The organism is Franconibacter sp. IITDAS19 (assembly GCF_023079515.1).
GTDB classification, from domain to species: Bacteria; Pseudomonadota; Gammaproteobacteria; order Enterobacterales; family Enterobacteriaceae; genus Franconibacter; species Franconibacter pulveris.
On sequence record NZ_JALJCP010000001.1, the window covers coordinates 616,988 to 847,673 of the forward strand.

Genomic DNA, 230,686 nt, shown 5'->3' on the forward strand with positions numbered 1-230,686 from the left:
TTATGTCGAGCTGATTTCCGATCTTATCCGGGAAGTGGGCGAGGCCCGTCAGGTCGATATGGCGGCGCGGCTCGGCGTCTCGCAGCCTACCGTCGCGAAAATGCTCAAAAGGCTGGCCACCGTGGGGCTTATCGAGCAGATCCCCTGGCGGGGCGTTTTCTTAACGGCCGAGGGCGAAAAGCTGGCCCAGCAGAGCCGCGAGCGCCACCAGATAGTAGAAAACTTCTTGCTGGCGCTGGGCGTAAACCCTGACACGGCCCGTCGCGACGCGGAAGGGATGGAACATCACGTCAGCGAAGAGACGCTTGAGATCTTTCGCCGCTTCAGCGAACAACATGGATTCGGTCACGAATGATTAAAACGCTGGCGCGTCCTTTCCTGCACGATCGTTTCTTACAACTGCTGCTTATCGTTGGCGCCGCGCTGCTTGTCGCCACGCCCTTCGCGCCGCAGCAGTGGGCCTCCGCTATCGACTGGCATACTATCCTGACGCTGGCGGGTTTAATGATGCTCACCAAAGGGGTGGAACTGAGCGGCTATTTTGACGTGCTCGGCCGTCGCATGGTGCGCCGCTTCGCCAGTGAACGACAGCTCGCGCTCTTTCTGGTCTGCGCCGCCGCGCTGCTTTCTACCTTTTTAACTAACGACGTGGCGCTCTTCATCATTGTGCCGCTGACGCTCACCTTAAAGAAGCTGTGCAATATTCCGGTTAACCGGCTGATTATCTTTGAAGCGCTGGCGGTTAACGCCGGGTCGCTGCTGACGCCGATAGGCAATCCGCAAAACATATTACTCTGGGGACGTTCCGGACAATCGTTCGCCGCGTTTGTCTGGCAGATGGCGCCGCTGGCGCTGGCGCTCGTAACCAGCCTGTTGCTTCTTTGCTGGTTCTGTTTCCCGGCCAAAAAGCTCGACTATCAGGCGCGGGAGAAAAGCCCCGCCTGGCAGCCGCGTCTGGTCTGGGGCTGCCTGGCCTTTTATGTTGTTTTCCTGGTTGCGCTTGAGCTTAAACTCGAATTGTGGGGCGTTCTGCTGGTGGCCGCCGGTTTTGCATTGCTGGCGCGTCGGGTGCTGGTCAGCATCGACTGGAGCCTGCTGCTGGTTTTCATGGTGATGTTTATCGACGTGCATATGCTCACCCAGCTTCCTCTGCTGCAGGGAATGCAGAATGTGTCGACGCTTTCCCACGGCGGGCTGTATCTGCTCGGCATTGGCCTGTCGCAGGTAATCAGCAATGTGCCGGGCACCATTTTATTGCTTAACTATGTACCGCCCTCAGCGCTGCTCGCCTGGGCGGTTAACATCGGCGGGTTTGGCCTGCTGCCGGGGTCGCTCGCCAATATTATTGCGCTGCGCATGGCGAATAACCGTCGCATCTGGTGGCGCTTCCATCTCTTCTCTATTCCGTTGCTCGTCTGGTCGGCACTGGTGGGATACGGGTTGATAAACCTGCTTTTTCTCAGATAGTGCTAATTTGTCAGTTTTTCCTGGAAAATGTATAGCTACGTCCTACGTTTAGTTAACGACGCTTTTGTGACGTAGTTAACTGACAGGACTGTTGCTGGCATATGGCTGAGAACAACAAGAAGCCTGACGACGCATCTCGTCAGGACGAAGAGAAAAAAGAGAACAAACAGGGCGAAGAGGGAAAAAACGGCGACAACGGGCGCAAACGGCCCGGTAAAAAGCCGTTAATCATTCTTGGCATCGTGGTTATCGTGATGGTTATCGTGGCGCTGGTCTGGTGGTTTATGACCCGCAACGAAGAGACCACCGATGACGCTTTCACGGAAGGCGACGCCGTGACCGTAGCGCCAAAAGTGGCGGGCTATGTGACGGATCTGCGTGTAAAAGACAACCAGCTGGTGAAGAAGGGCGATTTACTGGTGGTTATCGACCCGCGCGACGCGCTGGCCCAGCGCGATCAGGCCCGGGCGCAGGTTGGCCTTGCCGAATCCCAACTCCATCAGGCTCAGGCGCAGCTGGCGCTGGCTAAAGTGCAATATCCCGCCCAGCGGGATCAGGCGCAGGCGCAAGTACTGAAGGCCGAGGCCGATCTCGCTAACGCCCGCGCCGAATATAAACGCCAGCGCGGCGTCGACCCCCGCGCCACGTCGCAGCAAAATATCGATACCGCCAGCGCGCAATTGCGCAGCGCCGAAGCGGGCCTGGCCAACGCCAAAGCGCAGCTGGAAGTCGCCGAGCAGGTTAAACTGCAAATCCGTCAGCAGGAGACCAATGTCGAGGCTCGTCAGCGACAGGTCGAGCAGGCGCGCGCCCAGTTGCAGACGGCGGAGCTTAACCTCTCTTATACCGAAGTGCGCGCCCCGTTTGACGGCTACGTCACAAAGCGTAACGTGCAACTCGGCACGCTGGTGCAGGCGGGCAGTTCACTCTTCTCGGTGGTTTCCCCCAATATCTGGGTAGTGGCGAACTTTAAAGAGTCGCAGCTTGAGCGCATGCGCCCTGGCAATAAAGTGACGCTGTCGGTGGATGCCTTCCCGGATATGGAACTGGAAGGGCATGTCGACAGTATCCAGCAGGGCAGCGGCTCCCGCTTCTCTGCGTTCCCGGCGGAAAACGCCACCGGCAACTTTGTAAAAATCGTCCAGCGCGTGCCGGTAAAAATCGTTATCGATAAAGGGCTCAGCGCCGACAGGCCGCTGCCGCTCGGGCTTTCCGTGGAACCTAAGGTGACGGTGGAATGAGCGAGCACGGCCACGAGAACTGGAAACCCGCCAGCAACCCGTGGGCGGTGGCGATAGTTGTCACCCTCGCGGTGTTTATGGAGATTCTCGACACCACCATCGTGAACGTGGCGTTGCCGCACGTGGCGGGTTCACTCTCTTCAAGCTATGACGAATCGACGTGGGTGCTCACCAGCTATCTGGTGGCGAACGGCATCGTGTTGCCGATTTCGGCGTTTTTAAGCCGCCTGTTCGGCCGCAAGCAGTTTTTCCTTATCTGCATTGTGATGTTCACTGTCTGTTCATTTCTCTGCGGTATCGCTACTGAGCTATGGGAAATTATCCTGTTTCGTATATTGCAGGGTTTTTTCGGCGGCGGGCTGCAGCCTACCCAGCAGTCAGTGCTGCTCGACTACTTTAAGCCTGAAGATCGCGGCAAGGCGTTCGGCCTCTCGTCCATCGCCATTATCGTCGCCCCGGTGCTGGGGCCGACCCTTGGCGGCTGGATAACTGACAACTACTCCTGGCGCTGGGTCTTCTTTATTAATATCCCGGTCGGCATTATTACCGTGCTGGCTATCTATCAGCTGCTGGAAGATCCGCCCTGGGAGCGTAAATCCGAAGAGAAACTGACTATTGACTGGACCGGGATCGGCTTGATAGCCCTGGGCCTCGGCTGCCTGCAGGTGATGCTTGACCGCGGCGAAGATGAAGACTGGTTTCTCTCGAATTTCATTCGCACTTTCGCGGTGCTGACGCTTATTGGCATCATCGGGGCGATTTTCTGGCTTATCTATGCCAAAAAGCCGGTGGTTGACCTGCACTGCATGAAGGATAAAAACTTCGCCGTCTCCAGCCTGCTGATGGCGGGCATGGCGATGATCCTCTACGGCAGCTCGGTCGTTATTCCGCAGTTGGCGCAGCAGGATCTGGGCTATACCGCCACCTGGTCCGGGATGGTGCTTTCGCCTGGGGCGGTGCTCATTGTGTTAACGATTCCCCTTGTGCTGAAGCTCATGCCGATAGTGCAGACGCGGTATATCATCGCCTTCGGTTTCGCCTGCCTTGCCGCATCGTTTTTCTGGTCGCGCACGCTCACGCCGGATATCGATTTTGAAACGCTGGTGCTTTTTCGCAGCGCCCAGTCAATCGGGCTTGGCTTTCTGTTCGTGCCGCTGACGACCATTGCGTTTATCACCATTCCCCGGCAGCTGAACGCCGATTCCGCCGCGCTGTTTACGATGTTTCGTAACGTGGCAGGCTCCGTCGGCATATCGCTTTCCACTGCGGCGATTACGGAGCGTTCACAGGCGCACAGCGCCTATCTGAGCTACCACACGTCGTCCTTTAACGAGCAGTTTCAGCAGGCGATACGCCATTCGGCAGAGGCGATACGTAATTTTACCAGCCTGGCGGGCGATCCGGCGGGCATTGCCACCGGTCAGATGTATAAAACGATGATTGCCCAGTCGCGCATTCTCGCCTACATCGACGTCTTTACGATTTTAAGCGTCGTGGCGCTGCTGTTGATTCCTTTTTGTTTACTGCTTTCGCCCATCAAGAGCGAAGGCGCCGCAGGAGCACATTAACATGTCCAGGAGAGTGATTTTTCAACCCGCCATCGCGCTTGCCTTGCTGGCGGCGGGCTGCGCCGTAGGGCCGGATTATCAGGGCGCAAAGCCCGTCACCCCCGGCGCGTTTGGTGAAACCACCCGCCAGAATCAAGCGGGCGTCGCCTCCCGAGCGCAGTCCACAGCCCCCGATCCCCGCTGGTGGCGCGCGTTTAACTCGCCGCAGTTGGACAGCCTGATTGAGCGCGCGATTGCCGGCAACCTGTCGCTGCAGCAAACGGTGCTGCGCATCGCCGGCGCGCGTGAACAAATTACCCAGGCGGGCGGTGCATTTTTCCCTGCGGTCAATGGCAACCTTCGCGCCACACGCCAGCAACTGGGGCTGAAGGGAGAGCTGAAATCGCATGATGTTTACGGCCAACTCGATGATGTCGACCCGCAAATCGCCGGCGCGCTGGGGCCGCTGACCCAGCCCATCAACCTTTATCAGGGTAGCTTCGACGCCCAGTGGGAGATTGACCTCTGGGGCCGGGTGCGGCGTCAGGTGGAGGCGGCGCAGGCGCAACAGCAGGCGGCGATTGAACAGCGCAACGACGCGCTGGTCTCGCTTGAAGCGGAAGTGGCCCGCGCCTGGCTACAGCTGCGCGGCGCGCAAAGCATCATCAACACATTGAACGCGCAAATCGCCTCGGCGCAGCAGACGCTGGAGCTGACCGAAAGCCGCCAGCGCGGCGGGCTTTCCCCGCAGCTGGACGTGGAGAATGCCCGCGCCCAGCTCGGCAATCTGCAGGCGCAGCTGCCGCAGTATCAGGCGCAGGCGCGCCAGGCGATGAACGGCCTGGCGGTGCTGCTCGGCAAGCCGCCGGGCGCGCTCGACAGCGAGCTGCAAAATGTGCAGCCGCTGCCAAAACTGCCAGAGATTGTGCCGGTCGGCGTGCCCTCCACGCTTGCGCGCCGTCGCCCCGACGTGCGTGAAGCGGAGGCGAACCTGCACGCCGCCACCGCGCAGATCGGCGTGTCGGTAGCGCAGCTTTTCCCGAGCCTTTCCCTTACCGGGCAGTTTGGCCTGCGCAACAGCGAAGCGGATTATCTGACTGACTGGAGCAGCCATTTCTACAGTTTCGGCCCGCAGCTTTCCATTCCCATTTTCCAGGGCGGACGGCTGGTCTCCAGCGTGAAGGTCGCCCGCGCCGAGCAGGGCGCCGCCGTGCTGCAGTATCGCCAGACGGTGCTGACCGCGCTTTCCGATGTGGAAAACGCGCTGGTGAGTTATCGCACCGACCAGCAGCGTGAAGCGGGGCTGAATAACACCATCGAAGCGTTGCAAACCGCTTTTGATTTGGCCAACGACAGCTATCGCAAGGGCATTGCGACCTTCCTTGACGTGCTCGACGCCCAGCGTCAGCTGGCGCAGGCTGAAGAGCAGCGCGCCCAGGCGCGGGTGCAGAGCAGCCTTGATTTAGTGGCGCTCTATAAAGCGCTTGGCGGCGGCTGGGAGCCTTACCAGAATGTGCGGTTGCCTGACTATGCTGTCTTTGGCGAAGCGCCGCGCGGTTAAGTTCAGAGGATTAGGCAAGAGATGAGCAGAAATTCATCCTCTCTGTTTTCACCAGGGCGTGTATAACGATAAGGGTTCCTGACATCGATTAACCGACGAGGGCTGTTCTATGCGTTATAACAAACTGGGTAATACCGGGCTGTTTGTCTCTGAACTCTGTCTTGGCACCATGACGTTCGGCGGCGAAGGTGAAAGTATGTGGGCCAAAATCGGCCAGCTGGGGCAGAGCGAGGCGGATAAGCTGGTCGGCAGCGCGCTGGATGCGGGCATTAACTTCATCGACACCGCGAATGTCTACTCGGAAGGACGCTCGGAAATCATTACCGGCCAGGCGCTGAAAAATCTTCAGGTGCCGCGGGAAAACGTGGTGGTCGCCACCAAAGTCTTTGGTGAAACCGGCACCGCAGGAGTTAATTCACGCGGTTCGTCGCGCTATCACATTATGAACAGCGTGAAAGAGAGCCTTCAGCGCCTGCAGCTTGATCATATCGATCTCTATCAACTGCACGGCTTCGACCCGGCCACGCCCATCGAGGAGACGCTTTACGCGCTGGATAACCTGGTGCGGCACGGCCACGTTCGCTATATCGGCGTTTCCAACTGGGCAGCCTGGCAAATCATGAAGGCGCTGGGCATTTCGCAGCGTCTCGGGCTTGAGCGCTTCGCCTCGCTTCAGGCTTACTACACCATAGCCGGGCGCGACCTTGAGCGCGAACTGGCGCCGATGCTGCAAAGCGAAGGGCTGGGATTAATGGTCTGGAGCCCGCTGGCGGGCGGTTTGCTGAGCGGCAAATACAGCCGTGAAGGCGAGGGCGAAGCCGGGTCGCGCCGCCTGAATTTCGACTTCCCGCCGGTCAATAAAGACCGCGCTTTCGACTGCGTGGACGTGATGCGCGCTATCGCCGACGCGCGAGGCGTATCGGTGGCGCAAATCGCGCTGGCCTGGCTGCTGCACCAGCCGGTGGTCAGCAGCGTGATCATTGGCGCCAAACGGCAGGAACAGCTCAGCGACAATATCGCCGCCACGGAGATTCATCTGAACGAAGACGAGCTTAACCAGCTCAACGCCGTCAGCGCGCTGCCGCCTGAATACCCCGGCTGGATGCTGGAGCGGCAGGGGGAATACCGCCGCAATCAGCTAACACCTTCCTGATTTTTCACCACACCCGCTCAGGCGGCGAGGGCAACCTCGCCGCCTTTTTTATGCTGCGCTTTTTCGACTCTGTTCACAAAATAGCCACGTGCTTTTTGTTTGACTTATCGTCATCGTCTATATGACTAGTCATATACTTTTAATGACTTTACATGACTATCGAGGAGAGCGAGCATGACGCAGAAACTGCCAGAAGGCTTTTTGTGGGGAAATTCCGTTTCCAGTATGCAGACCGAAGGTGCATGGGATGAAGAAGGAAAGGGGATGTCGGTGTACGACATCCGTGAAGCCAGCGAATTCGCGTCTGACTGGAAAGTCGCCACCGATTCCTATCATCGCTACGAAGAGGACTTCGACCTGATGCAGGATCTGGGCATGAACTGCTACCGCTTTCAGATAGCCTGGAGCCGGGTCTGCCCGGAGGGCGACGGCGAGTTCAACCCGCAGGGCATCGCTTTTTATGAACGTTTTATTGACGGCCTGCTGGCGCGCGGCATCGAACCGATGATCTGCCTCTATCACTTTGATATGCCGCTGGCGCTGGCGCGCAAATACAACGGCTTTACCGACCGCAAGGTTATGGAGGCCTTTGTGCGCTACGGGCGCAAGATGATCGACTGCTTCGGCGACCGGGTGACCTACTGGCTTACCTTCAACGAACAGAATATCTATCACATGCCCGAGGCGTTTAAGGTGGCGGGCTATTTAAGCGGCGAAAAGACGCTGCGCGAGCTTTATCAAATTCAGCATCACGTGATGATGGCGCATTGCCATCTCACCCATTATCTGCACGAGAACTATCCAGGCAAGCTCATGGGCGGCATGCTGGCGCACCAGCTTGTCTACCCGGCGACCTGCAAACCGCGGGATGTTTTCTGCGCCCAGCAGTATGACGAATTTCTCAATCAGAACCTGCTGCGCGCCTTTGCAGGCCAGGGCTACAGCCCGGCGGTCATGGCGGTAGCGGCGCGGGAAGGGTTTCAGGATATCTTCCGCGAAGAGGATCTGGCGCGGCTGGAGCAGATGAAAAACGACTTTATGGCCTTCAGCTACTATGCCAGCAAAACCCTCGACAGCGACGCCATCCCGCACGACGCGCCGGTTAACGACTACCTGCTGTACGGCGATAAGCCGAATCCCTACCTGAAGGCGACGGAATGGAACTGGCAGATAGACCCGCTCGGCTTTCGCACCATCATCACCCGCTATTACAACGACTGGCGGCTGCCGGTCTTCCCTATCGAAAATGGCATTGGCGTCATTGAATCATGGGATGGCGTCAACCCTGTCGAAGACAGCTACCGCATCGCCTACCACCGCGACCACATTCAGGCGATGAAAGAGGCCATTTTCAGCGATGGCGCGCAGGTGCTGGGCTATCTCGGATGGGGGCTTATCGACATCCTTAGTTCGCAGGGCGATATGCGCAAGCGCTACGGCGTGGTCTATGTGAACCGGGAAAACCACGACCTCAAAGATCTTAAACGGGTGCCAAAAAAGAGCTACGCGTGGCTGAAACAGGCGATTCGCAGCAACGGCGAGGCGTTGTAACGGGCGAGCGGGCGGTAAGCGGCTGATTAACAGGGGGAGCTTGATAATGTCTGAAGCAAACATAACACCGAAGATGCAGTCCTTTGTCGACAGGTTCGTCGACTATTCCGCCCGCCTCGCCGGACAGGTGCATTTGCGTTCGCTGCGGGACGCCTTCGCCATGGTGATGCCGGTCTTTATCCTGGCCGGCCTGGCGGTGCTTATCAATAACGTGGTCTTTCCCTGGGTGCTGGAGGGCGAAACGCTGGCGCGCTTTAAAATCTGGGGCGAAGCGATTATCAATGGCACGCTGAATATCGCCGCGCTGCTGATAGCGCCAATGATCGCCTGGGCGCTGGCGCGCAACCGCAATTTCGATAACCCGGTTTCGGCAGTGGTGATCGCACTGTGCAGCTTTATTATCATGATGCCCATGCGGCTTGAGCTGGTGCCGGAGGGCGGCGAGCGCGCGGTGCGCGTGACTCAGGCGCTCTCCTACGCCAATATAGGCTCGACCGGTATTTTCGCCGGCGTGCTGATTGGCCTGGTGGCTACCGAGCTGTTTATCCGCATCTCAGGCATCAAAGCGCTGGATATTTCGCTGGGAGAGAACGTGCCGCCCGCGGTGAGCAAATCGTTTTCGGCGCTGCTGCCGACTATCCTCACGCTGTCGAGCTTCGCCGTTATCGCAGCGCTGCTGGCCGCCGTGCTGCATACCGATCTCATTCATCTCATCACCACGCTTATCCAGCAGCCGCTGCGGCTGGTGAACACCAGCCTGCCCGGCACGCTCTTTATTTACAGCTTCGGCAATTTCCTGTTTACGCTTGGCATTCACCAGTCGGTGGTCAACAGCGTGGTGCTGGAGCCGTTTCTGCTCATCAATACCAACGAGAATATGCTGGCCTTCGCCAACGGGCAGCCCATTCCGCATATCATCAACAACATCTTTGTGCCGACATTCGGCATGATTGGCGGCACCGGCAGCACGCTGTCGCTGCTTATCGCCATCTTTATCTTCGCCCGGCAGAAATCGTCGAAGCAGGTGGCGCGGCTCGCCATTTCGCCCGGACTGTTCAATATCAACGAACCGGTCATTTTCGGCCTGCCGATTGTCTTCAACCTGCCGCTGATGATCCCGTTCGTGCTGCTGCCCGCCATCGGTATTTTCTTCGCCTGGGCTTGCACCAGCCTCGGTCTGATGTCGCGTTGCGTGGTGATGATCCCCTGGACCACGCCGCCGGTGCTCAGCGCCTGGCTCGCGACCGCCGGGGACTGGCGGGCGGTGGTGGTTCAGTTGATCATCATCGTCTTTGGTGTATTCTTCTACCTGCCTTTCCTCAAAGTTGCCGAGCGAGTGGCTTTAAAAAACAGTGGGATAGCGGAATAATCAGCACAACAAAAGGAACGGCGGATGGCGGCGAAATACATCACTATCGCGCGGGAAATCAAAAAGCGCATCATGAGCCAGCAGTACCCAGCCCACCTGCCGCTGCCTGACCAGTTCGCGCTGGCGCAGGAGTTCAACACCAGCCGGATGACCATTCAACAGGCGATGCGCCAGTTAATCGTCGAAGGCCTGGTCTATACGCGCCAGGGGCTCGGCACCTTTATCCGCAAGAATTTTCTGCAACTCTCGCAATGGGATCTGCCGGGCAGCGACTATTTCGGCGCCACCAAAACCTGGGAGAATGTCGGCACCGTCACAAGCCAGGTGATTAAGTTCGAGCTGCGCTTTCCGGACGAAAAAGAGCAGGCGTCGCTGCTGATTGACGCCGACGCGCCGGTCTATGACTTTATCCGCCTGCGCCTGCTGGATGGCGAGCCGGTGTCGCTGGAGTTCACGCTGATGCCGGTGCAGCTGGTGCCAGGACTTAACAAAAGCCATCTCGAAAGCTCGGTGTTCCGCTATGTACAGGAGACGCTGGCTCTAAAGCTGATGGGCTCCTGGCGAGTGGTGCGGGCGTTAAAACCCAATGAACAGGATCAGCGCTACCTCAATTGCGAACCCGGCGACCCGGTGCTGGAGGTTGAGCAGGTGGTCTATCTGGATGACGGCACGCCGCTGGAATATGCGCACTGCCATTACCGCTACGACCACGGCGGCATTATTGTGGTGAACCACGGATAAAAAAACGGCGGGTTATGCACCCGCCGTTTTCATTAATGCGTATCGGTAAGCTTAGTTCAGACGCACCGGCATACCGGAGCGGTTCTGGATAGCCTGCTCAACGACGTTCTGATCGACGTCAGACTGGCTGGCGACGTTTTGCACCGCGCTGGTCAGCGTAACAGGCACAACTTCGTTGTTGTTGATCTGATCTTCGCTGGTGGAGAGCGGGTTGTGCACCTCAATGTAACGGCTGCCGTCCGGCTCAGTGGTTGCTTTTACCGGCTCGTTGATAAACTGCACGCGGGTGCCGACCGGCACGTTTTCAAACAGGAACTTGATGTCGTCGTTACGCAGACGCACGCAGCCGTGGCTCACGCGCAGGCCGATACCAAAGTTGGCGTTAGTGCCGTGAATCGCGTACAGGCGGCCGATGTAAAGCGCGTACAGGCCCATCGGGTTATCCGGACCCGCCGGTACGACGGCTGGCAGCGGTTCGCCCGCAGCGGCGTATTCCGCATGCATTTTGGCCGTCGGCGTCCAGGTCGGGCCCGCTTTCTTGCGCTCCACCTTGGTCACCCAGTTCATCGGGGTATCTTTACCCAGCTGGCCGATACCGATTGGCAGGACGATGACCGTATTCGTATCTTTCGGATAGTAGTAGAGGCGCATCTCGGCGCTGTTAATCACAATGCCTTCGTGCGGGGTATCCGGCAGGATCAGCTGCTGCGGAATATTAAGGATAGTACCGGCTTTCGGCAGGTACGGGTCCACGCCCGGGTTGGCTTCCAGCATGTTGGAGAGGCCCAACTGATACTGCGCGGCGAAATCTTCGAGCGGCAGCGTATTGCCTTCAGGAATGGTAATAATCTGGTTTTGACCAACCAGGCGGCTGCCGTCCGTTGGTAAAGGATAAGTCACGGCAGCGGCGGTTTTGCAAAAACCGACAACAGCAAAAGCTGCCACTAAAAGCGTACGTAATTTCATATTCATCTTATGCGAAGTTGTGTGCCAGACTGGCCGTGTATTAAAGGGACAAACCGATACGGGAGCGCATTATATGTGCATTCTCCCCCCCTGGGAATTCAGATGTGTATGAAATCACATTTTTTTCCCTCGTTTACATTTTAGCCGCCTCATTCACCGGGCGAATTAAATTAGGAGTTGTGGCATACTGCGGGGTTTATCACACTTTTTCGCAGGACAATCCCGTGTTAGTTACCAGCAACGTCACCATGCAGTTCGGCAGTAAGCCGCTGTTTGAAAACATTTCCGTCAAATTTGGCGGCGGCAACCGTTACGGCCTGATTGGCGCTAACGGGAGCGGCAAGTCCACCTTTATGAAAATTCTCGGCGGCGATCTCCAGCCTTCCGCCGGTAATGTTTCCCTCGACCCAAACGAGCGCATCGGTAAGCTGCGCCAGGATCAGTTCGCCTTTGAGCAGTACACCGTGCTGGATACCGTGATAATGGGCCACGCCGAGCTGTGGGAAGTGAAGCAGGAGCGCGACCGCATTTACGGCCTTGCGGAAATGAGCGAGGAAGATGGCTACAAAGTGGCCGACCTTGAAGTGCAGTATGGCGAGATGGACGGTTACTCCGCAGAAGCCCGCGCGGGCGAACTGCTGCTTGGCGTGGGCATTCCGCTGGAGCAGCATTACGGGCCGATGAGCGAAGTGGCGCCAGGCTGGAAGCTGCGCGTGCTGCTGGCGCAGGCGCTCTTCTCCAACCCCGATATCCTGCTGCTTGACGAACCGACCAACAACCTGGACATCGACACCATCCGTTGGCTGGAGCAGACGCTGAACGAGCGTGAAAGCACCATGATAATCATTTCGCACGACCGTCACTTCCTGAACATGGTCTGCACCCATATGGCGGATCTCGATTACGGCGAGCTGCGTGTTTACCCGGGCAACTACGACGAATACATGACGGCGGCGACCCAGGCGCGCGAACGTCTGCTGGCGGATAACGCCAAGAAGAAAGCGCAGATTGCCGACCTGCAATCCTTCGTTAGCCGCTTTAGCGCCAACGCCTCCAAGTCCCGTCAGGCGACCTCCCGCGCCCGTCAGATTGATAAAATCAAGCTGGAAGAGGTAAAAGCCTCCAGCCGTCAGAACCCGTTTATCCGCTTCGAGCAGGACAAGAAGCTGTTCCGTAACGCGCTGGAAGTGGAAGCGCTGACCAAAGGCTTCGACAACGGCCCGCTGTTTAAACATGTCGGCCTGCTGCTGGAAGTGGGCGAGAAAATGGCCATTCTGGGCGCTAACGGCGTGGGTAAATCGACCCTGTTAAAAACGCTGGTAGGCGAACTGCAGCCGGACAACGGCGCCGTAAAATGGTCTGAAAACGCGCAGATTGGCTACTACGCCCAGGATCATGAATATGAGTTCGAAAATGACCTCACCGTATTCGACTGGATGAGCCAGTGGAAGCAGGAAGGGGACGACGAGCAAGCGGTGCGCAGCATTCTGGGACGTTTGCTCTTCAGCCAGGACGACATTAAAAAGCCGGCGAAAGTGCTCTCCGGCGGCGAGAAAGGCCGTATGCTGTTCGGCAAGCTCATGATGCAAAAACCGAACATCCTGATCATGGACGAACCGACCAACCACCTCGATATGGAATCTATCGAGTCGCTCAACGCCGCGCTGGAAATGTATCAGGGCACGCTGATCTTCGTCTCTCACGACCGCGAGTTTGTCAGCTCGCTGGCCACCCGCGTACTGGAAATTACGCCAGAGCGCGTAGTGGATTTCTCCGGTGGGTACGAAGATTACCTGCGCAGCAAAGGCATCGAATAACTTTCCCGTCGTCTTTCGCGCCGCAGCGGCGTTGGCAGCGCCTGCGCACCCCGGTCACTTACCAGAGTAAGCTCCCGGGGATTTGCAGGCTTGCCGCCTTGCCGCAACGCGAAATCCATAGGGAAAGCGGTGGAGAGCGGCATCGAATAACTTTCCCGTCGTCTTTCGCGCCGCAGCGGCGTTGGCAGCGGCTGCGCACCCCGGTCACTTACCTGAGTAAGCTCCCGGGGATTTGCAGGCTTGCCGCAGCGGCGTTGGCGCTTCAGATGAGGGGCGCGCGCTGGTTTTCTCCCTCTCCTCTGTGGGGTGAGGGGCCGGGACGAAAAAACGCGTCAGATTACAGCGCCCAGGCATCCGTCTCTTCGCCGTTAATCACCAGGTGGCGCGTTTCGCCGGGCGGCAGCGTGACGTGAAGTTCGCGCCACGCCGGGCGGTAGTCGCCGGTGGCGGAGAGCGTCAGATGAATTTCATCGGCGCTGCATTTCATCCGCCAGTTCACCCACAGCGCATTGCCTTCTTTATATCCCCAGGATTCGCCGTCGTCTTCAAACAGCTGGCCGCTTGCTTCGCCTGCGCCTTTCAGCGGGAAAAGGGTTAACGCACGCTGGTCGTCGCGCTGCGCATCGACATGATGCAGGCGGGAAGAGAGTGGCAGGCCCGCGCCCGCACGCACCAGCAGCGGCAGGGTTTCCAGCGGCGCGTTAAGCGTCACCCACTGACCGCCGGAATACCAGGCGCCGGTGTAAAAGTCATACCAGCCCGCGGCGTTATCCGGCAACCAGAGCTTACGCTCGCGCTGACCGGGTTCCACCACGCTTGCCACCAGCAGATCGCGCCCCAGCATAAACTCGTCGCATTCAGCGAAGGTTTGCGGGTCATGCTCGTGATCGAGGAACGTCGGGCGCAGCATCGGCTCGTCGTCGGCGTGCGCCTGCCACAGCAGCGTATAAAGGTAAGGCAGCAGCCGGTAGCGCAGTTCAATCGCCGCGCGGATGGCAGGCGTCGCCGCCGGGTACATCCACGGCTCGTTAACCGTCTGGTCGTCGTTCCAGGAGTGAATGGTGAAACGCGGATGCATAACACCGTTTTGCACCCAGCGCACGAACAGCTCCGCGTCCGGCTTATCGCCTGAAAAACCGCCCACGTCGTGACCTACGTTGTAAAGCCCGGAAAGGCTCATCCCTACGCCCATGCGGATGTTATAGCGCAGCGTGTCCCAGTTGGTGCGGTTGTCGCCGCTCCAGGTCTGCACATAGCGCTGCATGCCCGCACAGCCGGAGCGGGAAATCAGATAGGGGCGTTTTTCCGGCGCGAAACGCTGCTGCGCTTCCATCGAGGCGCGCATCATCAACAGCGGCATTACCGGACGAATATGCTTAATGGCGATGGGAGAGCCAAAGCCATGGCAGCGCGCTTCGCCGTCCCACACTTCATATTCGTTGTTATCGTTCCAGGTTGAATCAATGCCCATCTCAAGCAGTTGGGTCGTTACCCCTTCCTGCCACCAGGCGATCGCCGCCGGGTTGGTGAAATCGAGGTGCGAACCTTCATCGTCCCAGAAGCTTGAGCGCTCCGGCGCGTCGCTTTCGGAATCGCGAATAAACAGCCCCTTGTTCGCCACCTCGTGATAGCGCGGATGGTCCTGCAACAGGCATGGCTTGATATTGGCGGCAAGCTTTAGCCCCGCTTCGTGAAACGCGCCGCTCATCGCTTTCGGCTGCGGCACTTTGTCATAGTTCCAGTTAAAGACGTAACGCTTGTTGTTGATGGAGGTATAGCCTGAGGAGAGCTGGAATGAATCGCACGGAATCGCATGCTCCTCGCACAGGCGAATAAAGTTCATCAGCTGGTTCTGCGCATCCGGCGCGTCGGTGTAGTGCATCGTTGAGCCGCTGTAGCCAAGGCTCCATTTTGGCCCGAAGAAGGTTTTGCCGGTGAGGCGGACGAACGCTTTCGTCACATCCAGCACGCGCGGGCCGACGAACAGGTAATAGTCGATATCGCCCGCTTCCGCCTGCCAGCGGCGATAGGGCTGGTGGTAGTTATCAATTTCATTGCCGAGGTCAAGCCAGCAGCTGCTCAGGTTGTCATAAAAGAGGCCGAAGCTGACGTCATCACGGCGCGTAATGGTGAAGGGAATGTGCTTATAGAGCGGGTCGGTGCTCGCCGCGTTGTAGCCCATCGCATCCAGATTACGCATTTCGTAACGCTTGCCGGTGCGCTCAAGCGGCCCGGCCTTTTCGCCAAGCCCGTAAAAGCGGTCCGTTTTTTGACGATGCTGGTAGTGCGCCACACCGTCGCCATGCGCGTTCAGCAGGTAGGCGCTGGTGCGCCGGTCGGCGGTCAGGAATTGCCAGTCACCCGCCTCGTCGCGGTAGTGCCACTCAAGCCACAGCGGCTGATGCACCGTCACGCGAAGCTTATCGGTAGCGATAACCAATCGCTCCGGCGTCTCTTCCAGCGTAAAGCCAGGCAGGCTGAAGCCCGCAACGCTTTCCCGTTCGCGTCCTTCCCAGGGCACATCATTTTGCGGGGCGATGCTCCAGGTGCGGTTAAGGGCGAGTTCGCCGCGGCGTTTGACCAGCACGCGGAACATTCCGTGCTCCAGCACATAGAGGCAAAGCCGATGTTCTCCATCCACCGTTAACTCGACGTGGTGCTTGTCTGACTGCGTTAATGTCCAGTGTTTGAGCGTTTTCATCTTAACTATCCATTTCAGGCGCGTTTTGCGCGGCGTTCAGCAATAAAAGCGATAAGGAAGAAGGCGCCAATCAGGTCGAAGAAGCCCATGGCGATAAAGAGCGGGTTAAAGCCGATTTTGTCGGCGGTAACGCCGATAATCAGCGAGAAAATAAAGCTGGCTATCCACGCGCAGGAGCCGCGCATGCCGTTCACCGTCGCCATCTGGCCCTTATCGAACGACTCCACCACCAGCGCGCTCAGCATGCAGGAGATAATCTGGTGGCCGAAACCGCCGATGGAGATAAGCACAATGGTGATATACGGGTCGCGGGTGAGGGTGACAATCGCCAGCGAGATCATCAGGAACGCGCCCGTCACGGAGCTTGCCACTACCGAGTTAACCCGGGTGCAGCCAAACCAGCGTACGTAAAGCTTTGTCAGATAGCCGCTGGCGACAGAGCCCAGGTCGGCGGCGAGGAAGGGCAGCCAGGCGAACATGGCGATTTGCTTGAGATCCATGCCGTGCTCTTTGGCAAGATAAAGCGGCACCCAGAAGCTCATCACCGCCCAGGCGGGTTCCGCCATAAACGCCGGGATAGCGATGCCGTAGAAGCGCTTGTTTTTCGACACGGTTTTCAGCGCGGTGAAGAACGGCAGTTTCACCGCCGGCGGCTCGTTGTCCTGCTTAATAAAGGCCAGCTCTTCTTTGCCAAGACGAGGGTGCTGCTCGGGGTTGTGGTAAAAGAGCCACCACAAAATCACCCAGCCCAGCGCCAGAATGCCGGTGAAAAGGAACGCGCCCTGCCAGCCGAAGGTGGCGTGCGCGAAGTAGATAATCGGCGGCGCGAGCATCGCGCCGATGGAAAAGCCGACGCCAGCCCAGCCGGCCGCCACCGGACGCTCTTTTTTCGGGAACCATTCGCCCAGCGTTTTGGCGTTAGCCGGGGTGGCTGCGGCTTCCGCGCCGCCCATCAAAAAGCGCAGAATGGCCAGATGCAGCCAGCTTCCCGCGCCGGCGTGAAGAATGCACATCAGCGCCCAGAGCGAGGCGCAAATCAGAAAGCCGAGCTTGAGGCCGATAACGTCGATAAGCCAGCCGCACAGCGGTTGGAAAACGGTATAGGCGAGCTGGAACGCGCCGACTATCCAGGAATATTGTTCGGTAGTAATGCCGAGGCTGGTTTTCAGCTCCGGCGCCAGAATGCCCAGCGAGTTGCGGGTAATGTAGTTAACGGTAACGCCCATTAAAAACAGCACCAACACCCACCAGCGCAGGTTGCGGATGACGCGTTTGCTTTTCACCGCCGTCATCTCCTGATTAATACCTTGACTCATCTCTCTCTCCACGTTCGGTTGGCGTTGGCGTACCTGTTCGGACTGTGCGCCTTCGCCCTGGCGGCAAAGGCGGCAGAGATTTAGTTATCTCTTTGAATCAACGCGGTTTTATGTAGGGTTAAACGAAAAGTGGCGCGACAAAAAGCGGGTCACGATTTGAGAGTAGGGGAAGGGCTGGAATGGTAGTAGTGTAATTTATGCAAAAATTCTCATAAACTCTTTCTGTCGCTGAAATGAGTGACTTCATGGCCCACTATCACAGGCTTTTTCGCTCATGAAAATTTATTCATTTCACAACTGGAGATGGATCACAAAATGAGTAAAAAGTTAAAAATCGCCGAAATCGCGGCGCAAACCGGGCTTTCTGTCAGCACCGTTTCGCGCGTGCTGGCAGGCAAAGCCAACACCAGTGAAAAAGCGCGGCTCAAGGTGCGCGCCTGCGCCGCGCAGCTTGGGGTGATGGACGACATGGCCGCAGGCAGAATGTTGCTCAACAGCCTGGTGGTGTTCGCGCCGCAGCGCGCTTTTGATGAACGCTCCGACATCTTTTACCACCGCGTTATCCAGCGCATCAGCAGCGCGCTGGACGCGTATGAAGTCCGGCTGCGCTACTGCGCTCTGGAGGAGAATGACAGCGACGCCAACCTGTTTCTGGCCCGCATGAACGAAGCGGAAACCGAGGCGGCTATCCTGCTGGGCATTGACGATCCGCATATTCACGATCTGGCCGCCGACCTTGGTAAGCCCTGCGTGTTAATTAACAGCCGCGACAGCCGGATGCGCCTGCCCGCGGTGGCGCCGGATCACCGTCTGATTGGCGAATTCGCCGCGCGTTATCTGTTTGAAATGGGCCACCGGGAGGTGGTGAATCTGCTTTGCCTGCGCCGTTACACCATGGAGCTTCGCCTGGCGGGCATCCGGGATGCCTGGGAGGCGCACAATCTGCGCTTCGATGAAGAGCGGAACCTCATTGCCGCGCAAAGCTTCAGCGCCAAAGAGAGCGAAGCGCTGGTGGCGGAGTATCTCTCGACCCTTGCCGGGCCGTTGCCCAGCGCGCTGCTGGTGGGGGGCGATTTTATGGCGCAGGGAGCGGTGAACGCCCTGCAAAAAGCGGGGCTGCGGGTGCCGCAGGACATCTCAGTGATGAGCATTGACGGTTTTAACCTCGCGGCGATTCAGGATGTGCCGCTGACGGCGGTGCATGTGCCGCGCGACGAACTGGGAGAAGAAGCGGTGCGAATGTTGCAGCATCGGCTGGTTCGCCCGCAAGCGGCCTGCGGCACGCTGTTGCTGAACGGCACGCTGGTGGTGCGCGACTCGGTTCGCCGCATCCGCCCCGGCAAGGGCCACACCGCAGTGCAACGCGACGGTCTCTATGATTAAGCCCATAAAAAAACCGCCACGGGGGCGGTTTTCGCGCCTGGCCGGATAAGCGCTTCGGCCAGGCGCGCGATAAGCATGCCTGATACTCTTTTACTGCCCGCCGCACACCTCGCAGGCGGGGTTGCGGGGCAGCTTCATCTCCCGGAACTGGCAGCGCAGGGCATCGTACATCACCATTTTTCCCCGGCACGGCTCGCCGTACTGCGCCAGTACTTTAATGGCTTCCATCGCCTGCAACGAGCCGATAATCCCCACCAGCGGCGCCATGACGCCCGCTTCCACGCAGGTCAGGGCGTTTTCGCCAAACAGGCGGCTCAGGCAGCGATAGCAGGGCTCATCAGGTTGATAAGTGAAAACGCTTATCTGCCCCTCCATGCGGATAGCTGCGCCCGAAACCAGCGGCACCTTATGGGTAAAGCAACCCTGGTTTAGCTGATTGCGCACCGCCACGTTGTCGGTGCAGTCGAGCACCAAATCGTGGCGGGCGATAAGCTCGCCGAGCGCCGCGTCATCCAGCATGGCGTTAACCGTTTCAATGGCGACGTGCGGATTGATAGCTTCCAGCATGGCGCGGGCAGAATCCACTTTCGGCGTACCGACAGCGGCGTCGCGGTGCAAAATCTGGCGCTGCAAATTGGAGAGAGCCACGGTGTCGAAATCCAGCAGCGTGAGATGGCCCACGCCCGCCGCGGCAAGGTAAGGCGCGGCGGCGCAGCCGAGCCCGCCCAGCCCCACCACCAGCACCCGCGCCGCTTTCAGCCGCTCCTGGCCGTCAAAGTCGAAGCCGCGCAGGATAATCTGCCGGTTATAGCGCAGCATTTCAGCGTCGGTCAGCGCTTCCACGGTTAGCCTCCGAACAGGTGGTTGAAGAACTCGACATCCACCCACTCGCCGGGCTCGACATTGCCGCGCTCGCGCTCCAGCACCACAAAACAGTTGCCCTGGCTGAAAGAGCTAAAAATGTGCGAGCCCTGATGGCCGGTGGTCACCACTTCCGGCTGGCCGTCCTTGCCGGTGCGCAGCACGCCGCGCTGAAAGTCGAGGCGGCCTGGCGATTTTTTAAAGCGACCGCCTGCGCGCACCTTCAGACGACGCGGCGCAACCGGCTCAGCGCCGGACAGCGTCAGCAGCAGCGGCTGCACCAGCTGATAAAAGGTGAGGGCGGCGGAAACCGGATTGCCCGGCAGGCCGCAGAACCAGCTGTGCGGCAGACGGCCAAAGGCGAAGGGCTTGCCCGGTTTGATGGCAAGCTTCCAGAAGCCGATTTCGCCCAGTTCCTCCAGCAGGGTTTTGGTGTAATCCGCTTCGCCCACCGAAACGCCGCCGGAACTTATCACCACATCCGCCTGACGGTCCGCCTCGATAAACGCTTCGCGAAGCGCCGCCGGGTCGTCGCGGATAATGCCAAGGTTAATCACCTCGCAGCCGAGCTGTTCGAGCATCAGATGCACCGCCAGGCGGTTGGTATCGTAAATCTCTCCTTCACCCAGCGGTTCACCCGGCAGGCGCAGCTCGTCGCCGGTGGAGAAGACCGCCACGCGAATTTTTCGCACGACCTCTACGGCGGCGATACCCAGCGAGGCGAGAATGGGCACCTGCGCTACGCTCATTTTCTGGCCCGCTTTTAACACCACCGCATTTTTCGCGATGTCTTCCCCGCGCAGACGGATATTCTGTCCGGCGCGAACCGCTGCGCTGAAGCGCACGCCCGCCTCTGTAACCTCGGCGTCTTCCTGCATCACTATCGCCTCGCAGCCCGCAGGCACAGGCGCGCCGGTCATGATGCGGATAACGCTGCCCGCGGGCCATTCGCCGCGAAACGGCTGGCCGGCGAACGCCTTGCCCGCCACGGGCAGCGGTTTTTCCAGCGCAAGATCGGCTAAGCGCACGGCGTAGCCGTCCATGGCGGAGTTATCAAACCCCGGCACGTCGAGGGGCGAAGTAATATCGCGCGCCAGCACGCGGCCGAAGCAGTGCAGCAGCGGCAACGTTTCGGATTCGGTAAGAGGGGAAAGACGCGACAGCATCTTTTCAAGGGCGACGTCGAGCGCCATCAGTCCGGCGGTAGGTTCCATCTTATTACTCCTGCGCGGGAAAAAGGAAAGCGCCCATTATGGCAGAAAGGGTAAGAGATAGGCAGGTGTCGCGTTGTGAGCCGCGCGCGGGCTTTACATCACATTGGCCTCTTTCTATATTCAAATTTCATATTAAGTCGCGGCAACGATAATGATATTTATAAAAAAAGTACGGCCGTGTCACAAAATCAGAGCGATGGATCAATGGCTAAAGCGGTAATCGCCATACATGGCGGGGCAGGGGCCCTTGCCCGGGCGCAAATGAGCCCAGGGCAAGAGCAACGGTATATTGAGGCGCTCTCAGGCGTCATCGAGGCGGGGCAGGCGATACTGGCGCAAGGCGGCAGTGCGCTGGATGCGGTGACCGAAGCGGTGCGGCTGCTCGAAGAGTGCCCGCTGTTTAACGCGGGTATCGGTGCGGTCTTTACCCGCGCAGGGACGCATGAGCTGGACGCCTGCGTCATGGACGGTCATACCCTGAAAGCGGGCGCGGTGGCGGGCGTAAGCCGCCTGCGCAATCCGGTGCTGGCCGCTCGCCTGGTGATGGAGCAAAGCCCTCACGTTTTGCTGATTGGCGAGGGCGCGGAGCAGTTTGCCTTTGACCATGGCGTTACGCCCGTCTCGCCTTCGATTTTCTCCACCCCTGAACGCCGGGAGCAGCTTGAGCGCGCCAAAGCGCAGGACCAGACGCTGCTCGATCACGATGGCGGTCCGCTGGATGAAGAGCAGAAGTTCGGCACCGTCGGCGCCGTGGCGCTCGATGAGCATGGCAATCTGGCGGCGGCCACCTCCACTGGCGGCATGACGAATAAACTGCCAGGCCGGGTAGGCGACTCTCCGCTGCCTGGCGCGGGCTGTTACGCCAATAACGCCAGCGTCGCGGTTTCCGCCACCGGTACGGGTGAAACCTTCATCCGAACGCTTGCGGCTTACGATATTGCCGCGCTAATGGAGTACGCCGGGCTGAGCCTGCAACAGGCGAGCGAGCGGGTGGTGATGGAGAAGCTGCCCGCCCTTGGCGGCAGCGGCGGCATTATTGCTATCGACCGGGAAGGCAACGTGGCGATGCCCTTCAATAGCGAAGGGATGTATCGCGGTTTTGGTTACGTGGGCGATGCGCCCTGCGTTGGGATCTATCGCGAATAAGGAGTTCCGGTGCCATACAGTCACGCATTGCCTGAAGATCAGGTGCTCTCGGTTACCGGTTTAACGGTACGTTTTCGCCAGCAGGAGCAGGTTACCGACGCGGTGCGCCAGCTCTCTTTCGACCTGCGGCGCGGCGAAACGCTCGCCATCGTTGGCGAATCCGGCTCCGGCAAATCGGTTACCGCGCTTTCGCTGATGCGCCTTATCGAACAGGCAGGCGGAGAGACGCAGAGCGAGCGCTTACTGCTGCGCCGTCGTAATAAACAGGTTATCGATCTGCGCGAAATGAGCCAGTCGCAAATGCGCTCGGTGCGCGGCGCTGACATGGCGATGATTTTTCAGGAGCCGATGACCTCGTTAAACCCGGTTTTTCCGGTGGGCGAGCAGATAGCCGAGTCTATCCGCCTGCATCAGGGATTCAGCCGCGAGAAAGCGCTGCGGGAGGCGAAACGCATGCTGGAGCTGGTGCGCATTCCCGAAGCGGAAAGCATTCTTGAGCGCTACCCGCATCAGCTGTCAGGCGGCATGCGCCAGCGGGTCATGATAGCCATGGCGCTCTCCTGCCGCCCGGCGGTGCTGATAGCCGATGAGCCGACCACGGCGCTGGATGTCACTATCCAGGCGCAAATCCTCCAGCTTATTCGGGTTTTGCAGGAAGAGATGGCGATGGGGGTGATTTTTATCACCCACGATATGGGCGTGGTGGCGAATATGGCCGACCGCGTGCTGGTTATGTATCAGGGCGAAGCGGTGGAAACCGGCAGCGTGCGGGACATTTTCAGCGCCCCCCAGCACCCCTATACCAAAAAGCTGCTGGCGGCGGTGCCGCGCCTTGGCGCCATGAATGGCACCGACCTGCCGCAAAAATTCCCACAGGATTTTCGCGAGCGCGCAGGCATTGCACTGCCTGAAAGCGCGCAGGATACGGTATTGCCCGACAGCGGCCCCATTCTGCAGGTGCGGGAGCTGGTGGCCCGCTTCCCGGTGCGCAGCGGCATTCTCAACCGCGTGAAAAGCGAAGTGCATGCGGTGGAAAAAGTCAGCTTTGATCTCTGGCCGGGCGAAACGCTCTCGCTGGTGGGGGAGTCGGGCTGCGGTAAATCCACTACCGGGCGCGCGCTGCTGCGGCTGGTGGAAACCCAGGGCGGCAGCGTCACCTTTGCCGGCAAGCGTATCGATACGCTGCCCCAGAGCGCCCTGCAGCCGGTGCGTCGCGATATCCAGATTATCTTTCAGGATCCTTACGCTTCGCTCGACCCGCGCCTGACTGTGGGCTATTCCATTATGGAGCCGCTGCTGGTGCACAAGATGATGGGCAACGAGGCGGCGCAGCAGCGCGTGGCCTGGCTGCTGGAGCGCGTTGGCCTGAAGCCCGAGCACGCCTGGCGCTATCCCCACGAGTTTTCCGGCGGTCAGCGGCAGCGTATTTGTATCGCCCGGGCGCTGGCGCTGAACCCGAAAGTGGTGATCGCCGACGAGTCCGTTTCCGCGCTCGATGTCTCTATCCGCGCGCAGATTATCAATCTGCTGCTCGACTTACAGCGGGAATTCGGCATCGCCTTTTTATTCATTTCGCACGATATGGCTGTTGTTGAGCGCATCAGCCATCGGGTGGCGGTGATGTACCTTGGGCAAATTGTGGAGATAGGGCCGCGTCGGGCGGTGTTCGAAAACCCACAGCACCCCTACACCCGCAAGTTGATGGCGGCGGTGCCCGTCGCCGACCCGGATCATCCGCGCCGCCAGCCGGTGCTGCTGTCCGATGAGATCCCAAGCGCCACCCGCAAGCGCGGCGACGAGCCGTTTGTCGCGCCGCTGGTGGCGGTAGGGCCGGGCCATTTTGTGGCGCGTCACGCGATTGGCGGCGCTTCGCACCACTATTAATTCATCAAGGCAGGGACAATAAGGAGAATAACAATATGACTCAACACACAACGCGTAAATGGCTCGCCGCCGTGGGCGTCGCTTCTGCGCTGGCCGCCGCGCCCGCCTTCGCCGCTAAAGATGTGGTGGTGGCGGTCGCTTCGAACTTCACAACGCTCGACCCGTACGACGCGAACGATACGCTGTCGCAGGCGGTGGCGAAGTCGTTCTACCAGGGGTTATTTGGTCTTGATAAAGACATGAAGCTGCAGAACGTGCTGGCGGAAAGTTATACCGTCTCTGACGACGGCCTCGTTTATACCATCAAGCTGCGTTCCGGCGTGAAGTTCCAGGACGGCAGCGCGTTTGATGCCGCAGCGGTGAAGGCGAATCTTGACCGCGCCAGCAACCCGGATAACCACCTTAAGCGCTACAACCTTTATAAAAACATCGCCAGCACCGAGGCGCTGGACCCGAGTACCGTAAAAATCACCTTAAAACAGCCGTTCTCCGCCTTTATCAACATTCTGGCGCATCCGGCCACGGCGATGATCTCGCCCGCCGCACTGCAAAAATATGGCAAGGAGATTGGTTTTCACCCGGTAGGAACCGGCCCGTATGAGCTGGTGACCTGGAACCAGACGGATTTCGTGAAGGTGAAGAAATTCGCCGGCTACTGGCAGCAGGGGCTGCCGAAACTAGACTCCATCACCTGGCGCCCGGTGGTGGACAACAACACCCGCGCGGCGATGCTGCAAACCGGCGAGGCGCAGTTCGCCTTCCCAATCCCTTATGAGCAGGCGAAGGTGCTGGAGAAAAACGACAAGCTCGAACTGGTCGCTTCGCCTTCCATCATGCAGCGCTATATCAGCATGAATGTGACGCAAAAGCCGTTCGACAACCCGAAAGTGCGCGAAGCGATTAACTACGCCATTAACCGCCAGGCGCTGGTGAAAGTGGCGTTCGCCGGTTACGCCACCCCCGCCACGGGCGTGGTGCCACCTTCCATCGCTTACGCCGCGGAATTTCAACCCTGGCCGTACGACCCGGCTAAAGCGCGTCAGTTGTTGAAGGAAGCGGGTTTCCCGAACGGCTTTAGCACCACGCTCTGGTCGTCTCACAACCACAGCACCGCGCAGAAAGTGCTGCAGTTTACACAGCAGCAGTTGGCGCAGGTGGGCATCAAGGCGAAAGTCACGGCGATGGACGCCGGGCAGCGCGCGGCGGAAGTGGAAGGCAAGGGCCAGAAAGAGAGCGGGGTGCGGATGTTCTACACCGGCTGGACCGCGTCAACGGGCGAAGCGGACTGGGCGCTTTCTCCGCTTTTCGCAAGCCAGAACTGGCCGCCGACGCTGTTTAACACCGCCTTCTACAGCAACAAGCAGGTGGACAGCGACCTCGCTGACGCGCTGAAAACCACCGATAACGCTCAGAAAGCGAAGCTCTACAAAGATGCCCAGCAGATTATCTGGCAAGAGTCGCCCTGGGTGCCGTTGGTGGTAGAGAAACTGGTTTCCGCCCACAGTAAATCTCTGACCGACTTCTACGTCATGCCGGATACCGGGTTTAGCTTCGAGAATGCGGATCTGAAATAAGAGAGCGCGTACCCCTTTCCCCAACAGGGAGAGGGGACCAGTCGGCGAGCGGGTATGCGACGCTTTTTTCCCCTCTCTCCCTGGCAGGGAGGGGCAACGGGGCATCACAGGGGCAATACCGCTTATCCGCACCGCCTTATAAGCCCGGTAAGCGAAGCGTCACCCGCTGCGGCGGACCGTTATAAATACGTATTTATCTATGTTACGGGTAAACTTAGTTTCAGGAGATACTATGAAGGATAGAGACAGGGCTGCGCATGTTTAACTACATCGTAAAACGCCTGCTGGGGCTTATCCCGACGCTGCTTATCGTGGCGGTGCTGGTGTTTTTATTTGTCCATATGCTGCCAGGCGACCCGGCGCGCTTAATCGCCGGGCCGGAAGCCGATGCTGAGGTTATCGCGCTGGTGCGCGCGCAACTGGGGCTGGATCAGCCGCTGTGGCAGCAGTTCTGGCACTACATTAGCCACGTTGCGCAGGGAGATTTTGGCAACTCGCTGGTGTCACGCCGTCCGGTATCGGAGGAGATAGCCAGCCGCTTTATGCCGACGCTCTGGCTCACCGTCGCCAGTATGGTCTGGGCGGTGCTGTTCGGACTGTTCGCCGGCATTATCGCCGCCGTCTGGCGTAACCGCTGGCCGGACAGAATCAGCATGACGCTCGCCGTCTCCGGCATCTCTTTCCCTGCCTTCGCGCTCGGCATGTTGCTGATGCAGGTATTTTCCGTGGAGCTGGGCTGGCTGCCGACTGTCGGCGCCGACAGCTGGCGCCACTACATTCTGCCCTCCATTACCCTTGGCGCGGCGGTCGCGGCGGTCATGGCGCGCTTCACCCGCGCCTCGTTCGTGGATGTGCTGGGCGAGGATTATATGCGCACCGCGCGCGCCAAAGGGGTGAGCGAGAAATGGGTAATTCTGAAACACGGCCTGCGCAACGCCATGATCCCAGTTATCACCATGATGGGGCTGCAGTTTGGTTTTCTGCTGGGCGGCTCGATTGTGGTGGAGAAGGTGTTCAACTGGCCGGGGCTTGGTCGTCTGCTGGTGGACTCCGTCGAGATGCGCGATTACCCCGTGATTCAGGCGGAAGTTTTGCTCTTCTCGCTGGAATTCATTCTTATCAACTTAGTGGTGGACGTGCTCTACGCCGCCATTAACCCGGCTATCAGGTACAAGTAAGGATGCGACTTTTCAACTGGCGCCGACAGGCCATTCTCAACGCCATGCCGACAATACGCCCGCAGCAGGTGCGCACGCCCTGGCATGAATTCTGGCGACGATTTAAACGCCAGCCGGTGGCGCTTATCGCCGGCGCGTTTGTGTTGCTGCTGATTGTCCTTGCGATAGTCGCGCCCTGGATAGCGCCGTTCGATGCGGAAAACTATTTTGACTACGACAGGCTCAACGAAGGGCCGTCGATGCTGCACTGGTTCGGCGTCGATTCGCTCGGGCGCGATATCTTCAGCCGCGTGCTGGTCGGCGCGCAGATTTCGCTGGCGGCTGGGGTGTTCGCAGTGCTTATCGGCGCGCTTATCGGTACGGTGCTCGGGCTGCTGGCGGGCTATTACGAAGGCTGGTGGGACCGCATTATTATGCGCATCTGCGATGTGCTGTTCGCGTTTCCGGGCATTTTGCTCGCCATTGCGGTGGTGGCTGTGATGGGCAGCGGTATGGCGAACGTCATTATCGCGGTGGCGATTTTCAGCATCCCGGCTTTTGCGCGCCTGGTGCGCGGCAACACGCTGGTGCTGAAGCACCAGACGTTTATCGAGTCGGCGCGCAGCATCGGCGCTTCCGACGCGACTATTCTGTTTCGCCACATTCTGCCGGGCACGGTGTCGTCCATTGTGGTCTATTTCACCATGCGCATCGGCACCTCGATTATCTCGGCGGCAAGTCTCTCGTTCCTCGGCCTTGGGGCACAGCCGCCAACGCCGGAGTGGGGCGCGATGCTGAACGAGGCGCGCGCGGATATGGTGATAGCGCCGCATGTGGCTATTTTCCCAAGCCTCGCTATTTTCCTGACGGTGCTGGCGTTTAATCTGCTGGGCGACGGCCTTCGCGACGCGCTCGATCCCAGACTCAAGGGCTAATAAAAAAGGCTGCCGGATGGCAGCCTTTTTTCAGCGGCAAGCCTTAAACGCGGCTGCCCCACAGGTCATATTCGTCGGCGTTTTCCACCTTCACGCGAACCACGTCGCCCGGCTTCACGTTGGTTTCGCCGTTAAGGTAGACCGCGCCGTCGATTTCCGGCGCGTCCGCCATGCTGCGGCCAATGGCGCCTTCGTCGTCCACTTCATCGACGATAACCAGGATCTCGCGGCCCACTTTCTCCTGCAGACGCTCGGCGGAGATCTGCTGCTGAAGCTGCATGAAGCGGTTCCAGCGCTCTTCTTTCACCTCTTCCGGCACCTGATCCGGCAGATCGTTGGCGGTGGCGCCCTCGACCGGGCTGTATTTAAAGCAGCCGACGCGGTCGAGACGCGCTTCTTTCAGGAAATCGAGCAGCATCTGGAAATCTTCTTCGGTTTCACCCGGGAAGCCCACGATAAAGGTGGAACGCAGCGTCAGCTCAGGGCAGATTTCACGCCACTGTTTAATGCGCGCAAGCTGGCGGTCTACCGAACCCGGCCGCTTCATCAGTTTCAGAATACGCGGGCTGGCGTGCTGCAGCGGAATATCGAGATAGGGGAGGATTTTGCCTTCCGCCATCAGCGGGATCACCTCATCCACATGCGGGTAAGGGTAAACATAATGCAGGCGCACCCAGACGCCGAGCTTCGCCAGTTGCTCGCACAGGCTGACCATGCTGGTTTTCACCGGCTCGCCGTTCCAGAAGCCGGTGCGGTGTTTTACATCCACGCCGTAAGCGGAGGTATCCTGCGAGATTACCAGCAGCTCTTTCACGCCTGCTTCCACAAGGCGCTTCGCTTCCGCCAGCACATCGCCAATCGGGCGGCTGTCGAGGTCGCCGCGCATGGACGGGATGATGCAGAAGGTGCAGCGGTGGTTGCAGCCTTCAGAAATTTTCAGATAAGCATAGTGGCGCGGCGTCAGCTTCACGCCCTGTTCCGGCACCAGGCTTAAGAAAGGATTGTGCTTAGGCTTCGGCACATAGTGGTGAACGTGCTTGAGCACCTGCTCATAGCTGTGCGGTCCGGTGATTTCCAGCACTTTCGGATGCACTTCACGGATCTGATCTTCCTTCGCGCCGAGGCAGCCAGTCACAATCACCTTGCCGTTTTCGTTTAACGCTTCGCCGATCACTTCCAGCGACTCCTGAACGGCGCTGTCGATAAAACCGCAGGTGTTAACGATAACCATGTCGGCATCGTCATAGCTCGGCACGACATCGTAGCCTTCGGTACGCAGTTCGGTCAGGATGCGCTCAGAATCCACCAGGTTTTTCGGGCAGCCTAACGAGATGAAACCAATCTTGGACATTTTTTATACAATACATTGCTCGGGAAAACGCGGAGTATACATCATGCGCAAACGCTACAGCTATATGTGACGGAATTCTTGCTAACGCAGGCCGCCGCCGTGGTTCAGCATCAGAGGGGAAAACGAGGAGAAGATCTGGCCTTTTGTTTATTACCGTTGCTTTTCGCAACACTGTCGTATTAAAAAAACGTAAACCAATCCGCTAATTATTTCTGTATTATTCCTGCCGGGATGATTAGCCTATGTTGGTACAGGTAATTAAAGGATCTCTTTACGTTAACCATTATTAATCTCTTTGAGAAAAACCTGTCTCATTAATTTACTGCTGTTCGCTTTGCAAGCCAACTGTAATAAAAAAGCATAGATTCGCTTACTTTTATGATCTTCAACATTAAAATAGCGGTCTCTATAAAATGCTTTTTTAACCAGCTTGTAAGGAGGGGTAATATTACCGGAATTTTTTGTTACCAAAGGAGTTGGTAATGAGCTTTAGCCTTCCTGGCTGCAATCTCTTCTACTTATTAAGAGATAATCTTGAACCAGAATATTATGAATTGATAGCTCAGCCATATGCCACCTGGCATTATATTCAGCAAGAATATGAATTTGACGATCGATACCATGGACATTATTACATTGAAGGGTTACGGCCCCATCCGCAGTGTTCACGTAATTATGCCCATCAGAGTAATTATACTTACGGCCTGAATACACACAGAAGAATGAGGGAGCTTGTTTTTAACGGGGATATTGTAATGTTAGATCGCATTGGTCCACCCGGGCAGCTGTTTTATATAGATGAACAAGGCGAGCTTATCTGTACGAATCCCTGGGCTTTTGAAAGGAATGGGGCGGAAAACATCATCAGGGCATTCACACATTCGGTAAAATGTCGATGCGGCAGCAGGCCCCGCACCACCCGGTTTGCTCGTTCAGTTTTTGAAGGCGTTTCAGGCTCTGGTCAGAAACCGGCATACCAGACGATTAACAGTAAGGCGGCAGGCCGCCTGCTTGCCGCTGGCGGTGTTTACAACAACAATGTTGACGCGTTCAGGGAGACAGCAGAGCGTTTAGGCGGCGATGCTTTAAAAGGTTATGAGCAGGTATTGAATGAGCAGACGGCAGGCGCGGTTATGGCCGCAGCCTCCATGCTGTTGGTGAAACGGCCTGCTAATTTTGAGGAAATATACGGTTATTTAGGAAAAATTAGAGGAGAATCAAAATTCTTACATAACCTTGAAGTAAAGGAAATCAATTATGTGAAGCGTGAGTCAGCAGAAGCCGCACTAATGAGGAAAGAGTTTAACAACGTGGTCAGAAAAAGTTTTCTACATCAGATGGCAAGCTCTTCTGAGGCGGCTGCGGTTTTTAACTCATCTGATATTTTGAAAATGCGTCAAGGCGCTGTTCCTGATGGCTGGAATGTGCATCATAAACTACCATTAGACGATAGTGGCGATAATAGTTTTGATAATCTTGCGTTGATAGAAAATGAGCCTTTTCACAAGGTTTTGACTGGCATGCAACGCCAGGCAACCAAAGGAATGGTGCCGGGAGAAAGTAGAATTATTCCCTGGGTTATGCCAGCAACTTCAATTTATCGGCTAAAATAGATTTACAGGTATAACAATGAAATTAGATCTTAACAAGATGATAATAGAATTAAAAACGCTTATGATTAATTCAGCGTATCAAATAGAACCTCCTGTAAAAAAAGAGTTCTTCGATAGCATATTAAATAAGTCTGTTCATTCCACACCCTCATTAATTCTCAATCAAATAGCAAGGGAGTTCTATTTTCTGTTAATAAAGCAACCCGACTACGGTGATTTTTTAAAGCATATGGATGGTTTCGAGTATAACGGCCTGCGGCTGTTTAGTATTTCTAATCCTGAACCTGCTATTAAAAACATATTCCTTATCAATGAATACTATAGAAACAATGACATTTACAGGGACCCTGTCTTGCAAGAGCGTTTAGTTATAGGGGAAGACGGCATGTCATTATTTACATACGATGCTAAAAAAGATCTTTTTGAAATCAGAGACAGTGCGGCTAGCGAATCTGTCTATGGAGAATTCGACAATTTCACTCAGCTTTTAGCTGAAATGATCGCGTCAATAAAATAAGTTTAAGAATGAATTTTGATTCATATCAATAATGTGGGGTTATCACACCCGGCTTCGCTGATAAGCGCTTTCGCAAATATCAAAAGCTACGCTCACGAAGCTTACAGACATATTCATATACGCCTCTTTATCATATTCTGTTTTCATCATCGGCTTAAACCGGGAATAAAAGCCTTCGCGCATGGCGTCGATAAACCTGTTTTTGTTTTTTGATGGGGCAAGGTCGGGAGCGTATCGCGAACATAATTCCTCCAGATTAATAAAGGGCGACACCCGTCCTTCATCCATGGATTTGGTATTGTATAAACGCAGGAAGGCCTCGCCGCTGACGTCAATCATTTGCTGCTCATTAAACGTGGCAATCGTGTGGGTATTACCAGACTGAGGATGATGCTGGCATCCCAGTATAGCCAGACCAGAACATAATAAAATTTTTTGATACATAGCATATCTCCTTTCCGGCTCGATAATTTCACAGTAGTACAGGGCCTTCAGTAAAGATGTGTATTTATGTAATTCTGCATTTCATGATGTTCTCCAGTGATAAAATCATGAAAAAGTCGTAGTCTTAAACGCTGCGGTCTGATTGGCTAAATAACTTATTATCGCGAGGTCAACGTGCCGGAAAGTAAGTGAGTAAAATTAATAAGGCAGGGGGATATTCTTTCAACAGAAATGCCCACGCTATTGCTGACCTGCTTTTATATCTTCGGCGCCTTTATTTTTGGTAAAGTTTGAAAGTAGCCAAAATAAATGACCTTTTTCCTGGGGGGCATTTTTTTCATCATTAGCGTGCCGTTTTGACTTTACGCTCATGCCGCGTTTTTAAGCGCATCGCCACCTCCTGAAACCCGTTTTGAAAACCTCAAACGGAGCGCAAAATTAACGGTTCGCTTGCCCTTTTTATTCCGCCTGGCTTATGTCTCGCTTAGCAAAAAATGACGCCGCTCCACGTTTCTGCCGTCAGGTTATCGAAATGTAAAGAAAGTTAATAGGTGTCGAAATATTGACCCAGCGCATAATTCCGCACAAAAAGTGACCATATGCTTGCCTTGATCCACCGATGTGCCACAGGGAGGAATATGTATGATCTCTGACAGAGTCCGGCATGATCTCTTGAAAAAGACGATCATCGCAAAAGTTGACCTCATGGCTTATCTACAACTGAGGAAAGCAAAGGGGTATATGTCGGTCGCTGAAAGTCACTACTTAAGGGATAACCTTTTTGATCTCTGTAAGGAATACCGTCGTCATTACGCGCTCCTGAAGCAGACGCAAAAAAGCACGGAGCTGGCCGCGTTTACCCAGTGCCTGGATGCGCTTTCCGGCGCTGCAGTATGTTTGATGACAGGGCAGCATGATTGTCCGCTTTACATCACCGTCGACGCCGAGAAGCTTGAACGCGCCATTATCACGCTACAGCGTTGCACACACCTTTTGAGCGACCTCAGAAAACCGGCTGAAGCCTGAAATCCGGGGGAGGCGACTCCCCCGTCCTGCTTAAGTTTTTGTAAAAGTAAACCCGTCGTTGTCGCTGCTGGCTACCCTTATCGGGACAACCGATAAAGGAGATTGCTATGCCGCTGCTCTCGCCCCGAACCTGCCTCGCCGCTGCGGCGCTGCTTGGTGCTTCGCAGCTCCATGCCGCTGAAGTTAACGTGGAGGTGCTGCAAAACCGGCTCGAACATCCCTGGGCGCTGGCTTTCCTGCCGCAGGAACAGGGCATGTTGATAACCCTGAAAGGCGGCGAGCTGAAGCGCTGGCAACCAGGTAAAGGCCTTTCCGCTCCTGTTACCGGCGTGCCGAAAGTCTGGGCGCAGGGGCAGGGCGGCCTGCTTGACGTGGTACTGGCACCCGATTTCGCGCAAAGCCGCAAAGTGTGGCTGAGCTATGCCGAAGCTGGCGAGGATGGCAAAGCGGGCACCGCGGTCGGTTATGGGCGCCTGAGCGATGATATGCAGCGGCTTGAACATTTCACCGTGGTCTTTCGTCAGCAGCCGAAGCTCTCTGTCGGCAACCACTTCGGCGGGCGCATGGTGTTTGACGGCAAAGGTTATCTTTTTATCGCGCTCGGGGAGAACAACCAGCGGCCTACCGCGCAGGAGCTCGACAAATTGCAGGGCAAACTGGTGCGCCTGACCGAAGAGGGCAAAGTGCCCCAGGATAACCCGTTCGTTGGCAAAGCGGGCGCCCGCCCGGAGATTTGGTCTTACGGCATTCGCAACCCGCAGGGGATGGCGTTCAACCCCTGGAGCCATGCGCTCTGGCTGAACGAGCACGGCCCGCGCGGCGGCGATGAAATTAACATTCCGCAAGCGGGTAAAAATTACGGCTGGCCCATCGCCACCTGGGGCATTAACTACAGCGGCCTGCCGATACCTGAAGCAAAAGGCGGCACCGCGCCTGGCACGGAGCAACCTATTTTCTACTGGAAAGATTCGCCTGCCGTCAGCGGCATGGCGTTTTACAACGCCAGCACTTTCCCGCAGTGGCAAAACAAGCTGTTCATCGGCGCGCTGAAAGATAAAAACCTGATTCAGATGAGCGTGAACGGCAATAACGTCAAGGAGGATGGTCGCCTGCTGGGCGAGCGCAACGCGCGCATTCGCGATGTGCGCGTTGGGCCGGATGGCTATGTGTATGTGCTGACGGACGAAACGGACGGGCAGCTGCTGAAAATCAGCCCCGCTTCGTGATCTCAGCTTACCGGGATCATCACAATTTTGCGAAACGCCGGGCGTTCGCTCAATTGCTGATACCAGCGGTCCAGGTGCGGGCGCGGCGTAAACTCAACGCCGACGTTTTTCAGATTGTAGATATAGGGCGCGGGTGAAATATCGCCGAGCCCGAACGCTGCGCCCGAAAGCCAGGGCGTTTTCGCCAGCTCCGCGTCGAGAATGCCAAGCAGTTCGTCACACTTATGGGTGCTCTCTTCAATCAGCTTCGGGTCGCGCTTTTCCGGCGGCGTGCGCACAAGGCTAAACACCAGGCCCCGGTGCGGCGGCGGCAGCATCGTGGCCGCCCAGTCCATCCATTTATCGCCTTGCGCGCGTTCCACCGGGTTGTCCAGCCACAGACGGCGCTGGCCGTACTGCGCGGCGAGATAACGCACGATGGCGTTCGATTCCCAGAGCACCAGCCCCGTTTCATCATCGCGCAGGCAGGGCACCAGGCCGTTAGGGTTCATTTCCAGATAATCGGGATCGTGGTTAATCCCATACTGCATGCCGGCGGGGATACGGTTGTAGGGCAGCTCCAGCTCTTCCAGACACCAGAGGACTTTTTTGACGTTAGTGGAGTTTTCTCTGCCCCAGACGGTAATCATGGTTCGCTCCTTATGAAGAGGGTAGGTCACAGAGTGGGAAATACCTATGGTGAGATAAAGCCCACTTTTTCGCAACCTTCGCAAAAACCGGTCAGTAACAACCCGATCTCACTTACACTTGAAAAAACTTTACCCGCTTACTGTTTCATTACGAGCTAATGTGCGTTATTACTCACAACTTCACTCGATGCGTTTATTTTGACGTGATTTCTGGAATGGATACTCGGATGGCACTTACCAACCCTTTCTCTCTCCCCCCTTTAGCGCGCGCTGTGATGGCGGGCTCCGTTCTGTTACTCGCTCTGGTTCCTGCCGTAAAGGCCGAGCAAACGCAGGCGCCTGCCGCGCCGGCGATGGAAGCCAGGGCCTGGATCCTGATGGATTACGCCAGCGGCAAGGTGCTGGCGGAAGGCAACGCCGATGAAAAGCTCGACCCTGCAAGCCTGACCAAGCTGATGACCAGCTATGTGGTAGGCCAGGCGCTGAAGGCAGGCAAAATTCATCTTGATGATAAAGTCACCATCGGCAAAGACGCCTGGGCGACCGGCAATCCGGCGCTGCGCGGCTCGTCGCTGATGTTTTTAAAGCCTGGCGACCAGGTGCCGGTTTCCGAGCTGAATAAAGGGGTGATCATCCAGTCCGGGAATGACGCCAGCATTGCCATCGCCGACTATGTCGCGGGCAGCCAGGATGCGTTCGTCGGCCTGATGAACGGTTATGCGCAGCGGCTGGGACTGACGAACACCACCTTCAAAACCGTACACGGGTTAGATGCGCCAGGGCAATTCAGCACCGCGCGCGATATGGCTTTGCTGGGCAAGGCGCTAATTCACGACGTGCCGGATGAATATGCCATTCATAAAGAAAAAGAGTTTACGTTCAATAATATCCGCCAGCCTAACCGCAACCGGCTGCTCTGGAGCACCAACCTGAACGTGGATGGGATGAAAACCGGCACCACGGCGGGAGCTGGTTATAATCTGGTGGCTTCGGCCACGCAGGGCGATATGCGCCTGATTTCGGTCGTGCTGGGCACCAAAACCGACGGCATTCGCTTTCGCGAGTCGGAAAAGCTGCTGACCTGGGGTTTTCGTTTCTATGAAACCGTAACGCCCATCAAACCTGATGCGACGTTCGTCAGCCAGCGGGTCTGGTTTGGCGACAAGAGTGAAGCCAAACTGGGCGCAGGCGAAGCGGGGTCGATAACCATTCCGAAAGGCCAGCTTAAAAACCTGAAAGCGACCTGGAAACTCACGCAGCCGCAGCTCACCGCACCGCTGAAAAAAGGCCAGGTGGTGGGCACAATTGACTTCCAGCTTAATGGCCAGAACATTGAACAGCGTCCGCTGGTGGTGATGGAGGCGGTGGAAGAGGGCGGCTTCTTAAGCCGCCTGTGGGATCGCGTGCTGATGCAATTCCACAAGTGGTTCGGCAGCTGGTTCTCTTAAGCATGTCGCCTCCCGTCTGGCGGGAGGCGCTTACCAGAGCAGCGTCACGCCAGATTCTCTCGCCCAGTCGATAAATTTCGCTTCCGGTTTCGCGTCTGTCACCAGCGTGTCGAAGGCCTCCAGTGGCCCCATGCAGGCGGGTCTTACTTTGCCAAATTTACTGCTGTCCGCCACCAGCACGTGCCGCTGCGCCATCTCCAGCGCCCACTGTTTTACCGGCAGTTCGTCCAGATTAAAGCAGGTGGCGCCGTGGTGCAGGTGCAGACCGGCGGCGGAGAAAAAGGCGATGTCGGGGCAAATGTTGCGCAGCGTTTCGCGAAAATTAAGCGGTTTGAAGATAGCGTTGCTGGCGTGGAACTCGCCGCCGCAGAGAATAACGCGGCAGGCGGGTTTTTCCTGCAGCGCCAGAAACGTGTTAAGCGAATAGCAGACGCCGGTGAAGGGCAGGTCGTTGTCCAGCGCGTCGATTATCCAGGGCGTGGTGGTGCCGCAGTCAAAAAAGAGCGTTTGATGCGGGCTGACCAGCTCCGCCGCCCGGCGGCCGGCGCGACGCTTTTCGTCCACCAGACGGGTTTTCTGATCGCTTAGCAGATAATGGCTGACTGCTGCGCTGCGCGGTTCCAGCACGATATAACCGCCAAGCAGCACGACAGGCGCGTCGTTGCGCTGCAGGTCGCGGCGAATGGTCATCTCTGAAACGCCAAGCAGCGTGGCCGCCTCTTTCAGGTGAAGCTTATCGCTGCGTTTTAACGCCTGCAGCAGTTGCCCTATCCGCTCGTCGCGCCGTGTTTCCATTTCGTCCTCTGCTTAACCAAAACTGGCGAGGCGTGAACCACGCTTCGCCAGTGAATCGGGCGATTTTACCCGTCGCAGAGGCGTTAGTCACGCACCCAGCCTTTGCGGATGGGCAGGGCGAAGCAGCGGCGGTAAAGCTGGCGCAGCAGGCGATAGAGCGCCTCACCGCAGCCGTTCCAGACCATTTGCGCCGCCAGGCAGGCGAGCATGCCGAGCAGCAAACCGCCTACCATATCCAGCGGCCAGTGCACGCCCAGATAGATGCGCGACCAGGCGATAGCGCAAGCAACCGCCAGCAGCACCAGCCCTGACCACACCCGGTGCCAGCAGAGAAACGCCAGTGCAAAGGTAAAGCTCACGGTGCCGTGGTTGCTTGGGTAAGAGTCATCCGGCGAATGGTGCAGGAACTGGTGGCCGACCCCTTCGGCAAACGGACGCGGGTGCGGGAATAGATGGCCCATCAGCCAGGAGAGAAAGACGCTGATGGCGAGCGCCAGCGCAATCTTTACCACCAGCTGGCGCTGTGCGCTAAGCTTTTGTCCAGGCCCCCAGAGCCAGAGCGCCGCTGAAAGCAGCGGCACGCCGTAAATCAGCTCCCGGGCGATAAACGTCGCCAGGGCAAGCAGCCAGGCGGGGGAGGCGGGAGTGGCGTTAATCGCCAGAAAGAGCTGGTGGTTGAGGTCTTCCATCATCGCGGTTTTGGTTCCTTATCAACCCAAAAAAGAGGCCCAAAGCAGGGCGGCAAACGCGGCGCAAAAACAGGCCGCCGGTAAAGCGAATAACCTTAGAAACCGACCGGCGAAGGGTAAAGCGGTATTGTCTTATTTCTGTCATACAGCCGTTACCCGCGCCTGGCATAAGAATACGCGGCGCACCTTAAAATAAACTTAAATGACGGTAACGCTGTGCGTTATCGACTAACGTCGCACACAATTCACTATGACTGCTGCGGTCGTTTCATTACACTCAGCGCGATTTCTCTGGATGGATCGCTAATGCAAAGTAAAACGATGACGAAAAAGCGCCTTGGACGTCAGGCGCTGCTGTTCCCGCTGTGCCTGGTGTTGTATGAATTTTCAACGTATATCGGCAACGACATGATCCAGCCGGGTATGCTCGCCGTGGTGGAGCAATACCAGGCTGGCATGGAGTGGGTGCCGACATCCATGACCGCCTATCTGGCGGGCGGGATGTTCTTACAATGGCTGCTGGGGCCGCTGTCGGACCGCATCGGCCGCCGCCCGGTGATGCTCACCGGCGTGGTCTGGTTTATCGTGACCTGTCTTGCCACGCTGCTTGCGCAAAATATTGAGCAGTTCACCGCGCTGCGCTTTTTACAGGGCATCAGCCTCTGCTTTATCGGCGCGGTCGGCTACGCCGCGATTCAGGAGTCGTTTGAAGAGGCGGTGTGCATCAAAATCACCGCGCTGATGGCGAACGTGGCGCTGATAGCCCCGCTGCTCGGCCCACTGGTGGGCGCCGCCTGGGTGCACATGGCGCCGTGGGAGATGATGTTCGTGCTTTTCGCAGTGCTTGCCGCCATCGCCTATTACGGCCTGTGGCGCGCTATGCCGGAAACCGCCACCCGCCTTGGCGAAAAGCTCTCGCTCAAGGAGCTCGGGCGAGATTATAAAGCCGTGATGAAAAACGCCCGCTTTGTGGCGGGCGCGCTGGCGACAGGCTTTGTGAGCCTGCCGCTGCTGGCGTGGATTGCCCAGTCGCCGGTTATCATCATCAGCGGCGAGCAGCTCAGCAGCTATGAATACGGCCTGTTGCAGGTGCCGATTTTCGGCGCGCTGATCGCAGGCAATCTGGTGCTGGCGAAACTCACTTCACGACGCACCGTGCGTTCGCTGATTATTCTTGGCGGCTGGCCCATCACTCTTGGTCTGGTGATAGCAGCGCTGGCGACCCTGCTCTCCTCCCACGCTTATCTGTGGATGACGGCGGGACTTAGCGTTTACGCCTTCGGCATCGGCCTCGCCAACGCAGGCCTGGTGCGCCTGACGCTTTTTGCCAGCGACATCAGTAAGGGCACGGTTTCCGCGGCGATGGGCATGTTGCAGATGCTGATTTTCACCGTCGGCATCGAGGTCAGCAAGCATGCCTATCTGGCGGGCGGCAATGGCCTGTTCAGCCTTTTCAATCTGCTGAATGGCCTGCTGTGGCTGGGGATGATGGTCATTTTCCTGAAGGACAAAACGGTCGGGAATTCGCTCCAGCCGCAATAAATCGCCATAAAAAAGGCCCTCCAGCGAGGGCCTTTGCTTTACTGGAAAGGCGCTTCGTTATTCAGCACCTTGTCGATAATTTCCAGCACGCCCTGTTCGTTATTATGTGGCGCGCGGTAGGGCGCTATCGCTTTGATTTTCTCCGGCGCGTTTTCCATGGCGAAGCCAAAACCCGCGTGGCGCAGCATCTCGATATCATTGCCGCCGTCGCCAAAAGCAACCACGTCGCTGTCTTTTATTCCCCAGCGTTTTTGCAGCATTTGCAGGCCGTTGGCTTTATGCAGGCCGGGGATAATCAGGTCGATAGAGCCGTGACCGCTGGAAACCGGCGTTACGATGCCTTCAAACGCTACCGTCAGCGCGTCCATGGTTTTTAATAAATCGTCATCCGGCAGGTTAAGCGCGAACTTAAAGAAGGTGTCGTCCAGACCATAAAAACTGTCGACGAATTCCAGCCGGTGATAATAGGTGGCGGCCATGCGCTTAAACGCGTCGTCATAATGTTTTAGGGTATAGCCGCTGCGCTTGCCGCAGGCGATAGTTTCTACCTTCGGCAGCGTCAGCAGATGGTCGATAACCTGGTCATACTGCCCTTTGGTGAGCTTGCCGTTAAACAGATCTTCGCCTTCGCACACCACCCAGGCGCCGTTTTCCGCTACAAAAGCAATCTCTTCGGCTATCTCCGGGAAAAACGACGCGAGCTGGTAATACTGGTTGCCGCTCGCGACGACAAAGCGGATCCCCTGTTCCTTCATGCGGGCGTATTGCGCAAGAAAGCGCTCGCGGTGATAGGTTTTGGCGTCGCTGAGAAAGGTGCCATCCATGTCGACGGCGATCATTTTTACACCCATAAAGACTCCTTAACGGTTTGGCGGATTGGGCAGGCTTCCCTGTCCTTCGGATCGCTATTTCATAAGCGCTGGTTAACTAACAAGTTTTCACTTAATGCAAATTTTTCGTTAAAGCGTCGCCCCTGGCGGGCCGATAGTAGCCATGACGGCAACTATAGTGTGTTTTCTAAAAGAGCATGACGACCCTTTATTCCCTGATGTCCCCTTTTACGGCGACACAACAGCGCAGCAGCGAGTCGGCGCTGAGTGAGGCTATCACCCGGCTCGCTTCCGGTATGCGCATTAATAGCGCCAGGGATGACGCCGCAGGTCTCGCTATCGCTAACCGCATGAGCGCCAATATTAACGCCAGCGGCGCAGTGGCGCGCAATATCGACGAGGGTGTTAGCCTGATGCAAACGGCGGAGGGCGGACTGGATGAGATTAATAATTTGCTCATCCGCGCCAGAACGCTGGCGGTGCAGGCGGCAAACGGCACGCTCTCGCCGCAAGACAGCGCCAGTATTCAGAATGAATTTCAGAAGATAAGCGAAACCATCGACCAAATTGCTTACGGTACGACGGTGTTCGGTAAATATCCGCTGGCGGCGGCAAGCCATCCAGCGCCGCCACCGGTACAGTTGGGTGAAGTTCCGACTGTTAACCAACGCCTGCCTGTAGCAGGACAAGGCTATGTTTTTACTTCGGGACGTGTGCCTTTCGCTTATATCCCCGCCGGGGCGAAAGATATCGTGCTCGAAATCGATTCCGGCTGGATGGATGACGATTTGCAGCTTTTTAGCCGTGATGGTAGCCATTTGATAGGCACGCCCATTAATGGGAATGGCGCCACTCGCGATTTTACCTGGCGAAGCAATGGCGTAAATAATTCCGCCGATGCCAGTATGAAAATCATTACCGAAGAGAACGGCTTTACTGCCGGCGCGATTTACAGCGATGCGCACCTGACCCAGGGCGGCGCGGTTTATAACCTTAACGGCAGCGTGACCGCATCGCTGAACGGGATGAATATTACTTACAGCGGCGACGGAGACCGGTATGAAACCCCAGCGACCGGCTGGCCTAACAATGGCACCGTCTCGCCGGGTCATTACAAAGAGCGAATCGCTATTGATAGCGTGACCGAAGACCTGATTGTGATGGTGGTGGGCACCGGTTCTTTTACTGGCAGCATGACATGGAGCCAACTTCCGACACCTACGCAGGCGCCGGACAGCAGACCCACCAGCAGCGAGACGCAAATTGTGGTCAGCGCCGATTTTGGTCAACCGCTTGAAACCAAGACTATTCCCGGCACACCTTCTGATACTGTCACGCTCGGCATCAGCGACCTGAGGTTTGATAATCAGCAAAACGCCAGCCAGGCGATGGGCAAACTCGACGCGGCGCTGGAGAAGGTAAACGGCTACCGGGGCACTTACGGCAGCCTTACTAATGCCTTTGCCAGCGCGAAGAGCACGGTGCTGGAAGGGAAGGTGGCGACCGAAGCGGCGCGCAGCCGCATTGAAGATGCGGATTACGCCCAGGAGATGAGCAACATGACCCGGGCGCAAATCCTGCAACAGGCGGGCAGCGCGCTGATGGCGCAGGCCAGGCAAGCGCCAGAAACCATTCTGGCGCTGCTGAAAGGATAGCGCTGCCGCTAGCGGCACGCGGCGTTTTCCTCTTCCTGCCATTCGGCGCGCTCGGGTTTCGCCACCGCCCGGGAAACCAGGAAGGCGATGGCAATCAGGCTCAGCACCACCAGCATCGCGCTGCGCAGGCCATAGTGTTCGCCGAGGAAGCCGAGCAGCGGTGGCCCCACCAGGAAAGCGATATAGCCGGTGGTGGCAACCACGCTTACGCGCGTTGGCGCATCCGGACCGGTGTCGCTTGCCGCCGAAATGGTCAGCGGGAAGCCGAGCGAGGCGCCAAGCCCCCACAAGATCACCGATGCGCCCGCAACCCAGGCGCTGTCGACAAAAATAATCAGCGCAATGCCAAGCCCGCCCATCAGGGCGCTGGCGCGAACCACCGCCACCCGGCTGTAGCGGTCGATAAACCAGCCGCCGAAAAAGCGGCCCAGCGTCATGCCAAGCGTAAAGCCTGCGTAGATAAGCGAGCCGGAAGTGGGGCTAAAGCCGTGGCCGTCCACCATCAATAGCGGCAGCCAGTCATTGGCCGACCCTTCAGCAAACGCCATCGCCAGCACCACCACGCCAATCAGCAGCAGTTGGATGTCTTTATAAAAGGGGCGGCGATTAATCGCGTTTTGTTTTTTCTCTTCGGCGCTCTCTTTGCCGACCCCTTCAGGAATGGCGCGCAGCGCCATGAAAACCGGCACGATGGTGACAAGCCCCGCCAGCAGAATATGGAAGTCGGCGCGAAAATTTAACGCCGTCAGCGTCATGCCAATGCCTGCGCCCACCAGCGTACCGAGGCTGAAAAAGCCATGCATCATCGGCAGCACGGTTTTACCCAGCTCGCGCTCAACAATCGCCCCTTCGACGTTCAGCGCCACCTCTGCCGAGCCCAGTCCCCCGCCGAGCACCGCCAGCCCTAAGGAGAAGAGCAGCGCGACGCCGAACCAGAGCGCGCTGCTCATGATAATAATGCCGGCCACCCCCATCAGCATGGCGGTGCGAATGACCTTACGCGTGCCAAACCGCTTTACCAGCCAGGCCGAGCAGAGAATGCCGCTCATGGAGCCCACGGAGAGGCCAAACAGCACCACGCCCATCTCCGCTGTGGAAACGGCCAGCACATCGCGGATGGCGGGAGTACGCGTGGCCCATGACGCCATGATAAGACCAGGCAGAAAGAAGAAGATAAACAGCGCCCAGGTGCGGCGACGCAGTGCCTGGCGAGTTGAGAGTGGCGACATAAGCATCCCTGACGACAGAAAAGGTAAGACAACAGTAGCAACGAAGTGTACATTTGTACATGACGACTTAGCGAGTGAAAGTGATGAATTTATCCGCCATTGGGGAACCGCCGCGCCGCGAGCGCATTTTACGCGCCACGCTTGAAGCCATTGCGGAATATGGCATCAGCGGCGTTACGCATCGCAAAATCGCCCAGCGGGCGGAAGTGCCGCTCGGCTCAATGACCTACTACTTCACCGGTATCGACGCCCTGCTGGAAGAAGCGCTGAGCGGCTTCGCCCGCGACATGTCGCAAACCTACCAGGCTTACCTGGCGAAGGCCGCCAGCCCGCAGGAAGCGTGCGAGGCGTTGACGCAGGTGATTTGCGGCGCGCAAATCACCACGCCGGAAAATATGGAGCTGATGTACCAGCTTTACGCCTATGCCAACCGCCGCCCGGCGCTAAAGGCCATCATGCAGGCGTGGATGCAGCGCAGCCAGCAGATCCTCGAAGTCTGGTTCGACCCCATTACCGCGCGTGCGCTGGACGCGTTCATCGAGGGAATGACACTGCATTATGTGGTCGACAGAAAACCGCTGAGCGAGGCGGAGATTCGGGAGATGGTGTTAAGGCTCGCCCGGGTGGAATAGGCTGTTTTTATATCAGTAGGGGAAAGATAACGGAGCAAGCGCTTCTCTGAAAAAGGAGGCCGGCGCTTACCTTACATAGCTCAACGCTTTTTCCTGTTCGTCTAAAATATATTTTCTTAGTTTTGCACTGTAATAAAGGTGCAACGCGCAGCCTGCTGCCATCCATAATAATACAAGCTCAGTGAAAGGCAGCATGACATAAACAAACCGTTTGCCCTTCGGATACGTTTTTATCGAGCGGGTTAAATACTCCCGGCCTTCCTGCGTTATAAACAGGTCGCAAATCCCCTTTGCGACCTCCGGCGACGGCGAGGCGTGTTGGCTTAACGCGGGGGCATCGCTCGCCGGGCAATCCGATTTTTTAATCTGCCATGCAGGGGGTGAGAAAAGCGTGGATTCCTGCGCTTTGGCGTCAGAGATATAAAAAAGTTCTCCGGTGGCTTTCCAGATTAGCAATGTGTGGTTTTCTGGCGTTTTAACCGTGCGAACAAGAATAGGGCCGGTAAATAAAAACGATCCGAGGAAGAGCGAAAATGCAATGTAACCCATTGCTTTGTCGAGTTTTTTAACTTCAGGCGTTTTCCTGGTGGAAAGAGAAATAAGGAAAAAGCGCAACCAAAAGGGAGGGATTCCGGCAAGCGTTAATGTTCGGGTATTTTCTTCTTCGGTTTTTAAGAGCGTATTTTTTATTTTGATGATGAGCTTAAATGCTGCGCCGACAAAAGTGAGCAGGGCGATAAACGTCGCCACAGGGGCGTTAGAAAATTCCGTATTAATCATTTCTGTAATTGAACTCATCCTTTGCCCCTGATTTCGCTTTGTTCACCGGCTCCCGCTGTCTGGATTTTTTATCATGCATAAGCGGTTTAGCAAGAGCTAAAAAATAAAACAGCCGTTATTATTCAATGCGGTAACAATAAATCAGCGAAACTGTGCAATATCTTTCCGACGTAGCGAAAGCATTCGGTCAGGTTTACTTTGATAGCGAAGCGCTGCAGGAACATGTGGGTAAATGATAATGCGCAAAATGAACTCTGCCGACTCCTCGCTCGCTAAGCTGCTTAAACGCATTGGCATCGCGTCAGCTAACCTGGTTGAAGCGTTATCAACCGGCATCTGCTCCGTTGCCGCGTTTACCAGCCTTTTTGTGCTGGAGGGGTGGGGAGGGAAGCTCACCGGATTTATCGGTTTTTTTGTACTGGCGTATCTTATCGCCTGGGCTGTAGACAAAGTTAAAGGGTAAGCCCAGAACGTTATCAAGGCTGGCTGTGCTGCGTTTTTGGGGAGTTCAGGCAAGAAAAAACCCATCAACCTTGAACCAAGATGGCGGGGTTGATGGGCTCCACAATATGGGGACATCAAAGAAAAGCAGTGGCACTAATTGAGACTGACGCTAAAGCGAAAAGTTCTGCCGTTCATAAAAATTTTCTTATTTTTCTTTCTCAGAGGCCAAGACCCGGCCAGATTATCACAATCAACGTCCCCGCAAGCGTCAGCAGCACGTTGGCTATGGCATAGGTGCCGGCATAACCGAGCGCCGGAATATTGCTGCGTGCAGTGTCGCTAATGATTTCCATCGCCGGCGCGCAGGTGCGCGCGCCCATCATCGCGCCAAACAGCAGCGCGCGGTTCATGCGCAGCACGTAAGCGCCAAACAGGAAGCAGATAGCCACCGGCAGCAGGCTCACCAGCAGGCCCGCCACCAGCATCTGTCCGCCCACATCGCCAAGCCCGCGGCCGATTCCGCTGCCCGCGCTTAAGCCCACGCCCGCCATAAAGACCATCAGGCCGAACTCCTTCACCATCACCAGCGCGCCCTGCGGGATATAACCGAAGGTTGGATGGTTGGCGCGCAGAAAGCCGAGCATGATGCCGGCAAACAGCAGGCCGGCGGCGTTGCCGATGCCAAAGCTGAACGAGCTGAACTGGAAAGTGATCATTCCTATCATCAGGCCGACAATAAAGAAGGCGCAGAAAGCCAGCAGGTCGGTCACCTGGCTGTGAATGGAGATAAAGCCGATGCGGTCGGCGATGGTTTTTACCCGTCGCGCGTCGCCGCTCACCTGCAACACGTCGCCTTTGTTCAGTACGATGTTGTCGTCGATAGGCATCTCTATCTGGCTGCGGATCACGCGGTTTAAGAAGCAGCCGTGATCGGTAAGCTTAATCTGCCCCAGACGGCGGCCGACGACGTTGTGGTTTTTCACCACAATCTCTTCGGTGACGATGCGCATGTCGAGCAGATCGCGATCGAACACCTCTTTGCCGTTGCGAAAGCTTGGGTCAAGGCGGGCGTGCGCATCCGGGTAACCCACCAGCGCTATTTCATCGCCCATCTGCAGCACCGCGTCGCCATCCGGGTTCGCCAGAATGCCGTTGCGGCGGATGCGTTCGATGTAACAGCCGGTCTGGCGATAAATGCCGAGTTCGCGCAGGTTTTTGCCGTCCGCCCAGGCGACAAGCTCCGGCCCGACGCGGTAGGCGCGAATGACGGGCAGGTAAACCTTGCGGTTAGCGTCGGTATCCAGCCCGCGCTCGCGCGCTATCTGCTGGGCGCTGGTCTGTAAATCCTGATGCTGAAGCTTCGGCATATAGCGCGCGCCGAAAATCAGGCTGACCAGACCGATAAGATAGGTCAGGGCGTAGCCGAGGCTTAAGTGATCGAGCGCCGCCGCCAGCTGGTCGTTGCTCATGCCCGAATGCCTTAGCGTATCGCCCGCGCCTACCAGCACTGGCGTTGAGGTCATTGAACCCGCCAGCATCCCGGCGGTCAGGCCGATATCCCAGCCAAAAAGTTTGCCAAGGCCCAGCGCAATCAGCAGGGCGCTGCCGACCATGACCAGCGCCAGCATCAGATAATTCTTACCGTCGCGAAAAAAAATGGAAAAAAAGTTGGGTCCGGCTTCAACCCCTACGCAAAAAATAAACAGCATAAAGCCGAGATTAAGCGCGTTTGTGTTAATCGCGAAGTGCTGTTGGCCTAATAATAAAGAGACCACTAAAACGCCAATGGAATTACCCAGTTGCACCGAGCCAAGGCGTATTTTCCCAAGGCACAAGCCGAGTGTGAGCACCACAAATAATAACAGGATGTAATTCCCATTTAACAAATCTGCGACGTTTATATTCACTGAGGATAACTTCTTGTTTACTAGTAAGTTGTTGAAAGGGGTGGGGTTTTGCGCTAAGGTTTCCACCAATAACGACAGGGTTTTTTCTTATTTTCACATGCCCTGAAATCACCTGCGGAACATTACGCAGCGGCTAGTTTAATCGCAATGAAGATCAACGGCTAGTAAGAATAGTGTACTTATAGAGTACGTTTTTTTGGCAAGGATAGCTACCACGCTTTATCAGACTGGGCGCCCTGAAAGGCGGCTTTCAGTAAATCCGATACAGGCATTATCAAGGGGATATCTGTTGATGCGAAGACAAAGCTGGGCGGGGACCATTTGTTGTTTCGTCCTGTTTATTGTGGTGTTCATTTTCCATAAATGGCTTTTAACCCGTGGTTCCCCTATAGAGGGAAGAATGGATTTGGGCATGCTTTTCTTTATTTTGCCAGGCATCGTGGCGAGCGTGTTTTGCCGCAACGCCCGGGTTGTGAAACCGATGCTCGGCGCCATCCTCGCTTCGCCGCTCTGTCTTTTGCTGTTTTTGATGTGGCGCGAAAGCGAACGCTCGTTCTGGCAGGAACTGGCGTGGACCTTCGGCGCGGTCTTCTGGTGCACGCTGGGCGCGTTGTGCTATCTCTTATTACTGACGCTGATTAAGCATTACGATGCGGCGAAAAACCGGCTCTGAAGCCGGTTTTTTATCGCAGCGCTTTACGAAACGCGCTGATAACGCTTCTTCAGGCTAAAAGCAACGGCAGAATATCAGGTTATACTTTCGAGCTTTGACGACCGGAGTTCCCCATGCGTTCACCTGTCATTCCCAAATCCTTGCTGCTGCTGGAAGCGGTGGGGATGGCGCTGCTGCTGCTGGCTTTACTCTCATTTAACCAGTACGTGACGCTGCCCGCGCCGTTTAACGGCGGTGCAGCGAGAGTGGGAATGCTTTTCGCGGGCGTGGCTTTGATATTGCCTGCGGCAGTGGCGCTGATGATTGCGCTGGCGCGCCAGCTGGCGCCGCGGCTGATGAACGCGGGCTCCGGTCCTTCCGCTCACCAGGATAAGGAAAAACGCGATGACGCCGACCATTGATCTTTTACGCGCCCACCGTTCCATTCGCCACTACACCGACGAACCGATCACCGAAGCCCAGCGTGAAGCGATTATCGCCAGCGCCCAGGCTGCATCAAGCTCGAGCTTCCTGCAGTGCAGCTCAATTATTCGCGTTACCGATACGGCGCTGCGTGAAAAGCTGGTGACGCTGACCGGCGGCCAGCAGCATGTGGCTCAGGCGGCGGAGTTCTGGGTCTTTTGCGCTGACTTCAATCGCCATCTGCAAATTTGCCCGGACGCGCAGCTCGGGCTTGCCGAACAGCTGCTGCTGGGCGTGGTGGATACCGCGATGATGGGACAAAACGCCCTGACGGCGGCCGAGTCTTTAGGGTTAGGCGGCGTTTATATCGGCGGCATTCGCAACAGCATCGAGGCGGTAACCGAGCTGCTTAAGCTGCCAAAGCATGTGCTGCCGCTGTTCGGCCTGTGCCTCGGCTGGCCGACGGATGACCCGCAGGTGAAGCCGCGTCTGCCCGCCTCGCTGGTGGTGCATGAAAACCACTATCAGCCGGTAGACGAGGCGACGCTTGCCCGCTATGACGAGGAACTGGCGCACTACTACCTTAGCCGCGGCAGCAATACCCGTCGCGATACCTGGAGCGATCATATTCGTCGCACCATTATCAAAGAGAGCCGTCCTTTTATTCTCGATTACCTGCATAAGCAGGGCTGGGCAACACGTTAACCCTTTTGACGCCTCCCCCTTCGTTGCGAAACGCGGGGGGTGTATGATACGCGGGCATTTACGTTTGTTCAGAGAGGTGCAGGGTGAAAATCGCCATTTTGTCCCGGGATGGTACGCTCTATTCGTGTAAACGCCTGCGTGAAGCGGCCATGCGCCGCGGCCATCAGGTTGAGATCCTCGACCCGCTGTCATGCTATATGACTATTAACCCGGCGGCCTCGGCCATGCACTACAAAGGGCGCCAGTTGCCCCATTATGATGCAGTCATTCCCCGCATCGGTTCCGCCATCACCTTCTACGGCACCGCCGTGCTTCGCCAGTTTGAAATGCTCGGCAGCTACCCGCTGAACGAATCGGTGGCTATCACTCGCGCGCGCGATAAGCTGCGCTCATTGCAACTGCTGGCGCGTCAGGGCATCGACCTGCCTTTGACCGGCATTGCGCATTCGCCGGATGACACCAGCGACCTGATAGACATGGTGGGCGGCGCGCCGCTGGTGGTCAAGCTGGTGGAAGGCACACAGGGCATCGGCGTGGTGCTGGCGGAAACGCGCCAGGCGGCGGAAAGTGTGATTGACGCCTTCCGCGGGCTGAACGCCCATATTCTGGTGCAGGAATATATAAAGGAAGCGAAAGGGCGGGATATACGCTGTCTGGTGGTGGGCGACAGCGTGGTAGCGGCCATTGAGCGGCAGGCGAAAGAGGGCGATTTTCGCTCCAACCTGCACCGCGGCGGGGTGGCGCGCATTGCCGATATCTCGCCTGAAGAGCGTGAAATCGCCCTGCGGGCGGCGCGCACGCTGGGGCTGGATGTGGCGGGCGTCGATATTCTTCGCGCCGAGCGCGGGCCGCTGGTGATGGAGGTCAACGCCTCGCCGGGGCTCGAGGGCATTGAAAACACCACCGGCATTGATGTCGCATCCAGGATGATTGAGTGGGTAGAGCGGCATGCGAATTCCGACTTTTGCCTGAAAATGGGCGGATAAGCGGCTAATCATGGTATGGAAGGAGGAATTTGCGTAAGCTATCCTCTTTTGATTTTATCGTTACTGAAAGAGGTATCCGGTTTTATGCATTCACTCGTCGTCCCGACTCTGGACACCCTGCGCCGCTGGCTCGATCGTCTCGGCGTGAGCTTCTTCGAGTGCGATACCTGTCAGGCGCTGCACCTTCCTCACATGCAGGATTTCGACGGTGTTTTCGACGCGAAGATCGATCTGCTCGATAACGTGGTGCTCTTTTCCGCCATGGCGGAAGTCAAGCCTTCGGCGCTGCTGGCGGTGGCTGCGGATCTCTCCGCCATTAACGCCGGTTCGCTGACGCTAAAAGCGTTTCTCGATATTCAGGATGATAACCTGCCCAAACTCGTCGTCTGCCAGGCGTTGCATGCCCAGGTGGGCGTCAGCGAAGAGCAGTTCGCCGCTTTCTTCCGCCAGAGCGAACAGCAGATCTCCATGGTGATTCTGGAAGCCCGCGCGCAGCAGTTGCTTTACACACCGGAAGAAGAGGAAAAAAGCGACCGCGTAGTGAATAACCATTTTCTTCACTGATCCCGCCTCTTATTAGCGCAGTCGCCACCAGGGCGGCTGCTAAATTTGACTTTTTATTCTGTCCTCAGCCTCTTCTTAAAGCATTTTTCACCGCTTCAACCGCCAGTTTGGCTTATCACATAGAGCGATTCAGCCTAAAAAATTGATAAAAGGCGTTTTTTATACCGGGCTATAGCCTCGGGACCGGGCTACAGTTATCCTTGCGCTGGCTTGAAAAGCGTGCAACGTCTGCCGAAGGTCCTCCGGTCCTTTTTCTGTGCAGGTGAACAGATATGCATGATTTTTGCATATGTCTAAATGCGTAAATTTAGCTCGCTCAACGGGCTTTTACCCTTTATTCAGAAGGAAACAGATATGTCCACCCAAGGTAAAAAATGGTTGTCGGGTGTGGTTGCCGGTGTGCTGATGGCATGTTCCGCCACCGCCATGGCGGCCGAACAAAAGACGCTGCATGTATATAACTGGTCTGATTATATTGCACCGGATACGGTCGAAAACTTCACCAAAGAGACCGGTATTAAAGTGGTTTACGACGTGTTCGATTCCAACGAGGTGCTTGAAGGAAAACTGATGGCGGGCAGCACCGGCTTTGACCTCGTCGTCCCTTCCGCAAGCTTCCTGGAGCGCCAGCTTACGGCAGGCGTCTTCCAGCCGCTCGATAAGAGCAAGCTGCCGAACTGGAAAAATCTCGATCCGGAGATTCTCAAGCTGGTCGCGAAACACGACCCGGATAACAAATACGCCATGCCTTACCTCTGGGCGACCACCGGCATTGGTTATAACGTCGATAAAGTCAAAGCGGCGCTTGGCGCCGACGTGCCGTTGAACAGCTGGGATCTGGTGCTGAAGCCGGAAAATCTCGCTAAGCTGAAAAGCTGCGGCGTCTCTTTCCTGGATGCCCCGGAAGAAATTTTCGCCACCGTGCTGAACTACCTGGGCAAAGACCCGAACAGCACCAAAGCGGATGACTATACCGGTCCTGCTACCGATCTGCTGCTGAAGCTGCGCCCGAACATTCGCTACTTCCATTCCTCTCAATACATTAACGATCTGGCGAATGGCGACATTTGCGTCGCTATCGGCTGGGCAGGGGACGTATGGCAAGCGGCTAACCGCGCCAAAGAAGCGAAGAATGGCGTGAATATCTCCTACACCATCCCGAAAGAGGGGGCGCTCGCCTTCTTTGACGTTTTCGCCATGCCGAAAGACGCCAAAAACACCGATGAAGCCTATCAGTTCCTCAACTACCTGATGCGCCCGGATGTAATGGCTCACATCAGCGACCACGTTTATTACGCCAGCGGCAACAAGGCCGCCACGCCGCTTGTGAGCAAAGAGGTGCGCGACAACCCGGGCATCTACCCGCCTGCCGATGTATTTGCCAAGCTCTTCACACTTAAGGTGCAGGAGCCGAAGATTGATCGCGTAAGAACCCGCGCGTGGACTAAAGTGAAAAGTGGTAAATAAATAAACCAGCTTTTGCGTAACGGTACCGCTCCGGGCGTTAACGCCCCTTCTGGACAGAGGTCGCAAGCCTCTGTCCAGACGTTTGTGCGGCATTGCCCGCACCGTTTTATTGTTTTGCCGGAGAGCAAATCGTGACTGATGCTACCCCTCGCCCCCAGGCGAAAACCCGCAAGGCGCTTACCCCGCTGCTGGAAATCCGCAACCTGACCAAATCCTTCGACGGCCAGCACGCCGTAGACGATGTCAGCCTCACCATTTATAAAGGCGAAATTTTCGCTCTGCTTGGCGCCTCCGGCTGCGGCAAATCCACGCTGCTGCGCATGCTGGCGGGTTTTGAGCAACCGACCACCGGGCAGATCATGCTGGATGGCGTCGACCTCTCCCATGTGCCGCCCTATCAGCGGCCCATTAACATGATGTTCCAGTCCTACGCGCTCTTCCCGCATATGACCGTGGAGCAAAACATCGCCTTCGGCCTTAAGCAGGACAAACTGCCGAAAGCGGAAATCGCCAGCCGCGTGCAGGAGATGTTAAGTCTCGTGCATATGCAGGAGTTCGCCAAACGCAAGCCGCACCAGCTCTCTGGCGGCCAGCGCCAGCGCGTGGCGCTCGCCCGCAGCCTGGCGAAACGCCCGAAACTGCTGCTGCTTGATGAACCTATGGGCGCGCTGGATAAGAAGCTGCGCGACCGCATGCAGCTCGAAGTAGTGGATATTCTCGAGCGCGTGGGCGTGACCTGCGTAATGGTGACCCACGATCAGGAAGAGGCGATGACCATGGCGGGCCGCATCGCCATCATGAACCGCGGCAAGTTTGTGCAAATCGGCGAGCCGGAAGAGATCTATGAACATCCCACCACCCGCTACAGCGCGGAATTTATCGGCTCGGTCAACGTCTTCGAGGGGCTGCTGAAAGCGCGCCAGGAAGATGGTCTGGTGATCGATTCGCCCGGCCTGCTTCATCCGCTGAAAGTGGACCCGGACGCGTCGGTCGTGGACGGCGTGCCGGTTTATGTCGCGCTGCGTCCGGAAAAAGTGATGCTCTGCGACGAACCGCCTGCGGATGGCTACAACTTTGCGGTGGGCGAAGTAGTGCACATCGCCTACCTCGGCGACCTCTCTATTTATCATGTACGGCTCAAAAGCGGGCAGATGATTAGCGCCCAGCTTCAGAACGATCACCGCTATCGCAAAGGCGCGCCGACCTGGGGCGATGAAGTTCGCCTCTGCTGGGATGCGGACAGCTGCGTGGTTCTGACGGTTTAAGGAGGCGAAATGAGTAGTACGTTTGAACGCCACGGCGAACCTGTCGCCGACGTGAAGCCCGGCGGCGCTAAGCTCTGGCTCGCTCGCCTGCAGATGGCCCATGGCCGTAAGCTGGTTATCGCGCTGCCTTACCTGTGGTTAATTTTGCTCTTTCTGCTGCCGTTTCTGATTGTATTTAAAATCAGCCTGGCGGAGATGGCGCGTGCTATTCCGCCCTATACGGATCTGGTGAGTTGGGAAGAGGGGCAGGCTTCGATTCTGCTCAACTTCGCCAACTTCCTGCAGTTAACGGACGATCCGCTTTATTATGAGGCGTACCTGCAGTCGCTGCAGGTGGCGGCGGTTTCGACAATTTGCTGTTTGCTGCTCGGCTATCCGCTCGCCTGGGCCGTGGCCCACAGCAAGCCTTCCACGCGCAACATCCTGCTGCTGCTGGTTATCCTGCCGTCGTGGACGTCGTTTCTTATTCGCGTCTACGCCTGGATGGGCATTCTCAAAGAGAACGGCATTCTGAATAACGTGCTGCTGTGGCTCGGCGTTATCGATCAGCCGTTAACCATCCTGCACACCAACCTGGCGGTTTATATCGGCATCGTTTACGCCTATCTGCCGTTTATGGTGCTGCCGATTTATACCGCGCTGACGCGTATCGACTACTCGCTGGTGGAAGCTTCGCTGGATCTCGGCGCCCGTCCGCTGAAAACATTCTTCAGCGTGATTGTGCCGCTGACCAAAGGCGGGATTATCGCCGGCTCTATGCTGGTGTTTATTCCGGCGGTAGGCGAATTTGTTATCCCGGAACTGCTGGGCGGTCCGGACAGCATTATGATTGGCCGGGTCCTCTGGCAGGAGTTCTTTAATAACCGCGACTGGCCGGTGGCGTCAGCGGTAGCGATCACCATGCTGGTGGTGCTGATCGTGCCTATCATGTGGTTCCATAAGTATCAGAACAAAACCATGGGGGACCACGCATGAATAATCTGCCTGTTGTGCGTTCTCCCTGGCGCATCCTGATCCTTATCATCGGCTTTACATTCCTGTATGCGCCGATGCTGATGCTGGTGGTTTACTCCTTTAACAGCTCGAAGCTGGTCACGGTCTGGGCGGGGTGGTCGACGCGCTGGTACAGCGAGCTGTTCCAGGACTCGGCGATGATAAGCGCCGTGACGCTGAGCCTGACCATCGCCGCCTGCGCAGCGACGATGGCGGTGGTGCTGGGGACTATCGCGGCGGTGGTGATGGTGCGGTTTGGCCGCTTTCGCGGCTCAAACGGTTTCGCTTTTATGCTGACGGCGCCGCTGGTGATGCCCGATGTCATTACCGGTCTGTCGCTGCTGCTGCTGTTTGTGGCGATGGGCCACGCCATCGGCTGGCCTTCGGATCGCGGCATGCTCACCATCTGGCTGGCGCATGTCACGTTCTGTACCGCCTATGTTTCGGTGGTGATTAGCTCCCGCCTGCGCGAACTGGATCGTTCCATTGAGGAAGCGGCGATGGATCTTGGCGCTACGCCGCTGAAGGTTTTTTTCGTCATCACGCTGCCGATGATCATGCCGGCGATTGTTTCCGGCTGGCTGCTGGCCTTTACGCTTTCGCTGGACGATCTGGTTATCGCAAGCTTTGTCTCCGGCCCCGGCGCCACCACGCTGCCGATGCTGGTTTTCTCCAGCGTCCGCATGGGGGTGAATCCGGAGATCAACGCCCTGGCGTCGATTATCCTCGGCGTGGTCGGAATAATCGGACTTATCGCCTGGTTCTTTATGGCCCGGGCAGAAAAGCAGCGACTGCGCGATATCCAGCGTGCAAGGCATAGCTGAGCGACCTAAAATCTGCAATCATGTGCCTTCAGCGCCGCGCGAGCCGCGGCGCTGTATCACAGGGAAGGCGAGATTTGGACATTTTCAGCAAACCGCGAAATTCACATGCCAGAATGAACGCCCCGACGCTGGTGCAGGTGGCGGCAATAGCGATTATCACCACCCGGTGTGTCGATCTCCTTTTGCTTTTTAACCTGCTCGGCCTGCGCGGCACGATGGATTTTATCCACCGCAGCGTGCAGACCTGGAGCCTGACCCTGATTTTCCTTGGCAGTCTGCTGATGCTCTGCGTGGAATTCCGCTGCGCGTTCGTCATTCTCAAAGGACGAAGTTGGGGACGCTGGGTTTATTTGTTAACCCAGATTGTCGCCGTCAGCTATCTCTGGGCTGCCTCTCTGGGCTGGGGCTATCCGGAGCTTTTCAGCATCGCCGGCGAGTCGAAACGGGAAATTTTCCGCTCCCTGGTGATGCAAAAATTGCCGGACCTGCTGGTGCTCTTTCTGCTCTTTGTTCCCTCTCCCAGCCGACGATTTTTCCAGCTACAGTAATTCGCCAGGCGTGATAGAATCGCCGGTCCGCGTTTTCCTTAAGGTTTTTTGCTATGCACTGCGCACTCTTTGATGCCGGGCGCTGCCGATCCTGCGCCTGGATTGAACAGCCGATGGCGACTCAGCTTACCGCCAAAATGAATGATTTACGCCAGCTGCTGGCGGAGCATCACGTGGGCGAATGGGCAGAGCCGGTCAGCGGGCCGCAAGAGGCGTTTCGCAATAAAGCCAAAATGGTGGTGAGCGGCAGCGTGGAAAAACCGCTGCTCGGCATGCTGCACCGCGACGGCACGCCGGAGGATCTTACCTCTTGTGCGCTTTATCCCGCGTCGTTTTATGCCGTTTTCGCCGTGCTGAAGCCCTTTATCGCCCGCGCCGGGTTAACTCCTTATAACGTGGCGCGTAAACGTGGCGAATTAAAGTATCTGCTGCTCACGCAAAGCACGCTGGACGGCGGCATGATGCTGCGCTTTGTGCTGCGTTCGGAAGTCCGGCTTGAGCAACTGCGCGCCGCGCTGCCCTGGCTACAGGCGCAACTGCCGCAGCTTAAGGTTATCTCCGTGAATATTCAGCCGGTGCATATGGCGATAATGGAAGGGGAGAAAGAGATTTGGCTGACGGAGCAGCAGGCGCTGGCGGAAAACTTCAATGGCGTGCCGCTCTGGATCCGCCCGCAGAGCTTTTTCCAGACCAACCCGGACGTCGCCGGTAAGCTCTATGCTACCGCCCGCGACTGGGTGCGGGCGTTGCCGGTACGGCATATGTGGGATCTCTTTTGCGGCGTGGGCGGTTTTGGCCTGCACTGCGCGACGCCCGCGATGACGCTTACGGGGATTGAGATAGCCCCTGAGGCTATCGCCTGCGCCACACGCTCCGCCGATATGCTCGGGCTGAAGGATGTGCGCTTCCAGGCGCTGGATTCCACCCGGTTTGCGACAGAGCAGGGCAGCGTTCCCGATCTGGTGGTGGTGAACCCGCCGCGGCGCGGTATCGGCCAGGAACTTTGCGACTACTTAAGCCGCATGGCGCCGCCGTTTATTCTGTACTCGAGCTGTAACGCGCAGACGATGGCGAAAGATATCAGCCTGCTTACAGGCTATCGCATCCTGCGCGTGCAGTTGTTCGATATGTTTCCGCATACCGCGCATTACGAAGTGTTAACGCTGCTGGTGCGACAATAAGTCTCAGCCGTCGCTGGTTGCCGTTGCGGCCTATACTCTCTGCAGGTCAACCTGGCAGAGAGACGCGATGTTTAACGACTTCACTCATGACAAAATCACGGTTACCCACGCCACGCTGAACGTACGCTACGGCGGCAACGGCCCGCCGGTATTGCTGCTGCACGGGCATCCGCGCACCCATATGACCTGGTCGAAGGTGGCACCGCTGCTGGCGAAGCAGTTCACTGTTGTTTGCCCCGATCTGCGCGGCTTCGGGCAGTCTTCTGTGCCTGTTGATACGCCCGATCACGCCGGTTCCGCGAAACGAGCGAAAGCGCAGGACTGCGTTGAACTGATGCAAGCGCTGGGCTTCCCGCGTTTCGCCATTGTCGGCCATGACCGGGGCAGCTACACCGCTTACCGCGCGGCGCTCGATTTCCCCCACCTCATCACGCGCCTTGCGGTGCTGGACAGCGTGCCGATTCTGGAGGCGCTGGAGCGCTGCAACGAAAAGTTCGCCCGACAGTGGTATCACTGGTTTTTCTTCGCGCAAAAGGAGAAACCGGAGCGGGCGATTCTGGCCGACCCGGACGCCTGGTACGGCGGGCGGACAGCGCAAATGAATGACGACGAGTACGCCGATTTTCACCGCGCCATTCATGACCCGGCAACGGTGCACGGCATGCTTGAGGATTACCGCGCCGGTTTAACGGTTGACCGCGAGCATGAAGCGGCGGACCGCGCAGCGGGGCGTAAAATCCGCTGTCCGACGCTCTGCCTGTGGTCGGAAAAAGACGATCTGGTCGATCTCTATGGCGATGTGCTGGCTATCTGGCGAAACTGGGCTGACAACGTGCGGGGCGGGGCTATCCCGAGCGGGCACCATATGGCGGAGGAAGCCCCCGAAGCGTTGGCGCAAGCGCTGATGTTATTTCTGCAGGAAAAATAAAGGCCCGCGTAGCGCGGGCCTTACCATGCGTGGTTATTGTTACTGCGGGAACCACTGGTCGCTGATTTTCTGATACGTGCCGTCCGCTTTAATGGCGGCCAGCGCGTCGTTCAGTTTCTTCAGCAGCGCCACGTTATCCGGGCGTACTGCAATGCCAAGGCCGGTGCCGAAATATTGCGGGTCGGTCACTTTCTCGGTCGCGGTGCCGAGCTGCGGGTTGCTCTTCAGCCATTCGTTTACCACAGCGGTATCGCCAAACACCCCGTCCAGACGACCGTTTTTCAGGTCGATAATCGCATTCTGGTAGCTGTCATACGCCACGGTTTTCACTTCCGGGTGCTTATCCTGCAGGTATTTCTGGTGCGTGGTGCCGTTTTCCATGCCAATGCGTTTGCCTTTCAGGTCGGCAAAAGACTTATAGGCGCCTTTTTTGGCGATAACCACGGCGGAGTTAGCGTAATAAGGGGCGGTAAACGCGACCTGCTTCTGGCGCTCCGGCGTGATATCCATACCCGAAATCACAGCGTCATATTTTTTAAATTTCAGCGACGGGATCAGGCTGTCGAAAGCGTGGTTGGTAAAAGTGCATTCTGCCTGCATTTGTTTGCATAATGCTTTCGCCAGATCGATATCAAATCCGACAATCTGGTTGTTCGCATCCAGCGACTCAAAAGGAGGATATGTCGCGGAAGAACCGAAGCTGATTTTTTCTGCCGCAGCGGCGTGGAAAGCGGCGCCAGCGAGTATGGCGGCCAGAATGAGTTTTTTCATCGTGAAGCTCCCGTCTGTCAATCTTGTTTTATTTCACCGTTTGCCCGGCGTGAAAACACCATGCCATTTAATGAATTTATATGCAATAAAAATGTATAATTATTTGCATGTAAACCTCTTCCCGGACGGGGGGAGGGCTGGGGCTTCGGTAAGGCGGGTCTGCAGAGAAACGTGCTTTGAGTGGGGCGGGTAAGCGAATCGCTACCCGCCAGAACGTCAGGCAAGAACACTGGGCAACCAACGGCGCAGCGCCCCTTCTCCTGGAAGGGGGTTAACTGCGGCGCTCAAACGCCAGCGCGCGGCGTTCAACCAGGCGCATCAGCAGCGTCAGCAGGCCGTTGACGATGAGGTAGATAACACCCGCCGCGCCGAATACCATCACGTCGTAGGTGCGTCCGTACAGCAGTTGCCCGTGGCCCATCACTTCCATCAACGTGATGGTGTAAGCGAGCGAGGTGCTCTTAAACACCAGCACCACTTCGTTGGAATAAGACGAGAGCGCGCGTTTGAACGCATAGGGCAGCAAAATAGCGAGCGTGTCTTTCTTGCTCATGCCCAGCGCCCCGCAGGATTGCCACTGGCCTTCGGGAATGGCGCGGATCGCTCCGTAAAACAGCTGCGTGGTATAGGCCGCCGAGTTGAGCGAAAGCGCAATCAGCGCGCACAGCCAGGGTTCGGAGAGCAAATGCCACAGCGCCGGGTAATTCTGCAATGAAGGAAATTGCCCCGGTCCGTAGTAAATCAGGAAGATCTGCACCAGCAGCGGCGTGCCGGTAAAGAGCGTAATGTAGCCGCGCACAATCCACACCAGTACCGGCGTTTTCAACGTCAGGATGATGGTGAAGATAAGCGAAAGCAGCAGCGCGACGACAATAGAGGCCGCGGTCAGCGTCAGGCTGGTATGCAGCCCTTTAAGGAGCTCAGGTAAATAATCCAGCATTAGCCTGGTCTCCGTTCAAAACGCGTAGCGCGACGATCGATATGGTTGAGCACATACTGGCTGATAAGCGTGATAACCAGGTAAATCGCCGCCGCGATAATGTACCAGGTAAAAGGCTCCTGGGTGCGGGTGGCGATGCTTTTGGTTTGCAGCATCAGGTCGTTAACGCTAATCAGCGACACCAGTGCGGTATCTTTCAGCAGCACCAGCCACTGGTTGCCGAGGCCAGGCAGCGCGTGGCGCCACATCTGTGGCATCACCAGGCGAAAGAAAATCGCGGTTTTGGACAATCCCAGCGCCTGCCCCGATTCCCACTGGCCGACCGGCACCGCTTTAAGCGCGCCGCGCAGGGTCTGCGAAGCATAAGCCGAATAGAGCAGGGAGAGGGCGATAACGCCGCACAGGAACGGGCTGACGTCGAAATTCTCAATCTGCATCTGCACCGGAATTTGCGCAAATCCGAGGTTAATGTTGAAACCATCGGAGAGCAGGAGCAGCAGTTGGGAGGAGCCGAAATAGATAAACAGCACCACCAGAATTTCCGGCAGGCCGCGCAAAATAGTCACCAGCGCGGTGGCTATCCACGCCACGGGCCGCCATTTCGCCGACTCCCAGACGGCGAAAATCATCGCCAGCACGAGGCCGATGATAAGCGCGCAAACGGCAAGGCCGACGGTCATCCCGGCGGCGCTTGCTAAAGGAAACATATCGTTCATTCAGGCGATTACTTCTGGAACCATTTTTTGTAGATGGCGTCGTAGGTGCCGTCTTTCTTCACCTTTTCCAGCGCAGTATTGAATTTCTGCTGCAGGTCGGTGTTGCCCTGACGAACCGCGATGCCAAGACCGGTGCCGAAATAAGCTTTATCCGTCACTTTGTCGCCCACGGCGGCCAGTTTCGGGTTCGCTTTCAGCCATTCGGTAACGACGGCCGTGTCGCCAAACACCGCGTCGATACGACCGTTTTGCAAATCCAGCTTCGCGTTCTGGTAGCTGTCATACGGCACGGTAGTAATTTCCGGGTGTTTGTCGTTGATGTATTTCTGGTGAGTCGTGCCGTTCTGCACGCCCACGCGCTTGCCTTTCAGCTGTTCGAGGCTGGTAAATTTACCCTGCTGACCGATGAACAGCGCAGAGTTGTCATAATACGGGGTGGTGAACAGCACCTGCTTCTGGCGCTCCGGCGTAATATCCATCCCCGCCATCACCGCGTCGAAGCGTTTAAACTTCAGGCTTGGGATCAGGCTGTCGAATGCCTGGTTGGTGAAAGTGCAGGTGGCGTCAATCTCTTTGCAGAGCGCGTTCGCCAGATCCACGTCGAAACCGACGATTTTATTGCTGGCGTCCATCGACTCAAACGGAGGATAGGAAGCTTCGGTCGCGAAACGAATGGTCTGTGCTGCGGTGGCGGAAAGGCTGACGCTGGCAAGCAGCGCGGCAAGTAATACTTTTTTCATTGTCATTTTCCCGATCTGCATCAGTGAGATAAGTAATGTTTAAACGCATCGGTCTGCGGGTGGGTGAAGCAACTCGCATCCCCCTGTTCAATGATATGGCCATTTTCCATATAGACCACGCGGCTGGCGGTTTTGCGCGCCACTTCCACTTCGTGCGTCACAATCACCTGAGTAATGCCGGTTTGCGACAGCTCGCGAATAATACTGACGATTTGCGCGGTGATCTCCGGGTCCAGCGCCGCGGTAGGTTCGTCAAACAGTAAAACCTGCGGCTCCATCATCAGCGCGCGGGCAATGGCCACGCGTTGCTGCTGACCGCCGGAGAGGTGCAGAGGATAGCGATCAACGTATGGCGTCAGGCGCAACCGCTCAAGCAGCTTGTCGGCACGCTTGCGCGCCTCGTCTTTGCTTAAGCCCAATACGCGGCAGGGCGCTTCGATGAGGTTCTGCAACACGGTGAGATGTGGCCAGAGGTTATATTGCTGGAAAACCATGCCCACATTCTGGCGCAGCTCGCGAATCGCTTTATCGCCAGGCGCTTTTGAGAAGTCGAACCGGTTGCCCGCAATGCTGAGTTGGCCGGAACGCGGCATCTCAAGCAGGTTGAGTACGCGCAGCAGCGAGCTTTTGCCCGCGCCGCTTGGACCAAGCAGCACCAGCGTTTCGCCCTGTGGACAATCGAGGGTGATATCAAACAGCGCCTGATGAGCGCCGTAATAACAATTAATGCCGTTTAGTTGAATACTCATGCGTAGCAGTTGAATAGCAATTGAGACCGCGAATAGTATCGCCAGCAGAATAGTTATGCAATATTTGTGCGTTAAAACTTAAAATCATCCAGATAACCGCTTTAAAATTAGCACAAAATAGCGGGGCGGGTAGCAGGCAAGGATAAATGTCGGCGTAACGGCGCTAAGCCAGACTATTTACTTGAACCTCTGTCCGCCTCCCGCAGGCCGTTTAACGATGCTCCAGCGACTGGCGCAGCGTGCCGGAAGGGGCATGCACGGCGCCGCCCAGGTAGCGAACATCATCTACCGCCCAGCACTGGCCTTCGCGGATCATCAGCACTTCATCCCGCCATTGCTGGCTCCCCTGGTTGAAAACCACGCGCAGCGGAATATTGCGCGCATCGGTATTCGGGATGCGGGAAGCGCTGTCGACCTTCGCGGTTTGCGCGGCGTCGGTGCGGCTGGTGAAAGGGTCGCTGCGCAGGAAAGCATTTTGCGGTTGGTTCTCACGGCTTGCGCTTTGCAACTGTTCATAAAGCGAATCGCTTAAGTAAGGGCGCAGGGCGCTAAGATCGTTTAACCCCTGGCTGCGATGCGCGATGCGATAGTCGTAAAATTGCTGCGCGACGGCGTCAGGGCCGCCTTCCACACAGGGTCCGCTGCGCGAGCCAATATCCTTGAACGCCGGAGTGACGGGAGTGGTGCAGGCGCTGAGCATCAGAGCGCAAGGCAGCGCTAAAAACAGAGCGGAATGGCGCATTTTCATTTCCTTATTCTCGTAAGCAGGACTACGTTTCTTGTCACAGGACATTTTTAGCATAGCGTATCGTCGCCAGTTTGCGTCTGGTATTGTCTGCTAACGCATTGATAGCCAAAAGGAGAAACCCATGCAATTTTCCACCACCCCTACGCTTGAAGGACAGGTCATCGTTGAGTATTGCGGCGTGGTCACCGGGGAGGCGATCCTCGGCGCCAACATCTTTCGCGACTTTTTCGCCGGCATTCGCGATATCGTCGGCGGCCGCTCCGGCGCCTATGAAAAAGAGCTGCGCAAGGCGCGGGAAATCGCCTTTCGCGAACTGGGCGAGCAGGCGGCGGCCCTTGGCGCAGACGCAGTGGTCGGTATTGATATCGACTACGAAACCGTGGGCAAAGAGAGCAGCATGCTGATGGTGAGCGTCACCGGCACGGCGGTGAAAACCCGTCGATGAAGCGTTTTTGTTGGCCGCTTATTGTGGCGGCGCTGCTCGCAGGGTGTGCGGGCGAAAAGGGAATACTCGATCGTGGCGATTATCAAGTAGATGTCCGGCGGCAGGCGCAGGCGGCGTATCCGCGCGTAAAAGTGCTGGTTATTCACTATACGGCGGATGATTTCGACAGCTCGCTCGCCACGCTTACCGACCGCAACGTAAGCTCGCATTACCTTATTCCCGCCATTCCACCGGAAAAAGGCGGTAAGCCGGTTATCTGGCAACTGGTGCCGGAGCGGGATCTCGCCTGGCATGCGGGCATTAGCTACTGGCGAGGGGCGACGCGGATTAACGATACCTCTGTCGGCATCGAGCTTGAAAACCGCGGCTGGCGGAACGTGGCGGGGCAGAAGCACTTCGCTCCTTTCAGCGCGCCGCAGATAGCGGTGCTGGCGAAACTCGCCCGCGATATTATCCAGCGCTACCAGATTAACCCCGCCAACGTGGTGGCGCACTCTGATGTCGCGCCGCAGCGTAAAGACGACCCGGGCCCGCTTTTCCCCTGGCGCCAGCTCGCCGCTCAGGGCATCGGCGCATGGCCGAATTCAGACCGCGTCGCTTTTTACCTGGCGGGCCGCGCGCCTTATGAGCCGGTGGACGAAGCCGAACTGCTGACGCTGCTCGACCGCTATGGCTACGAGGTGAAGCCGGAGCTGACCGACGCGCAGCGCAAGCGGGTGATTACCGCGTTCCAGATGCATTTTCGCCCGGCGCGGTACGATGGCCTGGCGGATGCCGAAACCGAAGCGATAGCGCAGGCGCTGCTGGAAAAATATGGGCAGGGGTGAGCGTTCTTGAAGGCGACGTTCGCCGCTGCGCTTATCCGCCTTACCTGTTAGCGGCAGATATTCGGGTGAGGGGAAGGGTTATGTACACCAGAGTACGGGGTTACTTATGTCCGCTTTCTTCACGCAAAGGTGTTAAGGGGGCCCGCCGCCCCCTTAACCAGCTCGGTTCATGCCGCTTAACCGGCCTATCCATGGGCCTCGCCCCTTTACGGTTAATGGCGCCCGGCATTTTTGAACACCCGGTGCGTGCTGGCCATCCTGAAAAAGCGGAGGCGATTTAGAGGCCGGATGAACAACATTGCTGACTGGTTGAATAAGAAAGTTAGGGTGATGGTGCGGCAAAGACAGAAATAAGCTTTGTATTTTGTCGGGTGGGTAAGCGCAGCACCCGCCTGGCGCTGCGCTGTATTGCTTATCCCCGGTGCAGCTTCCCGTGATCCCGCAGCCAGAAGGCGGTGCGTTCAATCCCTTCATCCAGCGACACCACCGGCTGATAGCCAAGCTCCGTTTCGGCGCGGCGGATATCCAGCGTAAAGTCAAAATTCAGCTTCGATACGCCGTAGTGGGTCAGCACCGGCTCTTTGGCCGCTTTGTTGCCCATGCGCTCCAGGCTTCGCGCAACCAAATCGAGCATCGGGTAGGGCACTGAGCGAATGCGGCAGCTTATCCCCAGCGCGTCGATAAGCTTTTGTACGATAACCCGCAGCGGGCGTGGTTCGCCGTTGGCGATGTTATAGGCCCGGCCGGAGGCGAGCGTATCGCATTCGCTGCTGCTGGCGAGCCACATCGCATGGACCGCGTTTTCATAGTAGGTCATGTCCACCAGCGCTTCGCCGCCGCGCGGCAGCAGTACGCTGCCATAATGGCGCATCATCTGCACCAGACGGGGAAAGAAAACAGTATCGTGCGGTCCGAACAGGCTTTGCGGACGCAAAATGGTGAAGCGCGTTTGCGGGTTGGCCTGCGCCAGCAGTTGAACCACCTCCTCGCTTGCCGCCTTGCTGCGAGCGAACTCGTTGGCATAGCGCGCCGGACGAAAATCTTCCTGAATGTCCAGGTGGTGGTGATAGTCAAAATAGAGCGCCGGAGAAGAAAGATGCACAAAGTTGCGCACGCCCCAGGCGACCGCCCACTCGCCCAGACGGCGGGTGGCGCGCACATTCGCGAGATCGAAAACCTCCTGGGTGCCCCAGGGCGCGGTAAAGCTGGAACAGTGCCACAGCGTGTCGATATCGGCCAGCATCACTTTGGCCTGCGAAGAGACCAGATCCGTCAGGTCAGCATGGACAAACTCCGCGCCCATTTTGGTCAGCAGCTTGCCCATCGCTTCGTTGTTGCCGGTAGCCCGAACGGTAAGGCCTTTACGACGTAAAAACTCGACCGCGTTTCGGCCTAAACCGCTGGTGGCGCCCGTGACCAGTACCTTCATGTCGACTCACTGTGCAGAAAAGATTGTGCCGCGCATTCTTCCGTTAAATCCGCCGCTATGCAATGGGATAAGCGTAAGAATCCACGTGCAGGCCTATGTTTCAGAAGTTATTCGTTCCGCTCTCCGCGCAATCTGCTGCGCCATACCGCGAAAGATAAACAGGTGCGCCGGAAACATCGCCAGCCAGTAAAGCAGCCCGGCCATGCCGTGTGGATGCCACCAGGCGCGTACGTCGAGCGTGCGGTAGCTTCCCTTATCACGCAGCGTAAAAACCAGCCGCCCCAGCCCTGGCGCTTTCATCCCAAAAAGCAGCGTCAGCTGGGCCTGCGGCTCGGCCACCAGCACGCGCCAGCTGTCCACGGCGTCGCCGGTTTGCAGATAAGGGCGAGCAGGGCGGCCGCGAGGAAGCCGGTGGCCCGCAAGCAGGTCAAGCGCGCCCCGGATTCGCCAGAGAACATTAGCAAAGAAATAACCCTCCCGCCCGCCGATGCGGTTAACCACGTCCCATAACGCGCCGAGGCTTGCGCGGGTATGCACCGTATGACCCGCCTGTTTTGGATAATAACCGTAGTCAGCGCGCCAGCGGGCGCAAGCCAGCGGATCGTCGCCCCAGTCGTCCCGATTAGCCAACTGCGTCTCTTTTTCGAGCGTGGCGCGCACGGCCTCGTCAAAGCTTATCAACCGCTGGGGGATGAGCTCACGCAGCGCCCGATCATCCGCCAGCAGGTCATGCTTTAACCCCTGGATTAGCGCCCGGGCGATGTAGGGCGGTACGGACGTGATAGCGTTCAAAAACCAGACGGAGATCCAGCTTGTCGGCAGCGGCAAAGGAATAAGCGGGCGGCGCTGTCCGCTTATCGCCATAAAGCGTTCAAACTGTTGCTGATAACTCAGTACCTCCGGCCCGGCGGCTTCGAAAACCCGATGGACGGCGGCGGGACGATGTAATAGTTCAAGCAGGTAATGGAGCAAATTCTCCAGCGCAATCGGCGTGGTGCGTGAACGCACCCAGCGCGGCGGCGTTAATACCGGCAGGTTGTGCACCATATCGCGCATCACTTCAAAAGCGGCTGAACCGGCGCCGACGATAATTCCGGCGCGCAGTTCTGTCACCGGGACGCCCGCGTCGCGCAGAATATCCGCCGTCATCTGACGGGCGCGCAGGTGATCGGAGGGCGTTTCGCCCGGCGGCGTTTGCAGCGAGCTGAGGTAGATTATCTGGCGCACCGGCGTTTCGCGTAGCGCGTCGCGCACGTTGAGCGCCGCCTGGCGTTCATGGGCGATAAACGCCTCGCCTTCGCCCATGCTGTGCACCAGGTAATAGAGGGTATCTACGCCAGCGAGCAGGGCGGGGAGCCCTTCCGGCCATTGTAGATCCAGCGTGTGGCAGACAACGCCCGGGAGAGCGAGTCTCTCCAGCGGTTCGATATGCCGGGCCGCAGCGCGCACCGGATAACCCGCCGCGCTCAGACGACGGGTGAGGTGCTGGCCGACATAGCCGCTGGCGCCCAGCACCAGCACAGGCTGCGGCTCGTGCATAGCGTTTCCTTAGCGGCTGAAAAAAGCCTGCCAGAGGCGGACCACTTCGCCGAGCTGGTCCCGGTTAACGTCCAGATGGGTTACGAGGCGGGTGACGGGCGCCGCGCTGATAAGCACATCATGCGCCTTCATATACTCGCCCAGCTCCGCCACGCGCTCCTGCGGGACGCGCACGAAAAGCATGTTCGTATCCTGACGACGGACATCGGCGCCCGCTTCGCGCAGCGCGCCGGCAAGCCAGGCGGCGTTGTCATGGTCTTCTTTCAGGCGCGTCACGTTATGCTCCAGCGCATAGAGGCCTGCCGCCGCCAGAATGCCCGCCTGGCGCATGCCGCCGCCGGTCATTTTGCGCCAGCGGGTCGCGCGCTTGATGTAGTCGCGGTTGCCGAGCAATAGCGAGCCCACCGGCGCGCCGAGCCCTTTTGACAAACAGATAGTAAAAGTGTCGCAGTAGCGGGTCACTTCTTCCAGCGTGCAGCCATAATCCACCACCGCGTTGAAAATACGCGCGCCATCGACGTGCAGCGCCAGGTTGCGCTCGCGGGTAAATTCCCATGCCTTCTGCAGGTAGTCGCGCGGCAGCACTTTGCCGTTGTGAGTATTTTCAAGGCTTAAAAGCCTCGTGCGGGCGAAGTGAATATCGTCCGGCTTGATTTTCATCGCCACTTTATCAAGCGGCAGCGTGCCGTCCGGATCGGCCTCAATAGGCTGCGGCTGGATGCTGCCGAGCACCGCCGCGCCGCCGGCTTCATACAGGTAATTATGGGCAAGCTGGCCGACGATATACTCTTCGCCGCGCTCGCAGTGGCTCAGCAACGCCACCAGATTGGCCTGGGTGCCAGTAGGCAGAAACAGCGCCGCCTCTTTTCCGCTTAAGCGTGCGGCATAATTCTGAAGTTCATTAACGGTAGGATCGTCGCCATAAACGTCGTCCCCGACCGGGGCGGCCAGCATGCGCTCCAGCATGGCGCGGCCCGGGCGGGTGACGGTATCGCTGCGTAAATCAATCACGGCATTTCCTTTTTCAGGGAAGGGAGATGCCTCTTTTTTACCGGAACCAGTTGGTTTTCGCCAGTTCGATAACTTCGTCGCCGCGACCGTTAATAATGGCGCGCAGCATATAAAGGCTGAAGCCTTTGGCCTGCTCCAGTTTGATCTGCGGCGGCATCGCCAGCTCCTCTTTCGCGACCACCACATCGACCAGAACGGGGCCGTCGATGGAAAAAGCGCGCTGCAAGGCTTCGTCCACTTCCGCCGCTTTCTCTACGCGAATGCCTGTTATGCCGCATGCCTCGGCGATGCGCGCAAAGTGGGTGCTGTGCAGTTCGGTGCCGTCCGTCAGGTAGCCGCCCGCCTTCATCTCCATCGCGACAAAGCCGAGCACGCTGTTATTAAAGACTACGATCTTCACCGGCAGATTGAGCTGCGCAAGGGTGAGAAAATCGCCCATCAGCATGCTGAAGCCGCCGTCGCCGCACATGGCGACCACCTGGCGGCCCGGCGCGGCGGCCTGGGCGCCGATAGACTGCGGCATGGCGTTGGCCATGGAGCCGTGGTTAAACGAGCCGAGCAGGCGGCGTTTGCCGTTCATTTTCAGGTAGCGTGCGGCCCAGACGGTGGGCGTGCCGACATCGCAGGTAAAAATGGCGTCGTCCGCCGCGTAATGGCTTATCTGCTGCGCCAGATATTGCGGATGAATCGCTTTGTCGCCCGGCTTCGCCAGATCGTCAAGCCCTTCACGCGCCTTGCGGTAATCCTCCAGCGCTTTGTCGAGAAAACTGCGATCGGTTTTCTCTTCAAGCAACGGCAGCAGCGCCTGCAGCGTGGCTTTCACATCCCCCACCAGCGCCATGTCCACCTTACTGTGGGCGCCGATGCTGCCGGGGTTGATGTCTATCTGGATGATTTTCGCATCCGTGGGGTAGAAGGCGCGATAGGGGAACTGCGTGCCGAGCAGCACCAGCGTGTCGGCGTTCATCATGGTGTGAAAGCCGGATGAGAAGCCGATAAGCCCGGTCATGCCGACATCGTAAGGGTTGTCATACTCGACATGCTCTTTACCGCGCAGGGCGTGCACAATGGGCGCTTTGAGCGTTGCGGCGAACTGCACCAACTCTTCATGGGCGCCAGCGCAGCCGCTGCCGCACATCAGCGCGATATTGCTGGAATAGCGCAGCAGCTGCGCGAGCTTCTTAAGTTCAGCCTCTTGCGGCGTGATAACCGGCTGCGGCGCGCTGTACCAGTGGGTGCTCGCGCCTTCCGGCGCGGGGCGCAGCGCGATATCCCCGGGTAATACCACAACGGACACGCCCCGGTTGATAATCGCTTTGCGCATGGCGATAGCGAGCACCTGGGGGATCTGTTCCGGCGTGCTCACCAGTTCACAGTAATGGCTGCATTCACGGAATAGCTCCTGCGGGTGCGTCTCCTGGAAATAGCCGCTGCCGATTTCGCTGGAAGGAATATGGGCGGCGATAGCCAGCACCGGCACATGGTTGCGCTGGCAGTCGAACAGGCCGTTGATTAAATGCAGGTTGCCAGGGCCGCAGGAGCCAGCGCAAACCGCCAGCTCGCCCGTCAACTGCGCTTCGGCGCCAGCGGCGAAAGCCGCCACCTCTTCATGGCGTGTAGACATCCATTCGATAGTTTTCATGCGGTTAAGGCTGTCGCTTAAGCCGTTCAGCGAGTCGCCGGTCACCCCCCAGATGCGTTTTACACCTGCCTGTTCAAGCGTTTTTGCAATGTATGCAGCCACTGTCTGTTTCATCGTTACTCCCTGAAGTGAATGTGATACCGCCTGAAAGCTTAGTTCATTTCGCTGGCAACCCCGGATGAAAAGCCTTAATTTCGGTAAGGTTTAACCGTAGCGGTTAATAAAATAATGATGAATGAAATCAGGGGGAAACATGACTTCAGCACTCACGGCCTTTAACCGGGCCCTGGATAAGAACGATGCCGGAAAACTGCTGCTGCGCCTGGCGGTAGGCGGGTTAATGTTGTTTCACGGGCTGCATAAGTTGTTTGACGGAGTAGACGGCATACAGAGTTTGCTGGCGGCGCACGGGCTGCCGGAATTTATCGCTTATGGCACGCTGGCAGGCGAGGTGGCGGCCCCGCTGCTGATTGTGCTGGGAATTCTGACCCGCCCGGCAGCGTTGCTGGTGGCGTTCACCATGATTGTCGCCTGGCTGCTGGTGGGGTTTGATAAAACCTGGATGCTGGATAAAACCGGCGCCTGGGCGATAGAGAACATTGTCTATTTCTTTATCGGCGCGCTGGCGGTGGCCTGCCTGGGGGCAGGGCGGTATTCGCTGGCGGGGAATTCTGGCTGGCGGTAACGAAAAGGCTCCGTAAGGAGCCTTTATTTTCTCATCGTTGCGGAGGCCGAGCGCCACTCGCCATAAGCGCTAAACCTCAGGCCAGCACCAGATCGCTCTCAGGGTGGCAGGAGCAGGCCAGCACATACCCTTCAGCCATTTCCGCCTCGGTCAGCGTCATCGTGCTCGTCACGCTGTACTCGCCGGAAAGCACCCGGGTTTTGCAGCAGCCGCAAACGCCGGCGCGGCAGGCGGCATTCACCGGCACCTTATTGCTTTCCATCGCTTCAAGCAGCGTCGTGCCGACCGGGCCGTAAAACTCGCGGGCAGGCGTAATTGTCGTGAACTTAAGCCCGCTGGTGGCGGCCTCGGCAACCGGCGTAAAGAACTTCTCTTTATAAAAGCGCGTGACGCCGAGCGCTTTCACTTCCTGCTCGATGAACGCCATATAGGGCGCCGGGCCGCAGGTCATCACCGTACGGGCAGCAAGATCCGGCACCTGCTGCAGTATTTCGCGGGTCAGCCGTCCTTCGGTAAAACCGGGCACGCCTGCGCTTTCCGCAATCAGCGTGACCGGGTAATCCCGCCATTCTTCAGCGAAAATCACATCCTGCGGCGTACGCACGTTGTAAATCACCCGGACGTCAGCTTGCGGACGATATTTCGCCAGCCAGCGGCGCATCGACATAATCGGCGTTACGCCGCAGCCGCCCGCCAGCAGCAGAAAACACTCGGTCGCTTTATCGGCGCAGATAAACTCCCCCTGCGCGTCAGAAAGCCACAGGTAATCGCCGCGCTTCACTTCCCGCGTCAGCCAGTTGGAGCCTTCGCCTTCATGAATGCGGCGCACCGTCAGCGTAATAAACGGGCTTACCCCAGGCGTGGACGATATCGTATAAGCGCGCAGCACGTCCGCACGGTTGCGAATGCTCACCAGCGCATACTGACCGGCCTGGTAAGGGTAAAAATCGTGGCACAGCAGCGACAGCGTCCAGACGTCGGGCGTCTCCTGGCGAATATGGTGCACCTGCATGCGCCAGGGGCATTGAGGAGTCGGCATCGTCATCGTGTTTTCTCCTTACGCGCCCAGCAGCTCGCGCATATCCTGCTCTACGGTCGTGACCGAGCGCAGGCCAAATTTCTCATTCAGCACCGCCAGCAGGTCCGGCGTCAGGAAGCCTGGCGCGGTAGGTCCGGTGACGATATTCGTTACGCCAAGCGACAGCAGCGTCAGCAGAATAACGATGGCCTTTTGTTCAAACCAGGAGAGCACCAGCGAAAGCGGCAGGTCGTTCACGCCGCAGCCCAGTTTTTCCGCAAGCGTCACGGCGAGAATAATGGCTGAATAAGCATCGTTACACTGGCCTGCGTCCACCAGACGCGGCAGCCCTTCAATATCGCCGAAATCGAGCTTGTTAAAGCGGTACTTACCGCAGGCAAGCGTCAGGATAAGGCAATCCTGCGGCACGCTGGCGGCGAAATCGGTAAAGTAGCTGCGCTCGCCGCGCGCGCCGTCGCAGCCGCCAACGAGGAAGATGTGGCGCAGCTTTTCACGACTTACCAGGTCAATCAGCGTGTCGGCGGCGCCGAGCAGCGTCTGACGGCCAAAACCAACGGTAATCAGGTGTTCAATCTCAGAATACGGGAAGCCCGCCATCTGCTGCGCCTGGGCAATCACCGGCGCGAAGTTGTCGCCTTCTAAATGGCTCACGCCCGGCCAGCCGACGATGCTGCGGGTCCAGATACGATCATCGTAGCTGCCGACGGTCGGGTCGATAATGCAGTTGGAAGTCATCACAATCGGGCCCGGGAAGCGGGCGAATTCTACCTGCTGGTTCTGCCAGCCGCTGCCGTAGTTGCCGACCAGGTGCTTAAACTTGCGCAGTTCCGGATAGCCATGCGCAGGCAGCATTTCGCCGTGCGTGTAAACATTAACGCCGGTGCCTTCGGTCTGCTCCAGCAGATTATAAAGATCTTTCAGATCGTGCCCGGAGATCAGAATACATTTGCCCGCGACCGCTTTCACGTTCACCTGCGTCGGGGTCGGGTGACCATATTTGCCGGTTTCGCCCGCGTCCAGGATGCTCATCACCTTGAAGTTCATCTGGCCGATTTCCATCGCGCATTCCAGCAGCGCGTTCATCTCCGCAGGCCAGGTGCCAAGCCACGCCATGATTTTGTGGTACTGGCCGTAGATGTCGTTGTCGTACTGGCCGAGCACATGCGCGTGTTCCATATAGGCCGCCGCGCCTTTCAGACCGTACAGGCAGAGCAGGCGCAGGCCGAGAATGTTTTCGCCAATGACCGCTTTATCGATGTTTGGCGCGAACGCTGCCGCCTGGCGCTGAAGCTCGCCCAGATCGTCGCTGATAAGCTGGACTTCCGCCATCGGGTTCGCCACCCGGGCGCTGGCGTCCAGTTCCAGACACTGTTGTTTCAGCGCTTCGCGCAGGGCGATCGCTTCGCGGGCATAGCCGACGATACGCGGCGAATCGAAGTTAACGTTGGTCAGGGTAGAGAAGAAAGCACGCGGCGCGAAGCTGTCCACGTGATGATCGATGAGGCCAAGCTCCCGCGCTTTTACCGCCCACGCCGACAGCCCCTGCAGGGCGGCGATAAGCAGATCCTGTAAGTCGGAAGTCTGGGCGGTTTTCCCACAGACGCCCTGCGCATAAGCGCAGCCGTTGCCTGCCGGAGTACGTATGGTTTGTTCACATTGCACGCAAAACATGGTTCACACCTTAAAGTTATATTTAATATGCATGTTTAAGGTTAGGCGTGTCGTAACAGGGAGAAAAGCGCTTTCTGAGGCAACTTGCAGGGAGATTGATTTAGCGCAATTTTGGCGGTAGAAGGCTACCGCCAAAGAGGTAGCAGGAAAAAAACGTAACAGGCCCGAAGGCTTTCAGGCCTAAAAAGATTAACTGCGTTTTTCCAGCAGCGTGCGATAGATAAAACCGCCAAGTACGCCGCCGATAATCGGCATCAACCAGAATAACCAAAGCTGCTGCAATGCCCAGTCGCCCTGGAAAATCGCCACAGCGGTGCTGCGAGCCGGGTTCACGGAAGTATTGGTCACCGGAATGCTGATGAGATGAATTAATGTCAGCGCCAGGCCAATCGCGATGGGGGCAAAACCCGCCGCGGCGTTTTTATCCGTTGCGCCGTGAATAATTAACAGGAAGAAGCAGGTGAGGATAATTTCGATTAATGCGGCGGAGAGCAGGGAATAGCCGTCCGGCGAATGTTCGCCGTACCCGTTAGAGGCGAAGCCGCTGGCCGCCGCATCAAATCCCATATTGCCGCTGGCGATAGCATAAAGCGCCGCCGCGGCGACGATACCGCCGATAACCTGCGCCACGATATAACTTACGATATCTTTTGCGGGAAAACGTCCGCCAGCCCACAGGCCCAGCGTAACGGCCGGGTTAAAATGACCGCCGGAAATATGGCCCACGGCATAAGCCATAGTAAGAACGGTTAAACCGAACGCCAGCGAGACGCCGACGAAACCAATTCCCAGTTCAGGGAAGCCTGCCGCCAGCACCGCGCTGCCGCAACCCCCAAAGACCAGCCAGAAGGTACCGAAAAATTCGGCCGCTAATTTTTTATGCATAATTCCCTCTATGTAAATGGATAGCTAACTTTATATATGGCGAAAAGATTCCTGTTCGTGCGAGCAGGACTTTAAAAAGCGCGTCATTCTAGAAATATTTATCACGAGAAACCAGATGCGCTTTTTTTAATAAATTACTTTAAGAAAAAGACATTATTTACTTTGCTTAATTTAAAGCCGGGTCTGTGTAAATATCACCATTATTTAATTTTAAAGTCGGAAAACATTGCTGGTTCTCGCTACACGATTTTTCATTAGAATTCTTTTTTTGCGGTGCGTTTCGCAAGCGTGGAAACCGCCGGTGTGTTCGCCCTCGGGATAGCCGCTATACTGCCGGTAGCGTGACGGAAGAAAAAAGAACCTGGAGGGGCTATGTTTCTTGAGCGGGTAGAAATCGTCGGTTTTCGTGGTATTAACCGGCTTTCATTGATGCTTGAACACAATAATGTGCTGATCGGTGAAAATGCCTGGGGGAAATCGAGCCTGCTTGACGCATTGACCCTTATTCTCTCGCCCGAACCCTCTCTTTATTCTTTTACCCGCCATGACTTCTGGTTTCCGCCCGGCGACATCAACGGACGCGAACGCCATCTGCATATTATCCTGACCTTCCGCGAAAGCGCGCCAGGGCATTACCAGGGGCGACGCTACAGGCCGCTGAATGCCGTCTGGGTGAAAAGCGACGACGGTTATCAGCGTATTTTCTACCGCCTGGAAGGCGGGCTTACCGAAGAAGGCTCCGTCATTACGCTGCGCAGTTTCCTGAATGAGCAGGGACAGGAGCTGGGGCTTGAGAATATTGATGAGCTGGCGCATCGGCTGACGCTGTTAAACCCAGTGCTGCGGCTGCGCGACGCCCGCTTTATGCGCCGTATTCATGACAATGGCATCCCTTCGCAGCCTGAAGTGGAAGCCACCGCAAGGCAGCTTGATTTTATGGCCCGGGAGCTTGTCGCCCATCCGCAAAACCTGACCGATTCGCAACTGCGGCAGGGACTTTCGGCTATGGTGCAACTGTTGGAGCACTATTTTTCCGAGCAGAGCAGCGTGCAGGCGCGTCAGCGGCTGATGCGCCGCCGTTCTCATGATGAACAGCGCAGCTGGCGTTATCTGGATCTTATCAACCGCATGATTGACCGTCCCGGGACGCGCTCTTACAGAATCATCCTGCTCGGGCTGTTTTCAACGCTGTTGCAGGCCAAGGGCAGCGCGGCGCTCGACCGTGACGCCCGCCCGCTGCTGCTGGTGGAAGACCCCGAGACGCGGCTGCACCCGATTATGCTCTCCGTCGCCTGGAATTTGCTGAATTTGCTGCCGCTGCAGAAGGTGACCACGACTAATTCCGGTGAACTGCTTTCGCTTACTCCTGTCGAGCAAGTTTGCCGTCTGGTGCGCGACGGCGGTAAGGTTGTCGCCTGGCGGTTAGGGCCGTCTGGTATGAATGCGGAAGATAGCCGCCGCATCGCGTTTCATATTCGTTTCAATCGGCCCTCCTCGCTGTTCGCCCGCTGTTGGCTACTGGTGGAAGGGGAAACGGAAGTCTGGGTGATGAACGAACTGGCGCGCCAGTGTGGTCACCATTTCGATGCCGAAGGGATAAAAGTGATTGAATTCGCGCAGTCGGGCTTAAAACCGCTGGTCAAATTCGCAAGGCGCATGGGCATTGAATGGCACGTGCTGGTGGATGGCGACGAAGCGGGTAAGAAATACGCCGCCACGGTCCGAAGCTTAGTGAATAACGATGCCGCTGAGGAGCGGGAACATTTAACCGCATTGCCTGCGCTGGATATGGAACATTTCATGTACCGCGAAGGGTTTGCCGATGTTTATCACCGCATCGCGCAAATACCCGAAAATATCCACATCAAACCCCGGCGGGTAATTGTGAAAGCCATCCATCGCGCCTCTAAGCCCGATCTGGCGATAGAGGTCGCGATGGAGGCGGGAAAACGCGGGGTGGAAGCCATTCCGCCCTTGCTGCGCAAGATGTTCTCGCGCGTCATCTGGCTGGCCCGCGGCCGGGCGGATTAAGCCTGGAGCTGCATTTCCAGGCTGTCGAGCAGCTCATAGCGGCGGCGATACTCGGCGCGTTTCTTACTCGCTATCTCTTCCATGGGTTTGCGAGGGATCTGGCCGCGCAGTTTAAAAAAGCCTCCGCTCTCTTGCTGCGCGCCCAGTGAAAGCCAGAAGCTGTCGTAATCGGCGTGCAGCTTCTCTTTTTTCTTTTTCTCATAGCGCCAGCTGCGGTAAATATGCGTGCTGTTGCCTACCGCGAGTATTTGCTCAACATGCCATTTTTGCGCCAGCTGACAAACGCTCTCCAGCAGCAGACGTTTAGGAAAGAGTCCATGACAGGCCTTGGTCGCCTGCTGGATAGCGTCGTGCTCTACCCAGGCTTTAGCGCCCTGCAATCCGCCGATAAACAGCGTGGTTTTATTGTTCAGCGAGCAAAGGGTGAAGGTGAGTTCAGCAAGCGTCACGCCTTGCTCATCACGAAACAGCAGTGTGGCTTCACCTTCTTTATCAAGATCCGCGACTGCGCTCAGGTGAATGCGGTAACGCGCCTCATTCTTAGCGGTCAGGGTTGCCAGCAAGGCGCCTGAGCGCGAGAGGTACGCCGCGAAGCAGGCAGGCGTTAGCAGCGTGGCAATGGTTTCATAATGGAAGGTAATCGCCTGCAACGCGGCGCGGCGGGAAAACGCGGGCGTTATATATGGCCGGTGCAGGCGGCAGGGCAACCCCGGCTGCGCGCATAGCAGCGTTTCGAGCATCGGCTGGCGCGCCAGCCTGTTCAGCAGTTGCCAGGTTCGAAATGGCGTAGCAAGCGAACGTGCCGTAAACTTCCGGCGATAATGCGGGTTTTCCCAGGCGCGGCCTGGCGCCCAGCGGCCGCGAGCAAGCTGCAGGAAAAGTTGCCAGGCGCTGCGCGGCCGGGCTTGTGCGGTAAATTCAGCGAGAGTGGACATAATAAAGGCCCCTGAGTGACATAGCCCTTATTTCACCGCCCCCTCCTTCAACGTAATGTCAATGCGCCAGCGACCTGATTAAGCAGGTAGGGTTTCGTTGAGATTCTGTTTAAAATTAAGCGGCAAAGTGAGATAGCCCGTTCAGATAATCAGGACCATTATGAAAATTAAGGGAAAAATTAAAAAACGCTATCTGTTGCTGGCGCTGGCGGTGCTGATTGCAGGCATCTGGCTCTGGCGAGCGCTTAATGCGCCGCTGCCGCAGTACCAGACCATGATTGTGCGCAAAGGCGACCTGGCGCAAAGCGTGCTCGCCACCGGTAAGCTCGACGCTCTGCGAAAAGTGGATGTGGGCGCGCAGGTCAGCGGGCAGCTAAAAACGCTGTCGGTCAGCATTGGCGATAAAGTAAAGAAAGATCAGCTGCTGGGCGTTATCGATCCTGAGCAGGCGGAAAACCAGATCAAAGAGGTGGAAGCCACGCTGATGGAGCTGCGCGCGCAGCGTCGCCAGGCGGCGGCGGAGCTGAAGCTTGCTGAAGTCACGCTCGCCCGCCAGCGCCAACTGGCGCAGACACAGGCGATTTCACGCCAGGATTTAGATACTGCGGCAACCGAGCTGGCGGTAAAAGAGGCGCAGGTCGGCACTATCGATGCGCAGATTAAGCGTAACCAGGCCTCGCTGGATACCGCGAAAACCAATCTCGACTATACCCGCATTACGGCTCCCATCACGGGCGAAGTGACGCAGATAACCACCCTGCAGGGACAAACTGTCATCGCGGCGCAACAGGCGCCGAATATTCTCACTCTTGCCGATCTCAGCACCATGTTGGTCAAGGCGCAGGTTTCAGAAGCGGATGTTATTCATCTCAAACCCGGTCAGAAAGCCTGGTTTACGGTACTGGGCGACCCGCTGACGCGATATGAGGGTACGCTGAAAGACATTCTGCCGACCCCGGAGAAAATTAACGACGCTATTTTCTATTACGCTCGCTTTGAAGTGCCGAACCCGCAGGGCGTGCTGCGCCTGGAGATGACCGCGCAGGTGCATATTCAACTGAGCGGCGTGAAAAATGTTCTGACCATTCCGCTGGCCGCGCTGGGCGACCCGGTGGGCGATAACCGCTATAAAGTGACGCTGTTGCGTAACGGCGAAACCCGCGAGCGTGAAGTCACCCTCGGCGCGCGCAACGATACGCAGGTCGAAGTGGTGAAGGGGCTTGAGGAGGGCGATGAGGTTGTTATCGGACGCGCCGCCGAAGGGAGCGCGCCATGAGCGCGTTGCTTGAGCTAAAAGCGATCCGCCGCAGCTATCCCTCCGGGGAAGAACAGGTCGAAGTGCTAAAGGGGATCTCGCTTTCCATTGAAGCCGGCGAGATGGTGGCGATTGTCGGCGCTTCCGGCTCTGGCAAGTCGACACTAATGAATATTCTCGGCTGCCTTGATAACCCGACCAGCGGCAGCTACCGGGTTGCAGGCGTTGATGTCTCGACGTTAAGCAGCGATGAACTGGCGCGGCTGCGGCGCGAGCACTTTGGTTTTATCTTTCAACGCTACCATTTGCTTTCGCATCTGACGGCGACGCAAAACGTAGAGGTGCCCGCCATTTACGCCGGGCTTGGTCGTAAGCTGCGTCAGCAGCGCGCTCGCGAACTGCTTGCCCGGCTGGGGCTGGCTGAGCGCGTCGACTATCAGCCTTCGCAGCTTTCCGGCGGTCAGCAGCAGCGCGTCAGTATCGCCCGCGCGCTGATGAACGGCGGTCAGGTTATTCTGGCGGATGAACCCACTGGCGCGCTCGACAGCCACTCCGGCGAAGAGGTGATGGCAACGCTCAAGCAACTGCGCGATCGCGGTCATACGGTGATTATCGTTACCCACGATCCGACCGTGGCGGCGCAGGCGGAACGCGTCATTGAAATTCGCGACGGGGAGATTATCAGTAATCCTTCGCCTCGCAAGCCTGAGGCGCGAGCGAAGGCGCTGAATGAAGCGTCGCGGTCATCCGGCGCATGGCAGCAGTTTGTCAGCAGCTTTCGCGAGGCCCTGACCATGGCCTGGCTTGCGATGGCGGCTAATAAGATGCGCACGCTGCTTACCATGCTCGGCATTATCATCGGCATCGCTTCGGTGGTTTCCATTGTGGTGGTGGGCGATGCGGCGAAACAGCTGGTGCTGCAGGATATCCGTTCGATAGGAACGAACACGATTGATATCTACCCTGGAAAAGATTTTGGCGACGACGATCCGCAGTATCAGCAGGCGCTGAAATATGACGATTTGACGGCCATAGCGAAGCAGCCCTGGGTGCGCTCCGCGACGCCTGCGCTTTCGCAAAACGTGCGTCTGCGCTATGGCAATGTGGATGTGGCCGCCAGCGCCAACGGCGTGAGCGGGCAGTATTTCAACGTCTATGGAATGACCTTCAGTGAAGGCAATACCTTTAATGAGGAACAATTAAAAGGGCGCGCCCAGGTCGTGGTGCTGGACCAGAACGCCCGCCGCCAGCTGTTCCCCAATAAAGCGAGCGTGACAGGAGAAATCGTCCTGGTCGGCAATATGCCTGCGACGGTCATTGGCGTCGCCGAAGAGAAGCAATCGATGTTCGGCAGCAGCAAAATCCTGCGCGCCTGGCTGCCTTATGACACCATGGCCGGGCGGATGATGGGGCAATCGTGGCTTAACTCCATTACGGTGCGCGTCAATGAAGGTTATGACAGCGCGCAAGCGGAGCAGCAATTAACCCGCTTGTTAACGTTGCGCCACGGCAAGAAAGATTTTTTCATTATGAATATGGATGGCCTGTTGAAAACGGCGGAAAAGACCACACGTACTCTTCAGCTCTTCCTGACTCTGGTGGCGGTCATCTCTTTGCTGGTAGGCGGTATTGGGGTGATGAATATCATGCTGGTATCAGTGACCGAGCGTACGCGGGAAATCGGTATTCGTATGGCGGTAGGCGCCAGAGCGGGCGATGTATTGCAGCAATTCTTGATAGAAGCGGTGCTGGTCTGCCTCGTTGGCGGCGCGCTCGGCATTACGCTCTCGCTGCTGATAGCCTTCCTGCTTCAGATCTTCCTGCCAGGTTGGGAAATCGGTTTTTCGCCGTTGGCGCTGGCGACTGCGTTTCTTTGCTCTACGGCGACAGGCGTGATATTCGGTTGGCTGCCGGCGCGCAACGCCGCCCGGCTTAACCCTGTCGACGCGCTGGCGCGTGAGTGAAGAAAAATGCCAGTCATCTGGACTGGCATTTTAAGTGCGGGATGTACACAATGAAACAGAAGAGTTACGCAACCGATTCTGCTTCGTAGGGCACGATGACACTGGCATGGTTGCCTTTGGGGCCCTGATGTACATCAAACCTGACCGTTTGTCCGGCTTTTAGCGTTCTGTAACCATCCATTTGAATGGTGGAGTAGTGCGCGAAGATATCTTCGCCGCCGCCTTCAGGACAGATGAAACCAAAGCCTTTGGCGTTATTGAACCATTTAACAGTACCCGTCTCCATGCTTCGACATCCTTCATAAGTCTTATTGAGTAAGATGGAATGAACCGGTGGGTAAGGGCGGGCTGTTCAAAACCTCGCCAACTCACGCTTGTACAATTTAGATAAATCAAGCTTTGCGTCAAGCGTACACAGGGGTGAGTCGGGCAAAAATGAATCAAAAATTTGAAGCAGTTAACGCTATTTTCGTTAATGTGACAGAGCTCGCGAATGGCAGTGATAGGGGATTGTTATCGGGCTGCTAAGGTAGATTCAGGGTGCGTATTCACTCAACCAGAACCGTCAGGCGATGCCTGGCAAAACCGTTAACCACATCATGACGACTGGCAATGGGTAAAGCGAAGGGTTGGTTAGATTTTGACCAGTTGGCGGAAGATGAATTGCGCGAAGCGCTAAAACCGCCATCTATGTATAAAGTTATATTAATGAACGATGATTACACGCCGATGGAATTTGTTATTGACGTGCTACAAAAGTTCTTTTCTTATGATGTAGAACGTGCAACGCAACTGATGCTGACAGTTCACTATCAGGGAAAAGCCATCTGCGGCGTTTTCACCGCAGAGGTCGCGGAGACGAAAGTGGCCATGGTGAACGAATACGCGAGGGAAAACGAGCATCCGTTGTTGTGTACGCTGGAAAAAGCCTGAATAAGGCAGACAATTGAGGGGGGTGCCTATGCTCAACCAAGAACTGGAACTCAGTTTAAATATGGCTTTCGCCAGAGCGCGCGAGCACCGACATGAGTTTATGACCGTCGAGCATCTGTTACTGGCTTTGCTCAGTAACCCATCGGCTCGCGAGGCGCTGGAAGCGTGCTCGGTGGATCTGGTGGCGCTTCGTCAGGAACTTGAGGCCTTCATCGAACAAACCACACCCGTACTGCCCGTCAGTGAAGAAGAGCGCGATACGCAACCGACGCTTAGCTTCCAGCGCGTGCTGCAGCGCGCGGTGTTCCATGTCCAGTCTTCCGGTCGCAGCGAAGTGACGGGAGCAAACGTCTTAGTGGCGATTTTCAGCGAGCAGGAGTCCCAGGCGGCTTACCTGTTGCGTAAGCACGAAGTGAGCCGGCTGGACGTGGTGAATTTTATCTCCCACGGCACCCGTAAGGACGAACCTAACCCGTCGTCCGATCACACTAATCCAGTTAGCGAAGAGCAAGCAGGCGGGGAGGAGCGTATGGAAAACTTCACCACCAATCTTAACCAGCTTGCTCGCGTCGGCGGCATTGACCCGCTGATTGGGCGTGATAAAGAGCTGGAGCGGACCATTCAGGTGCTCTGCCGTCGCCGTAAAAATAACCCGCTGCTTGTGGGCGAGTCGGGCGTAGGCAAAACCGCTATTGCTGAAGGGCTTGCCTGGCGCATCGTACAAGGCGACGTGCCGGAAGTGATGGCTGATTGCACCATCTACGCGCTGGATATCGGCTCGCTGCTGGCGGGAACGAAATATCGCGGCGATTTTGAAAAACGCTTTAAGGCGCTGCTTAAACAGCTGGAACAGGATAGCAACAGCATTCTGTTTATTGACGAGATCCACACCATCATCGGCGCGGGCGCCGCGTCCGGCGGGCAAGTGGATGCCGCCAACCTGATTAAGCCGTTGCTCTCAAGCGGTAAAATTCGCGTGATGGGTTCCACTACCTATCAGGAGTTCAGCAACATTTTCGAAAAAGACCGCGCCCTGGCGCGTCGCTTCCAGAAAATTGACATTACTGAACCAAGCGTGGATGAAACGGTACAGATAATTAATGGCCTGAAGCCGAAGTATGAAGCGCACCATGACGTACGTTACACCGCTAAAGCGGTACGTGCAGCGGTGGAGCTGGCGGTGAAATACATCAACGATCGCCATCTGCCTGACAAGGCGATTGACGTTATTGATGAAGCGGGCGCGCGCGCGCGTCTGATGCCAGTCAGCAAACGTAAGAAAACCATCAACGTGGCGGACATCGAATCAGTCGTCGCACGTATTGCCCGAATCCCTGAAAAAAGCGTTTCGGCAAGCGACCGCGATACGCTCAAGAGCCTGGGCGATCGCCTGAAAATGCTGGTGTTTGGTCAGGATAAAGCCATCGAGGCGTTAACCGAAGCCATTAAGATGAGCCGCGCAGGGCTGGGACACGATCGTAAACCCGTTGGTTCATTCCTCTTCGCCGGTCCGACCGGGGTTGGGAAAACCGAGGTGACGGTGCAGCTTTCAAAAGCCCTGGGCATTGAACTGCTGCGCTTTGATATGTCCGAGTATATGGAGCGTCATACGGTGAGCCGTCTGATCGGCGCGCCTCCGGGTTACGTTGGTTTTGATCAGGGTGGGCTATTGACCGATGCGGTAATCAAACATCCGCACGCGGTACTGCTGCTTGATGAGATTGAAAAAGCGCACCCGGATGTCTTTAACCTGCTGCTGCAGGTCATGGACAATGGCACGCTGACCGACAATAACGGCCGCAAAGCGGACTTCCGCAACGTTATTCTGGTGATGACAACTAACGCCGGCGTGCGTGAAACCGAGCGTAAATCGATTGGTCTTATCCATCAGGATAACAGCACCGATGCGATGGAAGAGATCAAGAAAGTGTTTACGCCGGAGTTCCGCAACCGTCTGGACAACATCATCTGGTTCAACCATCTCTCAACCGAGGTGATTCATCAGGTGGTCGACAAATTTATTGTCGAACTCCAGGCGCAGCTGGACCAGAAAGGCGTGTCGCTTGAGGTGAGTCAGGAAGCGCGCGACTGGCTGGCGGATAAAGGCTATGACCGTGCGATGGGCGCGCGCCCAATGTCTCGCGTCATCCAGGACAACCTGAAGAAGCCGCTGGCGAACGAGTTGTTGTTCGGTACGCTGGTGGATGGCGGCCAGGTGATTGTGGCGCTGGATAAAGAGAAAGACCAGTTAACCTACAATTTCCATGGCGCGCAGAAACACAAGCCGGAAACGGCGCACTGATAGCGCAAGCTGATAAAAAAGGCCGGGATTATCCCGGCCTTTTTGTTTTCTGGCGTCACCGCCGCAGCGGCGCGCGGAAATGCTTAGCGACTACGGAAGACAATGCGGCCTTTGCTCAGGTCGTACGGGGTCAGTTCAACAGTCACTTTGTCGCCCGTCAGAATGCGGATGTAGTTTTTGCGCATTTTACCGGAGATATGGGCCGTTACCACATGACCGTTTTCCAGCTCAACGCGGAACATGGTGTTCGGTAACGTTTCCAGAACGGTACCCTGCATTTCAATATTGTCTTCTTTGGCCATCTAATCCTCTGGGGTATCACTACCGTAGTTTTGAACCGGCAAGATAATGCCGAAGTTCACCTGTTAAGTAAAGATTTTGCGGGCAAATTCACCGCAAGGTTAATTCTGTATGCGTTGCGCGAAGCTCCCTCGCACGGACGGCGCTGGCATAAACGGGAGCGATGAGATAAACGGTGAGGGCGTTACCTGATGCCTGCCAGTCCCAAGCGGCGGAGGGAAAATGCGCTGATTAATTCTGCGTGCTGTAGTATAACACCCTGACAAAAAATGTGCCGAAAACATTGCTTAGCCTTCAGCGCATGCCGGTAAAGAGGGTTTTAGGCACCCAGCATGCGCCTGGCAAGGACTGCAAACGCAATTCATCAAGCCAGTTCAGGTAACTGCGCCGGGAAATCTCCGTCGCGCCAAGCGAGGCGGTGTGAGCGTTAAGCACCTGACAATCAATAAGCTGGCCGCCTTGTTGCATAAAGTACTCGCAAAAGACCAGCAACGCCGTTTTAGAACCGTTTTCCCGACGGCTGAACATCGATTCGCCGCAAAACAGCGCGCCCTGAGCGACGCCATACATACCGCCCACCAGTTCGTTTCCCTGCCAGACCTCAATAGAGTGCGCATGCCCCAGTTCATGTAGCCTTTGCCAGGCGATAACCACTTCCGGGGTAATCCAGGTGCCGTCGCTGCGATCTTCCGCACAGCCCTCAATCACCCGCTCAAACGCATAATTCAGCGTTACGCGGTAAGGGGACTGACGGTGAAAACGCCTCATGCTTCGGCTTAAGTGGAACCGGTCAGGGAAAAGCACCGCTCTCGGGTCGGGCGACCACCAGAGAATAGGATCGCCCGGCGAAAACCAGGGAAAGATGCCGTGCTGGTAGGCCATAAGCAGACGCGCCGGACTTAAATCGCCGCCCAGCGCCAGCAGCCCGTTGGGCTCGCGCAGCGCGCCTTCAGGCGAAGGGAAGGCGATAGAATGACGAGAAAGCTGCACCAGACGCATGACTTCGTGTCTCCATACTACGCGGCAAGTAATCGTTCAATCATAGTCTACAGGCGTTGGCGAAACTGGTAATAACGCCCCTTTGACGCCATTAATTCAGCGTGATTACCTTGCTCAATAATTTCACCGTTGTCCATCACAATTATTCGGTTAAAACGAGCTAAACCTCGCAAACGATGCGTCACCATCAGCACGGTTTTTGCTTTTAATACGTCAGCAAGCAAATCAAGGATCTGGCTTTCCGTTTCGGCATCCAGACCTTCAGTCGGCTCATCCAGCAACAGCAGAGGCGCATCATGCAATAGCGCGCGCGCAATAGCCAGACGGCGCAGCTCGCCGCCGGAAAGCTGGCGGCCGCCCTCGCCAAGCCAGGCATTTAAACCGTTCCCTTCCAGCAGCTTTTCCAGACCTACCCGTTTAAGTACGGCGCGCAGCGCTTCGTCGCTCGCAGCGGGTGAGGCGAGCAGCAAGTTTTCGCGAAGCGTTGCGCTGAAGAGATGGACGCGTTGCGGCACTACGCTGATGGCGGCGCGAAGGGTGGCTTCGCTGAGCGTTTCAATCCGCTCGCCATTAAGCTTAATGGCCCCGGACGAGACATCCCATGCGCGGGTGAGCAGTTGCAGCAACGTTGACTTTCCACAGCCTGTACGGCCCAGCAGGGCGAGATGTTCGCCCGCTTCAATATCGAGCGTAACGCCGCGAAGCGCAGGCTGCGTTTGGTTTGGGTAGCTGAAAGAGACGCCATCCAGCGTCAGCGCTACCTGCTCAGGAACAGACTGAGCGCCGTCTGGAAAAATAACATCCGGCTTCTGCTCAATCACCTGCGTAACGCGTCGCGCTGAGGCGATAACCTGGCCTAAATGCTGGAAAGCGCCGGTAACGGGCGCAAGGGCTTCGAATGCCGCCAGCGCGCAGAAAACAAAAAGGGCGATCAGGGCGCCTGGCGAATCGTTACCCCCTACGCCGCCTGCAGCCATCCAGAGCATCAGCACGACCGCTACGCCGCTGATAAGCAGCATCACTGCTTGAGATAACGCCGTCAGGCCCGCCTGGCGACGTTGCGCCTCATGCCAGACAAGTTCGTTATGTTCCATCTCATCACGATAGCGGTTGCTGGCGCCGAAAATAGTTAACTCCGCCTGGCCCTGGAGCCAGGCGGTAAGCATCTGGCGATAGCTGGCGCGGTAATGGGTCAGCGCTTCGCCTGTCGGTTTACCCGCGCGATAGAAAAGGGGAGGCAAGAGCAGCAGCGTAGCCAGCATAATGCCGCCCAGCGTCAGCGCGAGAGTGGTATCCAGCAGGCTCAAACCCAGCGTGACTACCCCCGTTACCACCATGGCGCCCACTAAGGGCGAGATAACCCGCAAGTAGAGATGATCGAGCGTATCGACGTCCGCCACCAGCCGGTTCAGCAATTCGCCCTGACGAAAGCGCGCCAGCCCGGCGGGGGAAAGGGGCAGCAGCTTGCTGAAAGTAAATACTCGCAAATGTTCCAGCACACGGAAGGTGGCATCGTGGCTTACCAGCCGCTCGAAGTAGCGGCCGGCGGTACGGATTATCGCGGCGCCGCGCACACCTGCGGCAGGCAACATATAGTTGAAGCTGTATACGCCCGCCACGCCGGCCACCGCTGAGGCGGAAAGAAACCAGCCGGAGAGCGTCAGCAAACCAATACTCGCCAGCAGCGTGACGATAGCCAATATAATGCCCAGCATCAGCAGCCATTTATGGCGTTTATAGAGCGCAAGGTACGGTAACAAAGCGCGCATTTAAATCTCCTCCTGACGATGAGCCAGCAGCGCGGCGAAAGGACCCTGCGCCGCGGCAAGCGTTGCAAAATCGCCTTGCTCGATAATCTGGCCGTCGCGCATTACCCAGATGGTGTCCCAGGCCGTGAGGTAATCAAGCTGATGCGTTACCATGAGCGTGGTTTGTTGCGTTGATGCGGCGTCCAGCGCCTGCAGTACACGCCGCTCGCTATGGGCATCCAGACTTGCGGCCGGCTCGTCAAGCAGCAGCAGGCCGCAGGGCGAGAGCAGGGCGCGCGCAACGGCAACCCGCTGCGCCTGACCTACCGAGAGACGCGAGGCCTGATCGCCGAGCGGCGTATCCACTCCTTCAGGCAGCAGCGGCAGGAATTCTTTCACCCAGGCTTTTTCCAGCGCCGCATCCAGCGCGGCATTGCTGGCCTGCGGATTAGAGAGCAGCACGTTTTCCCTGATCGTGGCGGCGGGCAATTGCGGGTTCTGGCCCACCCAGCTCAGCTGGCGACGCCAGCTTTCAGGCGTCAGTTCGCGCAGTTCCGTGCCGTTAACGAGAACAGAACCTTCATAAGGCAAAAAACCGGACAGCAGATTGAGCAACGAACTTTTTCCCGCGCCGCTCTGGCCTACCAGGACGGCTCGCTGCCCCGCAGACAAAGAAAAAGTCAGCGGACCTGCCAGACGCTTCCCTTCCGCTGACAAAATCATGACGTTTTTTGCCTCAAGCGCGACGGCGCCTGTGGCAGGCAACTCAACCGTACCGCGTTCCGGATGCTGTAGAGGCGTGTCCAGAAACGTCTTCAGGCTGTCGGCCGCGCCTGTGGCCTGGGCTTTGGCGTGGTAAAACGTGCCAAGATCGCGTAACGGCTGGAAAAACTCCGGCGCTAAAATCAAAGCCAGAAAGCCGGAGGCCAGCGTAACGCCTGCGCCATAGTGGCCGAAATTCAGCTCGCCGAGATAAGAGAAACCAAAGTAAACCGCGACCAGCGCGATAGAAAGCGAGGTAAAAAATTCCAGTACGCCGGATGAAAGAAAGGCGAGACGCAACACTTCCATTGTCCGCTGACGAAAGTCCTGAGAAGCGCGACGGATTTGCTCGGTTTCCGCCGCCCCCCGGTTGAAAAGGCGCAGCGTTTCCATACCCCGAAGCCGGTCCAGGAAGTTGCCGCTAAGACGGGCCAGCGCCTGAAAATTACGACGGTTGGCGTCCGCCGCGCCCATTCCCACCATCGCCATAAAGAGCGGAATAAGCGGCGCGGTGGCAAGCAGAATTAACGCCGCCGCCCAGTTAGACGGAAAAATCGCCAGCACAATCAACAACGGTACGCTGGCCGCCAGCGCCATTTGCGGCAAATAGCGCGCATAAAAGTCATGCATATCCTCTACTTGTTCAAGGATAAGCGTGGCCCAACTGCCTGCGGGTTTCCCCTGAATCCAGGCAGGTCCCGCCTGCTGCAGACGGTCCAGCACAAGGCGTCGGATATGCGCGCGAATGTGCTGACCCGCGCGAAAGCCGATTTTCTCTCGCACCCAGACTACCCAGGCGCGCAGAATAAAAACGATAACCAGCAGCGCAAATGGCAATAGCAGCGCCTCACGTGGGATGGCCTGCATGATCATGCTGTTGAGCAGATAAGCAAGCAGCCAGGCTTGAGCGACAATCAGCACGCCGCTAATAACGCCTGTCAGGCGAGACAGATTAAGCCAGCGGCGGGAAATCACACTTTGCTGTTTTAACCAGCGTGTCAGTTCTTGTTGACGGGTTTTATTCATGGCGTGCAATAAGCAGGTGAAAGTCCATTAAGTCCGCCGGGCGGCGGAGGTGCACGCAATGTTACAACGGGGGCAAAAGAAAGGCGACTGATTAGTCGCCTTGTTCAACACGCAGAATTAGCTGTTGTTTTCGGCCAGGCCGTCAAGATAGCGTTCTGCATCCAGCGCGGCCATACAGCCTGTGCCGGCGGAGGTAATCGCCTGACGATAGATATGATCCATCACGTCGCCTGCCGCGAAAACGCCAGGCACGCTGGTCTGAGTCGCATTGCCATGAATACCGGACTGCACTTTGATATAGCCGTTTTCCAGTTCCAGTTGGCCTTCAAAGATAGCGGTGTTCGGGCTATGGCCGATAGCCACAAAAAGGCCCGCCACTTCCAGCGACTCGACGGTATCGGTATTTTGGGTATCGCGAATGCGCAGACCGCTCACGCCCATCTGATCGCCGGTTACTTCCTCAAGCGTACGGTTGGTGTGCAGCACGATGTTGCCGCTTTCCACTTTATCCATCAGACGCTTGATAAGGATTTTTTCCGCGCGGAAGGTGTCGCGGCGGTGGATCAGATGCACCTCGGAAGCAATATTCGCCAGGTAAAGCGCTTCTTCCACTGCTGTGTTGCCGCCGCCGATAACCGCGACTTTCTGGTTGCGGTAGAAGAAGCCGTCACAGGTAGCGCAGGCGGAAACGCCGCGGCCTTTGAATGCTTCTTCTGAAGGCAGACCCAGATAGCGGGCCGAGGCGCCAGTGGCAATAATCAGCGCGTCGCAGGTGTATTCGCCGCTGTCGCCCGTCAGGCGGAACGGACGGTTTTGCAGATCCACTTTATTGATATGGTCGAAGAGAATTTCCGTCTCGAACTTTGCCGCATGCTCATGCATACGCTCCATCAGCAACGGCCCGGTGAGATCGTGCGGGTCGCCCGGCCAGTTTTCCACTTCTGTGGTAGTAGTGAGCTGGCCGCCTTTTTCCATACCGGTAATCAGAACCGGGTTCAGGTTGGCGCGCGCAGCATAGACCGCAGCGGTATAACCCGCGGGGCCAGAGCCAAGAATAAGCAGCTTACTGTGTTTAGCCGTGCCCATGAGATCCTCATTGTTGTTGGCAGACAATGGGCTGGATTGTAGGGAATTTGGCGGGGTAAAAAAAGGGCGCAACAATTTTGTTAACGATATGTGTAATAGAACGGACCGATGAATGCGTAAATATCACCCGTTTTGATTATTAAATTTACTTCTAATAATCGCCACGCTATCAGGTGATAAAATGAGGAATAATCGCTGGTCGTTATCAGTATCTGGCACGTTCTACTAAAAAAAGATGTTTTGCTTTGACAATCCCCTGCGCTTTTGCGAAAACATTCGAGGAAGAAAATAGCATTTGCTCTGGTTTAAGCGCATTAGCGCATCGAGAGGCGTGCAATTTATCCGGGTCATTGAAATCTACGCATGGTGTGGACAGACGCCATGCGTGATGTCAGCGGCTGCCTGTGGGCAACGGTCTTCTTACATTAGACCCTGAACAGTGAAGTGAACAGGGTAGTGGCAGGTGTAGGGAAGGAATACAGAGAGACAATAATAATGGTAGATAGCAAGAAGCGCCCTGGCAAAGATCTCGACCGTATCGATCGTAACATTCTTAATGAGCTGCAAAAGGATGGGCGTATTTCTAACGTCGAGCTTTCAAAAAGAGTGGGACTTTCACCGACGCCGTGCCTTGAGCGCGTTCGTCGTCTGGAAAGACAGGGTTTTATTCAGGGCTACACGGCGCTGTTGAACCCGCATTATCTGGATGCATCACTGCTGGTTTTTGTTGAGATTACTCTGAATCGCGGCGCGCCGGATGTGTTTGAGCAATTTAACGCCGCAGTGCAAAAACTTGAAGAAATTCAGGAGTGTCATCTGGTATCTGGCGATTTCGACTACCTGTTGAAAACGCGTGTGCCGGATATGTCCGCGTACCGTAAATTACTCGGTGAAACCTTGCTGCGTCTGCCTGGCGTGAACGACACGCGCACATACGTAGTAATGGAAGAGGTTAAACAGAGCAATCGTCTGGTTATCAAGACTCGTTAATGCGCAAGTGGTGCAAACCGGGCGCAGTTTGAGTACACTCCTGTTAATCCATACAGCGACAGTGTCGGGGTAACCCGGCACTGTTGTCCGTTTTAGTAATAAGGACCTGGAGAGCCTTTCTTGAGCCAGGAATACACCGAAGACAAAGAAGTCACACTGACAAAGTTAAGCAGCGGTCGCCGTTTGCTCGAGGCGATGCTAATTCTCGTTGTGCTGTTTGCCGTCTGGCTGATGGCCGCGCTCCTGAGCTTCAATCCTTCCGACCCAAGCTGGTCGCAAACCGCCTGGCATGAACCCATCCATAATCTGGGCGGCGCGCCTGGGGCCTGGCTTGCCGATACGCTGTTTTTCGTCTTTGGCGTAATGGCATACACCATCCCGGTGATTATCGTCGGCGGCTGCTGGTTCGCCTGGCGTCATCGCAGCAATGATGATTACATTGACTATTTCGCCGTTTCGCTGCGTTTAATCGGCGTGATTGCGCTTATCCTCACCTCCTGCGGCCTGGCGGCGATTAACGTCGACGATATCTGGTATTTCGCTTCTGGCGGCGTAATCGGCAGTCTCCTCAGCACCGCCATGATGCCGCTGCTTAACAGCAGCGGCGGCACTATCGCGCTTTTATGCGTCTGGGGCGCAGGTCTGACGCTGTTTACCGGCTGGTCGTGGGTTAGCATCGCGGAAAAAATCGGCAGCGTCGTGTTAAGCGTACTGACTTTTGCCAGTAACCGTACCCGTCGCGATGACACCTGGCAGGATGATGATTACGAATACGAAGATGAAGACGAAGAGCATGATGAAGAGGACGAGCGTGCGCCTGTTAAAGCGAAAGGCGAATCCCGCCGCGCCCGTATTCTTCGTGGCGCATTAGCCCGTCGTCAACGCCTCGCTGAGAAATTCGCCAACCCTGTCGGGCGTAAAACCGATGCGGCGCTTTTTTCCGGCAAACGCATGGATGATGAAGACGAAGTGCATTATAGCGCGCGCGGCGTTGCCGCCGATCCGGACGACGTGCTCTTTTCCGGTCATCGCGTGACGCAGGATTATGTCGATGAAAGCGATCCGCTGCTTAATGGCTACCCGGTAACCGAGCCTGTCGCCGCCGCCGCGGCTGCAACTACCGCTGCGCAGGCCTGGGCCGCGCCCGAAGAGGCGGTAACGCCCGCTGCGCCTGTTGCTACCGCTGCGCCGCAAAGCACTATGGAGGCATCTCCTGTGGCGTGGCAGCATGCGCCGACGGTACAGGGGCCGGAGCCGGTTATCGCGCCCGCGCCGGAAAACTATCTCACCCAGCCGGGCGCCATGCAGCCGCAAACGCCGCCGCAGCATCAGCCCTGGAACGAACCAGTGCAGGATTACGCTTCCACGCAACAGTGGCAGCCGTCTGTCGCGCCTGCACAACCTGAATCGGCGCCTTCTTCTCACTCCTGGGATGAGCCTGTTCACGCTCAGGTGAGTCAACATGCCTGGGAAGCACCTGCGCAGGAGCCGGTTCACCACGCCTGGGAAGAACCTGTTGCGCCAGTACACGAGCCTGTCGCCGAGCCGCAGGAAACCAAACCTGTCCGGCCGCCGCTCTACCATTTTGAAGAGGTAGAAGCGCAACGCGCTCGCGAGCGTGAGCAACTGGCAGCCTGGTATCAGCCTGTGCCGGATCCGGTTCAGCCGGAAGCCGCGCCAGCGCCTGCCGCCAAACCTGCTTTTACTGCGCCGTCCGTTTCTTCGTCCGTGCCATTCGGTATGGATGAGGCCCAATCGATCGATTTGCCTGTTTCCTCTGCCGCACCGGTTGTAAAAGAAGTGGCGAAAGCTGCAGCCGTTGCTACGGCCGCCGCGCCTCTCTTTAGCATCGCCAGCGATGCGCCTCGCCCACAAGTAAAAGAGGGCATTGGCCCGCAGTTGCCTCGCCCGAATCGCGTACGCGTTCCTACTCGCCGCGAGCTTGCTTCTTATGGCATTAAGCTGCCTTCACAGCGCATGGCGGAAGAGCAGGCGCGTGAAGCTGAGCGACGTCAGACCGAACAGGCGCACATGACTGATGAAGAAGCGGAAGCGCTGCAGCAGGATGAACTGGCGCGCCAGTTCGCTTCTTCTCAAGAGCAGCGTTACGGTGAGACTTTTGCTGCTGAGCAGATGCAGGATGATGACGATGCTGCTGAACAGGCGGAGCTGGCGCGCCAGTTCGCCTCATCGCAGCAGCAACGTTATGCTGCGCAGCAGCCGCCGGGCGCAGCGTCTTTTTCGTTGGATGATTTTGATTTCTCACCGACGAAAGCACTGGTAGACGATGGCCCGAGCGAACCCTTATTTACGCCGGGTTTTGTTGAACCGCCTGCACCGCCTGTTCAGCAAAACCCATCACAGCCGGTACAACAGCCTGCTTATCAGGCTCAGCCGCAGCAGCCGGTTCAGCAGCCTGCTTACCAGACTCAGCCGCAGCCGGTTCAGCAGCCTGCTTATCAGGCTCAGCCGCAGCCGGTTCAGCAGCCTGCTTACCAGGCTCAGCCGCAGCCGATTCAGCAGCCTGCTTACCAGGCTCAGCCGCAGCAGCCGGTATCTCATTCGCAACAGTCTGCGCCTTCCTCATCCGGCGGGCTTATCCATCCGTTGCTGATGCGTAACGGCGAAGCGCGACCAACGCATAAACCTACCACCCCGCTTCCTTCGCTGGATCTGCTCTCCTCTCCGCCTGCTGAGGTGGAGCCTGTGGATACGTTCGCGCTGGAACAGATGGCACGTTTAGTGGAAGCGCGTCTGGCGGATTTCCGTATTAAAGCCGACGTGGTGAACTACTCGCCAGGCCCGGTTATCACGCGCTTTGAGTTGAATCTGGCGCCAGGCGTTAAAGCCGCTCGTATTTCTAACCTTTCGCGCGATTTGGCTCGTTCCCTCTCGACGGTTGCTGTCCGTGTAGTCGAGGTCATTCCCGGCAAACCGTATGTCGGGCTTGAGTTACCTAACAAAAAACGCCAGACGGTTTATCTGCGTGAAGTCCTGGATTGCGATAAGTTCCGCGATAACCCTTCACCGCTCTCGGTTGTACTGGGTAAAGATATTGCGGGCGAGCCAGTCGTGGCTGACCTGGCGAAAATGCCACACCTGCTGGTGGCGGGCACCACCGGCTCAGGTAAATCGGTCGGTGTTAACGCCATGATCCTCAGCATGCTCTATAAAGCGACCCCGGAAGAGGTGCGCTTTATCATGATCGATCCGAAGATGCTGGAGCTTTCCGTTTATGAAGGTATTCCGCACCTTCTGACGGAAGTAGTCACCGACATGAAAGACGCCGCCAATGCTCTGCGCTGGAGCGTTAATGAGATGGAACGCCGCTACAAGCTGATGTCGGCACTTGGCGTGCGTAACCTTGCCGGTTACAACGAGAAGATCATGGAAGCCGAACGCATGGGCCGTCCAATCCCGGATCCTTACTGGAAGCCGGGCGACAGTATGGACGCCACGCATCCGGTACTCGAAAAACTGCCTTATATCGTGGTGATGGTGGATGAGTTCGCCGATCTGATGATGACGGTCGGCAAGAAAGTGGAAGAGCTGATCGCACGTCTCGCGCAGAAAGCGCGTGCGGCGGGGATCCACCTGGTGCTGGCGACCCAGCGTCCTTCTGTGGATGTGATTACCGGCCTTATCAAGGCTAACATTCCGACGCGTATCGCCTTTACCGTATCCAGCAAAATTGACTCACGTACTATTCTCGATCAGGGCGGTGCAGAATCGCTGCTTGGCATGGGCGACATGCTTTATTCCGGCCCGAACTCTTCTATCCCGGTACGTGTGCATGGCGCATTTGTACGAGACCAGGAAGTTCACGCAGTCGTACAGGACTGGAAGGCGCGCGGTCGTCCACAGTATGTCGAAGGCATTACCTCCGACGGCGACAGCGAAGGCGGTGGCGGCGGTTTTGATGGCGGCGAAGAACTCGACCCGCTGTTCGACCAGGCTGTCGCCTTTGTGGTGGAAAAACGCAAGGCCTCCATCTCCGGCGTTCAGCGTCAATTCCGTATCGGTTACAACCGTGCGGCGAGGATTATTGAGCAGATGGAAATGCAGGGCATCGTCAGCGAACAGGGCCATAATGGCAACCGTGAAGTGCTTGCGCCTCCACCTTTTGAATAACGCCGGTGCGCCTCGTCATCCTTTACCAATGCGAGGCGCTTCCTGTTTAACTCTTGATAAGGTTTTTTGCAAAGTTAGGTAAGCAAGCAAAAAATCAGCATTTTCTTCTGTCGGCCGTCGCGCTTATCTGGCTACAGTTACCGACAGAAAGTTTTCCCGTATCGGGAACTCGTGAATCTGAGGAATAACAATGAAAAAAATCGCTATTACCTGTGCTTTACTTTCTGCCTTTACCGTAAGTAGCGTCTGGGCGGATGCCGCCAGCGATTTGAAATCCCGCCTCGATAAGGTGAGCAGCTTCCACGCCACCTTCACTCAGAAAGTGACCGACGGCAGCGGCGCGGCAGTACAGGAAGGCCAGGGCGATTTATGGGTAAAACGTCCTAATTTGTTTAACTGGCATATGACCCAGCCCGACGAAAGCGTGCTGGTTTCAGACGGAAAAACGCTTTGGTTCTATAATCCGTTTGTAGAGCAGGCCAGCGCGACCTGGCTTAAGGACGCAACCAGCAATACGCCGTTTATGTTGATTGCCCGTAACCAGACCGCCGACTGGCAGCAGTATAATATTAAACAGAACGGTGATGACTTTGTGCTCACGCCAAAGAATGCCAGCGGCAATCTGAAGCAATTCACCATCAATGTTGGGCGTGATGGCACCATCCATCAATTCAGCGCGGTCGAACAGGATGACCAGCGCAGCAGTTATCAGCTGAAAACTCAGCAGAACGGCGCGGTGGAAATGAGTAAGTTTACTTTCACGCCGCCGCAGGGCGTAACCGTCGACGATCAGCGTAAGTAAACAGAGGTGCGGGTGAGCAATCTGTCGCTCGATTTTTCCGATAACGCTTTTCAGCCTCTGGCCGCTCGCATGCGGCCAGAAAACTTAGCGCAATATATCGGTCAGCAGCATTTGCTGGCGGCGGGCAAACCGTTGCCCAGAGCTATCGAGGCCGGGCACCTGCATTCCATGATACTTTGGGGGCCGCCAGGCACCGGCAAAACAACGCTTGCGGAAGTGATCGCCCGCTATGCTAATGCGGATGTGGAGCGCATCTCTGCAGTCACTTCCGGGGTAAAAGAGATCCGCGAAGCTATTGAGCGCGCGCGTCAGAACCGTAACGCGGGTCGGCGTACAATTCTGTTTGTGGATGAGGTCCATCGCTTTAATAAAAGTCAGCAGGATGCTTTTCTGCCGCATATTGAAGACGGCACCATTACGTTTATTGGCGCTACCACAGAAAACCCTTCGTTTGAGCTTAACTCGGCGCTGCTCTCCCGGGCCCGTGTCTATTTGCTGAAATCGCTGACAGCTGACGATATCGAGCAGGTGCTCGAGCAGGCCATGAACGATAGCCATCGCGGTTATGGCGGGCAAGATATCGTTCTGCCTGAAGAGACCCGCCGGGCAATAGCCGAACTGGTTAACGGCGACGCCCGACGCGCCCTTAATACGCTGGAAATGATGGCTGACATGGCGGAAGCGGACGATGCGGGCAAGCGTGTGCTGAAGCCTGAGCTATTGACTGAAATCGCTGGCGAACGCAGCGCGCGCTTTGATAATAAAGGCGATCGCTTTTACGATCTGATTTCAGCCCTGCACAAGTCGGTGCGCGGCTCCGCCCCTGATGCCGCGCTTTACTGGTACGCAAGAATAATTAGCGCAGGCGGCGATCCGCTTTATGTGGCGCGCCGCTGTCTGGCTATCGCGTCGGAAGATGTCGGCAATGCCGACCCGCGCGCCATGCAGGTGGCGATTTCCGCCTGGGATTGTTTTACTCGCGTTGGCCCTGCGGAAGGGGAGCGTGCAATCGCGCAGGCGATTGTTTATCTCGCCTGCGCGCCGAAGAGTAATGCCGTCTATACCGCCTTTAAGGCGGCGTTACGCGATGCCCGCGAGCGCCCCGATTACGATGTGCCTGTGCATTTACGCAATGCGCCTACCAAATTGATGAAAGAGATGGGATATGGGCAGGAATACCGTTACGCCCATGACGAACCCAACGCTTATGCCGCTGGTGAAGAGTATTTCCCAAGCGAAATGGCACAAACTCGCTATTATCACCCGACAAACAGAGGCCTTGAGGGCAAGATTGGCGAAAAGCTCGCCTGGCTTGCTGAACAGGATCAGAAAAGCCCCACAAAACGCTACCGCTAGCGCGGGCGTTGCGGTAAGGTTATCTCTGTATTTTTTCGCGTCCGCAGGCTGCGGTCGCCTTCCATTTCAATTCGATAAGCACAGGATAAGCATGCTCGATCCCAATCTGCTGCGTACCGAGCCAGACGCAGTCGCTGAAAAACTGGCACGCCGGGGCTTTAAGCTGGACGTAGATAAGCTGCGCGCTCTTGAAGAGCGTCGTAAGGTTTTACAGGTTACAACTGAAAACCTGCAGGCTGAGCGTAACTCGCGATCGAAATCCATCGGCCAGGCGAAAGCGCGCGGAGAAGATATTGAGCCATTGCGTCTTGAAGTCAACAAGCTGGGCGAAGAGCTGGATACAGCCAAAACCGAGCTTGACGCGCTGCAGGCGGAAATCCGCGACATCGCGCTGACTATCCCGAACTTGCCGGACGATAGCGTGCCGGTTGGCAAAGATGAAAACGACAACGTAGAAGTCAGCCGCTGGGGCACGCCTCGCGAGTTCGATTTCGACGTACGCGATCACGTTACGCTGGGCGAAATGCACGGCGGGCTGGACTTCGCCAGCGCGGTTAAGCTGACAGGCTCCCGTTTTGTGGTGATGAAAGGGCAGATTGCGCGTCTTCACCGCGCGCTGGCGCAATTCATGCTGGATCTGCACACCGAACAGCATGGTTACAGCGAAAACTACGTACCTTATCTGGTTAACCACGACACGCTATATGGTACGGGGCAACTGCCGAAATTTGCGGGCGATCTCTTCCATACTCGTCCGCTGGAAGAAGAGGCCGACAGCAGCAATTATGCGTTGATCCCGACTGCGGAAGTGCCGCTGACTAATCTGGTGCGCGATGAGATCCTGGAAGAAGAGTCGCTGCCTGTAAAAATGACCGCGCACACGCCGTGCTTCCGCTCAGAAGCGGGCTCTTATGGTCGTGATACCCGAGGCCTTATTCGCATGCATCAGTTCGATAAAGTCGAAATGGTGCAGATTGTTCGTCCGGAAGATTCCATGGACGCGCTGGAAGAGATGACCGGGCATGCGGAAAAGGTGTTGCAACTGCTTGGCCTGCCGTACCGTAAGGTGCTGCTCTGTACGGGCGATATGGGTTTTGGCGCCTGCAAAACCTATGACCTCGAAGTCTGGGTGCCGGCGCAGAACACCTACCGTGAAATTTCTTCTTGCTCCAACGTCTGGGATTTCCAGGCTCGTCGTATGCAGGCGCGCTGTCGCAGCAAGTCTGACAAGAAAACACGTCTGGTGCATACCCTTAACGGCTCTGGCCTGGCGGTAGGCCGTACGCTGGTTGCGCTGCTGGAAAATTACCAGCAGGCGGATGGCCGCATCGAAATCCCGGAAGTGCTGCGTCCGTATATGAAGGGTCTCGAATTTATCGGTTAATTTTACCGGTTAATAAAAAGCGCCTGCGGGCGCTTTTTTTATGATTTTTGCTTGTGAAAAACAGCGCTGCGTTCGATGAATTTTTTCTTCTGATTTTTCACTGTTCTTTTCTGATAAAGATTTCTATAACAACGAGTTAAATAGTCAGTGCTTCGCTAAAGCCCGGCGCAGAATCAATACTCTTCATCGTTAGTAAACAAATCGTGTTAATGGGGCGCAGCGGCACATTGACTTTAGTTGCGCCAGTGGCATGATGCGCACGAATTTTCTTTAATCCTCACGGTTTAGCTCCAATGTCTATCTATACCCGGCCAGTGCTGCTTCTGCTCTGTGGCCTGCTTTTGTTGACCCTGGCGATAGCGGTTTTAAATACGCTGGTGCCGCTTTGGCTCGCCCATGAAAATCTGCCTACCTGGCAGGTGGGTATGGTCAGCTCCTCTTATTTCACCGGCAATTTACTCGGCACGCTGATTACGGGCGCGCTGATTAAAAAGCTGGGTTTTAACCGCAGCTACTATATCGCCTCGATTATTTTTGCTGCCGGGTGTGCTGGTCTTGGATTAATGGTGGGTTTCTGGAGCTGGTTCGCCTGGCGCTTCATCGCCGGGGTAGGATGCGCCATGATTTGGGTCGTGGTGGAAAGCGCGCTGATGTGCAGCGGAACGTCGCGCAACCGGGGGCGACTGCTCGCCGCGTATATGATGGTTTATTACGTCGGCACTGTTGCTGGACAGTTATTGGTCAGCAAGGTTTCAACTGAGCTGATGAATGTGCTGCCATGGGTTACCGGAATAGTTATTACGGGTATTCTGCCGCTTATCTTTACCCGCATCGTAAATCACCATGGCGAGCAGCAGGAAACGACCCATGTCTGGCCTATGCTGCGCCTGCGTCATGCGCGTCTGGGCGTTAATGGCTGTATTATTTCCGGAATTGTGCTGGGTTCGCTCTATGGCCTGATGCCTCTCTACCTTAACCATCAAGGCGTAAGCGATTCCGGTATCGGTTTCTGGATGGCGGTAATGGTCTGCGCCGGCATTGTTGGTCAATGGCCGATAGGTAAGCTGGCGGACCGTTTTGGCCGTCTGCTGGTTCTGCGCGTACAAGTGTTTGTGGTCATCATGGGCTGCATGGCAATGCTGAGCAATGCCGCCATGGGGCCGACCCTGTTTGTGCTTGGCGCCGCCGGTTTTACGCTTTACCCGGTTGCAATGGCCTGGGCTTGTGAAAAAGTGGCGCCGCATCAGCTGGTGGCTATGAACCAGGCGCTGTTGCTGAGTTATACCATCGGTAGCTTGCTGGGGCCGACGCTAACGGCCTCGCTGATGCAGAGCTACTCTGACAGTCTGCTGTTTGTGATGATTGCCAGCGTGTCGTTCATCTATTTGATGATGCTCCTGCGCAAAGCGGGCGAACATCCGACGCCGGTGGCGCATGCCTGATAACAAAAACGCCCGCAATCGCGGGCGTTTTACTGTTAACAAGCTTAGTACATGACCTTATGACCGTACTGCTCAAGGATGCCTTTGACACGCTCCATGGTCTCTTTTTTGGGCGGCTTAACGCCATCCAGCTTGTATTCTTCCCCCATAGCGACCCACTTGTGTTTACCTAATTCGTGATAGGGCAATAGCTCGATTTTTTCAATATTGCCCATATCACGGGTAAACTCGCCAAGGCGATGCGCTGAATCATCATCATCTGACCAGCCCGGCACCACGACGTAGCGAATCCAGGTTTTAATCCCTTTGTTGGCAATATAGCGGGCAAATTCCAGGGTACGGTGATTGGAAACGCCTACGAGGTTCTGGTGGATCTCATCGTTCATTTGTTTGAGATCGAGCATCACCAGATCGGTAACTTCAAGCAGCTCGTCTATTACCGGATCGTAACGACGAACAAACCCGTTAGTATCAAGGCAAGTATGAATGCCTTCCTGCTTGCAGGCACGGAACCAGTCGCGTACAAACTCCGCCTGTAAAATCGCTTCACCGCCGGATGCAGTAACGCCGCCGCCAGATGCGTTCATAAAATGACGATAAGTCACAACCTCTTTCATCAGTTCTTCAACTGTCACTTCTTTACCACCATGGGTGTCCCAGGTATCCCGGTTGTGACAGTAAAGGCAACGCATCAGACAGCCCTGAAAGAAGGTAATAAAGCGGATGCCCGGGCCGTCGACGGTGCCACAGGATTCAAAGGAGTGAATGCGACCATTTACTGACATTGCGGTGTTTCTCCAGTTCTGGCCCCGATTACGGGCCTTGTGATCGCGGTCTCGTTGCCGCGTCGAGTCTCTTTTGCCAGATAACTAAATTATAGAATAGCGATCTGCAAAAACGGCTCGCAGGGAGCGGGGGAGGTATAAGAAAGGCCCCACAAAGGTGGAGCCTTCATTGTACGCTTTTTCAGTCAAACCTTAAATTACATAGTCTGAGTGAAAGTACGGGTAATAACGTCCTGCTGCTGCTCTTTAGTCAGAGAGTTAAAGCGCACAGCATAACCGGATACGCGGATAGTGAGCTGCGGATATTTTTCCGGGTGCTCCATCGCATCCAGCAGCATATCGCGGTTCATAACGTTAACGTTGAGGTGCTGACCACCTTCGATAGAGGACTCGTGGTGGAAGTAACCATCCATCAGGCCCGCCAGGTTAGTCTTACGCACTTCATCATCTTTACCCAGCGCATTCGGCACGATTGAGAAGGTGTAAGAAATACCATCTTTCGCGTAAGCGAACGGCAGTTTAGCAACGGACGTCAGAGAGGCGACAGCACCCTTCTGGTCACGGCCGTGCATCGGGTTCGCACCCGGTCCGAACGGCGCCCCGGCGCGGCGGCCATCTGGGGTGTTACCGGTTTTCTTACCATATACCACGTTAGAGGTGATGGTCAGAACAGACTGAGTCGGGATAGCGTTGCGGTAAGTATTAAGTTTCTGAATTTTCTTCATGAAACGTTCTACCAGGTCAACCGCCAGGTCATCCACGCGAGCGTCGTTGTTACCGAACTGCGGGTATTCGCCTTCGATCTCAAAGTCCACAGCCAGGCCATCGGCGTCGCGAACCGGTTTCACTTTCGCATATTTGATAGCGGACAGGGAGTCAGCCGCAACCGACAGACCTGCGATGCCACAAGCCATGGTGCGGATAACATCACGGTCATGCAGAGCCATCAGCGATGCTTCGTAGCTGTACTTATCATGCATGTAGTGAATGATGTTCAGCGCAGTAACGTACTGTTTAGCCAGCCAGTCCATGAAGTGATCCATACGCTCCATCACTTCGTCGAAGTTCAGTACATCGCCTTTGATCGGTTCTGATTTCGGGCCAACCTGCATTTTCAGTTTTTCATCCACGCCGCCGTTAATTGCATAGAGCATGGTTTTAGCGAGGTTTGCACGCGCGCCGAAGAACTGCATTTGCTTACCAACCACCATCGGGCTTACGCAGCAAGCGATAGCGTAGTCATCGTTGTTGAAGTCCGGACGCATCAGATCATCGTTCTCATACTGCAGAGAAGAGGTGTCGATGGAGACTTTCGCAGCGAATTTTTTGAAATTCAGCGGCAGTTTTTCAGACCACAGGATAGTGATGTTCGGTTCCGGAGACGGCCCCATGGTGTAAAGGGTGTTCAGGAAGCGGAAGCTGTTTTTTGTTACCAGAGTACGGCCATCAACGCCCATACCGCCGATAGATTCCGTAGCCCAGATCGGGTCGCCTGAGAACAGCTCGTCATATTCCGGAGTACGCAGGAAGCGAACCATACGCAGTTTCATGACCAGGTGGTCAATCATTTCCTGAGCGTCTTGCTCGGTGATTTTGCCTGCTTTCAGGTCGCGCTCAATGTAAACGTCCAGGAAGGTGGAGACACGACCAAAGGACATTGCCGCACCGTTCTGAGATTTTACCGCCGCCAGATAGCCGAAGTAAGTCCACTGTACTGCTTCTTGCGCGTTAGTTGCCGGACCGGAGATATCGCAACCATATTTCGCCGCCATCTCTTTGATCTGGCCCAGAGCGCGATGCTGTTCAGCAATTTCTTCACGCAGACGAATGGTGGCTTCAAGGTTTACACCGTTTTCCAGATCCTGCTGCAGAGAAGCAAATTGTGCGAATTTGTCTTTCATCAGGTAGTCGATACCGTACAGCGCGACGCGACGGTAGTCGCCAATGATGCGGCCGCGGCCATAAGCATCCGGCAGACCGGTCAGCACGCCAGATTTACGGCAGCGCAGGATATCCGGTGTGTAAACGTCGAATACGCCCTGGTTATGGGTTTTACGGTATTCGGTGAAAATTTTCTTCAGTGCCGGATCCAGCTCGCGGTTGTACGCTTTGCAGGAACCTTCCACCATTTTGATACCGCCGAACGGAATGATGGCGCGTTTAAGCGGCGCTTCGGTCTGCAAACCGACAATTTTCTCGAGGGCTTTGTTGATATAGCCCGCGTCATGAGAAGTGATGGTGGAGGCGACAGAGGTATCGAAGTCAACTGGCGCGTGAGTGCGGTTTTCCAGTTTGACGCCTTCCATTACGCTGTCCCACAGCTTGGTAGTTGCATCAGTTGCACCTGCCAGGAAGGATTCATCACCCTCGTACGGAGTGTAGTTTTTCTGGATGAAGTCACGTACGTTAACTTCATTCTGCCAGTCGCCTTTAGCAAAACCTTCCCAGGCTGTGGCTAACTTTTCATTAAGCTCGGACATGTTACACCTACCTTCTTAAGTGGATTTTTTATTTACTGCCTGGAATGACTATTAATGATGGTCGTCGCCACGCAGATAAATGACCCAGTACGTCAATCCGACTAATAAACCACCACCGATAATATTACCGATTGTCACCGGAATCAGGTTATCAACGATGAAATTTACAATAGTCAGATGAGAAAATTGGTCCGGAGACGAACCGACGGCGGTCCAGAATTCCGGGCTGGCGAAATCACGAATAATGATGCCCATCGGGATCATAAACATATTCGCGATACTGTGTTCGAAGCCGCTGGCAACAAACATGGCAACCGGCAAAATCATAATGAAAGCTTTATCCACGAGGCTGCGACCGGAATAGCTCATCCAGACCGCCAGGCAGACCATCAGGTTCGCCAGGATACCGAGGCTCACAGCCTCAATAAAAGTGTGATGCAATTTGTGGTCTGCCGTCTGCAGGACATTAAGTCCCCACGCGCCGTTAGCGGTCATGTATTCGCCCGACAGCCACATAAGAAGAACAAAGAGAAGCGCTCCGATCAGGTTGCCGATATAGACGTTTAACCAGTTGCGCGCCAGTTGACCCCAGGTAATGCGGCCGCTGGCTTTCGCTACCACGATTAAAACGGTCGAGGTAAAGAGATCGGCGCCGCAAATAACACAAAGAATTAAGCCAAGTGAGAAACAAATGCCGCCGATAAGTTTCGCCATGCCAAAGGGCATCGTGGCGGCGCCTGTCGTAGCGGTGATATAGAAAACAAAAGCGATAGAGATGAAGACACCTGCCGTTATCGCCAGATAAAAGGTTTTCAGCGGATGTTTCGTTGCTTTATAGACACCAGCCTCCTCGGCAACTTTCGCCATCGCAGCTGGAAGTAATAGATCAAAAGGGTTGTCAGCTTTCACACTAACTCTCTCTTTATTCAGTCGGCGAGGAGATACTAACAAAGCATTATAGAGTAAAATTTGATGTGGATCATAACTCGCCAGGTTTATAGGCCTGAAAACAGCATGGGAATAGGCTATTTTCAGCTTAACTAATTGATTATCCTGATAAAAATATATTTTAAAAATTATTATAAGTGTTGAATTATATACTGCAGCCTCCTTTGGAATCGTTAATCAATATGTAGTATTGACGAAAAAAGGTAACAAGGAGCACTTGAGTTAAATTAATTTTTTACCTTAATTTAACTTAACAATTACATTGGAATTAATTTCAATAAGAATAAAAAACGGGGCAATAAAATTGCCCCGTCTTATTAATTAAACATACGCTTATGAAAGCATTATAGATATGCGTTATATCAATTAACGTTCCAGTAAGAGGCTTTAGCGCGCTGTAATTTTTCATAAGCGGCGAGCAGCGCCTGATGCGCAGGGAAAGCCTGCAAATCGGCGTCAACAGGCTGCAGGCCATAAAAAGGCGCTTCGCCGCTTATCGCCGCGCTGGCCGCTTCGACAGCCTCTTTACCGTACATACGTTCAAAGGCATGCAGATACTGAAGCGGCTCACGCTCTTCTTCCTGCGTCAACAGCAACAGAGTTTGCAGGCAACGATAGTAGTTAGCGCGCTCGGCGGTAAAGACAGAGGCGTTGAACTCCATAGTCCACTCAGTCCAGATCAGCGCCTGATCCATATCGCCGCCCGCCAGCGCCAGCATCGCTTTCAGTTCCCCGATACGCAACGTGTACCACCCGTTGTCTTTGCCGGTCGCCAGGCCCAGCAGCTCACGCACGCGAGTAAAATCGTCATGGCCTTCTTCATCAAGCTGCGCAATCAGGTTCAGATAGTCTTCTTTATCCCACTCGCTGCCTGGCAGGGCGAGCAATGTTTCGCGCAAGTGAGCGCCCATGCTGTTATTAGCGAGCAGCAAATCTTCCGCAGGGTAGATGTCAGACATGCCCGGTACGAGGATACGACAAGCGTAAACGTCAAGGTGCTCGTAATCGGCAATATAAACTTCTTTGTCTTCCGCCTGGAAAATGGCCATCAGGGTGGCGAATTCTTCTTCGGTGGTGCCGGCGAAGCTCCAGTCAACGAACGGATAATCGGCATCCTGCTTGAACATATCCCAGGAAATCAGGCCGCTGGAGTCGATGAAGTGCGTCTCGAGGTTAGCGTGTTCAGCGACTTCTTCATCATCAAATGTCGGCGGTGTAAAGACATCCAGATCCTTGAGGCTGCGGCCTTGCAGCAGCTCGGTTACGGTACGCTCAAGCGCCACGCCGAAATCAGGATGCGCGCCGAAAGAGGCGAAACAAGTACCGTTAGCCGGGTTAAACAGCACGACGCAGATAACCGGATACTGGCCGCCCAGCGAGCCGTCGTAGGCGAAAATCGGGAAGCCTTCAGCTTCTAATTTTTCTATCGCTGCAACCACGCCCGGATAGCGCGCCAGCACCTCGGCAGGAATTTCCGGCAGGCTGATGCTCTCGGCGATAATGCGGTTTTTGATATGGCGTTCGAAGACTTCTGAAAGTCCCTGTACGCGCGCTTCGTTACGCGTGTTGCCTGCCGACATACCGTTAGACACATAAAGATTGCCCACGATATTCATCGGAATATAGACGGTCTCTTCATCGGACTGGCGCGTAAAAGGCAGGGCGCAAATCCCGCGCTCTTCATTACCCGACTGCAAATCCACCAACATGCTGGCGGTCAGTTCGTTCTCCGGATCGTAAAAATCACGCAGGCGCGCGTCCAGTATTCCATCTGGCAGACTGTCGTCCTGCGGAATGGCGAACCATTTTTCGTTCGGGTAATGCACGAACGGGCCGTTGGCGATAGTGTCGCCCAGCCAAAAGTCCGCAAAAAAGTAGTTAGTGGAGAGACGTTCGAAGTACTCGCCAAGCGCGGAAGCGAGCGCCGCTTTTTTTGTCGCACCTTTACCGTTGGTGAAGCACAGCGCGCAATCTTTATCGCGAATATGCACAGACCAGACGTTCGGCACCGGATTGAGCCACGAAGCTTCTTCGATATTAAAACCGAGATCGGTGAGTTTTTGCTGGAAGCGAGCGATGGAGTCTTCCAGAGCGGCGTCTTTGCCGGGAATGAAGGTTTGAGTCATGGGATCCACTTTTATCGTACGCAAAGCGCGCAATGATACGGGTTTTACCTTACTTGCGCTATCGCAGGCCGCAGGCAGGCAAAAATAAATCTTCGCGCTATGCTTGGTTAAAGTAACTTACTGTTATGGCAATAAAATATGAAAGCTTTTGACTTGCATCGAATGGCGCTGGACAAAGCCCCGCTGGAATTTTTAGGCGAGGTAGCGCTGCGCAGCCTCTATACCTTTATATTGGTTTTTATCTTTCTCAAGCTTACCGGACGGCGCGGCGTGCGCCAGATGTCGCTGTTCGAAGTGTTAATCATCCTGACGCTTGGCTCGGCGGCAGGCGACGTGGCGTTTTATGATGATGTGCCGATGGTGCCGGTTTTTGTGGTCTTCGTCACGTTGGCCCTGCTTTATCGCCTGGCGATGTGGCTGATGGCGCACAGCGAAAAAATGGAAGATTTGCTTGAGGGAAAACCGCGCAACATCATCGAAGAGGGGGAGCTGGCCTGGGAAAAGCTCAAACATGAAAACATGACGGAATTTGAGTTTTTTATGGAGTTGCGCCTGCGGGGCGTTGAACATTTAGGTCAGGTCCGGCTCGCTATTCTTGAAACCAACGGCCAGATAAGCGTTTATTTCTACCCCGATGAAGAGGTGCGCCCTGGACTCTCTATTCTTCCGAGTTATTGTCGCGAGCGGTTTGTCGTTATCCCGGAGGCGGGCTATTACGCCTGCATGAATTGCAGTGAGGTCATGGAATTCAGTGCTGGTGACCGCAAGCCTTGCCCGCGTTGTAAACATCACGCGTGGGTTAAAGCGAGCACCGCTACACGCGTGACCTGACAGCGGATTTATCCGTTATCCTTCACTGCGCCGGAGGAATCTGTTGTGTGATTTAGCGCACATTCATCGACCGCCCAGGATTACCCATTGCAGCGCCAGCGCCTGAATGATAAAACCGATATCCACAGGAAAAACGTATTGCTTTATATGTGGTGAGGGAAAATGAGTCAGGTCTACAATTTTAGTTCTGGTCCGGCAATGTTACCGGCTGAAGTGCTTAAACAGGCTCAACAGGAGCTGGTCGACTGGCAGGGTTTAGGTACGTCGGTGATGGAAATCAGCCACCGTGGTAAAGAGTTTATCGGAGTGGCGGAAGAGGCGGAGCAAGATTTTCGCGATCTGCTGCAAATTCCCTCTAACTATAAAGTTTTATTCTGCCATGGCGGCGGTCGCGGTCAGTTTGCCGGCGTGCCGTTAAACTTGCTTGGCGACAAAACCTCGGCGGATTACGTTGACGGCGGTTACTGGGCGGCGAGCGCGGTCAAAGAAGCGAAAAAATATTGCACGCCGAACGTGATTGACGCCAAAGTCACCGTTGACGGTTTGCGCGCTATTAAGCCGATGCGTGAATGGCAGCTTTCTGACAATGCGGCCTACCTGCATTACTGTCCGAACGAAACCATTGACGGCATCGCCATTGAAGAAACGCCCGATTTTGGCGATGCGATCGTGGCGGCGGATTTCTCCTCTACTATCCTTTCTCGTCCGCTGGATGTCAGCCGTTATGGCGTTATTTACGCGGGCGCGCAGAAAAATATTGGCCCGGCGGGCCTTACGCTGGTGGTGGTGCGTGAGGACTTGCTGGGTAAAGCGCATAATGCCTGCCCGTCAATCCTTGATTACACCGTGCTGAACGACAACGACTCCATGTTCAATACGCCGCCGACTTTCGCCTGGTATCTGGCGGGCCTGGTATTTAAATGGCTGAAGAACCAAGGCGGCGTAGCGGCTATCGACCAGATTAATCAGCAGAAAGCAGATCTGCTCTATGGCGTGATTGATAAGAGCGATTTCTATCGCAACGATGTGTCGCCTGCAAACCGCTCTCGCATGAACGTGCCGTTCCAGCTTGCCGACAGTGCGCTGGATAAAGTCTTCCTCGAAGAGTCTTTCGCAGCCGGTCTGCACGCGCTTAAAGGTCATCGCGTGGTGGGGGGGATGCGCGCCTCTATCTATAACGCCATGCCGCTGGCAGGCGTTCAGGCTCTGACGGATTTCATGGTTGATTTCGAACGCCGTCACGGTTAATCCTTGCCTTTTACTTCTTCCCCGCGGCTAACCGCGGGGTTTTTATTCTGATTTTAGTGAGAGTTTGCAACGCATGCAGGAATCCCTGACCTTACAACCCATCGCGCTGGTGGATGGCGCTATCAATCTTCCCGGCTCGAAGAGCGTCTCTAACCGCGCTTTGCTGCTGGCGGCGCTGGCGCAGGGCACTACAGTGTTAACCAACCTGCTGGACAGCGATGACGTCCGTCATATGCTCAATGCGCTCAACGCGCTGGGTGTGGCTTATACCCTCTCTGAGGATCGTACTCGCTGTGAAGTGACGGGGCAGGGCGGCGTACTGAAGGCTGAAGGGGAGCTTGAGCTGTTTCTTGGGAACGCCGGGACCGCCATGCGTCCTCTTGCCGCTGCGCTTTGCCTTGGCGCCAATAACGTCGTGTTGACTGGCGAGCCTCGCATGAAAGAGCGTCCGATTGGCCATTTAGTTGACGCGCTGCGTCAGGGCGGCGCGCAAATTGAGTATCTGGAGCAAGAAAATTATCCTCCGCTGCGACTGCGCGGCGGATTCGATGGCGGGCAGGTGGAGGTGGACGGCTCTGTTTCCAGCCAGTTCCTGACTGCGCTTTTAATGACGGCTCCGCTGGCGACGAATGACACCACTATCACTATTAAAGGCGATCTGGTTTCGAAACCTTACATCGACATTACGCTGCACCTGATGAAAACTTTCGGCGTCGAGGTTGAAAACCAGGGCTATCAGCGATTTGTTGTGCGCGGCAGCCAGCACTATCAGTCGCCGGGCGATTATCTGGTAGAGGGCGATGCGTCTTCGGCTTCTTATTTCCTTGCGGCAGCGGCGATTAAAGGCGGCACGGTGAAGGTGACCGGCATTGGGCGCAACAGCGTGCAGGGTGATATTCGTTTTGCCGACGTGCTGGAAAAGATGGGCGCTAAAATTACCTGGGGCGACGATTACATCGCCTGCAGCCGCGGCGAACTGAATGCTATCGATATGGATATGAACCACATTCCGGATGCGGCGATGACCATTGCCACGGCCGCGCTGTTCGCTAAAGGCACCACAACGCTGCGCAACATTTATAACTGGCGCGTCAAAGAGACGGACCGCCTGGCGGCCATGGCGACTGAGTTGCGTAAAGTGGGCGCAGTGGTGGAGGAGGGGCATGATTACATCAGCGTCACTCCGCCGGCAACGCTTCAGGCTGCAGAAATCGGCACTTATAACGATCATCGTATGGCGATGTGTTTTTCGCTGGTGGCGCTCTCAGACACGCCTGTGACTATTCTCGATCCGAAATGCACGGCGAAAACGTTCCCCGATTATTTCGATCAGCTTGCTCGCATCAGCACGCCAGCCTGAACAGGCTAACAGTATAAAAACCGCATCCTGCGATGCGGTTTTTTCATAACATATCCTTACATCGCCATTGTCCAATTCTTCTACACTCAGCCTCACTAACGACGATATTTTGTCGCAAAGATAACAGTCTGTTGCGCAGCGGCGTATAATGCGCGCCGTTCACGTTGCAGGCCTGCCATTTATTGAAGGAGAAAAAGATGACGGCATCCGCCCCGGTAATCACCATTGATGGCCCAAGTGGCGCTGGTAAGGGCACGCTGTGTAAAGCTATGGCTGAAGCCTTGCAGTGGCATCTGCTGGATTCAGGCGCGATTTATCGCGTTCTGGCGCTGGCGGCATTGCACCATCATGTCGACGTTACTTCCGAAGAGGCTCTGGTTCCGCTGGCTGCCCATCTGGATGTGCGTTTTATCGCGCAAGACGGCGAGCTGGAAGTTATCCTCGAGGGAGAAGACGTTAGTGGCGAAATTCGCACTCAGGAAGTGGCGAACGCCGCTTCGCAAGTCGCCGCTTTCCCACGCGTACGCGAAGCGCTGTTGCGGCGCCAGCGCGCTTTTCGTGAAAACCCTGGCCTTATCGCCGACGGACGCGACATGGGAACGGTGGTATTCCCTGATGCGCCAGTAAAAATTTTCCTCGACGCCTCTTCGGAAGAGCGCGCGCACCGCCGTATGCTGCAGTTGCAGGAAAAGGGGTTTAGTGTTAACTTTGAACGCCTTTTGGCCGAGATAAAAGAGCGCGATGAACGCGATCGTAACCGGCCGGTGGCGCCGTTGGTGCCTGCTGAAGATGCGTTAGTGCTGGATTCTACCCGCCTGAGCATTGAGCAAGTCATTGAAAAGGCGCTTGATTACGCCCGCGAAAAGCTGGCGCTCGCGAAGTAAAGCGACAGAATTTGCAGTACCCCCGTTGCAATGGACTGACAGCGGGTATGTGAAACAACCCCATCCAGCATGAAGCCAGGTGGACGTTAATTTAAACTCTGAAGATTAAACATGACTGAATCTTTTGCTCAACTTTTTGAAGAATCCCTGAAAGAAATCGAAACCCGCCCGGGTTCTATCGTTCGCGGCGTTGTTGTTGCTATCGACAAAGATGTAGTACTGGTTGACGCTGGTCTGAAATCTGAGTCCGCCATTCCGGCAGAGCAGTTCAAAAACGCTCAGGGCGAAATTGAAATCCAGGTTGGTGACGAAGTTGACGTTGCTCTGGATGCAGTAGAAGACGGTTTCGGCGAAACCCTGCTGTCTCGTGAAAAAGCAAAACGTCACGAAGCATGGCTGATGCTGGAAAAAGCTTACGAAGAAGCTGCAACCGTTACTGGTGTTATCAATGGCAAAGTCAAGGGCGGCTTCACTGTTGAGCTGAACGGTATTCGTGCGTTCCTGCCGGGTTCCCTGGTAGACGTGCGTCCGGTTCGTGACACCCTGCACCTCGAAGGCAAAGAGCTTGAGTTCAAAGTTATCAAGCTGGACCAGAAGCGCAACAACGTTGTGGTTTCCCGTCGTGCCGTTATCGAATCTGAAAACAGCGCAGAGCGCGATCAGCTGCTGGAAAACCTGCAGGAAGGCATGGAAGTTAAAGGTATCGTTAAGAACCTCACTGACTACGGTGCATTCGTTGATCTGGGCGGCGTTGACGGCCTGCTGCACATCACTGATATGGCCTGGAAACGCGTTAAGCATCCGAGCGAAATCGTCAACGTGGGCGACGAAATCACTGTTAAAGTGCTGAAGTTCGACCGCGAGCGTACCCGTGTTTCCCTGGGTCTGAAGCAGCTGGGCGAAGATCCGTGGGTTGCTATCGCTAAGCGTTACCCGGAAGGCACCAAGCTGACTGGCCGCGTGACCAACCTGACCGACTACGGCTGCTTCGTTGAGATCGAAGAAGGCGTTGAAGGCCTGGTACACGTTTCCGAAATGGACTGGACCAACAAAAACATCCATCCGTCCAAAGTTGTTAACGTGGGCGATGTAGTGGAAGTTATGGTTCTGGATATCGACGAAGAACGTCGTCGTATCTCCCTGGGCCTGAAGCAGTGCAAAGCTAACCCGTGGCAGCAGTTTGCTGAGACCCACAACAAAGGCGACCGCGTTGAAGGTAAAATCAAGTCTATCACTGACTTCGGTATCTTCATCGGCCTGGACGGCGGTATCGACGGCCTGGTTCACCTGTCTGACATCTCCTGGAACGTTGCAGGCGAAGAAGCAGTTCGTGAATACAAAAAAGGCGACGAAATCGCAGCCGTTGTTCTGCAGGTTGACGCAGAGCGTGAGCGTATCTCCCTGGGCGTTAAACAGCTCGCTGAAGATCCGTTCAACAACTACGTTGCGCTGAACAAGAAAGGCGCTATCGTTACTGGTAAAGTAACGGCAGTTGACGCGAAAGGTGCTACAGTTGAATTAGCAGACGGCGTTGAAGGTTACCTGCGCGCTTCTGAAGCTTCCCGCGATCGCGTAGAAGACGCTACTCTGGTTCTGAACGTAGGCGACGAAGTGGAAGCTAAATTCACTGGCGTTGACCGTAAGAACCGCGTAGTAAGCCTGTCTGTTCGTGCGAAAGACGAAGCTGAAGAGAAAGATGCAATCGCTTCTGTTAACAAGCAGGAAGACGGCAACTTCTCCAACGCTATGGCTGAAGCGTTCAAAGCAGCTAAAGGCGAGTAATCGTCCGGGCGCTAAATCAGGGCGGCTTCGGCCGCCCTTGTTCGATGATAGCTGTAATAATTTTCCGTAATGGAAGAAAACCGGAGGAAACATGACCAAGTCAGAACTCATAGAAAGACTTGCAAGCCAGCACTCCCATATCCCGGCGAAAGCGGTGGAAGATGCAGTAAAAGAGATGCTGGAACATATGGCCTCTACTCTCGCACAGGGCGAGCGTATTGAAATCCGGGGTTTCGGCAGCTTCTCCTTACACTATCGCGCTCCTCGCACCGGGCGTAACCCAAAAACTGGCGATAAAGTGGAACTGGAAGGTAAATACGTTCCGCACTTTAAACCAGGCAAAGAGTTGCGTGACCGCGCCAATATTTATGGTTAAGCCTAAGGCTTAAACAATAAGAATCGGCACCTCAGGGTGCCGATTTTTTTTGCGCTGCGCTTATACAGGAGCGAAGCCGCAGCTTTTAACGCAACCATTGCAACAGCGCCATAACCTCTCGCGATATCACGCAGACTTGCTTTTTGCTCGCTGACATTTTCTCACCACTCAATCAGACTGCCTGCAGATAAGGAGGTCGTCATGATTGCTCTTCCTGCACTGTGCGTGTGCGTGATACTTGGAACGCTACCGTTACTGTTTCTTCCTGCGCTACCTGCCGAAGGGATAGCTATTACCGGGGCGTTACTGGCATGCATCGGCTGTCGCTGGTTGCCCGGCAGAATGAAATTCACCGCCTTTATCACGCTGTTTTTCTGTTGGGCGGTTCTGTCTGCCAGAGAACTCGTCTGGCCTTTCAGTTCGCTTTTGGCTGGCAACCAGCGTGTAGAGGCTGTTGTTATCCGTACCGATGGCGCAACAGAGCATCAGGTAGCTATTAACAAACTGAATAACCGATGGATTTTTCCATCTGTAGGCGTAATGCTGCGCGGAAGTTATCTGCCTGAACAAGCCTGCGCCGGGCAGCGGATGCGGATGACGTTGCGGTTGCGCCCGGTGCACGGTCAGTTAAACGAAGGCGGCTTTGATAATCAACGCTACGCGCTGGCGCAACGTTTACCACTTACTGGCCGCATCATTGATGCGCAAATTATCAGTGGGGACTGTAGCTTACGAGCGAGATATATCGCTTCCGTAAGCGCTTCGCTTACTTCGTATGTATGGCGGGACGTTATCCTCGCGCTGGGGTTTGGCGAGCGCCTCACGCTCGGCCCGGAAGTTAAAATACTGCTGCGTAATACCGGAACCGCACATTTGATGGCGATATCGGGGTTGCATATCGGTCTTGCCGGGTCGCTCGGTTGGTTACTGGCGCGTTTGCTGCAACTTTTTTTGCCGGCGCATCGGATAGGCTATCGGTTTCCGCTACTCATGCTGCTGGTCAGCGCTTCGGTTTATACATGGCTGGCAGGCAGTAATCCACCAGCCGTACGGACGCTGGTCGCCATTTTCATCTGGAGCCTGCTGCGCCTCAGCGGCCGTAACTGGAACGCATGGCAAGTTTGGTTATGTTGTGTGGCGGGCATTTTATTTATTGAACCAACCGCCATACTTTCAGAAAGCCTGTGGTTATCGGCTTTTGCGGTCGCTGCGCTTATCTTTTGGTATCAGTGGATGCCTTTCACGCGAAAACCAATCAGATCCTGGTTGCGTTTCCTGCTGGAACTGGCGCATTTACAAGGGGGCATTACGTTACTGCTAATGCCCATTCAGCTTGTACTTTTTCACGGTATCAGCCTGACGTCGCTGGCTGCAAACCTGGTCGCTGTCCCTGTTATTACCTTTATCGCCGTACCGCTTATCCTGACGGGAATGGCGATAAATCTTACCAGCTGGCAATGGGCTGAGCAGGGGATATGGCGGCTTACCGATACGCTATTACAAGCACTGTTCAACTTTTTGCGCTGGCTGCCCGAAGGATGGCTTGATGTGGATGAGCGCTACCGTTGGCTGGCGTTGACGCCCTGGCTTTGCATTGTACTCTGGCGCTTGCGCTTTCATTTTTTCTCGCCGCTGCTCGCTGTCGCCGCGATCGCTCTACTCGCAGCGCCGCTCTGGTGCGTGCAAAAAAAGCCGGACTGGTCGTTGCACATGCTTGACGTAGGCCATGGCCTGGCAGTTGTCATTGAGCGCAACGGTAGAGCAATGCTCTATGACACGGGAAACGGCTGGCCAGGCGGGGACAGCGGCCAGCAGATCATCATTCCCTGGCTGCGCTGGCATAATCTCCAACCCGACGGCGTTATTCTTAGTCATGAACACCTTGATCACCGCGGCGGGCTGGAAAGCGTATTACGCGTCTGGCCTAAGCTCATGGTTCGCAGCGCGCTGGGTTGGGCCCGCCATCAGCCCTGCTGGCGCGGCGAAACGTGGCGCTGGGAAGGATTGCATTTTACGGCGCACTGGCCACAGGCTGGGGCTGTTCAGGCGGGTAATAACGGCTCTTGTGTCGTGAAGATAGACGACGGGCGCAACAGCGTATTGCTGACAGGAGACATCGAAGCTCCGGCGGAGTTGGCTATGCTAAAAAACTACCGTCAGGCGCTGCGTTCGGAAGTGTTGGTAGTGCCTCATCACGGCAGCAGGACCTCTTCCAGCGACACGCTGTTGTCTATGGTTGACGGGAAAGCGGCGCTGGCCTCTGTATCACGTTATAACGCCTGGCGTCTGCCGTCAGTGAAAGTAACCCGTCGTTATGCCCGGCATGGCTACCGATGGCACGATACGGCGCAATCGGGCCAGATAACGGTGATTTTTTCACCAGAAGGCTGGCAAATAAAAGGGTTACGTGAGCAAATTTTGCCCCGCTGGTATCATCAGTGGTTTGGCGCACCTGCGGATAACAGGTAGAATATGCGGCTATTTCAACAAATGCTGGTTTTATGAATGCATAACGATAAAGATCTTTCCACGTGGCAGACCTTCCGCCGTCTCTGGCCCATTATCGCGCCTTTTAAAGCGGGGTTGATAGTGGCGGCGGTGGCGTTGATCCTCAACGCCGCCAGCGATACTTATATGCTGTCGCTTCTCAAGCCGTTGCTGGATGAAGGTTTTGGCAAAACAGACCGCTCTGTGCTGCTATGGATGCCGCTGGTTGTGATAGGATTAATGCTCCTGAGGGGTATAACCAGTTATATTTCAAGCTATTGCATTTCATGGGTGTCGGGAAAAGTGGTAATGACCATGCGCCGCCGCCTGTTCAATCACATGATGGGTATGCCTGTCGCTTTCTTCGATAAACAGTCTACCGGTACGCTTCTCTCCCGCATTACTTACGATTCCGAACAGGTTGCCTCTTCGTCATCCAGCGCGCTGATTACCGTTGTGCGTGAAGGCGCATCGATTATCGGCCTGTTTATCATGATGTTTTATTACAGCTGGCAGCTTTCTCTCATCCTTATTGTGCTGGCGCCTATCGTTTCTTTTGCTATTCGCGTTGTTTCAAAGCGTTTTCGCAGCATCAGTAAAAACATGCAAAACACGATGGGACAAGTCACCACCAGCGCTGAACAGATGCTGAAAGGGCATAAAGAGGTGCTGATTTTTGGCGGTCAGGAGGTAGAGGCCGACCGTTTCGCTAAAGTCAGCAACAAAATGCGCCTGCAGGGGATGAAAATGGTTTCCGCCTCTTCCATTTCCGACCCCCTGATCCAGCTTATCGCTTCGCTGGCGCTAGCCTTTGTGCTTTACGCCGCCAGTTTCCCGAGCGTGATGGAGACGTTGACCGCAGGGACCATCACCGTTGTCTTCTCATCCATGATCGCGCTCATGCGTCCGCTGAAATCGCTAACGAACGTTAACGCGCAGTTCCAGCGCGGCATGGCTGCCTGCCAGACGCTGTTTGCCATTCTGGATAGCGAGCAAGAAAAAGATGAAGGTACGCGCGTCATTGAGCGTGCAAAAGGCGATCTGGAGTTTCGCCATGTCACTTTCACTTATCCTGGACGTGATACCCCCGCGCTTCGCGATATCAACCTGACTATCCCGGCGGGGAAAACCGTGGCGCTCGTTGGCCGTTCCGGCTCTGGCAAATCCACCATTGCCAGTCTCATCACCCGTTTTTACGATATTGATGACGGCGAAATACTGATGGACGGGCATGACCTGCGTGAATATACGCTCTCCTCATTACGTAATCAGGTGGCGCTGGTCTCGCAAAACGTGCATCTGTTCAACGATACCATTGCAAATAATATCGCTTACGCCCGTACGGAAGCGTATAGCCGTGAAGATATCGAAAAAGCAGCGCGTATGGCCTATGCGATGGATTTCATCAATAAGATGGATAATGGCCTGGATACAATTATCGGTGAGAATGGCGTACTGCTGTCTGGCGGGCAGCGCCAGCGTATCGCGATTGCCCGGGCGCTTTTGCGCGATAGCCCAATCCTTATCCTGGATGAGGCGACTTCCGCGCTGGATACTGAGTCTGAGCGCGCCATCCAGGCGGCGCTGGATGAACTGCAAAAGAACCGTACTTCGCTGGTTATCGCGCACCGCCTCTCTACCATTGAACAAGCTGATGAAATTGTGGTGGTGGAAGATGGACGTATTGTTGAACGCGGCAACCATGCGGCGTTGCTGTCTCACGGCGGCGTTTACGCTCAACTTCACAAAATGCAGTTCGGCGAATGATTGAACGTATCTGGTCCGGTCAGTCGCCGCTCTGGCTGCTGTTATTGCCGCTCTCCTTGCTCTATGGCCTGGTGAGCGGCCTCATCCGGTTAAGTTACCGGCTGGGTCTACGCACCGTCTGGCGTGCGCCGGTACCGGTAGTGGTAGTGGGGAATCTGACAGCGGGCGGCAATGGCAAAACCCCGGTCGTCGTCTGGCTGGTGGAACAGTTACAGCAGCGCGGCGTGCGCGTTGGCGTGGTGTCGCGCGGCTATGGCGGTAAAGCCGCACAGTATCCCCTGCTGTTAACCACGCATACCTCTACCGCCGAAGCGGGCGACGAACCGGTGCTTATCTTTCAGCGCACGGGGGCGCCTGTCGCAGTTTCTCCGGTACGGGCCGATGCAGTAAAAGCGCTCCTGGCCGAGCATCCGCTGCAACTCATTATTACGGATGATGGGCTCCAGCACTACGCTTTAGCCCGCGACAAAGAGATTGTCGTAATTGATGGCGTGCGTCGCTTTGGCAATGGCTGGTGGTTGCCGGCAGGCCCGATGCGCGAGCGAGCAGGAAGGCTTCGCAGCGTGGATGCGGTTATTACAAATGGCGGTGAGGCGCATCAAAGCGAAATTGCGATGACGCTTAAGCCAGGCCTTGCCATTAATCTGCTGACGGGTGAAAAGCGTTCTGTCGATAGTCTGCCGCAAGTCGTTGCGATGGCGGGTATCGGTCATCCGCCGCGTTTTTTCGCAACGCTTGAGCAGGCGGGCGTGCAACCCGTAAAAACCATCAGCCTTGCCGATCATCAGGCACTGAACGAAGCGCAGGTCGCTTCGTTTATTAACGAAGGGCAGACGCTGGTGATGACGGAAAAAGATGCGGTAAAGTGCCGTGCGTTCGCGCATCCAGACTGGTGGTATTTACCGGTTGACGCCGCGCTCGCCCGTCCGCAGGCTGATAAACTCGTGGATTCTCTGCTCTCTCTGGTGCGCTAGCCTGAATATCGGCTTCGCACCTTTTCTGACAGGAAGCCGATGCTATGACCCGAATAAATCTTTCGCTGCGCGCGGCGCGGCATCTACACCTGGCAGCGCAAGGGCTATTAAAAAAGCCCCGTCGTCGCGCCCGGCCTGATGACATTCTCGCCACCGTTTCCCGCATGTCGCTGTTGCAAATAGACACGATTAATATCGTCGCGCGCAGTCCTTATCTGGTGCTTTTCAGTCGCCTTGGCAGCTTCCCGAATGTGTGGCTTGACGAGGCGCTGGCGCGCGGTGAACTGATGGAGTACTGGGCGCATGAAGCCTGCTTCTTGCCGCGCAGCGATTTTGCGCTGGTGCGTCACCGCATGCTGAACCCGGAAAAGATGGGCTGGAAATATCGTCCGGAATGGATGGAGGCGCATGCGCAGGAGATTGCGCAGTTGATGGAACATATCGAGCAGAACGGTCCCGTTCGCTCAGCGGATTTTGAGCATCCGCGCAAAGGCGCAAGCGGTTGGTGGGCCTGGAAACCCCATAAAAAACATCTGGAAGGCTTATTCACTGCCGGTAAAGTCATGGTCGTGGAGCGGCGCAACTTTCAGCGGGTTTACGATCTGACTTCCCGGGTCCTGCCGCACTGGGATGATGCGCTGCATCTGATTGAACAAGCGCAGGCCGAGGTAAAAATGTTGGAAAACAGCGCCCGTAGCCTCGGTATTTTTCGCGCCGACTGGTTAGCGGACTATTATCGCCTGCGCAACGTTAATATCCGACCGCTTCTGCAAGCGTGGCAGCGGGAAGGGCGCATTGTTGAGGTAGAAGTCGAGCGGCTTGGCGCAATGTGGCTGCATCAGTCGCTCATGCCGCTATTGCCGCAGGCGCAGGAGAATAAACTCAACGCTACGCACAGCGCGGTGTTGTCCCCTTTTGATCCAGTCGTCTGGGACCGCAAACGCGCCGAGCAGTTTTTTGATTTCTCTTACCGCCTGGAGTGTTATATCCCGGCGGAGAAACGCCAGTATGGCTATTTTGTCCTGCCGTTGCTGCATCAGGGAGCGCTGGTAGGGCGAATGGATGCCAAAATGCATCGCCAGCGACAGCAGCTCGAGGTCATTAGCCTTTATCTGGAAGAGGGCGTTAAACTTTCAGCCGGGCTACTGGCTGGGTTAGAAAATGCGATCGGCGATTTTGCCCGCTGGCAGGGGGCGAAGCAGGTTATCTGCGGTTCGCTGCCTGCGGCGCTGGCGTCACGCTGGAATAAGGAATGGGAAATTGACGCGGCGGATAAAACGCTTGTGATATCCTCTGGGCATTAATATTCCGCGTTATCAGGAGGAACTATGGATCATCGTTTACTGGAAATCATCGCTTGCCCGGTTTGTAACGGCAAACTCTATTTTAATCAGGAAAAACAGGAGCTCATCTGTAAAGTGGACAGCCTGGCTTTTCCGCTGCGCGACGGCATTCCTGTTTTGCTGGAAAATGAAGCCCGCTCGCTGACTGCTGAAGAGACAAACCCATGAGTTTCGTCGTTATCATACCTGCCCGCTACGCCTCCACGCGTTTGCCGGGCAAGCCGCTGGTGGATATTAACGGCAAGCCGATGATTGTGCATGTGCTGGAACGCGCTCGCGAATCTGGCGCTGAACGCATTATCGTGGCCACCGATCATGAAGAGGTGGCTCGCGCAGTGCAAGCCGCTGGCGGCGAGGTGTGCATGACGCGCGTCGATCACCAGTCTGGCACCGAACGGCTGGCTGAAGTGGTGGAGAAATGCGGCTTTGCGGATGATACCGTCATTGTTAACGTACAAGGCGACGAGCCGGCGATTCCGCCAGCTATTATCCGCCAGTTGGCTGATAACCTGACCAAAAGCGCGGCCGGCATGGCGACGCTTGCCGTTCCCATCGACTCCGCAGAAGAAGCATTCAACCCGAACGCGGTGAAAGTTGTGCGCGATGCTGAAGGCTATGCGCTCTACTTCTCACGCGCCACTATTCCCTGGGATCGCGACCGCTTCGCGCAATCGCGGGAGAGTATTGGCGATACGCTGCTGCGCCACATTGGTATCTATGGTTACCGCGCCGGGTTCATTCGCCGCTATGTTACCTGGCAGCCAAGCCAGCTTGAGCGCATTGAGATGCTTGAGCAACTGCGCGTGCTCTGGTACGGCGAAAAAATTCATGTGGACGTCGCGCAGGAAGTGCCGGGCACGGGCGTCGATACACCAGAAGACCTCGAACGCGTTCGTAAAGAGATGCGATAAATAAACCGGCCACAGGGCCGGTTTTTTATCGTCGGGGCGAGGCGACCGGCAACGTTGTAAAAGGCTTAATCTCTTTTAATACGAACATGCTTTGCATCGCTTTAATACCCGGCAGACGGCGCAGCACCGACATGGCGAAATCGGAATAGGCGTCCAGGTTTTGCGCTACCACCTGCAGCAGAAAATCGGCGTCGCCGCCGATGCTGTAACAGGCCACCACATTTTCCAGCTCCAGAACCTCCTGTTCGAATTTGCGTGCCTGCGCTTCGCTGTGGCTGTCGATGCTGACGCGAACAAAGACCATTACCCCAAGGCCGATTTTGCGTCTGTCCAGCGCGGCGTGATAACCCTGAATCACTTTCTCTTCTTCAAGCTTGCGTACCTTACGCCAGCAAGGCGAAGCGGAAAGATTTACCGCCTCGGCCAGCGTCTGGTTGGTCATACGGGCGTCTTTTTGTAGTAGCGTCAGCAGCGCGATGTCAGTCGGCGTTAAATCGGGTTCGGACATATATTTCTCTTTATCGGCTTTTGCGGGATGTTTTTACCTAAATAAAGCAAAAGATAACAATTTAAGGTCAGTTTTACCCATCTTTCTGCGGCACACTGTCTCTTTACTGAACGCGATAAAACGACCTTAAGGATAACGAAATGAAATTCGATGCAAGCCTGCACAAATGCGCCATCATCGTAGAAAAAACGTTAAGCCCTGGACTTGCTATCAATGCGGCAAGCGTTATAGGCGTGAGCCTTGGCAGACGGGTGGAAAATCTTGTCGGGCCGGAAATGCAGAGCAAAGATGGCGTGGTTTATCCGGGCGTGATTTATGCCCCATTGCCCATTTTGCTGACGCAGGAGGAGCCGCTCACCACTACGCTTTCCCGCGCCTTAGCTGACCCCGATATTCTGGTTATGCCTTTCAGCACGTTAGCGCAGTCTTGCAAAACATACGAAGAGTATGGCGAGCGAATTGCCCAGGCGCGGAGCGAATCCATTGACCTTGCGGCGGTGGGCTTGCTTGGCCCCAAAAAGAAGATCAATAAGCTCACTGGCCACCTGCCGCTGTATCGTTTAAGCGCTAATCTGCCAGGTTCTTGATCTCATCAGATGACATCCGCCTAAAGGACGCCCATTATAAAAAGTACCAGTCTTTATAAGGGTAACGGAAAATGGAGCAACTGCGCGCGGAACTGAGCCATCTGCTGGGCGAGAAGCTAAGCCGCCTGGAGTGCATAACCGAGAAACCGGATACGGCGCTCTGGTCGCTGTATGACAGTCACGGCCATCCAATGCCGCTGTTGGCAAGAAGCTTCACTACGCCCGGGCTTGCAAGGCAACTGGCCTGGAAAATCTCTATGCTGGCGCGCTCCGGCACGGTGCGCATGCCGGTAGTTTATGGCGTCATGACGCATGAAGAACACCCCGGGCCGGATGTGCTGCTAATGGAAAGGCTGCGCGGCGTGCCGGTAGAAGCGCCTTCGCGCACGCCGGAACGCTGGGAGCAACTCAAAGATCAGATTGTCGAGGCGCTGCTTGCCTGGCACCGGGTCGACAGCCACGGCTGCGTGGGCAACGTCGACAGCACGCAGGAGAACATCTGGCCTTCATGGTATCGTCAGCGCGTCGAAGTGCTCTGGAGCACCCTGAATCAATATAAAAACACGGGACTGACGATGCAGGATCGCCGTATGCTTTTTCGCACCCGCGAATGTCTGGACGAGATGTTCGCCGGTTTTAGCGATAACTGCGTGCTAATACATGGTCATTTCAGCCTGCGCAGCATGCTCAAAGATGCGAGAAGCGATCAACTGCTGGCGATGGTCAGCCCGGGCGTTGTCTTGTGGGCGCCGCGCGAATATGAGTTATTTCGCCTGTTCGATACGCCGCTGGCGGAAAGTCTTTTCTGGCATTATCTGCAACGGGCGCCGGTGGCGGAATCTTTTCTCTGGCGGCGCTGGCTTTATGTGCTGTGGGACGAAGTGGCGCAGCTGCTGCAAACGGGCCGCATGAACCGCGCCGCCTTCGATACCGCCTCGAAATCACTGCTCCCCTGGGTCGCCTGACGCCCCTTTAAGCCATTGCCAGATCCTGCCAAGCGTCTCGTAACCTACCCGGTCGCTATGCATCAGCCATAGCGGCGAGGGAAGCGCCTTCTCCCAGGGATTGAGCGGCGATTCCACCGCCATCTGGTTTGCTGGCGCGGGGATCGGCTTCAGCCCCTGGTGCTGGAAAAAGCGCATCGCTCGCGGCAGATGCGAGGCGGAGGTCACCAGCAAGAAAGGCTGCTGGCCGATAGCTTTCGCCACGGCGGCCGCTTCATCTTCCGTATCCCTTGGCGTATCAAGCGTAATGATATCGCTGCGGGGAACACCGAGGCTTTCGGCAACGCGAGCGCCTGCTTCGGCAGTGCTGACCGGGTTAGTCACCGCCGGCGCGCCGGTAAACACAAGCTTCGCGCCAGGGTTGGCATGCCACAGCCGCACCCCTTCGGTTACGCGCGGCAGGCTGTTATTAATCAGGTTTGAGCTGGGCGCCCACTGCGGGTTCCAGGTATAACCGCCGCCCAGTACGACCACATAATCCACTTTTTCTTCGCCACGCCAGGTAGGGTAGGCGCTTTCAATCGGCTTAAGCAGGCCGTCCGCGACCGGTTGCAGGCTAAGCAGAAACAGCGCAAGCCAGCTTACGGTCAGCAAACCCTTAGCGGTTCTCTGCCAGCGGCTCCACCACAACAGCGCTAACGCCAGCGCCATGACCAGCAATAAGAAGGGAAGGGGCAGCATCAGGCCGCCAAGATATTTTTTCAGCATAAACAGCATGGGTGCGGTTCCTTTTTTAACCATACGGCAGGCAAACGCCCGCGATCTTACACCGAATGGGTTCATTCTCCTCACGGCTATGACAAAATAGCGCCTTTGTCGAAAACCTTTTTTGGGTGGAGTTGTACCTATGCGGGATCGCAATTTTGATGACATTGCCGAAAAATTTTCGCGCAACATATACGGTACAACAAAAGGGCAACTGCGCCAGGCAATCCTCTGGCAGGATCTTGACGCGCTGTTTGACCGCCTGCCGCAACGCCCGCTGCGCGTCCTTGATGCCGGCGGCGGAGAAGGGCAGACTGCCTGCCGCGTGGCGGCGCGGGGCCACCAGGTTGTGCTTTGCGATCTCTCCGCTGAAATGCTTGCCCGCGCGCGCCTGCATGCGCAGCAGCAAGGTGTGAGCGAGAACATGCATTTTGTACAATGCGCCGCTCAGGATGTGGCTGAACATTTAGAATGCCCGGCTGATCTGATATTGTTTCACGCTGTGCTCGAATGGGTGGCGGAGCCGAAAGTGGCGCTGGAGCGCCTGTGGCATTGTCTCGCCCCCGGCGGCGCGCTCTCTTTGATGTTCTATAACGCGCATGGCTTGCTGATGCATAACATGGTGGCGGGCAATTTCGCCTATGTGCAACAAGGGATGCCCAAAAAGAAAAAACGCTCCCTTTCACCGGATTATCCGCGTGAGCCGCAGCAGGTCTATCGCTGGCTTGAAGAGATTGGCTGGCAGATTACCGGCAAAACCGGCGTACGGGTTTTCCATGACTACCTGCGTGAAAAACATCAGCAGCGCGACGAGTACGACACGCTGCTTGAGCTTGAAACGCGTTACTGCCGACAGGAGCCCTGGGTTAGCCTGGGCCGCTATATCCACGTCACTGCGTTTAAGCCGGAGATCCAAGGATAAACTATGAGTACTTTTTCCCAGACAGTCCCCGAACTGGTTGCCTGGGCCAGGAAAAATGATTTTTCCATCCAGCTTCCGGTTGACCGACTGGCTTTTCTGCTGGCGGTGGCCACGCTTAACGGCGAACGTCTGGATGGCGAAATGAGCGAAGGGGAGCTGGTGGACGCGTTTCGTCACGTCAGCGACGCGTTTGAACAGACCACGGAAACGGTGGCCCAGCGCGCGAACAACGCCATCAACGATATGGTGCGCCAGCGCTTGCTCAACCGTTTCACCAGCGAACAGGCGGAAGGAAACGCGATTTACCGACTGACGCCGCTCGGTATCGGTATTACCGACTACTACATCCGCCAGCGCGAGTTTTCCACGCTGCGTCTTTCCATGCAGCTTTCCATTGTAGCCGGCGAGCTGAAACGCGCCGCGGATGCCGCGCAGGAAAACGGCGATGAGTTTCACTGGCATCGCAACGTTTATGCGCCGCTCAAATATTCCGTCGCGGAAATTTTCGACAGCATCGATTTAACCCAGCGCATCATGGATGAGCAGCAACAGCTGGTGAAAGACGATATCGCGCAGTTGCTTAATAAAGACTGGCGCGCGGCTATCTCCAGCTGTGAACTGCTGCTGTCCGAAACCTCCGGCACCTTGCGTGAACTGCAGGATACGCTGGAAGCGGCTGGCGATAAGCTGCAGGCTAACCTGCTGATGATTCAGGAAGCGACATTAGGCCGCGACGATTTGCATTTTATCGACCGGCTGGTTTTCGATCTGCAAAGCAAACTCGACCGCATTATTAGCTGGGGTCAGCAGGCCATCGACCTCTGGATTGGCTATGACCGCCACGTGCATAAGTTTATCCGCACCGCCATCGATATGGACAAAAACCGCGTCTTCGCCCAGCGTTTGCGTCAGTCGGTGCAGAGCTATTTCGACGCGCCGTGGGCGCTGACCCACGCCAACGCCGAGCGTCTGCTTGATATGCGCGATGAAGAGATGGCGCTGCGCGATGACGAAGTCACCGGCGAGTTGCCGCCGGATCTGGAGTTTGAAGAGTTTAACGAGATCCGCGAACAGCTGGCGGCGATGATAGAAGCGCAGCTTGAGGTCTTTAAATCCAGACAGCAACCGCTGGATCTCGGCGTAGTGATGCGCGACTATCTGGCGCAATTCCCACGCGCGCGCCATTTTGATGTGGCGCGTATCGTCGTCGACCAGGCCGTGCGGCTTGGGGTGGCGGAAGCTGACTTTACCGGGCTGCCGGCGAAATGGCAGCTCATTAATGATTACGGAGCCAAGGTACAGGCGCATGTCATTGACAAATATTGAACAAGTGATGCCGGTTAAGCTGGCGCAGGCGCTGGCGAACCCGCTGTTTCCGGCGCTCGACAGCCAGCTTCGCGCCGGGCGTCACGTTGGCCTGGAAGAGCTGGATAATCACGCTTTCTTGATGGACTTCCAGCACGAGCTGGAAGAGTTTTATGGCCGCTACAATGTAGAGCTGGTGCGCGCGCCGGAAGGTTTTTTCTATTTGCGCCCTCGCTCCACGACACTGATTCCCCGTTCGGTGCTTTCCGAACTCGACATGATGGTCGGCAAAATTCTTTGCTACCTCTATCTGAGCCCGGAGCGCCTCGCCAACGAAGGCATCTTCACCCAGCAGGAGCTCTATGACGAGCTGCTGGCGCTGGCGGATGAAAGTAAGCTGCTGAAGTTAGTAAATAACCGCTCTACCGGCTCCGATCTCGACAGGCAGAAGCTGCAGGAAAAGGTTCGCTCTTCGCTCAACCGCTTGCGCCGTCTGGGGATGGTCTGGTTTATGGGCCACGACAGCAGTAAATTCCGCATTACCGAATCGGTCTTCCGCTTTGGCGCCGATGTGCGCAGCGGCGACGATCCGCGTGAAGCGCAGCTGCGCATGATCCGCGACGGCGAAGCGATGCCGGTCGAGAGCAGTCTGCAACTCAACGACGAGAATGACGACAACCAGACGGAACGCGGAGAGGAAGAGAATGATTGAACGCGGTAAATTTCGCTCACTGACGCTTATCAACTGGAACGGCTTTTTCGCCCGTACGTTTGATCTCGATGAACTGGTGACCACGCTTTCTGGCGGCAACGGCGCAGGGAAATCCACCACGATGGCGGCATTTGTCACCGCGCTGATCCCGGACCTGACGCTGCTTCACTTCCGTAATACCACCGAAGCGGGCGCGACATCCGGCTCTCGTGATAAGGGCCTGCACGGCAAGCTTAAAGCGGGCGTCTGCTATTCGGTGCTGGACGTTATCAATTCGCGTCACCAGCGCGTGCTGGTGGGCGTTCGCCTGCAACAGGTGGCCGGGCGCGACCGGAAAGTGGATATTAAACCGTTTGCTATTCAGGGATTGCCGAGCAGCCTGCTGCCGACGCAGTTGCTGACCGAAACGCTGAATGAACGTCAGGCGCGCGTGCTCTCGCTAAACGAGCTGAAAGAGAAAATCGACGCGATGGAGGGAGTGCAGTTTAAGCAGTTCAACTCCATTACCGATTATCACTCTTTGATGTTCGACTTAGGCATCGTGGCGCGTCGCCTGCGTTCTGCTTCAGACCGCAGCAAATATTACCGCCTGATTGAAGCCTCGCTCTATGGCGGCATCTCCAGCGCCATTACCCGCTCGCTGCGCGACTACCTGCTGCCGGAAAACAGCGGCGTGCGTAAAGCCTTCCAGGATATGGAGGCGGCGCTGCGTGAGAACCGCCTGACGCTGGAAGCCATTCGCGTCACCCAGTCTGACCGCGACCTCTTCAAGCACCTGATTTCTGAAGCCACCAACTACGTGGCGGCGGACTATATGCGTCACGCCAACGAGCGCCGCATTCATCTCGACAAGGCGATTGAGTACCGCCGCGAACTTTTCACCAGTCGTAAGCAACTGGTGGCCGAGCAGTATAAGCATGTCGATATGGCGCGCGAGCTGGCGGAACACGCCGGTGCGGAAGGGGACCTTGAGACCGATTACCAGGCGGCGAGCGACCATCTGAATCTGGTGCAGACCGCGCTGCGCCAGCAGGAGAAAATCGAGCGTTACGAAGCGGATCTCGACGAACTGCAGATGCGTCTGGAAGAGCAGAACGAAGTGGTGGCGGAAGCCGCCGAGCAGCAGGAAGAGAACGAAGCCCGCGCCGAAGCCGCCGAGCTTGAGGTGGATGAACTCAAGAGCCAGCTTGCCGACTATCAGCAGGCGCTCGATGTTCAGCAGACTCGCGCTATACAGTATCAACAGGCGCTGACGGCGCTTAACCGCGCGCGCGAACTGTGCCATCTGCCTGACCTTAATGCCGACAGCGCCGCCGAATGGCTGGAGACTTTCCAGGCGAAAGAGCAGGAGGCAACGGAAAAACTGCTGACGCTTGAGCAGAAAATGAGCGTCGTGCAGGCGGCGCATAACCAGTTTGAGCAGGCGTATCAGCTGGTGACGGCTATTAACGGGCCGGTCAGCCGCGCCGATGCCTGGAGCGTGGCCCGCGAGCTGCTGCGCGACGCCAGCCAGCAGCGCCACCTTACCGAACAGGTGCAGCCGCTGCGCATGCGCCTTTCGGAACTGGAACAGCGCCTGCGCGAACAGCAGGAGGCTGAGCGTTTGCTGGCGGAGTTTTGCAAGCGTCAGGGCAGACATTATGAGTCGGACGAGCTTGAAGCGCTGCATCAGGAGCTGGAAGCGCAGATCGCCGCGCTGTCAGACAGCGTTTCGCAGGCCAGTGAACAGCGTTTGACGTTGCGTCAGGAGCTGGAGCAACTGCAGGCGCGCATCAAGAGCCTGAACAGCCGCGCGCCAGTCTGGCTGGCGGCGCAAAACAGCCTTAATCAGATTAGCGAGCAGAGCGGCGAAATTTTCGAATCGGGCCAGCAGGTCACCGAATATCTTCAGCAACTGCTGGAGCGTGAGCGTGAAGCCATCGTTGAGCGTGATGAAGTCGGCGCCCGCAAGCGTGCGGTCGATGAGGAAATTGAACGCCTGAGCCAGCCCGGCGGCGCCGATGACGCGCGTCTGAATACGCTGGCGGAACGCTTCGGCGGCGTGCTGCTTTCAGAAATTTATGACGATGTGTCGCTCGATGATGCGCCGTACTTCTCTGCGCTCTATGGTCCTTCACGCCACGCTATCGTGGTGCCGGACCTTTCTCTGGTGCGAGAGCAGCTCGACGGACTGGCGGACTGCCCGGAAGATCTCTACCTGATCGAAGGGGATCCGCAGTCTTTTGACGATAGCGTATTCAGCGTTGAAGAGCTGGAAAAAGCCGTCGTCGTGAAAGTGGCGGATCGCCAGTGGCGTTACTCTCGTTTCCCGCAGCTGCCGCTCTTTGGCCGCGCCGCGCGTGAGAGCCGTATTGAAAGCCTGCATGCCGAACGCGAGTCGCTGGCCGAACGCTACGCCACGCTCTCTTTTGACGTGCAGAAAACCCAGCGCCTGCATCAGGCCTTCAGCCGCTTTGTCGGGCAGCATCTGGCGGTCGCCTTCGAGGCGGACCCGGAAGCGGAAGTCCGCGCGCTTAACACGCGACGTAATGAAATCGAACGCGCCATCAGCCAGCATGAAAATGACAATCAGCAACAGCGCGCGCAGTTCGAGCAAGCGAAAGAGGGCGTGGCCCAGCTTAACCGCCTGCTGCCGCGTCTGAACCTGCTGGGCGACGAGACGCTGGCGGACCGCGTGGACGAAATTCATGAGCGTCTGGACGAAGCGCAGGAAGCGGCCCGCTTTATTCAGCAGCATGGCAATCAGCTGGCGAAGCTTGAGCCGCTGCTTTCCGTGCTGCAAAGCGACCCGGAGCAGTTTGAACAGCTTAAAGAGGATTATGAATACGCGCGCCAGGTGCAGCGTGACGCCCGCCAGCAGGCGTTTGCCCTGAGCGAAGTGGTGCAGCGACGCGCGCATTTCAGCTACAGCGATTCGGCGGAGATGCTAAGCGGCAACAGCGATCTTAACGAGAAGCTGCGCCAGCGGCTGGAACAGGCGGAGGCGGAGCGCGCCCGTGCGCGCGACGCGCTGCGTACCCACGCCGCCCAGCTCAGCCAGTATCATCAGGTATTGGCATCGCTCAAAAGCTCCTTCGACACCAAAAAAGAGCTGCTGGGCGACTTGCACAAAGAGCTGCAGGATATCGGCGTACGCGCCGATCCCGGCGCGGAAGAGCGAGCGCGCCTGCGTCGCGACGAACTGCATATGCAGCTCAGCAATAACCGTTCGCGCCGCAATCAGCTGGAAAAACAGCTGACGCTATGTGAAGCGGAAATGGATAACCTGACCCGCAAACTCAAACGTCTGGAGCGCGACTACCTTGAAATGCGCGAACAGGTGGTAAGCGCTAAAGCGGGCTGGTGCGCAGTGATGCGTCTGGTGAAAGATAACGGCGTTGAACGCCGTCTGCATCGCCGGGAGCTGGCTTATCTTTCCGGCGATGAGCTGCGTTCCATGTCGGATAAAGCGCTTGGCGCGCTGCGTCTGGCGGTGGCGGATAACGAGCATTTGCGCGACGTGTTGCGCATGTCCGAAGACCCGAAACGTCCGGAGCGTAAAATCCAGTTCTTCGTGGCCGTTTACCAGCATCTGCGCGAGCGTATCCGCCAGGATATTATTCGCACCGACGACCCGGTGGAAGCTATCGAACAGATGGAGATTGAGCTGAGCCGCCTGACCGAAGAGCTGACTTCGCGCGAGCAGAAACTGGCGATCAGCTCCCGCAGCGCGGCGAACATTATTCGTAAAACCATTCAGCGTGAACAGAACCGTATCCGCATGCTGAACCAGGGGCTGCAGAGCGTCTCCTTCGGACAGGTAAACAGCGTAAGGCTGAACGTGAACGTGCGTGAGACGCATGCTACGCTGCTGGATGTGCTTTCCGAGCAGCACGAGCAGCATCAGGACCTGTTCAACAGCAGCCGCCTGACCTTCTCCGAAGCGCTGGCGAAGCTTTATCAACGCCTGAATCCGCAAATCGATATGGGGCAGCGCACGGCGCAAACCATCGGCGAGGAACTGCTCGATTACCGTAACTATCTTGAGATGGAAGTCGAAGTTAACCGTGGTTCCGACGGTTGGCTGCGTGCGGAGAGCGGGGCGCTTTCCACCGGCGAGGCTATCGGTACCGGTATGTCGATTCTGGTGATGGTGGTGCAGAGCTGGGAAGATGAAGCGCGCCGCCTGCGCGGCAAAGATATCTCGCCTTGCCGGTTGCTTTTCCTGGATGAAGCGGCGCGTCTCGATGCCCGTTCTATCGCCACGCTGTTTGAACTGTGCGAGCGTCTGGAAATGCAGCTTATTATCGCGGCGCCAGAGAACATCAGCCCGGAAAAAGGGACCACCTATAAACTGGTGCGTAAAGTGTTCCAGAATCACGAACATGTTCATGTGGTGGGTCTGCGTGGTTTTGCCTTACAGCAAAACGAACCTGGCGAAGCGCTGGCTGGAACAGCCGATGTTTCCTGATAAGTCATAATCGGAAAAGCGGGCTACGGCCCGCTTTTTTTGTAGCGTAAAATCTTTAATTATCTTTACATTTGGTCAGGCAAATGGTTTTTTCTCTTTATATACTGAAAATAAGTTTGCGGGCTGGCTCGCAAACCCAATGATGTGATTAAACAGGGGGCAAGGGATGGTGCTTAACAATATGCAACGGTTACGATGGTCGACGCTTAGCTTGTGCGTGGCCCTCGGTTTCGCTCCGCTGTTTAGTGTTCAGGCCGACGAGCCTGAAGTCGTGCCGAGTGACAGTACGGCGACCACGGGCGTACAGCCGACAGCGCTTGCGCAACCGCTCGCCCAGGCTGCCTCAACGGCAATGATGGCTGGCATTCAACCTCTCAATGAGGGCATGTCCGCTGCGCAAAGCCGTTCACAAATCGAATCGCAATTGCCGGCGGGGTATAAGCCGGTTTATTTGAACGCGCTCTCCGCGCTCTATGCCGCGCGTGAAATGAAACCCATGTGGGAAAATCGCGATGCGGTACAGGCTTTTCAGCAACAGCTGGCGGAAGTGGCCATCGCGGGATTCCAGCCGCAATTCACTGCCTGGATTGAGCAACTTACCGATCCCTCCGTCACGGGTATGGCGCGCGATATTGTGCTGTCAGACGCCATGATGGGGTATTTACAGTTCGTCGCAGGCATTCCTACCCAGGGTAACCGCTGGCTGTACAGCAGCAAACCTTATAAGGCGGAAACGCCGCCGCTTTCCGTTATTAACCAGTGGCAAACGGCGCTGGATAATGGCTCGTTGCAAGCTTTTGTCGCCTCGCTTGCTCCGCAGCATCCGCAATATGCCGCTATGCATGAATCCCTGCTGCGTCTGGTAGCGGACAACCGCCCATGGCCGCAACTGGTAAGCAAAGCTAAACTAAGCCCGGGCCAGTGGAGCAATGATATCGGCGCGCTGCGTGAAATTCTCCAGCGTAACGGCATGCTTGATGGCGGGCCGGAAATCGTGCTGCCAGGGGACGCCAGCGCCGATAACGCGGTAGTTAGCCCTTCCGCCGTTAGCGAAACGCCGCGCGGTGCGAAGTCGAAAGCGGCGCAAACCCGCGGCATTTACGATAGTGAACTTGTGGCGGCGGTAAAACGGTTCCAGAAGTGGCAGGGACTGGGCGCTGACGGCGTGATTGGTCAGTCTACCCGCGACTGGCTCAACGTCAGCCCCGCGCAGCGCGCCGGGTTGCTGGCGCTTAACATCCAACGCCTGCGTTTGCTGCCTGGCAAACTCAACACCGGCATCATGGTCAATATTCCAGAATTCTCGCTGGTTTATTACCAGAACGGCACTGAGGTGCTGGCTTCAAAAGTGATCGTCGGCAGGCCGGACCGGAAAACGCCATTAATGAGCAGCGCGCTTAACAACGTGGTGGTCAACCCGCCATGGAACGTGCCGCCAACGCTTGCCCGCAAGGATATCCTGCCGAAGGTGTGGAATGACCCGGGCTATCTGGCGCGTCATAATTACACGGTGCTGCGAGGCTGGAGCAGTAATGCTGAGGTGATAGACCCCTATATGGTCGACTGGGGCACCATTACGCCGGGCAACCTGCCTTTCCGCTTCCAGCAGGCGCCGGGCGATCACAACTCGCTGGGGCGCTATAAGTTCAATATGCCCAGTTCCGATGCGATTTACCTGCACGATACGCCGAACCATAATCTCTTCCAGAAGGATGTGCGGGCGCTGAGCTCCGGCTGCGTGCGCGTTAATAAGGCATCTGAGTTAGCTAACATGCTCTTGCAGGATGCGGGCTGGAACGACACGCGGATTTCCACGGCGCTGAAGGAGGGCAATACGCGCTACGTCAATATCCGGCAATCTATCCCGGTCAACCTCTATTATCTGACCGCCTTTGTTGGTGAAGATGGCCGTACCCAGTATCGTACAGATATTTACAATTATGATCAGACCGCGCGATCGGGCGCACAAATCTTGTCAAAAGCTGAAAAATTGATCCGCTAACTTCAGCGACGTCAAAAAGTTAAGCGTCAGAATAACGAGAAAAAAACGGGCCTGCATCGCTGCAAGGCCCGTTTTTACTGGGTTTCGCCTGTCTTGACGAGTTCTTCTACGACAGTTATGGTGCGCTCTCTTGCGCCAGAAGTGCATTAAACGATCACCCAGACTTGTAGACCTTTATCATGGATAATATTGACGCTAATCGCCGCAAATTGCTGGCGTTAGGTGGCGCTGCGCTGGGCGCGGCCGCTATCCTGCCGACGCCCGCTTTTGCAACCCTCTCGACGCCACGTCCGCGTATTTTAACGCTGAATAATCTCCACACCGGGGAGTCGATCAAGGCCGAGTTTTTCGATGGCCGGGGCTATATTCAGGATGAATTAGCAAAGCTTAATCATTTCTTCCGTGATTTCCGCGCGAATAAAGTAAAAGCCATTGACCCCGCTCTGTTTGACCAGCTTTATCGCCTGCAGGGATTGCTTGGCACTCGTCGACCGGTACAGCTAATTTCCGGTTATCGCTCACGTGATACCAACAATGAATTGCGCGCCCACAGCCGCGGTGTGGCAAAAAACAGTTACCACACGAAAGGCCAGGCGATGGACTTCCATATTGAAGGCATTTCGCTCAGCAATATTCGCAAAGCCGCGTTATCTCTGCGCTCAGGTGGTGTAGGATATTACCCCAGCAGTAACTTTGTGCATATTGATACCGGGCCGGTAAGGCACTGGTAAATAAAACGGTTCCGGCGCGAGCCGGGTAAAGGAGCGGTATGAACCATCATATTATTCCGGTAACGGCGTTCGCGCAGAACTGCTCGTTAATCTGGTGTGAGGAAACAGGCGAGGCGGCGCTGGTAGACCCAGGCGGCGACGCGGCGCGCATTAAGGTGGAGGTGGCTTCCTGTAACGTCACCGTCAAGCAAATCCTGTTAACTCACGGCCATCTCGACCATGTCGGCGCGGCGGCGGAGCTCGCTTCGCATTACGGCGTACCGATTATCGGCCCGGAAAAAGAAGATGAGTTCTGGCTGCAAGGCTTGCCGCAGCAAAGCCGCATGTTCGGTCTGGATGAGTGCCAGCCGTTGACGCCGGACCGCTGGCTTAGCGAAAAGGATACGGTTAATGTTGGCAACATCACGTTACAGGTGCTGCATTGCCCGGGCCACACGCCTGGCCATATTGTCTTTTTCGACGAGAAATCGCGTCTGCTGGTTTCCGGTGATGTGATTTTCAAAGGCGGAGTAGGCCGCAGCGATTTTCCGCGCGGCGACCACGGTCAGTTGATTGACGCTATCAAGCGTAAACTGTTGCCGCTGGGCGATGATGTCACCTTTATTCCCGGACATGGCCCAGTGTCCACACTCGGCTACGAGCGTCTGCACAATCCGTTTTTGCAGGATGAACAGCCCGTCTGGTAATACAAAAAAGGCCGCGTAATGCGGCCTTTTTTATGCGTGCTCTCTTACAGCACAGCGACAATCGCTTCGCATAGCGGCGCCATGTTATCCGGCGTCATCCCTGCTACGTTTACACGACCCGACGCCACAGCGTAAACGCCAAACTCTTCGCGCAGACGCAGCACCTGCTCTTTGGTCAGGCCGCTGAACGAGAACATGCCGTTCTGTTTGGTGATGAAGCTGAAATCGCGGTCGGCGCCTTTCTCGGCCAGCGTGTTAACGAACAGCTGACGCATACGGTGAATGCGCTGACGCATGTCGGTCAGTTCCTGCTCCCAGATAGCGCGCAGCGCGTCGTTGCTGAGGATAGTTGCGACTACCGCCGCGCCGTGTGCTGGCGGGTTGGAATAGTTAGCGCGAATACAAGATTTCATCTGGCTGAATGCGCGGTCGGCGGTTTCCGCATCTGCCGTAACCAGCGTGCAGGCGCCTACGCGCTCGTTGTACAGGCCAAAGTTTTTCGAGAAGGAGCTCGCCACGATAAGTTCTTTGTGCAGCGCTGCAAACGCGCGCAGGCCTTCCGCATCTTCTTCCAGACCGCGGGCAAAGCCCTGATAAGCGAAGTCGAACAGCGGCAGCCAGCCTTTCTCAACAGAAAGCTTCGCCAGCTGTTCCCACTGATCCAGCGTCGGGTCGATACCTGTCGGGTTATGACAGCAGCCGTGGAACAGCACAACATCGCCCGCCTGTGCTTCCTGCAGGCTGTTGATCAGCCCTTCGAAGTCCAGCGCGTGGTTCTGCGCATCGTAGTAAGCGTATTCACGCACTTCCAGGCCGGCGGAATTAAATACGCCTTTATGGTTCGGCCAGCTCGGGTTGCTTACCCATACGCGTTTTACGCTGGTGTTTTTAGCAAGAAAATCCGCTGCTACGCGAAGCGCGCCGGTGCCGCCTGGCGTTTGCGCCGTACGAGCGCGTTTATCATTGATAATGGCGCTGCCTTTGCCGAACAGCAACTCCTGGGTGCAGCGGCCGAATTCAGGAATACCGTCGATGCCGAGATAGTTTTTCGTGGTTTCGTTTTCCAGCAGATACTGCTCTGCTTTCTTAACGCTGGTCAGCACCGGCGTCTTGCCGGTTTCATCTTTATAAACGCCGATCCCTAAGTTGATTTTGCTGGGACGATCGTCGGCACGAAACAGGTCGGCCAGGCCCAGAATAGGGTCGGCAGGGGCGGCGGTAATATTCTCAAACATGACGGATTCCATTGTGATGTCAGAAGGGAAATTCGCTATCAGGTTAACGGGAGATTTACAAAATGCCAACCGTTTGCCCTGAAAAGTTAGCGGGATCGCAAAAGATAAACGTTTTTGCTTTCGCCCATAAAAAAACAGGGCCGAAGCCCTGTTTTTTCACTCTCAGACAACAAGGTTGTGCTGATTAGAACTGGTAAACTGCTGCCAGGCCCAGTTGGTCGTCAGAACCAACCCAGCCGCCGCCGGTGCGAGCAGCCTCATCTTCATCAAGCAGGTTGATACGGTAGTCAGCAGAAACGTTGAAGTTTTTGTTGAAGTAGTAAGTCGCACCCACTTCTACGTATTTAGCCAGGTCAGCATCGCCGCCAGCAACGCCAGTCAGGTCTTTGCCTTTAGACTGAACATAGGACAGAGACGGACGCAGACCGAAGTCAAACTGATACTGTGCCATAACTTCGAAGTTCTGAGTTTTGTTCGCTACATCGTAAATGGTATCGCTGCTGTCAGACAGGATGCTCATGTTACGCGTTTCAGCGTATACAGCCGCCAGGTACAGGTTGTTAGCGTCGTATTTAGTACCAACTGCCCAGGATTCAGCGTTGTCGCCTTTGCCATCACCTTTCTGATCAATGGTACGGTTAGATTTGCTGTAAGCACCGATTACGCTGAAGCCTTCGCCGAAGTCGTAGCCCAGAGAGTAACCAACGCCGTCACCGTTGGCGCGACGCAGATCGGAGCGCTCGTTTTTGCCCTGGTACTGTACGCCGAAGGACAGGCCGTCAACCAGACCGAAGAAGTTGCTGTTGCGGTAGGTCAGCAGGCCAGTAGAACGACTGGTCATGAAGTTATCAACGTAACCGCCGCCCCAGGTTTCGCCAGACCAGGTCGGCGCCATATCAGTATAGGATTCTACATCGTAAACGATGCCGTAGTTACGGCCGTAATCGATGGAACCTGCATCCGCAATTTTCAGACCAGCAAAGGCCAGACGAGTACGGTTAGCGTTATTCTGACCCTGCTCAGCTTCTGCAGCGCTGGCATAGGTACGGTATTCCCACTGGCCGAAACCGGTCAGCTGATCGTTAATCTGAGTTTCGCCTTTAAAACCCAACTGGGCATAGGTGGCGTCAGCGTTATTGGTATTGTCGCCAGAAGTAACGAAATCGTGTTCAGCGTTTACTTTGCCGTACAGATCCAGTTTGTTGCCATTTTTGTTGTAGATTTCTGCAGCGTTAGCTGCACCGGCTACCAGCAGGGCAGGGATTACCACTGCCAGAATATTGCGCTTCATCATTATTTATTACCCTCATTGGTTTTATGAACACCTGCCACTGCCGTCAATAATTCTGTACGGAACTATTGATGAGAGTTTGGTGTCTTTCTGTGTCTGAAGGCATCTTTCCATTCATATTCACGTTTCGCTAGCCTGAAAGTGCTACAAATATCTAAAATCAGTAACAAAAAGAAATATTGTGTAAGAATTTATGTATTTTTGGGAACTTTGTGAACCACCTCAAATTTCATTCTTTAGGTGAATGGTTTTTGCGCATTCATTATCTATATATATGAATTGCTTATAGTTAATAAAGCAAAAGCCTTTGCTTATGCAAGAATGATACTCATCTCACCTTTTCTTATCTCCGGTCTTTAGATGGCTGGATGGCTGTGTAAAAGATGAGCAAATATGCTATAGCGTGCGGTTTTTTAAAGTCGCAACATCTGTGTGGATTTAATTGTGTTGAAAAGTATTTCTGTGTGAAGCGAGTGGATGCAGGAATGAAAAGGGCCAGCGAGCTGGCCCTTAGAAAAAATCAGAAGTTAGCGTTACGCGGGGTGCGCGGGAAGGGGATAACGTCACGCACGTTCTGTACGCCGGTGACGTAAGCGATTAAGCGCTCAAAGCCAAGGCCGAAACCGGAGTGGGGTACGGTGCCGTAACGGCGCAGATCGCGATACCACCAGTAATCTTCTTTATTAAGGCCCATCTCTTCCATGCGGGCGTCGAGCACATCCAGACGCTCTTCACGCTGGGAGCCGCCGATGATTTCACCGATGCCTGGCGCAAGCACGTCCATCGCCGCCACGGTTTTGCCATCTTCATTAAGCCGCATGTAGAAAGCCTTAATATCTTTCGGGTAGTTTTTCACTACCACTGGCGCTTTGAAGTGTTTCTCGGCCAGATAACGTTCATGCTCGGAAGCCAGATCCACGCCCCAGTAAACCGGGTTTTCGAACTTCTCGCCGCATTTCTCAAGAATGGCCACCGCGTCGGTGTAATCTACCTGGGCGAAATCGGCGGAAATGAAGCGCTGCAGGCGTTCAACGGCATCTTTATCCACGCGCTCGGCGAAGAATTTCATGTCGTCCATGCGCTCGTCCAGCACAGCTTTGAACACATACTTCAGCATCGCTTCGGCGAGGCTTGCCACATCGTTCAGATCGGCAAACGCCACTTCCGGCTCCAGCATCCAGAACTCCGCAAGGTGACGGCTGGTGTTCGAGTTTTCCGCACGGAAAGTCGGCCCGAAGGTATAGATTTTGGACAGCGCGCAGGCGTAAGTTTCGCCATTGAGCTGGCCGGAAACGGTGAGGAACGCTTCTTTACCGAAGAAATCTTTATCGAAATCGACTTTGCCTTCGCCAGTACGCGGCAGGTTCTCCAGATCCAGCGTTGAAACGCGGAACATCTCACCGGCGCCTTCTGTATCGGAGGCGGTAATCAGCGGCGTTGAAACCCAGAAGAAACCCTGCTCGTGGAAGAAACGGTGCAGCGCCTGCGCCAGCGTGTGACGCACGCGGGCAACCGCGCCAATCATATTGGTGCGCGGGCGCAGATGCGCCACTTCACGCAGATATTCGATGCTGTGGCGTTTTGCCGCCATCGGATAGGTATCCGGGTCATCGACCCAGCCGGTGACTTCAACGCGCGTCGCCTGCAGCTCAAAGCTCTGGCCCTGGCCTGGAGATTCCACCACCACGCCGGTCACAATCACGGAGCAGCCGGTGGTCAGGCGCAGCACTTCATCATTGTAATTGGGCAGAGAATGATTAATGACAGCCTGTACGGGATCAAAGCAGGAACCGTCATAGACGGCGAGGAAGGAGAGGCCAGCTTTTGAATCTCTACGGGTACGCACCCACCCGCGCACGGTGACTTCTTGGTCAACGGCTACGCGGCCCTGGAGTACGTCGGCTACAGGCACAACGCTCATAATTTTCTCTCTGGTTAATGGTCAAACATAAAATCCTTTAGCCCCAACGAGGGGGGTTATCTATGTTACCTGGCGCGCGCCATCAGACAAGCAGAATTCGCGGCGTGAAACAAAGAAATCGGAAAGGAGAGGGGGGGATTCGGGAGCGAAGCCGCTCCCGGAAGGGGTTAGCTGGCGATTTTCACCTGCGGCAGGTCGAAAGCCTTGCGCAACGCGCGTACAAACGCTTTATCGTGGCAGATGGTTTTGCCAGGACTGTCGGAGAGCTTCGCCACCGGTTTGCCGTTGCATTCCACAAGCTTAATCACGATGTTGAGCGGTTTAACGCCGGGAATATCGCAGGTCAGCCGGGTGCCGATGCCAAAACCGAGCTGAACGCGTGAAGCGAAGTGGCGATAGAGCAAGAGCGCTTTCGGCAAATCGAGGTTATCGGAGAACACCAGCGTTTTGCTGAGCGGGTCGATACCAAGGCGCTCGTAGTGCGCGATAGCCTTTTCGCCCCATTGCACCGGGTCTCCCGAGTCATGACGCAAGCCCTGATAACGGGTAGCGAAATCAGGACCGAAATCGCGCAGGAATGCATCCATAGTAATGCAGTCCGTCAGCGCGATGCCAAGCTGGTTCGGATACTCATCAAGCCATGCCCGCAGCGCCGCAATCTGGCTGTTCGCGAGAACCGGGCTAATCTGCTGGTGCGCCTGGAACCATTCGTGCGCCTGGGTGCCCATTGGCGTGAGCGAAAGACGGCGGGCGAGATCGTAGTTGCTGGTGCCGATAAACCAGGGTTCCTGCTGCAAACGTTCGACAATGGCCTGCTGAACGTCGCGGGAGAAGCGGCGACGGGTGCCGAAGTCCATCAGACGGAATGCGCTGAGGTCGAGGTCTGCGGTTAGAGTACGAAAATCAGCGAGTTTGCTTTCAAGGTGCGCAAGCGCCAGTTGAACGTTCGCTTCAGGAGAGCGGAAGCGGTGCACCAGTTCGCTGATAACCGCCAGCAGCGGCACTTCCCACAGAATGACTTCACGCCATGGCCCGCTTAAGCGGATATTCAGCTTACCGTTGTCGTTGCTGATATCGACCTGCGAAGGGTCAAAGCGGAATGTTTTAAGCCACGCGAGGTAGTCAGCTTTAAAGAAAGGCAGGCCGGAGAGCCACTGGAACTCCTCTTCGCTAAGCGCGAGATGCTGCATAGCGTTCACCTGTTCGCGAATAGCCTCAGCATAAATGCCCAGCAGGTCGTCACCACGACAGCGAAATTCCGCTGCGACATGCACATCATAATAGTGGTGGAAAACCGCCTGCTGCATATGCAGTTTATAGGCATCGGTGTCCAGCAGCGTTTGCAGTATGGGGGAAGCGAATTGTGTCATGGTGCGAAATGGCATCCTCTCACAGGAGCGTTTCCATCAAGGGCTAAGCAGATAAAGACGCAGGAGTATACCCTGATTATCGGTTTATTGAAGCAGGATCACAACACAACCCCTGTCGCAGGTCGAGGGCATTTTGTGCCTATGTTATCTAAATGTAGCAAAGCTGCATGAGTGCACGGAAAAGATAAAGATTCTGCGTGGCAACATTATCGCAACAGGAATAGACTGAGGCGTAACCATACGGACCATGCATAAGGTTTTATATGACTCAACAGCCACAAGCCAAATACCGCCACGACTACCGTGCGCCGGACTATTTCATCAGCGATATTGACTTGACCTTTGAACTGGATGCCGCCCAAACCGTGGTCACTGCGGTAAGCCAGATTAGCCGTAACGCCGCCGACGCGGCGCCGCTGCGTCTCGACGGCGAAGACCTTACCCTGGTTTCTTTACATATTAATGATGCTCCCTGGCAGGATTATCGACTGGAAGAGGGCGCGTTAGTCCTTGAGAATCTGCCGGAGCGCTTCACCCTTAAAATCGTCAATACCATCAGTCCGGCGACCAATACCGCGCTGGAAGGGCTTTATCAGTCGGGCGAAGCGCTCTGCACACAGTGCGAAGCGGAAGGCTTTCGTCATATTACCTGGTACCTGGACCGCCCGGACGTGCTGGCCCGTTTCACAACGAAAATCATCGCCGATAAAACCAAATACCCCTTCCTGCTTTCCAACGGCAACCGTGTAGGCCAGGGCGAGCTGGAAGGCGGTCGTCACTGGACGCAGTGGCAGGACCCGTTCCCTAAACCGTGCTATTTGTTTGCGCTGGTAGCGGGAGATTTCGACGTGCTGCGCGACACCTTTACCACCCGTTCCGGTCGGGAAGTCGCGCTGGAGCTCTTCGTCGATCGCGGCAATCTCGATCGCGCCAGCTGGGCGATGACCTCGCTGAAAAACTCCATGAAGTGGGACGAGCAGCGCTTTGGCCTGGAGTACGATCTCGACATTTATATGATAGTCGCGGTGGACTTCTTTAATATGGGCGCGATGGAGAACAAAGGCCTTAACGTCTTTAACTCCAAATTCGTGCTGGCTCGCGCCGAAACGGCAACCGATAAAGATTACCTGAACATTGAGCGCGTAATCGGCCACGAATATTTCCACAACTGGACCGGCAACCGCGTCACCTGCCGCGACTGGTTCCAGCTCAGCCTGAAAGAGGGGCTGACGGTTTTCCGCGACCAGGAGTTCAGTTCGGATCTCGGCTCCCGCGCCGTTAACCGCATCAGCAACGTGCGCACCATGCGCGGTTTACAATTTGCTGAAGACGCAAGCCCGATGGCGCACCCGATCCGCCCGGATATGGTCATCGAAATGAACAACTTCTACACCCTGACTGTTTATGAAAAAGGGTCGGAAGTGATTCGCATGATGCATACCCTGCTCGGCGAAGAGAATTTCCAGAGAGGGATGCAGCTCTATTTTGAGCGCCATGACGGCAGCGCCGCCACCTGCGACGATTTTGTGCAGGCGATGGAGGACGCGTCAAATGTTGACCTTTCACACTTCCGCCGCTGGTACAGCCAGTCCGGCACGCCGGTTGTCACGGCGCAGGACGATTACGATCCGCAAGCCGAGCAATATACCCTGAAGCTGACGCAACACACGCCGCCGACGCCGGATCAGCAGGAGAAACTGCCGCTGCATATCCCGTTCGACATCGAACTCTACGATCACGAAGGCAAGGTTATCGCTCTGCAGCGTGAAGGCCACCCGGTATCGAACGTGCTGAACCTGACCCAGGCGGAGCAGACTTTTGTCTTTGACAATGTGCCGTGCCAGCCCGTGCCTTCGCTGCTGCGCGAATTCTCCGCGCCCGTGAAGCTTGAATATAAGTGGAGCGATCAGCAGCTCACGTTCCTGATGCGCCACGCGCGTAACGATTTCTCCCGCTGGGATGCGGCGCAAAGCCTGCTTGCGACATATATCAAGCTGAACGTGGCTCGCTTCCAGCAACAGCAGCCGCTTTCGCTGCCGTTGCATGTGGCGGACGCTTTCCGCGCTATTTTGCTGGATGACACCATCGACCCGGCGCTGGCGGCGGAAATCCTCACGCTGCCGTCGCAAAATGAGATGGCCGAGCTGTTCCAGACTATCGACCCGCTGGCTATCGCGGCGGTGCATCAGGCGCTGACCCGCACGCTGGCGACCGAACTGGCGGATGAATTCCTTGCGGTGTACAACGCCACGAAGCTTGAAGGCTACCGCGTCGATCATGCTGACATCGGCAAGCGCGCGCTGCGTAACATCTGCCTGCACTATCTGGCGTTTGGCGATGTCCAGCTGGCTGACAAGCTGGTCAGCCAGCAGTATCACTCCGCCGACAATATGACCGATGCGCTGGCCGCGCTGGCCGCTGCGGTCGGGGCGCAGTTGCCTTGCCGTGACACGCTGCTGGCGGAGTACGACGAGAAATGGCATCAGGATGGCCTGGTGATGGATAAATGGTTCATCCTGCAGGCGACCAGCCCGGCGCAAAATGCACTGCAAAAAGTGCGCGAGTTGCTCAATCACCGTTCGTTCAGCCTCGGCAACCCGAACCGCGTGCGCTCGCTGATTGGCGCATTCGCAGGCAGCAACCCGGCGGCGTTCCATGCCGAGGACGGCAGCGGCTATCAGTTTATGGTGGAGATGCTCACCGAGCTCAACAGCCGCAACCCGCAAGTGGCCTCCCGCCTGATAGAGCCGCTTATCCGCCTGAAGCGCTATGATGCCAACCGTCAGGCGCTGATGCGCGCCGCACTGGAAACGCTCAGGGCGTTGCCGAACCTTTCTGGCGATCTCTACGAGAAAATCAGTAAGGCGCTGGCGTAATACAAAAAGCCCTGCATATCGCAGGGCTTTTCTTACCCGTGGCTGACGCGCCGCGCCACAAATTTCTGTTCGCTTTTGCGCATTACCCGCTCCAGCACCTCTGCTTCCAGCTCCGCCAGCCGCGGCGAGCCGGTGCGCCGGGGACGCGCGAGTTCGACCGGGAGATCGAGACCAATTTTCCCGTCTTCAATCAGCAGCACCCGGTCCGCCATCGCCACCGCTTCACTCACATCATGCGTTACCAGCAGAACGGTGAAACCATGCTGCTGCCAGAGTTCGGTAATGAGCGCCTGCATTTCGAGTCGGGTAAGCGCATCAAGCGCGCCAAGGGGTTCATCCAGCAACAGAAGGCCAGGGCGATGAATCAACGCCCGGGCAAGCGCCACGCGCTGTTTTTGTCCGCCTGAGAGCGCAGCCGGCCATTCACTGGCGCGGCTTTCAAGCCCGACGGCCGCCAGCGCCTCACGCGCCCTGGGCCGCCAGTCGCCCTTTAGCCCCAGCCCAACGTTATCAATTACCTTTTTCCAGGGCAGCAGGCGCGCATCCTGGAACATCAGGCGCGTCTCCTCCTGCGCTTCGCTGAGCAACGCATTGCCTGCCCGCAAAACGCCGCCGTCCGGCTCTTCAAGCCCTGCGAGCAGGCGCAGCAGCGTGCTCTTCCCGCCGCCGCTGCGCCCGACCACCGCCACAAATTGCCCGGCGGGAATATGCAGGTTCAGTCCATCAAGAATAGTTTTGTCGCCGTAGCGTTTGGTTACGCCATCCAGCAGCAGCGGCGTACCCTGATTCAGCCTTGCCGTATTCATGCGGTTTTCTCCTGTTGCCTGTAGGCCGGATGCCAGCGCAGCCAGAGGCGCTCAAGCTGCTGGGCGCTTACGTCGGCTAGCTTGCCGAGCAGGGCGTAAAGAACGATGGCGACTACCACCACGTCGGTTTGCAGAAATTCGCGCGCATTCATCGCCAGATAGCCGATGCCGGCATTCGCCGAAATGGTTTCCGCCACGATAAGCGTCAGCCACATCAACCCCAGCGCGAAGCGTACGCCGACCATAATGGAGGGAAGGGCGCCCGGCAGGATCACCTGCGCAAACAGGCTGAAGCCCGAAAGACCATAGCTGCGGGCCATTTCCAGCAACCCCTGGTCGATGTTACGGATCCCGTGCCAGGTATTGATATAAATCGGAAAAAGCGTTCCGAGCGCCACCAGGAAAATTTTGGCGCTCTCATCAATGCCGAACCAGAGGATAACCAGCGGGATAAGCGCCAGATGCGGCACGTTGCGTAGCATCTGGATGGAGGTATCAAGCAGTCGTTCTCCCCAGCGTGAAAGGCCGCTGATAAGACCGAGCATCAGGCCGATCGCGCCGCCAATCGAGAAACCAATCAGCGCCCGCCAGGCGCTAATGGCGAGGTGATGCCAGAGCTCGCCGCTCGCCGACAGGTTCCAGAACGCCTCCACCACCCCTTCCGGGGAGGGTAAAATGCGTGTGGAGAGCCAGCCCGTTTGCGAAGCGAATTGCCAGATAACAATGATGCCCACCGGCAGCAGCCAGGGCGTGGCCCGGTAGAGCCACCTGCGTGAAGTCGTCGTCATGCCGTCCTCCTTAGCTTTGCGCTACCCGTCGCGGCAGAAATTCGTTGGCAACGGCTTCGCCTTGTTGCTGCAACCTCTGCGGCTGCGGCACTTGCGGGATAGCGATATTCAGATGCGGGAAGAGCAGTTCGCCCACGCGGTAAGCCTCTTCCAGATGCGGATAACCGGAAAGAATAAAGCTGTCGATACCCAGCGCGGCATACTCATTGATGCGCGCCGCCACCGTGGGGCCGTCGCCCACCAGCGCCGTGCCTGCGCCGCCGCGCACCAGCCCGACGCCCGCCCAGAGGTTAGGGCTGATTTCAAGGTTGTCGCGTTTGCCGTTGTGCAGCGCCGCCATACGGTGCTGGCCGACGGAATCAGTGCGGGCTAACGCCGCCTGCGCCTTGCTGATGGTTTCGTCATCCACTTTTTCAATCAGCCGATCGGCCGCCCGCCAGGCCTCTTCGTTAGTTTCACGCACAATCACGTGTAAACGAATGCCAAAACGCACGCTGCGCCCGTGCAACGCCGCCTTAGCGCGCACCTGCGCGATTTTCTCTTTTACCTGCTCCGGCGGCTCGCCCCAGGTCAAATAGAGGTCGACCTGTTCAGCGGCCAGGTCCTGCGCCACGTCGGACGAGCCACCGAAGTAGAGCGGCGGTCGCGGCTGCTGGACGGGCGGGAAAAGCAGCTTTGCGCCGCGTACGCGAATATGCTTGCCTTCATAATCCACCGTTTCCCCCTCCAGCAGCCTGCGCCAGACGCGAGTAAACTCGGCCGACGCTTCATAGCGCGCAGTATGATCGAGGAAGACGCCATCGGCGGCGAGCTCCTGCGGGTCGCTGCCTGTCACCAGGTTAAAGAGCGCTCGTCCGTTGGAAAGCCGGTCGAGCGTGGCCGCCTGACGCGCTGCGACTGTCGGTGATATCACGCCTGGGCGCAGCGCCACCAGAAACTTCAGCCGCTGAGTCACCGGGATCATCGATGCCGCCACCAGCCACGCATCCTCGCAGGAGCGGCCAGTCGGGATCAGCACGCCGGTAAAGCCCAGTCGGTCCGCCGCCTGCGCTATTTGTTGCAGGTAGCCGTAGTCCACCGGGCGCGCGCCTTCATCGCTGCCGAGGTAGTGACCGTCGCCATGGGTGGGTAGAAACCAGAACAGGTTCAGACTCATGATTTAGCTCCTTTCGTCTCTGCGGGTTGCCAGATGCGGGTGCGGATATCCACTTTTTTTGGCACCAGGTGGTTGTCATAAAACAGGTCGGCGGTGTGTTGCTGACGCACGGCAGTCTCTTCATTTACCGGCGTAATGGCCGTAGGCGGGCGATGATCAAGATAACTGGCGATAACCGGCTCCGGCAGCCCCATGCTTTGCGCCAGCAGCTTTACGCTTTCATCGCGCTGGCTGCGCGTCAGCGCGTCCGCCTCGCTGAAGGTTTGCAATACGCTTTGCAGGAAAGCGCCGTTTTTCTCAGCATACGGGCGAGCAGCGAGGTAAAACGAACCGGTCAGATTCAGGTCGCTGCCATCAGTCAGCACGCGCACGCCGCCCTGCAGCAGCGCGGCGGAATAGTACGGGTCCCAGATAGCCCAGGCGTCTACGTTGCCCTGCTGAAAAGCGGCGCGGGCATCGGCAGGAGTAAGGAAGGCTGGCTGGATATCGTTAAATGAGAGTCCCGCTTTTTGCAGCGCCCTCAATAGCAGATTGTGTGAGCTGGAGCCTTTCTGAAACGCCACCTTATGGCCTTTCAGATCCGCCACGCTTTTCAACGGGCTGTTTTCCGGCACCAGGATCACCTCGGCTTTCGGTTTCGGCGGTTCGGAACCGATGTAGACCAGATCTGCACCCGCCGCCTGGGCAAAGATAGGCGGAATATCCCCCGTGCTGCCTAAATCGATGCTGCCGACGTTCAGCGCTTCAAGCAGCTGCGGCCCGGCCGGGAATTCGACCCAACTGATTCGGGTATGTGGATGGCGCGTTTCTAAAAACTGGTGGCTTTTCGCCAGCACCATGCTGACCGAGCCTTTCTGATAACCAATCCTCAGCGCCTGCGGCGCCGTTTCAGCGGCGTTAAGCATTAAAGGCAGCGCCAGCAGCCCAACCAGCGTCAGCAGCGGCGCGCGGCGAAGAAAATTAAGCATGAATCGCTCCTTGTTCAGCAAAAGGGAAAGCAACGTTGACTTCGCGGCGGTGCAGCGCTTGCCAGAACGTTTCCAGCGCGGCATCCAGACGCTGGTGCAGGTTGGGCGAAAAAGCGGGCTTATGCTGGTAATCCTTTATCTGACTGTCGTCGGCGAACACGCCATGCAGGATCTCCTGCGCTTTTAACGCGCTCAAAACAGGCTTTAACGCATAGTCCACCGCGAGCAGATGAGCGACGGTGCCGCCGGTGGCGAGCGGCAATACCACCTTTTTCTCCAGCGCCCGTTCGGGCAGCAGATCCAGCAACGTTTTCAATGCGCCGGAGAAAGAGGCTTTATAGACGGGTGTGGCGATGATCAACCCATCTGCGCCTTCCAGCTGTTCAATCAACGTGCGCAGCGCAGGGCTGTCGAAGCGAGCGTAGAGCAAATCCTCCGGAGCGAAGTTTTGCAGATGCCAGTGGCACACTTCCACGCCCGATGTGTTCAGCTTATCCCGGGCATACTCCAGTAAAGCGCTGGAGCGAGAGGGGAAGCGTGGGCTTCCGGCCAGAGTAATGACTCGCATAACGGCTCCTTATAACCAATTGTTTGCTTTTGGGTAACATTGATAACAATTGATGAGATAGTGTCAGAAGCCGCAGGCGTCACTAACTAAAATTTCCAGCGACGCTATGCCAAAAAACGCATAAAGCAGCCGAAAAAAGGAAAACGTTTGCCTGGCGGGGCGCTTTTTTGCCGCAGGTCAATTCACTTTATAAAAGCGATCGCGGATAATAGCGCCCCGGTTTGCACACCGGGAATCCAGGAGAGTTCATGTACTACCCCTTCGTTCGAAAAGCCCTTTTTCAGCTCGACCCCGAGCGCGCTCATGAATTTACCTTTCAACAGTTACGTCGCGTAACGGGTACGCCGCTGGAAAAGCTGGTGCATCAGTCTGTGCCAGCAAAGCCGGTTACCTGCATGGGATTAACGTTTAAAAATCCGCTGGGTCTTGCCGCCGGGCTTGATAAAAATGGCGAGTGCATTGATGCATTCGGCGCGATGGGGTTTGGTTCCATCGAAATTGGCACCGTCACGCCGCGCCCGCAGCCGGGCAACGACAAGCCGCGTATCTTCCGTCTGGTGGAAGCGGAAGGGCTGATTAACCGCATGGGTTTTAATAATCTCGGCGTGGATAATCTGGTCGAGAATGTCAAAAAGGCGCATTTCGACGGCGTGCTGGGGATTAATATCGGCAAGAATAAAGATACGCCGGTTGAGCAGGGCAAAGATGACTACCTGATTTGCATGGAGAAAGTTTATCCCTATGCCGGTTATATCGCGATCAATATCTCTTCACCTAATACGCCCGGGTTACGCACGCTGCAATATGGCGAAGCGCTGGATGATTTACTCTCGGCGATTAAAGAAAAGCAGCGCGACCTGCAAAACCGTCATCATAAATATGTGCCGCTGGCGGTGAAAATTGCCCCGGATTTGACCGAAGAAGAATTAATTCAGGTGGCTGATAGTCTGGTTCGCCATAATATCGATGGGGTTATTGCCACAAATACGACGCTCGACCGAAGCCTCGTTCAGGGAATGAAACATTGTGATGAAACCGGCGGGTTGAGCGGTCGTCCGCTGCAGTTAAAAAGTACGGAAATTATTCGTCGCCTGAGTCTGGAATTAAAAGGCGCGCTGCCGATTATCGGCGTCGGCGGGATTGATTCGGTTGTTGCCGCACGCGAGAAAATGGCCGCAGGCGCTACGCTTGTGCAAATTTATTCCGGTTTTATTTTTAAAGGCCCGCCGCTGATTAAAGAGATTGTCACCCACCTCTGAACATCCCTTTTTCAGACCGACCAGGGCTTTATTTTCAGCCCTGGTTGTTTTATAGTCCGCCAGATGTTGCTTATTTATACTTTTGTACTATTTTGTTTTTTCAGAGAATAAACGCAGCGGCAAAAAGAGAGATATTCGTTGGCATTTAAGCGGTTGGGGGCAAATTATGCGGATTAAGCCGGACGATAACTGGCGTTGGTATTTTGATGAAGAGCACGATCGGATGATGCTCGATCTGGCCAATGGTATGATCTTTCGCTCACGCTTCGCTCGTAAAATGCTCACGCCGGATGCCTTTTCACCCGCTGGCTTTTGCGTTGATGACGCCGCCCTCTATTTCTCCTTTGAAGAAAAATGCCGCGACCTGCTGCTTAGCGCCGAGCAGCGTGCGGAGCTGGTGCTGAACGCGCTGGTCGCTATCCGCTTTCTTAAGCCGCAAATGCCGAAAAGCTGGCACTTTATTTCTCATGGCGATAGCGATACGCCGCGCTGTGGCGACGCCGCTTGTGTCTGGCTGAGCGATACCTCAGAGCCGGTAAACCTGCTGGTGGTGGAGCCGGGCGAGAACGCGACGCTTTGCCTGCTGGCACAGCCTGCGCTGAATCTTGCCGGGCGCGCTATGCAGCTTGGCGATGCGATCAAAATCATGAACGACAGGCTGAAGCTTCAGGCGGCGCCGGAAAGCCTCAGCCTCGATCAAGCCGTTTAACCCGCAAGCTTTACCGGGCCCCGCGGCACGCAGCTACAGCATAAAATGGTGCCGTCGTCGCGAACGGCGTTCTGCTTAAGCGGCTGCACTTCACCTTCGACAAGCGTAATGCGGCAACTGCCGCAAATGCCCGCCCGACAGGAGTAGGGGACGCGGATGCCCTGCTGCTCCAGCTGTTCCAGCAGTATCTGCTGGTTATTGCCGCGAAAGGTTTGTCCCTGCCATTCAATCTCTACCACGCCTTCGGGTACGCTTTGCGTCGCGATGCTTTCCGCCACTTCACCGGCGCCATACCCTTTTGCCGGTTTGCGCTCAAGGATTTCTACTTCATCGCCTACGCGCACGATGCCGCTGTTGCGGGCAATCAGGTTTTGGCCAAAATCGACATCGCCATTATCCTGGGCGGTACGGAAAGTTTGCAGCGTCGCCAGCGGTTCGCCAGCGGGATGTTTACGTCCTTTTTCAGGGCTGACGGTCGTAAAAATGCAGCGGCTGCAGGGCTTGGCGACATCAAAGACTACCTCGCCGATGCGCACGACTTTCCAGCTATCTTCTTCCCAGGCGCTGGCACCGCTGACCACCAGGTTTGGGCGAAACTGGTTCATGGCGACGCTTGCCTTACAGCGGTTTTGCAGGTCGCGCAGCGAAGCTTCGTTGGTGAGCAGATAGGGGTAACCGTCGGCGAAGGAGAGCGGCACTTCCTGGTGACGCTTCACCCGACGGGTAAGCGCCGGGCCGACCCAGCGCAGCTGCACGTCACGCCCGAAAAATCCGCTCAGCCAGCGATTAATGGCAGCAGGCGCGATCAGCGCAGTGAAGTGGTTGCCCCACACTTCGGTAGGCGATGGTTCAGGCGCAAAGTCGGCAAAGCGAATCGTCGCGGAACTGCCGTCCGGCGCGGCGAGGTAGAGGCCGTCATGCAGCATGGCGGGCGTGAACAATACCATTTGCGGATGCTGGCGTGCGGTAATAAAGGTGCCATCCGTCTCGGTCACCATAAAAATGCGGTCGAAAGCGAGGCCGCTGACATCCGCCAGCGCGTGCGACAGCTGAATACCGCGCATCGATTTTACCGGGTGAATATAAAGCCGTGACAGTGCGATCATTACGCCCTCCATGCCTGAACAAATAAAAGGGCAACTTTATGACATGCGTGGTGGATTAGCTATAATGCGCAACAATTTTCTTTTTACCGAAGTGACGATATGAATTCTTTGTTTGCCAGTACGGCGCGTGGTCTGGAAGAGCTGTTAAAAACTGAACTGGAGAGCCTCGGCGCCGAGCGTTGTCAGGTGGTTCAGGGTGGCGTGCATTTCGAAGGCGACACTACGCTGCTTTACCAGAGCCTGATGTGGAGCCGTCTCGCTTCACGTATTTTGCTGCCGCTCGGCGAATGCAAAGTTTACAGCGACCTGGACCTTTATCTCGGCGTTCAGGCTATCGACTGGACCTCGCTTCTGGCGCCGGATGCTACCTTCGCCGTTCACTTCAGCGGTCTGAATGACACCATCCGCAACAGCCAGTACGGGGCGATGAAGGTAAAAGACGCCATCGTCGATGCCTTTACCCGTAAAAATCTGCCGCGCCCGACGGTCGATCGCGAAGCGCCGGACCTGCGCATCAACGTCTGGTTGAATAAAGAAACCGCCAGCATCGCCATCGACCTTAGCGGCGAAGGGCTGCATCAGCGCGGCTACCGCGATCGCACAGGCCAGGCGCCGATTAAAGAAAACCTGGCGGCGGCCATCGTCATGCGTTCCGGCTGGCAGCCGGGCACGCCGCTGCTGGACCCAATGTGCGGTTCCGGCACGTTGCTGATTGAGGCGGCCATGATCGCCACCGATCGCGCGCCGGGCCTGCATCGCACCCGCTGGGGCTTTACCGGCTGGTCGCAGCACGACGAAAACACGTGGAAAGCGGTAAAAACCGAAGCGCAAGTCCGCGCCCGCCGCGGGCTTAGCGAATACGCGTCGCGCTTTTATGGATCGGATAACGACCCGCGCGTCATTGAGCGCGCCCGCACTAACGCCCGTCGCGCCGGTCTTGCGGATCTTATTGCTTTCTCCGTGCAGGATGTCGCGCAGTTGAAAAACCCGCAGCCGGAGGGGCCGCACGGCGCCGTTATCAGCAACCCGCCTTACGGCGAACGCCTGGAAAGCGAACCCGCGCTGATCGCACTGCACAGCCTGCTTGGCCGAACCATGAAAAGCCAGTTCGGCGGCTGGAAGCTTTCCCTCTTCAGCGCCTCGCCGGAGTTATTAAGTTGCCTGCAACTGCGCGCCGACCGCCAGTTTAAAGCGAAAAACGGCCCGCTCGACTGCGTACAGAAAAACTATCAGCTGGCGGAAACGGCGGCAGGCGCGGAGCCTGCGCAACTGGCCGAGGATTATGCCAATCGCCTACGCAAAAATCTTAAAAAGCTGGATAAATGGGCAAAGCAGGAGGGAATCGAGTGCTATCGCATTTATGATGCCGACCTGCCGGACTACAACGTGGCGGTAGACCGCTATGCCGACTGGGTGGTGATTCAGGAGTATGCGCCGCCAAAGACCATCGACCCGGCGAAAGCGCGCCAGCGCCTGTTCGACGTGATCGCCGCGACAATTTCCGTGCTGGGCCTGGCGCCGAATAAACTGGTGCTGAAAACCCGCGAGCGTCAGAAAGGCAAGAACCAGTATCAGAAGATGGCGGAGAAGGGCGAATTTATGGAGGTGCGGGAATATAACGCGCGCCTGTGGGTAAACCTGACGGATTATCTCGATACGGGCCTGTTTCTCGACCATCGCATTGCCCGTCGTATGCTGGGTGAGATGAGTAAAGGCAAAGATTTCCTGAATCTTTTTTCTTATACCGGCAGCGCCAGCGTTCATGCGGGCCTGGGCGGCGCCCGGTCTACGACTACAGTCGATATGTCGCGCACTTATCTGGAGTGGGCAGAGCGAAACTTGCGCCTTAATGGGTTAAGCGGGCGGGCTCACCGGCTTATTCAGGCAGATTGCCTGAGCTGGCTGCGCGAAGCGAATGAACAGTTCGATCTGATTTTTATCGACCCGCCGACGTTTTCTAACTCAAAACGTATGGATGAGGCATTTGACGTGCAGCGCGACCATCTGCAACTGATGAAGGATCTCAAGCGGATGTTAAGAAAAGGCGGCACCATTATGTTCTCCAACAACAAGCGCGGCTTTCGCATGGACCACGAGGGTATAGCGGCGCTGGGACTTCAGGCGCAGGAAATTACGCAGAAAACCCAGTCGCAGGATTTTGCCCGTAACCGTCACATTCACAATTGCTGGCTGGTCACCCACGCCGGTAAGGAATAACGAAGTATGTCTTTAATCAGTATGCATGGCGCCTGGCTCTCCTTCAGCGATGCGCCGCTTCTCGATAACGCTGAACTGCATATCGAGGAAAATGAACGTGTCTGTCTGGTCGGGCGCAACGGGGCCGGCAAATCGACCCTGATGAAAATTTTGAACCGTGAAGTGCCGCTGGACGATGGCCGAATTATCTACGAACAGGATCTGATTGTGGCTCGTCTGCAACAAGATCCTCCGCGCGATGTCGTCGGCAGCGTATACGACTTTGTTGCCGAAGGGGTGGAAGCGCAGGCGGAATACCTCAAGCGCTACCACGAGCTCTCCCATAAAGTGATGAGCGATCCAAGCGAGAAAAACCTGGCTGAACTGGCGCAGGTGCAGGAAATGCTCGATCATCACGGCCTGTGGCAGCTAGACAGCCGCATCACCGAAGTGCTGGCGCAGCTTGGTCTGGACGCCGATGCGCCGCTCGCCTCGCTTTCCGGCGGCTGGCTGCGCAAAGCCGCGCTTGGTCGCGCGCTGGTCAGCGGGCCGCGCGTGCTGCTGCTCGACGAACCGACTAACCATCTGGATATTGAAACTATCGACTGGCTGGAGGGATTCCTGAAAACCTTCTCCGGCAGCATTGTTTTCATCTCTCACGACCGCTCCTTTATTCGCAACATGGCGACGCGCATCGTTGACCTGGATCGCGGCAAGCTGGTCTCTTATCCTGGCGATTACGATAAATATCTGCTCGCTAAAGAAGAAGCGCTGCGGGTGGAAGAGCTGCAAAACGCAGAATTCGATCGCAAGCTGGCACAGGAAGAGGTGTGGATCCGCCAGGGCATTAAAGCTCGCCGCACCCGTAACGAAGGGCGCGTCCGTGCGCTAAAAGCGATGCGCCGTGAACGCAGCGAACGCCGTGACGTGATGGGCAGCGCGAAGATGCAGGTGGAAGAGGCGACCCGTTCAGGCAAAATTGTTTTCGAACTGGAAGAGGTCAGCTACCGCCTGGCCGACCGGGTGCTGGTGAAAGATTTCAGCGCCCAGGTGCAGCGCAGCGACAAAATCGCGCTGATTGGCCCTAACGGCTGCGGCAAAACCACGCTGCTTAAGCTGATGCTCGGCCAGCTTAACGCGGACAGCGGCCGCGTGCACGTGGGCACCAAACTTGAAGTTGCCTATTTCGACCAGCATCGCGCAGAGCTGGACCCGGAAAGAACCGTGATGGACAACCTGGCTGAAGGCAAACAGGAAGTCATGGTCAACGGCAAGCCGCGTCATGTACTGGGCTACCTGCAGGACTTTCTGTTCCACCCGAAACGCGCCATGACGCCGGTCCGGGCGCTCTCTGGCGGCGAGCGTAACCGCCTGCTGCTGGCGCGCCTGTTCCTCAAGCCCAGCAACCTGCTCATCCTCGACGAACCCACCAACGATCTCGACGTGGAAACGCTGGAGCTGCTTGAAGAGCTCATCGACAGTTATCAGGGCACCGTGCTGCTGGTTAGCCATGACCGCCAGTTTGTCGACAATACGGTGACTGAATGCTGGATTTTCGAGGGGGAAGGCCGCATCGGCCAGTATGTCGGCGGCTATCATGATGCGCGTGGTCAGCAGGCCGCAAGCGCTGCACTGCGTGAGCCGACGCAGAAAAAAACAACGCCAGCGCCCGCCGCAAAGCCGGAAACTGTCAAACGCGCCGCTAACAAACTAAGCTATAACTTGCAGCGTGAACTGGAACAATTGCCTGAGCGGCTGGAAAAGCTGGAGGCGGAGATGGAAGCTCTGCAGGCGCAGGTAAGCGACGCGGCGTTCTTTAATCAGCCGCACGATGTCACGCAGCGCGTGCTGGAGGAGCTGGCGGCGGCGGAAAAAGCGCTCGAGGAAGCGTTTGAACGCTGGGAATACCTGGAGTCTCTGAAAAACGGTGAGTAAATAAGGAAGCCCCGGCATGCATGAGCACCATCACGCTTCAGCGCATATACTCTGCCCACAGTGCGATCTTCTGGTGAAGATACCGACGCTGGAGAATGGACGCAAGGCGGCGTGTCCGCGCTGCGGCACAACGCTCACCACGCAATGGGATGAGCCGCGCCAGCGCCCTTCAGCCTATGCGTTGGTCGCGCTCTTTATGCTGCTGCTCTCCAACCTTTTTCCGTTCGTTAATATGAAAGTGGCGGGGGTGACCAGTGAAGTGGACTTGCTGGAAATCCCCGGCGTCATGTTCTCTGAAGATTACGCAAGCCTCGGCACGTTTTTTCTGGTGTTTGTGCAATGCGTGCCGACATTTTGCCTGATAGCTGTTCTGCTGCTGGTGAACCGGGTGCCGCTTCCTGCCGCGCTGAAGCGCGGCATGGCGCGAGTCTTATTCGACTTAAAAAGCTGGGGCATGGCGGAAATTTTTCTGGCAGGCGTGCTGGTGAGTTTCGTTAAACTCATGGCTTATGGCGATATCGGTGTCGGCACAAGTTTCCCTGCCTGGTGCTTCTTTTGCCTGCTGCAATTACGCGCTTTTCAGTGCGTTGACCGGCGATGGCTGTGGGACGACATCGCGCCGGCGCCGCGTATTGAACGCGCGTTTCAGACTGGCGTGCCCGGTATTCGTCAGGGGCTGCGCTCTTGCCCTTGCTGTACCGCCATTCTGCCTGCTGAGCAAAAGCGCTGCCCGCGTTGCCATACGGTAGGCTATGTGCGTCGTAAAAACAGTCTGCAATGGACAATGGCGCTGCTTATCACCGCCATTTTGCTCTATCTGCCTGCCAATATCCTGCCGATTATGATAACCAGCCTGCTGGGCGATGAAATGCCATCCACCATTATGGCCGGGGTAATATTGCTCTGGAGCGATGGTTCTTATCCCGTCGCGCTGGTGATTTTCATCGCCAGCATCATGGTGCCTACTTTAAAGATGATCGCCATCGCCTGGCTATGCTGGGATGCCAAAGGGCACGGCAAGCGGCGCGATAGCGAGAGAATGCATTTGATTTATGAAATTGTCGAATTCGTTGGTCGCTGGTCAATGATAGACGTGTTTGTTATCGCCGTGCTTTCTGCGCTGGTGCGCATGGGTGCGCTAATGAATATCTATCCTGCCTGGGGCGCAGTGTTGTTCGCTATGGTGGTTATCATCACGATGTTTGCCGCCATGACCTTCGATCCGCGTTTGTCCTGGGATCGCGAACCAGATGTAAACCATGAGGAGTCTTCGGAACATGGAAAAAACTAGCGGGGAAGCCAAAGTGCAGAAGGTGAAAAACTGGTCGCCGGTCTGGATATTCCCCATCGTAACGGCGTTGATTGGCGCCTGGATTCTGTTCTATCACTACAGCCATCAGGGGCCGGAAGTCACACTTATTACCACCAACGCGGAAGGGATCGAAGGCGGAAAAACGGCGATTAAGAGCCGCAGCGTGGATGTTGGGATAGTGGAAAGCGCCGTGCTGACCGATGACCTTCACCATGTGGAAATCAAAGCGCGCCTCAACCCTGATATGGAAAAGCTGCTGCATAAAGACTCTGTCTTTTGGGTAGTAAAACCGCAAGTAGGCCGTGAGGGCATCAGTGGGCTTGGGACGCTGCTTTCAGGCGCCTATATCGAACTGCAGCCTGGCACTAAGGGCGCGCAGCCGGATAATTATCAGCTGCTGGACTCGCCGCCGTTGGCGCCGCCAGATGCAAAAGGGATCCGTGTCATTCTCGACAGCAACAAAGCGGGACAATTAACGCCCGGGGACCCGGTGCTGTTCCGCGGTTATCGTGTAGGTTCAGTAGAAACCAGCACCTTTGATCCGCAAAAGCGCAGCATTAGCTATCAGTTGTTCATCAATGCGCCAAACGATCGGCTGGTGACCAGCAACGTGCGCTTCTGGAAAGACAGCGGCATTGCGGTTGATCTCAGCGCTTCAGGTATGCGTGTTGAGATGGGTTCCCTGACAACACTCTTTGGCGGTGGCGTCAGCTTCGACGTGCCGGAGGGATGGGAGCCTGGTCAGGTGGTGGCTGAGAAGTCAGAGTTCAAATTATTCGACGATCAGCGAAGCATCCAGGAGTCGCTCTATACCGATCATATCGACTACCTGTTGTTCTTTGACGACAGCATACGTGGTCTGCAGGCCGGGGCGCCGGTCGAGTTCCGCGGCATTCGTCTGGGGACGGTCGCCCAGGTGCCCTACTTTGTTCCCGGTATGAAACAAGCTGTCAGGAAAGATTATCGTATTCCTGTCTTAATCCGCATTGAGCCGGAGCGGCTGGCTAATCAATTTGGTGAAGATCCAGAAATTGGCAAGCATCTGCCGGACGTGGTTAAAAACGGTCTGCGCGCCTCGCTGAAAACCGGCAACCTCGTAACGGGACAGCTTTATATCGATCTGGATTTCTATCCGAAAGCGCCGCCAGTAACCCAGATGCCGTCGTTTAACAATTATCTGGTTATTCCAACCGTCAGCGGTGGGCTGGCGCAAATCCAGCAGCGCCTGATGGATACGCTGGACAAGATTAACAATCTGCCGCTCAATCCAATGATCCAACAGGCTACCAATACGCTAAGTGAAAGCCAGCGTACCATGCGTCGCCTCCAGACTACGCTTGATAACCTCAACAAGCTGACCGCCAGCGAATCGACGCAGAATCTGCCTGCGGATATGCAACGTACTCTGCGCGAGCTTAACCGCAGCATGCAGGGCTTCCAGCCGGGTTCTGCCGCCTATAACAAGATGGTGGCCGATATGCAGCGCCTCGATCAGGTATTGCGCGAGCTGCAGCCGGTTCTGCGAACCCTTAATGAGAAGAGCAACGCGCTGGTATTTGAAGCGAAGAATAAAAAAGATCCGCAGCCGAAGAGGGCAAAAGAATGAAAAAGTGGCTCCCGGTCATCATGGCTGTTGCGCTGAGTGCGTGCAGCAGCACGGATGAAACTATCTGGTATCAACTGCCTGCCGCCTCGCAGACGGTCACGCAGCGCGCCGCAACCGACAGTAATCGTCTGCTGTGGGTAGAACAGGTCGCCGTTCCAGATTACCTGGCTGGCAACGGCGTAGCGTACCAGACGACCGAGGTTCAATATAATATTGCCAACAGCAACCTTTGGGCCAGCCCGCTCGACCAGCAACTGCGCAACACGCTGGTGACTAACCTGACCGGGCAACTGCCTGGCTGGATAGTCTCCGCTCAACCGCTCGGCAGCGAACAGGATACGCTTAACGTCAATGTAACGGGCTTCCATGGACGTTACGACGGACGCGTTATCGTTAGCGGCGAATGGTTGCTCAACCATCAGGGGCAACTGCTTAAGCGGCCTTTCCATATTGAGCTCAAGCAGCAACAGGACGGGTATGACGCTATGGTTAAAGCATTGGGGGTCGGCTGGCAACAGGCAGCACAAAGTATTGCCAGCGAAGTATCCCGCCTGCCATAAGAATATTTAATCTGGCCTCAAGCCGCTGCGGGAACGACTTATCTGGCAGCGGCTTTTCTTTTGCCCTTAACAGGATACCTGAACATCCCGTCGCGCTTTGTACAAAGCATTTTTCTGATAGCTCACAAATATGACATTGGCGTGAATTTTGCGCGTTGACGACTCATGCTTTTGCAGGTATTGGTAAGGGGTGGTTGCACATTTTGTAATCACTGTTTTCTTTCCACCAGACTGAAAATGAGGGAAACGAGGCATGAAGAGACAAAAACGAGATCGCCTGGAACGGGCTCATCAACGCGGTTATCAAGCCGGTATGACCGGACGATCAAAAGAAATGTGTCCTTATCAGGCTTTGAATCAAAAGTCTCATTGGCTGGGAGGCTGGCGAGAAGCCATGGAGGACAGGGCCGTAATTGCCTGATCCTGTCTCTTTAGAAGGAAGAAACCTCCGCATTGCGGAGGTTTCGCTGTTCTGGGGGATTATCAGAACGAAGAAGTATCCTGGAACAGACCGACTTTCAGATCGGTTGCGTTGTAGATCAGATGACCATCAACCAGCACTTCGCCATCAGCAATACCCATTACCAGACGGCGGTTTACAACGCGTTTGAAGTGGATGCGGTAGGTAACTTTTTTCGCACTAGGCAGTACCTGACCGGTAAATTTCACTTCACCCACGCCCAGCGCGCGACCTTTACCTTCGCCGCCGAGCCAGCCCAGATAGAAACCGACTAACTGCCACATCGCGTCGAGACCGAGGCAGCCTGGCATCACCGGATCGCCGATGAAATGGCAACCGAAGAACCACATATCCGGATTGATATCGAGTTCGGCTTCAACATATCCTTTATCATAGTTGCCACCGGTTTCGGTCATTTTGACCACGCGGTCCATCATCAGCATATTCGGAGCCGGCAACTGCGGGCCTTTTGCGCCAAACAGTTCACCGCGACCAGAGGCAAGAAGATCTTCTTTCGTATAGGAATCGCGTTTGTCTACCATGTCTTAAATCAGCCTTATTTTAGTGAGGGACGCAGGTTAGCTAACATGTGTACGCTGAACAAGTCCGATCAGTTACGGCTGAACCAGCCTAACCAGCGCAGCGGCCACGGAAAACGGTGGCGTGCTTCCATTTGTGTAGCCTGAGCAATCCGCTCCTGAATCGTCTGTATTAATGTCGTCTTACCTTCACCGTCCCACGGCAGGGTGGTAAGCAGCGGCAGCGCATCGGTAACATCATCAATAGCCCATAGCGAAAATTGCTCGTTCTTGACCGCTTCCAGCACTTCACTGTTGAGGCAAAGGTGACGTACGTTGGCAAGCGGAATAATAGCGCCCTGCTTGCCGGTAAGCCCACGCTGCTGGCACAGATTAAAGAAACCTTCAATCTTTTCATTTAACCCGCCAACAGGCTGCGCGCGACCAAACTGATCTACCGAGCCGGTAATCGCGATATGCTGATGTAACGGCACGTCCGCCAGCGCGCTTATCAGCGCACAGAGTTCAGCCATAGAGGCACTGTCGCCATCTACTTCATTGTAGGACTGTTCGAAGGTCAAAGAGGCGGAGAAGGGCATTTGCTGTTCAAGCTGCAGCTCCGCCATTAAAAACGCCTGCATGATCATCATGCCCTTGGCGTGGATATTGCCGCCAAGCTCCGCCTTGCGCTCCACATCAATAAATTCCCCGTCGCCAATATGCACCACGCAGCTAATACGCGAAGGTTCACCAAAAGCGCGAGGATGGCCCGGAAACTCAATGACCGAGAGCGCGTTAATCTGACCAACCCGCTCACCTTCCGTTTCAACCAGAATTTGCTCAAGCAGGAGCTCATCCTGCATACGCTCCGGCAGGAAGCCTTCACGCCAGGCGCGTTGCTCAAGCATTTGCACCATCTCATCACCGGAGAATTGGTCGCCTTCGCAATAGGGCGCAACTTCTTTCAATTGACGGGTAAGCCATAGAGGACAGAGCGGCAACGTCTCCTGATCGCCTGTATAGCGAACCGCTTCACGGATAAGCGCTTCCCAGGCATCAGGCGCTGGCGAAGGAAGAGAGGCGTCGTGCGCTACGCTGCGCACCCATTGACACCAGTTCGCCATGCACTCTTCATCAGCAAGTTGCAGGTTCTCTTCGAACTCGCTATAAACGGCCAGAGAGGCGAGTTCGGGCTCCATCTCCTGAAAATCAGCAAGGGAGTCACGCTCGCCTACCAGAATGACTTTTAACTGCAGCGGCAGCGAAGGCACTGAAACAGGCAACGGGCGAGTCTCATCCGGCGAGAGCCAGTCAAAGCGCGAGTGGGTGACTATCTGCTTAAGACGAAGCCAGAGAAGGGGCTGTAACAGCAGAGTCTTAAGCGAAATAACCAGAATGCCGCCGTTCGCCTTATGGACAAGCCCCGGTTCCAGCGTAATCTCGCCATTAAACAGGCGGACGCAACCAAACAGCTGTTCGGTTTCGACCCAATCGGCAGTTATCACTTCGCCGGTGGTACAAAAGTCACCTGTCTGGTTATTGGCTGGCAGAAAGGCAATCTTATTGCTTTCAATCTGATAATGACCGCCAAAGTGCTGTTCCGGCAAGGTAAACTGACTACGTGCCGCAGCGGCGATAATTTTAAGGTAATCATGCTCTTCCGGCGCTTTAACCAGCATAAAAGAAGAAGCAGAACGAGGATGACAGAGTTGCGACAGGCCATAACAGAGACGAGACTGTAGGGTGTCGAATTCCAGTGTATTTTCCGTGTCGGATAAGGGCTGTGCAAATAGTGTCTGATATTGTTCAGTATCAGGAACCAGCGCACGCCATGAAAGTCGATTTATGGTCAAAGTTTACTTTTTTGGGTTGATGGTCAAAAGCGCGATTATACCGCAATGGCTCCGCCTGCACACGGTTAATCCCCCACTGCCTCACCATAAACGGTGACAGGTTCACGGTAGTTCAATTCATTTCAGCGAAACGAAGAAAAACTGTTATCCTGAAACAAGTTACACGGTCACCCTGAGATCGCAATGAAATATCAACAACTGGAAAATCTTGAAAGCGGCTGGAAGTGGAAATACCTGGTAAAGAAACACCGGGAAGGGGAACTTATCACTCGTTACCAGGAAGCCAGCGCGGCTCAAGAAGCGGTAAACCTTTTACTGGCGATGGAAAACGACCCTGTGCGCGTCCTTGGCTGGATAGATGAACATATTAATCCGGCGCTGCTTAACCGAATGAAGCAGACTATACGCGCACGCCGTAAGCGTCATTTTAATGCCGAACATCAGCACACCCGTAAGAAATCAATCGATCTGGAGTTTATGGTCTGGCAACGTCTGGCAGGCCTTGCGCAGCGTCGCGGCATTACGCTTTCTGAAACCATCGTACAGCTAATTGAAGATGCAGAACGCAAAGAAAAATATGAAAGTCAGATGTCGAATCTGAAGCAAGACTTACAGGCGTTGTTAGGTAAGAAATCGGAAGATTAAAAAAAGCCGAGTGCTGATAATAAAAAACCCCGCCGGAGCGGGGTTTTTTTAACGTATAACTTAAGCCTGCGGCTGAGTTACAACGTCTTTGATACCTTTAACTTCGATTTCAACGCGACGATCTGGCGCCAGGCAGTCGATCAGAGCTGCACGCGCTTTCACGTTGTCACAGGTGTTGCCGGTAACCGGGTTGGATTCGCCCATACCACGTGCGGAGATCTTGTTGGACGGGATACCTTTAGAGATCAGGTAGTCAACAACAGACTGAGCACGTTTCTCGGACAGACCCTGGTTGTAAGCGTCAGAACCGATACGGTCGGTGAAGCCCAGAACCACTACAGAACCGTCTTTCGGATCCAGGTTGCTCAGCTGGCTGTACAGCTGATCCAGCGCCTGCTGACCTTCCGGTTTCAGAGTAGATTTGTTGAAGTTGAACAGAACGTCAGACTTCAGGGTAAAGTGTTTGGTCTGTACTTCCGGAGCCGGAGCCGGAGCCGGAGCAACTACCGGAGCAGCTTCTTCCTGCTGGCCGAAACGGTAGGAAACACCTACGCTCAGCATGCCGTTGTCCGGACGAACGCCAACGGTGTTGCCGTCGCCGATGTTGTTAACCCACTGGTATTCCAGACGGGTAGCGATATCGCGGGTCATCGCCCATTCTACGCCGCCAGCGAAGACCGGAGAAACGCCGGTGTCGTGGTCGTCGCCAGCAATGCTGTTGCTGGAGTCAGCGCGCCATACCATGCCGCCCAGACGAGTGTATACGTCCAGGTTATCAGCTACCGGGTAACCCAGTTTCGCGGTCAGCTGTACGCCCTGAGCTTTGAATGCGCCGTTGATGGTGTCGCCTTTGTACGGCATACGGCCCAGCCAGTCGTAACCCATTTCGAAACCAACGTACGGGTTAACCTGGTAACCACCGAACGCACCTGCACCGAGCTGGCTCTCATGAGTCGGGCCGTCGTTGTTCAGGGAGCTGTTATACCAACCGGTATCGTGGAACTGGGACCAACCCAGCTTACCACCCGCATACCAGGTGTTATCTTTCGGTGCGGCCTGCGCTACGGTAGCGAAGCCAGCCAGTGCCACTGCAATCGCGATAGCTGTCTTTTTCATTTTTTGCGCCTCGTTATCATCCAAAAAGGCCATGAACAGATCGAAAAGTTCACGGTTAAATCCTTCACCGGGGTTATTGCTCAATATGTAACTCTACCGATATTTTCGGTTTATGAGAGCAACCCTGGCGAGGTAAAGTCTACAACGTAGTTGAAAACTTACAAGTGTGAACTCCGTCAGACACATGAAAAAAAGCGCTTGCGAACACATTTTTTAACATTTTAGGAACTTATTTAGCCGTTGAAAACACGGCTAAAACCCGTCCAGCCCGCTAATTGCGCTTCATGCTAATGACCTGGCAAGGCCTCTGTAAGGGGTAAAAAATGATGCTAAGATTAGTCTTAAATTAACTTAATGATACAAACTTGAGTGAATTTTTAACCCTGAGCGAGGTCGATGACCCTCGTGAGTAGCCAGGGTAGGGCGCATCAGAAAGCCCATTGCGTTTCCCTTTTCCGCCGCTTCTGTCAGGCGGCGATATTCATCATCGCTAAGATCGCGTGATAGCCAGCCTATCACCACGCTATAGTTTCCCGTTTCGAGCGCGCGAATCATCGAACTAATCGTCAAATGGGGATCCATCTGGCTGACCTGCATTACTTTTGTTAAAGGCAAACCCGATGCCTGAACCCACTGACGGCTCAGGCGCTGTTGCGGCGTCAGCCACAACTGCCAGCGAGACTGCTGGCCTAACTGCTGAAGCAGCGGCAATAAAACCAGTTGTGTCATCCACGGCTGGTCTTCTCGATACATCACTTCACTTATCAACCCTTTCATTTCTACGTCTGCCGTTGTGTTTGCCGTGTTAGCAGCCATCTGGCGACCATTTACTGCGCGATGTTGATGTTGAGAAAAGTACATAAGAGATCCAGCTCCGCAGGTTACTGTATGCATATACAGTACTGCCGGAAGGGACAAAGATCAACCTAAATTTCTGAAAGCGCCTCGCAATTTTGATTTGCAATCGAATGCAATGGTGACTTTAGGATTGCCGAAGAGAGATAAGTTGCATATGTTCCAGTTAGCGGAAGAACTAAGAGGGAATTTTTTCATTAGTGTTTGATATGAAAGGGATAATCATGAATAAAATTTCTAAAGATACTATCTGTAACGTACAGCGTGCGCTTTCATCTCTGGGCCAGATCCGCAGCCGTGCCTTGTTTGGCGGCTATGGCTTATCGATCGAAAACACCATGTTTGGCATGGTAGCCGATGGGGGCTTTTACCTAAGAATGAGTGTCCTTTGCGCAGAACAAAGCTGGATGCGCAATGCTGAACAGCTGACATTCACGCGTCGCGGCCGTTCAATAGCATTAAATTATTATCTTGTCGGGGACACGTTATGGAATAACCCCATCCAACTGCGAGAACAAGCCTGGATTTCTCTTGTAGGAGCACAGCATGAACGGGCGCAGCGAGAGACAGAGAGGCGATTGAAGGATTTACCTAATCTCACGCTGCAAATGGAAACGCTGCTGTGGGAGGCTGGCATCAAAAACGTTGAAATGCTGCGCGCCTGCGGAGCTAAAGAGAGCTGGTTAAGGCTACGGAAAATTAATAAGAACCTGGGACTGAAAATACTGTATGCGCTTGAAGGTGCCCTATCCGAAACGCATGAAGCGGCGCTCCCGGCGGATATTCGCCGGGAACTTAACGAGTGGTTTCAACGTTACTCGAAACCGCTTCACTCCTGAGGTATCTGCTGCTGAAGTCGGCTTATTTCCGGCAGCAGGGAAATAAGCAGACCTATTTGCTGCAATACCAGCGGTTCTTTGCTGTCTGGACGGGGTTCAATCTGATTGATGCGCTGCGCCAGGTCATTAAGCGCGTGCTGGACTTTTACTTCATCGGCAGGCTGATGGTGCAGCGCATCATCCACATAGCAAACGGCATCATCAATCAGGGTCAGGACTTCCGTCCGTTCAAGCTTCTCACGATGCGCCCCGAGGGCTGAAATATAACTGGTAAAGGTATGGTTCAGACAGAGTAAACGAAACGCGGCATCCCGGAGTTCAGGAGTCGCTTTCGGTTCGCTCGACATGTTTGATACCACCGAAGCCAGTTCAGCATCGCGGTTGTGCGCATCACGGCGTGCGATACGGTATTCCAGGCGGTTGTCACGCCCCTGGTGATATTGTTCAAGAATGGCGTCCAGGTAACGGCAGTTAGCATTCAGGGCGCGCTCCAGCACCAGCGGGAGACGGCGGAAGCGCCAGTCAGGCCAAATAAACGTCACTGCCGCCCAGGCGATAGCGCAGCCGATCAATGTATCTACAATACGCGGAAGCGCGACCTCGAATCCCTCACCGAGCAGGTTAAAACAGAGCAGCACCAGCAGCGTAATAAACATGGTGGCATGAGCGTATTGCACGGTGCGGAAAACAAAAAACAGCACCCCTGTTACCACAATCAGCACTAATTGTCCTTCAAGCGAAGGCACAAAATAGAGGATGGGCAGGCCCAGGGCGACGCCAATCAACGTACCGATGACGCGTAATGCCAGACGGTGCCGGGTGGCGTTGTAGTTGGGCTGGCAAACAAACAGACTGGTTAGGAGGATCCAGTAGCCATGGTGCAGACCGGTCAGTTGAATAAAGGCGTAACCCACGCAGAGCACAACAGACATACGCACTGCGTGTCGAAACAGCGCCGATTCCGGCGTAAGGTTGCGGCTCAGGCGTTCGCGAATATCGCTGAACCCGTGCAGACTGTCATCTGCCAGACGGTTTTCATTCTCGCTACCAGGTGTTTCCAGCCACTGCTCCGATTCAATAGAGGCAAGTTGTGCATCGATAGCCCTGAGGTTAGTGAGAAGAAAACCCAGCGCCTTCATTTCAGCGGCAGAAGTTCCGGACGCCTGGACGCGGTCAAGCGCTGCCTCCAGATGAGTAAAAGCCCGCTCAAAGCGAACGTCGTGCTGATAATGGGTACGCAACAGAATGGATTGCGCCAGTTGCTGGCAGGCGCGGGACTGCATTGAAAGCAAACGCTGGAAGCGAAACATGATATCGCTGTAACGAAACTTATCACGCAGCGCCTGATACTGAATATGAGATGAGCTGGCCCGTTCGTGGATATCCTGCGCCGCAAAATAGTAATGAAGCGTGCGGCGCGTTCCACGTTGTCCGCGATCGCCTCGCAGGCGGGTAAGCAGCGAGGCTTTGGTCTGGTTCAGCGTACCCACAAGCTGGCTATTCGCCATGGCGAGGTCAAGCATCGGCACCTGGCTTTCATTTTCAATATCCGGATCAAAGAAGCGGGATTTGATATCCAGATAGTGCGCCAGCTGTTCATAGCAACGCGCAAGGTTATCCTGCAGGGGACGGATAGGGAAAATCAGATGGCCTGCCAGCGTTAACAGGTTATACCAGACTGCTCCGGCCAACAGCAGCAGCGGCTGTTGGTACCAGTGCTCATAAAGCGAAACGCCGAGCATGGTATAAACGGCGGTAAGCAGTGCCCCAAAAGCGATAGTGGCGTAGCGTTGTCCAAGGCCCCCCAGCAAAATAAAACCACTGGTCGAGAGCGTTAGCCCCAACGCGAACAGCCATGGCCAGGGAAAAAGCAGTTCCACTGAAGCGGAGGCGATAAAAAAGCTAATCAGCGTAATAATCAAATTGCGCAAGCGACCGGTCAGCCGATCGTCGAGATCGGTGAGCGCAGCGGCCACCACGCCAAGCGTTAGCGGAATCGTCAGCTTAACCTCGCCCAGCCACCACGGCAGGGCCGCCGTACCGCTAAGCGCAATAAAGATGCGCATGTTATAAAGCCAGACGCTATTCCAGGTATAGCGGCGAAGCAGGGGGCTCAACATAATGGCAACCGATCCTTACTTCGACTGAAAATGGCGATAAGCGTTAGTTTCACGGGCCGCCTGAGCCGTTTCTACGGAAACCACGCGACGCCCGACCGGCCAGAGCGCAATAGCGGCAATTTTGAAATTCGCAATGCCCACCGGAATGCCAATCACCGTAAGGCACTGGGCGATGCCGGTTGTGATATGCAGCAGGCAGAGCCACCAGCCAAACAGCACCAGCCAGACAACGTTCAGCAGCGTACCACCTGCATTCAGCACAGCGCTTTTACCTTCCGGACGCAGTTCATCCACATGAATCGCTTCATTACCGTAAGGCACCAGCGACAGCTTGGTTATTTCCCAACAGGAGCGAGTAAGCGGCAGCGTAATAACCAGCACCATGCTTACCACCGTCGCCAGCAGCCAGGAGAGCGTTGTGAGAAAACCACCCAATACAAAATTAAGAATATTAAGAACAGTACGCATAGGACCTCTGTGTGCGTGCCGAAAGAAAATCAATAACCACAGCAATTGTAACGCGTTTTGGGTCTGGAGCGTCATATCCGCGGAGGGTAAACTGCATGCACTCTAAAAGTCTCTCTGGCAGCCTCATGGAACTGAAAGCAACTTCTCTGGGAAAACGTCTCGCTCAGCACCCTTACGATCGGGTGGAAATTCTCTCCGCAGGGGTCAAAGTTTCCGGCGATCGGCATGAATACTTGCTGCCTTTTAACCAGCTATTAGCCATTAACTGCAAGCGCGGTCTGGTATGGGGCGAGCTGGAGTTCGTATTGCCGGACAATAAAGTGGTGCGATTGCATGGCACCGAGTGGAGCGATACGCAGCGCTTTTATCATCATTTACAAGCGCTCTGGCAACAGTGGAGCGACGAGATGAGCGAAGTGGCGGCGGGCGTGCTTCAGGCAGAGCTTACGCGCATCGCGGCGCAGACGGGTGAAGAAAAATGGCTGCGGCGCAAGGAACTGGAAGGCGTGCAACAACGCATTCGCGACGCTTTTAGCGCTTTGCCATTGCCGCTGTCGCGTCTGGAAGAGTTCGATAACTGCCGCGATCTCTGGCGTCAGTGCCAGGCCTGGTTAACAAATATAGACGCCGCGCGGCTGGCGCATAACCAGTCTTATACGGAAAAGATGCTTGAAAAATACGCTGATTTCTTCGCAAGCGTCGAAAGCGCGCCGCTTAACCCTTCACAGGCGCGCGCGGTAGTGAATGGCGAAACGTCGCTGCTTGTGCTGGCAGGCGCTGGCAGCGGTAAAACTTCGGTGCTGGTGGCCCGGGCAGGCTGGCTGATAGCGCGCGGCGAAGCGCTGCCTGAGCAGATTTTGCTGCTGGCGTTCGGGCGTAAAGCGGCGCAGGAGATGGATGAGCGCATCCGGGAGCGGTTGCATACCGAAGAGATTAGCGCCCGTACCTTCCACGCGCTGGCGCTGCACATTATTCAGCAGGGGAGTAAAAAAGCGCCAAAGGTCAGCGAGCTTGAGAATGACGCTGAAGCGCGTCATGCGCTGTTGATTGACGCCTGGCGTGAGCAGTGCCAGCAGAAAAAAGCGCAGGCGAAAGGCTGGCGGCTATGGCTTGAAGAGGAGCTGGAGTGGGAACTGCCGGAGGGCGATTTCTGGCAGGACGATCGTCTCGCAAGGCGGCTCGCGGGCAGGCTTGACCGTTGGCTGGGGTTAATGCGTATGCATGGCGGCTCGCAGGCGGAAATGATCGCAGATGCCGACGAAGCGGTGCGCGATGGCTTTCAGAAGCGCGTAAAACTGATGGCGCCACTGCTAAAGGCGTGGAAAGCCGCGCTGAAAGCCGAGGGCGCAGTCGACTTCTCAGGGCTGATTCATCAGGCTATCAACGTGCTGGAGAAAGGCCGCTTTATTAGTCCATGGAAGCACATCCTGGTGGATGAGTTTCAGGATATCTCTCCCCAGCGCGCGGCGCTGCTGGCGGCGTTGCGTCGTCAAAATTCCGGCACCTCGCTTTTCGCCGTAGGCGATGACTGGCAGGCTATTTACCGCTTCAGCGGAGCGGAGTTGCTGCTGACGACATCTTTCGCTCATCATTTTGGCGAAGGGGACAATTGCGCTCTCGACACCACCTATCGCTTCAACCAGCGTATTGGCGAAATCGCCAATCGTTTTGTGCAGCAAAACCCACATCAACTGGCGAAACCGCTGAACAGTTTGACCCCGGGAGATAAAAAAGCGGTAACGCTGCTGGCGCAAAATATGCTCGAAGCGCTGCTGGATAAGCTGAGCGGTTTTGTGAAACCGCACGAGCGGGTGCTGGTGCTGGCGCGCTATCACCATCTGCGCCCGGCGGAACTGGATAAAGCGGCGACGCGCTGGCCTAAGCTGCCGCTTGAGTTTATGACGATTCACGCCAGCAAAGGCCAACAGGCGGATTACGTGATTATCGTTGGTTTGCAGGAAGGGCGAGAGGGGTTCCCGGCGCCTGCGCGCGAATCAGTCATGGAACAGGCGTTGTTGCCGCAGCCGGAAGATTTCCCTGATGCCGAGGAGCGGCGCCTGCTTTATGTTGCGTTAACCCGGGCGCGTCATCGCGTCTGGCTGCTTTATGATAAAGAGGCGCCATCTTGTTTCGTCGACGAATTGCATCAGCTCGGCGTACCGATGGCGCGAAAACCGTAATTTATTTCAGGCGCTCGGCGAGGTAGCGCGCGTAATCCGGAATCTGGATCGCCACGCTATTGCGAAAGTCGGGCGACTGAATAATAAAATCGGCCGTAGAGACGTTAGTGGCGACCGGGATATTCCAGACGGTGGCCAGCCGCAGCAGCGCTTTGACGTCCGGGTCGTGCGGTACGGCGTTAAGCGGGTCCCAGAAGAAAATCAGTACGTCGATTTTCCCTTCGGAAATCATGGCCCCGACCTGCTGGTCGCCGCCCATCGGGCCGCTCAACATGGCGTTCACATTAAGCCCGGTAGCGCGCTGGATAAGGTTGCCGGTAGTGCCTGTCGCATAGAGCGTGTGATGTTCGAGGATCGCTTTGTGTTGCTCAACCCACTTCATCAGCGTCGATTTGCAGTGATCGTGCGCCACCAGCGCGATGTGCTTCTCGGCGGCAATAGTGCGTGTGGTTAATTCCATAGCAGTTTCCAGAAAGTAAGAATGGCTACAGCTTACTGAAAGTGGCCAGGGCTGCAAGCGAAGCGCAGCAAAAAGCCGCCGCTATGTGACGGAAATCAGGAGGAGGGTTGCTGTTTCGCCCACTCCATAAAGCGGGAGCGGGTGGTCGCATCCGCCTGCTGATACCAGTATTTCAGGCGCTGCTCGGTCAGCGTTTGCGAATGCGAAACCGGCGCGTCAAGCTCAGAGATGCCTGAAAGCAGCGTACTGTCGTCCGCAACCATACTGACGAAGCGCGGCATGGCGGCGGCTTTACCGGAACGGTTATAACGGCGGACATCGCGTTCATAATTGAGCCCGTTAGCGGAATCGGTAACCGGCAGCACATCAAGCTTAATGGGAATATCATTAGCCGAGCCGTCCAGAAGTTGCAGCTGCGGCGCGGTATCAAAACGCTGGCTCTCCCGTTCGGTTTCAATTCGCGGCAGGCTAAAGTTAACCTGGCTTACGTCGCGCGTATCGAAACTGACAATCAGAGCGGGAGAAATCCACAGCCGCTGTTCATGAGAAGAGGTATGCACCGTTTTTTCCAGGCGAAACACCAGCTGGTGCGGCCCGTTATCCAGTTCAAGGCTGTCGGCGCCTCGCAAAAGCGAGCCTGAGACTTTCTTGCCGTCCAGTACCAGCAGATCCACATCGCCTGAAAGGTGAAGCGTGGTGGCATAGCCTGAAGCCGGTATCCACACCGTAAAAAGGAATGCCGCGATCAGGCCAAATCTCATGGTTAACTCCTGTTCATACCCGTGCCTTTGTTGCCTTAAGATGTGTCAAATTTTTACAGAAATAACGCTTCATAACCTATACAGCCTGAAGAGAAAAAGCCCTCATGCATCCGTATGGGAATGATGGAGAGAAGGGCGTCTTTGGCATACACTTGCTCTATTATCCGAGGGGGAGGGGAATATGAAAGAGGCTGATATTGCAGGTATTTTGAAAAACACCCAGACCATCGCGCTGGTGGGGGCGAGCGACAAACCCGACCGTCCAAGCTATCGCGTCATGGCCTACCTGCTTGACCAGGGTTATCACGTCATCCCGGTTTCGCCGAAAGTGGCGGGCAAAACGCTGCTGGGCCAGCAAGGCTACGGCACGCTGGCGGAGATCCCGGAAAAGGTCGATATGGTGGACGTATTCCGTAATTCGGAAGCAGCATGGGGGGTTGCGCAAGAGGCGATAGCGATAGGGGCGAAAACCCTCTGGCTCCAGCTTGGCGTGATTAACGAACAGGCGGCGGTGCTGGCGCGCGACGCCGGGCTTAATGTCGTGATGGACCGCTGCCCGGCGATTGAAATTCCCCGTCTGGGGCTGGCGAAATAACAAAAAACCCGGCTTTGCCGGGTTTTTACTTAGTTGCGCAATCGCGGCGCCTGAAGCTGCTGGCGTATGGTTCGCGCCAGTTCATCCAGCGAAGGCTGCTCGGGATGTTCAGCCTGAGTTTCGCTGCTTAACTGGGCTTCGGCAAGATAAGTATGAACGGGCTGGCCGTCATCATCTTCCATTACCACATGGTACCAGGGGGCGGCGCGAAGGTCGGCGTTAACGGCCAGTTCATCCGCTGTGGGTTCATCAAGAGAGTATTCAGGATCAATATCCACCACTACCCCGAGATAACCCAGCAGAGAATGACGGACCTGCTGACCGATACCGAATTTGCTGGCTATCATAGTCCCCTCCCGGAAAACGTTACTCCGCACAGATATGCGGGCAACTTTTTCTCTTTCAAGTTACATGACGCGACAGGCAAACCCTTTCAGATAAAGCCCTTCCGGGTAGCTCGCCAACACGGGATGGTCAGCGGCCTGACGGAACTGCTCTATAAATTGTACATCACGACCAGCATCTGTTGCGGCATCGGCGATGATTTTCTGAAATAAATCGGTGGTCATCAGGCCTGAGCAAGAGAAAGTCAGCAGCACGCCACCCGGGTTAAGCAGTTGAATAGCCAGCATATTAATATCTTTATAGCCGCGGCAGGCGCCCATCAGCTGGCTCTTGTTTTCCACAAACTTAGGCGGGTCCATAACAATAACGTCGAATTTCTCGCCCTGGTCGCGATATTTGCGCAGCAGTTTGAAAACATCGTCACGCTGGAACTCCGCTTTGCCGAGGTCAAGGCCATTCAGTTCAACGTTTTGCCGGGCGACATCCAGCGCCTCTTGCGAAGTATCTACGCTTATTACCTGGCTGCAGCCGCCCATTAGCGCGGACACCGCAAAGCCGCCGGTATAAGAGAAACAGTTCAGCACGCGCTTATCGGCCACGTAGCGGCGGGTCGCAAAGCGGCTGTCGCGCTGGTCAAGATAATACCCCGTCTTGTGTCCGCGCTGGATGTCCACCAGCAACTTCATGCCATGCTCCTCAATCGGCAACAGCGCGGGCGGCAGGTCGCCGCTGACCGGGCCTTGCGCTAATTCCAGCCCCTCTTTTTTACGTACCGCCACATCGGAGCGATCGTAAATTGAACACTGAGGATAGAGCGCCTGCAGCGCGGAAACCAGCGCCGGGCGTTGATATTCGGCGCCGGCGGAAAGCAACTGCAGCACCAGGAAGTTGCCAAAACGGTCAATAGTGACGCCTGGCATGCCGTCCGATTCGCCGGCAATCAGGCGATAGCTGTCGAGACCATCGCGCTCCGCCAGCCAGTCGCGCCACTGCTGCGCCTGCTGAAGGCGACGGGTAAAGAAGGCGATATCGATAGTTTCGTCGCGATCGAACGTCCAGACTCGGGCGCGGATCTGCGAAGCCGGGGACAAGGCGCCGCGCGCCAGCCATTTACCCTGATGGTCGACGATATCGACCGTTTCACCGGCAGAGGCTTTGCCTTCAAGACGCGCGACGGCGCCGGAAAAGACCCAGGGGTGGCGGCGCAGCAGAGATTTCTCGCGCCCTTTGGCTAACACTAAACGTACACTCATAATTTGCTATGCTGCTCTGTAAAGAAAATGGGCGACATTCTCCTGACTCTGGCCGGGAAATGCAATTAAGCCCGCCAGTTTAAGGAGAGAGGATATGTCGACAGTATGCACTATTGCCTGGGTTCACGGCCTCGTTCAGGGCGTTGGCTTTCGCTACAGCACGCAGCATGAGGCGCAGCGGCTGGGGTTGACCGGTTATGCCCGTAATCTGGACGACGGCACCGTTGAGGTGGTCGCCTGCGGCGAAGCGGAAAAAGTGGAACAACTCATCGCCTGGCTGAAGGCGGGCGGGCCGCGCAGCGCCCGGGTGGAAAAAGTGTTGACCGAGCCGCATCAGCCCGGCCGCGAATGGACCAACTTCGGCATTCGCTATTAAATACACTTCACGGGTTTAGGCAGGCCGGCGATTTTGGTCGCCTGCTTAGCCGGGCCTTTCGGGAACAGACGGTAAAGGTAGCGGCTGTTGCCTTTCTCTTCGCCAAACTTATTGGCCATCGCCTTTACCAGCATGCGGATAGCTGGTGAAGTATTAAACTCCAGATAAAATTCGCGCACGAAGCGCACCACTTCCCAGTGCTCTGGCGACAGGGCGATGCCCTCTTTTTCGGCGATGACTTCCGCCAGCCCTTCGCTCCAGTGAGTGGTCTCTTTCAGATAGCCTTCGCTATCGGTCTCTATTTCTTTGCCTTCAAACGTCAACATACATTCCGGACCCGTTCGTCAAACGGCGTGCAGTGTAGCAAATTTTCCGCCCGCCAAAAACAAAGCCCCGCGAAGTGCGGGGCCAGGTTAGAGAGTCAGTGACGCTTAATCGCGGCTGGCGAAGCCCAGAATGCTGAGCAGGCTGACGAAAATGTTATACAGCGAAACGTACAGGCTGACCGTTGCGCGGATATAGTTGGTTTCGCCGCCATGAATGATATTGCTGGTCTCAAACAAGATGGCGCCAGATGAGATCAGAATAAACACCGCGCTGATAGCCAGATGCAGCGCCGGCAGCTGCAGGAAAATATTCGCCAGCATGCCGATAAGCACCACCACCACGCCCGCCATCAGCATGCCGCCGAGGAAGGACATATCCTTGCGCGTGGTCAATACGTAAGCCGAGCAGGCGAAGAACACCAGCGCGGTGCCGCCCAGCGCCAGGGCAATCACATCCCCCATACCTGCTGAAAGATAGGTATTCAGCACAGGACCGAGGATATAACCGAGGAAGCCGGTGAAGGCGAACGCGGCCAGAATGCCGGTGGGTTTATTCGCCAGGCGGTAAGTCAGGAACATCAAACCATACATCCCGACCAGCGTCAGGATAAGCCCTGGCGAGGGCAGCATCAGCACCGTACTGGCGGTGGCGGTAATGGCGGAGAACGCCAGCGTCAGGCTTAAAAGGAAATAAGTATTGCGCAGCACTTTATGAGTACTGAGCAGCGACTGTCTGTCGCGAGCAGAGGTAATTATGCGATCCATGAGTCATTCTCACATTGCAGGGAATCAGTGGTTGAGCATAGAGCCAGAAGGCCCGGCGGCAAAAGCGGTTTTACCCATCTTTACTCAGTTTTATCCGAATAAAAACAAGCGTTTTACAGCCGCAAAAACGCTTACGCCTGACGGAAGTCAACTACCAATAAATAATCAGATCTCCCTCTTATAGGTGACTGAAAATTATTGCTTTCGCTGCTATGCGCAACTAAGAGTGTTAACAACCCCTTATTCAAACAAAAGGTGCGTAAAACATAATGAATCAACACTCACGATTGATGGCTTTACTTGCGGCGGGGATCGCCGCTGCCTGTTCCGGCGCTTATGCCGCCACCGTGCCGCAGGGCGCTGCGCTGGCGCAAAAGCAGGAGCTGGTGCGTAATAATGGCAGTGAACCCGCCTCGCTGGATCCGCATAAAGTGGAAAGCGATGTGGAGTTCAATATCATCAGCGATGTATTTGAAGGGCTGGTGGCGGTAAAGCGCGACGGTTCTATAGAACCGCGGCTAGCGGAAAAGTGGGACAACCAGAACAACACCGTCTGGACGTTCCATCTGCGAAAAGGCATTACCTGGTCTGACGGTGAGCCGATGACGGCGGAGGATATCGTCTGGAGCTGGCAACGACTCGTCGACCCGAAAACGGTCTCTCCTTATGCCAGCTATCCGGCGAACATGAATATTGAAAACGCGGCGGATATCGCTAATGGCAAAAAGCCTCCGTCGTCGCTTGGCGTAAAGGCGCTGGATGATAACACCGTACAGGTGACGCTGACCCAGCCCACCGCGGCGTTTCTTTCCATGCTTGCTCACCCCTCGCTGGTGCCGATTGATAAAACTGCGGTACAGCGCTTCGGCGATAAATGGGCGCGGCCGGAGCATTTTGTCGGCAGCGGCGCTTATAAAGTGGTTGACTGGGTCGTCAATGAAAAAGTGGTAGGGGAGCGTAACAAGCGCTATTGGGATGATGCCCACACCGTCATCAATAAAGTCACCTGGTTGCCCATCTCTTCGGAAACCGCCGACGTTAACCGCTATAAAGCGGGTGAAATTGATATCACCAACACCATTCCCATTAACCAGTTCGCCCAGCTAAAGAAAACGCTGCCGGAAGAGGTGCACGTCTCGCCGCTGCTCGCTACCTACTATTACGAATTCAACACTTCGCGCCCGCCGTTTAACGACGCCCGCGTACGCCGCGCGCTCAATATGGCACTGGATAAAGACATTATCGCCGATAAGGTGCTGGCCCAGGGACAGCGTCCCGCCTGGGTGCTGAGCCAGCCGGAGATCGGCGGCGCCAAAATCGCACCGCCGGACTACGCCAGTTGGCCGCGAGAGAAACGCATTGCCGAGGCGAAAAAGCTGCTGGAGGCGGCGGGCTTCAACGCTCAGCACCCGTTACAGTTCAACCTGCTCTATAACACGATGGAATCGCACCAGCGCATCGCCATCGCCGCAAGCTCTATGTGGCAGAAAAACCTGGGCGTGAAGGTGAAGCTGCAAAACCAGGAGTGGAAAACCATGCTCGATACCAAGCACACCGGTAATTTTGAGGTGGTGCGCTACTCCTGGAACGCGGATTACGATGATGCCTCCACCTTTCTGAATAACTTCCGCACCGGCGATAGTCAGAATACCTCCCGCTTTAGCAACGCGGATTATGACAACGCGCTGGCGAATGCGGCGAAAGCGGCCGATGCGGCAGAGCGCGGCAAATACTATCAGCAGGCGGAAACCATTCTGGCTGAGGAAGCGCCCGCCATTCCGCTCTACCACTATGTGCGCACGCATCTGGTCAAACCCTGGGTCGGTGGGTTTTACTCGAACAACCTTGGGTATTTCTATACCAAAGACATGTACATCCTGAAGCATTAAGGCTGCAGGCCTCGTCACGGGGCCTGATTTTTTTGCTGTAAAGTTGTTCACTTTGTTGTTATTTCAGGCGAATAAGGTTTTTTTGTCTGTTTTTGCGGCAAACGAACGCATTCGGGCTTTACAGGCCGCATGGGGATGTTTATAGTTCGCGTCATTGCGGAAGTGTGGCCGAGCGGTTGAAGGCACCGGTCTTGAAAACCGGCGACCCGAAAGGGTTCCAGAGTTCGAATCTCTGCGCTTCCGCCATCAAATTTAAGGGGATGCCGAAAGGCATCCCCTTTCTCGTTATGGAGACTCTGTATCCATTGCCTCCCCGCTGTACTGTCGTTTCCCGTGGCGCTGGCGCTGCGCGCGACAAATCGGCCGTCTTAAAAACGGGCCTTATAAACAAAAGCCCGATGTTTTTAGCTCTCTGTAAAAATGCCGGTAAGCTTATGCGAGAGCGTTACCGGCATTCATAACAGAAAATCATTTTGATTTATAAGCTGGCCTGCTGTTTCACCACACTTAACGTTTGTGATTCTGTCACGCTGTTAACCATACGGATATCCATCTGCGGGTACGGAATATCAATATTATTTTCGTCCAGCGCTTCTTTAATGTTTTCCAGCAAATCGTAATAGGTGCTCCAGTAATCGCCGTTCCGCACCCAGACGCGGACAAAAAAGTTTAGCGAGGAGGCGCCTAATTCACCCAGTCGCACAGTGATATCCCGGTTTTTATCCACGCGCGTATCGGCTTTAATCACTGCCGTAATAACGGACTTCACATCGGCGATACGATTCTGATAGCCCACGCCAATGACTAAATCGATACGACGGAAGGGATGCCGGGAATAGTTAACAATGCTGTCAGCGATGATCTTGCCGTTGGGGATGACCACTTCTTTACTGTCGGCAGTCAGCAACGTGGTGGAGAAAATATGCACTTTTTCAACCGCTCCTGCTACCGATCCAATCTGCACATGTTCGCCGGCGCGGAAGGGACGTAGCGAAACCAGCAGCACTCCGGCGGCAAAGTTGGAAAGCGACCCCTGAAGCGCCAGCCCCACCGCCAGGCCGGCTGCGCCAATCACGGCGATAATCGATGAGGTTTCAATGCCCAGGCGGCCCAGCGCTGCCACCACCGCGAATGCGAGGGTAATGTAGCGAACCAGCGCAGTAAAAAAATGGACGACGGTAATATCAACCCGGCGGCGGACTAATAGCTTTTCCAGCCCGCTGGCCAGTAATCGGGAAAGCATTTTCCCGATAAAAAGTAAAATAAAAGCAGCGATAATGTTCCAGCCAAACTGGAAAAGTACATTGCTGTGGCCTTTAAGCCATTCCAGCGCGGCGTGAATTTGTGGGAATAGAATAAAATTACTCATGGACGTCCCTGAAAATATCTATTTTGCCAGTGGGTTTACCTTAAGCGCTCTTCATCGCCTTCAGGCGCTGCGAATACTAGCGCTTATTTCTCTGTGTACAAACTCTGTTTTTGTAATAAAAAAAGAGAACGATTTATTATTTATATAAATAATAAATAAACATAAGTGTAGCGAATAAATAATTAACCTATTCCGATAAATCCCTTCGCTGAGGGCAGGTTCGCCCGTTATGTTTAGCCTCTGCCATTAGTAAAGTGATTTAATCCGCTGCTATTAAATCTTGTCAGTCTGGCAGGGTAATTCACGGCCTACAGCGCCGCGTTTTTATTAAGGATTGAACTAACATGTCGCTGGTATTACCTAAGTACGACCTCCCACGCATTATTTTCGGCTGCCTTGCGGTGCTTTGCATGCTGGCGGCCAGCCTCTGGCTGCTGCACCCTTTTTTAATCAGTCTGGTCTGGGCGGGGCTGGTGGTTATCGCTACCTGGCCTGTGATGCTTCGCATTCAGGCATGGCTCGGGCGGCGTCGTTCGCTTGCCGTGCTGGTGATGTCGCTACTGCTGGTTGCGCTGTTTGTTATACCGCTGCTGTTTATGGCGAGCGCCTGATGGACATCAGCGCCCGGCTCAGTCAGTGGCTCGACTCAGATAAGCTTCCCTTGTTAATAAGCGGCGATTTTCTGCACAGCGTGCCGTTTATCGGCGCGAGGCTTTACTCGCGCTGGCAGGCGGTGGTGGCCGATCGCGGACATACGCTTATTACCCAGCTCCAGCCATGGCTGCGCCATGCGGCGCTTGTATTGCTTACGCAACTGGGCCATCTCGGGCAACTTATTATTAACGGCATTATCATGCTGGCGCTCAGCGCCTTGCTTTATATGAATGGAGAGAAGGCGGCGGGGGCGATGAGCCGTTTTGCCCGCCGCCTCGCAGGCCAGCGCGGCGATATCGCGGTGACGCTGGCTGGGCAGACCATTCGGGCGGTGGCTTCCGGCATTGTCGTAACGGCGGTTTGCCAGTCAGTGCTTGGCGGCGTCGGGCTGGCGCTGTGCGGCATTCCTGGCGCGCTGCTATTCACCGTCGTGATTTTTATTCTTTGCCTTGCGCAGTTAGGCCCGATAATAATCATGCTGCCGGCAACAGCCTGGCTCTACTGGCAGGGTGAAGCAGGCTGGGCGACGCTACTGCTGGTCTGGAGCCTTGCGGTAGGCAGTATGGATAATATCTTGCGTCCACTGTTGATTCGTCGCGGCGCCGATGTGCGGATGATGCTGATTCTCGGCGGCGTTATTGGCGGGTTGCTCACTTTCGGCATCGTTGGTCTGTTTATTGGCCCGGCGGTGCTGGCGGTTTCATGGCGTTTGCTGGTTATCTGGGTGAATGAGCTGGAAACGCCAGTTCACGCCGCAGAAGATTAACCGCCAAAATTACGCCACCGGTGATCCCGGTGGCGATCCTGATTAACGTACATAGCGTGGCGCGGGTATGCTGGTACCAACGGCGGAAAAAACCGCCAGGCGCGCTTCTTCGTAACGCTGCCACAACGCTTCGTCATGCAGCGGCGGAATGGTAATCGCTTCGCCAGCGTCGAACCCCGCCAGCGCCGCATCCACCAGATCTTCTGTTTTCATCACCGAACCCGCGGGCAGGTGGTCTACCGAAACGCCGGAAACCTCCCAGATTTCCGTGGCCGTAGCCGCAGGCAACACCGCCTGCAGGCGCACGCCGGTACCTGCAAATTCAGCCTGCAAGCCACGGGTGAAATTAAGCACATAACCTTTGGTGCCGCTGTAAAGCGCGCTGGTGTCGCGAGCATGGAGCGCCAGCACCGAGGCGATATTAATAATGGCGCCGCGATCCTGCGCGTTAAAGCGCGTCAGCGCCGCCAGCGTCAGCCGGGTCAGAGCAGTAATATTCAGCGTAATAATGTCCTGGTGCGTCTGCGCGCTGCTGGCGAGAAAAGAGCCCATCTGCGCGGTTCCGGCGTTGTTCACCAGCAAAGAAATCGCCGGGGTGTCGCGCAGCGTCGCTTCCACCGTTTGAATATCGCTTTCCTGCGTCAGGTCTGCGCGAAGCGTTTTAACCTCTACGCCATAAGTTTGCTGTAGCCGCGCGGCCAGCTCGTGCAGGCGTTCTTCCCGACGTGCGACCAGCAGTAAATCATAACCCCGGGCGGCAAGGCGGTCGGCATAAACGGCGCCAATGCCCGAAGAGGCGCCGGTAATCAGTGCGGTGGAACGGGATGCTGTCATGATACTCTCCTGAAATAGGTTTCATTATAAAACTAAATGCATCCTGGCTTAAGAGGTTTAATAATGCAACCAAATTGGGCGATATTTTTGTGTTTTGCCTGAAGAGAGACAGGGGAAAGGTATCGCCTGAAAATTCAGGCGATGGTCGTGGCGTCAGGAAGCAGCGGCTGCACCTCGTCGGGGGTAAGCTCCCGGCCATCTTCGGCCAGCAGTTGCAGGGGGCGCAGCGGGCGCTGGTGAGTGCTGTCTACCAGTACGCTGCCTTTTTCGCACCCCTCAAACAGAAACTCATTGCCCCATTGCGAAAGCGCCACCAGCACGGTTTGCAGCGCCCGGCCTCTTTCGGTAAGCACATACTCTTGCCAGGCGGAGCCGTCTGAAGCGGGGCGCATCTCAAGTATGCCTTCCTCGACAAGCTGGCGCAGGCGCACCGTCAGCATATTTTTCGCGATACCGAGGCTTTTCTGAAATTCGCCAAAGCGGGTCAGGCCGCGCAGGGCGTCGCGAACAATTAACAGCGACCACCAGTCGCCAATGATGTCAAGCGAACGCGCTACCGGACACCGGCTGTCCTCTAAGCTTTTACGTTTCATAAACAGACCCTGGGGAAAAATGATGGTTTTATTATAAAACCGGGAAAGGGCTTATAGAACCCTGGGCGAAAAAAAACCTGCCCGCAGGCAGGTTAACATTATCAGGGAATCCACTTATGTCATGCGTACCGGGAGTAGTAAGTACACGTAAGAAGTGTAGTTTTTCCCTTAGTGCGCAAATCATCTTTAAGAATTGTCTCAGCGCCGCACCTCAGGCTTTACCACGCCGCAGTTGTAATCCGTCGCCAGAAACTCCAGTACCGCGCCGACGTTCGCTGGCGACAGGCGAAGCAGCTGCGGATAAAAGGGGTGGCGGTGAATAAAATCGATAAAGCGATGCGCGGGTTGCAGCGTGGCTTCGCGTAATTCGCTAATGCGTTGCGGCCCTGTCAGGCTACACACCGCCATTTGATAATCGGGCTGGGAAAAGCAGCGCCAGACATCGTTCCAGATAATGCTGGAGGTGACGATGTCGGAGCGAAAAGGCCGTTGCGGCGCTCTTGTTCCCTTTTCATGCACGAAAGCGATGTGGCAATGTCCGCTGGTGACGTCATCCCGGTTCGCCATCAGGCAGCCGCCATAAAGAAAACACTCATGCTCTATATAATGCTGAACATACAAAACGGCGTTTTGCGTTAACGATTTTACTATTTCAAAGTGGCGATAAGCGGCCAGCACGGGTTTTACGATAGCCCCCGCATCGTTACTTTTTAACCGCGCAGCGCCATAGCGGGCATCGAAAAAAAGGGCGCGCCGGCCCATTAGACGATCTTTTGCGAAGATCCTCGCAACCGGCTCTTGCGAAACCAGCAACTCTTCCTCATTGGCGCTGTAGCGGTACTCGAAAGGGATGGGGGCGGAGCGCAACGCATAATTGGTCGTGAGGGCTATCACTCTGTCGCTTTTTTTCTCCACGGTCACGATGACGTAAAGACGATTTGGCGAGCCGTTAAAATTAATGCTGAAGGTCGCGGTGGCAAACGTCGCCTCCAGCGTAAAAGGGCGCGCCAGGAAGGGGCTGACCCGGGCAGTAAAAGCCAGCTGCTGTAAATCCCGTCCTGTGGCTTTAGGGCTAAACCCGGGGCGTTCATGCAGCGGCTGACCGGCGCGAATCATATCGGCGAGTTGCGAAAGGTGAGGCGCAACGCGAAGGCGTTCATAAAAGACAAAGGTTTTGCGGCAGCCTGCGCAGCGCACGCGCTGTTGACCGTTTCCCGCATAGCCGTTGCGGGCTAATCCGTCGCGTTTACCGCAGTATGGACAAGCCCATACCACGCCGTGATAGCCCCGGTTAGTCTGGGCTTTAAAAGCATTAAAAGCCGCTGCGCTGATAACAGGAAAATGAAATCCGCAGGCCTGACAAAGAATATTCTCTCCGCGCTGCGCATAAGAGGGGCTGTTCAGTACGCCAAAATTCCGACAGCCAAAAGTTTTGCAGGAGTTAACGTCGGTATAGCGAAAGATATCGGCGGCGGCGGTCATCGTTTACTCACTCAGGTAATCAGCGTTTTCAATTCAGCCGGCGAGCGTCCGTTTTCCCACAGGGATTTCAGCATCAGCATATAGGGCGTGATGTAGTGGAAAAAGGCTTTATAACCGGCGCAGAAATAGTTGATATTCTGTTCGCCCGCAGCAGAGCGCAGGATGCGATGTTTCGGGCAACCGCCATAGCAGGCAAACGTGAAAGGGCAATCACGGCAGCCGCTGGCCATAGTCAGGCTTTTCGCGCGGGCAAAGTCCTGATTCGCGCTACTGTCGCGCATTTCCGCTATGGAAGCGGTGTGGATATTGCCAAGCTTGTAGCGCGGCCAGACATAATGGTCGCATTGATAAACGTCGCCGTTCATTTCCATCGCCAGCGCGCTGCCGCAACGCTCGGCAAAGACGCAAATCTGCGCAGGCAGACCGCACCAGGCGGCGAAGGCCTGATCAAAAAGCTGAATGCTTATCTCGCCGATATCCCGACGGATCCAGCTGTAAAAGATCGTTTTTAAAAAAACGCCGAATTCAGCGCCGGGAACCGACCAGGGCGCGATAACCGCTTCGCCCTGGTAATCGGGCGGAACCAGACCCTTATCTTCCCCGGCGGGGTAGTGACGCTCCAGTAAGGGGATGAATTGCATATCGCGGCTGCCTACCTGTTTGAGGTAGTCATAAACGCGCAGCGGATGATGCACATTGATATTGTTTACGACAGTCAAAGTATTAAATTCGATGTCATGTTTCGCCAGCAGGCGAATAGCGTTTTCCACCTGCTCATGCGTCGGTTTTCCTGCGCGGGTTTTTCGCCAGGCGTCGTGCAGTTCAGCATCGCCATCAATTGAAATACCGATAAGAAATTGATGTTTTTGTAAAAAACGGCACCACGCTTCATTTATCAACATGCCGTTAGTCTGCAGGGTATTAATGATTCGCTTTCCGCAGGCGTATTTTTCCTGTAAGGCCACGGCGCGTTGATAGAAGTCGATGCCGGCAAGCGTCGGTTCGCCGCCTTGCCAGGCAAAGACGACTTCTTCCGTCTGCTGCGCTTTAATATGCTGTTCGATAAATATTTCAAGCGTAGCGTCGTCCATCCGCTTTTGTTGACGGCCAGGGTAAAGCTGCGCCTTTTCCAGATAAAAGCAGTAGTCGCATCCAAGATTACAGGCCGCGCCCGTCGGTTTGGCCATAACATGACAGCTTTTCTTTATCACGATATTCATCCATCGCAAGAAATAATCAGCGCCTTTTCCACAGCCATAAAGCCGCAGAGCAGGCGCTACGTGAACAGATGGGGTATCAGTTCCAGTCTACGGGTTCCGGTTTTTCGCCACGGGCGCGCATTAACGAATCGTTATCGATGTCATTTTTATAGCGCGTGAAGTCAGCCACCAGCTGTTTCTCAAGCGCCGGCTGTTTGCCAAGCTGGTTGTTTACCTCACCGGCATCGGCTTTCAGGTTATAAAGATATTTGGGCTTAGCGTTACGGTCGAAGATCATCTTCCAGTCGCCTTCACGTATCGCCCACATATCGGTCGGGTCATCCTGATAGGGCATGTCGATGGTCCAGATAAGCGGCTTGTGACGGGTGAGCGGCTTCTCCTCCAGCACCGGCTTGATGGACTCCCCGTCGATAGCGCGATCGGTGGGCAGCGAGAAGTGCAGCATATCCGCAAGCGTCGGCAGAATATCCAGCCCGGTTACCGGCGTATCGGAGACCGCACCCGCTTTGATATGAGTGCCATATTTGATAATGGCCGGAACCCGGATGCCGCCTTCCCAGAGATTATCTTTCCGACCGCGCAGTCCGTTAGTTTCGCCCGCCATATTCAGCTCATACCACTTACGCGCTTCGCGGGTGACCGGGCCATTGTCACTGGTAAAGAGAATAATGGTGTTGTCCTCTTCGCCCATGGCTTTCACTTTATCCAGCACTTTGCCGACCTGTTCGTCGAGGTAACTGATATTGGCGTAATATTCGCCTGCGCCGCGCCAGGGTTTATCCGCCCAGTCGGCATAGAACAGATCCTGATGCTGCCGTTCATAATCCGACATGTAGTCTTTATACATATCAAGGTACTTTTGCGGCGAGGCGAGGGGGGTATGCACCTCGGTAAAAGCGACGTATAAGAAAAACGGTTTCTTCTCTTTGCGGCTGTCGAGCCAGTGGATGGCCTCGCTGCTGACCAGCTCGCCGCTAATCTGGTTTACCGTGCCGATGGGTTTGCCATTACGGTAAAAACCGTTGGGATAAACCACGCCATAACGCGGACGCTCTTTTACTTTATCCAGATCGCTTGTGACGAAACCGGCGGCGTTCACCAGCGAATAATCAAAGCCCATATCTTTGGCCTGCGGCTGATCGGTGCGGTTGGCGCCCGCATTGAGATGGAGCTTGCCCATCATCGCCGTGTCGTAACCCTGCTCTTTTAAATAACTGGCGATGGTTTTTTCATTACGGCCCAGCGCCACGTTTTTACCGCCCGAGGGGATCCAGGAGCGTATGCCGGTACGAAACGGCGTGCGTCCTGTTAATAAGCCCGCGCGCGAGGGGGAGCAGAGCGGCGCCGGAGCATAATATTCCGTAAAGCGCATCCCTTCCTGCGCCAGCCTGTCAATATTAGGCGTTTTCACGATGGGGTGACCATAAGCGCCCAGGTCGCCATAACCGAGGTCGTCCGCCATGATGATAATAACGTTAGGTTGTTTAGCCGGTTTGTCAGATAACGTGGCCGGAGAGGTTTGCGCCATCGCGCTGCTCGCCAGTAACAGGCTGACCAGGCTTGCCAGCATTCGCTTTTGCATGTTGATGTCCTTATTGTGGAAAAATCAAAACTCGTAACCCAGCATGTAGATCATCTGATCGCCAAAACCGTCGTAGCCCAATTTGTTTTTGAAATAGCGCCAGGTCACGCTGGCCTTAAGGTGCGGATAAAATTTCCAGGCCAGAGTCAGGCCGCCGTTAATGCCGTTCGCGCCGTGCTGCTGTTCGGCATAGGCGTCATTGCGATCGAACTCAAATTCATGCCAGTCAGACAAAACAAAAGATTGATCCCAGAGTTTGAAAAAATAAGCGGTGGTCCAGCCTGCCACGTAGCCATTGCGGCCGCTGGCGCTGCGGCCGCCGAGCCGCTGTGATTTATAATCTGAAGACTGGTTATGGAAAGCGATATAAGGTTTAAAGAACCCCCATTTGCCGCTCCAGCCCAGATAACCCAGCCCGTACATCATGTCGAGATCGTCTCCCCAGGTATTATCAAACTGGCCGTAAACTTTCCCCATCAGGCTATAGTCAGAATTGAACAGACGAATATGCGTTTGCGCCGATAAAACATAGTTCTGTCCGGCGATATTATGATTAAGGACGTTATTTTCGTAAAAGGAATAAAATTCGCCTTTATTAAAGATAGCGCCGAAATCGGCGGTTAATTTCCAGACTTCGCCCCGGTGTGTATTTTCAAAGCCGCTGTTCCAGTTCGCATATCCCGCATTCGCCGAGCCATAAGCATTTTTAAGCTCCAGATCCAGCGCCTGCGTTTGCGCGCTGAACAGTAAAGTCACTGCAGAGGTAATAAGCGAAAGAACGCCGGCGCGCTTGTACTGCGCGTTTGTCAAACTCATAGATAATTTCCTTATTATAGTGGTTCTGGCCGCGTTGATAATATAGAGCGGTTCTGGCTCCGTTTGTGATAATAATCACACGCTAAAAGGGGCGCCGACGTATAAGCGACAGAGTGACAAAAAGTGTGGATATTCCACTTCTATCTCATTGAGTTATTAAGAACAGTAAATATAAATCAGCGTTAAATTTTCACCGTGCGGGCATTTTATAGCCGCGAATGACGTTTATTTTGCCATCTTCGACGGTGCATTTTGCGGGGGGATTAACAGTTTGACTTATTGGGTGACGTAATATTTTTGCAGGTGCTTTTAAAAGCAATTTTTAATAAGCGTTGAGAGGAGAGGGAAAAATATTGATTCACTCATGTTGAAAATAAAAAGCTAACACCGGGGCCAGCTGGTCTGGTTTCTATGAAAAGACAACTATGCCGTATATATTCTTTATTAAGGATCGTATTATGACGCTACACAGCACCGCTTTGCCGCTTCCTCGCCCGCCCATTAATCAGGGCATTGATACCACTAACAGTATTGTGATGAAGCATAACGAAATTTATTCTTCGCTATTCACTGACATTAACGCGACCCATACTCAGAGTAATGCCATCCTCACCCTGAACCCCTACGGCACCGCGCCATTAAGCCTTTATATTGGCTTATGGTCAGAAAAGGCAGAAACGCTATATATTTCCGTGACTGACCAAAACGAGCGCGCGCCCGTGCTGACTTTTACGCAGCAGGTGGCGGTGGGAGCGAACCTCATTCCTGTCGCCGGTCTGCTGGCGGATAACGTTAATCTCATCACGCTGGTTTCTTCGGCTGGCCCCACCACATGGCGAGTGCTTACCGAACCGTTGCCGCCGACAGATGCGCAGGATCCCGCCGGGCATAACCTCTTTCCTCAGGTTACGCTGAAAGTCCCGGCGAGCGATCCCGCCACGCTTGCGCAGGGGCTGTATTTTATTTCGTGTTTTGATCGTAATAATATCGCACTCGATCACCAGGCGAATGTTCGCTGGTTTACGACCAAGGATATGCCGTCAAATAATTTGCTGCGCATCGCTAACGGTAATTTTTTATCTTCCGCTATCGCGCAGGATAACTATTTGCAAATGTATGAGTTCGATATGATGGGCCGCGTGCATACCATGTATGTGCTTGATAATGCGCTGCATCATTCATTATGGCAACGGTCTGACGGTTCGCTGGTGGGCGCGTCTGAATATGCCCCGGGCACGCGGCCGGATGGCGATACCACTATTGAAGATGGCGTGTCGATAATCGATCTGCGCACCGGTCTTGAAACACACTATTACGACATGACGAAAGTCCTCGATCGCACCCGTCCATGCCGTCCTTCTAACCCGCCTTCAGCGGACGGAAGCGTAGACTGGCTGCATGTGAATCAGTGCTATATCAATGAGACCAACAATATTCTGGTCACCTCAGGACGTAATCAAAGCGCCATCTTTGGCCTCGAAGTGGAAACCGGCCAACTGCGTTTTATTATGTCCACCCATGAGGCCTGGTCTGCGGATTATCAGCCTTACTTGCTGACGCCCGTCGATGCATCAGGGGCGCCGCTTTACGATTTCAGCCAGCCGGAAGAGATCAAAAAAGCGAATCTGGAATTCTGGAACTGGGGACAGCACAACGTGCTGGAGATCCCTAACGACACGCCTGGCATTATCGATATCTCCATTTTTAATAATGGCAACTATCTCTCAAGAGATGATGCACAGAGCATTGCGCCATGGAATAACCAAAGCCGGGTAGGGCATTACCGTATCGATTTAATAAAGATGACGGTTCAGAAGCTCAACGAATATTTTTCCGGTCCGGAAGGCTACAGCAGCTTATGCGGCGCGAAACAGCTGATGCCTAATGGCAACCTGGTCGTTTGTTACGGCGGGGCGACGTTCGACGCCACCGGTTTGACCTTAACCTGCGATCCGGGCTATAGCGATGTCGATTACCAGAGCTGGGATGGAAGCGCGGAAGGCAAGCTGCCTTTACGCGAGCTTACCGCGCAGGGCGAGGTTTTACTTGAGATAACCATCGGCTCGGGCCTTGCCAGACGCAGAGAGGACGATCCCTCAATGTACCGTTACAACATTACCTGTTTCCGCGCCTATAAATTGCCGCTGTTTGGCTAAAAATAAGAAAGGAATGCGTTTATAAAACAGAAAACGGGGCCGTCGGGCCCCGTTTTTCTCTGCGCCAGCCGTGTCGCATCCGGCGCATAGTGTGGCTTAACCTTTTGCCATACCAGCAAAAGGGCGCATTACACGTTTTTACGCTCGATAGTCTGTTCGCCCCAGAAGAGCGCGTCGGCGTCGGTTTTTTTGAAAGCCCGAATCAGCACTTCATCGCTGCCTTCTTCCCAGATTTTCTCGGCCATTTTTTCATCGTAATCCGCTACCTCAAAGATCGCCTCGGCGATTTCCGGGGAGGTATTACGCAGGCTGGCCCATTCTCCTACGTGGTGAGCTTTCGACTCTTGTGTTGGCATAGTTTCCTCCTGTGCTGAATCAGCTTTTCAGTTTTACGGTAACGCCGGCCACATATTCGCCCTGGTAGCGGGCGATGGCCAGCTCTTCCGGGCTTGGCTGACGCGAACCGTCGCCGCCTGCGATAGTCGTGGCGCCATAAGGCGTGCCGCCGCGCACCGCGGAAATATCAAACAGTTCCTGGGCCCCGTAACCGATGGGCACAATTACCATCCCATGATGTGCAAGCGTAGTCCATGTGGAGGTAATCGTCTGTTCCTGGCCGCCGCCGGTGCCGGTGGAGCTAAACACGCTGGCTACCTTCCCGTAGAGCGCGCCAGAAGCCCAAAGTCCGCCGGTCTGGTCAAAGAAGGTGCGCATCTGGCCGGACATATTGCCGAAACGGGTAGGCGTGCCGATGATAATGGCGTCGTAATCCGCCAGCTCCTGCGGCGTGGCTACCGGTGCGTTCTGCGCTTTCCCACCCGCTTTCGCGAACAGGTCTGGCGGCATGGTCTCCGGCACGCGCTTGATGGTCACTTCCACGCCTTCCACTTTTTCTGCGCCTTCCGCTACCGCATGCGCCATGGTCTCAATGTGTCCGTACATTGAGTAATAAAGCACCAGTACTTTAACCATTGACCTGACTCCTTAAGTTTTAAGGCTTTTTTTACGGGGAACCGTCAGCAGCGTTATCGCTGCGCTCTAGTAAAGATAAGCGCTGATGAGCGGAGTGCCAAGGTAGCAAACCAATTAATTGATTTTTAAGAAAATATAACGTTTGTTTGCTTTGTTATATTTAGAAACATGTCAAAATAATTACGTTTTGTTAATCATAAGAATGGCTTATAGATGGAAGCGGCAAAAATTCCGCCGTTTGGTCAATTTGATGTTGCAGAATATTACCGTTTCCCGACCAAACGCGACTGCTGCACTAAGCTTCAGATCACGCGGCAATGATAAAAGGTTTCGACCTGTTGCCGCCAGGTGAAAGGATCCTCTTTTACTGAATGCAGTATGATGTCTAATGATTTCACATATCTGGAGGTCAGAAATGGCAAACCATCGTGGTGGTTCAGGTAATTTCGCAGAAGATCGTGAAAGAGCATCAGAAGCAGGTCGTAAAGGTGGCCAGCACAGCGGCGGGAACTTCAAAAATGACCCGCAGCGCGCATCTGAAGCTGGGAAAAAAGGGGGCAAAAATAGTCATGGCGGTGGCCGCAGCAGCAACAGCTAATGACTATTCAAGCAATTAGCCGCGATATCTGACGATTAATGGTTGATAGCTGCCCCAACGCCGCCGGGTTCGCCCGGCGGCTGTTTTTTTATTCATCGTTTATTTCGGGAATGTCTGGCTCACGGTGGGTTCCTGCGGCGTGATATCCGCTGCGAGGACAGTCGGCGGGCGCCGGCTTAAAATCGCGTTAAGTAAAATCGCCCCGAACGTCGCCGTTCCAATGCCGCCAAGCGTAAAGTCGCCTACCTTCAGCGCAAAATCCCCGGCGCCCAGCACCAGCGTGACCGCCACCATAATCAAATTGCCGTTCTGGCTTAAATCCACGCGATGCTGCACCCAGATGCGCGCGCCCGCGACGGCAATCAACCCAAACACCACTATCGACGCGCCGCCAATCACCGGACCGGGAATGGTATGAATCAGCGCGCCGAATTTAGGCGAAAAGCCCAGCAGCATGGCGATGACGGAAGCGGCGACAAACACCAGCGTCGAGTAAACTTTTGTCACCGCCATCACGCCGATATTTTCCGCATAGGTGGTCACGCCGCTGCCGCCCACTGCGCCGGAAAGCATTGTCGCCAGCCCGTCGCCGACAAACGCCCGTCCAATGTACGGGTCCATATTCCGCCCGGTCATTCCCGCTACCGCTTTCAGGTGGCCGAGGTTTTCCGCCACCAGGATCACGGCAACGGGCGCGATAAGCATTACCGCCTGGCCGCTAAACGTGGGGGCGGTAAAGTGCGGAAGGCCAAACCACGCGGCCTGCGCGACCGGTGAAAAATCCACCGGTTTACCGAGTCCGAGACCGTTGGTCAGCACGGCGTAAAGGGCCCAGGCCAGAATCAGGCCGATTAAAATCAGCAGACGTTGCACCATGCCCCGGGTAAAAACCGCCACCAGACCAATACAGAGCACGGTCATCACCGCCATCCAGCTATCGAAACTGCTGGCGGAGACGCTTTTCACCGCGATGGGGGCGAGATTTAAGCCAATCGCCATCACCACGGCGCCGGTCACCACCGGCGGCATCAGCCGTTCAATCCAGCGGGTGCCCGATTTCATCACCACAAAACCAATCAGCGTATAAAGCAGGCCGCAGGCGATAACCCCGCCCAGCGCCACGCTGAGGTTGGGGTTCAGCCCCTGGCCGCTAAAGCCGGTCACGGCGATCACCACGCCGACAAACGCAGCGCTCGAACCAAGGTAGCTTGGCACGCGACCGCCGGTCACCAGAAAGAAAAGCAGCGTGCCGATGCCGGAAAGCAGGATGGCGAGGTTCGGGTCAAGCCCCATCAGCAGCGGCATCAGCACCGTGGCGCCGAACATCGCCACCGCATGCTGAACGCCCATGACCACCGTCTGACCGAGTGGGAGCGTTTCGTCCGGGGCCACCACTTCACCCGCTGTATGTTTACGCCATTGAGGAAACCAGGTGTGTGACATGTGAAACTCCTGCGCAGAAGAGGGCGGCTAACAGGCGGGCCGCATCAGTTGGTGGTAACCCCGGTCAAACCACACCAGGCCGTGGGTGTCGTCGTTACGTGCTATTTCCATCACTTCGCAAAACAGAATGTCGTGTGTGCCGACGCTGACGGTCTGGCTTATCCGGCAGTCAAAGGAGACCACGGCGCCTTCAAGCCGCGGGCAGCCGGTGACGCCATAGCGCCACTCGGCGGCGGTAAAGCGCTCCGCCATCGGCGTTTTGCCGCCGAAAAGGTTGGAGAGCGACTCGTGTCCGGCGGCGAGGGTATTAACGCAAAGCTGGCGGTTTTCGCTAAAGACAGGCCATACCGAGGCGGCGCGGTTCAGGCAGACCAGCAGCGTTGGAGGGCTGTCCGTTACGCTGCAAACGGCGGAGGCGGTAAAGCCCGCCATGCCCGCCGGACCATCGGTAGTAATGATGTTGACGGCGGCGCCGAGGCGCGCCATGGCATCGCGAAACTGTTGTTGGCTTGGCACCGACATGACGTTCTCCTATAAAAGCGCGCAGGCATCGTTGAAAGCGAGGCGCGGCAGGCGCGGGTAAACCCGGCTGGCATCGCCGTAGCCAATATTGATCAGCAGATTGCTTTTCCAGGTCATGCCTGCGAAAAACTCCGCGTCTACCTTATCGCGATCAAAGCCGGACATTGGCCCGCAGTCCAGCCCCAGCGCCCGGCAGGCCATTATCAGATAAGCCGCCTGCAGCGAGCTGTTGCGAAATGCCGTCTCTTCGGCAAGCGCCGTGCTTGAGGTAAACCACGAGCGGGCGTCGCCATGGGGGAAAAGCTCAGGCAGTTTGTCGTAAAACTGCGTATCCCAGGCAACCACAACGGTGACCGGAGCAGACAGCGTTTTCTCAAGGTTGCCGGAAGAGAGCGCGGGCTTAAGCCGGGCCTTGCCTTCCGGGGTGCGGATAAACAGAAACCGCCCCGGCGAGCAGTTCGCGGAGGTGGGCGCCATCCGCGCCAGCGCATAAATCTCCTGCAATTGTTCGTCGCTGACCCGCCTCTCCAGCCAGGCGTTATGGGTACGCGCCTGGGTAAACAGGGTATCCAGCGCGCTCAGGTTTACGGCTTCACTCATACAGTTTCCTTAGCGACAGGCGGCATCGTCAGGGTCGCCGCCAGAAAGGTTTTTACCAGCTCGTTAAACGCGCCGCTGGCGGTGACGTTGCAGGCGTGTGCTCCCCAGGGCAGCACCTCCAGGCGGCTGTCGGGCAGTGCGTCATGGAGCGCCGCCGAGCAGTTCCAGGGCACCAGCAGGTCATCGCGGGCGCAGATAAGCAGCACGGGCTGGGCAATCGCCTGCGCCGTCTGGCTGAAGTCGGCGGCTTTCAGCGCCGCCAGCCTGCGTTGCAGGTTTTCCGCGCCCTGAAAATGGGCGTTATGCAGCGCTTCTTCCGCTTCCAGGCGCGGCTGGTTGGCCGCCATCCAGTCAGCCGGGTAGAGAAACAGCGGCTGCGCCTCAAGGTACGCCGCCGCGCCGCACTCCCGTAAAAGCCGTTCACGCACCGCAAAACAGCGGCGGGTATGCGGATTAAGACGCAGCCAGCCGTTGATGATGACAAGCGTCGCGACGGCCTGCGGATAATCCAGGGCGAGCTGCATGCCAATATGCCCGCCAAGCGCATGGCCCATGACCCCAAAGCGGGTAATGCCATGGGCGAGCAGCGCGTCATGCAGCTCGCGCGCCATATCCGCCATGCTGTAGCCTTCCGGCAGTGTTGCCGGGTTATTGCCGGTGCCGCGCTGATCGTACAGCACCAGCTGATAGTGCGGCTCAAGCGCGGCGCGCTGGGGCAGCCAGTAGCCGCCCGCGCCGCCCAGCCCCGCTATCAGAACCAGCACCGGCGCGCCGGGGTAAGGCGCCGGGGTAAGGGTCAGGTTCATGGCTTACCCCTGCTTACCGATGTGCGCTACCGTCGCTATCTCCACCAGCGCGTCGGGTTTCACCAGCCCGCACTGAATGCAGAAGCGCGCAGGCTTATCGCCCGGGAAAAACTCGGCGTAAACCTCGTTAATCGCGGCGTAGTTTTTCCAGTCGGTAATAAAGATCGAGTTGAATGTCACGTCCTCCATCGTCCCGCCCGCGGTTTCGATAACGCTCCGTATCGTCTCCAGCACGTGACGGGTTTGCGCCTTTGGGTCGCCGGGATAAACCACGTTATTGAGCTTGTCGAACGGCAGCGTGCCGGAGACATAAACCACGCCGTCAGCCAGCGTGCCTGGCACAAAAGGGGCAATGGGCGTTGTCGTGCCCGGCGGAATAATGACCTGTTTTGGCATGATGGCTCCTTATGCGATACGGGCGAGGGCAGCGGGGACGAGCGCGTCGCAGAAGGTAGCGACGTCGCTGACCCAGCCAAAAAACGTTTCAATGTTGAACAGCGCCGCCTGCTGGGCGAACGCCGGGCCCGCCTGGTGGGTGGCGTCGCTCAGCACCACGCCGAAGTACTCCAGGAAAAAGCCGTCGCGCAGCGTCGATTCAACGCACACGTTGGTGGCGATGCCGGTAAACACCAGGTGGCGGATCCCCCGGCTGCGCAGGATGCTGTCGAGCGGTGTGTTGAAAAAGCCGCTGTAGCGCGGTTTCGGCAGCACGATGTCGCCCGGCTGCGGCTTCAGCTCGTCCACGAGTTCATAATCCCAGCCGCCTTTTGCGAGCAGCTTGCCCTGCAGTTCCGGGCGGCTGCGCATCGTTTTCAGCGCGTTAGACTTGTGCCAGTTGGGCGAGCCGGGGCCGCCTGCTTCTACATAGTCGCTGTCCCAGCCGTTCTGGAACCAGATGATGGTCATGCCCGCCTTGCGCGCAGCGGCCACTGCGACATTGATTTTTTCGATAACCGGTTGCGTGGCGGAAACGTCAAACCCGGCGAGATCCAGATAACCGCCCTGGCTTGCGTAGGCGTTTTGCATATCCACCACAATCAGCGCGCTCTGTTCCGGCGTGAATTCGATAGCTTCCGGGCGAGCTTTCAGCGTCAGGCTTTTCATTACGCCACCTCCCTGGTGATTTGCGGAATATGGGCGCGGCATTGCATCAGCGGCTGGATGCGTTCGCCGAAGGTCTCCACGCCGGTCAGGAAATCATCAAACGTCAGCAGCACGCCTTGCGCGCCCGGCACCGTCGCCACTTCATCCAGCAGCCGCGCTACGGTTGCGTAAGAGCCCACCAGCGTGCCCATGTTGATATTGACGGCCGACGTCGGGTCCGCCATCTGGCGCACGTTGGTATCGGCGCCGGAGCGGGTATCTTTCTGGCTCTGCTCGGTAAGCCACGCCAGCGCCTCTTCATCCGCGCCCGCTTTGTAATGCTCCCATTTGGCGCGCGCCGCGTCGTCGGTTTCGTCGGCTATCACCATAAACAGCACGTAAGAGCCGACCTCGCGCCCGGCTTTTTCCGCCGCCGCTTTCATACGCGCCGCCGTTGGCGCGAACGCGGTGGGGGTGTTAACCCCTTTGCCGAAGCAAAAGTTGTAATCGGCGTGCGCAGCGGAAAACGCCATGCCCGCATCGCTCTGACCGGCGCAAATCACCTTCATCGGTTTTTGCGGCTGCGGGCTGACGCGGCAGTCGTTCATGGTGAAAAAATCGCCTTTGAAATCGCTTTTGCCCGTGCCCCACAGGTCGCGAAGCACCTGCACATATTCGGTGAGGTAGTCGTAGCGGCGGGAGAAGTAGTCATCCCCCGGCCAGAGGCCCATTTGCTCATACTCTGGTTTTTGCCAGCCGGTGACGAGGTTCACGCCGAAGCGCCCGCCGGAGATAGAGTCGATAGTCGAGGCCATGCGGGCCACGATGGCGGGCGGCAGGGTAAGGGTGGCGGCGGTGGCGTAAATCTCAATGCGCGAGGTGACCGCCGCAAGCCCGGCCATCAGGGTGAAGGACTCCAGGTTATGATCCCAGAACTCGGTTTTGCCGCCAAAGCCGCGCAGCTTAATCATCGACAAGGCGAAATCGAAATGGTACTGCTCCGCTTTTTGCACAATCGCCTTGTTTAACTCAAACGTCGGCATGTACTGGGGAGCGTGGGTGGAAATCAGCCAGCCGTTGTTGCCGATAGGAACAAACACACCAATTTTCATCGCGAACCTCATCAAAGTCGGAAAGGGATCTCGCGCGGCGCTGCGTCCTGCATTTTCCGTTAAGCCTCGCTCGAAAGAGGTAGTGCAAGGGGTATGCCAGCTTTAAAAGCTTCATTGTTATCAATACGTTGCTCATTTGTTGAAAATTTAACCGTAAAAAAGTGGACTAAACGGTCAAAAAGGCTGCACAGAAAACAGGCAGCGCTGCGCGATGAGGGTGCAGGCGGCGGGGGGCTTTTGCTATGCTTGAGGCAAAACGCAAAGGAGAGAGCGCATGGCGCAAGGCGCGGTTAAAGAGGTGGGCAGGCGCTCAAAAGCGGTAGCGGCGAAAAAGCAGGCGATTCTGGCCGCAGGGCTCGACTATTTCTCACGGTTCGGCATTCATGGCACCAGCCTTGAGCAGGTGGCTGAAAAAGCGGACGTTTCTAAAACCAATCTTCTCTATTACTACCCGTCGAAAGAGGCGCTCTACGTCGCGGTGCTTAAACAGATCCTGGATATCTGGCTGGCGCCGCTGAAGGCGTTTCGCGCCGACCTGCAACCGCTGGCGGCGATAGGCGAGTACATTCGCCTTAAGCTTGAAGTCTCCCGCGATCACCCGCAGGCCTCGAAGCTCTTTTGCCTGGAAATGCTGCAGGGCGCGCCGCTTTTAATGGCGGAGCTTTCCGGCGACCTGAAAAGCCTGGTGGATGAGAAATCGGCGATTATCGCAGGCTGGGTGGCGAGCGGCAAAATCGGCCCGGTGGACCCGCATCATCTGATCTTTATGATCTGGGCCAGCACGCAGCACTACGCCGATTTCGCCACCCAGGTGGAAGCGGTGACGGGAAAGACGTTGCAGGATGAGGCCTTCTTTCGCCAGACCGTGGAAAACGTACAGCGAATGGTGATAGAAGGCATCCGTCCGCGTTAAGGGGCTGGCGGCAGCGGGCAACTCACGTCGCCTTCTTCGCACTGGGTTAACGACTCGAGAAACGCGGCGCGCTCGCGGGTTTTATCCGCCAGGCACTGGCTCTCTATCATCGGCTGCACGTTGCCGCCGTTGGCGCCCGAGCTGACAAAGGCGCAGTCGGCGTCGCGCACGTTAAGCCAGGCGCTCTGCGCTTTTTTCAGCAAGTCGCGCTGCGCAACGCTTGCGCGGTCCATCACTTTCTTATAGCTGGCGTTCATGGCGGTATCCGCTTGCTGGTAGTCCGCGGCGGCGCAAACGTTGAGATCCGTCTGGGTGGTCGCCTTTTCGCAATTGTCGGCAAGCGCTGGGGCGCTCAGCAAGGCAAGCAGGTAGAGCGGGAGTCGTTTCATGGGGTCTCTCCATAAAAAAAGGCTCCTGAAACAGGAGCCTTGCTAGCGTAGCCAGTTCTTAGCCGATTGTCATCAGGCTGGCGTTGCCGCCCGCCGCCGCGGTGTTGACGCTAAGCGAGCGTTCCACCCACAGCCGCTCCAGCAGCAGGTTAGTTTCCCCGCGCTCGAAGCCCTGCACCGACACAATCGCCCCCTCGCGGCCCGCTACCTGTTCGCACAGCGTACGCAGCTGGTCGGAATCGCCATGGTAGATAACCGCGTCGAAACGCTGGCCCATCAGCTGGTCCGGCTTCGCAAAGTCGATAACCTGCTGCACCGCGCCGGGCAGCTGTTTCGCGAGTTCGCGATGCAGCTTGTCGTCCGGCCACAGCGCGCGGCTGCCTGCGCTGGTCGCCGCTGCCAGCTGGACAAGCGCGTCCTGCTCGTTATCCGCCACGCACAGCACGCGCTCGCGCGGCAGCAGCGTCCAGGTGTTGCGCTCGCCTGTCGGCCCCGGCAGTACGCGCTGCGCGCCGGTCTGCGAAAGCTCGGCGTATTTCTCGCACAGCGCTTTAAAGTCCGGGCGTCCCGCCGCCCACTGGGTGAGCGCCTGATGCGGCTGCGTCAGCGCGTTTTTAAGCTGCGTGTCTACCGGATATACCGCATCCTGACGGTTGAAGGTGGTCAGCGCCGCGTGCGGCGGACGGTTCGCCAGCAGGCGGTAGAGGTAAAGCGGACCGCCCGCTTTCGGGCCGGTGCCGGAAAGCCCCTCGCCGCCAAACGGCTGCACGCCCACCACCGCGCCAACCATATTGCGGTTAACGTAGAGGTTGCCGACTTTCGCCGCGCCCGTTACCTGGGCGATAGTTTCATCAATGCGGGTATGCACGCCGAGCGTCAGGCCGTAACCTGCGCGGTTGATCTGCTCAATCAGCCCGTCGAGATTGTTGCGGCTGTAGCGCACCACGTGCAGCACCGGGCCGAAAATCTCTTTTTGCAGCTCGTCAAAGCTTTCCAGTTCGATAAGCGTCGGCATAACAAACGTGCCGGCCTGCCATTCGCGCGCATCAACGCTGTTTTCACGCACCGCCTGGAAGACGTTGCGGCCTTTGGCGCGCATCGCCTGAATATGGCGGTCGATATTGGCTTTCGCTTCAGCGTCGATAACCGGGCCGACGTCGGTGGAGAGGCGGCCTGGGTTGCCCATGCGGCACTCCGCCATGGCGCCTTTGAGCATCGTCAGCGTGTGATCGGCAATATCTTCCTGCAGACAGAGCACGCGCAGGGCGGAGCAGCGCTGGCCAGCGCTGTCGAACGCGGAAGCGACCACATCCACCACCACCTGTTCGGTCAGGGCGGAGGAGTCGACAATCATCGCGTTCAGCCCGCCGGTTTCCGCAATCAGCGGCGTCGGACGGCCCTGCGGGTCAAGGCGGGTGGCGATGTTGCGTTGCAGAAGGGTTGCCACTTCCGTTGAGCCGGTAAACATCACGGCGCGTACGCGCTCATCGCCAGTCAGCTTCGCACCGACCGTTTCGCCGCGCCCAGGCAGCAGTTGCAGCACGCCCGCCGGTACGCCCGCTTCCAGCAAGATATTCACGCCCTGAGCGGCAATCAGCGGCGTTTGCTCCGCCGGTTTCGCCAGCACGCTGTTGCCAGCGGCGAGGGCGGCGGCAATCTGGCCGGTAAAGATAGCGAGCGGGAAGTTCCATGGGCTGATGCAGACCACCGGGCCGAGCGGGCGATGGGTTTCGTTATCGAAATCGTCGCGCACCTGGCCTGCGTAGTAATAGAGGAAATCCACCGCCTCGCGCACTTCCGCGATGGCGTTGCTGAAGGTTTTGCCCGCTTCGCGCACCAGGATGCCGATAAGCGTCTGCATCTGGTCTTCCATCAGCACGGCGGCGCGCTCAAGAATGGCGGCGCGCTCCTGCGGCGGGGTGGCGAACCAGATTGGCGCGCTGTTCACGGCGTTGTCCAGCGCCTGCGAGACTTCCGCGTCGGTGGCTTCACGCACGTAGCCGACGATATCTTTCGGCTCCGCCGGGTTAATTACCGGCGTCAGCTCGCCTGCTTCCACCGCGGTTTCCAGTACCGGCAGCGCCTGCCATTTGTGCGCGGCGCTGTTAAGCAGCGCGGAGGAGAGCGAAGCCAGACGGTGTTCGTTTGAGAGATCAAGCCCCGTCGAGTTAATGCGGCCTTCGCCATAGAGATTGTGCGGCAGCGGGATTTTCGGGTGCGGCAGGCCCGCTTTCCCTTCCTGCGCCGCCAGTTTTTCCACCGCGGCGACCGGGTCCGCCACCAGCTCATCCAGCGGCAGCGTGGTATCGGCGATGCGGTTGACGAACGAAGTGTTGGCGCCGTTTTCCAGCAGACGACGCACCAGATAGGCGAGCAGGGTTTCATGCGTGCCTACCGGAGCATAAATACGGCACGGCCGGTTCAGCTTGCCGTCCGCCACTTTCCCCACCACCTGCTCGTAGAGCGGCTCGCCCATGCCGTGCAGGCACTGGAATTCATACTGGCCGGGGTAGTAGTTCTGGCCCGCCAGGTTATAAATCGCCGCCAGCGTATGGGCATTATGGGTCGCGAACTGCGGATAAATAAGGTTCGGCACCGCCAGCAGCTTTTTCGCGCAGGCGAGGTAGGAGATATCGGTGTAAACCTTGCGGGTGTAAACCGGGTAGCCTTCAAGGCCTTCCATCTGGGCGCGTTTGATTTCGCTGTCCCAGTAAGCGCCTTTCACCAGACGGATCATCAGGCGACGGCGGCTGCGGGTAGCGAGATCGATTAAGTAATCAATTACAAACGGGCAGCGCTTCTGGTACGCCTGAATAACGAACCCGATGCCGTTCCAGCCCGCCAGCTCCGGCTCGAAGCAGAGTTTTTCCAGCAGGTCGAGGGAGATCTCCAGGCGGTCCGCCTCTTCGGCGTCGATGTTAATGCCGATGTCATACTGGCGCGCCAGCAGGGTGAGCGACTTCAGGCGCGGGTAAAGTTCTTCCATGACGCGGTCATACTGCGCGCGGCTGTAGCGCGGGTGCAGCGCCGAAAGCTTAATGGAGATGCCTGGGCCTTCATAAATGCCGCGGCCGTTAGAGGCTTTACCGATGGCGTGGATCGCCTGCTGGTAAGAGACCATGTAAGCCTGCGCATCGGCGGCGGTCAGCGCCGCTTCGCCGAGCATATCGTAAGAGTAGCGGAACCCTTTTTCTTCGAGCTTGCGGGCGTTGGCCAGCGCCTCGGCGATGGTTTCGCCGGTCACGAACTGCTCGCCCATCAGGCGCATCGCCATGTCCACGCCTTTGCGGATAAGCGGCTCGCCGCTCTTGCCGATGATGCGGTTGAGTGAGCGCGACAGGCTGGCTTCGTTATGGGTGGAGACCAGACGACCCGTAAAGAGCAGCCCCCAGGTGGCGGCGTTAACAAACAGCGAAGGGCTGCGGCCAATGTGAGACTGCCAGTTGCCGTTGCTGATTTTGTCGCGGATCAGCGCGTCGCGGGTCGCTTTATCAGGAATACGCAGCAGCGCCTCGGCAAGGCACATCAGCGCCACCCCTTCCTGAGAAGAGAGCGAGAACTCCTGCAACAGGCTCTGCACCATGCCCGCACGCCCGGAAGCGGTCTTCTGGTTGCGCAGCTTCTCTGCAAGCTTATAAGCGAGTTGATGCGTCTGCTCCGCCACCGGCGCAGGCAGGCGCGCTTGTTCAAGCAGCATTGGCACGGCGTCCGTTTCCGCACGGCGGTAAGCGCTGGTGATGGCGGCGCGGTTGACCGACTGCGGCAGGATCTGCTCGGCGAATTCCAGGAAGGGCTGATGCGTCTCTTCCGGTTGGACGATGTTTTCTTCGCTCTCATTGGCCGCCCCCGCCAGCAGGGCAGGCAGCTCCGGCAGCGTATCGTCGCTTTCGAGTCGTTCAAGATAATTGAAAATAGCCTGCTTAATCAGCCAGTGCGGCGTGCGGTCTATTTTGGTTGCGGCGGCTTTGATGCGCTCACGGGTGGCATCATCCAGCTTGACCCCCATGGTAGTGGTGCCCATGCCTTTAGCTCCTGTTTTCTTCGCGTTTTTCTCTGCGGTTAACGTTATCCGGCACTATCCATCATGTTGCAACTTTGTGCAACCATGTTAAATGTGACTTCGCCAGCAAGCTCAAAAATGAATGAAATGTTAAATATGAAATTGCTATGACCGCTCAGACGTCACCCCGCTATAAGCTGATATTCCGGGCCTGGTTAACATTTTTTCGTGGTGCAACCGATAAAAGCGTGAGCGAGTGCAACCTCCTGCAAAATGGCATTTTTAGCAGAGATGTAATTGTTGTAAATGGTGTGTTAAATCGATTGTGAATGAAAACCGCTTCCGGCAGGATACTGCCGCGAAACGAAAACGACGATAACAGCACCGCTGCGTTCCGGCGGTGACAAGCCGAAACTGGCCAGATTAGACGGAGAAGTGAGATGACAGCGAGTACACCTATGCTGGTGACTTTCCTTGTTTATATCTTTGGGATGATATTAATAGGGTTTATTGCGTGGCGTTCGACCAAAAACTTTGACGATTACATCCTTGGCGGGCGCAGCCTTGGCAGCGTGGTGACGGCGCTGTCGGCAGGGGCGTCTGATATGTCCGGCTGGCTGTTGATGGGCCTGCCTGGCGCCATTTTCCTCTCCGGGATTTCAGAAAGCTGGATTGCCATCGGCCTGACGCTGGGCGCCTGGATCAACTGGAAGCTGGTGGCGGGGCGGTTGCGCGTGCACACCGAGGCGAACAATAACGCGCTAACGTTACCGGATTATTTCACTGGCCGTTTCGAAGATAAAAGCCGCGTGCTGCGCATCATCTCCGCGCTGGTTATCCTGCTGTTCTTCACCATCTACTGCGCCTCCGGCATCGTGGCAGGTGCGCGCCTGTTTGAAAGCACCTTCGGCATGAGCTATGAAACCGCGCTGTGGGCAGGCGCTGCGGCGACCATTCTCTATACCTTTATCGGCGGCTTCCTCGCGGTAAGCTGGACCGACACGGTGCAGGCGAGCCTGATGATTTTCGCTCTGATCCTGACTCCGGTGTTTGTTATCCTCGCCGTCGGCGGCCTGGACGACTCGCTGATGGTTATCAAGCAGAAGAGCATCGAAAACGTCGATATGCTTAAGGGCTTAAACCTGGTGGCGATTATCTCGCTGATGGGCTGGGGGCTTGGCTACTTCGGCCAGCCGCACATTCTGGCGCGCTTTATGGCGGCGGACTCTCATCACACCATTGTTAACGCGCGTCGCATCTCCATGACCTGGATGATCCTCTGCCTTGCAGGCGCCGTAGCGGTGGGCTTCTTCGGCATCGCCTACTTTAACAACCACCCGGAGCAGGCGGCGGCGGTGAACCAGAACGGCGAGCGCGTCTTTATCGAGCTGGCGCAAATTCTCTTTAACCCATGGATCGCCGGTATTCTGCTCTCCGCTATCCTCGCGGCGGTGATGTCCACTCTGAGCTGCCAGCTGCTGGTCTGCTCAAGCGCGATTACCGAAGATCTCTACAAAGCCTTCCTGCGTAAAAACGCGACGCAAAAAGAGCTGGTATGGGTGGGGCGCCTGATGGTGCTGGTGGTGGCGCTGGTCGCCATTGCGCTGGCGGCGAACCCGGAAAACCGCGTGCTTGGGCTGGTGAGCTACGCCTGGGCGGGCTTCGGCGCCGCATTCGGTCCGGTAGTGCTGTTCTCGGTCATGTGGTCGCGCATGACCCGCAACGGCGCGCTGGCCGGCATGATTATCGGCGCGGTGACCGTTATCGTCTGGAAGCAGTTCGCCTGGCTGAACCTGTATGAAATCATTCCGGGCTTTGTTTTCGCAAGCCTTGGCATCGTGGTCTTTAGTCTGCTGGACAAAGCGCCGTCCGCCACAATGCAGTCCCGCTTTGAAAAAGCGGACGCGGAGTACCACACCGCGCCGCCTTCTAAACTGCAGGCTGATTAAGCCTTCGCATGCAAACCCGCCGAAAGGCGGGTTTTTTCTTTGTAATCAAAAAAATAGTCTAAGGCATCCCTTGCCTGGCGCGGCAAAGTGTTATTTCATCCCGTTTTCCACCCATCACTAAAAGGCAGGGAAAAAGATGACTGGCAAAGCGTTGTTGGGCCTTACGCTTGCGGCGTTGCTGACAGGCTGCACGGCGCATTCAGGCGTAGCGGAGCCGGAGCAGGCGTGCGCGGCGCAAAATCGCATGATACAGACCACGCTCTATTTTGGCCTCAGCCGGCCCGCTGGCCCGGCTATCACCAGCAAGGAGTGGCAGGGTTTTGTCGATACCGACGTCACTCCGCGCTTTCGCGATGGCCTGACGGTGTTTGACGCGCGCGGCCAGTGGCTGGGCAGCGATGGCAACGTGGCGCGCGAGCCGAGCAAGGCGCTGGTGCTCATTCATGACCGCAACGACACAAGCGAGCGGGAGATAGAAGCCCTGCGCGCGATATATAAAACCCGTTTTGCGCAGGAGTCCGTTATGCGGGTGGATCAGAACGTCTGCGTTCAGTTTTGAGATAAAGGCGGGGAGAGCCCGCCTTTTTGCTTATAGCACCAGACCTGCGAACGCGGCGGAAAGCAGGCTGACCAGCGTTGCGCCATACACCAGGCGCAAGCCAAAGCGCGAAACCACGTTGCCCTGCGGCTCGTTTAGCCCTTTTATGGCGCCAGCGACGATGCCGATAGAGGCAAAATTGGCAAACGACACCAGAAACACCGAGAGAATGCCAAGACCGCGCGCCGACAGGGTGGCGGCGATTTTTTGCAGTTCAATCATGGCGACAAACTCATTCGCCACAAGCTTGGTGGCCATAATGCCGCCCGCCTTCAGGGCGTCTGCCGCCGGAATGCCAACGAGCCAGGCTAACGGGTAGAACACATAGCCAAGCAGTTGCTGGAAGCTCTGGCCGAACAGCGCCAGGAACAGCGCGTTCACGGCGCTGATAATGGCGATAAAACCAATCAGCATCGCCAGAATAATCATCGCCACCTTAAAGCCCGCCAGAATGTACTCGCCGAGCATTTCAAAAAAGCTCTGGGATTCATGCAGCTTCTCAAGTCTCACTTCCGGTTCATCGTGCGGGCGCGCCGGATTGATGACGGAAAGAATAATAAACGTGCTAAAGAGGTTAAGCACCAATGCCGCGACCACATATTTCGCCTCGATCATCGTCATGTAGGCGCCAACGATAGAGAGCGAAACGGTCGACATGGCTGTCGCCGCCATCGTAAACAGACGGCGTGAAGAGAGATCCGCCAGTACGCCTTTATAAGCGATAAAGTTTTCCGACTGGCCGAGCACCAGCGAACTCACCGCATTGAACGATTCCAGCTTGCCCATGCCGTTGATTTTTGAAAGCAAGGTGCCGATAACGCGAATGAACACCGGCAGGATGCGCCAGTGTTGCAAAATGCCAATCAGCGCCGAGATAAAGACGATAGGGCAGAGCACGCCAAGAAACACAAAGGCGAGGCCTTTCTGGCTCATGCCGCCAAAGACGAAATCGGTGCCTTCAGCTGCAAAATGCAGCAGGGAAGAGAAGCCGCCCGCGACGCTTTGGATAAGCCATAGCCCCGCTTGTGCATGCAAAAAGAACCAGGCGAATGCCGCTTCGATAAGCATAAGCTGAAGAATATAACGAACGCGGATGTTTTTACGGTCAAAGCTTGTAAGCCAGGCAAGCGCCAGGATAGCCGCCGCGGCGAAAATAAAGTGCAGTAGAGTTGTCATGATTACGCAGGTGATTGAAAGAAAAATAGTTAGCCACAGATAAAACGGCCGGTAAACAGCGCGCTAAGCATAATTTCCCGCATCGTTATCTGGCAAACGGAATAAGAGGGGGCGAAAGATAGAGCCATATTCAGGAGGGTAAATTCGCGCTGGCGGCACAGGGTTTGTACCGGGTTAAACCCTTCTGACAGCCGTATGGTTAAGCAGAGTGATTACTCAACTTCGCAACTTTTACACTTCGTCATAATTCCCGGCACATTTTTCTTGTATTTCTTCTTTTGCTAATGATAATCACTTTCACTCACATTTACCTTTCTTTGCAACAGTTGACCTGATTTCACACTTAAGGGTGCCGGGATGTTTGTTCCATTTCTAATTATGCTGCGCGAAGGGCTGGAAGCTGCGCTCATTGTCAGCCTCATCGCCAGTTACCTGAAGCGCACGCAGCGCGGGCAATGGCTTGGCGTTATGTGGACAGGCGTGTTTCTTGCCGCCGCGCTCTGCCTTGGGCTGGGTATTTTCATCAACGAAACCACTGGCGAGTTCCCGCAAAAAGAGCAGGAGCTGTTTGAAGGCATCGTGGCGGTGATTGCGGTACTGATCCTCACGTATATGGTTTTCTGGATGCGCAAAGTGGCGCGCAACGTAAAAGGGGAGCTGGAGCAGGCGGTAGACAAGGCGCTCAAGCGCGGCGGCAACCAAAGCTGGGCGCTGATCCTGATGGTCTTTTTCGCCGTCGCGCGCGAAGGGCTGGAGTCGGTCTTTTTTCTGCTGGCGGCCTTTGGCCAGGATCTCGGCGTCTGGCCGCCGCTTGGCGCCATGTTGGGGCTGGCAACGGCAGTGGTGCTGGGTTTTCTGCTTTACTGGGGCGGCATCCGGCTCAATCTTGGCGCCTTTTTCAGATGGACGAGTCTCTTCATTCTGCTGGTGGCGGCGGGTCTGGCGGCGGGCGCCATTCGCGCGTTTCACGAGGCGGGGCTGTGGAACCGCTTTCAGGAGGTGGCTTTCGACTTAAGCCAGGTGCTGAGCACCCATTCGCTCTTCGGCACGCTGCTGGAGTCGGTATTCGGCTACCAGGAAGCGCCAACGGTGAGCGAAGTGGCGGTCTGGCTGATTTACCTGCTGCCCGCACTGGCTATTTTCTTTATGCCGACCCGCGTGGTGGCGCAGCCTTCCGGCAGCGCAAACTGATTATAACAGGCGCGCCGCGCCTTTTTAGTTACAACATACTTTTATAGGGAATGGTCATGACGAGACACTTTCGCCGCAGTGCGCTGCAGTTAACAACGCTTGCGCTCTTATCTTCCGCCTTTGCCGCCAACGCGGCTGATGTTCCACAGGTTAAGGTTACGGTAAACGACAAGCAGTGCGAGCCGATGACGCTTACCGTCAACGCGGGCAAAACCCAGTTCCTGATCCTCAACCACAGCCAGAAAGCGCTGGAGTGGGAGATCCTCAAAGGGGTGATGGTCGTGGAAGAGCGCGAGAACATTGCGCCAGGCTTCAGCCAGAAAATGACGGCGAACCTGGAGCCAGGCGAATACGACATGACCTGCGGCCTGCTGAGCAACCCCAAAGGCAAGCTCATCGTGAAAGCGGCGGGCGGGGCGCAGCCGGCGGCGAAAAGCGATTTGATGTCGCTTGAAGGCGCCATCACCCAGTATAAAGCGTATGTGACCGCCGAAACCGCCGCGCTGGTGGAAGGCACCAAAGCTTTTACCGACGCGGTGAAAGCGGGCGACATCGAAAAGGCGAAATCGCTTTACGCCCCGACGCGCCAGCATTACGAGCGCATTGAGCCCATCGCCGAGCTTTTCTCTGACCTTGACGGCAGCATCGACGCCCGTGAGGACGATTATGAGCAGAAAGCGGCAGACCCGAAATTCACCGGTTTCCACCGTCTGGAGAAAGCGTTGTTTGGCGATAACAGCGTGAAGGGAATGGATACCTACGCCGACCAGCTTTACCGCGACGTTCAGGATCTGCAAAAACGCATCAGCGAGCTCGCTTTCCCACCGGGTAAAGTCGTAGGCGGCGCGGCCGGGCTGATTGAAGAAGTGGCGGCGAGCAAAATCAGCGGCGAAGAAGATCGTTACAGCCACACCGATCTGTGGGACTTCCAGGCGAATGTGGAAGGTTCGCAGAAAATTGTCGAGCTGCTGCGTCCGCAGTTGCAAAAAGACAACGCGGAACTGCTGGCGAAAGTGGACGCCAACTTTAAAAAGGTCAATACCATCCTTACGAAGTACCGCACCAAAGAAGGGTTTGAAACTTACGACAAGCTGACCGACGCCGATCGTAACGCGCTGAAAGGGCCGGTGACGGCGCTGGCTGAAGACCTCTCTCTGCTGCGTGGCGTGCTCGGTCTGGACTAAAGCATGAACGAAGCGACAAAACACCCGAACGCGCCAGAGCCGGCGCGTCGTCGACTGTTGAAAGGGCTCGGACTGCTTGGCGGGGCGCTGGCCGTTACGGGCGGCTGCCCGGTGGCACACGGCGCTAAGCCTTCAGCGCCGCCGGGCACGCTCTCGCCGGATGGCCGTCAGGAAAAGCAGCCTTTTTACGGCCCGCATCAGGCGGGCATCGTCACGCCGCAGCAAGCCGCCATGATGCTGGTGGCTTTCGATGTGCTGGCCGCGGATAAGGCCGATCTGGAGCGCCTGTTTCGTCTGCTGACGAAGCGTATCGCTTTCTTAACCGAAGGCGGTCCGGCGCCGCAAACGCCCAACCCGCGTATGCCGCCCATGGATTCCGGTATTCTTGGTGATGTTATCGCGCCGGATAACCTGACGATTACCGTTTCAGTCGGTCACTCTCTGTTTGACGAACGCTTCGGGCTGGCGGCGCAGATGCCGAAAAAGCTGCAAAAGATGACGCGTTTTCCGAACGATTCGCTGGACGCGGCGCTGTGCCACGGCGATCTGCTGCTGCAAATTTGCGCCAACACGCAGGATACGGTTATTCACGCGCTGCGCGATATTATCAAGCACACGCCGGATCTCCTGAGCGTGCGCTGGAAGCGGGAAGGGTTTATCTCCGATCACGCGGCGCGCAGCCGGGGTAAAGAAACGCCAATTAATCTGCTCGGCTTCAAGGATGGCACGGCCAATCCGGATACGCAGAATGCCAGACTGATAGAGAGCATCCTATGGGTGACGCCGGAACAGGGCGAACCCGCCTGGGCGACAGGCGGCAGCTATCAGGCGGTGCGCATCATTCAGTTTCATGTCGAGTTCTGGGACCGCACGCCGCTTAAGGAGCAGCAAACCATCTTTGGGCGCGAAAAGCACAGCGGCGCGCCGCTTGGCATGCAGCATGAGCACGACGTGCCGGACTACGCGAGCGACCCGGACGGCGAGGTTATCGCGCTGGATAGCCATATCAGGCTGGCTAACCCGCGTACGCCGGAAACCCAGTCCAGCCTGATGCTGCGCCGGGGCTACAGCTACTCGCTCGGCGTCACCAATTCCGGTCAGCTTGATATGGGGCTGCTGTTTGTCTGCTATCAGCATGACCTGGAAAAAGGCTTTTTAAGCGTCCAGAAACGGCTGAACGGCGAAGCGCTGGAAGAGTATGTGAAACCCATCGGCGGCGGTTATTTCTTTGCCCTTCCGGGCGTGAGCGATAACGCGCATTATCTTGCCGAAGGGCTGCTGCAGGCCTGACCTTTCTCCCCGCCGTGTCAGGCGGGGACACCTTCTTACATCTTCTGTTTCATTTGTTAACACTTTACTGGCGCAGCCGGGATAAGAATTTTACTATGACTATAGTATTGATACTTTTCTGTAATATTTCTGTGTCATAAAAAATGCATCGTCAGAAAAGCCTTAAAAAGTTAAAAATAAGTAAAATCTATGTTGCGTTTATGAAAAAATTTGATGTACTTAGAGCAGATGCGGTAGTTCCCGGTTGTGAACAGATTTTTCACTATGGAGATCGCGAATGGTAGTGTCCCGTGATGGACTAAAACATAAAACCCCCCGCAAAGCCCGGCGCGGAGATACTACCTCCGGCAAAATCGTCTTCACTTCTTCATCCAGACATTCCACTTCCTCCTCACATTCAACCGACGTAGTAAGCGGTGCGCGTAGCCGTACTACTGCGTCTTTTTCCGGCAATCATGGCTTACAAGGAAGCCAAACCTACGTTGTTCGTGCGCATAATCGCGTCGGCAGTGACGACGCGGGCAATGTAAACCTACTTAACAAGGTGCCATCCATGGGAAGACAGAAAGCAGTGATCAAAGCTCGTCGTGAAGCAAAACGGGTGTTAAGACGGGATTCACGCAGCCACAAGCAGCGTGAAGAGGAGTCGGTCACTTCGCTTGTGCAGATGAGCGGCGTTGAAGCTATTGGCATGGCAAGGGACAGTCGCGATACATCACCAATAGCGGCGCGCAGTGAAGCTCAGGCGCAGTATCTCGAAGCTATTGAGAGTAAACAGCTGATATTCGCCACCGGCGAAGCCGGATGCGGCAAAACGTTTATCAGCGCGGCGAAGGCGGCTGAGGCCCTGATTCACAAGGATGTCGACAGGATCATTGTTACTCGCCCGGTACTGCAGGCCGATGAAGACCTCGGCTTCCTGCCCGGCGATATTTCTGAGAAGTTCGCGCCTTATTTCCGTCCGGTCTACGATGTTCTGGTGCGCCGCCTTGGCGCCTCGTTCATGCAGTACTGCCTGCGACCGGAAATTGGCAAAGTAGAGATTGCGCCGTTCGCCTATATGCGCGGACGTACATTTGAAAATGCGGTAGTGATTCTGGACGAGGCTCAGAACGTTACCGCTGCGCAGATGAAAATGTTTTTGACCCGCCTCGGGGAGAACGTGACCGTTATCGTCAATGGCGATATTACCCAGTGCGATTTGCCCGCCGGCGTGCAGTCCGGCCTGAGCGATGCGCTGGCGCGTTTCAAAGAGGATGACATGATCGGCGTGGTGCGCTTCACCAAAGACGATTGTGTCCGCTCCGCACTCTGCCAGCGTACGCTCAACGCCTACGATTAACATTGCTGGTGAAAAAATGAAAATAAAGGCCCAACGCTGTTGGGCCTTTTTCGTTTCAGCGGCCGGTGAGGGGATTGACTCGCTGGCGCTCGCCGTTACCCGGCCCGTCCATGGGCCTCGCCCGACGGTGCCAACGCATATCGTTGTTCAAAAAGCCTGACAGCGAGGGTTTGGGCCCGGCTAAAAATCGCCTCAGCTTTTTCACGGAGGCCGGGTTGCACCGGTGGACAAAAATGCCCGGAGCATTTTTGAACAATGCGAAGCATTGGCCCCGAAGGGGCGAGGCCCATGGATGGGCCGAGTAAGCGGTGCAAGGGCATGTCAGTGCAGGGACGCACTGTCATGCCCGACCCGAAGCCTGCGGGGAAAAGATGAGGTTTCCCCGTAGGGGCGATTTTCCGCCGGGAGCCGGGATTGCAAAGGGGGCGGCGGCGAGCCCCCTTTGCACGTTCGCGTGAGAAAGCGTGCCATAAAAAGCCCGGGCATAAGCGAACGGAACGATTCACACCGTTTCATATCGCATACAGATTTAAGGGCAGGCCGTGAACCTTTCTCATCCCCCCCGGCTCGGCGGGATATAAAAACGAAAAAGCCCGTACTTTCGTACAGGCTCTCTCTTTAAATATGGCGGTGAGGGGGGGATTGACTCGCTGGCGCTCGCCCTATGGGCGGCATGCCCGCAAGCGGTCCTGCCGTCCAGGCGGTAAACCGCCTGTCGACCCCCGGTCGGGGCTTCTCATCCCCCCGGCTCGGCGCGATATAAAAGCAAAGAAGCCTGGGCGTTAACCCAGGCTTCTTCTTTAAATATGGCGGTGAGGGGGGGATTGACTCGCTGGCGCTCGCCCTACGGGCGGCATGCCCGCAAGCGGTCCTGCCGTCCAGTCGGTAAACCGCCTGTCGACCCCCGGTCGGGGCTTCTCATCCCCCCGGGTTGGCGCGATATAAAAACGAAAAAGCCCGTACTTTCGTACAGGCTCTCTCTTTAAATATGGCGGTGAGGGGGGGATTCGAACCCCCGATACGTTGCCGTATACACACTTTCCAGGCGTGCTCCTTCAGCCACTCGGACACCTCACCATATTGTCTGCTGCCCACTCGTCGGGGGCAACGGGGCGCTACTATAGGGGGGAGCATAAAATCGGTCAAGCAGAATTTTTTCTTTCCTAATCGTTCGGTTAAGGGTTAAACGAAATGGCCCTTTGCCAGCAATGCCCGTGAGCGCGCCGGACAGAAACATTCGCAAACATCCTCGTAGAGCAAGTAAGCGCAGCGCGCCTGTTCACGTCAGCCTGCGTAAATCAGCGGCGGATAAGCAAGCCTGTGCTTCGCTTATCGTGTTTTCTGTACCAGGCTTAAGACCAAACTATTAGACGGACGATGTGGAGCATTATGAAAGAGCAAAATCGCACTATCGGTATTGCGCCTTATGGCGGCTCAGCAGGCGGTTGGGGAGCATTGAAGGCGGTCGCTGACGCCATACGCGGTCAGATGTCGGTAAAGCAAGACGTCATTGCCTTATTCAAGGTTAACCAGCCGCAGGGGTTTGACTGCCCTGGCTGCGCCTGGCCGGACCCGCAACACGGCTCCTCATTTGAGTTTTGTGAAAACGGCGCCAAGGCGGTTACCTGGGAAGCGACCAGTAAACGCACCACCCCGGAATTTTTCGCCGCGCACACCGTAAGCGAACTGTGGGAGCGTAACGCCTTTGAACTGGAAGGCGAGGGACGCCTGACGCACCCGATGAAATATGATCCGGCAAGCGACACCTACCAGCCCATCGAGTGGGAAACCGCCTTCACAGAGATTGGCGAACATCTACGACGCTATGACGATCCAGACAGCGTGGAGTTTTACACATCCGGGCGCGCATCGAACGAAGCGGCTTTTCTCTGGCAGCTCTTCGCCCGAGAGTACGGCACTAATAACTTCCCGGACTGCTCGAACATGTGCCACGAGCCGACCAGCGTCGGTTTGCCGGAATCCATCGGCGTGGGTAAAGGCACGGTGGAGCTGGAAGATTTCAATCACTGCGATTTAGTGCTTTGCATCGGACATAATCCGGGCACCAATCATCCGCGCATGCTTGGCACCCTGCGTGAAGTGTCAAAACGCGGCGCGACTATCGTCGCCATCAACCCGCTTCGCGAACGCGGCCTTGAGCGCTTTACCTCGCCGCAAAGCCCTATCGAAATGCTGTCGCTAAGCTCCACGGAACTCGCCTCGACTTATTACAAAGTCCGCGTCGGCGGCGATGCAGCCATGCTGAAAGGCGTAATGAAAATTTTGCTGTCGATGCATGAAGAACGCCTGGCAAAAGGCCAGCCGGGGGTGCTGGATGAAACCTTTATCCGCGAGCACACCGAGGGGTTCGAGGCGTTGAAGGCGGATCTCGATGCGACCGAGTGGGATCATATTCTGAAGGTCTCCGGCATGGAGCGTAAAGAGATCCAGCATGTCGCTCGCCTGTATGCCAATGCCCAGCGCACCATCGTCTGTTACGGGATGGGGATAACGCAGCATCAGTATGGCACCCAGAATGTTCAGCAAATCGCTAACTTACTGCTGCTGCGCGGCAATATCGGTAAAAAAGGCGCCGGCATTTGTCCGCTGCGCGGTCACTCTAATGTGCAGGGCGATCGCACGGTAGGGATCACTGAAATTCCGTCACAAGAGTTGCTCGACAGCATTGAGCGCGTCTTTGGCTTTAAGCCGCCGCAAAAACATGGACACGGCGCGGTAGCGGCTATCCAGGCGATGCGCGATGGCAAAGCCAAAGCGTTACTGTGCCTGGGAGGCAACCTTGCCGAAGCCATCTCTGACCCGCAGGTTACCTTTCCCGCCATGCGCAACCTTGACCTGGTCGTACATATGGCGACTAAGCTTAATCGGTCGCATTTGCTGCTCGGTAAGCATAACTATCTGCTGCCCGTGCTTGGCCGCACCGAGATTGACGAGCAGGCCTCCGGCGCGCAGAGCATTACGGTAGAAGATTCCATGTCGATGGTGCACGCGTCGCGCGGTTCGCTGAAGCCCGCTTCGCCGCACCTGAAATCTGAACCCGCGCTGGTGGCGGGTATTGCGAAAGCGACGCTGCCTGACAGCGTGGTCAACTGGGACAGGTTGGTGGGGGATTACAGCTTTATTCGCGAAAAGATAGAGGCGGTGTTCCCGGCGTTCGCTAACTATAACGAACGCGTGAAAAAGCCAGGCGGTTTCCGGCTGCGCAATGCCGCTTCGGAGCGTGTCTGGAATACGCCAACCGGGAAAGCGCAGTTCAAAGTGATGCAGGGGATTAATGAAGATCCGCGCTCGCTGAAGTGCCATGACCTGGTGCTCACGACGCTTCGTAGTCACGATCAATACAACACAACGCTTTACGGTCTCAACGATCGCTACCGCGGTGTGACAGGGCGGCGGGACGTGTTGTTTATTAACCCGGATGAAGCCGAGAAACGGCAGCTACGCGTTGGCGATCAGGTCAATATCGTCGCTCTCGATCCTGAAGGCAACCCTACGTCGCGCCGGATGCAGAACCTTACCATTGTGGTCATTGATATGGCTCCCGGCTCTGTTGGCGCTTACTACCCGGAAGCGAACGTGCTGGTGCCGCTGGACAGCCACGATACCCGGAGCGGTATTCCGGCTTATAAAAGCATTCCGATTGCGATGGAGAAAGCCGCCGTGCCTGTGGAAACCTCAGGCGCGCGGCGCTAAGCGTAGTCTCTTCCGTTGCGCAGGTGTTTTTACCCTTTCTGCGGGGTGAGGGGCAGATGTGGACACGGTGGTATGTTCCGTTCGCCGGGGTGCTTCCGTCGGGGAGAGGGTTGGGGTGAGGGGCATATGTGGGCACCGCGGTATGTTCCGTTCGCCAGCGCGCTGCGCTCATATGTCAGCTTCTATCCTGCGAACGTGTTAAGGGGGCTCGCCGCCGCCCCCTTAACAATCCCGGCTCCCGGCGGAAAATCGCCCCTACGGGGAGACCTCCGCTTTTCCTCTCCGGCTTCAGGTCGGGCACGACGATACATCCTTGTATCGACGTGCCCTTACGCCCGGTCCCTCGGGCGTGCCCTGGCCTACGAGAAAAAGCTGAGGCGATTTTTTTTAAGCCGGAGAAACCCCCTTCGCTTCAACGTTGAGAGAAGGGGTAAGGTGGGTAAGCGCAGCATCGACTGCCATAAACCTGAAGTCGATATAAAAGCAAAGAAGCCTGGGCGTTAACCCAGGCTTCTTCTTTAAATATGGCGGTGAGGGGGGATTGACTCGCTGGCGCTCGCCGTTACTCGGCCTGTCCATGGGCCTCGTCCGATAGAGCCAATGTATATCATTATCCAAAAAACCTGACAGCGAGGGGTTGGGTCCGGCTCAAAATCGCCTCAGCTTTTTCACGCAGGCCGGGTTGCACCGGTGGACCCGGTGCAAGGGCATGTCAGTGCAGGGACGCACTGTCATGCCCGACCCGAAGCCTGCGGGGAAAAGATGAGGTTTCCCCGTAGGGGCGATTTTCCGCCGGGAGCCGGGATTGCAAAGGGGGCGGCGGCGAGCCCCCTTTGCACGTTCGCGTGAGAAAGCGTGCCATAAAAAGCCCGGGCATAAGCGAACGGAACGATTCACACCGTTTCATATCGCCTACAGATTTAGGGGCGGGCCGTGAACCTTTCTCATCCCCCCGGCTCGGCGGGATATAAAAACGAAAAAGCCCGTACTTTCGTACAGGCTCTCTCTTTAAATATGGCGGTGAGGGGGGGATTGACTCGCTGGCGCTCGCCGTTACTCGGCCCATCCATGGGCCTCGCCCCTTCGGGGCCAACGCTTCGCATTGTTCAAAAACGCTCCCGGCGTTTTTGTGCAGGCGGCATGCCCGCAAGCGGTCCTGCCGTCCAGGCGGTAAACCGCCTGTCGACCCCCGGTCGGGGCTTCTCATCCCCCCGGCTCGGCGCGATATAAAAGCAAAGAAGCCTGAGCGTTAACCCAGGCTTCTTCTTTAAATATGGCGGTGAGGGGGGGATTCGAACCCCCGATACGTTGCCGTATACACACTTTCCAGGCGTGCTCCTTCAGCCACTCGGACACCTCACCATATTGTCTTCCCGATGTGCTCGGGACGGGCGCTAATGTAGGGAAAAGGCTAACGCCAGTCAATACACTTTTCGGAATTTCCGGCGCGTTTACTCAAACTTCCAGCAACATGCTTCTTAAAAAGACAAATTGCCTGTTTTTATGGCAATAGTCTTGCAACTACAACGCTTTCGCGTAATCCTGGAGAAAAAGGAGAAGCCATGGACATCATTTTTTACCATCCCACTTTTGACGCTAACCACTGGATATCTCTGCTGCAACGACAGCTTCCTCAGGCCCGGATACGTGAATGGCGCTCCGGCGATAACGGCCCGGCAGATTACGCGCTGGTCTGGCATCCGCCGGTCGAAATGTTACGCGGGCGCACCGGGTTGAAAGCGGTTTTTGCGCTGGGCGCCGGGGTAGACTCCATCCTCAGCAAATTAAAAAAGGATCCGGACTTGTTGCCCGCAGGCGTGCCGCTGTTCCGGCTCGAAGATACCGGCATGGCGGAGCAAATGCAGGAATATGCAGTAAGCCAGGTGCTGCACTGGTTCCGCCGCTTTGATGATTACCAGGCGTTGAAGCTGCAGGCGAAATGGGAACCGCTGGCTGACTATGAACGTGAAGATTTCACTATCGGCATTCTGGGCGCCGGCGTGCTGGGAGGGAAGGTTGCGGAAAGCCTGGTCGGTTGGGGGTTCCCGGTTCGCTGCTGGAGCCGCAGCCATAAAAATTATTCTGGTGTAAAAAGCTTTGCCGGAAGGGAAGAGCTGAGCGCGTTTGCGAATAATACGCGCGTGTTAATCAACCTGCTGCCCAATACGCCGGAAACGGTGGGCATTATCAACAGCGAATTAGTAAACCAGCTGGCGGATAACGCTTACGTGCTTAACCTTGCCCGCGGCGTGCATCTGGTAGAAGACGATCTGCTGACGGCGCTGGATAGCGGCAAGCTTAAGGGCGCAATGCTGGATGTTTTCTCCCGCGAACCGCTGCCGGCCGAAAGCCCGCTGTGGCGTCACCCGCGCGTGGCGATCACGCCGCACGTTGCGGCGGTAACCCGCCCGGCGCAGGCGGTGGAGTTTATTTCGTCAACGATTATTCAGCTTGATAAAGGCCAGCATCCCACAGGCCAGGTCGACCTCCAACGCGGCTACTGAACCCGTGCCCGGCCTTCCTGCCGGGCTTTCAGGCTAAACCTCAACGCCGATACCTGCTATCCTTGCGCAAAACCGAAAGGAGAGCGCCATGTATCCCGTTGACCTGCACATGCATACCGTCGCCAGTACCCACGCTTACAGTAACCTTCACGACTATATCGCTGCGGCAAAGCAAAAAAACATTCAGCTGTTCGCTATTACCGATCACGGCCCTGATATGGCCGACGCGCCGCACTACTGGCACTTTATCAACATGCGCATCTGGCCGCGCGTGGTGGATGGCGTTGGCATTCTGCGCGGCATCGAAGCCAATATAAAAAATACCGCAGGCGAGATAGACTGCACCGGCCCGATGCTGGATGCGCTTGACCTGATCGTGGCGGGCTTCCACGAGCCGGTGTTTCCACCGCAGGATAAAGCCGCTCACACCGAGGCGATGATCGCCGCTATGGCGAGCGGCAATGTGCATATCATCAGCCACCCGGGCAACCCGAAGTTCCCGGTCGATATTCCGGCGATAGCTGCCGCCGCCGCGAAATATCAGGTGGCGCTGGAGCTGAATAACTCCTCCTTTACGCATTCGCGCAAGGGTAGCGGACCGAATTGCCGCGCCATTGCCGAAGCGGTGCGCGACGCAGGCGGCTGGCTGGCGCTGGGTTCTGATTCTCATACCGCCTTTACGCTGGGCGATTTTCATGAGTGCCGCAAAATCCTCGACGAGGTGGCGTTCCCCGAAGATCGCATTCTTAACGTCACGCCGCGCCGTTTGCTTAATTTTCTTGAATCCCGCGGTATGGCGCCCATCGCCGAATTTGCCGCCTTTTAATAAACCCAATGGATCTGTTTCATGAATGAATTTTCAATTATCTGCCGCCTGCTTGGCTCCCTCTGGTACCGTGAACCGCAGGACGCGGTGCTTGCCCCGGTCTGGTCACTGATTGCCGAAGGCAAGCTCGCCCAGAGCTGGCCGCTTGAGCAGGATGAGCTGCTGGCGCGTCTACAAAAAAGCTATAACGCGCAAGAGGTGGCGGCGGATTACCGTACGCTCTTTACCGGTGATGATCGCCGCGTATCGCCGCTGCGTTCCGCATGGCAAGAGGGGGCGAAGGAAGAAGAGGTGAGGGCGTTTCTGCGCGAGCGTGGCATGCCGCTTTCCGACGCGCCGGCAGACCACTTTGGCATGCTGCTGCTGGCGACTTCCTGGCTTGAAGATCAGGCGCAGGATGATGAAAGCGAGGCGCTGGAAACCTTATTCGATAACTATCTGCTGCCCTGGTGCGGCGCTTTCCTGGGCAAGGTGGAAGCGCATGCGGCCAGCGCGTTCTGGCGAACTTTCGCGCAGTTAACCCGCGATGCTATTCAGGCGATGTGGGAAGAGTTGCAGGAAGAAGAAGAATAAGAGAGCCGGGCGGATGCCCGGTTTTTTGTGATTAAAGTCACAAATAAAATGTAATTAACAATTTCGATTTACAATTTTTGTGCGTTGCTTCGCATTGGTGCGGCGGCCTTCTGCTAGTATACGCCGCCATGAACAGACTCTTCCCTCTCGCATTGACGACCGGCCTGCTTTCCGCCCTCTGGGGCTGGGCGGCGGTGAGTTTTGGTCTGCCCGGTTGGGCAGGCTTCCTTGGCTGCACCGCATGGTTTGCCTGTCCGAAACCCGGCCTCCCGGGCTTTTTCACTACGCTTTGCACCTTACTGAGCGGTGTTGCCTGGGCGCAGGTCATTATTCAGGGTGGCGCACTGGTGCCGCATGCGGAGCTGTTCGGCTACGCCATGACGGGCATCGTCGCTTTTTTAATGTGCATGCAAGCAAGACACATGCTTCTCTCTTTTGTGCCGGGAACCTTCATTGGTGCCTGCGCCACGTTTGCCGCGCAGGGGGAATGGAAGAGCGTGGCGCCCGCTTTACTGCTGGGTTTGCTGTTTGGGTTTGCAATGAAAAGCAGCGGTAACTGGCTGGCGGCGCGGCTTGCCGCTAAAAGCACGCAAGCCATATAAGGCATAAAAAAACCAGCTTGCGCTGGTTTTTAATTTTGTCAGGACGTTTTCAGGACTCTGGCGGCACCGCCATGCTGCGGTATTTCGCAAGAATGGTGTTTTTCGCATCGCCCTTATTTTTCAGCTCCCACAGGCCGCGGTTAATACCGTCGTTTATCAAATGGATTACCCCGGTTTCAATCGCTGACATCAGGCAGAGCATGACGGGTTCATTCGCGGTATAACCAATTTCTCCTTCCAGCAACCGCTGGTAATCGATGAAGCGGAATACGCCCGCCTGCACTTCATAAGAGAGAATGGTTTTACTGGTATTCACCGACGAAAGCACTTCGCCTGTGCTGACATTAACCACACGCAGATTAACGGCAATTTGATCAAGCTGATATTGCGTGTCGCCGCCAATGCCGAAATAACGCGCGCCGACGCCGCCCGATTTCACATTGCTTTCATAACCGATAATCGAGCCTTCGATCATGACGTTGGCGGCCACCAGCGATTGCAGCGGCATGCGGTTGTTTTCCGCAACGGTGCCGTTCTCCTGGGCTGCACGGATAATTTTGCGTTCGTTAAGCAGGTTTTGTAACCCCTGACGCTCCAGCGGAATAAACCAGCGGGAATCTTTCAACGCCGTGACCAGCATAGATGTGGCGCTTTGCGGTACGGCGGTTGAAAAGTTACTGGCTGGATAAGGCTTAAACTGGCCAGTTTCGTCCTGAATATTATAAACCGAGACAAAAAGCTTACCTTTGGGGTCGGGTAAGTTCGTTAAGTCACGGTAGCTTTGCGCCCGGGGCATTAAGGTGGGCTTTGCCGCTTCTTTTGGCGGAGCGGTTAGGCATCCACTTAACAACATGACGGCAAGAAGTAATAATAAGCGCTGCATGATAGTCATCCTTTAAAAATTAACAGGGCCTAAAAATCAGTGGTTCCCGTTTGCAGGCCCGAAACTTGAATGGTGGAGGTTTTACCTGTTTTACGATCGGTGACATTGAGCTGCAGCTGTCCGTCTCTGTTAGCAATATCGACGATGTAATCGTTAGTCACCATTCTTCCCGGCTGCCCGGTATTAATATTGGTTAACAGGCCGCCCAACACCTGCGACTGAATTGCTGAGGTAAAGTTGTCCAGCGCTGACGGCGTTTCGATTGCATAATCGTCATAGCTGGGATCTTTATAAGAGTTTTGCGCCTGAGCTTCATTAAGAAGAAAAGCGCCGTTATTGGGGTTACCACCGAAATTAGGGTTGCGAAACTGAAAAACCATATTCCCGCCCCACGACAGCGGTGATACTAACAGCAAGGTAATAACCGCGTATGCGACCCGCATGACAGCCTCCTGAAGTGAAAGAAACGTTAGAATTCATCTTTTGTTAAATCGCCGGTGCTTAATAATGCTTTATCAATTTGTCGACGCTGCAACGCTTCATGAGTCTGGTCCAGTGCGAAGTCAACGTTCTTGTCAAAGTCACGCTTCGTCGGGAATAAGAAAACCTGGTAAATTACATCCTGCTCAACGGTAATAGTGATCCAGCTGCCCCACCGGGCGCTGGGTCGCTCATTAATCGTTAAGTTCCCGCTGTAACTGCTTTCCCATTTATCGCTGAAAGCGCGATAAAAATCGTGGCCGACAGACGAAACGGTGTGATCGGTTAACAGACCGGGCACTTCCACTTCAAGCGCCCGCGCGCCGCCGGTGGCGCACAGGATCCCTGCGGCCAATAACCAGCCAGTTAACTTGTTCATGATGTTAGCGTCTGAGATTGTCATTGGCCCAGGAGACGGCCTGGGTGCGGTTTTTCACCGAAATCTTTTTGAAAAGATTGTAGAGGTGGGTTTTGACCGTGTTTTCGCTAATAAACAGCGACTGGGCTATCTCATTATTCGAGGCGCCGACACGCAATTTATTGAGGATCTCTTTTTCACGGTGCGTCAACAGCGCCGACTCCGCGCTATTAAAGCGATAATGGCCGGAGCGGGTGATAAGATAGCTCGCCAGCTTCTGGCTAAAGTAGCATTCGCCGCGCATCACGCCCTGCATCCCTTCGATTACGCGCGTCTGATCTTCGTTTGAGTAGAAAACCCCGTTGATGTGCGGCCAGTTTTCAATATCGCGGAAGGGGTATTCTTCCGGCGTGTTGAGCAGCAACACTTTAACGTTGTTCCGGCGACCCAGATTTTCCTGCCAGTAGTTAATCAACTTCTTATCTGCTTCCATCATATCCAGCAGAATGAGACTATTTACTGGTATTTCATCCAGTGAACGCTGAATATTATGTAACTTGCCATTAAGCATTAAAGAAGTCTTAAGGTGCTGTAATAAGGCTGTCGCCTGTAACGATGGTTTAGTGATCAGCATTAAAGTCTGAACAGGTAAACTATGGACTTCATTAAACATGATGAAAACTCCGCGCTTTATATTTGGTTCCCGGCAATAGATTGCAAATAAAAGCAATCCGCCAGAGGTTACTGGAAAAATGCACTGCTGCGTGTGTTAATAACAAAACGTCAGGCCCTGGGAGGGCGTGATAAATTTTAAAACCAAGAAAGTTCTGATGAGTTCAATCTAGTCATTGCCAATCTTAAAGCAAGTGTTAAAGATGTAAGCAAATGTAACTCAACATATTAAAATGTTAATAATGCTAGTTTCTGGATATTAGTTTTTGATGGGAAAGTTGTACATTTTTAACCAGTTGCATCGTTTTGATTAAGCGGAAATAAAACATAATATGTTGATTTTTAATGGTTTTTTAAATTGGTATTAAGTGGTAATCCTCAGAGAATATACCCCTCTTTCTGATGATGGCTTTATGAGAAGTTTACCTTAAGAAAAAAAGGATGTGTGTCACGTGACTGTCCAAAATTGTTTTAATTTTTGCTGATGTTTGCTAACACCACGGAGTTGTCATCTTTATGAAGACAAAGTGACAAAACAAGAACAGCGTTTGGCTCTATATGGATGTGCCTGAAAGAAACCGCTTAAAAAACAACCTCATGCTTTGGTATGACGGCTGCGATAAAAATACCACTCGCAGGTGAGATATAAAAAACGCGTCGGCGGACATACTCATTTCCGTAGCGCAGCAATATCAAATGAATTGTTGTGATTACTTATTAGTCGTTGGCATGTTGTTTATTTCGCGAAATAAACAACCAGGTCCAGGGTGGAGACATGAAAAACAAATTGCTGTTTACGATGTTAACAATACTGGGTGTGCCTGGTTTGGCTCATGCAAGTCATTTTGATCTTGCAGCTTCGGAATATAACTTTGCCGTGAATGAAATAAGCAAAGGCTCGTTAAATCAGGCCGCGATAATTGGTCAGACAGGCAGAAATAATGACGCCTGGGTTCGCCAGGACGGCAATAAATTGCAGGCGGTGATTAGCCAGACCGGCGTCGCCAACCGCGCAAAGGTTGATCAATCAGGGTATTACAATCTTGCTTACGTTTCACAACAGGGCTACGGCAATGAAGTGAACCTTAAACAAGAGGGTTACGATAATTCCGCGTTGGTTATTCAAAAAGGCACGGCTAACCGTGCGGATATTATCCAGTCAGGTACGCAAAAATCCGCAGTTGTAGTGCAAAAGCAGTCGCAAATGGCAGTTCGCGTAATTCAGCGCTGAATGTCGTTTTAGGCTTATTTAACGTCAATCCTATGGGGAAGAAACCATGAAATTTTTCAAAGTCGCAGCACTGGCAGCAATGGTAGTTTCTGGTAGCGCACTGGCAGTGCCTTTTCATCAGTATGGTGAAGATTCAAGCCTGAAAATTTATCAGTACGGCACCAGCAACCATGCTAATGCGCTGCAGTCTGACGCGTATCACTCAACTACTGAAATCAAACAGCGCGGCGGTAACCACAACGCTGAAACCGGTCAGGGTTCTGACAACAGCTATATCAAGCTGACCCAGAATGGCTATGCTCAGAACGCCTCTATCGACCAGTGGGGCGGCTCTGACTCCGGCGTAACCGTCACCCAGAATGGTTTCCACAACAACGCGACGGTTGACCAGTGGAGCAGCCGTAACTCTGCCACCACCGTTAACCAGGATGGCCACTTCAACAACGCGACCGTCAACCAGACTGCTTCTTCTTCTCAGGTTTACGTGACTCAGGTGGGCGCTTTCAACTCGGCTAGCGCTTCGCAGTACTAATCGTACCTGTAGAAACACATGTAAAAAAACAGGGCCTGCGCCCTGTTTTTTTTCGGGGGAAGAAAATGCATACGCTGATACTCCTGGCTGCGCTTACCAGCCAGATTGGCTTTGATGCCCATCAACAGGGCGACACATGGACTGTCATACCTCAGGTTACGCTCACGCAGGATTGCCAGTGCCGCGTACAGATGGAGACATCCCGCCACGGTGCGGCAGGCAATAGCACCACTCGACAAAACAGTTGGGTGAATATCAGAGCCGGAGAACCTTACGCGCTTTCACAGATTAGCTTTACCGCCGGGCAGGGCGATGAGGTCGTGGTGACAGTGACAATCACCGATGGGCAAGCGCTGCACCTTTCTCGCCAGTGGTCGCCGCCAGGCAGAGTCTGAACACCTTTATCACGACGAAAAGCCTGTCGCCCTTGCTAAATTCATCAACAGAAAATGCGCGCAGCGCCAGAAAATGAAAAATCAGCTCAACGCGTTAAAGCCAGTTTACGTCTACGGTTAAGTAAAACAGCCAAACGGCAAAACCGACGTGGAGCCCTGCAAATGAAAACGTTATCTCTCGTTAAAAATACCTCTGGCGCGCTGCTTATCCTCTCTTCTGTTGTCACTGCGGCTGCGGCAAATGATGGGACTATTCATTTTAGAGGGGCCATCGTCGAGGCGGGGTGTCAGGTGGAAAACCAGGCGCAGAAGGCGATATTTAGCTGCTTTAAGGATGGAAAAATGCAGCGGCAAACGCTGGCGCTTCATCAGTTGACCGAGGCAAGCCTCAAACAGGCTAATGCCTCTGTGCGGATGAAATGGCTGGATGCTTCACGCCGTCTGGGCGTGTTGCAAATAACCTACCAGTAACAATTTACGGTTTCGCTTATCGACTTCGGCAGGCCCAATGGGTGATCTACACTAACATCATCACTTCAAGTGAGGAGGTCACTATGCAAAACCGCATACATATACAGGAAGGCGACATTACGGCAATGGAAGTGGACGTCATTGTCAACGCCGCTAATCCTTCATTACTGGGCGGTGGCGGCGTCGATGGCGCCATTCACCGCGCAGCGGGGCCGGCGCTGCTCGCTGCCTGTAAAGTGGTTCGCCAGCAGCAGGGCGAGTGCGCGCCTGGTCACGCGGTGATTACCGAAGCGGGGCAGCTTCGCGCAAAAGCCGTGATACATACCGTCGGGCCAATATGGCGGGGCGGAAGCGACAACGAGGCGCAGCTGCTCGGCGATGCTTATCGAAACAGTTTGCAACTGGTAAGCGCAAATGGATATCGCAGCGTGGCGTTCCCGGCTATCAGTACAGGCATTTATGGTTATCCGAAAGCGGCGGCTGCACAAATCGCCATGGACACCGTTTCGGATTATCTCACCAGGCACCCGTTACCGGAGCAGGTATACTTTGTCTGCTATGACGAAGAAAACGCCCGACTTTACCAAAGGTTACTTACCCAACGCTTCCCGGTCTGAGCCGCATGGCACACGCCTTGGGCGTGCGATTGCGCCTGCGACGGCGCAGCATCCCCATAACAGCGGCTTGCATCCGCTAGATGACAGCCTGGATGCTTTCGCCGCCCGTTATCTGCTCGCGGGCATGGCGGAGCAGACAATTAATGTCCAGTACTACATCTGGGAAGATGATATGTCCGGACGGCTGCTCTTCAGCGCGCTGCTTGCCGCCGCCCGGCGCGGCGTAAAGGTTCGCATCCTGCTGGATGATAACAATACGCTGGGCCTCGACAGCACGCTGCGCATGCTGGATGCGCACCCGCTTATTGAAGTGCGCCTCTTTAACCCGTTTTCATTCCGCACACTTCGCGCGTTAGGTTATATCACCGACTTCGCGCGGCTTAATCGCCGTATGCATAACAAAAGCTTTACGGTGGATGGCGAAGTGACCATTATCGGCGGGCGCAACGTGGGGGACGCCTATTTTGGCGCCGGGGAGCAGCCGCTTTTCTCCGACCTCGACGTGCTGGCCATCGGGCCAGTGGTGGCCGATGTGGAAAAGGATTTCGAGCGCTACTGGCGCAGCGGTTCCGTCTCCACGTTGCAGAAAGTGCTGGATGTGAATGACGAGCAGCTGGACGCCCGGGTTCAGTTGCCGGAAGACTGGAAAACCGATCCCATTGCCAAACGCTACCTGGACCGGCTCTCCAGCACCCGTTTCGCAACGCATCTTGAATCGCGCACGCTGCCGCTTATCTGGGCGAAAACCCGTCTGGTCAGCGACGATCCGCGCAAAGGGCAGGGCAAAGCCCGAGAACACACGTTGCTGCCGCAGCGCATGATGAATCTTATCGGCCAGCCGGAAAAATCGATCGACATCATCTCCTCCTATTTTGTCCCGACCCGTTCGGGCGTGGCGTTGCTGCTGACGCTGCGGCGCAAGGGGGTGAAAGTCGCTGTATTAACCAACTCGCTGGCCGCCAATGACGTGGCGGTGGTGCATGCCGGCTATGCCCGCTGGCGCAAAAAATTATTACGCCACGGCGTTGAGCTTTATGAGCTTAAACCTACGCGTGAAACCGGACCGGTGCAGCGCGACCGCGGGCTGACCGGGAATTCTGGCGCCAGTCTGCATGCAAAAACCTTCAGCGTGGACGATAACCACGTTTTTATCGGCTCTTTTAACTTCGACCCCCGGTCGGCCATGCTCAATACCGAGATGGGTTTTGTCATCCAGAGCGAGCCGCTGGCGAAGCTGTTTCACCAGCGTTTTATCCGCAACCAGCGGGAGGCGGCCTGGCAGCTGCGCCTTGACCGCTGGGGGCGCATTAACTGGATTGAGCAACAGGATGGAGAGGAAAAAGTGCTGAAAAAGGAGCCAAAAACCCGCTTCAGCCAGCGTCTGCTGGTGCGCCTGGCCTCCTGGCTGCCGGTGGAGTGGTTACTTTAAGCGGGCCTGCAACGTTAACAGGCCCGCCAGAACATCAATCATTTGCGGCAGAGGTAAGGCTCACCGCTTTGTTTTGCGGTTTGCCGGAGAAGAGGAAACGCAGCAGCGTTACCCGCAGATGCAGTTCATACAAGATGAGCGCAATGCCTATCACGAAGATAAGGCCAGTAATAAAGCCCAGCGTGTTTGAGGCGATATGCGGCGTGATATACGCGCCGAAAAAGAGCGTCAGCGGATGATGCACCAGATAAATAAACAGTGAAGCGTTAACGAAATAGGTGACGCGGGAGGACTTAAAGTTCAATAACCGATGCCCCAGCGCGAACACGACGTTCACCATCCACAAACCCATCAGCATTGTAATTACGCTTTCCGTTTCATACAGCCAGGCGTCGCCGTTGCCAAAGCGCTGATTCAGCAGATAAGCGCCGAAAGCGATGGCCGCCGCGATGGCGCACCCCAGCGAAGGGGTAGTAAACATCGCTTTGATTTTTTCATGCTTAAACGCCAGCGCGCCAAGCAGGAAAAAAGGCAGGTAAAAAACGGTTTGCATAAACGCGAAATTAAACAGCCCGTCGCTCAGCAGCGGCGGATAAATCATAAAGATAGTGCGGCGCAGCGCGGCGTAGAGCACGCCCAGCAGCAGAAAAATAAACGACAGCTTGCCTAACGTTAACCGCGCAAAGAAATCGCTCTGTGGCTTTTCCTTCTGTTTGTTGAATGTCTTAAAAAGCACCAGCCCCAGCGTGGTCAATATTATCAAGACCAGTAAAAACCAGAGGTGGGAAATAAGATCCCAGACCAGCGTGTTGTATTTTTCATACCACGACAGCGAATGCCAGTTTCCCGCCGTTCCCTTCACATGCTGCAGCATAAGAAACTGCGGAAGAGTAAGAAGCGGGATGGCGGTCAGCATCGGGATGCCAACGCGTTCTACGCGGACTTTCCACCAGCGCTTAAGCGGATAGCGTAAAAACAGCATGTAAGAAAAATAACCTGAGATAACAAAGAAAACCTGCATGCGGAAGGCGTGAATAAAATCATTAAACAGCGTCAGCCAGGCGGATGGCGCGACGCTGTTAACGTGCCACTGGTGACTCGAATAGATAAGCGAGATATGAAACGGGATCCCCAATAGCATTAACCATGCGCGGATGGAATCGAGGAAAAACTCGCGCTGTGCGGATGTGTTAGTCATATAACTCCGGTAATTCTCGGACTATTCGTCTTATCCCAGGGACGGTTTATGTTTAGATTCGGCGGCAACCCTACACCAACGACGACAACCTGTCTCCAGGACAAAATCCAAAAGCGAAAGTCACGCGCTTTCATTTGCTTAATACCTGAGCCAGCGGCTGAACAAAGCGGTGATTGTGTTGTCGGAAAGCTGAAGTTTCCATTAAAATGGATCGGATTGATTGAAGCACACAAAGGGGGATGTGCTGGTTAATATGAAACATAAACCACAAATGATGAAAATGCGCTGGTTGGGTGCGGCAGTGATGTTGTCTCTTTATACCACTTCGGTTTGGGCCTTCACTATCGATGATGTCGCAAAACAAGCGAAATCATTAGCGGGTAAAAGCTACGAAGCACCTAAAAGCAACCTGCCCTCCGTCTTCCGCGATATGAAGTATGCGGACTATCAACAGATCCAGTTCAATCACGACAAAGCCTACTGGAGCAAGGTAAAGACTCCGTTCAAACTCGAATTCTACCATCAGGGTATGTACTTCGACGTGCCTGTCACTCTGAACGAAGTGACCGCCAACGCGGTGCACAAAATCAAGTACAGCCCGGATTATTTTAATTTCGGCAATGTGCAGCATGATAAAGAGACCGTAAAAGATTTAGGCTTTGCGGGCTTTAAAGTGCTTTATCCCATCAACAGCAAAGATAAGAACGACGAGATTGTCAGCATGCTTGGCGCAAGCTACTTCCGCGTGATAGGGCAGGGCCAGGTTTATGGCCTCTCCGCACGCGGTCTGGCTATCGACACCGCCTTGCCTTCTGGCGAAGAGTTTCCGCGCTTTCGCGAGTACTGGATTGAGCGTCCGAAACCCAACGACAAGCGCCTGACCATTTATGCGCTGCTGGACTCTCCGCGCGCGACCGGCGCCTACCGTTTTGTTATTCAGCCTGGCCGCGATACGGTGGTGGACGTGCAGTCGAAAGTCTACCTGCGCGACAAAGTCGGCAAGCTTGGGGTCGCGCCGCTGACCAGCATGTTCCTGTTTGGGCCGAACCAACCGTCGCCGAATACCAATTTCCGTCCGGAACTGCATGATTCCAACGGTCTTTCCATTCATGCTGGCAATAATGAGTGGATCTGGCGTCCGTTGAACAACCCGCGTCACCTGGCGGTGAGCAGCTACAGCACCGAAAACCCGCAGGGCTTCGGTTTGCTGCAGCGCGGCCGTGAGTTTAACCGCTTTGAGGATCTGGACGATCGTTACGATCAGCGCCCGAGCGCCTGGGTCACGCCGCAGGGGCAGTGGGGCAAGGGTAAAGTCGAGCTGGTGGAAATTCCCACTAACGACGAAACCAACGACAACATCGTGACGTACTGGACGCCGGATCAACTGCCGGAACCGGGCAAGGAGATGAACTTTAAGTACACCATCACCTTCAGCCGCGATGAAGATAAACTCCATGCCGCCGATAATGCTTATGTTCTGCAGACGCGTCGCTCCACGGGCGATGTGAAGCAGTCCAACCTTATCCGCCAGCCGGACGGCACTATCGCGTTTATTGTGGATTTCGCAGGTGCAGATATGAAAGCGCTGCCGCCGGAAACCCCTGTCGCCGCGCAGACCAGCATTGGCGATAACGGCGAGATCGTTGACAGCAACGTGCGTTATAACCCGGTCACTCAGGGCTGGCGCATGACGCTGCGCGTGAAGATCAAAGACGCGAAGAAAACCACTGATATGCGTGCTGCGCTGATGAACGGCGACCAGACGCTGAGTGAAACCTGGAGCTATCAGCTACCTGCCAATGAATAAGTTGACTGAGTATATTAACCTGCTGCCGCTTTCCGCCGCTGAGAAAGCGGCGCTGCCGGACGCCAGCCTTCGCGGCGTCCACGAGGCGCTTGGCGGCGAAGGCCGCGTTTACGAACGGGACGATGATACGCCGCTGGGTTCGGTAAAGGCACGCCTTGAGCACAGCTGGCCCGAGTCGCTGGCGCAAGGGCAGCTTATTAAGGATGACGAGGGGCGTACTCAACTGGAGGCGATGCCGAAAGCAAAACGCTCTTCTATGTTCCCCGATCCGTGGCGCACCAACCCAATTGGACGCTTCTGGGATCGTCTGCGCGGACGCGAAGTGCTGCCGCGCTACATGTCGCGCCTCTCAAAAGAGGAGCAAGTCGCTGAGCAGAAATGGCGTACCGTCGGCACCATCCGCCGTTACATCCTGCTGCTGCTGACGCTCTCCCAGACCGTGGTCGCCACCTGGTATATGAAGACTATCCTTCCATACCAGGGCTGGGCGCTCATCAATCCGGCGGATATGATTGGCCAGGATATCTGGGTCTCTTTTATGCAGCTGCTGCCTTATGTGCTGCAAAGCGGCATCCTTATCCTCTTCGCTATACTTTTCTGCTGGGTCTCCGCCGGTTTCTGGACCGCGCTGATGGGCTTTTTGCAACTGCTGATTGGGCGCGATAAATACAGTATCTCCGCCTCAACGGTGGGCGATGAGCCAATCAACCCGGCGCACCGCACCGCGCTGATTATGCCTATCTGCAACGAAGACGTGGATCGCGTTTTCGCGGGGCTGCGCGCGACGTGGGAGTCGGTAAAAGCGACAGGTCAACAGCAGCACTTCGACGTTTACATTCTGAGCGACAGCTACAACCCCGATATTTGCGTGGCTGAGCAAAAAGCCTGGATGGAGTTGATTGCCGAAGTGCAAGGCGAAGGGCAAATCTTCTATCGCCGCCGTCGTCGTCGTGTGAAGCGTAAAAGCGGCAACATTGATGACTTCTGCCGCCGCTGGGGCAGCCAGTACAGCTACATGGTCGTGCTGGATGCGGACTCGGTGATGACCGGCGACTGTCTGACCGGCCTTGTGCGCCTGATGGAAGCGAACCCGAACGCCGGGATCATCCAGTCTTCGCCGAAAGCTTCCGGTATGGACACGCTTTATGCGCGCTGCCAGCAGTTCGCGACCCGCGTTTACGGCCCGCTCTTTACCGCCGGTCTTCATTTCTGGCAGCTTGGCGAATCGCACTACTGGGGTCACAACGCCATTATCCGCGTGAAGCCGTTTATCGAGCACTGCGCGCTGGCGCCACTGCCGGGCGAGGGCTCCTTTGCCGGTTCCATTCTGTCGCACGACTTCGTGGAAGCCGCGCTGATGCGCCGCGCAGGCTGGGGCGTCTGGATTGCCTATGACCTGCCAGGCTCCTATGAAGAGCTGCCGCCGAACCTGCTCGACGAGCTCAAACGCGACCGCCGCTGGTGCCATGGCAACCTGATGAACTTTCGCCTCTTTTTGGTGAAAGGGATGCACCCGGTTCACCGTGCGGTGTTCCTGACCGGCGTCATGTCTTATCTCTCGGCGCCGCTCTGGTTCTTGTTCCTGGCGCTTTCCACGGCGCTTCAGGTGGTGCATGCGCTCACTGAGCCGCAGTACTTCCTCCAGCCGCGTCAGCTCTTTCCGGTCTGGCCGCAATGGCGTCCTGAACTGGCGATTGCGCTGTTTGCCTCGACCATGGTGCTGCTGTTCCTGCCGAAGCTGTTGAGCGTGGTGCTTATCTGGTGCAAAGGCTCGAAAGAGTATGGCGGCTTCTTGCGCGTAACGCTTTCGCTGCTGCTGGAAGTGCTTTTCTCGGTACTGCTGGCGCCGGTTCGCATGCTGTTCCACACTGTCTTCGTGGTCAGCGCGTTCCTTGGCTGGGAAGTGGTATGGAACTCGCCGCAGCGTGATGATGACTCCACTCCGTGGGGCGAAGCCTTCATGCGACATGGTTCTCAACTGCTGCTGGGCCTGGTCTGGGCGGTGGGGATGGCGTGGCTCGATCTGCGCTTCCTCTTCTGGCTGGCGCCTATCGTTTTCTCGCTGATCCTGTCGCCGTTTGTGTCGGTTATTTCAAGCCGTTCAACGGTGGGACTGCGTACTAAACGCTGGAAACTGTTCCTGATCCCGGAAGAGTATTCGCCGCCGCAGGTGCTGGTGGATACCGATAAGTATCTGGAGCAGAACCGCGGTCGTTCGCTGGAAGATGGCTTTATGCACGCCGTATTCCATCCTTCCTTCAACGCGCTGGCGACAGCGATGGCCACCGCGCGTCACCGTGCAAGCCATGTGCTGGAAATTGCCCGTGACCGTCACGTTGAGCAGGCGCTGAATGAAACGCCGGATAAACTCAACCGTGACCGTCGCCTGGTGCTGCTGAGCGACCCGGTGACTATGGCGCGGCTGCACTATCGCGTCTGGTCGGCGCCGGAACGCTATTCCTCCTGGGTGAGCCATTACAAAGCGTTACAGCTTAACCCGCATGCGCTGAAGTCGCGCGGATAAGCAAAACCTCGTGTGAAAATGCCGGCCTCAGTGGCCGGCATTTTTTTCACCTGACGGGTTACGACGTATACTTAGCGGAAACGAAGAATGATGAGGTGTGGTTTGAAAGCAGTGGCGCTTGTTCTGGCGGCCTGTCTGCTGAGCGGATGCGGCAGCATAATCAGCCGCGCGGTGCCGGGGCAGGGACATGGCAACCAGTATTACCCCGGCGTGCAGTGGGACGTAAGAGATTCCGCGTGGCGTTATGTCACGGTACTGGATCTGCCTTTCTCGCTGGTCTTCGACACGCTATTGCTGCCGATAGACATGCATCACGGCCCGTATGAATAACGCTTAGCGTTCATCCCATTCATCCGCCGCGGTGCGACCTTCTTCCGTATCCAGCGGCGGTTCAAGCTGAAATTCCCCTTCATCCCATTCATGCAACGTGTTCTCTTCCAGCCACTCCTGACGAAGCTCAATCTCGTCGTAGTCGCCGTCAAAGACGCTCTGCGCCGCTTCCCCGCTCAGTACCGGCAGGCACTCGCCTTGCTCTTCATCGGTGGCGAAGAACTCGACCTGCCACATTATCTCGCCGTCCTGCAGAACATATTTCTGGATATTGAGTTGCTGGACAACCGCATCTTCTTCGTCCATCCCCGGATTGTCGGCGAGGAACTCTTCGCGTGCAGCGTCGATGGCTTCTTCAAGCGTTGCAAACATGGACATAATTTTCTCCCTGAACAGACATGGTTGTTTCAGGAAAGGATAGACGAAGATCCATAATTGCAAATAAGAAAGCGAAAAAAAGGGGGGAAATATCATGCGCAACATCAGCGTCTTAGAGAGAAACGCTGCGCGTGAGCGGGGAAACGCTGCCCCGGCCTGGATTTGGCCGGGGCAGCGGAATTAATAGCGGGAAGGCACCCCTTGCGGGCGGGTTTTGAAACGGCGATGCAGCCACATGTACTGATCCGGCGCCATGAGAATACATTTCTCCACCACTTTGTTCATCCAGGCTGCCGTTTCTTCAGCATCGCCCAGCGGCGGCTGGCACTCCGGTTCAAGAGCTATCAGCTCGTAACCTTTACCGCCAGGCTTGCGGCGCGGTACAAAAGGCACAATGCAGGCTTTGGACATCTTTGCCAGCATCCAGGTGCCCGACGTCGTGGCGGCTTGTTCGACAGCGAAAAGGGGAACGAAAACGCTGTTGCGCGGGCCGTAGTCGTGGTCCGGCGCATACCAGATAATTTCGCCGCTTTTCAGCGCCTTGATCATGCCTTTGAGATCTTTACGATCGAGCATGGTTTTATTGGAGCGCAGGCGTCCCCAGGTTTGCAGCCAGTCAAGCAGCGGATTGTCATTGGGACGATAAACGCCGATGCCTGGCGTATGCATGCCAAAGATGCGCGCGCCGAGCTCAAGCGTCAGAAAGTGCACGCCGATGAGCAAAATCCCCTGTTTCTGCGCCAGAAGCGCTTTCACTGGCTCCACGCCGGAGACATCAAACCAGCGTTCCACGCGCCAGTTCGGCCAGAACCAGGCCATGCCGGTTTCCATCAGGCCCATGCCGACGGATTCAAAATTCTTCTCCACCAGCTTCTGGCGTTCCGCTTCGCTCATTTCGGGAAAGCAAAGCTCAAGGTTGCGGTGGGCGATACGGGCGCGGCGCTTCATTACTCGCATCGCCAGACGGCCCATGCCGCAGCCAAGGCGATAAATCACCGGATAAGGCAGCAGCACGACGAGATAAAGCAGTCCAATGCCAAGCCATGTCAGCCAGTAGCGAGGATGCAGCAGAGCGCGGTTGAATTGGGGTAAATGGGTCGTCATGAAAATTCCATTAGGTTGCAGGCAAGTCCACTTGTCGCAGACATTGTGACATTATTTTCCGTCCTGCCAAAATTCATGGACGACAGGCGGTGGTTTTCACGCCAGTTTAGAGAAATCTGCAGAAACAAAGTGATGGAAATGTAGCGCAAAATTCATGGATGTAAATTAGCGGTAATTGCTATATCATGCCCGCCGATTTTCATTCCCCTAACGATTGCAGGATACGTACACCATGCCAGTGTTACACAACCGCATTTCGAATGAGGAGCTGAGGGCGCGCATGCTGGCGGAAACCGAGCCGCGCACCACTATCTCATTCTATAAATATTTCACCATCGCCGACCCGAAAGCGACTCGCGATAACCTCTATAAAGCGTTTACCGAACTTAACGTTTTCGGTCGCGTCTATCTTGCCCATGAAGGGATCAACGCCCAAATCAGCGTGCCGCAAAGCAAGGTAGAAGCGTTTCGCACGCTGCTGTACGGCTTTGACCCGGCGCTGGACGGCCTGCGATTGAACATTGCGCTGGACGATGACGGTAAATCGTTCTGGGTGCTGCGCATGAAAGTGCGCGACCGCATTGTGGCGGACGGCATCGATGACCCAACCTTCAACGCCAGCGACGTTGGCGAGTACCTGAAGGCGGCGGAAGTGAACGCCATGCTGGATGACCCGGACGCGGTGTTTATCGATATGCGCAACCACTATGAATATGAAGTGGGGCATTTCGAAAACGCGCTGGAAATCCCGGCGGACACGTTCCGCGAGCAGCTGCCGAAAGCGGTGGAGATGATGCAGGAGCATAAAGACAAGAAGATTGTTATGTACTGCACCGGCGGTATTCGCTGCGAAAAAGCGAGCGCGTGGATGCGTCACAACGGTTTTAATAAAGTCTGGCACATCGAAGGCGGCATCATTGAGTACGCCCGCAAAGCCCGCGAGCAGGGGCTGCCGGTGCGTTTCGTTGGGAAAAACTTTGTTTTTGACGAGCGTATGGGCGAGCGCATCTCTGATGATGTAATTGCGCATTGCCATCAGTGCGGCGCGCCTTGCGACAGCCACACCAATTGCAAGAATGACGGCTGCCATCTGCTGTTTATCCAGTGTCCGACCTGCGCAGAGAAGTTTCAGGGCTGCTGCAGTGAGCTTTGCCGCGACGAGAGCGCGTTGCCGGAAGAAGAGCAGCGCCGTCGCCGCGCCGGTCGCGAAAACGGCAATAAAATCTTTAACAAATCCCGTGGCCGCTTGAATACCGTGCTCGGCATTCCCGATCCACAATAAAAAAAGCCTCCGCAGGGAGGCTTTTTTTTAGCGCAATCCAGACGGGATTACTTCTGGCGCACGCCTTCGACCGAAATAATCAGGTCAACTTCCTGAGAAGCGGGGCCGAGATCGGTAGTAATGTTGTAATCTTTGAGTTTAATTTTCCCTTCCGCTTCAAAGCCTGCGCGAACGCCGCCCCACGGATCGTCGCCCTGGCCAATCAGTTTGGCTTCAAGCGTCAGCGGTTTGGTCACGCCGTTAAGCGTAAAGTTACCGGTGATGTCCAGCTCATCGCCATCCTGCTTCACGGATGTGGAGGTGAAGGTCGCCTGCGGGAATTTGGCTACGTTCAGGAATTCCGCGCTGCGCAGATGTTTATCACGCTCGGCGTGGTTGGTATCGATGCTGGTCGTGTTGATAGTGACGTTGACTTTATCCGCTGACGGGTTTTTCTCATCAAAAGTAAAGGTGCCGTCGAAATCGCGGAAGGTGCCGTAGAGCCAGCTGTAGCCAAGGTGTTTAATCCGGAAGTTAACGAAGGCGTGCTGGCCCTCTTTATCAATCTTATAATCGGCCGCGACAGCGGAGCCGGTA

Annotated in this window: 200 protein-coding genes, 3 tRNA genes and 1 pseudogene (2 of these 204 cut by a window edge); 113 read left to right on the forward strand and 91 right to left on the reverse strand. The window is 55.9% G+C overall.

Features of this window, described 5'->3' with window-relative positions; translation table 11 throughout:
* The 9 genes from mntR to MT962_RS03150 all read left to right on the forward strand — a co-directional run.
* A protein-coding gene (gene mntR / locus MT962_RS03110) for a manganese-binding transcriptional regulator MntR (protein WP_024555993.1) crosses the window boundary here: on the forward strand, nt 1-355 show its 3' portion. Its footprint begins 119 nt before the window's first position; 355 of the gene's 474 nt are visible here — the last part of the coding sequence; the start codon falls outside the window, past its left edge; it ends in the stop codon at nt 353-355.
* Nucleotides 352-1,467 (forward strand): SLC13 family permease, encoded by a 1,116-nt coding sequence (locus MT962_RS03115; RefSeq protein WP_247364530.1) that lies wholly within the window; start codon nt 352-354, stop codon nt 1,465-1,467. The genes mntR and MT962_RS03115 overlap by 4 nt, the downstream gene beginning before the upstream one ends.
* A 101-nt stretch (nt 1,468-1,568) precedes the next feature.
* Nucleotides 1,569-2,708, forward strand: a complete 1,140-nt coding sequence (locus MT962_RS03120; RefSeq protein ID WP_024555995.1) for an HlyD family secretion protein — start codon at nt 1,569-1,571, stop codon at nt 2,706-2,708.
* The gene (locus tag MT962_RS03125) at nt 2,705-4,276 is read left to right on the forward strand and encodes a DHA2 family efflux MFS transporter permease subunit (RefSeq protein ID WP_024555996.1); all 1,572 of its coding nucleotides are present in this window, start codon (nt 2,705-2,707) and stop codon (nt 4,274-4,276) included. The genes MT962_RS03120 and MT962_RS03125 overlap by 4 nt, the downstream gene beginning before the upstream one ends.
* Before the next feature lies 1 nt (nt 4,277).
* Nucleotides 4,278-5,816: an efflux transporter outer membrane subunit gene (locus tag MT962_RS03130; protein ID WP_024555997.1), complete on the forward strand. Its 1,539-nt coding sequence runs from the start codon at nt 4,278-4,280 to the stop codon at nt 5,814-5,816.
* 109 nt (nt 5,817-5,925) lie between these two features.
* Nucleotides 5,926-6,969, forward strand: a complete 1,044-nt coding sequence (locus MT962_RS03135; protein WP_048888373.1) for an aldo/keto reductase — start codon at nt 5,926-5,928, stop codon at nt 6,967-6,969.
* A gap of 174 nt (nt 6,970-7,143) precedes the next feature.
* Nucleotides 7,144-8,520: a glycoside hydrolase family 1 protein gene (locus MT962_RS03140; protein WP_188723236.1), complete on the forward strand. Its 1,377-nt coding sequence runs from the start codon at nt 7,144-7,146 to the stop codon at nt 8,518-8,520.
* 46 nt (nt 8,521-8,566) lie between these two features.
* Entirely contained in the window at nt 8,567-9,889 is a 1,323-nt protein-coding gene (locus MT962_RS03145; RefSeq protein ID WP_024561200.1) for a PTS transporter subunit EIIC, read from the forward strand.
* 24 nt (nt 9,890-9,913) lie between these two features.
* Nucleotides 9,914-10,630 carry a GntR family transcriptional regulator gene (locus tag MT962_RS03150; RefSeq protein WP_024556001.1) on the forward strand — a complete coding sequence of 239 codons (717 nt, stop codon included), beginning with the start codon at nt 9,914-9,916 and terminating at the stop codon, nt 10,628-10,630.
* Between the two features lie 51 nt (nt 10,631-10,681).
* On the opposite strand, the gene ldtB is transcribed toward MT962_RS03150, so the two are convergent.
* On the reverse strand, nt 10,682-11,602 hold the full coding sequence (gene ldtB, locus MT962_RS03155; RefSeq protein WP_024556002.1) for a L,D-transpeptidase: 921 nt from the start codon (nt 11,600-11,602) through the stop codon (nt 10,682-10,684).
* A gap of 218 nt (nt 11,603-11,820) precedes the next feature.
* Here ldtB and MT962_RS03160 point away from each other — a divergent pair, with 218 nt between their 5' ends.
* Nucleotides 11,821-13,413: an ABC-F family ATPase gene (locus MT962_RS03160; protein WP_024556003.1), complete on the forward strand. Its 1,593-nt coding sequence runs from the start codon at nt 11,821-11,823 to the stop codon at nt 13,411-13,413.
* A gap of 337 nt (nt 13,414-13,750) precedes the next feature.
* On the opposite strand, the gene MT962_RS03165 is transcribed toward MT962_RS03160, so the two are convergent.
* Together MT962_RS03165 and MT962_RS03170 are read right to left on the reverse strand one after the other, a co-directional pair.
* Nucleotides 13,751-16,114, reverse strand: a complete 2,364-nt coding sequence (locus MT962_RS03165) for a glycoside hydrolase family 31 protein (RefSeq protein WP_247364531.1) — start codon at nt 16,112-16,114, stop codon at nt 13,751-13,753.
* A 14-nt stretch (nt 16,115-16,128) separates the two neighbouring features.
* The gene (locus MT962_RS03170) at nt 16,129-17,442 is read right to left on the reverse strand and encodes an MFS transporter (protein ID WP_325938060.1); all 1,314 of its coding nucleotides are present in this window, start codon (nt 17,440-17,442) and stop codon (nt 16,129-16,131) included.
* Nucleotides 17,443-17,745: 303 nt separating this feature from the next.
* Here MT962_RS03170 and MT962_RS03175 point away from each other — a divergent pair, with 303 nt between their 5' ends.
* Nucleotides 17,746-18,813 carry a LacI family DNA-binding transcriptional regulator gene (locus tag MT962_RS03175; RefSeq protein ID WP_029592318.1) on the forward strand — a complete coding sequence of 356 codons (1,068 nt, stop codon included), beginning with the start codon at nt 17,746-17,748 and terminating at the stop codon, nt 18,811-18,813.
* Nucleotides 18,814-18,903: 90 nt separating this feature from the next.
* Here MT962_RS03175 and moeB read toward each other — a convergent pair whose 3' ends face one another.
* Both moeB and moeA read right to left on the reverse strand, forming a co-directional pair.
* Nucleotides 18,904-19,656, reverse strand: coding sequence for a molybdopterin-synthase adenylyltransferase MoeB (moeB, locus tag MT962_RS03180; protein WP_024556007.1), 753 nt, complete (start codon nt 19,654-19,656; stop codon nt 18,904-18,906).
* A 2-nt stretch (nt 19,657-19,658) separates the two neighbouring features.
* On the reverse strand, nt 19,659-20,888 hold the full coding sequence (moeA, locus tag MT962_RS03185; protein ID WP_247364535.1) for a molybdopterin molybdotransferase MoeA: 1,230 nt from the start codon (nt 20,886-20,888) through the stop codon (nt 19,659-19,661).
* A 204-nt stretch (nt 20,889-21,092) separates the two neighbouring features.
* Between moeA and iaaA the strand changes: the two genes are divergently transcribed.
* From iaaA to gsiD, 5 genes are all read left to right on the forward strand, one after another.
* Nucleotides 21,093-22,034, forward strand: coding sequence for a beta-aspartyl-peptidase (gene iaaA, locus MT962_RS03190; RefSeq protein WP_024556009.1), 942 nt, complete (start codon nt 21,093-21,095; stop codon nt 22,032-22,034).
* 9 nt (nt 22,035-22,043) lie between these two features.
* Nucleotides 22,044-23,918 (forward strand): glutathione ABC transporter ATP-binding protein GsiA, encoded by a 1,875-nt coding sequence (gsiA, locus tag MT962_RS03195; protein ID WP_247364536.1) that lies wholly within the window; start codon nt 22,044-22,046, stop codon nt 23,916-23,918.
* Between the two features lie 35 nt (nt 23,919-23,953).
* Entirely contained in the window at nt 23,954-25,492 is a 1,539-nt protein-coding gene (gene gsiB / locus MT962_RS03200; protein ID WP_024556011.1) for a glutathione ABC transporter substrate-binding protein GsiB, read from the forward strand.
* Between the two features lie 257 nt (nt 25,493-25,749).
* On the forward strand, nt 25,750-26,670 hold the full coding sequence (gene gsiC / locus MT962_RS03205) for a glutathione ABC transporter permease GsiC (RefSeq protein ID WP_024559642.1): 921 nt from the start codon (nt 25,750-25,752) through the stop codon (nt 26,668-26,670).
* 2 nt (nt 26,671-26,672) lie between these two features.
* A complete protein-coding gene (gsiD, locus tag MT962_RS03210) occupies nt 26,673-27,584 on the forward strand; it encodes a glutathione ABC transporter permease GsiD (protein ID WP_024559643.1) in 912 nt (303 codons plus the stop codon).
* 43 nt (nt 27,585-27,627) lie between these two features.
* Here gsiD and rimO read toward each other — a convergent pair whose 3' ends face one another.
* Nucleotides 27,628-28,935, reverse strand: a complete 1,308-nt coding sequence (rimO, locus tag MT962_RS03215; protein ID WP_188723240.1) for a 30S ribosomal protein S12 methylthiotransferase RimO — start codon at nt 28,933-28,935, stop codon at nt 27,628-27,630.
* Between the two features lie 482 nt (nt 28,936-29,417).
* On the opposite strand from rimO, the gene MT962_RS03220 reads away from it, so the two are divergent.
* Nucleotides 29,418-30,548: an HNH endonuclease gene (locus MT962_RS03220; RefSeq protein WP_247364537.1), complete on the forward strand. Its 1,131-nt coding sequence runs from the start codon at nt 29,418-29,420 to the stop codon at nt 30,546-30,548.
* Nucleotides 30,549-30,564: 16 nt separating this feature from the next.
* Nucleotides 30,565-31,065, forward strand: a complete 501-nt coding sequence (locus tag MT962_RS03225; RefSeq protein WP_247364539.1) for a YrhA family protein — start codon at nt 30,565-30,567, stop codon at nt 31,063-31,065.
* Between the two features lie 42 nt (nt 31,066-31,107).
* On the opposite strand, the gene MT962_RS03230 is transcribed toward MT962_RS03225, so the two are convergent.
* Nucleotides 31,108-31,509, reverse strand: coding sequence for a hypothetical protein (locus MT962_RS03230; protein ID WP_024556017.1), 402 nt, complete (start codon nt 31,507-31,509; stop codon nt 31,108-31,110).
* Between the two features lie 642 nt (nt 31,510-32,151).
* Here MT962_RS03230 and MT962_RS03235 point away from each other — a divergent pair.
* Both MT962_RS03235 and MT962_RS03240 read left to right on the forward strand, forming a co-directional pair.
* Complete coding sequence (locus tag MT962_RS03235; protein ID WP_024556018.1) at nt 32,152-32,535, forward strand: biofilm formation regulator BssR; 384 nt, start codon at nt 32,152-32,154, stop codon at nt 32,533-32,535.
* 107 nt (nt 32,536-32,642) lie between these two features.
* Nucleotides 32,643-33,761, forward strand: a complete 1,119-nt coding sequence (locus MT962_RS03240; protein ID WP_247364540.1) for a PQQ-dependent sugar dehydrogenase — start codon at nt 32,643-32,645, stop codon at nt 33,759-33,761.
* A 2-nt stretch (nt 33,762-33,763) separates the two neighbouring features.
* Here MT962_RS03240 and MT962_RS03245 read toward each other — a convergent pair whose 3' ends face one another.
* The gene (locus MT962_RS03245; protein WP_024559649.1) at nt 33,764-34,390 is read right to left on the reverse strand and encodes a glutathione S-transferase family protein; all 627 of its coding nucleotides are present in this window, start codon (nt 34,388-34,390) and stop codon (nt 33,764-33,766) included.
* A gap of 215 nt (nt 34,391-34,605) precedes the next feature.
* Between MT962_RS03245 and dacC the strand changes: the two genes are divergently transcribed.
* A complete protein-coding gene (gene dacC, locus MT962_RS03250) occupies nt 34,606-35,838 on the forward strand; it encodes a serine-type D-Ala-D-Ala carboxypeptidase (protein ID WP_024556021.1) in 1,233 nt (410 codons plus the stop codon).
* Nucleotides 35,839-35,868: 30 nt separating this feature from the next.
* On the opposite strand, the gene deoR is transcribed toward dacC, so the two are convergent.
* A complete protein-coding gene (gene deoR, locus MT962_RS03255) occupies nt 35,869-36,633 on the reverse strand; it encodes a DNA-binding transcriptional repressor DeoR (protein WP_024556022.1) in 765 nt (254 codons plus the stop codon).
* An 83-nt stretch (nt 36,634-36,716) separates the two neighbouring features.
* Nucleotides 36,717-37,325 carry an undecaprenyl-diphosphate phosphatase gene (gene ybjG / locus MT962_RS03260; RefSeq protein ID WP_024556023.1) on the reverse strand — a complete coding sequence of 203 codons (609 nt, stop codon included), beginning with the start codon at nt 37,323-37,325 and terminating at the stop codon, nt 36,717-36,719.
* A 303-nt stretch (nt 37,326-37,628) separates the two neighbouring features.
* Here ybjG and MT962_RS03265 point away from each other — a divergent pair, with 303 nt between their 5' ends.
* A complete protein-coding gene (locus tag MT962_RS03265) occupies nt 37,629-38,864 on the forward strand; it encodes an MFS transporter (RefSeq protein WP_024556024.1) in 1,236 nt (411 codons plus the stop codon).
* A gap of 38 nt (nt 38,865-38,902) precedes the next feature.
* Here MT962_RS03265 and MT962_RS03270 read toward each other — a convergent pair whose 3' ends face one another.
* A complete protein-coding gene (locus MT962_RS03270; protein WP_048888382.1) occupies nt 38,903-39,715 on the reverse strand; it encodes a Cof-type HAD-IIB family hydrolase in 813 nt (270 codons plus the stop codon).
* A 176-nt stretch (nt 39,716-39,891) separates the two neighbouring features.
* Here MT962_RS03270 and MT962_RS03275 point away from each other — a divergent pair, with 176 nt between their 5' ends.
* Nucleotides 39,892-41,349 (forward strand): flagellin, encoded by a 1,458-nt coding sequence (locus MT962_RS03275; RefSeq protein ID WP_247364546.1) that lies wholly within the window; start codon nt 39,892-39,894, stop codon nt 41,347-41,349.
* Between the two features lie 8 nt (nt 41,350-41,357).
* Here the strand turns inward: MT962_RS03275 and MT962_RS03280 are convergent, their stop codons facing one another.
* A complete protein-coding gene (locus tag MT962_RS03280) occupies nt 41,358-42,578 on the reverse strand; it encodes an MFS transporter (RefSeq protein WP_247364549.1) in 1,221 nt (406 codons plus the stop codon).
* A gap of 83 nt (nt 42,579-42,661) precedes the next feature.
* Between MT962_RS03280 and MT962_RS03285 the strand changes: the two genes are divergently transcribed.
* Nucleotides 42,662-43,210 carry a TetR family transcriptional regulator gene (locus tag MT962_RS03285; protein ID WP_024556028.1) on the forward strand — a complete coding sequence of 183 codons (549 nt, stop codon included), beginning with the start codon at nt 42,662-42,664 and terminating at the stop codon, nt 43,208-43,210.
* A gap of 66 nt (nt 43,211-43,276) precedes the next feature.
* On the opposite strand, the gene MT962_RS03290 is transcribed toward MT962_RS03285, so the two are convergent.
* On the reverse strand, nt 43,277-44,008 hold the full coding sequence (locus tag MT962_RS03290; protein WP_247364551.1) for a DUF6216 family protein: 732 nt from the start codon (nt 44,006-44,008) through the stop codon (nt 43,277-43,279).
* Between the two features lie 214 nt (nt 44,009-44,222).
* On the opposite strand from MT962_RS03290, the gene MT962_RS03295 reads away from it, so the two are divergent.
* The gene (locus MT962_RS03295) at nt 44,223-44,453 is read left to right on the forward strand and encodes a hypothetical protein (protein ID WP_247364554.1); all 231 of its coding nucleotides are present in this window, start codon (nt 44,223-44,225) and stop codon (nt 44,451-44,453) included.
* 199 nt (nt 44,454-44,652) lie between these two features.
* Here MT962_RS03295 and MT962_RS03300 read toward each other — a convergent pair whose 3' ends face one another.
* Nucleotides 44,653-46,341, reverse strand: coding sequence for an aspartate:alanine antiporter (locus tag MT962_RS03300; protein ID WP_024556030.1), 1,689 nt, complete (start codon nt 46,339-46,341; stop codon nt 44,653-44,655).
* 292 nt (nt 46,342-46,633) lie between these two features.
* On the opposite strand from MT962_RS03300, the gene ybjM reads away from it, so the two are divergent.
* The 12 genes from ybjM to MT962_RS03360 all read left to right on the forward strand — a co-directional run bounded on the left by ybjM (nt 46,634) and on the right by MT962_RS03360 (nt 56,877).
* Nucleotides 46,634-47,014 (forward strand): inner membrane protein YbjM, encoded by a 381-nt coding sequence (ybjM, locus tag MT962_RS03305; protein ID WP_024556031.1) that lies wholly within the window; start codon nt 46,634-46,636, stop codon nt 47,012-47,014.
* 113 nt (nt 47,015-47,127) lie between these two features.
* Entirely contained in the window at nt 47,128-47,415 is a 288-nt protein-coding gene (locus MT962_RS03310) for a DUF1418 family protein (RefSeq protein ID WP_024556032.1), read from the forward strand.
* Complete coding sequence (gene nfsA, locus MT962_RS03315; RefSeq protein ID WP_247364556.1) at nt 47,399-48,121, forward strand: nitroreductase NfsA; 723 nt, start codon at nt 47,399-47,401, stop codon at nt 48,119-48,121. Before MT962_RS03310 ends, nfsA begins: the two co-directional genes overlap by 17 nt.
* Nucleotides 48,122-48,204: 83 nt before the next feature.
* On the forward strand, nt 48,205-49,107 hold the full coding sequence (gene rimK / locus MT962_RS03320; protein ID WP_024556034.1) for a 30S ribosomal protein S6--L-glutamate ligase: 903 nt from the start codon (nt 48,205-48,207) through the stop codon (nt 49,105-49,107).
* 84 nt (nt 49,108-49,191) lie between these two features.
* On the forward strand, nt 49,192-49,671 hold the full coding sequence (locus tag MT962_RS03325) for a YbjN domain-containing protein (RefSeq protein WP_024556035.1): 480 nt from the start codon (nt 49,192-49,194) through the stop codon (nt 49,669-49,671).
* 354 nt (nt 49,672-50,025) lie between these two features.
* Nucleotides 50,026-51,138 carry a spermidine/putrescine ABC transporter substrate-binding protein PotF gene (gene potF / locus MT962_RS03330; RefSeq protein WP_024556036.1) on the forward strand — a complete coding sequence of 371 codons (1,113 nt, stop codon included), beginning with the start codon at nt 50,026-50,028 and terminating at the stop codon, nt 51,136-51,138.
* A gap of 131 nt (nt 51,139-51,269) precedes the next feature.
* A complete protein-coding gene (gene potG / locus MT962_RS03335; RefSeq protein ID WP_024556037.1) occupies nt 51,270-52,403 on the forward strand; it encodes a putrescine ABC transporter ATP-binding subunit PotG in 1,134 nt (377 codons plus the stop codon).
* A 9-nt stretch (nt 52,404-52,412) separates the two neighbouring features.
* Complete coding sequence (gene potH, locus MT962_RS03340; RefSeq protein ID WP_024561476.1) at nt 52,413-53,378, forward strand: putrescine ABC transporter permease PotH; 966 nt, start codon at nt 52,413-52,415, stop codon at nt 53,376-53,378.
* Nucleotides 53,375-54,220, forward strand: a complete 846-nt coding sequence (potI, locus tag MT962_RS03345) for a putrescine ABC transporter permease PotI (protein WP_024556039.1) — start codon at nt 53,375-53,377, stop codon at nt 54,218-54,220. The genes potH and potI overlap by 4 nt, the downstream gene beginning before the upstream one ends.
* A gap of 113 nt (nt 54,221-54,333) precedes the next feature.
* Nucleotides 54,334-54,768 carry a YbjO family protein gene (locus MT962_RS03350; protein ID WP_048888388.1) on the forward strand — a complete coding sequence of 145 codons (435 nt, stop codon included), beginning with the start codon at nt 54,334-54,336 and terminating at the stop codon, nt 54,766-54,768.
* Between the two features lie 53 nt (nt 54,769-54,821).
* On the forward strand, nt 54,822-55,949 hold the full coding sequence (gene rlmC, locus MT962_RS03355; RefSeq protein WP_247364562.1) for a 23S rRNA (uracil(747)-C(5))-methyltransferase RlmC: 1,128 nt from the start codon (nt 54,822-54,824) through the stop codon (nt 55,947-55,949).
* Between the two features lie 67 nt (nt 55,950-56,016).
* Nucleotides 56,017-56,877, forward strand: coding sequence for an alpha/beta hydrolase (locus MT962_RS03360; RefSeq protein WP_247364564.1), 861 nt, complete (start codon nt 56,017-56,019; stop codon nt 56,875-56,877).
* A gap of 39 nt (nt 56,878-56,916) precedes the next feature.
* Here the strand turns inward: MT962_RS03360 and artJ are convergent, their stop codons facing one another.
* The 6 genes from artJ to MT962_RS03390 form a co-directional block, all read right to left on the reverse strand.
* Nucleotides 56,917-57,648, reverse strand: a complete 732-nt coding sequence (gene artJ, locus MT962_RS03365; RefSeq protein WP_048888391.1) for an arginine ABC transporter substrate-binding protein ArtJ — start codon at nt 57,646-57,648, stop codon at nt 56,917-56,919.
* A gap of 271 nt (nt 57,649-57,919) precedes the next feature.
* Nucleotides 57,920-58,588: an arginine ABC transporter permease ArtM gene (artM, locus tag MT962_RS03370; protein WP_024556044.1), complete on the reverse strand. Its 669-nt coding sequence runs from the start codon at nt 58,586-58,588 to the stop codon at nt 57,920-57,922.
* Entirely contained in the window at nt 58,588-59,304 is a 717-nt protein-coding gene (artQ, locus tag MT962_RS03375) for an arginine ABC transporter permease ArtQ (RefSeq protein ID WP_024556045.1), read from the reverse strand. Before artQ ends, artM begins: the two co-directional genes overlap by 1 nt.
* An 8-nt stretch (nt 59,305-59,312) precedes the next feature.
* Nucleotides 59,313-60,044 (reverse strand): arginine ABC transporter substrate-binding protein ArtI, encoded by a 732-nt coding sequence (gene artI, locus MT962_RS03380; RefSeq protein WP_024556046.1) that lies wholly within the window; start codon nt 60,042-60,044, stop codon nt 59,313-59,315.
* 20 nt (nt 60,045-60,064) lie between these two features.
* Nucleotides 60,065-60,793 carry an arginine ABC transporter ATP-binding protein ArtP gene (gene artP / locus MT962_RS03385; RefSeq protein ID WP_024556047.1) on the reverse strand — a complete coding sequence of 243 codons (729 nt, stop codon included), beginning with the start codon at nt 60,791-60,793 and terminating at the stop codon, nt 60,065-60,067.
* Between the two features lie 211 nt (nt 60,794-61,004).
* A complete protein-coding gene (locus MT962_RS03390) occupies nt 61,005-61,535 on the reverse strand; it encodes a lipoprotein (protein ID WP_048888393.1) in 531 nt (176 codons plus the stop codon).
* Between the two features lie 127 nt (nt 61,536-61,662).
* On the opposite strand from MT962_RS03390, the gene MT962_RS03395 reads away from it, so the two are divergent.
* Both MT962_RS03395 and MT962_RS03400 read left to right on the forward strand, forming a co-directional pair.
* The gene (locus MT962_RS03395) at nt 61,663-61,986 is read left to right on the forward strand and encodes a heavy metal-binding domain-containing protein (protein WP_024556049.1); all 324 of its coding nucleotides are present in this window, start codon (nt 61,663-61,665) and stop codon (nt 61,984-61,986) included.
* Complete coding sequence (locus MT962_RS03400) at nt 61,983-62,813, forward strand: N-acetylmuramoyl-L-alanine amidase (RefSeq protein ID WP_024561480.1); 831 nt, start codon at nt 61,983-61,985, stop codon at nt 62,811-62,813. The genes MT962_RS03395 and MT962_RS03400 overlap by 4 nt, the downstream gene beginning before the upstream one ends.
* Before the next feature lie 412 nt (nt 62,814-63,225).
* Here MT962_RS03400 and MT962_RS03405 read toward each other — a convergent pair whose 3' ends face one another.
* From MT962_RS03405 to poxB, 4 genes are all read right to left on the reverse strand, one after another.
* Nucleotides 63,226-64,242: an NAD(P)-dependent oxidoreductase gene (locus MT962_RS03405; RefSeq protein ID WP_024561481.1), complete on the reverse strand. Its 1,017-nt coding sequence runs from the start codon at nt 64,240-64,242 to the stop codon at nt 63,226-63,228.
* A 93-nt stretch (nt 64,243-64,335) separates the two neighbouring features.
* Nucleotides 64,336-65,781, reverse strand: a complete 1,446-nt coding sequence (locus tag MT962_RS03410; protein WP_247364566.1) for a DUF2867 domain-containing protein — start codon at nt 65,779-65,781, stop codon at nt 64,336-64,338.
* Between the two features lie 9 nt (nt 65,782-65,790).
* On the reverse strand, nt 65,791-66,792 hold the full coding sequence (ltaE, locus tag MT962_RS03415) for a low-specificity L-threonine aldolase (protein ID WP_048888397.1): 1,002 nt from the start codon (nt 66,790-66,792) through the stop codon (nt 65,791-65,793).
* 37 nt (nt 66,793-66,829) lie between these two features.
* Nucleotides 66,830-68,548 (reverse strand): ubiquinone-dependent pyruvate dehydrogenase, encoded by a 1,719-nt coding sequence (gene poxB / locus MT962_RS03420; RefSeq protein ID WP_024561484.1) that lies wholly within the window; start codon nt 68,546-68,548, stop codon nt 66,830-66,832.
* A 139-nt stretch (nt 68,549-68,687) separates the two neighbouring features.
* On the opposite strand from poxB, the gene MT962_RS03425 reads away from it, so the two are divergent.
* Nucleotides 68,688-69,119, forward strand: a complete 432-nt coding sequence (locus MT962_RS03425; RefSeq protein ID WP_024556055.1) for a DoxX family protein — start codon at nt 68,688-68,690, stop codon at nt 69,117-69,119.
* Between the two features lie 76 nt (nt 69,120-69,195).
* Here MT962_RS03425 and hcr read toward each other — a convergent pair whose 3' ends face one another.
* The 3 genes from hcr to aqpZ all read right to left on the reverse strand — a co-directional run bounded on the left by hcr (nt 69,196) and on the right by aqpZ (nt 72,714).
* The gene (gene hcr, locus MT962_RS03430) at nt 69,196-70,164 is read right to left on the reverse strand and encodes an NADH oxidoreductase (RefSeq protein ID WP_247364567.1); all 969 of its coding nucleotides are present in this window, start codon (nt 70,162-70,164) and stop codon (nt 69,196-69,198) included.
* Nucleotides 70,165-70,176: 12 nt separating this feature from the next.
* Nucleotides 70,177-71,829, reverse strand: a complete 1,653-nt coding sequence (hcp, locus tag MT962_RS03435) for a hydroxylamine reductase (RefSeq protein WP_024561487.1) — start codon at nt 71,827-71,829, stop codon at nt 70,177-70,179.
* Between the two features lie 189 nt (nt 71,830-72,018).
* Nucleotides 72,019-72,714: an aquaporin Z gene (gene aqpZ / locus MT962_RS03440; RefSeq protein WP_024556058.1), complete on the reverse strand. Its 696-nt coding sequence runs from the start codon at nt 72,712-72,714 to the stop codon at nt 72,019-72,021.
* A gap of 372 nt (nt 72,715-73,086) precedes the next feature.
* Between aqpZ and MT962_RS03445 the strand changes: the two genes are divergently transcribed.
* Nucleotides 73,087-74,745 (forward strand): ATP-dependent endonuclease, encoded by a 1,659-nt coding sequence (locus MT962_RS03445; protein ID WP_247364570.1) that lies wholly within the window; start codon nt 73,087-73,089, stop codon nt 74,743-74,745.
* Here the strand turns inward: MT962_RS03445 and MT962_RS03450 are convergent.
* Nucleotides 74,742-75,680 (reverse strand): VirK/YbjX family protein, encoded by a 939-nt coding sequence (locus tag MT962_RS03450; RefSeq protein ID WP_024561488.1) that lies wholly within the window; start codon nt 75,678-75,680, stop codon nt 74,742-74,744. The two genes, MT962_RS03445 and MT962_RS03450, sit on opposite strands and share 4 nt — an antisense overlap.
* Nucleotides 75,681-75,840: 160 nt before the next feature.
* Here MT962_RS03450 and macA point away from each other — a divergent pair, with 160 nt between their 5' ends.
* Together macA and macB are read left to right on the forward strand one after the other, a co-directional pair.
* Nucleotides 75,841-76,956: a macrolide transporter subunit MacA gene (gene macA, locus MT962_RS03455; protein WP_048888400.1), complete on the forward strand. Its 1,116-nt coding sequence runs from the start codon at nt 75,841-75,843 to the stop codon at nt 76,954-76,956.
* Nucleotides 76,953-78,899, forward strand: a complete 1,947-nt coding sequence (macB, locus tag MT962_RS03460; RefSeq protein ID WP_247364573.1) for a macrolide ABC transporter ATP-binding protein/permease MacB — start codon at nt 76,953-76,955, stop codon at nt 78,897-78,899. The genes macA and macB overlap by 4 nt, the downstream gene beginning before the upstream one ends.
* Nucleotides 78,900-78,963: 64 nt before the next feature.
* Here macB and cspD read toward each other — a convergent pair whose 3' ends face one another.
* A complete protein-coding gene (gene cspD / locus MT962_RS03465; RefSeq protein ID WP_024556063.1) occupies nt 78,964-79,185 on the reverse strand; it encodes a cold shock-like protein CspD in 222 nt (73 codons plus the stop codon).
* Between the two features lie 326 nt (nt 79,186-79,511).
* Here cspD and clpS point away from each other — a divergent pair, with 326 nt between their 5' ends.
* Together clpS and clpA are read left to right on the forward strand one after the other, a co-directional pair.
* Complete coding sequence (clpS, locus tag MT962_RS03470) at nt 79,512-79,832, forward strand: ATP-dependent Clp protease adapter ClpS (RefSeq protein ID WP_024556064.1); 321 nt, start codon at nt 79,512-79,514, stop codon at nt 79,830-79,832.
* Between the two features lie 28 nt (nt 79,833-79,860).
* Complete coding sequence (gene clpA / locus MT962_RS03475; protein ID WP_024556065.1) at nt 79,861-82,134, forward strand: ATP-dependent Clp protease ATP-binding subunit ClpA; 2,274 nt, start codon at nt 79,861-79,863, stop codon at nt 82,132-82,134.
* A gap of 83 nt (nt 82,135-82,217) precedes the next feature.
* Here the strand turns inward: clpA and infA are convergent, their stop codons facing one another.
* The 5 genes from infA to trxB form a co-directional block, all read right to left on the reverse strand.
* Nucleotides 82,218-82,436 carry a translation initiation factor IF-1 gene (infA, locus tag MT962_RS03480; RefSeq protein ID WP_001040187.1) on the reverse strand — a complete coding sequence of 73 codons (219 nt, stop codon included), beginning with the start codon at nt 82,434-82,436 and terminating at the stop codon, nt 82,218-82,220.
* Nucleotides 82,437-82,728: 292 nt separating this feature from the next.
* A complete protein-coding gene (gene aat, locus MT962_RS03485; protein ID WP_247364576.1) occupies nt 82,729-83,433 on the reverse strand; it encodes a leucyl/phenylalanyl-tRNA--protein transferase in 705 nt (234 codons plus the stop codon).
* A 47-nt stretch (nt 83,434-83,480) separates the two neighbouring features.
* On the reverse strand, nt 83,481-85,202 hold the full coding sequence (gene cydC / locus MT962_RS03490; protein WP_247364580.1) for a cysteine/glutathione ABC transporter ATP-binding protein/permease CydC: 1,722 nt from the start codon (nt 85,200-85,202) through the stop codon (nt 83,481-83,483).
* Complete coding sequence (gene cydD / locus MT962_RS03495; RefSeq protein ID WP_247364581.1) at nt 85,203-86,969, reverse strand: cysteine/glutathione ABC transporter permease/ATP-binding protein CydD; 1,767 nt, start codon at nt 86,967-86,969, stop codon at nt 85,203-85,205.
* A 117-nt stretch (nt 86,970-87,086) separates the two neighbouring features.
* Nucleotides 87,087-88,055, reverse strand: coding sequence for a thioredoxin-disulfide reductase (gene trxB, locus MT962_RS03500; RefSeq protein ID WP_024555386.1), 969 nt, complete (start codon nt 88,053-88,055; stop codon nt 87,087-87,089).
* A gap of 495 nt (nt 88,056-88,550) precedes the next feature.
* Here trxB and lrp point away from each other — a divergent pair, with 495 nt between their 5' ends.
* The 6 genes from lrp to MT962_RS03530 all read left to right on the forward strand — a co-directional run bounded on the left by lrp (nt 88,551) and on the right by MT962_RS03530 (nt 98,160).
* Nucleotides 88,551-89,045, forward strand: coding sequence for a leucine-responsive transcriptional regulator Lrp (gene lrp / locus MT962_RS03505; protein ID WP_000228469.1), 495 nt, complete (start codon nt 88,551-88,553; stop codon nt 89,043-89,045).
* 120 nt (nt 89,046-89,165) lie between these two features.
* The gene (ftsK, locus tag MT962_RS03510; protein ID WP_247364582.1) at nt 89,166-93,176 is read left to right on the forward strand and encodes a DNA translocase FtsK; all 4,011 of its coding nucleotides are present in this window, start codon (nt 89,166-89,168) and stop codon (nt 93,174-93,176) included.
* 190 nt (nt 93,177-93,366) lie between these two features.
* Nucleotides 93,367-93,978 (forward strand): outer membrane lipoprotein chaperone LolA, encoded by a 612-nt coding sequence (lolA, locus tag MT962_RS03515; RefSeq protein WP_247364585.1) that lies wholly within the window; start codon nt 93,367-93,369, stop codon nt 93,976-93,978.
* Nucleotides 93,979-93,990: 12 nt separating this feature from the next.
* On the forward strand, nt 93,991-95,334 hold the full coding sequence (gene rarA / locus MT962_RS03520) for a replication-associated recombination protein RarA (protein ID WP_024557011.1): 1,344 nt from the start codon (nt 93,991-93,993) through the stop codon (nt 95,332-95,334).
* 91 nt (nt 95,335-95,425) lie between these two features.
* Nucleotides 95,426-96,718 carry a serine--tRNA ligase gene (gene serS / locus MT962_RS03525; protein WP_247364587.1) on the forward strand — a complete coding sequence of 431 codons (1,293 nt, stop codon included), beginning with the start codon at nt 95,426-95,428 and terminating at the stop codon, nt 96,716-96,718.
* Between the two features lie 293 nt (nt 96,719-97,011).
* Nucleotides 97,012-98,160 (forward strand): MFS transporter, encoded by a 1,149-nt coding sequence (locus MT962_RS03530; RefSeq protein WP_247364589.1) that lies wholly within the window; start codon nt 97,012-97,014, stop codon nt 98,158-98,160.
* A gap of 44 nt (nt 98,161-98,204) precedes the next feature.
* Here the strand turns inward: MT962_RS03530 and pflA are convergent, their stop codons facing one another.
* The 4 genes from pflA to ycaO form a co-directional block, all read right to left on the reverse strand.
* Nucleotides 98,205-98,945 carry a pyruvate formate lyase 1-activating protein gene (pflA, locus tag MT962_RS03535; RefSeq protein WP_024557008.1) on the reverse strand — a complete coding sequence of 247 codons (741 nt, stop codon included), beginning with the start codon at nt 98,943-98,945 and terminating at the stop codon, nt 98,205-98,207.
* A 197-nt stretch (nt 98,946-99,142) separates the two neighbouring features.
* On the reverse strand, nt 99,143-101,425 hold the full coding sequence (pflB, locus tag MT962_RS03540) for a formate C-acetyltransferase (RefSeq protein WP_024557007.1): 2,283 nt from the start codon (nt 101,423-101,425) through the stop codon (nt 99,143-99,145).
* Between the two features lie 51 nt (nt 101,426-101,476).
* Nucleotides 101,477-102,334 carry a formate transporter FocA gene (gene focA, locus MT962_RS03545; RefSeq protein ID WP_024557006.1) on the reverse strand — a complete coding sequence of 286 codons (858 nt, stop codon included), beginning with the start codon at nt 102,332-102,334 and terminating at the stop codon, nt 101,477-101,479.
* A gap of 401 nt (nt 102,335-102,735) precedes the next feature.
* The gene (gene ycaO, locus MT962_RS03550; RefSeq protein WP_034882029.1) at nt 102,736-104,499 is read right to left on the reverse strand and encodes a 30S ribosomal protein S12 methylthiotransferase accessory factor YcaO; all 1,764 of its coding nucleotides are present in this window, start codon (nt 104,497-104,499) and stop codon (nt 102,736-102,738) included.
* Between the two features lie 138 nt (nt 104,500-104,637).
* Between ycaO and MT962_RS03555 the strand changes: the two genes are divergently transcribed.
* The 12 genes from MT962_RS03555 to kdsB all read left to right on the forward strand — a co-directional run bounded on the left by MT962_RS03555 (nt 104,638) and on the right by kdsB (nt 118,462).
* Nucleotides 104,638-105,330, forward strand: a complete 693-nt coding sequence (locus MT962_RS03555; protein ID WP_024557004.1) for a DUF421 domain-containing protein — start codon at nt 104,638-104,640, stop codon at nt 105,328-105,330.
* 162 nt (nt 105,331-105,492) lie between these two features.
* Complete coding sequence (gene serC, locus MT962_RS03560) at nt 105,493-106,578, forward strand: 3-phosphoserine/phosphohydroxythreonine transaminase (RefSeq protein WP_024561471.1); 1,086 nt, start codon at nt 105,493-105,495, stop codon at nt 106,576-106,578.
* Nucleotides 106,579-106,651: 73 nt separating this feature from the next.
* Nucleotides 106,652-107,938: a 3-phosphoshikimate 1-carboxyvinyltransferase gene (gene aroA / locus MT962_RS03565; RefSeq protein WP_024557002.1), complete on the forward strand. Its 1,287-nt coding sequence runs from the start codon at nt 106,652-106,654 to the stop codon at nt 107,936-107,938.
* 197 nt (nt 107,939-108,135) lie between these two features.
* Nucleotides 108,136-108,822, forward strand: a complete 687-nt coding sequence (gene cmk, locus MT962_RS03570) for a (d)CMP kinase (RefSeq protein WP_024557001.1) — start codon at nt 108,136-108,138, stop codon at nt 108,820-108,822.
* Between the two features lie 111 nt (nt 108,823-108,933).
* Entirely contained in the window at nt 108,934-110,604 is a 1,671-nt protein-coding gene (gene rpsA / locus MT962_RS03575) for a 30S ribosomal protein S1 (RefSeq protein ID WP_024557000.1), read from the forward strand.
* Nucleotides 110,605-110,695: 91 nt separating this feature from the next.
* The gene (gene ihfB, locus MT962_RS03580; RefSeq protein WP_004387353.1) at nt 110,696-110,980 is read left to right on the forward strand and encodes an integration host factor subunit beta; all 285 of its coding nucleotides are present in this window, start codon (nt 110,696-110,698) and stop codon (nt 110,978-110,980) included.
* Between the two features lie 201 nt (nt 110,981-111,181).
* Nucleotides 111,182-113,449 carry a ComEC family protein gene (locus tag MT962_RS03585; protein WP_247364592.1) on the forward strand — a complete coding sequence of 756 codons (2,268 nt, stop codon included), beginning with the start codon at nt 111,182-111,184 and terminating at the stop codon, nt 113,447-113,449.
* A gap of 36 nt (nt 113,450-113,485) precedes the next feature.
* A complete protein-coding gene (msbA, locus tag MT962_RS03590; protein WP_024556998.1) occupies nt 113,486-115,234 on the forward strand; it encodes a lipid A ABC transporter ATP-binding protein/permease MsbA in 1,749 nt (582 codons plus the stop codon).
* On the forward strand, nt 115,231-116,208 hold the full coding sequence (gene lpxK, locus MT962_RS03595; RefSeq protein WP_048888409.1) for a tetraacyldisaccharide 4'-kinase: 978 nt from the start codon (nt 115,231-115,233) through the stop codon (nt 116,206-116,208). The genes msbA and lpxK overlap by 4 nt, the downstream gene beginning before the upstream one ends.
* Before the next feature lie 44 nt (nt 116,209-116,252).
* The gene (locus MT962_RS03600; RefSeq protein WP_247364594.1) at nt 116,253-117,512 is read left to right on the forward strand and encodes a winged helix-turn-helix domain-containing protein; all 1,260 of its coding nucleotides are present in this window, start codon (nt 116,253-116,255) and stop codon (nt 117,510-117,512) included.
* A 24-nt stretch (nt 117,513-117,536) separates the two neighbouring features.
* Nucleotides 117,537-117,719 (forward strand): protein YcaR, encoded by a 183-nt coding sequence (ycaR, locus tag MT962_RS03605; RefSeq protein WP_024556995.1) that lies wholly within the window; start codon nt 117,537-117,539, stop codon nt 117,717-117,719.
* Nucleotides 117,716-118,462 (forward strand): 3-deoxy-manno-octulosonate cytidylyltransferase, encoded by a 747-nt coding sequence (gene kdsB / locus MT962_RS03610; RefSeq protein WP_024556994.1) that lies wholly within the window; start codon nt 117,716-117,718, stop codon nt 118,460-118,462. The genes ycaR and kdsB overlap by 4 nt, the downstream gene beginning before the upstream one ends.
* 25 nt (nt 118,463-118,487) lie before the next feature.
* On the opposite strand, the gene MT962_RS03615 is transcribed toward kdsB, so the two are convergent.
* Complete coding sequence (locus tag MT962_RS03615; protein ID WP_024561467.1) at nt 118,488-118,970, reverse strand: Lrp/AsnC family transcriptional regulator; 483 nt, start codon at nt 118,968-118,970, stop codon at nt 118,488-118,490.
* A 140-nt stretch (nt 118,971-119,110) separates the two neighbouring features.
* Here MT962_RS03615 and MT962_RS03620 point away from each other — a divergent pair, with 140 nt between their 5' ends.
* Nucleotides 119,111-119,557 (forward strand): DUF2000 domain-containing protein, encoded by a 447-nt coding sequence (locus tag MT962_RS03620; protein ID WP_247364598.1) that lies wholly within the window; start codon nt 119,111-119,113, stop codon nt 119,555-119,557.
* Nucleotides 119,558-119,628: 71 nt separating this feature from the next.
* Nucleotides 119,629-120,522, forward strand: coding sequence for a YcbJ family phosphotransferase (locus tag MT962_RS03625; RefSeq protein WP_024556991.1), 894 nt, complete (start codon nt 119,629-119,631; stop codon nt 120,520-120,522).
* Here the strand turns inward: MT962_RS03625 and elyC are convergent.
* Nucleotides 120,499-121,278: an envelope biogenesis factor ElyC gene (elyC, locus tag MT962_RS03630; RefSeq protein WP_024556990.1), complete on the reverse strand. Its 780-nt coding sequence runs from the start codon at nt 121,276-121,278 to the stop codon at nt 120,499-120,501. The two genes, MT962_RS03625 and elyC, sit on opposite strands and share 24 nt — an antisense overlap.
* A gap of 130 nt (nt 121,279-121,408) precedes the next feature.
* Here elyC and cmoM point away from each other — a divergent pair, with 130 nt between their 5' ends.
* From cmoM to MT962_RS03665, 7 genes are all read left to right on the forward strand, one after another.
* Nucleotides 121,409-122,188, forward strand: a complete 780-nt coding sequence (cmoM, locus tag MT962_RS03635; RefSeq protein WP_247364601.1) for a tRNA uridine 5-oxyacetic acid(34) methyltransferase CmoM — start codon at nt 121,409-121,411, stop codon at nt 122,186-122,188.
* Nucleotides 122,189-122,191: 3 nt separating this feature from the next.
* Complete coding sequence (gene mukF / locus MT962_RS03640) at nt 122,192-123,514, forward strand: chromosome partition protein MukF (protein ID WP_024556988.1); 1,323 nt, start codon at nt 122,192-122,194, stop codon at nt 123,512-123,514.
* Nucleotides 123,495-124,205: a chromosome partition protein MukE gene (mukE, locus tag MT962_RS03645; RefSeq protein WP_024561464.1), complete on the forward strand. Its 711-nt coding sequence runs from the start codon at nt 123,495-123,497 to the stop codon at nt 124,203-124,205. The genes mukF and mukE overlap by 20 nt, the downstream gene beginning before the upstream one ends.
* The gene (gene mukB, locus MT962_RS03650) at nt 124,198-128,655 is read left to right on the forward strand and encodes a chromosome partition protein MukB (protein ID WP_048888413.1); all 4,458 of its coding nucleotides are present in this window, start codon (nt 124,198-124,200) and stop codon (nt 128,653-128,655) included. The genes mukE and mukB overlap by 8 nt, the downstream gene beginning before the upstream one ends.
* 166 nt (nt 128,656-128,821) lie before the next feature.
* A complete protein-coding gene (ldtD, locus tag MT962_RS03655) occupies nt 128,822-130,657 on the forward strand; it encodes a L,D-transpeptidase (RefSeq protein WP_048888414.1) in 1,836 nt (611 codons plus the stop codon).
* 179 nt (nt 130,658-130,836) lie between these two features.
* Nucleotides 130,837-131,388, forward strand: a complete 552-nt coding sequence (locus tag MT962_RS03660; protein WP_024556984.1) for a YcbK family protein — start codon at nt 130,837-130,839, stop codon at nt 131,386-131,388.
* A gap of 38 nt (nt 131,389-131,426) precedes the next feature.
* Nucleotides 131,427-132,074 (forward strand): MBL fold metallo-hydrolase, encoded by a 648-nt coding sequence (locus tag MT962_RS03665; RefSeq protein ID WP_247364612.1) that lies wholly within the window; start codon nt 131,427-131,429, stop codon nt 132,072-132,074.
* 44 nt (nt 132,075-132,118) lie between these two features.
* Here MT962_RS03665 and MT962_RS03670 read toward each other — a convergent pair whose 3' ends face one another.
* From MT962_RS03670 to pncB, 4 genes are all read right to left on the reverse strand, one after another.
* Nucleotides 132,119-133,309, reverse strand: a complete 1,191-nt coding sequence (locus MT962_RS03670) for an amino acid aminotransferase (protein ID WP_048888415.1) — start codon at nt 133,307-133,309, stop codon at nt 132,119-132,121.
* A gap of 184 nt (nt 133,310-133,493) precedes the next feature.
* The gene (locus MT962_RS03675) at nt 133,494-134,603 is read right to left on the reverse strand and encodes a porin (RefSeq protein WP_281732607.1); all 1,110 of its coding nucleotides are present in this window, start codon (nt 134,601-134,603) and stop codon (nt 133,494-133,496) included.
* A gap of 517 nt (nt 134,604-135,120) precedes the next feature.
* A complete protein-coding gene (asnS, locus tag MT962_RS03680; RefSeq protein ID WP_024556980.1) occupies nt 135,121-136,521 on the reverse strand; it encodes an asparagine--tRNA ligase in 1,401 nt (466 codons plus the stop codon).
* A gap of 167 nt (nt 136,522-136,688) precedes the next feature.
* On the reverse strand, nt 136,689-137,891 hold the full coding sequence (gene pncB / locus MT962_RS03685; RefSeq protein WP_024561459.1) for a nicotinate phosphoribosyltransferase: 1,203 nt from the start codon (nt 137,889-137,891) through the stop codon (nt 136,689-136,691).
* Nucleotides 137,892-138,154: 263 nt separating this feature from the next.
* Here pncB and pepN point away from each other — a divergent pair, with 263 nt between their 5' ends.
* Nucleotides 138,155-140,767, forward strand: coding sequence for an aminopeptidase N (gene pepN, locus MT962_RS03690; protein WP_247364615.1), 2,613 nt, complete (start codon nt 138,155-138,157; stop codon nt 140,765-140,767).
* Between the two features lie 32 nt (nt 140,768-140,799).
* Here pepN and ssuB read toward each other — a convergent pair whose 3' ends face one another.
* Genes ssuB through ssuE form a run of 5 tightly spaced genes read right to left on the reverse strand, consistent with a single transcriptional unit; the run spans nt 140,800 to nt 145,053 of the window.
* Nucleotides 140,800-141,573 (reverse strand): aliphatic sulfonates ABC transporter ATP-binding protein, encoded by a 774-nt coding sequence (gene ssuB, locus MT962_RS03695; RefSeq protein WP_188723267.1) that lies wholly within the window; start codon nt 141,571-141,573, stop codon nt 140,800-140,802.
* A complete protein-coding gene (gene ssuC / locus MT962_RS03700; RefSeq protein ID WP_247364617.1) occupies nt 141,570-142,361 on the reverse strand; it encodes an aliphatic sulfonate ABC transporter permease SsuC in 792 nt (263 codons plus the stop codon). Before ssuC ends, ssuB begins: the two co-directional genes overlap by 4 nt.
* Before the next feature lie 10 nt (nt 142,362-142,371).
* A complete protein-coding gene (ssuD, locus tag MT962_RS03705; protein ID WP_247364623.1) occupies nt 142,372-143,517 on the reverse strand; it encodes an FMNH2-dependent alkanesulfonate monooxygenase in 1,146 nt (381 codons plus the stop codon).
* Entirely contained in the window at nt 143,514-144,422 is a 909-nt protein-coding gene (locus tag MT962_RS03710) for a sulfonate ABC transporter substrate-binding protein (RefSeq protein WP_247365098.1), read from the reverse strand. Before MT962_RS03710 ends, ssuD begins: the two co-directional genes overlap by 4 nt.
* Nucleotides 144,423-144,477: 55 nt before the next feature.
* Nucleotides 144,478-145,053, reverse strand: a complete 576-nt coding sequence (ssuE, locus tag MT962_RS03715; protein WP_024556973.1) for an NADPH-dependent FMN reductase — start codon at nt 145,051-145,053, stop codon at nt 144,478-144,480.
* 248 nt (nt 145,054-145,301) lie between these two features.
* Here ssuE and pyrD point away from each other — a divergent pair, with 248 nt between their 5' ends.
* Together pyrD and zapC are read left to right on the forward strand one after the other, a co-directional pair.
* Nucleotides 145,302-146,312 (forward strand): quinone-dependent dihydroorotate dehydrogenase, encoded by a 1,011-nt coding sequence (gene pyrD / locus MT962_RS03720; RefSeq protein WP_024560857.1) that lies wholly within the window; start codon nt 145,302-145,304, stop codon nt 146,310-146,312.
* 166 nt (nt 146,313-146,478) lie between these two features.
* Complete coding sequence (zapC, locus tag MT962_RS03725; RefSeq protein ID WP_024556971.1) at nt 146,479-147,021, forward strand: cell division protein ZapC; 543 nt, start codon at nt 146,479-146,481, stop codon at nt 147,019-147,021.
* On the opposite strand, the gene MT962_RS03730 is transcribed toward zapC, so the two are convergent.
* Nucleotides 147,018-148,127: a YcbX family protein gene (locus MT962_RS03730; RefSeq protein ID WP_024560856.1), complete on the reverse strand. Its 1,110-nt coding sequence runs from the start codon at nt 148,125-148,127 to the stop codon at nt 147,018-147,020. The genes zapC and MT962_RS03730 overlap by 4 nt on opposite strands.
* 99 nt (nt 148,128-148,226) lie before the next feature.
* Here MT962_RS03730 and rlmKL point away from each other — a divergent pair, with 99 nt between their 5' ends.
* The 6 genes from rlmKL (at nt 148,227) to rmf (ending at nt 156,157) form a co-directional block, all read left to right on the forward strand.
* On the forward strand, nt 148,227-150,344 hold the full coding sequence (rlmKL, locus tag MT962_RS03735) for a bifunctional 23S rRNA (guanine(2069)-N(7))-methyltransferase RlmK/23S rRNA (guanine(2445)-N(2))-methyltransferase RlmL (RefSeq protein WP_024560855.1): 2,118 nt from the start codon (nt 148,227-148,229) through the stop codon (nt 150,342-150,344).
* A 6-nt stretch (nt 150,345-150,350) separates the two neighbouring features.
* The gene (locus MT962_RS03740) at nt 150,351-152,258 is read left to right on the forward strand and encodes an ABC transporter ATP-binding protein (protein WP_024556968.1); all 1,908 of its coding nucleotides are present in this window, start codon (nt 150,351-150,353) and stop codon (nt 152,256-152,258) included.
* A 16-nt stretch (nt 152,259-152,274) separates the two neighbouring features.
* Nucleotides 152,275-153,549 (forward strand): membrane integrity-associated transporter subunit PqiA, encoded by a 1,275-nt coding sequence (pqiA, locus tag MT962_RS03745; RefSeq protein ID WP_024556967.1) that lies wholly within the window; start codon nt 152,275-152,277, stop codon nt 153,547-153,549.
* Nucleotides 153,536-155,176 (forward strand): intermembrane transport protein PqiB, encoded by a 1,641-nt coding sequence (gene pqiB / locus MT962_RS03750; protein WP_034882028.1) that lies wholly within the window; start codon nt 153,536-153,538, stop codon nt 155,174-155,176. Before pqiA ends, pqiB begins: the two co-directional genes overlap by 14 nt.
* Nucleotides 155,173-155,736 carry a membrane integrity-associated transporter subunit PqiC gene (gene pqiC, locus MT962_RS03755; RefSeq protein WP_247364625.1) on the forward strand — a complete coding sequence of 188 codons (564 nt, stop codon included), beginning with the start codon at nt 155,173-155,175 and terminating at the stop codon, nt 155,734-155,736. Before pqiB ends, pqiC begins: the two co-directional genes overlap by 4 nt.
* 253 nt (nt 155,737-155,989) lie before the next feature.
* Nucleotides 155,990-156,157, forward strand: coding sequence for a ribosome modulation factor (gene rmf / locus MT962_RS03760; protein ID WP_049294256.1), 168 nt, complete (start codon nt 155,990-155,992; stop codon nt 156,155-156,157).
* Between the two features lie 62 nt (nt 156,158-156,219).
* Here rmf and fabA read toward each other — a convergent pair whose 3' ends face one another.
* Complete coding sequence (gene fabA / locus MT962_RS03765) at nt 156,220-156,738, reverse strand: bifunctional 3-hydroxydecanoyl-ACP dehydratase/trans-2-decenoyl-ACP isomerase (RefSeq protein ID WP_024556964.1); 519 nt, start codon at nt 156,736-156,738, stop codon at nt 156,220-156,222.
* A 68-nt stretch (nt 156,739-156,806) separates the two neighbouring features.
* Entirely contained in the window at nt 156,807-158,567 is a 1,761-nt protein-coding gene (locus MT962_RS03770) for a Lon protease family protein (protein WP_247364627.1), read from the reverse strand.
* A 183-nt stretch (nt 158,568-158,750) separates the two neighbouring features.
* Between MT962_RS03770 and matP the strand changes: the two genes are divergently transcribed.
* Nucleotides 158,751-159,212 carry a macrodomain Ter protein MatP gene (matP, locus tag MT962_RS03775; protein ID WP_024556962.1) on the forward strand — a complete coding sequence of 154 codons (462 nt, stop codon included), beginning with the start codon at nt 158,751-158,753 and terminating at the stop codon, nt 159,210-159,212.
* 60 nt (nt 159,213-159,272) lie between these two features.
* On the opposite strand, the gene ompA is transcribed toward matP, so the two are convergent.
* Together ompA and sulA are read right to left on the reverse strand one after the other, a co-directional pair.
* Nucleotides 159,273-160,328 carry a porin OmpA gene (gene ompA / locus MT962_RS03780; RefSeq protein ID WP_125454262.1) on the reverse strand — a complete coding sequence of 352 codons (1,056 nt, stop codon included), beginning with the start codon at nt 160,326-160,328 and terminating at the stop codon, nt 159,273-159,275.
* A 351-nt stretch (nt 160,329-160,679) separates the two neighbouring features.
* Nucleotides 160,680-161,189 (reverse strand): SOS-induced cell division inhibitor SulA, encoded by a 510-nt coding sequence (gene sulA, locus MT962_RS03785; protein WP_024556960.1) that lies wholly within the window; start codon nt 161,187-161,189, stop codon nt 160,680-160,682.
* A gap of 218 nt (nt 161,190-161,407) precedes the next feature.
* Between sulA and MT962_RS03790 the strand changes: the two genes are divergently transcribed.
* The gene (locus MT962_RS03790; protein WP_024556959.1) at nt 161,408-162,022 is read left to right on the forward strand and encodes a TfoX/Sxy family DNA transformation protein; all 615 of its coding nucleotides are present in this window, start codon (nt 161,408-161,410) and stop codon (nt 162,020-162,022) included.
* Here MT962_RS03790 and yccS read toward each other — a convergent pair.
* Nucleotides 162,013-164,145, reverse strand: a complete 2,133-nt coding sequence (gene yccS, locus MT962_RS03795) for a YccS family putative transporter (protein WP_024556958.1) — start codon at nt 164,143-164,145, stop codon at nt 162,013-162,015. The two genes, MT962_RS03790 and yccS, sit on opposite strands and share 10 nt — an antisense overlap.
* A gap of 12 nt (nt 164,146-164,157) precedes the next feature.
* Nucleotides 164,158-164,610 (reverse strand): YccF domain-containing protein, encoded by a 453-nt coding sequence (locus tag MT962_RS03800; RefSeq protein WP_024556957.1) that lies wholly within the window; start codon nt 164,608-164,610, stop codon nt 164,158-164,160.
* 125 nt (nt 164,611-164,735) lie between these two features.
* Here MT962_RS03800 and helD point away from each other — a divergent pair, with 125 nt between their 5' ends.
* Nucleotides 164,736-166,790, forward strand: a complete 2,055-nt coding sequence (gene helD, locus MT962_RS03805; protein ID WP_247364628.1) for a DNA helicase IV — start codon at nt 164,736-164,738, stop codon at nt 166,788-166,790.
* Between the two features lies 1 nt (nt 166,791).
* Here the strand turns inward: helD and mgsA are convergent, their stop codons facing one another.
* Together mgsA and MT962_RS03815 are read right to left on the reverse strand one after the other, a co-directional pair.
* Nucleotides 166,792-167,250, reverse strand: a complete 459-nt coding sequence (gene mgsA / locus MT962_RS03810) for a methylglyoxal synthase (RefSeq protein WP_024556955.1) — start codon at nt 167,248-167,250, stop codon at nt 166,792-166,794.
* A 95-nt stretch (nt 167,251-167,345) separates the two neighbouring features.
* Nucleotides 167,346-168,011, reverse strand: a complete 666-nt coding sequence (locus MT962_RS03815) for a DUF2057 family protein (protein ID WP_024556954.1) — start codon at nt 168,009-168,011, stop codon at nt 167,346-167,348.
* A gap of 181 nt (nt 168,012-168,192) precedes the next feature.
* Between MT962_RS03815 and MT962_RS03820 the strand changes: the two genes are divergently transcribed.
* Nucleotides 168,193-168,606 (forward strand): CoA-binding protein, encoded by a 414-nt coding sequence (locus MT962_RS03820; protein WP_024556953.1) that lies wholly within the window; start codon nt 168,193-168,195, stop codon nt 168,604-168,606.
* A gap of 29 nt (nt 168,607-168,635) precedes the next feature.
* Here the strand turns inward: MT962_RS03820 and hspQ are convergent, their stop codons facing one another.
* Nucleotides 168,636-168,953, reverse strand: a complete 318-nt coding sequence (hspQ, locus tag MT962_RS03825) for a heat shock protein HspQ (RefSeq protein WP_024556952.1) — start codon at nt 168,951-168,953, stop codon at nt 168,636-168,638.
* A gap of 60 nt (nt 168,954-169,013) precedes the next feature.
* Nucleotides 169,014-170,204: a 23S rRNA (cytosine(1962)-C(5))-methyltransferase RlmI gene (gene rlmI / locus MT962_RS03830; RefSeq protein WP_247364629.1), complete on the reverse strand. Its 1,191-nt coding sequence runs from the start codon at nt 170,202-170,204 to the stop codon at nt 169,014-169,016.
* Nucleotides 170,205-170,298: 94 nt separating this feature from the next.
* On the opposite strand from rlmI, the gene yccX reads away from it, so the two are divergent.
* Nucleotides 170,299-170,580: an acylphosphatase gene (yccX, locus tag MT962_RS03835; protein WP_024556950.1), complete on the forward strand. Its 282-nt coding sequence runs from the start codon at nt 170,299-170,301 to the stop codon at nt 170,578-170,580.
* On the opposite strand, the gene tusE is transcribed toward yccX, so the two are convergent.
* On the reverse strand, nt 170,577-170,906 hold the full coding sequence (gene tusE / locus MT962_RS03840) for a sulfurtransferase TusE (RefSeq protein ID WP_024556949.1): 330 nt from the start codon (nt 170,904-170,906) through the stop codon (nt 170,577-170,579). The genes yccX and tusE overlap by 4 nt on opposite strands.
* 105 nt (nt 170,907-171,011) lie before the next feature.
* Nucleotides 171,012-171,671 (reverse strand): FtsH protease modulator YccA, encoded by a 660-nt coding sequence (gene yccA, locus MT962_RS03845; protein ID WP_024556948.1) that lies wholly within the window; start codon nt 171,669-171,671, stop codon nt 171,012-171,014.
* 269 nt (nt 171,672-171,940) lie between these two features.
* Here yccA and MT962_RS03850 point away from each other — a divergent pair, with 269 nt between their 5' ends.
* Together MT962_RS03850 and MT962_RS03855 are read left to right on the forward strand one after the other, a co-directional pair.
* Complete coding sequence (locus MT962_RS03850; protein WP_024560847.1) at nt 171,941-173,560, forward strand: ABC transporter substrate-binding protein; 1,620 nt, start codon at nt 171,941-171,943, stop codon at nt 173,558-173,560.
* 158 nt (nt 173,561-173,718) lie between these two features.
* A tRNA-Ser gene (locus tag MT962_RS03855) sits at nt 173,719-173,806 on the forward strand.
* 232 nt (nt 173,807-174,038) lie between these two features.
* Here the strand turns inward: MT962_RS03855 and mscS are convergent.
* Nucleotides 174,039-174,929 (reverse strand): small-conductance mechanosensitive channel MscS, encoded by an 891-nt coding sequence (mscS, locus tag MT962_RS03860; protein WP_247364630.1) that lies wholly within the window; start codon nt 174,927-174,929, stop codon nt 174,039-174,041.
* 344 nt (nt 174,930-175,273) lie between these two features.
* On the opposite strand from mscS, the pseudogene ydiK reads away from it, so the two are divergent.
* Nucleotides 175,274-176,349: pseudogene (gene ydiK, locus MT962_RS03865) on the forward strand (AI-2E family transporter YdiK).
* Between the two features lie 42 nt (nt 176,350-176,391).
* Here the strand turns inward: ydiK and MT962_RS03870 are convergent.
* From MT962_RS03870 to MT962_RS03895, 6 genes are all read right to left on the reverse strand, one after another.
* Nucleotides 176,392-177,183, reverse strand: coding sequence for an SDR family oxidoreductase (locus tag MT962_RS03870; protein ID WP_247364633.1), 792 nt, complete (start codon nt 177,181-177,183; stop codon nt 176,392-176,394).
* 134 nt (nt 177,184-177,317) lie between these two features.
* Entirely contained in the window at nt 177,318-177,776 is a 459-nt protein-coding gene (locus MT962_RS03875; protein ID WP_024560843.1) for a helix-turn-helix domain-containing protein, read from the reverse strand.
* Between the two features lie 198 nt (nt 177,777-177,974).
* Entirely contained in the window at nt 177,975-179,258 is a 1,284-nt protein-coding gene (locus tag MT962_RS03880; protein WP_247364636.1) for a cytoplasmic protein, read from the reverse strand.
* Between the two features lie 11 nt (nt 179,259-179,269).
* On the reverse strand, nt 179,270-180,445 hold the full coding sequence (locus MT962_RS03885) for an anaerobic sulfatase maturase (protein WP_247364638.1): 1,176 nt from the start codon (nt 180,443-180,445) through the stop codon (nt 179,270-179,272).
* 109 nt (nt 180,446-180,554) lie between these two features.
* Nucleotides 180,555-182,060, reverse strand: a complete 1,506-nt coding sequence (locus MT962_RS03890) for a sulfatase-like hydrolase/transferase (protein ID WP_024556939.1) — start codon at nt 182,058-182,060, stop codon at nt 180,555-180,557.
* A 24-nt stretch (nt 182,061-182,084) separates the two neighbouring features.
* Complete coding sequence (locus MT962_RS03895) at nt 182,085-182,876, reverse strand: outer membrane protein OmpK (RefSeq protein WP_024556938.1); 792 nt, start codon at nt 182,874-182,876, stop codon at nt 182,085-182,087.
* A gap of 458 nt (nt 182,877-183,334) precedes the next feature.
* Here MT962_RS03895 and MT962_RS03900 point away from each other — a divergent pair, with 458 nt between their 5' ends.
* A complete protein-coding gene (locus tag MT962_RS03900) occupies nt 183,335-185,032 on the forward strand; it encodes an aryl-sulfate sulfotransferase (RefSeq protein WP_247364639.1) in 1,698 nt (565 codons plus the stop codon).
* A 128-nt stretch (nt 185,033-185,160) separates the two neighbouring features.
* Here the strand turns inward: MT962_RS03900 and MT962_RS03905 are convergent, their stop codons facing one another.
* On the reverse strand, nt 185,161-185,388 hold the full coding sequence (locus tag MT962_RS03905; protein ID WP_024556936.1) for a YccJ family protein: 228 nt from the start codon (nt 185,386-185,388) through the stop codon (nt 185,161-185,163).
* A gap of 19 nt (nt 185,389-185,407) precedes the next feature.
* Nucleotides 185,408-186,004: an NAD(P)H:quinone oxidoreductase gene (wrbA, locus tag MT962_RS03910; protein ID WP_024556935.1), complete on the reverse strand. Its 597-nt coding sequence runs from the start codon at nt 186,002-186,004 to the stop codon at nt 185,408-185,410.
* 415 nt (nt 186,005-186,419) lie between these two features.
* Here wrbA and MT962_RS03915 point away from each other — a divergent pair, with 415 nt between their 5' ends.
* Entirely contained in the window at nt 186,420-186,602 is a 183-nt protein-coding gene (locus tag MT962_RS03915; protein WP_049294239.1) for a general stress protein, read from the forward strand.
* A 99-nt stretch (nt 186,603-186,701) separates the two neighbouring features.
* On the opposite strand, the gene rutG is transcribed toward MT962_RS03915, so the two are convergent.
* Genes rutG through rutA form a run of 7 tightly spaced genes read right to left on the reverse strand, consistent with a single transcriptional unit; the run spans nt 186,702 to nt 192,168 of the window.
* Nucleotides 186,702-188,045 (reverse strand): pyrimidine utilization transport protein G, encoded by a 1,344-nt coding sequence (rutG, locus tag MT962_RS03920; RefSeq protein WP_247364640.1) that lies wholly within the window; start codon nt 188,043-188,045, stop codon nt 186,702-186,704.
* 27 nt (nt 188,046-188,072) lie between these two features.
* Nucleotides 188,073-188,567: an NADH-dependent FMN reductase RutF gene (rutF, locus tag MT962_RS03925; RefSeq protein ID WP_024561844.1), complete on the reverse strand. Its 495-nt coding sequence runs from the start codon at nt 188,565-188,567 to the stop codon at nt 188,073-188,075.
* Between the two features lie 9 nt (nt 188,568-188,576).
* Nucleotides 188,577-189,167 (reverse strand): malonic semialdehyde reductase, encoded by a 591-nt coding sequence (locus MT962_RS03930; RefSeq protein WP_024561845.1) that lies wholly within the window; start codon nt 189,165-189,167, stop codon nt 188,577-188,579.
* Nucleotides 189,164-189,973, reverse strand: a complete 810-nt coding sequence (rutD, locus tag MT962_RS03935) for a pyrimidine utilization protein D (protein WP_247364641.1) — start codon at nt 189,971-189,973, stop codon at nt 189,164-189,166. The genes MT962_RS03930 and rutD overlap by 4 nt, the downstream gene beginning before the upstream one ends.
* Nucleotides 189,974-189,976: 3 nt before the next feature.
* Entirely contained in the window at nt 189,977-190,369 is a 393-nt protein-coding gene (gene rutC / locus MT962_RS03940) for a pyrimidine utilization protein C (protein WP_024556929.1), read from the reverse strand.
* Nucleotides 190,370-190,378: 9 nt separating this feature from the next.
* Nucleotides 190,379-191,077, reverse strand: coding sequence for a pyrimidine utilization protein B (gene rutB, locus MT962_RS03945; RefSeq protein WP_247364645.1), 699 nt, complete (start codon nt 191,075-191,077; stop codon nt 190,379-190,381).
* Nucleotides 191,077-192,168, reverse strand: coding sequence for a pyrimidine utilization protein A (gene rutA / locus MT962_RS03950; RefSeq protein WP_024561847.1), 1,092 nt, complete (start codon nt 192,166-192,168; stop codon nt 191,077-191,079). Before rutA ends, rutB begins: the two co-directional genes overlap by 1 nt.
* A 274-nt stretch (nt 192,169-192,442) precedes the next feature.
* Between rutA and rutR the strand changes: the two genes are divergently transcribed.
* Entirely contained in the window at nt 192,443-193,081 is a 639-nt protein-coding gene (gene rutR / locus MT962_RS03955) for an HTH-type transcriptional regulator RutR (protein ID WP_024556926.1), read from the forward strand.
* Here the strand turns inward: rutR and MT962_RS03960 are convergent.
* Both MT962_RS03960 and putA read right to left on the reverse strand, forming a co-directional pair.
* Nucleotides 193,078-193,470, reverse strand: a complete 393-nt coding sequence (locus MT962_RS03960; RefSeq protein ID WP_024556925.1) for a lysozyme inhibitor LprI family protein — start codon at nt 193,468-193,470, stop codon at nt 193,078-193,080. The genes rutR and MT962_RS03960 overlap by 4 nt on opposite strands.
* Before the next feature lie 58 nt (nt 193,471-193,528).
* Nucleotides 193,529-197,491 (reverse strand): trifunctional transcriptional regulator/proline dehydrogenase/L-glutamate gamma-semialdehyde dehydrogenase, encoded by a 3,963-nt coding sequence (putA, locus tag MT962_RS03965; RefSeq protein ID WP_247364648.1) that lies wholly within the window; start codon nt 197,489-197,491, stop codon nt 193,529-193,531.
* 419 nt (nt 197,492-197,910) lie between these two features.
* Here putA and putP point away from each other — a divergent pair, with 419 nt between their 5' ends.
* On the forward strand, nt 197,911-199,419 hold the full coding sequence (gene putP, locus MT962_RS03970; RefSeq protein WP_024559453.1) for a sodium/proline symporter PutP: 1,509 nt from the start codon (nt 197,911-197,913) through the stop codon (nt 199,417-199,419).
* Nucleotides 199,420-199,555: 136 nt separating this feature from the next.
* A complete protein-coding gene (locus tag MT962_RS03975) occupies nt 199,556-199,978 on the forward strand; it encodes a DUF3574 domain-containing protein (RefSeq protein ID WP_024559454.1) in 423 nt (140 codons plus the stop codon).
* Nucleotides 199,979-200,008: 30 nt separating this feature from the next.
* Here the strand turns inward: MT962_RS03975 and MT962_RS03980 are convergent, their stop codons facing one another.
* Nucleotides 200,009-201,193: a nucleoside transporter C-terminal domain-containing protein gene (locus MT962_RS03980; RefSeq protein WP_024559455.1), complete on the reverse strand. Its 1,185-nt coding sequence runs from the start codon at nt 201,191-201,193 to the stop codon at nt 200,009-200,011.
* Nucleotides 201,194-201,550: 357 nt separating this feature from the next.
* Here MT962_RS03980 and efeU point away from each other — a divergent pair, with 357 nt between their 5' ends.
* The 4 genes from efeU (at nt 201,551) to phoH (ending at nt 206,200) form a co-directional block, all read left to right on the forward strand.
* On the forward strand, nt 201,551-202,384 hold the full coding sequence (gene efeU / locus MT962_RS03985) for an iron uptake transporter permease EfeU (RefSeq protein ID WP_024559456.1): 834 nt from the start codon (nt 201,551-201,553) through the stop codon (nt 202,382-202,384).
* A gap of 56 nt (nt 202,385-202,440) precedes the next feature.
* A complete protein-coding gene (efeO, locus tag MT962_RS03990; protein WP_247364651.1) occupies nt 202,441-203,568 on the forward strand; it encodes an iron uptake system protein EfeO in 1,128 nt (375 codons plus the stop codon).
* A gap of 3 nt (nt 203,569-203,571) precedes the next feature.
* A complete protein-coding gene (gene efeB, locus MT962_RS03995; protein WP_247364658.1) occupies nt 203,572-204,858 on the forward strand; it encodes an iron uptake transporter deferrochelatase/peroxidase subunit in 1,287 nt (428 codons plus the stop codon).
* 553 nt (nt 204,859-205,411) lie between these two features.
* Nucleotides 205,412-206,200, forward strand: coding sequence for a phosphate starvation-inducible protein PhoH (phoH, locus tag MT962_RS04000; RefSeq protein WP_024559459.1), 789 nt, complete (start codon nt 205,412-205,414; stop codon nt 206,198-206,200).
* A gap of 989 nt (nt 206,201-207,189) precedes the next feature.
* On the opposite strand, the gene MT962_RS04005 is transcribed toward phoH, so the two are convergent.
* Nucleotides 207,190-207,277, reverse strand: a tRNA-Ser gene (locus tag MT962_RS04005).
* A gap of 312 nt (nt 207,278-207,589) precedes the next feature.
* Between MT962_RS04005 and MT962_RS04010 the strand changes: the two genes are divergently transcribed.
* Entirely contained in the window at nt 207,590-209,914 is a 2,325-nt protein-coding gene (locus MT962_RS04010) for an FdhF/YdeP family oxidoreductase (RefSeq protein WP_247364662.1), read from the forward strand.
* 1,274 nt (nt 209,915-211,188) lie between these two features.
* Here the strand turns inward: MT962_RS04010 and MT962_RS04015 are convergent.
* Nucleotides 211,189-211,276 (reverse strand) — tRNA-Ser (locus MT962_RS04015).
* Between the two features lie 200 nt (nt 211,277-211,476).
* Between MT962_RS04015 and ghrA the strand changes: the two genes are divergently transcribed.
* From ghrA to MT962_RS04035, 4 genes are all read left to right on the forward strand, one after another.
* On the forward strand, nt 211,477-212,418 hold the full coding sequence (gene ghrA / locus MT962_RS04020; protein ID WP_024560168.1) for a glyoxylate/hydroxypyruvate reductase GhrA: 942 nt from the start codon (nt 211,477-211,479) through the stop codon (nt 212,416-212,418).
* Nucleotides 212,419-212,506: 88 nt separating this feature from the next.
* Nucleotides 212,507-213,244 (forward strand): phosphatase, encoded by a 738-nt coding sequence (locus MT962_RS04025; protein ID WP_247364665.1) that lies wholly within the window; start codon nt 212,507-212,509, stop codon nt 213,242-213,244.
* A gap of 21 nt (nt 213,245-213,265) precedes the next feature.
* Nucleotides 213,266-213,817 carry a molecular chaperone gene (locus MT962_RS04030; protein ID WP_247364668.1) on the forward strand — a complete coding sequence of 184 codons (552 nt, stop codon included), beginning with the start codon at nt 213,266-213,268 and terminating at the stop codon, nt 213,815-213,817.
* Between the two features lie 128 nt (nt 213,818-213,945).
* On the forward strand, nt 213,946-214,419 hold the full coding sequence (locus MT962_RS04035) for a DUF1097 domain-containing protein (protein WP_024560170.1): 474 nt from the start codon (nt 213,946-213,948) through the stop codon (nt 214,417-214,419).
* Nucleotides 214,420-214,468: 49 nt separating this feature from the next.
* On the opposite strand, the gene csgG is transcribed toward MT962_RS04035, so the two are convergent.
* From csgG to csgD, 4 genes are read right to left on the reverse strand one after another with little or no spacing between them, the layout of a single operon-like run.
* Nucleotides 214,469-215,302, reverse strand: coding sequence for a curli production assembly/transport protein CsgG (csgG, locus tag MT962_RS04040; RefSeq protein ID WP_024556654.1), 834 nt, complete (start codon nt 215,300-215,302; stop codon nt 214,469-214,471).
* 29 nt (nt 215,303-215,331) lie between these two features.
* Nucleotides 215,332-215,745: a curli production assembly/transport protein CsgF gene (csgF, locus tag MT962_RS04045; RefSeq protein ID WP_024556655.1), complete on the reverse strand. Its 414-nt coding sequence runs from the start codon at nt 215,743-215,745 to the stop codon at nt 215,332-215,334.
* Between the two features lie 26 nt (nt 215,746-215,771).
* Nucleotides 215,772-216,161 carry a curli production assembly/transport protein CsgE gene (gene csgE, locus MT962_RS04050; RefSeq protein WP_024556656.1) on the reverse strand — a complete coding sequence of 130 codons (390 nt, stop codon included), beginning with the start codon at nt 216,159-216,161 and terminating at the stop codon, nt 215,772-215,774.
* A 4-nt stretch (nt 216,162-216,165) separates the two neighbouring features.
* Nucleotides 216,166-216,813: a biofilm master transcriptional regulator CsgD gene (csgD, locus tag MT962_RS04055; protein WP_024556657.1), complete on the reverse strand. Its 648-nt coding sequence runs from the start codon at nt 216,811-216,813 to the stop codon at nt 216,166-216,168.
* 774 nt (nt 216,814-217,587) lie between these two features.
* On the opposite strand from csgD, the gene csgB reads away from it, so the two are divergent.
* The 6 genes from csgB to MT962_RS04085 all read left to right on the forward strand — a co-directional run bounded on the left by csgB (nt 217,588) and on the right by MT962_RS04085 (nt 221,487).
* The gene (gene csgB, locus MT962_RS04060; RefSeq protein WP_024556658.1) at nt 217,588-218,043 is read left to right on the forward strand and encodes a curli minor subunit CsgB; all 456 of its coding nucleotides are present in this window, start codon (nt 217,588-217,590) and stop codon (nt 218,041-218,043) included.
* A 46-nt stretch (nt 218,044-218,089) separates the two neighbouring features.
* Nucleotides 218,090-218,575, forward strand: coding sequence for a curli major subunit CsgA (gene csgA, locus MT962_RS04065; protein WP_024556659.1), 486 nt, complete (start codon nt 218,090-218,092; stop codon nt 218,573-218,575).
* 65 nt (nt 218,576-218,640) lie between these two features.
* Nucleotides 218,641-218,970, forward strand: coding sequence for a curli assembly chaperone CsgC (gene csgC, locus MT962_RS04070; RefSeq protein WP_247364669.1), 330 nt, complete (start codon nt 218,641-218,643; stop codon nt 218,968-218,970).
* Nucleotides 218,971-219,132: 162 nt separating this feature from the next.
* The gene (locus MT962_RS04075; protein WP_024556661.1) at nt 219,133-219,441 is read left to right on the forward strand and encodes a type 1 fimbrial protein; all 309 of its coding nucleotides are present in this window, start codon (nt 219,133-219,135) and stop codon (nt 219,439-219,441) included.
* A gap of 83 nt (nt 219,442-219,524) precedes the next feature.
* Nucleotides 219,525-220,058 (forward strand): O-acetyl-ADP-ribose deacetylase, encoded by a 534-nt coding sequence (gene ymdB, locus MT962_RS04080; RefSeq protein ID WP_024556662.1) that lies wholly within the window; start codon nt 219,525-219,527, stop codon nt 220,056-220,058.
* Nucleotides 220,000-221,487 carry a phospholipase D family protein gene (locus tag MT962_RS04085; protein ID WP_028019827.1) on the forward strand — a complete coding sequence of 496 codons (1,488 nt, stop codon included), beginning with the start codon at nt 220,000-220,002 and terminating at the stop codon, nt 221,485-221,487. The genes ymdB and MT962_RS04085 overlap by 59 nt, the downstream gene beginning before the upstream one ends.
* Nucleotides 221,488-221,521: 34 nt before the next feature.
* On the opposite strand, the gene mdoC is transcribed toward MT962_RS04085, so the two are convergent.
* Nucleotides 221,522-222,685, reverse strand: a complete 1,164-nt coding sequence (mdoC, locus tag MT962_RS04090; RefSeq protein ID WP_247364672.1) for a glucans biosynthesis protein MdoC — start codon at nt 222,683-222,685, stop codon at nt 221,522-221,524.
* 253 nt (nt 222,686-222,938) lie between these two features.
* On the opposite strand from mdoC, the gene mdoG reads away from it, so the two are divergent.
* The 3 genes from mdoG to MT962_RS04105 all read left to right on the forward strand — a co-directional run bounded on the left by mdoG (nt 222,939) and on the right by MT962_RS04105 (nt 227,346).
* The gene (mdoG, locus tag MT962_RS04095) at nt 222,939-224,492 is read left to right on the forward strand and encodes a glucans biosynthesis protein MdoG (RefSeq protein WP_024556665.1); all 1,554 of its coding nucleotides are present in this window, start codon (nt 222,939-222,941) and stop codon (nt 224,490-224,492) included.
* Nucleotides 224,485-227,016 (forward strand): glucans biosynthesis glucosyltransferase MdoH, encoded by a 2,532-nt coding sequence (mdoH, locus tag MT962_RS04100; RefSeq protein WP_024556666.1) that lies wholly within the window; start codon nt 224,485-224,487, stop codon nt 227,014-227,016. Before mdoG ends, mdoH begins: the two co-directional genes overlap by 8 nt.
* Nucleotides 227,017-227,106: 90 nt before the next feature.
* Nucleotides 227,107-227,346: a YceK/YidQ family lipoprotein gene (locus MT962_RS04105; protein ID WP_125454260.1), complete on the forward strand. Its 240-nt coding sequence runs from the start codon at nt 227,107-227,109 to the stop codon at nt 227,344-227,346.
* Nucleotides 227,347-227,349: 3 nt separating this feature from the next.
* On the opposite strand, the gene MT962_RS04110 is transcribed toward MT962_RS04105, so the two are convergent.
* Nucleotides 227,350-227,724: a MysB family protein gene (locus MT962_RS04110; protein ID WP_024556668.1), complete on the reverse strand. Its 375-nt coding sequence runs from the start codon at nt 227,722-227,724 to the stop codon at nt 227,350-227,352.
* A 180-nt stretch (nt 227,725-227,904) separates the two neighbouring features.
* Entirely contained in the window at nt 227,905-228,828 is a 924-nt protein-coding gene (locus tag MT962_RS04115; protein WP_024556669.1) for a Kdo(2)-lipid IV(A) acyltransferase, read from the reverse strand.
* 232 nt (nt 228,829-229,060) lie between these two features.
* Here MT962_RS04115 and MT962_RS04120 point away from each other — a divergent pair, with 232 nt between their 5' ends.
* Complete coding sequence (locus MT962_RS04120) at nt 229,061-230,110, forward strand: rhodanese-related sulfurtransferase (protein WP_024556670.1); 1,050 nt, start codon at nt 229,061-229,063, stop codon at nt 230,108-230,110.
* A 47-nt stretch (nt 230,111-230,157) separates the two neighbouring features.
* Here MT962_RS04120 and MT962_RS04125 read toward each other — a convergent pair whose 3' ends face one another.
* Nucleotides 230,158-230,686, reverse strand: partial view of a YceI family protein gene (locus MT962_RS04125; protein WP_024556671.1) — the 3' portion only. The gene runs 47 nt beyond the window's last position; 529 of the gene's 576 nt are visible here — the last part of the coding sequence; its start codon lies beyond the right edge, outside the window; it ends in the stop codon at nt 230,158-230,160.

Excerpts from the sequence above, each read along its gene's own strand:
- MT962_RS03115 (WP_247364530.1), top strand. The coding sequence starts at position 352 with ATGATTAAAACGCTGGCGCGTCCTTTCCTGCACGATCGTTTCTTACAA.
- MT962_RS03120 (WP_024555995.1), top strand. The coding sequence starts at position 1,569 with ATGGCTGAGAACAACAAGAAGCCTGACGACGCATCTCGTCAGGACGAA.
- MT962_RS03125 (WP_024555996.1), top strand. The coding sequence starts at position 2,705 with ATGAGCGAGCACGGCCACGAGAACTGGAAACCCGCCAGCAACCCGTGG.
- MT962_RS03130 (WP_024555997.1), top strand. The coding sequence starts at position 4,278 with ATGTCCAGGAGAGTGATTTTTCAACCCGCCATCGCGCTTGCCTTGCTG.
- MT962_RS03135 (WP_048888373.1), top strand. The coding sequence starts at position 5,926 with ATGCGTTATAACAAACTGGGTAATACCGGGCTGTTTGTCTCTGAACTC.
- MT962_RS03140 (WP_188723236.1), top strand. The coding sequence starts at position 7,144 with ATGACGCAGAAACTGCCAGAAGGCTTTTTGTGGGGAAATTCCGTTTCC.
- MT962_RS03145 (WP_024561200.1), top strand. The coding sequence starts at position 8,567 with ATGTCTGAAGCAAACATAACACCGAAGATGCAGTCCTTTGTCGACAGG.
- MT962_RS03150 (WP_024556001.1), top strand. The coding sequence starts at position 9,914 with ATGGCGGCGAAATACATCACTATCGCGCGGGAAATCAAAAAGCGCATC.
- ldtB (WP_024556002.1), bottom strand. The coding sequence starts at position 11,602 with ATGAATATGAAATTACGTACGCTTTTAGTGGCAGCTTTTGCTGTTGTC.
- MT962_RS03165 (WP_247364531.1), bottom strand. The coding sequence starts at position 16,114 with ATGAAAACGCTCAAACACTGGACATTAACGCAGTCAGACAAGCACCAC.
- MT962_RS03175 (WP_029592318.1), top strand. The coding sequence starts at position 17,746 with ATGAGTAAAAAGTTAAAAATCGCCGAAATCGCGGCGCAAACCGGGCTT.
- moeA (WP_247364535.1), bottom strand. The coding sequence starts at position 20,888 with ATGGAACCTACCGCCGGACTGATGGCGCTCGACGTCGCCCTTGAAAAG.
- iaaA (WP_024556009.1), top strand. The coding sequence starts at position 21,093 with ATGGCTAAAGCGGTAATCGCCATACATGGCGGGGCAGGGGCCCTTGCC.
- gsiB (WP_024556011.1), top strand. The coding sequence starts at position 23,954 with ATGACTCAACACACAACGCGTAAATGGCTCGCCGCCGTGGGCGTCGCT.
- gsiC (WP_024559642.1), top strand. The coding sequence starts at position 25,750 with ATGTTTAACTACATCGTAAAACGCCTGCTGGGGCTTATCCCGACGCTG.
- gsiD (WP_024559643.1), top strand. The coding sequence starts at position 26,673 with ATGCGACTTTTCAACTGGCGCCGACAGGCCATTCTCAACGCCATGCCG.
- rimO (WP_188723240.1), bottom strand. The coding sequence starts at position 28,935 with ATGTCCAAGATTGGTTTCATCTCGTTAGGCTGCCCGAAAAACCTGGTG.
- MT962_RS03220 (WP_247364537.1), top strand. The coding sequence starts at position 29,418 with ATGAGCTTTAGCCTTCCTGGCTGCAATCTCTTCTACTTATTAAGAGAT.
- MT962_RS03225 (WP_247364539.1), top strand. The coding sequence starts at position 30,565 with ATGAAATTAGATCTTAACAAGATGATAATAGAATTAAAAACGCTTATG.
- MT962_RS03230 (WP_024556017.1), bottom strand. The coding sequence starts at position 31,509 with ATGTATCAAAAAATTTTATTATGTTCTGGTCTGGCTATACTGGGATGC.
- MT962_RS03235 (WP_024556018.1), top strand. The coding sequence starts at position 32,152 with ATGATCTCTGACAGAGTCCGGCATGATCTCTTGAAAAAGACGATCATC.
- MT962_RS03240 (WP_247364540.1), top strand. The coding sequence starts at position 32,643 with ATGCCGCTGCTCTCGCCCCGAACCTGCCTCGCCGCTGCGGCGCTGCTT.
- MT962_RS03245 (WP_024559649.1), bottom strand. The coding sequence starts at position 34,390 with ATGATTACCGTCTGGGGCAGAGAAAACTCCACTAACGTCAAAAAAGTC.
- dacC (WP_024556021.1), top strand. The coding sequence starts at position 34,606 with ATGGATACTCGGATGGCACTTACCAACCCTTTCTCTCTCCCCCCTTTA.
- deoR (WP_024556022.1), bottom strand. The coding sequence starts at position 36,633 with ATGGAAACACGGCGCGACGAGCGGATAGGGCAACTGCTGCAGGCGTTA.
- ybjG (WP_024556023.1), bottom strand. The coding sequence starts at position 37,325 with ATGATGGAAGACCTCAACCACCAGCTCTTTCTGGCGATTAACGCCACT.
- MT962_RS03265 (WP_024556024.1), top strand. The coding sequence starts at position 37,629 with ATGCAAAGTAAAACGATGACGAAAAAGCGCCTTGGACGTCAGGCGCTG.
- MT962_RS03270 (WP_048888382.1), bottom strand. The coding sequence starts at position 39,715 with ATGGGTGTAAAAATGATCGCCGTCGACATGGATGGCACCTTTCTCAGC.
- MT962_RS03275 (WP_247364546.1), top strand. The coding sequence starts at position 39,892 with ATGACGACCCTTTATTCCCTGATGTCCCCTTTTACGGCGACACAACAG.
- MT962_RS03280 (WP_247364549.1), bottom strand. The coding sequence starts at position 42,578 with ATGTCGCCACTCTCAACTCGCCAGGCACTGCGTCGCCGCACCTGGGCG.
- MT962_RS03285 (WP_024556028.1), top strand. The coding sequence starts at position 42,662 with ATGAATTTATCCGCCATTGGGGAACCGCCGCGCCGCGAGCGCATTTTA.
- MT962_RS03290 (WP_247364551.1), bottom strand. The coding sequence starts at position 44,008 with ATGAGTTCAATTACAGAAATGATTAATACGGAATTTTCTAACGCCCCT.
- MT962_RS03295 (WP_247364554.1), top strand. The coding sequence starts at position 44,223 with ATGATAATGCGCAAAATGAACTCTGCCGACTCCTCGCTCGCTAAGCTG.
- ybjM (WP_024556031.1), top strand. The coding sequence starts at position 46,634 with ATGCGAAGACAAAGCTGGGCGGGGACCATTTGTTGTTTCGTCCTGTTT.
- MT962_RS03310 (WP_024556032.1), top strand. The coding sequence starts at position 47,128 with ATGCGTTCACCTGTCATTCCCAAATCCTTGCTGCTGCTGGAAGCGGTG.
- nfsA (WP_247364556.1), top strand. The coding sequence starts at position 47,399 with ATGACGCCGACCATTGATCTTTTACGCGCCCACCGTTCCATTCGCCAC.
- MT962_RS03325 (WP_024556035.1), top strand. The coding sequence starts at position 49,192 with ATGCATTCACTCGTCGTCCCGACTCTGGACACCCTGCGCCGCTGGCTC.
- potF (WP_024556036.1), top strand. The coding sequence starts at position 50,026 with ATGTCCACCCAAGGTAAAAAATGGTTGTCGGGTGTGGTTGCCGGTGTG.
- potH (WP_024561476.1), top strand. The coding sequence starts at position 52,413 with ATGAGTAGTACGTTTGAACGCCACGGCGAACCTGTCGCCGACGTGAAG.
- potI (WP_024556039.1), top strand. The coding sequence starts at position 53,375 with ATGAATAATCTGCCTGTTGTGCGTTCTCCCTGGCGCATCCTGATCCTT.
- MT962_RS03350 (WP_048888388.1), top strand. The coding sequence starts at position 54,334 with ATGAACGCCCCGACGCTGGTGCAGGTGGCGGCAATAGCGATTATCACC.
- rlmC (WP_247364562.1), top strand. The coding sequence starts at position 54,822 with ATGCACTGCGCACTCTTTGATGCCGGGCGCTGCCGATCCTGCGCCTGG.
- MT962_RS03360 (WP_247364564.1), top strand. The coding sequence starts at position 56,017 with ATGTTTAACGACTTCACTCATGACAAAATCACGGTTACCCACGCCACG.
- artJ (WP_048888391.1), bottom strand. The coding sequence starts at position 57,648 with ATGAAAAAACTCATTCTGGCCGCCATACTCGCTGGCGCCGCTTTCCAC.
- artM (WP_024556044.1), bottom strand. The coding sequence starts at position 58,588 with ATGCTGGATTATTTACCTGAGCTCCTTAAAGGGCTGCATACCAGCCTG.
- artQ (WP_024556045.1), bottom strand. The coding sequence starts at position 59,304 with ATGAACGATATGTTTCCTTTAGCAAGCGCCGCCGGGATGACCGTCGGC.
- artI (WP_024556046.1), bottom strand. The coding sequence starts at position 60,044 with ATGAAAAAAGTATTACTTGCCGCGCTGCTTGCCAGCGTCAGCCTTTCC.
- artP (WP_024556047.1), bottom strand. The coding sequence starts at position 60,793 with ATGAGTATTCAACTAAACGGCATTAATTGTTATTACGGCGCTCATCAG.
- MT962_RS03390 (WP_048888393.1), bottom strand. The coding sequence starts at position 61,535 with ATGCGCCATTCCGCTCTGTTTTTAGCGCTGCCTTGCGCTCTGATGCTC.
- MT962_RS03395 (WP_024556049.1), top strand. The coding sequence starts at position 61,663 with ATGCAATTTTCCACCACCCCTACGCTTGAAGGACAGGTCATCGTTGAG.
- MT962_RS03400 (WP_024561480.1), top strand. The coding sequence starts at position 61,983 with ATGAAGCGTTTTTGTTGGCCGCTTATTGTGGCGGCGCTGCTCGCAGGG.
- MT962_RS03405 (WP_024561481.1), bottom strand. The coding sequence starts at position 64,242 with ATGAAGGTACTGGTCACGGGCGCCACCAGCGGTTTAGGCCGAAACGCG.
- MT962_RS03410 (WP_247364566.1), bottom strand. The coding sequence starts at position 65,781 with ATGCACGAGCCGCAGCCTGTGCTGGTGCTGGGCGCCAGCGGCTATGTC.
- poxB (WP_024561484.1), bottom strand. The coding sequence starts at position 68,548 with ATGAAACAGACAGTGGCTGCATACATTGCAAAAACGCTTGAACAGGCA.
- MT962_RS03425 (WP_024556055.1), top strand. The coding sequence starts at position 68,688 with ATGACTTCAGCACTCACGGCCTTTAACCGGGCCCTGGATAAGAACGAT.
- hcr (WP_247364567.1), bottom strand. The coding sequence starts at position 70,164 with ATGACGATGCCGACTCCTCAATGCCCCTGGCGCATGCAGGTGCACCAT.
- hcp (WP_024561487.1), bottom strand. The coding sequence starts at position 71,829 with ATGTTTTGCGTGCAATGTGAACAAACCATACGTACTCCGGCAGGCAAC.
- aqpZ (WP_024556058.1), bottom strand. The coding sequence starts at position 72,714 with ATGCATAAAAAATTAGCGGCCGAATTTTTCGGTACCTTCTGGCTGGTC.
- MT962_RS03445 (WP_247364570.1), top strand. The coding sequence starts at position 73,087 with ATGTTTCTTGAGCGGGTAGAAATCGTCGGTTTTCGTGGTATTAACCGG.
- MT962_RS03450 (WP_024561488.1), bottom strand. The coding sequence starts at position 75,680 with ATGTCCACTCTCGCTGAATTTACCGCACAAGCCCGGCCGCGCAGCGCC.
- macA (WP_048888400.1), top strand. The coding sequence starts at position 75,841 with ATGAAAATTAAGGGAAAAATTAAAAAACGCTATCTGTTGCTGGCGCTG.
- macB (WP_247364573.1), top strand. The coding sequence starts at position 76,953 with ATGAGCGCGTTGCTTGAGCTAAAAGCGATCCGCCGCAGCTATCCCTCC.
- cspD (WP_024556063.1), bottom strand. The coding sequence starts at position 79,185 with ATGGAGACGGGTACTGTTAAATGGTTCAATAACGCCAAAGGCTTTGGT.
- clpS (WP_024556064.1), top strand. The coding sequence starts at position 79,512 with ATGGGTAAAGCGAAGGGTTGGTTAGATTTTGACCAGTTGGCGGAAGAT.
- clpA (WP_024556065.1), top strand. The coding sequence starts at position 79,861 with ATGCTCAACCAAGAACTGGAACTCAGTTTAAATATGGCTTTCGCCAGA.
- infA (WP_001040187.1), bottom strand. The coding sequence starts at position 82,436 with ATGGCCAAAGAAGACAATATTGAAATGCAGGGTACCGTTCTGGAAACG.
- aat (WP_247364576.1), bottom strand. The coding sequence starts at position 83,433 with ATGCGTCTGGTGCAGCTTTCTCGTCATTCTATCGCCTTCCCTTCGCCT.
- cydC (WP_247364580.1), bottom strand. The coding sequence starts at position 85,202 with ATGCGCGCTTTGTTACCGTACCTTGCGCTCTATAAACGCCATAAATGG.
- cydD (WP_247364581.1), bottom strand. The coding sequence starts at position 86,969 with ATGAATAAAACCCGTCAACAAGAACTGACACGCTGGTTAAAACAGCAA.
- trxB (WP_024555386.1), bottom strand. The coding sequence starts at position 88,055 with ATGGGCACGGCTAAACACAGTAAGCTGCTTATTCTTGGCTCTGGCCCC.
- lrp (WP_000228469.1), top strand. The coding sequence starts at position 88,551 with ATGGTAGATAGCAAGAAGCGCCCTGGCAAAGATCTCGACCGTATCGAT.
- lolA (WP_247364585.1), top strand. The coding sequence starts at position 93,367 with ATGAAAAAAATCGCTATTACCTGTGCTTTACTTTCTGCCTTTACCGTA.
- serS (WP_247364587.1), top strand. The coding sequence starts at position 95,426 with ATGCTCGATCCCAATCTGCTGCGTACCGAGCCAGACGCAGTCGCTGAA.
- MT962_RS03530 (WP_247364589.1), top strand. The coding sequence starts at position 97,012 with ATGTCTATCTATACCCGGCCAGTGCTGCTTCTGCTCTGTGGCCTGCTT.
- pflA (WP_024557008.1), bottom strand. The coding sequence starts at position 98,945 with ATGTCAGTAAATGGTCGCATTCACTCCTTTGAATCCTGTGGCACCGTC.
- pflB (WP_024557007.1), bottom strand. The coding sequence starts at position 101,425 with ATGTCCGAGCTTAATGAAAAGTTAGCCACAGCCTGGGAAGGTTTTGCT.
- ycaO (WP_034882029.1), bottom strand. The coding sequence starts at position 104,499 with ATGACTCAAACCTTCATTCCCGGCAAAGACGCCGCTCTGGAAGACTCC.
- MT962_RS03555 (WP_024557004.1), top strand. The coding sequence starts at position 104,638 with ATGAAAGCTTTTGACTTGCATCGAATGGCGCTGGACAAAGCCCCGCTG.
- serC (WP_024561471.1), top strand. The coding sequence starts at position 105,493 with ATGAGTCAGGTCTACAATTTTAGTTCTGGTCCGGCAATGTTACCGGCT.
- aroA (WP_024557002.1), top strand. The coding sequence starts at position 106,652 with ATGCAGGAATCCCTGACCTTACAACCCATCGCGCTGGTGGATGGCGCT.
- cmk (WP_024557001.1), top strand. The coding sequence starts at position 108,136 with ATGACGGCATCCGCCCCGGTAATCACCATTGATGGCCCAAGTGGCGCT.
- rpsA (WP_024557000.1), top strand. The coding sequence starts at position 108,934 with ATGACTGAATCTTTTGCTCAACTTTTTGAAGAATCCCTGAAAGAAATC.
- ihfB (WP_004387353.1), top strand. The coding sequence starts at position 110,696 with ATGACCAAGTCAGAACTCATAGAAAGACTTGCAAGCCAGCACTCCCAT.
- MT962_RS03585 (WP_247364592.1), top strand. The coding sequence starts at position 111,182 with ATGATTGCTCTTCCTGCACTGTGCGTGTGCGTGATACTTGGAACGCTA.
- msbA (WP_024556998.1), top strand. The coding sequence starts at position 113,486 with ATGCATAACGATAAAGATCTTTCCACGTGGCAGACCTTCCGCCGTCTC.
- lpxK (WP_048888409.1), top strand. The coding sequence starts at position 115,231 with ATGATTGAACGTATCTGGTCCGGTCAGTCGCCGCTCTGGCTGCTGTTA.
- MT962_RS03600 (WP_247364594.1), top strand. The coding sequence starts at position 116,253 with ATGACCCGAATAAATCTTTCGCTGCGCGCGGCGCGGCATCTACACCTG.
- ycaR (WP_024556995.1), top strand. The coding sequence starts at position 117,537 with ATGGATCATCGTTTACTGGAAATCATCGCTTGCCCGGTTTGTAACGGC.
- kdsB (WP_024556994.1), top strand. The coding sequence starts at position 117,716 with ATGAGTTTCGTCGTTATCATACCTGCCCGCTACGCCTCCACGCGTTTG.
- MT962_RS03615 (WP_024561467.1), bottom strand. The coding sequence starts at position 118,970 with ATGTCCGAACCCGATTTAACGCCGACTGACATCGCGCTGCTGACGCTA.
- MT962_RS03620 (WP_247364598.1), top strand. The coding sequence starts at position 119,111 with ATGAAATTCGATGCAAGCCTGCACAAATGCGCCATCATCGTAGAAAAA.
- MT962_RS03625 (WP_024556991.1), top strand. The coding sequence starts at position 119,629 with ATGGAGCAACTGCGCGCGGAACTGAGCCATCTGCTGGGCGAGAAGCTA.
- elyC (WP_024556990.1), bottom strand. The coding sequence starts at position 121,278 with ATGCTGTTTATGCTGAAAAAATATCTTGGCGGCCTGATGCTGCCCCTT.
- cmoM (WP_247364601.1), top strand. The coding sequence starts at position 121,409 with ATGCGGGATCGCAATTTTGATGACATTGCCGAAAAATTTTCGCGCAAC.
- mukF (WP_024556988.1), top strand. The coding sequence starts at position 122,192 with ATGAGTACTTTTTCCCAGACAGTCCCCGAACTGGTTGCCTGGGCCAGG.
- mukE (WP_024561464.1), top strand. The coding sequence starts at position 123,495 with ATGTCATTGACAAATATTGAACAAGTGATGCCGGTTAAGCTGGCGCAG.
- mukB (WP_048888413.1), top strand. The coding sequence starts at position 124,198 with ATGATTGAACGCGGTAAATTTCGCTCACTGACGCTTATCAACTGGAAC.
- ldtD (WP_048888414.1), top strand. The coding sequence starts at position 128,822 with ATGGTGCTTAACAATATGCAACGGTTACGATGGTCGACGCTTAGCTTG.
- MT962_RS03660 (WP_024556984.1), top strand. The coding sequence starts at position 130,837 with ATGGATAATATTGACGCTAATCGCCGCAAATTGCTGGCGTTAGGTGGC.
- MT962_RS03665 (WP_247364612.1), top strand. The coding sequence starts at position 131,427 with ATGAACCATCATATTATTCCGGTAACGGCGTTCGCGCAGAACTGCTCG.
- MT962_RS03670 (WP_048888415.1), bottom strand. The coding sequence starts at position 133,309 with ATGTTTGAGAATATTACCGCCGCCCCTGCCGACCCTATTCTGGGCCTG.
- MT962_RS03675 (WP_281732607.1), bottom strand. The coding sequence starts at position 134,603 with ATGATGAAGCGCAATATTCTGGCAGTGGTAATCCCTGCCCTGCTGGTA.
- asnS (WP_024556980.1), bottom strand. The coding sequence starts at position 136,521 with ATGAGCGTTGTGCCTGTAGCCGACGTACTCCAGGGCCGCGTAGCCGTT.
- pncB (WP_024561459.1), bottom strand. The coding sequence starts at position 137,891 with ATGACACAATTCGCTTCCCCCATACTGCAAACGCTGCTGGACACCGAT.
- pepN (WP_247364615.1), top strand. The coding sequence starts at position 138,155 with ATGACTCAACAGCCACAAGCCAAATACCGCCACGACTACCGTGCGCCG.
- ssuB (WP_188723267.1), bottom strand. The coding sequence starts at position 141,573 with ATGAATACGGCAAGGCTGAATCAGGGTACGCCGCTGCTGCTGGATGGC.
- ssuC (WP_247364617.1), bottom strand. The coding sequence starts at position 142,361 with ATGACGACGACTTCACGCAGGTGGCTCTACCGGGCCACGCCCTGGCTG.
- ssuD (WP_247364623.1), bottom strand. The coding sequence starts at position 143,517 with ATGAGTCTGAACCTGTTCTGGTTTCTACCCACCCATGGCGACGGTCAC.
- MT962_RS03710 (WP_247365098.1), bottom strand. The coding sequence starts at position 144,422 with ATGCTTAACGCCGCTGAAACGGCGCCGCAGGCGCTGAGGATTGGTTAT.
- ssuE (WP_024556973.1), bottom strand. The coding sequence starts at position 145,053 with ATGCGAGTCATTACTCTGGCCGGAAGCCCACGCTTCCCCTCTCGCTCC.
- pyrD (WP_024560857.1), top strand. The coding sequence starts at position 145,302 with ATGTACTACCCCTTCGTTCGAAAAGCCCTTTTTCAGCTCGACCCCGAG.
- zapC (WP_024556971.1), top strand. The coding sequence starts at position 146,479 with ATGCGGATTAAGCCGGACGATAACTGGCGTTGGTATTTTGATGAAGAG.
- MT962_RS03730 (WP_024560856.1), bottom strand. The coding sequence starts at position 148,127 with ATGATCGCACTGTCACGGCTTTATATTCACCCGGTAAAATCGATGCGC.
- rlmKL (WP_024560855.1), top strand. The coding sequence starts at position 148,227 with ATGAATTCTTTGTTTGCCAGTACGGCGCGTGGTCTGGAAGAGCTGTTA.
- MT962_RS03740 (WP_024556968.1), top strand. The coding sequence starts at position 150,351 with ATGTCTTTAATCAGTATGCATGGCGCCTGGCTCTCCTTCAGCGATGCG.
- pqiA (WP_024556967.1), top strand. The coding sequence starts at position 152,275 with ATGCATGAGCACCATCACGCTTCAGCGCATATACTCTGCCCACAGTGC.
- pqiB (WP_034882028.1), top strand. The coding sequence starts at position 153,536 with ATGGAAAAAACTAGCGGGGAAGCCAAAGTGCAGAAGGTGAAAAACTGG.
- pqiC (WP_247364625.1), top strand. The coding sequence starts at position 155,173 with ATGAAAAAGTGGCTCCCGGTCATCATGGCTGTTGCGCTGAGTGCGTGC.
- rmf (WP_049294256.1), top strand. The coding sequence starts at position 155,990 with ATGAAGAGACAAAAACGAGATCGCCTGGAACGGGCTCATCAACGCGGT.
- fabA (WP_024556964.1), bottom strand. The coding sequence starts at position 156,738 with ATGGTAGACAAACGCGATTCCTATACGAAAGAAGATCTTCTTGCCTCT.
- matP (WP_024556962.1), top strand. The coding sequence starts at position 158,751 with ATGAAATATCAACAACTGGAAAATCTTGAAAGCGGCTGGAAGTGGAAA.
- ompA (WP_125454262.1), bottom strand. The coding sequence starts at position 160,328 with ATGAAAAAGACAGCTATCGCGATTGCAGTGGCACTGGCTGGCTTCGCT.
- sulA (WP_024556960.1), bottom strand. The coding sequence starts at position 161,189 with ATGTACTTTTCTCAACATCAACATCGCGCAGTAAATGGTCGCCAGATG.
- MT962_RS03790 (WP_024556959.1), top strand. The coding sequence starts at position 161,408 with ATGAATAAAATTTCTAAAGATACTATCTGTAACGTACAGCGTGCGCTT.
- MT962_RS03800 (WP_024556957.1), bottom strand. The coding sequence starts at position 164,610 with ATGCGTACTGTTCTTAATATTCTTAATTTTGTATTGGGTGGTTTTCTC.
- helD (WP_247364628.1), top strand. The coding sequence starts at position 164,736 with ATGGAACTGAAAGCAACTTCTCTGGGAAAACGTCTCGCTCAGCACCCT.
- mgsA (WP_024556955.1), bottom strand. The coding sequence starts at position 167,250 with ATGGAATTAACCACACGCACTATTGCCGCCGAGAAGCACATCGCGCTG.
- MT962_RS03815 (WP_024556954.1), bottom strand. The coding sequence starts at position 168,011 with ATGAGATTTGGCCTGATCGCGGCATTCCTTTTTACGGTGTGGATACCG.
- MT962_RS03820 (WP_024556953.1), top strand. The coding sequence starts at position 168,193 with ATGAAAGAGGCTGATATTGCAGGTATTTTGAAAAACACCCAGACCATC.
- hspQ (WP_024556952.1), bottom strand. The coding sequence starts at position 168,953 with ATGATAGCCAGCAAATTCGGTATCGGTCAGCAGGTCCGTCATTCTCTG.
- rlmI (WP_247364629.1), bottom strand. The coding sequence starts at position 170,204 with ATGAGTGTACGTTTAGTGTTAGCCAAAGGGCGCGAGAAATCTCTGCTG.
- yccX (WP_024556950.1), top strand. The coding sequence starts at position 170,299 with ATGTCGACAGTATGCACTATTGCCTGGGTTCACGGCCTCGTTCAGGGC.
- tusE (WP_024556949.1), bottom strand. The coding sequence starts at position 170,906 with ATGTTGACGTTTGAAGGCAAAGAAATAGAGACCGATAGCGAAGGCTAT.
- yccA (WP_024556948.1), bottom strand. The coding sequence starts at position 171,671 with ATGGATCGCATAATTACCTCTGCTCGCGACAGACAGTCGCTGCTCAGT.
- MT962_RS03850 (WP_024560847.1), top strand. The coding sequence starts at position 171,941 with ATGAATCAACACTCACGATTGATGGCTTTACTTGCGGCGGGGATCGCC.
- mscS (WP_247364630.1), bottom strand. The coding sequence starts at position 174,929 with ATGAGTAATTTTATTCTATTCCCACAAATTCACGCCGCGCTGGAATGG.
- MT962_RS03870 (WP_247364633.1), bottom strand. The coding sequence starts at position 177,183 with ATGACAGCATCCCGTTCCACCGCACTGATTACCGGCGCCTCTTCGGGC.
- MT962_RS03875 (WP_024560843.1), bottom strand. The coding sequence starts at position 177,776 with ATGAAACGTAAAAGCTTAGAGGACAGCCGGTGTCCGGTAGCGCGTTCG.
- MT962_RS03880 (WP_247364636.1), bottom strand. The coding sequence starts at position 179,258 with ATGACCGCCGCCGCCGATATCTTTCGCTATACCGACGTTAACTCCTGC.
- MT962_RS03885 (WP_247364638.1), bottom strand. The coding sequence starts at position 180,445 with ATGGCCAAACCGACGGGCGCGGCCTGTAATCTTGGATGCGACTACTGC.
- MT962_RS03890 (WP_024556939.1), bottom strand. The coding sequence starts at position 182,060 with ATGCAAAAGCGAATGCTGGCAAGCCTGGTCAGCCTGTTACTGGCGAGC.
- MT962_RS03895 (WP_024556938.1), bottom strand. The coding sequence starts at position 182,876 with ATGAGTTTGACAAACGCGCAGTACAAGCGCGCCGGCGTTCTTTCGCTT.
- MT962_RS03900 (WP_247364639.1), top strand. The coding sequence starts at position 183,335 with ATGACGCTACACAGCACCGCTTTGCCGCTTCCTCGCCCGCCCATTAAT.
- MT962_RS03905 (WP_024556936.1), bottom strand. The coding sequence starts at position 185,388 with ATGCCAACACAAGAGTCGAAAGCTCACCACGTAGGAGAATGGGCCAGC.
- wrbA (WP_024556935.1), bottom strand. The coding sequence starts at position 186,004 with ATGGTTAAAGTACTGGTGCTTTATTACTCAATGTACGGACACATTGAG.
- MT962_RS03915 (WP_049294239.1), top strand. The coding sequence starts at position 186,420 with ATGGCAAACCATCGTGGTGGTTCAGGTAATTTCGCAGAAGATCGTGAA.
- rutG (WP_247364640.1), bottom strand. The coding sequence starts at position 188,045 with ATGTCACACACCTGGTTTCCTCAATGGCGTAAACATACAGCGGGTGAA.
- rutF (WP_024561844.1), bottom strand. The coding sequence starts at position 188,567 with ATGTCGGTGCCAAGCCAACAACAGTTTCGCGATGCCATGGCGCGCCTC.
- MT962_RS03930 (WP_024561845.1), bottom strand. The coding sequence starts at position 189,167 with ATGAGTGAAGCCGTAAACCTGAGCGCGCTGGATACCCTGTTTACCCAG.
- rutD (WP_247364641.1), bottom strand. The coding sequence starts at position 189,973 with ATGAACCTGACCCTTACCCCGGCGCCTTACCCCGGCGCGCCGGTGCTG.
- rutC (WP_024556929.1), bottom strand. The coding sequence starts at position 190,369 with ATGCCAAAACAGGTCATTATTCCGCCGGGCACGACAACGCCCATTGCC.
- rutB (WP_247364645.1), bottom strand. The coding sequence starts at position 191,077 with ATGAAAAGCCTGACGCTGAAAGCTCGCCCGGAAGCTATCGAATTCACG.
- rutA (WP_024561847.1), bottom strand. The coding sequence starts at position 192,168 with ATGAAAATTGGTGTGTTTGTTCCTATCGGCAACAACGGCTGGCTGATT.
- rutR (WP_024556926.1), top strand. The coding sequence starts at position 192,443 with ATGGCGCAAGGCGCGGTTAAAGAGGTGGGCAGGCGCTCAAAAGCGGTA.
- MT962_RS03960 (WP_024556925.1), bottom strand. The coding sequence starts at position 193,470 with ATGAAACGACTCCCGCTCTACCTGCTTGCCTTGCTGAGCGCCCCAGCG.
- putA (WP_247364648.1), bottom strand. The coding sequence starts at position 197,491 with ATGGGCACCACTACCATGGGGGTCAAGCTGGATGATGCCACCCGTGAG.
- putP (WP_024559453.1), top strand. The coding sequence starts at position 197,911 with ATGACAGCGAGTACACCTATGCTGGTGACTTTCCTTGTTTATATCTTT.
- MT962_RS03975 (WP_024559454.1), top strand. The coding sequence starts at position 199,556 with ATGACTGGCAAAGCGTTGTTGGGCCTTACGCTTGCGGCGTTGCTGACA.
- MT962_RS03980 (WP_024559455.1), bottom strand. The coding sequence starts at position 201,193 with ATGACAACTCTACTGCACTTTATTTTCGCCGCGGCGGCTATCCTGGCG.
- efeU (WP_024559456.1), top strand. The coding sequence starts at position 201,551 with ATGTTTGTTCCATTTCTAATTATGCTGCGCGAAGGGCTGGAAGCTGCG.
- efeO (WP_247364651.1), top strand. The coding sequence starts at position 202,441 with ATGACGAGACACTTTCGCCGCAGTGCGCTGCAGTTAACAACGCTTGCG.
- efeB (WP_247364658.1), top strand. The coding sequence starts at position 203,572 with ATGAACGAAGCGACAAAACACCCGAACGCGCCAGAGCCGGCGCGTCGT.
- phoH (WP_024559459.1), top strand. The coding sequence starts at position 205,412 with ATGGGAAGACAGAAAGCAGTGATCAAAGCTCGTCGTGAAGCAAAACGG.
- MT962_RS04010 (WP_247364662.1), top strand. The coding sequence starts at position 207,590 with ATGAAAGAGCAAAATCGCACTATCGGTATTGCGCCTTATGGCGGCTCA.
- ghrA (WP_024560168.1), top strand. The coding sequence starts at position 211,477 with ATGGACATCATTTTTTACCATCCCACTTTTGACGCTAACCACTGGATA.
- MT962_RS04025 (WP_247364665.1), top strand. The coding sequence starts at position 212,507 with ATGTATCCCGTTGACCTGCACATGCATACCGTCGCCAGTACCCACGCT.
- MT962_RS04030 (WP_247364668.1), top strand. The coding sequence starts at position 213,266 with ATGAATGAATTTTCAATTATCTGCCGCCTGCTTGGCTCCCTCTGGTAC.
- MT962_RS04035 (WP_024560170.1), top strand. The coding sequence starts at position 213,946 with ATGAACAGACTCTTCCCTCTCGCATTGACGACCGGCCTGCTTTCCGCC.
- csgG (WP_024556654.1), bottom strand. The coding sequence starts at position 215,302 with ATGCAGCGCTTATTATTACTTCTTGCCGTCATGTTGTTAAGTGGATGC.
- csgF (WP_024556655.1), bottom strand. The coding sequence starts at position 215,745 with ATGCGGGTCGCATACGCGGTTATTACCTTGCTGTTAGTATCACCGCTG.
- csgE (WP_024556656.1), bottom strand. The coding sequence starts at position 216,161 with ATGAACAAGTTAACTGGCTGGTTATTGGCCGCAGGGATCCTGTGCGCC.
- csgD (WP_024556657.1), bottom strand. The coding sequence starts at position 216,813 with ATGTTTAATGAAGTCCATAGTTTACCTGTTCAGACTTTAATGCTGATC.
- csgB (WP_024556658.1), top strand. The coding sequence starts at position 217,588 with ATGAAAAACAAATTGCTGTTTACGATGTTAACAATACTGGGTGTGCCT.
- csgA (WP_024556659.1), top strand. The coding sequence starts at position 218,090 with ATGAAATTTTTCAAAGTCGCAGCACTGGCAGCAATGGTAGTTTCTGGT.
- csgC (WP_247364669.1), top strand. The coding sequence starts at position 218,641 with ATGCATACGCTGATACTCCTGGCTGCGCTTACCAGCCAGATTGGCTTT.
- MT962_RS04075 (WP_024556661.1), top strand. The coding sequence starts at position 219,133 with ATGAAAACGTTATCTCTCGTTAAAAATACCTCTGGCGCGCTGCTTATC.
- ymdB (WP_024556662.1), top strand. The coding sequence starts at position 219,525 with ATGCAAAACCGCATACATATACAGGAAGGCGACATTACGGCAATGGAA.
- MT962_RS04085 (WP_028019827.1), top strand. The coding sequence starts at position 220,000 with ATGACGAAGAAAACGCCCGACTTTACCAAAGGTTACTTACCCAACGCT.
- mdoC (WP_247364672.1), bottom strand. The coding sequence starts at position 222,685 with ATGACTAACACATCCGCACAGCGCGAGTTTTTCCTCGATTCCATCCGC.
- mdoG (WP_024556665.1), top strand. The coding sequence starts at position 222,939 with ATGAAACATAAACCACAAATGATGAAAATGCGCTGGTTGGGTGCGGCA.
- mdoH (WP_024556666.1), top strand. The coding sequence starts at position 224,485 with ATGAATAAGTTGACTGAGTATATTAACCTGCTGCCGCTTTCCGCCGCT.
- MT962_RS04105 (WP_125454260.1), top strand. The coding sequence starts at position 227,107 with ATGAGGTGTGGTTTGAAAGCAGTGGCGCTTGTTCTGGCGGCCTGTCTG.
- MT962_RS04110 (WP_024556668.1), bottom strand. The coding sequence starts at position 227,724 with ATGTCCATGTTTGCAACGCTTGAAGAAGCCATCGACGCTGCACGCGAA.
- MT962_RS04115 (WP_024556669.1), bottom strand. The coding sequence starts at position 228,828 with ATGACGACCCATTTACCCCAATTCAACCGCGCTCTGCTGCATCCTCGC.
- MT962_RS04120 (WP_024556670.1), top strand. The coding sequence starts at position 229,061 with ATGCCAGTGTTACACAACCGCATTTCGAATGAGGAGCTGAGGGCGCGC.